The organism is Streptomyces sp. NBC_00820 (assembly GCF_036347055.1).
Classification (GTDB): Bacteria; Actinomycetota; Actinomycetes; order Streptomycetales; family Streptomycetaceae; genus Streptomyces.
On the sequence record NZ_CP108882.1, the window covers coordinates 5,940,001 to 6,170,686 of the forward strand.

General features: G+C 71.2%; 181 protein-coding genes, 1 tRNA gene, 2 rRNA genes, 2 pseudogenes and 1 riboswitch (2 of these 187 running past the window's edge). Of the genes and pseudogenes, 121 read left to right on the forward strand and 65 right to left on the reverse strand.

Annotated features, from left to right (window positions below; genetic code table 11):
• The 4 genes from OIB37_RS26870 to OIB37_RS26885 all read left to right on the forward strand — a co-directional run.
• Positions 1-2,821, forward strand: a 23S ribosomal RNA gene (locus tag OIB37_RS26870); it begins 299 nt to the left of the window's first position.
• An 87-nt stretch (positions 2,822-2,908) separates the two neighbouring features.
• Positions 2,909-3,025: ribosomal RNA gene (gene rrf / locus OIB37_RS26875) — 5S ribosomal RNA — on the forward strand.
• Between the two features lie 114 nt (positions 3,026-3,139).
• On the forward strand, positions 3,140-3,802 hold the full coding sequence (locus OIB37_RS26880) for a DegT/DnrJ/EryC1/StrS family aminotransferase (RefSeq protein WP_330461979.1): 663 nt from the start codon (positions 3,140-3,142) through the stop codon (positions 3,800-3,802).
• Between the two features lie 84 nt (positions 3,803-3,886).
• Positions 3,887-3,959 (forward strand) — tRNA-Thr (locus OIB37_RS26885).
• 116 nt (positions 3,960-4,075) lie between these two features.
• Here OIB37_RS26885 and OIB37_RS26890 read toward each other — a convergent pair.
• Positions 4,076-6,832: a SpoIIE family protein phosphatase gene (locus tag OIB37_RS26890; protein WP_330460177.1), complete on the reverse strand. Its 2,757-nt coding sequence runs from the start codon at positions 6,830-6,832 to the stop codon at positions 4,076-4,078.
• Positions 6,833-7,292: 460 nt separating this feature from the next.
• Here OIB37_RS26890 and OIB37_RS26895 point away from each other — a divergent pair, with 460 nt between their 5' ends.
• The 8 genes from OIB37_RS26895 (at position 7,293) to OIB37_RS26930 (ending at position 21,116) form a co-directional block, all read left to right on the forward strand.
• Positions 7,293-12,752, forward strand: a complete 5,460-nt coding sequence (locus OIB37_RS26895) for a HAMP domain-containing protein (RefSeq protein ID WP_330460178.1) — start codon at positions 7,293-7,295, stop codon at positions 12,750-12,752.
• A 309-nt stretch (positions 12,753-13,061) separates the two neighbouring features.
• Complete coding sequence (locus OIB37_RS26900) at positions 13,062-13,742, forward strand: response regulator (protein ID WP_330460179.1); 681 nt, start codon at positions 13,062-13,064, stop codon at positions 13,740-13,742.
• A gap of 124 nt (positions 13,743-13,866) precedes the next feature.
• On the forward strand, positions 13,867-16,623 hold the full coding sequence (locus OIB37_RS26905) for a DNA translocase FtsK (protein WP_330460180.1): 2,757 nt from the start codon (positions 13,867-13,869) through the stop codon (positions 16,621-16,623).
• A gap of 285 nt (positions 16,624-16,908) precedes the next feature.
• Entirely contained in the window at positions 16,909-17,751 is an 843-nt protein-coding gene (locus OIB37_RS26910) for a helix-turn-helix domain-containing protein (protein ID WP_330460181.1), read from the forward strand.
• A gap of 93 nt (positions 17,752-17,844) precedes the next feature.
• A complete protein-coding gene (gene rimO, locus OIB37_RS26915; RefSeq protein ID WP_330460182.1) occupies positions 17,845-19,326 on the forward strand; it encodes a 30S ribosomal protein S12 methylthiotransferase RimO in 1,482 nt (493 codons plus the stop codon).
• Positions 19,323-20,090, forward strand: coding sequence for a CDP-diacylglycerol--glycerol-3-phosphate 3-phosphatidyltransferase (gene pgsA / locus OIB37_RS26920; protein ID WP_330460183.1), 768 nt, complete (start codon positions 19,323-19,325; stop codon positions 20,088-20,090). Before rimO ends, pgsA begins: the two co-directional genes overlap by 4 nt.
• Positions 20,087-20,632, forward strand: a complete 546-nt coding sequence (locus OIB37_RS26925; protein ID WP_330460184.1) for a CinA family protein — start codon at positions 20,087-20,089, stop codon at positions 20,630-20,632. Before pgsA ends, OIB37_RS26925 begins: the two co-directional genes overlap by 4 nt.
• Before the next feature lie 109 nt (positions 20,633-20,741).
• Positions 20,742-21,116, forward strand: a complete 375-nt coding sequence (locus OIB37_RS26930; RefSeq protein ID WP_276112160.1) for a helix-turn-helix domain-containing protein — start codon at positions 20,742-20,744, stop codon at positions 21,114-21,116.
• Between the two features lie 911 nt (positions 21,117-22,027).
• On the opposite strand, the gene OIB37_RS26940 is transcribed toward OIB37_RS26930, so the two are convergent.
• Both OIB37_RS26940 and OIB37_RS26945 read right to left on the reverse strand, forming a co-directional pair.
• The gene (locus OIB37_RS26940) at positions 22,028-22,873 is read right to left on the reverse strand and encodes a DNA-formamidopyrimidine glycosylase family protein (RefSeq protein ID WP_330460186.1); all 846 of its coding nucleotides are present in this window, start codon (positions 22,871-22,873) and stop codon (positions 22,028-22,030) included.
• Positions 22,874-23,020: 147 nt separating this feature from the next.
• Positions 23,021-28,087 (reverse strand): ATP-dependent helicase, encoded by a 5,067-nt coding sequence (locus OIB37_RS26945; RefSeq protein ID WP_330460187.1) that lies wholly within the window; start codon positions 28,085-28,087, stop codon positions 23,021-23,023.
• Between the two features lie 109 nt (positions 28,088-28,196).
• Here OIB37_RS26945 and OIB37_RS26950 point away from each other — a divergent pair, with 109 nt between their 5' ends.
• Genes OIB37_RS26950 through OIB37_RS26960 form a run of 3 tightly spaced genes read left to right on the forward strand, consistent with a single transcriptional unit; the run spans position 28,197 to position 30,162 of the window.
• On the forward strand, positions 28,197-29,063 hold the full coding sequence (locus OIB37_RS26950; protein ID WP_443058207.1) for an AraC family transcriptional regulator: 867 nt from the start codon (positions 28,197-28,199) through the stop codon (positions 29,061-29,063).
• Positions 29,060-29,857 (forward strand): AzlC family ABC transporter permease, encoded by a 798-nt coding sequence (locus OIB37_RS26955; RefSeq protein WP_443058208.1) that lies wholly within the window; start codon positions 29,060-29,062, stop codon positions 29,855-29,857. The genes OIB37_RS26950 and OIB37_RS26955 overlap by 4 nt, the downstream gene beginning before the upstream one ends.
• The gene (locus OIB37_RS26960; RefSeq protein WP_330460188.1) at positions 29,854-30,162 is read left to right on the forward strand and encodes an AzlD domain-containing protein; all 309 of its coding nucleotides are present in this window, start codon (positions 29,854-29,856) and stop codon (positions 30,160-30,162) included. The genes OIB37_RS26955 and OIB37_RS26960 overlap by 4 nt, the downstream gene beginning before the upstream one ends.
• 182 nt (positions 30,163-30,344) lie before the next feature.
• On the opposite strand, the gene OIB37_RS26965 is transcribed toward OIB37_RS26960, so the two are convergent.
• Positions 30,345-31,289 carry a hypothetical protein gene (locus OIB37_RS26965; protein ID WP_330460189.1) on the reverse strand — a complete coding sequence of 315 codons (945 nt, stop codon included), beginning with the start codon at positions 31,287-31,289 and terminating at the stop codon, positions 30,345-30,347.
• A 217-nt stretch (positions 31,290-31,506) separates the two neighbouring features.
• On the opposite strand from OIB37_RS26965, the gene OIB37_RS26970 reads away from it, so the two are divergent.
• The 4 genes from OIB37_RS26970 to OIB37_RS26985 all read left to right on the forward strand — a co-directional run bounded on the left by OIB37_RS26970 (position 31,507) and on the right by OIB37_RS26985 (position 35,096).
• Positions 31,507-32,697, forward strand: coding sequence for a sensor histidine kinase (locus OIB37_RS26970; RefSeq protein ID WP_330460190.1), 1,191 nt, complete (start codon positions 31,507-31,509; stop codon positions 32,695-32,697).
• Positions 32,694-33,353, forward strand: a complete 660-nt coding sequence (locus tag OIB37_RS26975; protein WP_330460191.1) for a response regulator transcription factor — start codon at positions 32,694-32,696, stop codon at positions 33,351-33,353. Before OIB37_RS26970 ends, OIB37_RS26975 begins: the two co-directional genes overlap by 4 nt.
• 114 nt (positions 33,354-33,467) lie before the next feature.
• Positions 33,468-34,103: a GOLPH3/VPS74 family protein gene (locus tag OIB37_RS26980; protein WP_330460192.1), complete on the forward strand. Its 636-nt coding sequence runs from the start codon at positions 33,468-33,470 to the stop codon at positions 34,101-34,103.
• Between the two features lie 327 nt (positions 34,104-34,430).
• The gene (locus OIB37_RS26985) at positions 34,431-35,096 is read left to right on the forward strand and encodes a hypothetical protein (RefSeq protein WP_330460193.1); all 666 of its coding nucleotides are present in this window, start codon (positions 34,431-34,433) and stop codon (positions 35,094-35,096) included.
• A gap of 75 nt (positions 35,097-35,171) precedes the next feature.
• Here the strand turns inward: OIB37_RS26985 and OIB37_RS26990 are convergent, their stop codons facing one another.
• The gene (locus tag OIB37_RS26990; protein ID WP_330460194.1) at positions 35,172-35,435 is read right to left on the reverse strand and encodes a hypothetical protein; all 264 of its coding nucleotides are present in this window, start codon (positions 35,433-35,435) and stop codon (positions 35,172-35,174) included.
• Positions 35,436-35,735: 300 nt separating this feature from the next.
• Complete coding sequence (locus tag OIB37_RS26995; protein WP_330462101.1) at positions 35,736-36,428, reverse strand: hypothetical protein; 693 nt, start codon at positions 36,426-36,428, stop codon at positions 35,736-35,738.
• Between the two features lie 368 nt (positions 36,429-36,796).
• Here OIB37_RS26995 and OIB37_RS27005 point away from each other — a divergent pair, with 368 nt between their 5' ends.
• Positions 36,797-36,991, forward strand: coding sequence for a DUF3046 domain-containing protein (locus OIB37_RS27005; RefSeq protein WP_330460195.1), 195 nt, complete (start codon positions 36,797-36,799; stop codon positions 36,989-36,991).
• A 171-nt stretch (positions 36,992-37,162) separates the two neighbouring features.
• Entirely contained in the window at positions 37,163-38,296 is a 1,134-nt protein-coding gene (locus OIB37_RS27010) for an AI-2E family transporter (RefSeq protein WP_443058288.1), read from the forward strand.
• 37 nt (positions 38,297-38,333) lie between these two features.
• Here OIB37_RS27010 and OIB37_RS27015 read toward each other — a convergent pair whose 3' ends face one another.
• The 4 genes from OIB37_RS27015 to OIB37_RS27030 form a co-directional block, all read right to left on the reverse strand.
• A complete protein-coding gene (locus OIB37_RS27015; protein ID WP_330460197.1) occupies positions 38,334-39,077 on the reverse strand; it encodes a hypothetical protein in 744 nt (247 codons plus the stop codon).
• Between the two features lie 195 nt (positions 39,078-39,272).
• Entirely contained in the window at positions 39,273-40,448 is a 1,176-nt protein-coding gene (locus OIB37_RS27020; RefSeq protein ID WP_330460198.1) for an oxygenase MpaB family protein, read from the reverse strand.
• A gap of 115 nt (positions 40,449-40,563) precedes the next feature.
• Positions 40,564-41,619 carry a polyprenyl synthetase family protein gene (locus OIB37_RS27025; protein WP_330460199.1) on the reverse strand — a complete coding sequence of 352 codons (1,056 nt, stop codon included), beginning with the start codon at positions 41,617-41,619 and terminating at the stop codon, positions 40,564-40,566.
• Positions 41,609-41,887, reverse strand: coding sequence for a polyprenyl synthetase (locus OIB37_RS27030; RefSeq protein WP_330460200.1), 279 nt, complete (start codon positions 41,885-41,887; stop codon positions 41,609-41,611). Before OIB37_RS27030 ends, OIB37_RS27025 begins: the two co-directional genes overlap by 11 nt.
• A 437-nt stretch (positions 41,888-42,324) precedes the next feature.
• On the opposite strand from OIB37_RS27030, the gene recA reads away from it, so the two are divergent.
• From recA to OIB37_RS27045, 3 genes are all read left to right on the forward strand, one after another.
• The gene (recA, locus tag OIB37_RS27035) at positions 42,325-43,446 is read left to right on the forward strand and encodes a recombinase RecA (protein WP_330460201.1); all 1,122 of its coding nucleotides are present in this window, start codon (positions 42,325-42,327) and stop codon (positions 43,444-43,446) included.
• A 3-nt stretch (positions 43,447-43,449) separates the two neighbouring features.
• A complete protein-coding gene (recX, locus tag OIB37_RS27040; protein WP_330460202.1) occupies positions 43,450-44,298 on the forward strand; it encodes a recombination regulator RecX in 849 nt (282 codons plus the stop codon).
• 436 nt (positions 44,299-44,734) lie between these two features.
• The gene (locus OIB37_RS27045) at positions 44,735-47,263 is read left to right on the forward strand and encodes an ABC transporter permease (protein ID WP_330460203.1); all 2,529 of its coding nucleotides are present in this window, start codon (positions 44,735-44,737) and stop codon (positions 47,261-47,263) included.
• Between the two features lie 174 nt (positions 47,264-47,437).
• Here OIB37_RS27045 and OIB37_RS27050 read toward each other — a convergent pair whose 3' ends face one another.
• The 8 genes from OIB37_RS27050 to OIB37_RS27085 form a co-directional block, all read right to left on the reverse strand.
• Entirely contained in the window at positions 47,438-47,860 is a 423-nt protein-coding gene (locus tag OIB37_RS27050; protein ID WP_330460204.1) for a rhodanese-like domain-containing protein, read from the reverse strand.
• Positions 47,857-48,441: a cysteine dioxygenase gene (locus OIB37_RS27055; protein ID WP_443058209.1), complete on the reverse strand. Its 585-nt coding sequence runs from the start codon at positions 48,439-48,441 to the stop codon at positions 47,857-47,859. The genes OIB37_RS27050 and OIB37_RS27055 overlap by 4 nt, the downstream gene beginning before the upstream one ends.
• 64 nt (positions 48,442-48,505) lie before the next feature.
• Positions 48,506-48,655, reverse strand: coding sequence for a putative leader peptide (locus tag OIB37_RS27060; protein WP_330460205.1), 150 nt, complete (start codon positions 48,653-48,655; stop codon positions 48,506-48,508).
• A gap of 13 nt (positions 48,656-48,668) precedes the next feature.
• Positions 48,669-50,270 (reverse strand): FAD-dependent monooxygenase, encoded by a 1,602-nt coding sequence (locus OIB37_RS27065; protein ID WP_330461982.1) that lies wholly within the window; start codon positions 50,268-50,270, stop codon positions 48,669-48,671.
• Between the two features lie 234 nt (positions 50,271-50,504).
• Positions 50,505-51,440, reverse strand: coding sequence for an amino acid ABC transporter permease (locus OIB37_RS27070; RefSeq protein ID WP_330460206.1), 936 nt, complete (start codon positions 51,438-51,440; stop codon positions 50,505-50,507).
• Positions 51,437-52,102: an amino acid ABC transporter permease gene (locus tag OIB37_RS27075; protein ID WP_330460207.1), complete on the reverse strand. Its 666-nt coding sequence runs from the start codon at positions 52,100-52,102 to the stop codon at positions 51,437-51,439. Before OIB37_RS27075 ends, OIB37_RS27070 begins: the two co-directional genes overlap by 4 nt.
• 75 nt (positions 52,103-52,177) lie before the next feature.
• Positions 52,178-53,011, reverse strand: a complete 834-nt coding sequence (locus OIB37_RS27080) for a glutamate ABC transporter substrate-binding protein (protein ID WP_330460208.1) — start codon at positions 53,009-53,011, stop codon at positions 52,178-52,180.
• Between the two features lie 169 nt (positions 53,012-53,180).
• Positions 53,181-53,957: an amino acid ABC transporter ATP-binding protein gene (locus tag OIB37_RS27085; protein WP_330460209.1), complete on the reverse strand. Its 777-nt coding sequence runs from the start codon at positions 53,955-53,957 to the stop codon at positions 53,181-53,183.
• A gap of 296 nt (positions 53,958-54,253) precedes the next feature.
• On the opposite strand from OIB37_RS27085, the gene OIB37_RS27090 reads away from it, so the two are divergent.
• Positions 54,254-54,940, forward strand: coding sequence for a response regulator transcription factor (locus OIB37_RS27090; RefSeq protein WP_330460210.1), 687 nt, complete (start codon positions 54,254-54,256; stop codon positions 54,938-54,940).
• 9 nt (positions 54,941-54,949) lie between these two features.
• On the forward strand, positions 54,950-56,353 hold the full coding sequence (locus tag OIB37_RS27095; RefSeq protein ID WP_330460211.1) for a sensor histidine kinase: 1,404 nt from the start codon (positions 54,950-54,952) through the stop codon (positions 56,351-56,353).
• Between the two features lie 209 nt (positions 56,354-56,562).
• Here OIB37_RS27095 and OIB37_RS27100 read toward each other — a convergent pair whose 3' ends face one another.
• Positions 56,563-57,561, reverse strand: coding sequence for a TAXI family TRAP transporter solute-binding subunit (locus OIB37_RS27100; protein WP_330460212.1), 999 nt, complete (start codon positions 57,559-57,561; stop codon positions 56,563-56,565).
• Between the two features lie 107 nt (positions 57,562-57,668).
• Here OIB37_RS27100 and OIB37_RS27105 point away from each other — a divergent pair, with 107 nt between their 5' ends.
• Complete coding sequence (locus tag OIB37_RS27105; protein WP_330460213.1) at positions 57,669-58,073, forward strand: MazG nucleotide pyrophosphohydrolase domain-containing protein; 405 nt, start codon at positions 57,669-57,671, stop codon at positions 58,071-58,073.
• A gap of 3 nt (positions 58,074-58,076) precedes the next feature.
• Here the strand turns inward: OIB37_RS27105 and OIB37_RS27110 are convergent, their stop codons facing one another.
• The 4 genes from OIB37_RS27110 to OIB37_RS27125 form a co-directional block, all read right to left on the reverse strand.
• Positions 58,077-59,624, reverse strand: a complete 1,548-nt coding sequence (locus OIB37_RS27110) for a hypothetical protein (protein ID WP_330460214.1) — start codon at positions 59,622-59,624, stop codon at positions 58,077-58,079.
• A 289-nt stretch (positions 59,625-59,913) separates the two neighbouring features.
• Positions 59,914-60,372, reverse strand: a complete 459-nt coding sequence (locus tag OIB37_RS27115) for a MarR family winged helix-turn-helix transcriptional regulator (RefSeq protein WP_330460215.1) — start codon at positions 60,370-60,372, stop codon at positions 59,914-59,916.
• A 24-nt stretch (positions 60,373-60,396) separates the two neighbouring features.
• Positions 60,397-60,756, reverse strand: a complete 360-nt coding sequence (locus OIB37_RS27120) for a DUF6204 family protein (protein WP_330460216.1) — start codon at positions 60,754-60,756, stop codon at positions 60,397-60,399.
• A gap of 227 nt (positions 60,757-60,983) precedes the next feature.
• Positions 60,984-61,283, reverse strand: coding sequence for a putative quinol monooxygenase (locus OIB37_RS27125; RefSeq protein ID WP_330460217.1), 300 nt, complete (start codon positions 61,281-61,283; stop codon positions 60,984-60,986).
• A gap of 212 nt (positions 61,284-61,495) precedes the next feature.
• Between OIB37_RS27125 and OIB37_RS27130 the strand changes: the two genes are divergently transcribed.
• Positions 61,496-62,455 (forward strand): GlxA family transcriptional regulator, encoded by a 960-nt coding sequence (locus tag OIB37_RS27130; protein WP_330460218.1) that lies wholly within the window; start codon positions 61,496-61,498, stop codon positions 62,453-62,455.
• A 51-nt stretch (positions 62,456-62,506) separates the two neighbouring features.
• On the opposite strand, the gene OIB37_RS27135 is transcribed toward OIB37_RS27130, so the two are convergent.
• Complete coding sequence (locus OIB37_RS27135) at positions 62,507-63,346, reverse strand: SDR family oxidoreductase (RefSeq protein WP_330460219.1); 840 nt, start codon at positions 63,344-63,346, stop codon at positions 62,507-62,509.
• Positions 63,347-63,472: 126 nt separating this feature from the next.
• On the opposite strand from OIB37_RS27135, the gene OIB37_RS27140 reads away from it, so the two are divergent.
• From OIB37_RS27140 to OIB37_RS27150, 3 genes are all read left to right on the forward strand, one after another.
• Positions 63,473-63,904 (forward strand): MarR family winged helix-turn-helix transcriptional regulator, encoded by a 432-nt coding sequence (locus tag OIB37_RS27140; protein WP_330460220.1) that lies wholly within the window; start codon positions 63,473-63,475, stop codon positions 63,902-63,904.
• Between the two features lie 167 nt (positions 63,905-64,071).
• The gene (gene miaB / locus OIB37_RS27145) at positions 64,072-65,589 is read left to right on the forward strand and encodes a tRNA (N6-isopentenyl adenosine(37)-C2)-methylthiotransferase MiaB (RefSeq protein WP_330460221.1); all 1,518 of its coding nucleotides are present in this window, start codon (positions 64,072-64,074) and stop codon (positions 65,587-65,589) included.
• Between the two features lie 113 nt (positions 65,590-65,702).
• Positions 65,703-66,434: a class III extradiol dioxygenase subunit B-like domain-containing protein gene (locus OIB37_RS27150; protein WP_330460222.1), complete on the forward strand. Its 732-nt coding sequence runs from the start codon at positions 65,703-65,705 to the stop codon at positions 66,432-66,434.
• Positions 66,435-66,718: 284 nt separating this feature from the next.
• Here the strand turns inward: OIB37_RS27150 and OIB37_RS36345 are convergent.
• Positions 66,719-66,922: pseudogene (locus OIB37_RS36345) on the reverse strand (antitoxin); the annotation flags it as partial.
• Positions 66,923-67,442: 520 nt separating this feature from the next.
• Between OIB37_RS36345 and miaA the strand changes: the two are divergent.
• Together miaA and OIB37_RS27165 are read left to right on the forward strand one after the other, a co-directional pair.
• The gene (miaA, locus tag OIB37_RS27160; RefSeq protein ID WP_330460224.1) at positions 67,443-68,381 is read left to right on the forward strand and encodes a tRNA (adenosine(37)-N6)-dimethylallyltransferase MiaA; all 939 of its coding nucleotides are present in this window, start codon (positions 67,443-67,445) and stop codon (positions 68,379-68,381) included.
• A 107-nt stretch (positions 68,382-68,488) separates the two neighbouring features.
• Entirely contained in the window at positions 68,489-69,067 is a 579-nt protein-coding gene (locus OIB37_RS27165) for a hypothetical protein (protein WP_330461983.1), read from the forward strand.
• Here OIB37_RS27165 and OIB37_RS27170 read toward each other — a convergent pair.
• Positions 69,064-70,017: an IS481 family transposase gene (locus OIB37_RS27170; protein ID WP_330457540.1), complete on the reverse strand. Its 954-nt coding sequence runs from the start codon at positions 70,015-70,017 to the stop codon at positions 69,064-69,066. The genes OIB37_RS27165 and OIB37_RS27170 overlap by 4 nt on opposite strands.
• A gap of 322 nt (positions 70,018-70,339) precedes the next feature.
• On the opposite strand from OIB37_RS27170, the gene dapF reads away from it, so the two are divergent.
• The 4 genes from dapF (at position 70,340) to hflX (ending at position 77,416) form a co-directional block, all read left to right on the forward strand.
• Positions 70,340-71,215 carry a diaminopimelate epimerase gene (dapF, locus tag OIB37_RS27175; protein WP_330460225.1) on the forward strand — a complete coding sequence of 292 codons (876 nt, stop codon included), beginning with the start codon at positions 70,340-70,342 and terminating at the stop codon, positions 71,213-71,215.
• Positions 71,216-71,510: 295 nt separating this feature from the next.
• Positions 71,511-73,928, forward strand: a complete 2,418-nt coding sequence (locus tag OIB37_RS27180) for a RelA/SpoT family protein (RefSeq protein WP_330460226.1) — start codon at positions 71,511-71,513, stop codon at positions 73,926-73,928.
• Between the two features lie 111 nt (positions 73,929-74,039).
• Entirely contained in the window at positions 74,040-75,584 is a 1,545-nt protein-coding gene (locus OIB37_RS27185; RefSeq protein ID WP_330460227.1) for a M1 family metallopeptidase, read from the forward strand.
• A 341-nt stretch (positions 75,585-75,925) separates the two neighbouring features.
• Entirely contained in the window at positions 75,926-77,416 is a 1,491-nt protein-coding gene (hflX, locus tag OIB37_RS27190; protein WP_330460228.1) for a GTPase HflX, read from the forward strand.
• Positions 77,417-77,489: 73 nt separating this feature from the next.
• On the opposite strand, the gene OIB37_RS27195 is transcribed toward hflX, so the two are convergent.
• Positions 77,490-78,722, reverse strand: a complete 1,233-nt coding sequence (locus OIB37_RS27195) for a trypsin-like serine peptidase (protein WP_330460229.1) — start codon at positions 78,720-78,722, stop codon at positions 77,490-77,492.
• 406 nt (positions 78,723-79,128) lie between these two features.
• Between OIB37_RS27195 and OIB37_RS27200 the strand changes: the two genes are divergently transcribed.
• From OIB37_RS27200 to OIB37_RS27215, 4 genes are all read left to right on the forward strand, one after another.
• Positions 79,129-80,616, forward strand: a complete 1,488-nt coding sequence (locus OIB37_RS27200) for a diaminobutyrate--2-oxoglutarate transaminase family protein (RefSeq protein ID WP_443058210.1) — start codon at positions 79,129-79,131, stop codon at positions 80,614-80,616.
• 396 nt (positions 80,617-81,012) lie between these two features.
• Positions 81,013-82,959 (forward strand): IucA/IucC family protein, encoded by a 1,947-nt coding sequence (locus tag OIB37_RS27205; RefSeq protein ID WP_330460230.1) that lies wholly within the window; start codon positions 81,013-81,015, stop codon positions 82,957-82,959.
• A gap of 67 nt (positions 82,960-83,026) precedes the next feature.
• Positions 83,027-83,734: a GNAT family N-acetyltransferase gene (locus OIB37_RS27210; protein ID WP_330460231.1), complete on the forward strand. Its 708-nt coding sequence runs from the start codon at positions 83,027-83,029 to the stop codon at positions 83,732-83,734.
• A gap of 347 nt (positions 83,735-84,081) precedes the next feature.
• Positions 84,082-86,061 (forward strand): ATP-dependent DNA helicase, encoded by a 1,980-nt coding sequence (locus OIB37_RS27215; protein WP_330460232.1) that lies wholly within the window; start codon positions 84,082-84,084, stop codon positions 86,059-86,061.
• A 161-nt stretch (positions 86,062-86,222) separates the two neighbouring features.
• Here the strand turns inward: OIB37_RS27215 and lexA are convergent, their stop codons facing one another.
• Positions 86,223-87,002, reverse strand: a complete 780-nt coding sequence (gene lexA / locus OIB37_RS27220) for a transcriptional repressor LexA (protein WP_330460233.1) — start codon at positions 87,000-87,002, stop codon at positions 86,223-86,225.
• A 650-nt stretch (positions 87,003-87,652) separates the two neighbouring features.
• Here lexA and nrdR point away from each other — a divergent pair.
• Complete coding sequence (gene nrdR / locus OIB37_RS27225) at positions 87,653-88,204, forward strand: transcriptional regulator NrdR (RefSeq protein ID WP_330460234.1); 552 nt, start codon at positions 87,653-87,655, stop codon at positions 88,202-88,204.
• Between the two features lie 165 nt (positions 88,205-88,369).
• Positions 88,370-91,264 (forward strand): vitamin B12-dependent ribonucleotide reductase, encoded by a 2,895-nt coding sequence (locus tag OIB37_RS27230; RefSeq protein WP_330460235.1) that lies wholly within the window; start codon positions 88,370-88,372, stop codon positions 91,262-91,264.
• Between the two features lie 106 nt (positions 91,265-91,370).
• On the opposite strand, the gene OIB37_RS27235 is transcribed toward OIB37_RS27230, so the two are convergent.
• Positions 91,371-91,904 carry a TerD family protein gene (locus tag OIB37_RS27235; RefSeq protein ID WP_330460236.1) on the reverse strand — a complete coding sequence of 178 codons (534 nt, stop codon included), beginning with the start codon at positions 91,902-91,904 and terminating at the stop codon, positions 91,371-91,373.
• 146 nt (positions 91,905-92,050) lie between these two features.
• Between OIB37_RS27235 and OIB37_RS27240 the strand changes: the two genes are divergently transcribed.
• The 4 genes from OIB37_RS27240 (at position 92,051) to OIB37_RS27255 (ending at position 94,991) form a co-directional block, all read left to right on the forward strand.
• Positions 92,051-92,656: a YdbC family protein gene (locus OIB37_RS27240; protein ID WP_330460237.1), complete on the forward strand. Its 606-nt coding sequence runs from the start codon at positions 92,051-92,053 to the stop codon at positions 92,654-92,656.
• Between the two features lie 79 nt (positions 92,657-92,735).
• The gene (locus OIB37_RS27245; RefSeq protein ID WP_330460238.1) at positions 92,736-93,395 is read left to right on the forward strand and encodes a histidine phosphatase family protein; all 660 of its coding nucleotides are present in this window, start codon (positions 92,736-92,738) and stop codon (positions 93,393-93,395) included.
• 11 nt (positions 93,396-93,406) lie between these two features.
• Entirely contained in the window at positions 93,407-94,312 is a 906-nt protein-coding gene (locus tag OIB37_RS27250) for an ADP-ribosylglycohydrolase family protein (protein ID WP_330460239.1), read from the forward strand.
• A gap of 94 nt (positions 94,313-94,406) precedes the next feature.
• Positions 94,407-94,991, forward strand: coding sequence for a DUF402 domain-containing protein (locus OIB37_RS27255; protein WP_330460240.1), 585 nt, complete (start codon positions 94,407-94,409; stop codon positions 94,989-94,991).
• Positions 94,992-95,087: 96 nt separating this feature from the next.
• Here the strand turns inward: OIB37_RS27255 and OIB37_RS27260 are convergent, their stop codons facing one another.
• From OIB37_RS27260 to OIB37_RS27270, 3 genes are all read right to left on the reverse strand, one after another.
• A complete protein-coding gene (locus OIB37_RS27260) occupies positions 95,088-96,584 on the reverse strand; it encodes a hypothetical protein (RefSeq protein WP_330460241.1) in 1,497 nt (498 codons plus the stop codon).
• Positions 96,585-96,721: 137 nt separating this feature from the next.
• Positions 96,722-100,507 carry an ACP S-malonyltransferase gene (locus tag OIB37_RS27265; RefSeq protein ID WP_330460242.1) on the reverse strand — a complete coding sequence of 1,262 codons (3,786 nt, stop codon included), beginning with the start codon at positions 100,505-100,507 and terminating at the stop codon, positions 96,722-96,724.
• 357 nt (positions 100,508-100,864) lie between these two features.
• On the reverse strand, positions 100,865-102,085 hold the full coding sequence (locus tag OIB37_RS27270; RefSeq protein ID WP_330460243.1) for an MFS transporter: 1,221 nt from the start codon (positions 102,083-102,085) through the stop codon (positions 100,865-100,867).
• A gap of 204 nt (positions 102,086-102,289) precedes the next feature.
• Between OIB37_RS27270 and OIB37_RS27275 the strand changes: the two genes are divergently transcribed.
• Positions 102,290-102,667, forward strand: coding sequence for an ArsR/SmtB family transcription factor (locus OIB37_RS27275; protein WP_330460244.1), 378 nt, complete (start codon positions 102,290-102,292; stop codon positions 102,665-102,667).
• 153 nt (positions 102,668-102,820) lie between these two features.
• Here OIB37_RS27275 and OIB37_RS27280 read toward each other — a convergent pair whose 3' ends face one another.
• Complete coding sequence (locus OIB37_RS27280; protein WP_330460245.1) at positions 102,821-103,486, reverse strand: ScbR family autoregulator-binding transcription factor; 666 nt, start codon at positions 103,484-103,486, stop codon at positions 102,821-102,823.
• 93 nt (positions 103,487-103,579) lie between these two features.
• Positions 103,580-104,260 carry a response regulator transcription factor gene (locus OIB37_RS27285; RefSeq protein WP_330460246.1) on the reverse strand — a complete coding sequence of 227 codons (681 nt, stop codon included), beginning with the start codon at positions 104,258-104,260 and terminating at the stop codon, positions 103,580-103,582.
• A 480-nt stretch (positions 104,261-104,740) separates the two neighbouring features.
• Between OIB37_RS27285 and OIB37_RS27290 the strand changes: the two genes are divergently transcribed.
• From OIB37_RS27290 to OIB37_RS27305, 4 genes are all read left to right on the forward strand, one after another.
• A complete protein-coding gene (locus OIB37_RS27290) occupies positions 104,741-105,739 on the forward strand; it encodes a ScbA/BarX family gamma-butyrolactone biosynthesis protein (protein WP_330460247.1) in 999 nt (332 codons plus the stop codon).
• Positions 105,724-106,653 carry an NAD-dependent epimerase/dehydratase family protein gene (locus tag OIB37_RS27295; RefSeq protein WP_330460248.1) on the forward strand — a complete coding sequence of 310 codons (930 nt, stop codon included), beginning with the start codon at positions 105,724-105,726 and terminating at the stop codon, positions 106,651-106,653. The genes OIB37_RS27290 and OIB37_RS27295 overlap by 16 nt, the downstream gene beginning before the upstream one ends.
• A 185-nt stretch (positions 106,654-106,838) precedes the next feature.
• Positions 106,839-107,540 (forward strand): ribonuclease HII, encoded by a 702-nt coding sequence (locus OIB37_RS27300; protein ID WP_330460249.1) that lies wholly within the window; start codon positions 106,839-106,841, stop codon positions 107,538-107,540.
• 70 nt (positions 107,541-107,610) lie between these two features.
• Positions 107,611-108,243: a hypothetical protein gene (locus OIB37_RS27305; RefSeq protein WP_330460250.1), complete on the forward strand. Its 633-nt coding sequence runs from the start codon at positions 107,611-107,613 to the stop codon at positions 108,241-108,243.
• Positions 108,244-108,501: 258 nt separating this feature from the next.
• On the opposite strand, the gene OIB37_RS27310 is transcribed toward OIB37_RS27305, so the two are convergent.
• Positions 108,502-109,122 (reverse strand): hypothetical protein, encoded by a 621-nt coding sequence (locus OIB37_RS27310; RefSeq protein WP_330460251.1) that lies wholly within the window; start codon positions 109,120-109,122, stop codon positions 108,502-108,504.
• A 588-nt stretch (positions 109,123-109,710) separates the two neighbouring features.
• Between OIB37_RS27310 and OIB37_RS27315 the strand changes: the two genes are divergently transcribed.
• The 8 genes from OIB37_RS27315 to OIB37_RS27350 all read left to right on the forward strand — a co-directional run bounded on the left by OIB37_RS27315 (position 109,711) and on the right by OIB37_RS27350 (position 124,198).
• Positions 109,711-111,870 carry a RecQ family ATP-dependent DNA helicase gene (locus tag OIB37_RS27315; protein ID WP_330460252.1) on the forward strand — a complete coding sequence of 720 codons (2,160 nt, stop codon included), beginning with the start codon at positions 109,711-109,713 and terminating at the stop codon, positions 111,868-111,870.
• A 236-nt stretch (positions 111,871-112,106) separates the two neighbouring features.
• Positions 112,107-113,837 carry a DUF4192 domain-containing protein gene (locus tag OIB37_RS27320; protein WP_330460253.1) on the forward strand — a complete coding sequence of 577 codons (1,731 nt, stop codon included), beginning with the start codon at positions 112,107-112,109 and terminating at the stop codon, positions 113,835-113,837.
• A 660-nt stretch (positions 113,838-114,497) separates the two neighbouring features.
• Positions 114,498-116,462 (forward strand): glycogen debranching N-terminal domain-containing protein, encoded by a 1,965-nt coding sequence (locus OIB37_RS27325; protein WP_330460254.1) that lies wholly within the window; start codon positions 114,498-114,500, stop codon positions 116,460-116,462.
• A 330-nt stretch (positions 116,463-116,792) separates the two neighbouring features.
• Positions 116,793-117,551, forward strand: coding sequence for an NUDIX hydrolase (locus OIB37_RS27330; protein ID WP_330460255.1), 759 nt, complete (start codon positions 116,793-116,795; stop codon positions 117,549-117,551).
• Positions 117,552-117,760: 209 nt separating this feature from the next.
• Positions 117,761-120,232 carry an ABC transporter ATP-binding protein gene (locus tag OIB37_RS27335; RefSeq protein WP_443058211.1) on the forward strand — a complete coding sequence of 824 codons (2,472 nt, stop codon included), beginning with the start codon at positions 117,761-117,763 and terminating at the stop codon, positions 120,230-120,232.
• A 162-nt stretch (positions 120,233-120,394) separates the two neighbouring features.
• Positions 120,395-121,282: a FadR/GntR family transcriptional regulator gene (locus tag OIB37_RS27340; RefSeq protein WP_330460257.1), complete on the forward strand. Its 888-nt coding sequence runs from the start codon at positions 120,395-120,397 to the stop codon at positions 121,280-121,282.
• A 434-nt stretch (positions 121,283-121,716) separates the two neighbouring features.
• On the forward strand, positions 121,717-123,240 hold the full coding sequence (locus OIB37_RS27345) for an RNA polymerase sigma factor (RefSeq protein WP_330460258.1): 1,524 nt from the start codon (positions 121,717-121,719) through the stop codon (positions 123,238-123,240).
• Positions 123,241-123,361: 121 nt separating this feature from the next.
• Positions 123,362-124,198 carry a serine protease gene (locus OIB37_RS27350; protein WP_330460259.1) on the forward strand — a complete coding sequence of 279 codons (837 nt, stop codon included), beginning with the start codon at positions 123,362-123,364 and terminating at the stop codon, positions 124,196-124,198.
• Between the two features lie 120 nt (positions 124,199-124,318).
• On the opposite strand, the gene OIB37_RS27355 is transcribed toward OIB37_RS27350, so the two are convergent.
• Positions 124,319-124,549, reverse strand: coding sequence for a DUF7455 domain-containing protein (locus OIB37_RS27355; RefSeq protein ID WP_330460260.1), 231 nt, complete (start codon positions 124,547-124,549; stop codon positions 124,319-124,321).
• Between the two features lie 441 nt (positions 124,550-124,990).
• Here OIB37_RS27355 and OIB37_RS27360 point away from each other — a divergent pair, with 441 nt between their 5' ends.
• The 6 genes from OIB37_RS27360 to OIB37_RS27385 all read left to right on the forward strand — a co-directional run bounded on the left by OIB37_RS27360 (position 124,991) and on the right by OIB37_RS27385 (position 132,010).
• Entirely contained in the window at positions 124,991-127,114 is a 2,124-nt protein-coding gene (locus OIB37_RS27360; protein WP_330460261.1) for a DNA gyrase/topoisomerase IV subunit B, read from the forward strand.
• 336 nt (positions 127,115-127,450) lie between these two features.
• Positions 127,451-127,972, forward strand: a complete 522-nt coding sequence (locus OIB37_RS27365; protein ID WP_330460262.1) for a DUF1453 domain-containing protein — start codon at positions 127,451-127,453, stop codon at positions 127,970-127,972.
• On the forward strand, positions 127,969-129,120 hold the full coding sequence (locus OIB37_RS27370; RefSeq protein ID WP_330460263.1) for a sensor histidine kinase: 1,152 nt from the start codon (positions 127,969-127,971) through the stop codon (positions 129,118-129,120). Before OIB37_RS27365 ends, OIB37_RS27370 begins: the two co-directional genes overlap by 4 nt.
• Positions 129,117-129,803 carry a response regulator transcription factor gene (locus OIB37_RS27375; RefSeq protein ID WP_330460264.1) on the forward strand — a complete coding sequence of 229 codons (687 nt, stop codon included), beginning with the start codon at positions 129,117-129,119 and terminating at the stop codon, positions 129,801-129,803. The genes OIB37_RS27370 and OIB37_RS27375 overlap by 4 nt, the downstream gene beginning before the upstream one ends.
• 69 nt (positions 129,804-129,872) lie before the next feature.
• Entirely contained in the window at positions 129,873-130,421 is a 549-nt protein-coding gene (locus OIB37_RS27380) for a DUF485 domain-containing protein (protein WP_330460265.1), read from the forward strand.
• A complete protein-coding gene (locus tag OIB37_RS27385) occupies positions 130,418-132,010 on the forward strand; it encodes a solute symporter family protein (RefSeq protein ID WP_330460266.1) in 1,593 nt (530 codons plus the stop codon). The genes OIB37_RS27380 and OIB37_RS27385 overlap by 4 nt, the downstream gene beginning before the upstream one ends.
• A 46-nt stretch (positions 132,011-132,056) precedes the next feature.
• On the opposite strand, the gene OIB37_RS27390 is transcribed toward OIB37_RS27385, so the two are convergent.
• Positions 132,057-132,749 (reverse strand): response regulator, encoded by a 693-nt coding sequence (locus OIB37_RS27390; protein ID WP_330460267.1) that lies wholly within the window; start codon positions 132,747-132,749, stop codon positions 132,057-132,059.
• Between the two features lie 157 nt (positions 132,750-132,906).
• On the opposite strand from OIB37_RS27390, the gene OIB37_RS27395 reads away from it, so the two are divergent.
• The 3 genes from OIB37_RS27395 (at position 132,907) to OIB37_RS27405 (ending at position 135,709) form a co-directional block, all read left to right on the forward strand.
• Complete coding sequence (locus tag OIB37_RS27395; RefSeq protein WP_330460268.1) at positions 132,907-133,722, forward strand: ABC transporter ATP-binding protein; 816 nt, start codon at positions 132,907-132,909, stop codon at positions 133,720-133,722.
• Positions 133,712-134,575 (forward strand): ABC transporter permease, encoded by an 864-nt coding sequence (locus OIB37_RS27400; RefSeq protein WP_330460269.1) that lies wholly within the window; start codon positions 133,712-133,714, stop codon positions 134,573-134,575. The genes OIB37_RS27395 and OIB37_RS27400 overlap by 11 nt, the downstream gene beginning before the upstream one ends.
• 72 nt (positions 134,576-134,647) lie before the next feature.
• Positions 134,648-135,709 carry an ABC transporter substrate-binding protein gene (locus OIB37_RS27405; protein ID WP_330460270.1) on the forward strand — a complete coding sequence of 354 codons (1,062 nt, stop codon included), beginning with the start codon at positions 134,648-134,650 and terminating at the stop codon, positions 135,707-135,709.
• Positions 135,710-135,727: 18 nt separating this feature from the next.
• Here the strand turns inward: OIB37_RS27405 and OIB37_RS27410 are convergent, their stop codons facing one another.
• The 4 genes from OIB37_RS27410 to OIB37_RS27425 form a co-directional block, all read right to left on the reverse strand.
• The gene (locus OIB37_RS27410) at positions 135,728-136,408 is read right to left on the reverse strand and encodes a DUF7342 family protein (RefSeq protein WP_330460271.1); all 681 of its coding nucleotides are present in this window, start codon (positions 136,406-136,408) and stop codon (positions 135,728-135,730) included.
• Complete coding sequence (locus OIB37_RS27415; RefSeq protein ID WP_330460272.1) at positions 136,405-138,111, reverse strand: sensor histidine kinase; 1,707 nt, start codon at positions 138,109-138,111, stop codon at positions 136,405-136,407. Before OIB37_RS27415 ends, OIB37_RS27410 begins: the two co-directional genes overlap by 4 nt.
• A 110-nt stretch (positions 138,112-138,221) precedes the next feature.
• A complete protein-coding gene (locus OIB37_RS27420; protein WP_330460273.1) occupies positions 138,222-139,163 on the reverse strand; it encodes a sucrase ferredoxin in 942 nt (313 codons plus the stop codon).
• Between the two features lie 89 nt (positions 139,164-139,252).
• A complete protein-coding gene (locus tag OIB37_RS27425; RefSeq protein WP_330460274.1) occupies positions 139,253-140,509 on the reverse strand; it encodes a citrate synthase in 1,257 nt (418 codons plus the stop codon).
• Between the two features lie 113 nt (positions 140,510-140,622).
• Between OIB37_RS27425 and OIB37_RS27430 the strand changes: the two genes are divergently transcribed.
• A complete protein-coding gene (locus tag OIB37_RS27430) occupies positions 140,623-141,783 on the forward strand; it encodes a citrate synthase/methylcitrate synthase (protein ID WP_330460275.1) in 1,161 nt (386 codons plus the stop codon).
• A gap of 285 nt (positions 141,784-142,068) precedes the next feature.
• A complete protein-coding gene (locus OIB37_RS27435) occupies positions 142,069-143,148 on the forward strand; it encodes a CobW family GTP-binding protein (RefSeq protein WP_330460276.1) in 1,080 nt (359 codons plus the stop codon).
• On the opposite strand, the gene OIB37_RS27440 is transcribed toward OIB37_RS27435, so the two are convergent.
• On the reverse strand, positions 143,145-145,607 hold the full coding sequence (locus OIB37_RS27440) for a DNA gyrase/topoisomerase IV subunit A (RefSeq protein ID WP_330460277.1): 2,463 nt from the start codon (positions 145,605-145,607) through the stop codon (positions 143,145-143,147). The genes OIB37_RS27435 and OIB37_RS27440 overlap by 4 nt on opposite strands.
• Before the next feature lie 313 nt (positions 145,608-145,920).
• Here OIB37_RS27440 and OIB37_RS27445 point away from each other — a divergent pair, with 313 nt between their 5' ends.
• The 4 genes from OIB37_RS27445 to OIB37_RS27460 all read left to right on the forward strand — a co-directional run bounded on the left by OIB37_RS27445 (position 145,921) and on the right by OIB37_RS27460 (position 150,964).
• The gene (locus tag OIB37_RS27445) at positions 145,921-147,315 is read left to right on the forward strand and encodes a M16 family metallopeptidase (protein WP_330460278.1); all 1,395 of its coding nucleotides are present in this window, start codon (positions 145,921-145,923) and stop codon (positions 147,313-147,315) included.
• A gap of 17 nt (positions 147,316-147,332) precedes the next feature.
• Positions 147,333-148,715 carry a M16 family metallopeptidase gene (locus tag OIB37_RS27450; RefSeq protein WP_330461985.1) on the forward strand — a complete coding sequence of 461 codons (1,383 nt, stop codon included), beginning with the start codon at positions 147,333-147,335 and terminating at the stop codon, positions 148,713-148,715.
• 407 nt (positions 148,716-149,122) lie between these two features.
• Positions 149,123-149,286, forward strand: a riboswitch (cyclic di-AMP (ydaO/yuaA leader).
• Between the two features lie 13 nt (positions 149,287-149,299).
• Entirely contained in the window at positions 149,300-150,031 is a 732-nt protein-coding gene (locus OIB37_RS27455; RefSeq protein ID WP_330460279.1) for a M23 family metallopeptidase, read from the forward strand.
• A gap of 237 nt (positions 150,032-150,268) precedes the next feature.
• Positions 150,269-150,964, forward strand: a complete 696-nt coding sequence (locus OIB37_RS27460; RefSeq protein WP_330460280.1) for a GntR family transcriptional regulator — start codon at positions 150,269-150,271, stop codon at positions 150,962-150,964.
• 217 nt (positions 150,965-151,181) lie between these two features.
• On the opposite strand, the gene OIB37_RS27465 is transcribed toward OIB37_RS27460, so the two are convergent.
• Complete coding sequence (locus OIB37_RS27465; RefSeq protein ID WP_330460281.1) at positions 151,182-151,466, reverse strand: HPr family phosphocarrier protein; 285 nt, start codon at positions 151,464-151,466, stop codon at positions 151,182-151,184.
• 188 nt (positions 151,467-151,654) lie between these two features.
• On the opposite strand from OIB37_RS27465, the gene OIB37_RS27470 reads away from it, so the two are divergent.
• The 4 genes from OIB37_RS27470 (at position 151,655) to OIB37_RS27485 (ending at position 157,495) form a co-directional block, all read left to right on the forward strand.
• Positions 151,655-154,675 (forward strand): bifunctional acetate--CoA ligase family protein/GNAT family N-acetyltransferase, encoded by a 3,021-nt coding sequence (locus OIB37_RS27470; RefSeq protein WP_330460282.1) that lies wholly within the window; start codon positions 151,655-151,657, stop codon positions 154,673-154,675.
• 334 nt (positions 154,676-155,009) lie between these two features.
• Complete coding sequence (locus OIB37_RS27475; protein ID WP_330460283.1) at positions 155,010-155,606, forward strand: DUF5998 family protein; 597 nt, start codon at positions 155,010-155,012, stop codon at positions 155,604-155,606.
• Entirely contained in the window at positions 155,606-156,802 is a 1,197-nt protein-coding gene (locus OIB37_RS27480; RefSeq protein ID WP_330460284.1) for an alkaline phosphatase family protein, read from the forward strand. The genes OIB37_RS27475 and OIB37_RS27480 overlap by 1 nt, the downstream gene beginning before the upstream one ends.
• A 42-nt stretch (positions 156,803-156,844) precedes the next feature.
• Positions 156,845-157,495, forward strand: coding sequence for a thymidine kinase (locus OIB37_RS27485; protein ID WP_330460285.1), 651 nt, complete (start codon positions 156,845-156,847; stop codon positions 157,493-157,495).
• 125 nt (positions 157,496-157,620) lie between these two features.
• On the opposite strand, the gene OIB37_RS27490 is transcribed toward OIB37_RS27485, so the two are convergent.
• Positions 157,621-158,412, reverse strand: coding sequence for a VOC family protein (locus OIB37_RS27490; protein WP_330460286.1), 792 nt, complete (start codon positions 158,410-158,412; stop codon positions 157,621-157,623).
• A gap of 309 nt (positions 158,413-158,721) precedes the next feature.
• Here OIB37_RS27490 and OIB37_RS27495 point away from each other — a divergent pair, with 309 nt between their 5' ends.
• The gene (locus OIB37_RS27495; RefSeq protein ID WP_330460287.1) at positions 158,722-159,573 is read left to right on the forward strand and encodes a sulfurtransferase; all 852 of its coding nucleotides are present in this window, start codon (positions 158,722-158,724) and stop codon (positions 159,571-159,573) included.
• Between the two features lie 145 nt (positions 159,574-159,718).
• Here the strand turns inward: OIB37_RS27495 and sepH are convergent, their stop codons facing one another.
• A complete protein-coding gene (gene sepH / locus OIB37_RS27500) occupies positions 159,719-160,759 on the reverse strand; it encodes a septation protein SepH (RefSeq protein WP_330460288.1) in 1,041 nt (346 codons plus the stop codon).
• Positions 160,760-161,239: 480 nt separating this feature from the next.
• Between sepH and OIB37_RS27505 the strand changes: the two genes are divergently transcribed.
• Complete coding sequence (locus tag OIB37_RS27505; RefSeq protein ID WP_330460289.1) at positions 161,240-162,004, forward strand: hypothetical protein; 765 nt, start codon at positions 161,240-161,242, stop codon at positions 162,002-162,004.
• Here the strand turns inward: OIB37_RS27505 and OIB37_RS27510 are convergent.
• Complete coding sequence (locus tag OIB37_RS27510) at positions 161,928-163,247, reverse strand: D-arabinono-1,4-lactone oxidase (RefSeq protein ID WP_330460290.1); 1,320 nt, start codon at positions 163,245-163,247, stop codon at positions 161,928-161,930. The genes OIB37_RS27505 and OIB37_RS27510 overlap by 77 nt on opposite strands.
• The gene (locus OIB37_RS27515) at positions 163,207-164,445 is read right to left on the reverse strand and encodes an MFS transporter (RefSeq protein ID WP_330460291.1); all 1,239 of its coding nucleotides are present in this window, start codon (positions 164,443-164,445) and stop codon (positions 163,207-163,209) included. Before OIB37_RS27515 ends, OIB37_RS27510 begins: the two co-directional genes overlap by 41 nt.
• 171 nt (positions 164,446-164,616) lie before the next feature.
• On the opposite strand from OIB37_RS27515, the gene OIB37_RS27520 reads away from it, so the two are divergent.
• Together OIB37_RS27520 and OIB37_RS27525 are read left to right on the forward strand one after the other, a co-directional pair.
• A complete protein-coding gene (locus OIB37_RS27520) occupies positions 164,617-165,753 on the forward strand; it encodes a ferrochelatase (protein ID WP_330460292.1) in 1,137 nt (378 codons plus the stop codon).
• Between the two features lie 218 nt (positions 165,754-165,971).
• Entirely contained in the window at positions 165,972-166,805 is an 834-nt protein-coding gene (locus OIB37_RS27525) for an inositol monophosphatase family protein (protein WP_330460293.1), read from the forward strand.
• A 103-nt stretch (positions 166,806-166,908) separates the two neighbouring features.
• On the opposite strand, the gene OIB37_RS27530 is transcribed toward OIB37_RS27525, so the two are convergent.
• Complete coding sequence (locus OIB37_RS27530; RefSeq protein ID WP_330460294.1) at positions 166,909-167,082, reverse strand: hypothetical protein; 174 nt, start codon at positions 167,080-167,082, stop codon at positions 166,909-166,911.
• Between the two features lie 417 nt (positions 167,083-167,499).
• On the opposite strand from OIB37_RS27530, the gene OIB37_RS27535 reads away from it, so the two are divergent.
• From OIB37_RS27535 to OIB37_RS27550, 4 genes are all read left to right on the forward strand, one after another.
• Positions 167,500-168,153, forward strand: a complete 654-nt coding sequence (locus OIB37_RS27535; RefSeq protein ID WP_330460295.1) for a response regulator transcription factor — start codon at positions 167,500-167,502, stop codon at positions 168,151-168,153.
• Positions 168,154-168,159: 6 nt separating this feature from the next.
• On the forward strand, positions 168,160-169,404 hold the full coding sequence (locus OIB37_RS27540) for a sensor histidine kinase (protein WP_330460296.1): 1,245 nt from the start codon (positions 168,160-168,162) through the stop codon (positions 169,402-169,404).
• Positions 169,405-169,797: 393 nt separating this feature from the next.
• Positions 169,798-170,094 (forward strand): DUF4193 domain-containing protein, encoded by a 297-nt coding sequence (locus tag OIB37_RS27545; protein ID WP_003997302.1) that lies wholly within the window; start codon positions 169,798-169,800, stop codon positions 170,092-170,094.
• Between the two features lie 13 nt (positions 170,095-170,107).
• Positions 170,108-171,016, forward strand: coding sequence for a hypothetical protein (locus OIB37_RS27550; RefSeq protein ID WP_330460297.1), 909 nt, complete (start codon positions 170,108-170,110; stop codon positions 171,014-171,016).
• Positions 171,017-171,346: 330 nt separating this feature from the next.
• Here OIB37_RS27550 and OIB37_RS27555 read toward each other — a convergent pair whose 3' ends face one another.
• Positions 171,347-171,811 (reverse strand): DUF3093 domain-containing protein, encoded by a 465-nt coding sequence (locus tag OIB37_RS27555; protein WP_330460298.1) that lies wholly within the window; start codon positions 171,809-171,811, stop codon positions 171,347-171,349.
• A gap of 113 nt (positions 171,812-171,924) precedes the next feature.
• On the opposite strand from OIB37_RS27555, the gene OIB37_RS27560 reads away from it, so the two are divergent.
• The 9 genes from OIB37_RS27560 (at position 171,925) to OIB37_RS27600 (ending at position 180,955) form a co-directional block, all read left to right on the forward strand.
• Positions 171,925-172,509 carry a PaaI family thioesterase gene (locus OIB37_RS27560; protein WP_330460299.1) on the forward strand — a complete coding sequence of 195 codons (585 nt, stop codon included), beginning with the start codon at positions 171,925-171,927 and terminating at the stop codon, positions 172,507-172,509.
• Complete coding sequence (dut, locus tag OIB37_RS27565; protein WP_443058212.1) at positions 172,506-173,084, forward strand: dUTP diphosphatase; 579 nt, start codon at positions 172,506-172,508, stop codon at positions 173,082-173,084. Before OIB37_RS27560 ends, dut begins: the two co-directional genes overlap by 4 nt.
• A 1-nt stretch (position 173,085) precedes the next feature.
• A complete protein-coding gene (locus OIB37_RS27570) occupies positions 173,086-173,859 on the forward strand; it encodes a DUF3710 domain-containing protein (RefSeq protein WP_330460300.1) in 774 nt (257 codons plus the stop codon).
• Between the two features lie 289 nt (positions 173,860-174,148).
• On the forward strand, positions 174,149-175,318 hold the full coding sequence (locus tag OIB37_RS27575) for an alginate lyase family protein (RefSeq protein ID WP_330461987.1): 1,170 nt from the start codon (positions 174,149-174,151) through the stop codon (positions 175,316-175,318).
• A gap of 113 nt (positions 175,319-175,431) precedes the next feature.
• Positions 175,432-176,127 carry an ABC transporter ATP-binding protein gene (locus tag OIB37_RS27580; protein ID WP_330460301.1) on the forward strand — a complete coding sequence of 232 codons (696 nt, stop codon included), beginning with the start codon at positions 175,432-175,434 and terminating at the stop codon, positions 176,125-176,127.
• Between the two features lie 144 nt (positions 176,128-176,271).
• Positions 176,272-178,827, forward strand: a complete 2,556-nt coding sequence (locus OIB37_RS27585; RefSeq protein WP_330460302.1) for a sensor histidine kinase — start codon at positions 176,272-176,274, stop codon at positions 178,825-178,827.
• A complete protein-coding gene (locus OIB37_RS27590) occupies positions 178,824-179,510 on the forward strand; it encodes a response regulator (protein ID WP_330460303.1) in 687 nt (228 codons plus the stop codon). Before OIB37_RS27585 ends, OIB37_RS27590 begins: the two co-directional genes overlap by 4 nt.
• Positions 179,511-179,758: 248 nt before the next feature.
• A complete protein-coding gene (locus tag OIB37_RS27595; protein ID WP_330460304.1) occupies positions 179,759-180,157 on the forward strand; it encodes an OB-fold nucleic acid binding domain-containing protein in 399 nt (132 codons plus the stop codon).
• Between the two features lie 3 nt (positions 180,158-180,160).
• On the forward strand, positions 180,161-180,955 hold the full coding sequence (locus OIB37_RS27600; protein ID WP_330460305.1) for a DUF3159 domain-containing protein: 795 nt from the start codon (positions 180,161-180,163) through the stop codon (positions 180,953-180,955).
• 69 nt (positions 180,956-181,024) lie between these two features.
• Here the strand turns inward: OIB37_RS27600 and OIB37_RS27605 are convergent, their stop codons facing one another.
• Together OIB37_RS27605 and OIB37_RS27610 are read right to left on the reverse strand one after the other, a co-directional pair.
• Entirely contained in the window at positions 181,025-181,696 is a 672-nt protein-coding gene (locus OIB37_RS27605) for a potassium channel family protein (RefSeq protein WP_330460306.1), read from the reverse strand.
• A complete protein-coding gene (locus tag OIB37_RS27610) occupies positions 181,696-182,367 on the reverse strand; it encodes a potassium channel family protein (RefSeq protein ID WP_330460307.1) in 672 nt (223 codons plus the stop codon). Before OIB37_RS27610 ends, OIB37_RS27605 begins: the two co-directional genes overlap by 1 nt.
• A 628-nt stretch (positions 182,368-182,995) precedes the next feature.
• On the opposite strand from OIB37_RS27610, the gene OIB37_RS27615 reads away from it, so the two are divergent.
• The 4 genes from OIB37_RS27615 to OIB37_RS27635 all read left to right on the forward strand — a co-directional run bounded on the left by OIB37_RS27615 (position 182,996) and on the right by OIB37_RS27635 (position 188,366).
• Positions 182,996-185,044 carry an APC family permease gene (locus OIB37_RS27615; protein WP_330460308.1) on the forward strand — a complete coding sequence of 683 codons (2,049 nt, stop codon included), beginning with the start codon at positions 182,996-182,998 and terminating at the stop codon, positions 185,042-185,044.
• 189 nt (positions 185,045-185,233) lie between these two features.
• The gene (locus tag OIB37_RS27620) at positions 185,234-186,562 is read left to right on the forward strand and encodes a class I SAM-dependent RNA methyltransferase (RefSeq protein WP_330460309.1); all 1,329 of its coding nucleotides are present in this window, start codon (positions 185,234-185,236) and stop codon (positions 186,560-186,562) included.
• A gap of 617 nt (positions 186,563-187,179) precedes the next feature.
• Complete coding sequence (locus OIB37_RS27630; protein WP_330460310.1) at positions 187,180-187,947, forward strand: hypothetical protein; 768 nt, start codon at positions 187,180-187,182, stop codon at positions 187,945-187,947.
• Positions 187,948-188,240: 293 nt separating this feature from the next.
• Entirely contained in the window at positions 188,241-188,366 is a 126-nt protein-coding gene (locus tag OIB37_RS27635; protein WP_330460311.1) for a hypothetical protein, read from the forward strand.
• Positions 188,367-188,596: 230 nt separating this feature from the next.
• Here the strand turns inward: OIB37_RS27635 and OIB37_RS27640 are convergent, their stop codons facing one another.
• Both OIB37_RS27640 and OIB37_RS27645 read right to left on the reverse strand, forming a co-directional pair.
• The gene (locus OIB37_RS27640; protein WP_330460312.1) at positions 188,597-189,205 is read right to left on the reverse strand and encodes a hypothetical protein; all 609 of its coding nucleotides are present in this window, start codon (positions 189,203-189,205) and stop codon (positions 188,597-188,599) included.
• A gap of 458 nt (positions 189,206-189,663) precedes the next feature.
• Positions 189,664-190,044, reverse strand: a complete 381-nt coding sequence (locus OIB37_RS27645) for a zinc ribbon domain-containing protein (protein ID WP_330460313.1) — start codon at positions 190,042-190,044, stop codon at positions 189,664-189,666.
• Positions 190,045-190,046: 2 nt separating this feature from the next.
• Between OIB37_RS27645 and OIB37_RS27650 the strand changes: the two genes are divergently transcribed.
• Both OIB37_RS27650 and OIB37_RS27655 read left to right on the forward strand, forming a co-directional pair.
• A complete protein-coding gene (locus OIB37_RS27650; RefSeq protein ID WP_330460314.1) occupies positions 190,047-190,802 on the forward strand; it encodes a hypothetical protein in 756 nt (251 codons plus the stop codon).
• Positions 190,803-191,433: 631 nt separating this feature from the next.
• Positions 191,434-192,111, forward strand: a complete 678-nt coding sequence (locus OIB37_RS27655) for a hypothetical protein (protein WP_330460315.1) — start codon at positions 191,434-191,436, stop codon at positions 192,109-192,111.
• 205 nt (positions 192,112-192,316) lie between these two features.
• On the opposite strand, the gene OIB37_RS27660 is transcribed toward OIB37_RS27655, so the two are convergent.
• Positions 192,317-194,650: a hypothetical protein gene (locus OIB37_RS27660; RefSeq protein WP_330460316.1), complete on the reverse strand. Its 2,334-nt coding sequence runs from the start codon at positions 194,648-194,650 to the stop codon at positions 192,317-192,319.
• A gap of 177 nt (positions 194,651-194,827) precedes the next feature.
• On the opposite strand from OIB37_RS27660, the gene OIB37_RS27665 reads away from it, so the two are divergent.
• The 3 genes from OIB37_RS27665 (at position 194,828) to OIB37_RS27675 (ending at position 198,381) form a co-directional block, all read left to right on the forward strand.
• Positions 194,828-195,517, forward strand: coding sequence for a DUF6333 family protein (locus OIB37_RS27665; protein ID WP_330460317.1), 690 nt, complete (start codon positions 194,828-194,830; stop codon positions 195,515-195,517).
• Positions 195,518-196,474: 957 nt separating this feature from the next.
• The gene (locus OIB37_RS27670; RefSeq protein WP_330460318.1) at positions 196,475-196,987 is read left to right on the forward strand and encodes a hypothetical protein; all 513 of its coding nucleotides are present in this window, start codon (positions 196,475-196,477) and stop codon (positions 196,985-196,987) included.
• A gap of 335 nt (positions 196,988-197,322) precedes the next feature.
• Entirely contained in the window at positions 197,323-198,381 is a 1,059-nt protein-coding gene (locus OIB37_RS27675) for a vWA domain-containing protein (protein ID WP_330460319.1), read from the forward strand.
• Between the two features lie 185 nt (positions 198,382-198,566).
• On the opposite strand, the gene rph is transcribed toward OIB37_RS27675, so the two are convergent.
• Positions 198,567-201,218: a rifamycin-inactivating phosphotransferase gene (gene rph, locus OIB37_RS27680; protein ID WP_330460320.1), complete on the reverse strand. Its 2,652-nt coding sequence runs from the start codon at positions 201,216-201,218 to the stop codon at positions 198,567-198,569.
• Positions 201,219-201,832: 614 nt separating this feature from the next.
• Here rph and OIB37_RS27685 point away from each other — a divergent pair.
• The 3 genes and pseudogenes from OIB37_RS27685 (at position 201,833) to OIB37_RS27695 (ending at position 203,767) form a co-directional block, all read left to right on the forward strand.
• Positions 201,833-202,249: a DUF3592 domain-containing protein gene (locus OIB37_RS27685; RefSeq protein ID WP_330460321.1), complete on the forward strand. Its 417-nt coding sequence runs from the start codon at positions 201,833-201,835 to the stop codon at positions 202,247-202,249.
• A 180-nt stretch (positions 202,250-202,429) separates the two neighbouring features.
• Positions 202,430-202,884, forward strand: a pseudogene (locus OIB37_RS27690) (hypothetical protein).
• A 493-nt stretch (positions 202,885-203,377) separates the two neighbouring features.
• Complete coding sequence (locus OIB37_RS27695) at positions 203,378-203,767, forward strand: hypothetical protein (protein WP_330460322.1); 390 nt, start codon at positions 203,378-203,380, stop codon at positions 203,765-203,767.
• A gap of 109 nt (positions 203,768-203,876) precedes the next feature.
• On the opposite strand, the gene OIB37_RS27700 is transcribed toward OIB37_RS27695, so the two are convergent.
• From OIB37_RS27700 to OIB37_RS27710, 3 genes are all read right to left on the reverse strand, one after another.
• A complete protein-coding gene (locus OIB37_RS27700; RefSeq protein ID WP_330460323.1) occupies positions 203,877-204,752 on the reverse strand; it encodes a hypothetical protein in 876 nt (291 codons plus the stop codon).
• Positions 204,753-205,088: 336 nt separating this feature from the next.
• On the reverse strand, positions 205,089-205,985 hold the full coding sequence (locus OIB37_RS27705; RefSeq protein WP_330460324.1) for a glycoside hydrolase family 19 protein: 897 nt from the start codon (positions 205,983-205,985) through the stop codon (positions 205,089-205,091).
• Positions 205,986-206,517: 532 nt separating this feature from the next.
• Positions 206,518-207,810 (reverse strand): FAD-dependent oxidoreductase, encoded by a 1,293-nt coding sequence (locus tag OIB37_RS27710; protein WP_330460325.1) that lies wholly within the window; start codon positions 207,808-207,810, stop codon positions 206,518-206,520.
• A gap of 284 nt (positions 207,811-208,094) precedes the next feature.
• Here OIB37_RS27710 and OIB37_RS27715 point away from each other — a divergent pair, with 284 nt between their 5' ends.
• From OIB37_RS27715 to OIB37_RS27730, 4 genes are all read left to right on the forward strand, one after another.
• Positions 208,095-208,538, forward strand: coding sequence for a hypothetical protein (locus OIB37_RS27715; RefSeq protein WP_330460326.1), 444 nt, complete (start codon positions 208,095-208,097; stop codon positions 208,536-208,538).
• Positions 208,539-208,769: 231 nt separating this feature from the next.
• Positions 208,770-209,759, forward strand: a complete 990-nt coding sequence (locus OIB37_RS27720) for a hypothetical protein (RefSeq protein WP_330460327.1) — start codon at positions 208,770-208,772, stop codon at positions 209,757-209,759.
• Positions 209,760-209,982: 223 nt separating this feature from the next.
• Complete coding sequence (locus OIB37_RS27725) at positions 209,983-211,200, forward strand: permease (protein ID WP_330460328.1); 1,218 nt, start codon at positions 209,983-209,985, stop codon at positions 211,198-211,200.
• Between the two features lie 119 nt (positions 211,201-211,319).
• Complete coding sequence (locus tag OIB37_RS27730) at positions 211,320-211,679, forward strand: ArsR/SmtB family transcription factor (protein WP_330460329.1); 360 nt, start codon at positions 211,320-211,322, stop codon at positions 211,677-211,679.
• Positions 211,680-211,910: 231 nt separating this feature from the next.
• Here OIB37_RS27730 and OIB37_RS27735 read toward each other — a convergent pair whose 3' ends face one another.
• Together OIB37_RS27735 and OIB37_RS27740 are read right to left on the reverse strand one after the other, a co-directional pair.
• The gene (locus OIB37_RS27735) at positions 211,911-212,888 is read right to left on the reverse strand and encodes an alpha/beta hydrolase (protein WP_330461988.1); all 978 of its coding nucleotides are present in this window, start codon (positions 212,886-212,888) and stop codon (positions 211,911-211,913) included.
• A 499-nt stretch (positions 212,889-213,387) separates the two neighbouring features.
• Positions 213,388-214,095: an SDR family NAD(P)-dependent oxidoreductase gene (locus tag OIB37_RS27740; protein ID WP_330460330.1), complete on the reverse strand. Its 708-nt coding sequence runs from the start codon at positions 214,093-214,095 to the stop codon at positions 213,388-213,390.
• A gap of 102 nt (positions 214,096-214,197) precedes the next feature.
• On the opposite strand from OIB37_RS27740, the gene OIB37_RS27745 reads away from it, so the two are divergent.
• Positions 214,198-215,043 carry a helix-turn-helix transcriptional regulator gene (locus OIB37_RS27745; RefSeq protein WP_330460331.1) on the forward strand — a complete coding sequence of 282 codons (846 nt, stop codon included), beginning with the start codon at positions 214,198-214,200 and terminating at the stop codon, positions 215,041-215,043.
• 191 nt (positions 215,044-215,234) lie between these two features.
• Here OIB37_RS27745 and OIB37_RS27750 read toward each other — a convergent pair whose 3' ends face one another.
• The 4 genes from OIB37_RS27750 to OIB37_RS27765 all read right to left on the reverse strand — a co-directional run bounded on the left by OIB37_RS27750 (position 215,235) and on the right by OIB37_RS27765 (position 220,771).
• Positions 215,235-215,615: an ester cyclase gene (locus OIB37_RS27750; protein ID WP_330460332.1), complete on the reverse strand. Its 381-nt coding sequence runs from the start codon at positions 215,613-215,615 to the stop codon at positions 215,235-215,237.
• Positions 215,616-215,770: 155 nt separating this feature from the next.
• Complete coding sequence (gene meaB / locus OIB37_RS27755) at positions 215,771-216,775, reverse strand: methylmalonyl Co-A mutase-associated GTPase MeaB (RefSeq protein ID WP_330460333.1); 1,005 nt, start codon at positions 216,773-216,775, stop codon at positions 215,771-215,773.
• Positions 216,776-216,782: 7 nt separating this feature from the next.
• The gene (scpA, locus tag OIB37_RS27760) at positions 216,783-218,957 is read right to left on the reverse strand and encodes a methylmalonyl-CoA mutase (protein WP_330460334.1); all 2,175 of its coding nucleotides are present in this window, start codon (positions 218,955-218,957) and stop codon (positions 216,783-216,785) included.
• Entirely contained in the window at positions 218,957-220,771 is a 1,815-nt protein-coding gene (locus OIB37_RS27765; RefSeq protein ID WP_330460335.1) for a methylmalonyl-CoA mutase family protein, read from the reverse strand. Before OIB37_RS27765 ends, scpA begins: the two co-directional genes overlap by 1 nt.
• A gap of 256 nt (positions 220,772-221,027) precedes the next feature.
• Between OIB37_RS27765 and OIB37_RS27770 the strand changes: the two genes are divergently transcribed.
• The gene (locus OIB37_RS27770; protein WP_330460336.1) at positions 221,028-221,903 is read left to right on the forward strand and encodes an NAD(P)H-binding protein; all 876 of its coding nucleotides are present in this window, start codon (positions 221,028-221,030) and stop codon (positions 221,901-221,903) included.
• A 107-nt stretch (positions 221,904-222,010) separates the two neighbouring features.
• On the opposite strand, the gene OIB37_RS27775 is transcribed toward OIB37_RS27770, so the two are convergent.
• Positions 222,011-223,759 carry a hypothetical protein gene (locus OIB37_RS27775; protein WP_443058213.1) on the reverse strand — a complete coding sequence of 583 codons (1,749 nt, stop codon included), beginning with the start codon at positions 223,757-223,759 and terminating at the stop codon, positions 222,011-222,013.
• Positions 223,760-224,008: 249 nt separating this feature from the next.
• Here OIB37_RS27775 and OIB37_RS27780 point away from each other — a divergent pair, with 249 nt between their 5' ends.
• From OIB37_RS27780 to OIB37_RS27810, 7 genes are all read left to right on the forward strand, one after another.
• Positions 224,009-224,389 carry a cell division protein SepF gene (locus OIB37_RS27780; protein WP_330460337.1) on the forward strand — a complete coding sequence of 127 codons (381 nt, stop codon included), beginning with the start codon at positions 224,009-224,011 and terminating at the stop codon, positions 224,387-224,389.
• Between the two features lie 240 nt (positions 224,390-224,629).
• A complete protein-coding gene (locus OIB37_RS27785) occupies positions 224,630-225,979 on the forward strand; it encodes an AAA family ATPase (protein WP_330460338.1) in 1,350 nt (449 codons plus the stop codon).
• Positions 225,976-226,326, forward strand: coding sequence for a nucleotide pyrophosphohydrolase (locus tag OIB37_RS27790; protein WP_330460339.1), 351 nt, complete (start codon positions 225,976-225,978; stop codon positions 226,324-226,326). Before OIB37_RS27785 ends, OIB37_RS27790 begins: the two co-directional genes overlap by 4 nt.
• A 293-nt stretch (positions 226,327-226,619) precedes the next feature.
• Positions 226,620-227,093, forward strand: a complete 474-nt coding sequence (locus tag OIB37_RS27795; protein ID WP_330460340.1) for a DUF6099 family protein — start codon at positions 226,620-226,622, stop codon at positions 227,091-227,093.
• A 255-nt stretch (positions 227,094-227,348) separates the two neighbouring features.
• Positions 227,349-228,272: an LLM class F420-dependent oxidoreductase gene (locus tag OIB37_RS27800; protein WP_330460341.1), complete on the forward strand. Its 924-nt coding sequence runs from the start codon at positions 227,349-227,351 to the stop codon at positions 228,270-228,272.
• 149 nt (positions 228,273-228,421) lie between these two features.
• On the forward strand, positions 228,422-230,041 hold the full coding sequence (locus OIB37_RS27805) for a 3' terminal RNA ribose 2'-O-methyltransferase Hen1 (RefSeq protein ID WP_330460342.1): 1,620 nt from the start codon (positions 228,422-228,424) through the stop codon (positions 230,039-230,041).
• A protein-coding gene (locus OIB37_RS27810; protein ID WP_330460343.1) for a polynucleotide kinase-phosphatase crosses the window boundary here: on the forward strand, positions 230,038-230,686 show its 5' portion. The gene runs 1,955 nt beyond the window's last position; only the first 649 of its 2,604 coding nucleotides appear in the window; the start codon lies at positions 230,038-230,040; its stop codon lies off the right edge, out of view. Before OIB37_RS27805 ends, OIB37_RS27810 begins: the two co-directional genes overlap by 4 nt.

Consider the following 230,686-nt stretch of genomic DNA (forward strand, 5'->3'; position numbering starts at 1 on the left):
GGGTTGCGCATGCGGGGTTGTGGGATCTCTCTTCTACGGTCTGCCGGCCGTAGGACGAGTCAGAAACCGTTGATGTAGACGAAGGACATGCGAAAGGTCCGGCGTAGAGGGTAAGACCCCCGTAGTCGAAACATCAGCGGCTCGTTTGAGAGACACCCAAGTAGCACGGGGCCCGAGAAATCCCGTGTGAATCTGGCGGGACCACCCGCTAAGCCTAAATATTCCCTGGTGACCGATAGCGGATAGTACCGTGAGGGAATGGTGAAAAGTACCGCGGGAGCGGAGTGAAATAGTACCTGAAACCGTGTGCCTACAAGCCGTGGGAGCGTCGGATGCAGCTTGCTGCATCTCGTGACTGCGTGCCTTTTGAAGAATGAGCCTGCGAGTTTGCGGTGTGTTGCGAGGTTAACCCGTGTGGGGAAGCCGTAGCGAAAGCGAGTCCGAATAGGGCGATTCAGTAGCACGCTCAAGACCCGAAGCGGAGTGATCTAGCCATGGGCAGGTTGAAGCGGAGGTAAGACTTCGTGGAGGACCGAACCCACCAGGGTTGAAAACCTGGGGGATGACCTGTGGTTAGGGGTGAAAGGCCAATCAAACTCCGTGATAGCTGGTTCTCCCCGAAATGCATTTAGGTGCAGCGTCGTGTGTTTCTTGCCGGAGGTAGAGCACTGGATAGGCGATGGGCCCTACCGGGTTACTGACCTTAGCCAAACTCCGAATGCCGGTAAGTGAGAGCACGGCAGTGAGACTGTGGGGGATAAGCTCCATGGTCGAGAGGGAAACAGCCCAGAGCATCGACTAAGGCCCCTAAGCGTACGCTAAGTGGGAAAGGATGTGGAGTCGCAGAGACAACCAGGAGGTTGGCTTAGAAGCAGCCACCCTTGAAAGAGTGCGTAATAGCTCACTGGTCTAGTGATTCCGCGCCGACAATGTAGCGGGGCTCAAGCGTACCGCCGAAGTCGTGTCATTGCAGCGTATAGCCCCAACGGGTGCTGTGATGGGTAGGGGAGCGTCGTGTGCCGGGTGAAGCAGCCGCGGAAGCGAGTTGTGGACGGTTCACGAGTGAGAATGCAGGCATGAGTAGCGATACAAACGTGAGAAACGTTTGCGCCGATTGACTAAGGGTTCCTGGGTCAAGCTGATCTGCCCAGGGTAAGTCGGGACCTAAGGCGAGGCCGACAGGCGTAGTCGATGGATAACCGGTTGATATTCCGGTACCCGCTGTGAAGCGTCAAACATCGAACCAGACGATGCTAAGGCCGTGAAGCCGTTCCGGACCCTTCGGGGAAAGGAAAGTGGTGGAGCCGCTGAACCAGATCTGCAGTAGGTGAGTGATGGGGTGACGCAGGAAGGTAGTCCATCCCGGGCGATGGTAGTCCCGGGGTAAGGGTGTAGGACGTGCGATAGGTAAATCCGTCGCACACATAGTCTGAGACCTGATGCCGAGCCGATTGTGGCGAAGTGGATGATCCTATGCTGTCGAGAAAAGCCTCTAGCGAGTTTCATGGCGGCCCGTACCCTAAACCGACTCAGGTAGTCAGGTAGAGAATACCGAGGCGTTCGGGTGAACTATGGTTAAGGAACTCGGCAAAATGCCCCCGTAACTTCGGGAGAAGGGGGGCCATCACCGGTGATTGGATTTACTCCATGAGCTGGGGGTGGCCGCAGAGACCAGCGAGAAGCGACTGTTTACTAAAAACACAGGTCCGTGCGAAGCCGTAAGGCGATGTATACGGACTGACGCCTGCCCGGTGCTGGAACGTTAAGGGGACCGGTTAGTGCGCTTTCGGGCGTGCGAAGCTGAGAACTTAAGCGCCAGTAAACGGCGGTGGTAACTATAACCATCCTAAGGTAGCGAAATTCCTTGTCGGGTAAGTTCCGACCTGCACGAATGGCGTAACGACTTCTCGACTGTCTCAACCATAGGCCCGGTGAAATTGCACTACGAGTAAAGATGCTCGTTTCGCGCAGCAGGACGGAAAGACCCCGGGACCTTTACTACAGTTTGATATTGGTGTTCGGTTCGGCTTGTGTAGGATAGCTGGGAGACTTTGAAGCATGCACGCCAGTGTGTGTGGAGTCGTCGTTGAAATACCAGTCTGGTCGTGCTGGATGTCTAACCTAGGTCCGTGATCCGGATCAGGGACAGTGTCTGATGGGTAGTTTAACTGGGGCGGTTGCCTCCTAAAGAGTAACGGAGGCGCCCAAAGGTTCCCTCAGCCTGGTTGGTAATCAGGTGTTGAGTGTAAGTGCACAAGGGAGCTTGACTGTGAGACCGACGGGTCGAGCAGGGACGAAAGTCGGGACTAGTGATCCGGCGGTGGCTTGTGGAAGCGCCGTCGCTCAACGGATAAAAGGTACCCCGGGGATAACAGGCTGATCTTCCCCAAGAGTCCATATCGACGGGATGGTTTGGCACCTCGATGTCGGCTCGTCGCATCCTGGGGCTGGAGTCGGTCCCAAGGGTTGGGCTGTTCGCCCATTAAAGCGGTACGCGAGCTGGGTTTAGAACGTCGTGAGACAGTTCGGTCCCTATCCGCTGTGCGCGTAGGAATATTGAGAAGGGCTGTCCCTAGTACGAGAGGACCGGGACGGACGAACCTCTGGTGTGCCAGTTGTCCTGCCAAGGGCATGGCTGGTTGGCTACGTTCGGGAGGGATAACCGCTGAAAGCATCTAAGCGGGAAGCCTGCTTCGAGATGAGTATTCCCACCTCCTTGAGAGGGTAAGGCTCCCAGTAGACGACTGGGTTGATAGGCCAGATCTGGAAGCCCGGTAACGGGTGGAGGTGACTGGTACTAATAGGCCGAGGGCTTGTCCTCAGTTGCTCGCGTTCACTGTGTTGGTTCTGAAACCACGAACAGCCCCGCTGTAAAAGGCGGTGCGGCAGTTCAACAGTTTCATAGTGTTTCGGTGGTCATAGCATGAGGGAAACGCCCGGTTACATTCCGAACCCGGAAGCTAAGCCTCATAGCGCCGATGGTACTGCAGGGGGGACCCTGTGGGAGAGTAGGACGCCGCCGAACAAATTTTGAAAGGGTTGGATCCTGAACTTCGGTTCAGGGTCCAACCCTTTTTTGTCATGCGTAACTTCATGTTCACGTTGCGCGCTCAACATCCGTCACATGGGTACTGCTGCAATGCTCAGGGCCGCCGGCGCCGGAGTCGGTGACGAGGTCGTCGTACCGTCCTTCGGGAGCGTCGAAGTCGCCGAGGCCGTGACCCTGGCGGGTGCGCGTCCGGTGTTCGCCGACATAGACCCGCTCACCTACTGCCTGGACCCGGCCTCGGTGGAAGCGGTCGTAACTGCGCGCACCGCGGCCGTCGTTGCCGTGCACCGCTTCGGACGGCGGGCCGCCATCGGGCGGTTGCACGGGATCGGACAGCGGCACGGACTGCTCGTCCTGGAGCAGGGCGAGTCCGAGGCACCGTACGACGAGACGGCACAGCGCAGGGAGCGGGCGGCGTATCTCGACGCCAGGCTGAGGGGCGTGGGCACGCCCGACGGCGGTGACGGGCACACCTACCAGCAGTACGTGGTGCGGGTGCCGGGCAACGGCCGGCCGGACCGCGACGCGTTCGCCCGGGCCCTGCGGGCCAGGGGAGTCGACTGCCGGGTGCCCGTGAAGACACCCGTGCACCGGCTGCCGGAGTTCCGGCGCCGTGTGGTGCTTCCGGAGACCGAGCGGGCCGCGGACGAGACGCTGGCGCTTCCCGTGGACGCCGCGTTGACGAAGCGGGAGATGCAGCGGATCGTCTCCGCCTGCAACGCCCTTGGCGGACTGCTTCAGCCTGCCTTCTGAACGGGCGCGCACGGATTTGGGAAGTCGGGCCGGTTCGGGGTACGATCTTCTTGTTGCAGCGAGGGAAACCTCAAAAACAACAAGGCCCCTATAGCTCAGTCGGTAGAGCGTCTCCATGGTAAGGAGAAGGTCAACGGTTCGATTCCGTTTGGGGGCTCAGAAGAAAAGGCCTCGCCCTCAGGGCGGGGCCTTTTCGTGTTTCCGTTTCCGGATGGCTTTCGGGCCCGTCCTGTCCCGCCCCGGCACACGGACGGGGCGGGAGGGGCCGGGGCCTCAGTCCTGCTGAAGGCCGGGGACCCGCATCGCCAGGATCGCCATGTCGTCCGACGGGGCGTCGGAGGCGAAACGCTCCACCGCGCGCATGATGCGGGCCGCGACCGCGCCCGCCGTGAGGCCTGTGCACGTGGTGAGGACGTCGGCGAGACCGTCGTCGCCCAACATGCGCGTGCCCTCGCGGCGTTCGGTGACGCCGTCCGTGACGCACAGCAGGACGTCACCGGGGTCGAGGGTGACCGTCTCCTCGTACAGGGCCAGGTCCTCGATCACGCCGAGCAGCGGCTGCGGCTCCGCGAACGCCGTCACCGTGCCGTCCTGGCGCAGGCGCAGGGGGAGCGGGTGGCCGGCGCAGACCACCTTCAGCTCGGCGCTGCCGTCCTCCTGGGGGCGCAACTCGCCGTACAGCAGGGTCAGGAAGCGGCTGCGGTCGCCCTCGTCGAGGATCGCGGAGTTCAGCCGCTCCAGGACGGCCGGGCCCGAGAGCCCCTCGCGGGCCAGCAGGCGCAGCGCGTGCCGCGCCAGACCCGTGACCGCCGCCGCGTTGGGGCCCGTACCGCAGACGTCGCCGATGGCGAAGCCGTAGGCGCCGTTGCCGATGGGGAAGAGGTCGTAGAAGTCACCGCCGACCTCGTTGCCCTCGCCGGCCGCGCGGTAGATGACCTCGACCTCGACGCCGTCGATCTGGGGCAGGCCCGGGGGCAGGAGACTGCGCTGGAGGGCCTGGCTGATGGCCGTGCGCTCCGAGTACAGGCGGGCGTTGTCCAGGGCCAGAGCGGCCCGGCGGGACAGGTCCTCGGCCAGTTCCAGGATCTCCTGGCGGAAGTGCTCCTCGGTCGGCTTGCCGAGGACCAGCATGCCGATGACGCGGTTGCGGGCGACGAGCGGCAGGACGACCGTCTCGCCGCCGACCGCGGAGGCGGTGGCCAGGGTCGGGCCGATGGCCGCGGTGACCTGATGGGTGGGGCCGCCGGCCAGGCCCAGGCTGCGCATCGAACTGCGCAGCGCCGCCTGGTGGGCGACCTCCCCGGGGATCGTCCAGACGCGGGCACCGGGCGTCGGTACCGGGTCGGGCGGGGCGATCTTCGACAGCAACGACTTGATGCCGTCGATGAGTTCCTCGTCCTCGTGCAGGACGTACGACAGGTAGGGGTCCGAGGCCTGGTCGGCGATCGTGTAGACCGCGCACCAGGTGGCGAGGGTCGGGACCGTCATCTGGGCCATCAGCGCGAGCGTCTGGTCGCGGTCCAGGGTGCCGGCCAGCAGGTCGGAGGCCTCGACCAGGAAGCTCAGGGAACCCCGGCGCAGCCGCTCCAGCTCGCCCAGGCGGGCCGACTCGACGGCCAGCGCGATCCGGTCGGCGGCGAACTGCAGGCGCAGGGCCTCCTCGTTGGAGTATCTGCCGGGCGCCTCGGCCGCGACGCCCAGGGAGCCGGTGAGGCGGCCCTCGACCTTGAGCGGGACCGTGACGACCGAACGCATGCCGGTGCCGGACAGCAGCGGTACGGCGCCGGGCACGGCGTCGAGGTCGTCGTGGACGGCCGGCATGCGCGCGGAGCCGTAGCGGCCGGGGCCCGCTTCCACGGGGACGCGGGCGAAGCGCTGGCGGGCGGAGGGCAGGCCGGTGGAGGCGCGGACCTCCAGCTCCGTCTCGTCGTCGGTGGCCAGCAGCAGGAACGCGGAGTCGGCGTCGAGCATGTCGCGGGCGCGCTCCACGGTGCGCTGCAGCAGGCCGTCGAGGTCGTCCGGGGCGGGGGAGCCGATGAACACCTCGAAGGGATCGGCGCTCTGGCCGTCGACGCCGGTGCTCTGGTCGGTCGAGGGGACGCGCAACGGGGTCTGCAGGACCGCGCGTTCGTGGTCGCGCACCAGCAGGCAGACCGTGGAGGGTTCGCCGCCGGTGTCGCGCACCCTGAGGTGCGAGGCGTACACCGCTGCGACGCGGCCGTCGGCGCCGCGGATGCCGTAACTGCCCTCCCAGCGCGAGAGCTGCAGGGCCTCGGCGATACCGGTGGCGGTGCCCGGGGTGTGCGGCCACGCCGCGAGATCCGTGAGGGGCTTGCCCACGACCTCGTGCGCCACGTACCCGAAGAGTTCCTCGGCGTCCTCGTTCCAGGAGCCGATGGCGCCCTTGCGGTCGATCTGGAGGACCGCGACACGGACCCGGCCGTCGGCCAGCGGCAGCAGGTCGGCGGGCAGCGAGGGGCCGGCGGCACGGGTGCCGACGGGGCGCTGGGGCAGGTCGAGATGGAACCAGACGTTCTTGTGTGTGGGGGTGTAGTCCACGCCCCAGCGGGTGGCCAGTGCCGCGCACAGCTGGAGGCCGCGGCCGCCCTCGCGGTCGGGGCTGCTCATGACGGCGTGGGCGCTCTGGAGGGGGACCTCGCGCTCGGGGTAGCGGTCGGAGACCTCGATGCGCACGCCGTCCTCGGTGCGCAGGCAGAGCACCTCCGCGTGGGTGCCCGCGTGGACGACGGCGTTGGTGACCAGTTCACTGGTGAGCACCACGGCGTCGTCGACGATGTCGGCGAACCCCCAGCCCTGGAGGGTGTCGCGGACGAAGGAGCGGGCGGTCGCGACGGATCGCCCCACGGGCTCGAAGCTGGCGGCCGCGCGCGCGGTGATCACAGAACTCCTCGGCCTGTCGTCTGTGTGCAGGGCTGCTCGGCCGTCCGGCTCGTGCCGCTGTTGCGGCATCAGTTCGTCCGTCGGCCGTGGCTCCGGGGAAGTTCCCCCAGGGATCAGTCCGGTGGTCATGGTCTGCGGCCGCCCCTCCGATGCCCGCTCGTTCTCGTGCCACCGCCCAGGCCGGTCGGGACCGGTGCGGCTGGACAGCCGCATGCAAGGTTACTTACCTTCGCCGTCCGAGCGGATGCCGGTCGCCGGTGTTTACCCCCACGGTGTGCGGACGGTGTGCGAAGCTGCCGAACTGTTATGGCCTGGTTCGGCGGGGGTGAAACACTGGGCAGGCTTCGGACGAAGGTCGGGCCGGGTTGCGTGTGTGCCGTGTACGGCGGGCAGCAGCGCCTGGTGCGGCCGGACCGACGTCTGTCCGGCGGCGGGCCGGATTCCGTCCGGCGGCAATACCGAGCGGGAACGAAGCGGCAATACCGAGCGGGAATGAAAACGCGGAAGCGTCCGGAGCGCCGGGAACCGGCACCCCGGGCCGACGCGGGCGAGCACAGCAATAGCGGTCTACCCCTTCGGGAGGGACACAGTGGAGTCTGGCGGAGCGACGCGGGGCACGAAGACGCGCGCGAAGGGCGGACCGTCCCTGGGCAGGAACGGCGGCACCACCGCCGTGGACACGGCTGCCCTGCACCGGTTGCTGGCAGGCCTGACGGCGATGCGTGACGGGAACTTCCGTAAGCGGCTCACGGTGTCCGGCGACGGCGTCATGTCGGAGATCGCGGCGGTCTTCAACGAGGTGGCCGACCGGAACCTGCATCTGACAGGTGAACTCTCGCGGGTGCGGCGCATGGTCGGACGTGAGGGAAAACTCACGGAGCGGCTGGAGACGGGTGCCTGTGAGGGTTCCTGGGCGGCCGCCATCGACAACTCCAACGCGCTGGTCGACGATCTCGTATGGCCCGTCTCGGAGGTCAGCCGTGTGCTGACGGGGGTCGCGGAGGGCGATCTCTCGCCGCGCATGGATCTGCGTACGCAGGCGCCGGACGGGACCGGGCATCCGCTGCGGGGCGAGTTCCTGAAGGTCGGCCGGACCGTCAACAACCTCGTCGACCAGTTGTCCACGTTCACCGACGAGGTCACGCGCGTGGCCATCGAGGTGGGCACCGAGGGCAAGCTCGGCGGCCAGGCCCGGGTGCGGGGCATGTCGGGTTCGTGGAAGGACCTGACGGAGTCCGTCAACACCATGGCGAACCGGCTGACCGCCCAGGTGCGCGACATCGCCCTGGTGACGACGGCGGTCGCCGGCGGCGATCTGTCGCGCAAGGTCACCGTGCAGGTGGCCGGCGAGATGCTGGAGCTGAAGAACACCGTCAACACGATGGTGGAGCAGCTGTCCTCGTTCTCCTCCGAGGTGACCCGGGTCGCCCGTGAGGTGGGCACCGAGGGCATCCTGGGCGGCCAGGCGCAGGTGCCCGGGGTGGCCGGCGTGTGGAAGGAGCTGACCGACTCCGTCAACACGATGGCGGGCAACCTGACCGCGCAGGTGCGGGGGATCTCCCAGGTGACGACCGCCGTCGCCAACGGTGACCTCTCGCAGAAGGTGACGGTTCCGGCGCGCGGCGAGGTCGCGCAGCTCGCCGAGACGATCAACCAGATGACCGAGACGCTGCGGATCTTCGCCGACGAGGTCACGCGCGTGGCCAACGAGGTCGGCGGCGAGGGGCGGCTCGGCGGGCAGGCCAACGTGCCGGGCGCGGCCGGTACGTGGAAGGACCTGACGGACTCCGTCAACACGGTGTTCCGGAACCTGACGACCCAGGTGCGGGACATCGCCGCGGTGACGACCGCCGTGGCCAGTGGTGACCTCTCGCAGAAGGTCACCGTGGACGTGGCCGGCGAGATGCTGGAACTGAAGAACACCGTCAACGGCATGGTCGACCAGCTGTCGGCGTTCGGTGCCGAGGTGACCCGGGTCGCGCGGGAGATCGGTGTCGAGGGTGAGCTGGGCGGCCAGGCGCAGGTGTCGGGCGCGGCCGGTACGTGGAAGGACCTGACGGACTCCGTCAACACCGCGTTCCGCAACCTGACGGGGCAGGTGCGCAACATCGCCCAGGTGACCACGGCGGTCGCCAACGGCGACCTCTCGCAGAAGGTCACCGTCGACGTCTCCGGCGAGATGCTCCAGCTGAAGAACACCGTGAACACGATGGTGGACCAGCTGTCGAGCTTCGCCGACCAGGTGACCCGGATGGCGCGGGACGTGGGCACGGAGGGCCGGCTGGGCGGTCAGGCGCGCGTGGACGGCGTGTCGGGCACCTGGAAGGAACTGACCGACTCCGTCAACCTGATGGCCAACAACCTGACCATGCAGGTGCGCAACATCTCCCAGGTGACGACGGCCGTGGCGCGCGGTGACCTGTCGCAGAAGATCGACGTCGACGCGCGCGGGGAGATCCTGGAGCTGAAGAACACCATCAACACGATGGTGGACCAGCTCTCGGCCTTCGCCGACCAGGTGACCCGGGTCGCCCGGGACGTGGGTACCGAGGGCCGGCTCGGCGGCCAGGCGCAGGTGCCGGGCGTCGCCGGTGTGTGGCGGGACCTCACGGACTCCGTGAACGGCATGGCGTCCAACCTCACCGGCCAGGTGCGCAACATCGCGCAGGTCGCCACCGCGGTGGCCCGTGGTGACCTGTCCCAGAAGATCACCGTGGACGCGCGCGGCGAGATCCTGGAGCTGAAGAACACGCTGAACACGATGGTCGGCCAGCTGTCGTCGTTCGCCGAGGAGGTCACGCGTGTGGCCCGTGAGGTGGGCACCGAGGGCATGCTCGGCGGCCAGGCGGAGGTGCAGGGTGTCTCGGGCACCTGGAAGGACCTCACGCAGTCCGTGAACTTCATGGCGAACAACCTGACGATCCAGGTGCGCAGCATCGCCGAGGTCACGACGGCGGTCGCCAAGGGCGACCTGTCGAAGAAGATCACCGTCGACGCCAAGGGCGAGATCCTCGAACTCGTCACGACCGTCAACACGATGGTGGACCAGCTGTCGAGCTTTGCCGAGCAGGTGACCCGGGTGGCCCGTGAGGTGGGCACCGAGGGCATCCTGGGCGGTCAGGCGCACGTGCCGGGCGTCACGGGCATCTGGAAGGACCTGAGCAACAACGTCAACCTGATGGCCAACAACCTGACCATGCAGGTGCGCAACATCTCCCAGGTGGCGGCGGCGGTCGCCAACGGTGACCTGACTCGGCAGGTCACCATCGAGGCGAGCGGCGAGGTGGCGCAGCTCGCGGACACCATCAACACCATGGTGAAGACGCTGAGTTCGTTCGCCGACCAGGTCACCAAGGTGGCCCGCGAGGTGGGCACGGACGGCATCCTCGGCGGGCAGGCGCACGTACCGGGTGTGGCCGGCACGTGGAAGGACCTCACCGAGTCCGTGAACCAGATGGCGTCCAACCTGACCGGTCAGGTGCGCAACATCGCCATGGTCACCACGGCGATCGCCAAGGGTGACCTGACCAAGAAGATCGACATCGACGCCCGGGGCGAGATCCTGGAGCTGAAGACGACGATCAACACGATGGTCGACCAGCTGTCCAGCTTCGCCGAGGAGGTCACCCGGGTGGCCCGCGAGGTGGGTACCGAGGGGCAGCTCGGCGGTCAGGCGCGCGTGCGTGACGTCGACGGCACCTGGCGGGACCTCACCGAGTCGGTGAACGAGATGGCCGGAAACCTGACCCGGCAGGTGCGCGCCATCGCGCGCGTGGCGACCGCGGTGACCCGCGGCGACCTGAACCTGAAGATCGACGTGGACGCGTCCGGCGAGATCCAGGAACTCCAGGACTACATCAACAAGATGATCGCCAACCTGCGCGACACCACGATCGCCAACAAGGAGCAGGACTGGCTCAAGGGCAACCTCGCCCGCATCTCCGCGCTGATGCAGGGCCGCCGGGACCTGGAGGACGTGGCCTCGCTGATCATGAGCGAGCTGACCCCGGTGGTGTCCGCGCAGCACGGCGCGTTCTTCGTGACGATGCCGCTCATGGACGGCCAGGACCTCGGCGGGGACGACGAGGACCGCTACGAGCTGCGCATGCTCGGCTCGTACGGCTACTCGATGGGCTCCATGCCGACGTCGTTCCGGCCCGGTGAGGGGCTGATCGGGACGGCCGCGCAGGAGAAGCGCACGATCATGGTCTCGGACGCGCCCAGCGGCTATCTGAAGATCTCCTCCGGGCTCGGCGAGGCGCCGCCCGCGCAGGTGGTCGTCTTGCCGGTGCTCTTCGAGGGCAAGGTGCTCGGCGTGATCGAGCTGGCGTCCTTCACGCGGTTCACGCAGATCCAGCGTGACTTCCTGAGCCAGATCGCCGAGATGATCGCCACCAGCGTCAACACCATCTCGGTCAACACCAAGACCGAGCTGCTGCTGAAGCAGTCGCAGGAGCTGACCGAGCAACTGCGCGAGCGGTCGGCCGAGTTGGAGATCCGGCAGAAGGCGCTGCAGGCCTCCAACGCCGAACTGGAGGAGAAGGCCGAGCTGCTGGCCCGGCAGAACCGGGACATCGAGGTGAAGAACACCGAGATCGAGGAGGCCCGGCAGGTCCTGGAGGAGCGTGCCGAGCAGCTCGCCGTCTCGATGCGCTACAAGAGCGAGTTCCTCGCCAACATGTCGCACGAGCTGCGCACCCCGCTCAACTCCCTGCTGATCCTCGCCAAGCTGCTCGCGGACAACGCCGAGGGCAACCTCTCCCCGAAGCAGGTCGAGTTCGCCGAGACCATCCACGGCGCCGGCTCCGACCTGCTCCAGCTGATCAACGACATCCTCGACCTGTCGAAGGTCGAGGCGGGCAAGATGGACGTCTCCCCGACGCGTATCGCGCTCGTCCAGCTCGTGGACTACGTGGAGGCCACCTTCCGCCCGCTGACCGCGGAGAAGGGCCTGGACCTGTCCGTACGGGTCTCTCCGGAGCTGCCGGCGACCCTGCACACCGACGAGCAGCGGCTGCTGCAGGTGCTGCGCAACCTGCTGTCCAACGCGGTGAAGTTCACCGACTCCGGTTCGGTGGAGCTGGTGATCAGGCCCGCGGGTCCGGGCGTGCCGCAGAAGATCCGGGAACAGCTGCTGGAGGCCGGTTCGCTGACAGATGCGGACGCCGAGCTGATCGCGTTCTCGGTGACCGACACCGGCATCGGGATCGCGGCCAGCAAGATGCGGGTGATCTTCGAGGCGTTCAAGCAGGCGGACGGCACGACCAGCCGCAAGTACGGGGGCACCGGCCTCGGGCTGTCGATCTCGCGGGAGATCGCGCAGCTGCTCGGCGGTGAGATCCACGCGCAGAGCGAGACGGGCCGCGGTTCGACGTTCACGCTGTACCTGCCGCTGCACCCGAGCGAGCTGCCGCCGCAGGGCTACCAGCAGTCCGTGGCCCCGCTGGAGGCCGGCGAGCTGGTCGCCTCCGAGGCCCACCGGTCCCTGGAGCTGTCCGCCGCGGAGGTCGAGACGCCGGCCGAGGTGAAGTCGTACCGGGAGACGCAGAGCGGGCCCGCCGCGCTGTTCCGGCGGCGCCGCCGCAGCCTGCCGTCGAGCGAGCCGCGCTACGAGCAGTGGCCGACCGTGGAGCAGCAGCAGAGCGCCGTGCAGTCGGCCCGCGCGGTGCGGTTCGGCGGTGAGAAGGTGCTGATCGTGGACGACGACATCCGCAACGTGTTCGCGCTCACCAGCGTCCTGGAGCAGCACGGACTTTCGGTGCTGTACGCCGAGAACGGGCGCGAGGGCATCGAGGTGCTGGAGCAGCACGACGACGTGGCGGTCGTGCTGATGGACATCATGATGCCGGAGATGGACGGGTACGCGACGACCACGGCGATCCGCAGGATGCCGCAGTTCGCAGGGCTGCCGATCATCGCCCTGACCGCCAAGGCGATGAAGGGCGACCGGGAGAAGGCGATCGAGTCGGGTGCCTCCGACTACGTCACCAAGCCGGTCGACCCCGACCATCTGCTGGCGGTCATGCGGGAGTGGATGCGGGCGGAGTGAGGGAACGGGAGAGGGGCCGGGAAAGGGCGCGAGAGAGGGAACAGCCCTGCCGTTCGTGAACGTTGCGGGAACGTCGGGTGTGTATGCGGAGCTGTCCGTGCGCGGACGTCGGGAACGTGATGGAATCCAGGATTCCGGGAACCTTCGGGGCTCGCCCCGCGTTTCCGCTCCGTGCACAGTGACATCGCGGTGACAGGGTGTGGCGACGGGCGGGGTGCGGCTACGATGACCGGCACAAGGGCGGGCGGCGAAAGAGAGTCGTCCCCTGGGGCGGCGCCCGGTGTACCGCCGGGGCGAGGAGGGCGGGCCATGGTGCAGAAGGCCAAGATCCTCCTGGTCGATGACCGGCCGGAGAATCTGCTGGCGCTGGAGGCCATCCTCTCTGCGCTCGATCAGACGCTGGTGCGGGCATCGTCCGGGGAGGAAGCGCTCAAGGCACTGCTCACGGACGATTTCGCGGTCATTCTGCTGGACGTCCAGATGCCGGGCATGGACGGGTTCGAGACCGCCGCGCACATCAAGCGGCGGGAGCGGACGCGGGACATCCCGATCATCTTTCTCACCGCGATCAACCACGGTCCCCATCACACCTTCCGGGGATACGCGGCGGGCGCGGTCGACTACATCTCCAAGCCGTTCGACCCGTGGGTGCTGCGCGCCAAGGTCTCGGTGTTCGTCGAGCTGTACATGAAGAACTGTCAGCTGCGGGAGCAGGCGGCGCTGCTGCGGCTCCAGTTGGAGGGTGGCGGCAAGGGCGCGGTCGGCGGCAAGGAGTCGGCCGGACTGCTCGCCGAGCTGTCCGCGCGGCTCGCGGCCGTGGAGGAGCAGGCCGAGGCGCTCTCCAAGCAGCTGGACGACGAGTCCGCGGACGCGGCGGCCGTGGCCACCGCGGCCCATCTGGAGCGCAAGCTCACCGGGTTGCGCCGCGCGCTGGACGCCCTGGAGCCGGGCGCCGGTCCCGCGGGCGCGACGCTGCCGCCGCAGAACTGACGCACCGGGGGCGAGCGGTCGCCCGTGAGGGTGCGTCAGTTCCATGCCGTGGCAAGGGCGACACGGACGGGTGAAGCACTGGGCACACGTGTCCGCTGCCGTCTCCCCCGGTAACCTCACACCCATGGCCTCACGTCCCACCGCAGCCAAGAAGCAGCCCGCCAAGAAGGCGGCCGCTCCCGCGAAGGCTCCGGCGCGTAAGGCCGTGGCGAAGAACGCACCGGCGAAGAAGGCACCGGCCAAGAAGGCGCCCGCCAGGAAGGCTCCGGCGAAGAAAGCCGCTCCGCCGAGGCCGGCCCCGAGCCCCACCGGGGGCGTGTACCGGCTCGTGCGCGCCCTCTGGCTGGGCGTCGCGCACGCGGTCGGTGCCGTCTTCCGGGGCATAGGGCAGGGCGCGAAGAACCTCGACCCGGCCCACCGCAAGGACGGCGTCGCGCTGCTGCTCTTCGGTATCGCGCTGATCGTCGCCGCCGGCACCTGGGCCGACCTGCGCGGTCCCGTCGGCGATCTGGTGGAGATCCTGGTCACCGGCGCCTTCGGCCGGCTCGACCTGCTGGTGCCGATACTGATCGCCGTGATCGCCGTACGGTTCGTCCGGCACCCGGAGAAGCCGGATGCCAACGGGCGGATCGTGATCGGTCTGTCCGCGCTCGTCATCGGGGTGCTCGGCCAGGTCCACATCGCCTGCGGCTCACCCGCCCGCAGCGACGGCATGCAGGCCATAAGGGACGCAGGCGGCCTCATCGGCTGGGCTGCCGCGACCCCGCTGACGTACACGATGACCGAGGTGCTCGCCGTACCGCTGCTGGCGCTGCTGACGGTCTTCGGTCTGCTCGTGGTGACCGCCACCCCGGTCAACGCCATCCCGCAGCGCCTGCGCGCGCTCGGCACGCGCCTGGGCGTGCTGCACGACTACGCGCCCGACGGCCTCACCGACGACGAGGAGTACGAGGAGCAGTGGCGCGAGGCCACGCCCGGGCGCCCGCGCGGGCGCCGCGGCGCCCCGGACGCGTACGACCCGCAGGGCGCCGAGGAAGAGGCCCTCACCCGGCGTCGGGTCCGCCCCAGGCGCTCCGCCGTGCCGCAGCCGGATCCGCACCGGCCGATGGACGCGGTGGACGTCGCCGCCGCCGCGGCCGCCGCGCTGGACGGTGCCGTCCTGCACGGCATGCCGCCGTCCCCGCTCGTCGCCGACCTCACCCAGGGCGTGAGCGCGGGCGACCGCGAGGACACCACGGTGGTACCCGCCCCGACGCCGGTTCCGGCCTCCGCCCCGACACCGCCCGCCGGCGCCCGTCCCCGGCAGGAGAAGCTCAGGACCGGGAGCGTTCCCGACCTCACCAAGGCGCCCCCGGAGGCCCCCCGCGAGCTGCCCCCGCGCGCGGAGCAGCTCCAGCTCGCCGGGGACGTCACCTACGCGCTGCCGTCCTTGAACCTCCTCACGCGCGGGGGCCCGGGGAAGGTGCGCAGCGAGGCGAACGACGCGATCGTCAGCTCCCTGCGCAACGTCTTCTCCGAGTTCAAGGTGGACGCCGACGTCACGGGCTTCACCCGCGGCCCGACCGTCACCCGCTACGAGGTCCAGCTCGGTCCGGCCGTGAAGGTCGAGCGGATCACCGCGCTCACCAAGAACATCGCCTACGCCGTCGCCAGCCCGGACGTGCGGATCATCAGCCCGATCCCGGGCAAGTCGGCGGTCGGCATCGAGATCCCGAACACCGACCGGGAGATGGTCAACCTCGGTGACGTGCTGCGTCTGGCGGAGTCCGCCGAGGACGACGACCCGATGCTGGTCGCCTTCGGCAAGGACGTCGAGGGCGGGTACGTGATGCACTCGCTGGCGAAGATGCCCCACATGCTGGTCGCCGGCGCCACCGGCTCCGGCAAGTCCTCCTGCATCAACTGCCTGATCACGTCGGTGATGATGCGGGCGACCCCGGAGGATGTGCGGATGATCCTGGTCGACCCCAAGCGGGTCGAGCTGACGGCCTACGAGGGCATCCCGCACCTGATCACGCCGATCATCACCAACCCCAAACGGGCCGCCGAGGCCCTCCAGTGGGTCGTACGCGAGATGGACCTGCGCTACGACGACCTGGCCGCCTTCGGCTTCCGGCACATCGACGACTTCAACCAGGCCATCCGCGACGGCAAGGTGAAGCTCCCCGAGGGCAGCGAGCGCGAGCTCAAGCCGTATCCGTATCTGCTGGTGATCGTCGACGAGCTGGCCGACCTGATGATGGTCGCGCCCCGGGACGTCGAGGACGCGATCGTGCGGATCACGCAGCTCGCGCGCGCGGCCGGCATCCATCTGGTGCTGGCCACCCAGCGGCCGTCGGTGGACGTCGTCACCGGCCTGATCAAGGCGAACGTGCCTTCGCGGCTCGCCTTCGCGACCTCCTCGCTCGCCGACTCCCGGGTGATCCTGGACCAGCCGGGCGCGGAGAAGCTCATCGGCAAGGGTGACGGACTGTTCCTGCCGATGGGGGCGAACAAGCCGACCCGTATGCAGGGCGCGTTCGTGACCGAGGCCGAGGTGGCGGCCGTGGTCCAGCACTGCAAGGACCAGATGGCGCCGGTCTTCCGGGAAGACGTCACCGTGGGCAGCAAGCAGAAGAAGGAGATCGACGAGGACATCGGCGACGACCTCGACCTGCTGTGCCAGGCGGCGGAGCTGGTGGTCTCCACCCAGTTCGGCTCCACGTCCATGCTCCAGCGCAAGCTGCGCGTGGGCTTCGCCAAGGCCGGCCGGCTCATGGACCTCATGGAGTCCCGGGGCATCGTCGGACCCAGCGAGGGTTCCAAAGCACGTGATGTTCTTGTGAAGCCTGACGAGGTGGACGGCGTGCTCGCGGTCATTCGCGGGGAGTCTGAAGGGTAGGACGGCGGCGCGCAGCCCGGCGTGTCGCGGATACGCCGGGTGGTGGCACCGCCGTGATCGACCTGTTAGAAGTCGGCGAGCAACCGTTTCCCTTTGCCATACGTCAAGTTGAGCGAGACGACAGGTGCGCGACCCGTTCCGGGGCGCGTGCCCGTACCACGCCGTCGGGCTGAACCGGCCATTCCGATGGCGTATCGATCACACCGCCCGGTTGCCCCACCCTTTCGTACCCCGCCTAGACTGAACTTCCAGCACAGGTGGCTCACACGCTCGAAAGGCGCCCCCGTGTCCATCGGCAACTCCCCTGAAGACGAGCGTCCGTTGCACGACGTGTCCGAGGAAGCCCGTCCCTCCGTGGGACGCACCCTGCAGCAGGCGCGCATCGCGGCAGGGCTGACCGTCGACGACGTCAGCAGTGCCACTCGTGTCCGCATCGCCATCGTGCACGCCATCGAGGCGGACGACTTCGACCCCTGCGGCGGCGACGTGTACGCCCGCGGCCACCTTCGCACCCTGGCCAAGGCCGTGCATCTCGACCCCGAACCGCTGCTCGCGCAGTTCGACGACGACCACGGCGGCCGCCCCGCGCCCACCCCGGCAGCACCTCTGTTCGAGGCGGAGCGGATCCGCCCCGAGCGGCGTGGGCCCAACTGGACCGCGGCCATGGTCGCCGCGATCGTCGCCGTGATCGGCTTCGTCGGGTTCACCGCGGTCAAGGGCGCCGGCAGCGGCAACGACGACAAGTCGCAGGTCGCCGAGGGTGCCACGCCCACCGCGAGCAAGTCCGCCTCGCCCGCGCCCCAAAAGGACAAGCCCGCCACGCCGAAGTCCGACCCCTCCGACAGCGCCATCGCGGCCGCCCCGCAGGACAAGGTCACCGTCCAGGTCAGCGCCCCCGACGGGCGCAGCTGGATCTCCGCCAAGGACCACAACGGGCGCATGCTCTTCGACGGCCTGCTGAAGAAGGGCGAGTCCAAGACCTTCCAGGACAGCTCCAAGATCAACCTGATCCTCGGCGACGCCGGCGCGATCCAGCTCTACGTCAACGGCAAGAAGATCGAGGACGACTTCCGGCCGGGCGCCGTGGAGCGCCTCACCTACACCAAGGGCGACCCCGAGGTCGGCTAGCGGACCCTTGGGGGAGCTGATGTGAAGGGGTTGGCCAAGATCGGCCAACCCCTTCGACATGGGGTACCGACGAGACAAAGTAGTCTTGAGCCCATGCCTGAACGCCGTACCGTCGCACTCGTCACCCTTGGCTGCGCCCGTAACGAGGTGGACTCGGAGGAGCTCGCAGGCCGTTTGGAGGCGGACGGCTGGCAGCTCGTCGAGGACGCCGCGGACGCGGACGTCGCCGTCGTCAACACCTGCGGATTCGTCGAAGCCGCCAAGAAGGACTCCGTCGACGCCCTGCTCGAGGCGAACGACCTCAAGGACCACGGCAGAACCCAGGCCGTGGTGGCCGTGGGCTGCATGGCCGAGCGGTACGGCAAGGAACTGGCCGAGGCCCTGCCCGAGGCCGACGGCGTGCTCGGCTTCGACGACTACGCCGACATCTCCGACCGCCTCCAGACCATCCTGTCCGGCGGCGTCCACGCCTCCCACACCCCGCGCGACCGCCGCAAGCTGCTGCCGATCAGCCCGGCCGAGCGCCAGGAGTCCGCCGCGGCCGTCGCGCTGCCCGGACACGGCCCGACCGACCTCCCCGAGGGCGTCGCGCCCGCCTCCGGCCCGCGCGCCCCGCTGCGCCGCCGCCTGGACGGCGCCCCGGTGGCCTCGGTCAAGCTCGCCTCGGGCTGCGACCGGCGCTGCTCCTTCTGCGCCATCCCGTCCTTCCGCGGTTCCTTCATCTCCCGCCGCCCGAGCGACGTGCTCAACGAGACCCGCTGGCTGGCCGAGCAGGGCGTGAAGGAGATCATGCTGGTCTCCGAGAACAACACGTCCTACGGCAAGGACCTGGGTGACATCCGCCTGCTGGAGTCCCTGCTGCCCGAGCTGGCCGACATCGACGGCCTCGAGCGGATCCGCGTCAGCTACCTCCAGCCGGCCGAGATGCGCCCGGGCCTGATCGACGTGCTGACCTCCACCCCGAAGGTCGCCCCCTACTTCGATCTGTCCTTCCAGCACTCCGCGCCGGACGTGCTGCGCTCCATGCGCCGCTTCGGCGACACCGACCGCTTCCTGGAGCTGCTCGACACGATCCGCTCCAAGGCCCCCGAGGCCGGCGTCCGCTCCAACTTCATCGTCGGCTTCCCCGGCGAGAGCGAGTCCGACCTGGCCGAGCTGGAGCGCTTCCTGACCGGCGCCCGCCTGGACGCCATCGGCGTCTTCGGCTACTCCGACGAGGAGGGCACGGAGGCGGCGACGTACGAGCACAAGCTCGCGCAGGACGTCGTCGACGAGCGCCTGGCCCACATCTCCCGGCTCGCCGAGGAGCTGGTCTCGCAGCGCGCCGAGGAGCGTGTCGGCCAGACCGTGCAGGTCCTCGTGGAGTCCGTGGACTCCGCCGACGAGGAGGAGGGCGTGTACGGCCGTGCCGCGCACCAGGCGCCGGAGACGGACGGACAGGTGCTGCTCACGAGCGGCGAGGGTCTGAGCGTCGGACGTATGGTCGAGGCGAAGGTGGTCGGCACGGAGGGCGTCGACCTGGTGGCCGAGCCGCTGGCGGGTACGCCCGCGAGCAGCGAGGAGGCGGGCAGATGACCGGAGTCCCGGCATCCGCCGCGGGCGGCTCCTCCGGCGCGCAGGGCGCGTCCGGTAAGGCCGCGACCGACGGCGTTGTACCCGAGGTCTCCGGCTCCGCCCCCGCTCCTGGCTCCGACCCGGCAAGCCAGGTGAAGCCCGCGCGCGGGGGGAAGCTGACGGCCGCGGCCGTCAACCAGGCCAGCGTCTGGAACGTCGCCAACCTGCTGACCATGCTCCGGCTGGTCCTCGTGCCCGCCTTCGTGGCGCTGATGCTCGCGAACGGCGGCTACGACCCGGCCTGGCGCTCGCTCGCCTGGGCGGCCTTCGCCATCGCGATGATCACCGACCTGTTCGACGGGCACCTGGCGCGCGCCTACAACCTGGTCACCGACTTCGGGAAGATCGCCGACCCCATCGCCGACAAGGCGATCATGGGGGCGGCGCTCATCTGTCTGTCCAGCCTCGGCGATCTGCCGTGGTGGGTGACGGCCGTGATCCTCGGCCGGGAACTCGGCATCACGCTGATGCGTTTTCTGGTCATTCGCTACGGCGTGATCCCCGCCAGCCGCGGCGGCAAGATGAAGACGCTCACCCAGGGCATCGCCGTCGGGATGTACGTCCTGGCGCTGACCGGCTGGCTGGCCACCCTGCGCTTCTGGGTGATGGCTCTCGCGGTCGTCCTCACCGTCGCCACCGGCCTCGACTACGTGCGACAGGCCGTCGTGCTGCGGCGGCAGGGAATCGCGGAGCGGGCGGCGGCGTTGGAGGAGAAGCAGGCGTGAATCCCACGGCCGCCGAACTGGTCCGGCTACTGACGGTGAACGGCGAGACCCTCGCCGTCGCCGAGTCGCTGACCGGTGGCCTGGTCGCCGCGGAGATCACGGCGGTGCCCGGAGCGTCCAAGGTGTTCCGCGGCTCCGTCACCGCCTACGCCACCGAGCTGAAGCACCGGCTGCTGGGGGTCGACGCCCTGCTGCTGGCCGAGCGCGGCGCGGTGGATGCGCAGGTCGCGGTGCAGATGGCCGCCGGTGTGCGCAAGGCCCTCGGTGCCGACTGGGGCATCGCGACCACCGGTGTCGCCGGGCCCGATCCGCAGGACGGCCAACCCGTCGGGACGGTGTTCGTGGCCGTCGACGGTCCGCTCACGGACGGCTCCGTTTCCGCCGGTGGCGGAAAAGTGGAGGCCCTGCGGTTGAACGGCGACCGTGCGGAAATCCGTATGGAGAGTGTACGGAGCGTACTCGCCCTGCTCCTGAAGGTGCTTACGGGCGAACAGACCGGGAATGAGCGGACACAGGATACGGAACGGAACGGGGGGTTTTGATGTTTACAGCCCTGAGTGAACACGACATCGCTCCCCGCACGGCCGCAGCGCGAGGCGGTACGGTGGGGCGAGAAGGATGCGGCTACGCGGTCCGAGGAGGGAGCCACCGATGATTCTGCTCCGTCGCCTGCTGGGTGACGTGCTGCGTCGGCAGCGCCAACGCCAGGGCCGTACTCTGCGCGAAGTCTCCTCGTCCGCCCGAGTCTCACTCGGCTATCTCTCCGAGGTGGAGCGGGGGCAGAAGGAGGCTTCCTCCGAACTGCTCTCCGCCATCTGCGACGCGCTGGACGTACGGATGTCGGAACTCATGCGTGAGGTGAGCGACGAACTCGCGCTCGCCGAGCTGGCCCAGTCCGCAGCCGCCACCGATCCCGTGCCCACGCCGGTCCGTCCGATGCTGGGTTCCGTGTCGGTGACCGGTGTGCCACCGGAACGGGTGACCATCAAGGCGCCTGCCGAGGCGGTGGACGTGGTCGCCGCGTGACGCACGCGCACGCGGCCTAGCGGCACGACAGATGTGAAGCCCCGGCCGGGCTTCTCCGGGAACACCCGGGGGCCTGGCCGGGGCTTTCGTGTGTCCGGTGGGTGCGTGGCGTGCCTGTTTCGGCGTGGGTGCGGTGCGTGTGCGGTGCGTGTGCGGGGCGCGTGCGGGTCGCGTCCGGCGGTGTGGTCGGCGTGCGTCCCGTCTGCCTCCCGTTTGCGTGTGGCGTGTGTCGCGGGACGCGTGCGGGGCAGGGTTTCCTTTGCTCCGTTTGCCGGTACGGGGCGGGGCGGTCATCGTGGGAGGGACGTGCCTGCCGACGAATCAGCCGCAGGAGAACGGATGCGTGTCATCAGGAGTCCGTTGTCCGGCGGCGATCCGAAGCCGGCCGTGTCCGCGTTGCATCAGTGAGCCCTTGGTGCGCCTTTCTCGCGGGTCAGACGGCGGTCTAACGTCCGGCTGGAGGTGGGCGGCCATGATGGTGGCGCGGTTGGTGCGATGGGGGGCCGTTCTGGGATGCGGAGCGGCCTGGTGGTGGGCCGTGCTGCGCATCACCCTGGGGGAAGGCGCGGGCGCGCTCGAAGGGGCCGTCGCGGTCGGGGGGTGGGGGCTGAGCGTGCTTCCGGTGCACTGTGTGCCCAAGGGGCGGGCGGCAGGGGCCGTGGAAGCCGGACGGTGGGTGGACGCCTGGCGGGTGGGCAGCGTTGCCGCGGTCGCTGGGGTCGAGGCCGCTGGGGTCGCCGGGGTGGCTGATGTCACTGGGGAATCGGCACTCACTCGATCGGGCGAAGAATCTGGTCCCGTATAGGCGGGCGTGTCGCGCTGGTGCGCGTGCCGCCGTTGCCGCCATTGCTGCCGTGGTGCGGACGCCGGACGCCGGAGGTGACGGGGCAGGCGGGCCGGGGGCGGCGGGGTCAGCGGGGTGAGCGCGGATAGCGTTCCCGCCACCGCTGCGGTGTCCCGGGTGCCGGGGCCGGGCCGGTCTGGCAGGCGGGGCACCAGTAGGTGGGGCGGTCCTGGGAGCCGTCACCCTGGTCGGCCACCCGCACGGGAGTGCGGCAGCGCAGGCAGGGGCGGGGTGCGCGGCCGTACACGAACAGGTCCTGCCGGGGCAGGTCCGTGGTCCGGCGGACCGGGCGGTCGCGGTTGATCTCCAGAAGCCTCTTGGCCGTCGCGGACAGCTGGGCGGCGCGTTCCGCGGGCAGGGCGCCGACGGGCAGCCAGGGAGTCACCCCGAGCAGGAAGCACAGCTCGCTCTTGTAGACGTTGCCGATACCGGCGAGATTGCGCTGGTCGAGCAGGGCCTCGCCGAGGGGGCGGAGCGGGTCCGCGAGGAGGTTGGTGAGAGCACGCTCGGGGTCCCAGTCCGGGCCGAGCAGATCCGGGCCGAGGTGGCCGACGACGCGCTCCTCCTCCTCGGTGCGCAGCAACTCCAGCACCTGGAGGCGGTAACCGACGGCCATACGATCGGCTGTGCCGAGGATCACGCGGATCTGGTGTCCGGCTCCGCCCCGCCACCGCTCGCCCGGGCCGTACACCTTCCACGCGCCCTCCATGCGCAGGTGTGTGTGGAGGGTCAGGCCGCCCTCGAAGCGGGTGAGCAGGTGCTTGCCGCGCGGGGCGGTGTTCAGGACCGTACGGCCGGTGAGGTCGGCGGTCGCGTATTTCGGCACCCGGAAGTCGCTGCGGGTCAGTACCTTGCCAGCGAGGGCGACGTGGAGCCGCTTCGCGGCCTGCCAGACCGTGTCACCTTCGGGCATGGGTCCAGGGTGCCACGGCGTGATCGGGCCCGGCGGGGCCGCGCGTCGTGAGTGCCGGGACGCGTCATGGGTGCCGTGACGCGTCGTGGACGTCGGGCCGCCGGCGGGCTCGGGGCCGCAGACGGACTCAGAACCGCGCAGGCGGCGTCAGGACCGCAGGCGCAGGCCGCGCGGGGTCGCGATGAAGCCCGCTCCTTCCAGGAGGGCGCCTGTCGGGGAGGTCAGGGCCGGGGAGCCGTTGATCCGCTCGACCGTCACCGTGCCGATCGAACCCGCGCGGGCCGCCGCGGCCAGGGCCTCCGCCGCCATGCGCAGGCGCGGGTCGTCGGCGGCGGCGGTGTCCGGGGCCGACGGCCAGGCCAGCAGTGTCTTGCCGCCCCGCTCCATGTACAGCGTCAGCTCACCCTCCACCAGGACGACCAGCGAGCCCGCCTTGCGGCCCGGCTTGTGCCCGGCCCCGGTCGGTGGCTCGGGCCAGGGGAGTGCGGCGCCGTAGGCGTTGGCCGGGTCGGCCGCGGCCAGGACCACCGCGCGCGGGTCGGGAGCCGAGGGGCCGGTACGACGGCTGCCGAAGCCCCGGCCCGCCGTCGCGCCGTAGGGGGAGGCGGCGCCGGCGCCTCGGGGGCCGCCGTAACCCGGAGAGGCGAACGGGTCGGCGGAGACCTGGTCGCGGGGCGAGACGTGGTCGCCCGGGGCGGCGCGGTGGCTCTTCGGGAGCCGGGCGGGGGAACCGGACGCGCCCGTCTGGTCCGTGGATGGCCACGTGAAGTCGCCGGACGCGCCAGTCTGGTCCGCCGGTGGCCAGGTGAAGTCGCCGTCCAGGCCCGGGTGGGCGAAGCCGCCGTCGGGCTGGTCGAAGGTGCCGGGGGTGGTGTGGGCGCTGCCGGGGAAGGGCGGGGTGCCGGTGCTGCTGGGCGGCATGAAGCTGTTCGCCAGGCCGGGGCCTGGCAGGCCCTCGGCGCGGTCGCGGGCGTTGGACACCGCGCGCAGGCGGTCGACCGCGCCGTCCATCGCGAACTGGGCGGCGCCCAGCCCCTCGACGACGTAGCCGCGCCGGGCCTGGCCGCTCTCCTCGAAGGCGGACAGCACCCGGTACACCGCCGAGAAACCACCCTCGACGCCCTCCGCGCCGACCGCTCCCCGGGTCACCACGCCGTGCCGGTCCAGCAGGGCACGGGCCCGCGCGTGGGCGCGCACGGTGGCGTCCGGTTCGGCTACGGGGAGCAGGGACCAGCGGCCGGCGACGGTCGGCGGTCCCGAACGCGAGGCGGCCCTGGCCGCGGACGTCAGGGAGCCGTAACGCCCGCGCGGGACGCTGCGCTTGGCGCGGTGGGCCGTTGAGCCGGCTGTACGGCCGGAGCCCAGCAGGGAGCGCATCGGGGCGAGGGTGTCGTTGGTGAGCCGGCCGGACCAGGCCAGGTCCCACAGGGTGTCGGCCAGTTGGTGGTCGGTGGCGGCCGGATGCGTGGTGGCGCGGACCTGGTCGGCGATCTGCCGGAAGAACAGGCCGTAGCCCCCGGACAGGGCGTCCAGGACGGACTGGTGGAGCGGGGAGAGCTCCAGCGGGTGAGGCTCCGGCAGCAGCAGCGGGGCGTTGTCCGCCAGATACAGGGAGACCCAGCCGTCCTTGCCGGGCAGGGAGCCCGCACCGGCCCACACCACCTCGCCCGCGGCGGTGAGTTCGTCGAGCATCGACGGCGTGTAGTCCGCCACGCGGGACGGCAGGATCAGCTTCTCCAGCGCGGAGGCGGGCACCGACGCGCCCTGCAACTGCTCGATGGCGCGGACCAGCCCGTCCAGGCCGCGCAGGCCGTGCCCCTTGCCGATGTGCTGCCACTGCGGCAGGAACTGGGCGAGCGCGGCAGGCGGCACCGGCTCCAGCTCGTGCCGCAGCGCGGCCAGCGACCGGCGCCGCAGACGGCGCAGTACGGCCGCGTCGCACCACTCCTGGCCGATGCCCGCGGGATGGAACTCCCCCTGCACGACTCGGCCGTTCGCGGCGAGCCGTTGCAGCGCGCCATCGGTGACCGCCGCTCCGAGGCCGAACCGTGCCGCGGCGGCGGCCGAGGTGAACGGGCCGTGGGTACGGGCGTAGCGCGCCAGGAGGTCCCCGAGCGGGTCCTTGACCGGCTCGGTGAAGGCCTCGGGCACGCCGACCGGCAGCGCCGTGCCGAGCGCGTCGCGCAGCCGGCCCGCGTCCTCGATGGCCGCCCAGTGCTCCACGCCCGCGACGCGGACCCTGATGGCCCGTCGGGCGGCGGCCAGCTCCGGCGCCCACTGCGGCTCGGCGCCGCGCTCGGCCAGCTCGGCGTCGGTCAGCGGGCCGAGCAGCCGCAGTCTGTCGGCGACGCCCTCGACGTCCTTGACGCGGCGGTCCTCGGTGAGCCACTGGAGTTCGCGCTCCAGCTCGGTCAGCACCTCCGCGTCGAGCAGTTCACGCAGCTCCGCCTGGCCCAGCAGCTCGGCCAGCAGCCGGGAGTCGAGAGAGAGGGCGGCCGCACGGCGTTCGGCGAGCGGGGAGTCTCCCTCGTACAGGAACTGGGCGACGTACCCGAAGAGGAGGGAGCGCGCGAAGGGCGACGGCTCCGGGGTGGTGACCTCGACCAGGCGGACCTTGCGGGACTCGAGGTCGCCCATCAGCTCCACGAGCCCGGGGACGTCGAAGACGTCCTGGAGACACTCACGGACCGCTTCCAGGACGATCGGGAACGACCCGAACTCGCTCGCCACCTGGAGCAGTTGGGCGGAGCGCTGGCGCTGCTGCCACAGCGGGGTGCGCTTGCCGGGGTTGCGACGCGGCAGCAGCAGCGCGCGGGCGGCGCACTCACGGAACCGGGAGGCGAACAGGGCCGAGCCGCCGACCTGGTCGGTGACGATCTGGTCGACCTCACCCTTGTCGAAGGCGACGTCCGCCGCGCCGACCGGTGGCTGCTCGCTGTCGAACGCCGTGCCGAGGAGGGCGCCGTTCTCGCCGGGTTCCTGGTCCAGCAGGTCCAGGCCCATCAGGTCGGCGTCGGGCAGGCGCAGCACGATGCCGTCGTCGGCGTGCATGACCTGCGCGTCCATGCCGTACCGCTCGGAGAGACGGGCACCGAGCGCCAGCGCCCAGGGAGCGTGCACCTGGGCGCCGAAGGGGGAGTGGATGACGACCCGCCAGTCGCCCAGCTCGTCACGGAAGCGTTCGACCACGATCGTGCGGTCGTCCGGGATGTGGCCGCAGGCCTCACGCTGTTCGTCCAGGTAGGACAGCACGTTGTCCGCCGCCCACGCGTCCAGGCCCGCGGCGAGCAGGCGCAGCCGGGCGTCCTCCTCGGACAGCGAGCCGACCTCGCGCAGGAAGGCGCCCACCGCGCGGCCCAGTTCGAGCGGGCGGCCCAGCTGGTCGCCCTTCCAGAACGGCAGCCGGCCCGGTACTCCGGGCGCGGGGGAGACCAGGACCCGGTCCCGCGTGATGTCCTCGATGCGCCAGGAGCTGGTGCCCAGCGTGAAGACGTCGCCCACCCGGGACTCGTACACCATCTCCTCGTCCAGCTCGCCGACCCGGCCGCCCCCCTTCTTGGGGTCGGAGCCGGCGAGGAAGACCCCGAAGAGGCCCCGGTCGGGGATGGTGCCGCCGGAGGTGACGGCGAGGCGCTGGGCCCCCGGACGGCCGGTGATCGTGCCGGCCACGCGGTCCCACACCACGCGCGGGCGCAGTTCGGCGAAGGCGTCCGACGGGTAGCGGCCGGCGAGCATGTCGAGGGTGGCCGTGAAGGCCGACTCGGGGAGCGACGCGAAGGGGGCCGCGCGGCGGACCGTGGCGAGCAGGTCGTCGTACTGCCAGGTGTCCAGTGCCGTCATGGCGACGAGCTGCTGGGCGAGCACGTCCAGCGGGTTCGACGGCACCCTCAGGGACTCGATCTCACCCGAGCGCATCCGCTCGGTGACCACCGCCGACTGCACCAGGTCGCCCCGGTACTTGGGGAAGACCACACCGGTGGAGACCGCGCCCACCTGGTGCCCCGCGCGGCCCACGCGCTGGAGCCCGGAGGCGACCGAGGGCGGGGACTCGACCTGGACCACGAGGTCGACGGCGCCCATGTCGATGCCCAGTTCGAGGCTGGAAGTGGCGACCACCGCGGGCAGGCGGCCGGCCTTCAGGTCCTCCTCCACCAGGGCGCGCTGCTCCTTGGAGACCGAGCCGTGGTGCGCGCGGGCGATCACCATGGGAGCGCCCTGCGCCGCGCCCGAGCCGCCCATCAGCTGCGCCGGGGAGTGGTGCTCGTCCAGCGGCTCACCGGTCGCGCGCTCGTAGGCGATCTCGTTGAGCCGGTTGCACAGCCGCTCCGCCAGACGCCGCGAGTTGACGAAGACGATCGTCGACCGGTGGGACTGGACCAGGTCGGTGATCCGCTCCTCCACATGCGGCCAGATGGAGGCCTTCTCCGCGCCGTCGCCGCCGTCGGCCGCCGGAGCACCGCCCAGCTCGCCCATGTCCTCGACGGGGACGACCACCGACAGGTCGAACTCCTTGCCGGACTGCGGCTGGACGATCTCCACCTTGCGGTGCGGCGAGAGATAGCGGGCGACCTCGTCCACCGGGCGGACGGTCGCCGACAGGCCGATCCGGCGGGCCGGCTTCGGCAGCAGTTCGTCCAGCCGCTCCAGGGACAGCGCGAGGTGCGCGCCGCGCTTGGTGCCCGCGACCGCGTGCACCTCGTCCAGGATCACCGTGTCGATGCCCGCGAGAGCGTCACGCGCGGCCGACGTTAGCATCAGGAACAGCGACTCGGGGGTGGTGATCAGGATGTCCGGCGGCCGCGTGGCCAGCGCGCGCCGCTCGGCGGCGGGGGTGTCCCCGGAGCGGATGCCGACCTTGACCTCGGGCTCGGGCAGGCCCAGGCGCACGGACTCCTGGCGGATGCCGGTCAGCGGGCTGCGCAGGTTGCGCTCGACGTCGACCGCGAGCGCCTTCAGAGGGGACACGTACAGCACCCGGCAGCGCTTCTTCGGGTCGGCCGGGGGAGGGGTCGAGGTCAGCTGGTCCAGAGCGGCGAGGAAGGCGGCCAGCGTCTTGCCCGAGCCGGTCGGGGCGACCACCAGCACGTCCGAGCCCTCGCCGATGGCCTGCCACGCGCCCGCCTGGGCCGCGGTGGGCGCGGAAAACGCCCCCGTGAACCAGCCGCGGGTCGCGGGGGAGAAGCCTTCGAGGGCTCGGTGTGCGGGACTGACCATGCGTCCATCCTGCACCCAGCCACTGACAATCGCCCTGACCAGGGCAAACGGGGCGGATTCGACTCCGGGCTGCACGGTGGGGCGGGCCGGCGTGGCGGAGAATGGGCGCATGGCGGGTTCAGGGGAGCGGGCGCGGCACTGGCGGTACACGGAGCTGCCCGGCGTCGACCTGCTGCGCGCCCGGTACATCCACAAGACCTTCGTCCGGCACACCCACGAGCACTTCGTGATCGCGGCCATCGCCGACGGGGTCGAGGTCTTCCAGCACCACGGTTCCGACGTGTCCGCGGGCGCGGGAGCGCTCGCGCTGGTCAACCCGGACACCACGCACACCGGCCGGGCCGGCGTTCCCGAGGGCTGGCGCTACGGCGCGGTCTACCCGTCACCCGAGGTGGTGGCCCGGATCGCGGCCGAGACCAGCACGATCCGGGGCACGCCCGGCTTCGTCAGTCCGGTCCTCGACGATCCGTACACCGTCCGCCTGGTCCACCAGGTGCTCCGCGCCGCCGAGGAGGGCAACGCGCTCGCCGCCGACACCCTGCTGCGCGTGGCCGTGACCAGGCTGCTGCGGCTGAACGGGGGCCCGCTGCCGCAGCGCAGCCCACGGACGGCCGGAGCCGCGCTCGCCGCACGCGCGCGTGCCGTCCTCGCGGACCGGATGACCGCACCGCCGACCCTGGAGCGCCTCGCCACCGATCTGGGAACCAGCCCCTTCGCCCTGCTGCGGGCGTTCCGCGACGCCTACGGCATGCCACCGCACACCTGGCTGACCGACGCCCGGGTGCGCCGCGCCCGGTCCTTGCTGGACCTGGGGACCGCCCCCGCCGAGGCGGCCGTCGCCGTCGGCTTCACCGACCAGCCCCACCTCAACCGGCACTTCACCCGGATCGTCGGCGTGCCCCCGGGCGCCTATCAGCGCGAGCGCAAGAACGTACAAGACCCGGACAGGCCTTCGGGCCTACCGTCCGGGACGTGACACAGCAACACACAGCACTCGCGGACCGGGACCGGCCGGCCGACCACACGGCCAAGCCCGACCGCGCCGTCGTACGCGACGCCCTGGGAGTCGGCGTCGCCGTAGGACTGTCCGGATTCGCCTTCGGCGTCACCTCGGCCGGCAGCGGGCTCGGGCTGCTCCAGACCTGCGCCCTCAGCCTCCTCGTCTTCACGGGCGCCTCCCAGTTCGCCCTGGTGGGCGCACTCGCCGCCGGAGGCAACCCGTTCGCGGCCGCCGCGGGCGCCCTCTTTCTGGGCGTGCGCAACGCCTTCTACGGACTGCGGCTGTCGCAGCTGCTGGCCCTCCCACGCGCGGTGCGGCCGCTGGCGGCCCAGTGGGTGATCGACGAGACGACGGCGGTGACCCTGGCCCAGCCGAACCGCCGTGCCGCGCGGATCGGCTTCACCGTCACCGGCCTCACCCTGTACGTCCTGTGGAACCTGACCACGCTGCTCGGCGCGCTCGGCGCCAAGGCCATCGGGGACACCGGCGCGTGGGGCCTGGACGCGGCCGGACCCGCCGTCTTCCTGGCCCTGCTCGCCCCCATGCTGCGGACGGCCACCGAGCGCGCGGTCGCCGGGCTCGCGGTCCTCCTGGGCCTCGGGCTGCTGCCGGTCCTGCCGGCCGGCGTACCGGTCCTGGTGGCGGCGCTCGCGGCGCCCGCCGCCCTGTTCGTGAAGGGCCGCCGCATCAGCGCTCGCGGTGACGGTGACGGCGACGGCGCCGCGACGGTCCTGCCCATCGTGTCGCGCGCATCGGAGGAAGACCGTTGAACACCTGGATCGCGATAGGCGTCACCGTTCTCGGCTGCTACGCCGTCAAGCTCGCCGGGCTGCTCGTGCCCGCCGGCGCCATGGAGCGGCCGCTCGTGAAGCGGCTCGCCGCCCTGCTCCCGGTCGCCCTCCTCGCCGCGCTCACCGCCCAGCAGACGTTCGCCGACGGGCACGCGCTCGTGCTGGACGCCCGGGCCGCGGGGCTGGGCGCCGCCGGCGTCGCGCTGATGTTGCGCGCACCGTTCCTGCTGGTCGTCGCGGCGGCGGTGGTGGTGACGGCGGGAGTACGCGCCCTCGGCGGGTGAGGCGGATCGGTGCGGCGGCCGTGGGGCGAGGTGGATCACTGCGGCGGCCGCCGGGAGAGGCGCCCCGGGCGCGGTGGCCGGTGTCGCGGCCGGCTCTATGAGGTGGTGGTGCGGTGAAGGGGCTCGAGCCGCGCGGTGAGGTGAAGCGGCGTGAGGTGGCGCGGTGAGGTGACGAAGCCGGATCAGCCCACGAAGCGGCCGTACGCCCTGAGGGTGCGCAGCGCCTCGATCGTCACCATGGGACGCGTTTCCAGAGTGGGAACCGGGGCCCACTGGCGCCGGCGGACCGGCCAGCCGCCGTCCTCCCGCTGCTCGGCGGCGAGGAAGTCGAGGGAGCGTGCCATCTCCTCGTCCGTGAACCACGCGCGCGCGAGCGAATCCGGGGTCCTCGCGAAGTCGTGCGGAAAGTGATGCTCGCCCGGTGCGTACCCGGGGGCGACCGGATACGCGTCGAGCCGGTCCGGGTCCAGGACGGCGAGCCGCCGCTCGCGCACCAGGCGGCCGAGACGGTCGGCGGCGGCCTGCGCGCGCGGGCGATCGGGGGCCGAGTCCAGGAAGGCCACGGCGGCCTCCACCTCGTACGGATGGGACGTCTCCAGCGTCGTCACCGCCTGCCAGCAGAAGTCGGTGGCCCGGAACAGCCACGCGTGCCACACCTCGTTGCGGTGCAGCAGCCCCACCACCGGCCCGGTGGCGAGCAGCTCGGCGGGCGGGTCGTCCACGACCGGCACGAACGGTGCCACCGGATACCCGCGCCGACTGGGACGGATCGCCGGCAGCGCGCCGTCCGGGGTGGAGGCGGCCGTCAGATAGCGGCACACACGCTCCACCCGCTGCCCGCCGCAGCGTCCGACGGCGTCCAGTACGCGCAGCGCGTGGGCGATGTGCAGGGGCTGGCTCACCGGACCGCGCAGGTCGGGTGCGAGCGCGTGGCCGTACCCGCCGTCCTCGTTGCGGTAGGCGTCCAGCGCCGTTTCCACCGGATCCGCGGCGCCGTGCAGGAAGTGGTACGCGAAGAGCCGCTGCTCCAGCACGCGCGCGGTGAGCCAGACGAACTGTTCGGCGCGGACGAGCGGGGAGTGCGCCTGGGGCGTTCGGGGGAGTGGGGAAGCTCCTGTTTCAGCCATGCGTCAGACCGTAGGGCGGAAAGCGGTCTCGGTAAGCGGTCCCGGACGGGGCCCACCCTCCGGGGCGGGATACCGGGGTCATGCGGTTGACGGTTTTCCGGCAGCGGAGGACCCGTTGACCTGCGGATATTCCGGTACAAAATTACGTAATAGGGTCGGCGCCACCACGTCACGGGGTCACTGCCGCCCGTGCGTTCATCCTGGATAGGGTCAGAACGTGGCCCGCAGCAGCAGACAGCCGGACGACTCGTTCGCCGAGGAAGCGCGGGGCGAGCTGTCGTCCCGGGCGGCCCGTGCGCTGTGGTGGGGGACGGCCGGCCTGGTGCTCTCGGTCCTCGGCCCCTTGGTGCTCGTCGCCGGCACGGAGCACGGCCGACGACTGCCCGTGGCCGTGGCCCTGGTCCTGTCGCAGGCCTGCACCCTGAAGTGGCAGGCGCGCGCCCCGGTCGCCGTACTGGCCGCGAACGCGGCGACGGGGCTCGCCGTCTGGGCGCTGCTGCCCGCAGTGACATTGACGGGGGCGCTCCTCGCCGCGCAGTTCACCTTGTGCGTGCTGTCGGCCACCAGGCCGCGGCGGGTCTCGGTGTGGGCGCTCGTGGCGATGTGCCTGCCGACGCCGTTGGCGTTCGGGGCGGGCGGCGTGGCGGGGCTGACGGTCTATCTGCTGACGGTGGTCCTGGCGTGGACCGCGGGGCAGTGGCGCAGGGCGCAGCAGGCGCGGACGAGGGCGGAGACGCGCCGGGCCGTGGTGGAGGAGCGCGCGCGGATCGCGCGGGAGGTGCACGACGTCGTGGCGCACACCCTGTCGGTGATGGTCGTTCAGGCGAGCGCCGCTGATGATGTTTTCACCGAGCGGCCCGAACAGGCCCGTCAGGCGGTACGGGCCATCGAGACGGGTGCACGGTCGGCGCTCGGCGAACTACGCCTGCTGCTGCGGGCGTTCGGGCCCGAGACGCTAGAGGGCGGCCCCGGGGCGGTGGAAGGCGGGGCCGGGGAACGGCGCGAGCCGGGGCCCTCGCTCGCCCGCCTGGACGAGCTGGCCGATACCGTGCGCGCGACCGGGATGACCGTGCACGTGCATCGCGAGGGAGCCACCGACGGGCTGCCGGCCGCGGTGGACCTGGCGGCGTACCGGATTGTCCAGGAGGCCCTCACCAATACGCTGCGCCACGCCGCCGGTGCCACCGAGTCGAGGGTGAGCGTGACGGCCGACGAAGAGTGCGTGAAGGTCATGGTGGTCGACAACGGGCGTACGTCGCTCGGTCGTTCAGCCGCGGAGGGAGCGGGGCGCGGTCTGGTGGGGATGAAGGAGCGCGCACGCCTTGTGGGTGGCAGCCTGCGTGCCGGTCCGCTGCCCCAAGGCGGGTTCGAGGTGGCGGCGCGGCTGCCGGTGGAGGGCGGATCATGACGCTGCGTGTGGTGGTGGCCGACGACCAGGCACTGGTCCGTACCGGATTCCGCATGATCATCGACGCCCGGGACGACCTGGAGGTGGTCGGTGAGGCGTCCGACGGTCAGGAGGCGGTGCGGTTGACGCGGGAACTGGCGCCCGACGTGGTGCTGATGGACGTACGCATGCCTGTCGTGGACGGCATCGAGGCGACCCGGCAGATCGCGGAGTGCGGCAGTCGGGCCCGAGTGCTCGTGCTGACCACCTGGGACGTGGACACGCACGTGGTCGCTGCCCTGCGGGCCGGGGCCAGTGGCTTCCTGCTGAAGGACATCCGCCCCACCGAACTCGTCGACGCCATCCGCCTCACCGCGCGCGGTGACGCGCTGTTGGCGCCGAGCGTGCTGAGCCGCGTCCTCGACCGGTACCTGCGCACCACACCCGACCCGGAGCCGCCGCCCTCCCTGCGGGACCTCTCCCGCCGCGAGCGGGAGGTGCTCACCCTGATCGGGCAGGCGCTGTCGAACGCGGAGATCGCTCAGCGGCTGCGCCTGTCGGAATCCACCGTCAAGAACCACGTCACCGCGGTGCTGCGCAAACTGGGCCTGCGCGATCGCGTCCAGGCCGTCGTCGCTGCCTACGACCACGGCCTCGTGCGGCCGCGCCGCCCCTGACTCCGCCGCCTCCTCCTCAAGGATGAGGCCGGGCCGTGGTCCTCCTGTGTTCCCAGTGCCGGTCCACTCCTGTGGCCGATCCGTGGCCGGGGTACCCACCCATAGCGTCGAGGTATGACCGACGACCTGGCCAGCCTCATGTATCTGCTCGCCCACGACGAAGCGGCCGAAGGCCCCTACGACCGTTCCCGGACGGAGTTGCTGGTCCGTGCCGCCGCCCTGGTCGACCTCGCGTTGCGCGGCCGGCTGAGGGAGGTCAGCGGCACGGTCTCCGTGTCCGGCACGGAACCGACCGACGACCCCGTCCTGGACGGCGTTCTGGGCGACGCGGCCGGCCACGGCTGGAAGTCTCTCGTGCGCCGCCACCGCAAGCGGACCCTGACGGAGGTGGAGGACCGGCTCACCGCGGCGGGACTCCTCACCGTGAAGGCGCCCCGCACCCTCTTCGGCACCCGGCGGCTGACCGTGACGGACCGCGCCGTGCCCGCCGCACTCCGCGCCCGCGTGTCCGCGGCGCTGCACGGGGACGGACCCGTGCGGGAGATCCCCGCCGCCGACGCCGCACTGCTGGCGCTGGCCGCGGCGGGCGGCATCCGCTCGATCGTGTCACGGCAGGACCAGAAGACCTTCCGGGCACGTATCGACGCCTGCACGGGGCGCCTTGCCGCCCTCGCGCCCGGCCTGGAGTCAGCTGTACGCGCTCTGCCGACGACCGTGATCGCGGCACAGGGCGGCATGGGCGGCAGCTGACCGGCCGGGGAGAAGACGAGCACGCACCGCCTCCTGACCACCACCCCGGGCTGCGCCCTGACCGCCGTCCTCGCGACGACCTGGTCCGCAGCGCCACCGACGGAGCCCGCCCGGCCCGCCGCCACGGCGGCACGCTGAGCCCGCCCGGCCCACCGGTGCACCCTCACGGCACGGACCCGCGGGTTCGGCTCAGCTCGACGTCACCGCCGCGGTGGAGCGAGGCCGACGAGCCGAGCCCAGCGGCGAGGAGCGCCGCGAACGGCAGGACGCATGCCTTCCGCGACGAACCACGAGGAACTCCACCACACGGACCCTGGAAGGACACCCGTGAACGAGATCATCGCCAGGCGCCTGACGGGCCTCACCGGCATCGCCACCGCAGCCGCCCTCATCGTCGAAGTACCCCTGTACTTCATCTACTCCGGGCCGCCGCCGGACTCGAACGTCCTGGCCAGGCTGCTGATCGGAATCGTCGCGCTGGCGTTCCTGATCGTGTTCGTGACGGCCTTCCGTGAACTGGTCAAGGTGGCGAACCCCGCCTACGAATGGGCCGGCACGATGGCCTTCGCCACCGGACTGGTCTACGCGACGATCACCCTGGTCTCCAGCGGGCTGGAAGCCGGCGCGGTCATCGCCGCCGACCAGCCGATCGACCCGACCATCAGCGTCAGCGGCACCTACATCCTCTACGGGTCGATCGGCCGCCTCATGCTCGCCCTCTTCCTCACCGCGGTGGGCTACGGCATCTCCCGTACGAACCTGCTGCCGCGCTGGACCGGCCGCTCCGCCTTCGCCCTGGCAGGGCTCAACCTGGTCTTCATGCCGTCCCTGTTCTTCGGCAACACTCCCGCACACTTCTACTCGGCGAACGGCTGGGGCACCACCGCCCTGATGGGCGCGATCCTCAGCTACTGGATGCTCGCCCTGGGCATTTCCACCTACCGCAGCGCCACACGACGTCTGCCTGCCGACTCACCGGCCCTGCAACACTGACGCCTGCCCGTGACTGCCCAGGCGCTTCACCTGCTGGTGCCGGCCAGGAAGTCCGGGCCGGAAGCGCCCTTCAGTTCAGACGGAGGCCCAGGCCTCTTCGGGGATGCGGTCCAGGGCGTCGCACAGGTAGTTCAGTTTCTCGTCGACGGCCTGCGGGGACATGGTGCCCGTGTACCAGGTGAAGATCTCGCCATCGCGGATCTGGAGCGGAGACTTCTTGGTGTGCGGATTCTCGAGCAGGTAGGGCACCACCGCGCCGCTCAGGCCGTCCCGGACGAAATCCTCGTCCGTGGTGAGGACCCGGAAGTCCTCGTCGAAGAGGGGAATGCCGAGTTCCATGCGCCTGATACGTCCATCCCCGCTCCGGTGCGAGTCTGACAAGTCCCGCATAATCCGCCCGAATTCGGGGCCAATTCCCGGCGCCCGCGCGCGGACATGGCGAAGACGAGGGTGAACATGCCCGCGATGAATGCGAACAGCAGCACCACAATCAGGATTTCAGCCCAATGCGCCATGCTCCCAGGATATAGGGGCTTCTCCGAGCGTCTGCCGGCGAGCCGTCGGAGCGTTCACGCTTGGGCGGACACGCCGGCAGAGGTGATGTGTTCCACCTCGCTGGACATGCGTCGGACGGCCTGATCATTCCTCGTATCCGGGCCAATTCGCCTTGCTGATCGCAGGAACCTTGCCCGGAAGTCTGGTGCCGTTCGTGCAGCCCGCCTGCTTGGCGACGTCGCGGGCCAGTTGGAGCATGATGTCCACCCCGACCTTGCGGGCCTCGGTCGCGGACAGGCCGCTTTTCCTCATCGGCCGCGCCAGGACGTTGATCTCGATGTACTTGTCCCGCTTCATGTACTCGGGCGCATCGGCGGGGAGATCGGCGGTGCATTCGAAGAACACCACCTGTGATGCCCTGAGGTAGTAGGCGAGGACGCCCATGTCCATTCGGGTGCGGGGTTCGTCTCCGCGCGCGTCGGCGGTGGGGAGCTTCTCGGTCGGGAGGGCCTCGTGATTCCAGTTGACGCCGGCATTGAGAACGGTGTCCAGTGCGCCGTCGCTCAGTGCCGCGTACTCGCAGTTGCTCGGATAGTGATTCTTCACCGTCACGAAGTCTCTGTGCTGGTGCAGCAGTTTGCTGCCGGGCCCGAGGAGCTTCTGCAGGGTGGCCTGCTTCGGCGTTCCGTTCCAGCAGGGTTCGGCCGGGGCGGTAAGTGTGTCCCCATCGTCCTTTCCTGAACGGGATTGCCACATGAAGGCGCCCGCTCCAAGGACCGCCAGTATCACCACAAGGCCGAGAATCTTCGCTCTGCTGGATATTCTTCCGACGCTCATGCCATCCCTGTCACTTCGGAGGGTTGCGCTTGCAGTAATCCTCAGCCTCGCAGTAAAGCTCCTCGCCGTGGTCGAAACCCGCGACTGAGGCGGGGGGCTCGAACTGGGTGCCTTCGCCACACCTGTGCCGGCGTCCAGCTCGAAGCCGGCGAGTCGGTCGTCTCCCTCGCCCGGCGGCTCGGGCACGCCGACCCTGGCTTTACTCTGCGTACATACACGCACTTCATGCCTGACGCGGGCACGCGAGGTCGCGCCGCCATGGATGCTTGGTTCAGTGGGGAGGTGAACTCCCTGGACCCCCCTGACGGTCGTGCGGGGGCGTGAAGGGTGGAAAACATGCAGGTCATGGCGGGTATGGAGCAGAAATCATGCGGTTGACGGTCTTCTGGCAGCGGATGACGGAACATTTCGGGCGTGGCTATGCCGAATCCTTCGCGCGCGATCACGTCATGTCCGAACTGGGTGGACGCACGGTGAACGAGGCGCTGGACGCCGGCTGGGAGGCCAAGGAGGTCTGGCGCGTGGTCTGCTCGGTCATGGACGTGCCGGCCGAGAGGCACTGATCGGCCCCGAAGACCGTGGGCGTGCACCGAGCACTGCGCGCGGTGGGCGAGACTTGGCCCGTGGCACGCACTGAAGACATCGAGCCGGCCGACCGGCACGCAGCTTCCCCGTCCGGTCCCACGCCGTCCGTCCGGCCTCCCGCCGACGACGGCGCCGCCCGGCGCGACCGTATGCCGCGCTGGCTGCCGCGCGCCATGGTGCTCGCGCTCGCGCTCGTCGCCACGTTCCAGCTGGGCAGCTGGGCCTTCCACCAGCTGACGGGCCTGTTGATCAACGTGTTGATCGCGTTCTTCCTGGCCCTCGCCATAGAGCCCGCGGTGAGCTGGATGGCGTCCCGCGGGATGCGCAGGGGACTCGCCACCTTCCTGGTCTTCCTCGGCCTGACGGTCCTCGCCGCGGGATTCGTCACGTTGCTCGGATCCATGCTGGCCGGCCAGATCATCAAGATGATCGAGGGATTCCCGGAATACCTTGACTCGCTCATCAACTGGATCAATCACACGTTCCACATGAGCCTCAAGCGGGTGGATGTCCAGGAGGGCCTGCTCCACTCCGACTGGCTGCGCAAGTACGCGCAGAACAGCGCGGCCGGCGTCCTCGACGTGTCCGCCCAGGTGCTCGGCGGCCTCTTCCAGCTCCTCACCGTCATGCTGTTCTCGTTCTACTTCGCCGCCGACGGCCCCCGGCTGCGCCGCGCCCTGTGCTCCGTCCTGCCGCCCGCCCGTCAGGCAGAGGCGCTGCGCGCCTGGGAGATCGCCGTCGACAAGACCGGCGGCTACCTCTACTCGCGCGGTCTCATGGCGCTCATCTCCGGGACGGCGCACTACATCCTGCTGCAGGCGCTCGGTGTGCCGTACGCGCCCGTGCTCGGTGTCTGGGTCGGCCTCGTGTCGCAGTTCATCCCGACCCTCGGCACCTATCTCGCGGGTGCGCTGCCGATGCTGATCGCGTTCACCGTCGATCCCTGGTACGCGGTCTGGGTGCTGGTGTTCGTCGTGATCTATCAGCAGTTCGAGAACTACATGCTGCAGCCCAAGCTGACGTCCAAGACCGTCGACATCCATCCGGCCGTCGCCTTCGGCTCGGTGATCGCCGGTACCGCGCTGCTGGGCGCGGTCGGCGCGCTGATCTCCATCCCGGCGGCCGCCACGCTCCAGGCCTTCCTCGGGGCGTACGTGAAGCGGTACGCCGTAACGGACGATCCCCGCGTGCTCGGGCACCGCACCCGTCGTCCGGGCGGTTCGGGGGTGCTCACGCGCGTACGGCGGCTGCGCGAACGGCGGGCCGCCGCGGAGGAGGCCTGAGCCCCGGTCCCGCGTACCTGGCTCCCGCGCCGGCCCCTCAGTACGTCAGGGCCGCCCACACCGCGGCCCCGGCGACGGCCACCCCGTAGCAGCCGGCCGCCGTCGCGACGATCCGCCACCGCGTCCGTTCGTTCCATGAGGTGCGGGCCGACAGCCAGGCCAGCAGGGGGAGCACCAGCACGGCGTGCAGGCTCACCCCGTGCAGGGGCTTGAACGGCGCCGTCGAGTGGTAAGCGGCCTCCTGGTGGCCGGTGCGGGTGAGGACGACCCCGCGCGCGATCATCGCCGCGCCCGAGGCCAGCGCCACGAGCAGGAACGCGAACCCGGAGCGCACCGCGAGCGCCATGCCGGCGGGACCGGCCGGCCGGTGCCTGAAGGACGCGACCGCGAAGACGGTGAGCAGCACCACCAGAACACCACCGCCCACCGCGAGCGTCATCGACACCGCGGTGTCGAAGGGCGTCTCCATGTTCAGGTGGGAGGGCACCCGACGCCACGCCTGGAGGGTGATCCCGCCGACCTCGACCACACAGTCCGCGGCGAAGACGACGAGCAGTACGGCGCGTGTCCGCGCGCCGACACGCAGGTACGACGTGACCCAGGTGAGCGTGAGCAGCGTCACCCCGAAGGACAGCCCGAACGTGACGGGCTTGCGCCAGGAGATTGGTCCGTCCCAGGGACCGCCGTCGAACGCGAACACCACCAGGTGGACGAGACCGGAGAGGACCAGGATCAGGCCGGTCGCGTGACAGAGCCGTTCGGCGGCGCGCGGATTCTTCATGCGGCCAGGCTCCCGGCAGCGCCACGGCCCCGTCGTCGTCCGGCCGAAGACAACGGGCGTACGACGACGGGCGTACGGCGACGGGAGTAGCGGTGCCCGGCGCCGGGTCGGAAACAGGTACCGGGCAGGAAGAGACCGCAAGCAGACCCCGAGCCGCAAGCCGGCGTCGAGCCGGATCCGAGGCGCCCAGCCGGGTCAGGCGGACGGCCAGGACGGGACCGTGGCGGTGGGCGGCGTCCAGCGCTGGGTGCGGGGCACCGCGCCGTCGACGCCGTAGTCCTTCTTGAGCTGTTCGGGGATGGCGTAGTGCATGACCCGTCCGCGCGTGAGGGACGACAGTTCGAGGACGGCCGTCAGGTGGCCGAGGCGGTCCAGGGCCCAGGCGCCGAGGGGGGAGCGGTCCTCGATGGTCTCCAGGACCCCGAGGAGGTGGGGGGCGGCCTTGACGACGCCGTCCCATCGGGTGCGGGGCACCTGGAGCCAGTCCGCGCAGGTGTCGCCGACGAGATAGCGGATGAGAGCGGAGACGATCGGGTCGAAGAGGGTCCCGGGCACGACCTCCTCGTACAGGTCGATGAGCTGGCGCGTCAGGTGCGCGCCCTCCTCGGAAGGGCCCATGTGCCGGATCATGTACAGGTCCAGGAACTCGCGGGCCTCGTCCAGGTCCATCGGGACGGCGTCCTGGTCGACGCCCAGCATGGCGCCGACCACGCGCCAGGCGTAGTAGTAGGCCTCCGCGCCCTCCGCGGACATGTGGATGCCGAGCCGGTGCAGGCTGTCGAGCGCGAGCAGCGAGAAGAACATCTGGCCGCCGATCATGTCCTCCTGGCAGATCGGCGTCCCGAGGCTCGCGGTGTCCCAGCGGTTCTCGCGCTTGAGGTGATGGCGGATCGAGGCGTGCAGAAGGCGGACCTTCTGGGCGGCGGGGACGAACCTGCCGCCGGCTTCGAAGGCGTCGGGCTGCATCAGGTAGACCGTGAACTGGCCGGTCTCCGCCATCCGTTTGGACGGGTACTTCAGCGAGTGGGTGGCCGACAGCAGCCTCGCCACGGTCGGCACGACGTAACAGGCGGGCATGGAGGCGAAGGAGAGGGCGGTGGAGATGTGCACGTTGTTGTCGATGAAGAACAGCCGTGCCTTCTCCATCTCACCCCAGTCCACCCAGGCCGGCGGGGCGCTCGTGGCCTCGAGGTACTCGCGGGCGACGTCCGGCAGCCCGTCCGGCAGCGGGGCGCCTGCGGTGGAGACGTAGCGCATCAGGGTGTTGAACTTGCCGACCTCCCCACGCTCGAAGAGAGCGGCGACGGTGGCGTCGGCGAGTTCGTCGCCGGCCTGACGCAGGGCGTCCATCGAGGTCTCGGTACGGGTCATGGCAGGGCTCCTCATGGCAGGGCTCCGTGTCCGGCCACGGGAGGTCCCCGGCCGTCGGAAGGGGGGTGGCCGGGGCGGCACGCGCGCGTGCCGCCCCCGTGCCGCTCTCGTGCGGTCAGGACGGACGGATCGTCGCCGCATGCGCCAGCGCGGTCAGGGCGTCGGCGGCGGGCGCGGGCACGTCCAGCTCGTGGAGGGCGTCGAGCGCCTCCTCGACCCGCGCGGTGATCATGCTTTCGACGCGGTCGGGTGACCCCAGCCCGCGCATCACCCGGCGTACGGCGTCCAGGCCGTCCCGGTCCAGGTCGCTCCGGCCCAGCAGCGCGCGCAGCCGCTCCCGCTCGTCCTCGCCCGAGACGCGCCAGGTCTCCGCCAGCAGGGCGGTCGGCCGGTGGCCGCGTACGTCGTCCACGTCGGCCTTGCCGGTGCGGTCCGGGTCCCCGAACAGGCCGAGCAGGTCGTCCCGCAGCTGGAACGCCTCGCCCAGCGGCAGCCCGTAGGCGGAATAGCCCTCACGCAGCCGCCCGCTGGCTCCGGCCAGGGTGCCGCCGATCAGCAGGGGCTGCTCGACGGTGTACTTGGCCGTCTTGTACCGGATGACCTTCAGCGACGCCGAGGTGTCCGGGGCGGTTCCGGTGAGCAGGATCTCCAGGCACTCGCCCGCGATCAGCTCCCGGGCCAGCGCCGACCACAGCGGGCGGGCCCGCGCGAGGTACGCGGCGGGGAGCCCGCTGGTGGCGAACAGCTGACCGGCCAGCGCCATCAGCAGGTCGCCGACCAGCATGGCCAGCGATCTCGCCGCGGCGACGACCCTCGGGTGCTCGGGCACGGTCGCGCGCAGGGCCCGATGGGCGGTGGGGCGGCCGTGCCGCAGGGGGCTGTCGTCGATGAGGTCGTCATGGACGACGGCGGCGGCGTGCACCAGCTCCATCGAGGCGGCCGCCCGCACCAGCGCGTCACTGTCCGGCTGGCCGACCGCGCGCCAGCCCCAGTAGCAGAAGGCCGCCCGCAGGCGCTTGCCGTCCGCGACCGCCGCCTCCAGCTCGTCGGCCACCGGTCCCAGGACCGGGTCGACCGCCGCGAACCGCTCGGCCTCCTGGGCGACGAAGTGGCACAGCACCTGGTCGACACGGGCCTTGAACGCGGCCGGCTCCCACCGCTCAGGCGCCATCGGCCGGCCGCCGGGTCAGGGCGTGGCGGGCGAGGACCTCCAGGTGGGCCGGCGGCACCGCCGCGTACCGGTCCACTGCCAGCCGGCCGCGCGCCACCAGATCGTGCTCGGCCTGTGCCGCCAGCTCCGTCGTGTCCGAGCGGCGCAGCAGTCCGCGGACCGCCGCCAGGGCCGACCCCAGTGTGCTCACGGCCAGATCGGCCATCCCCGCCACCAAGAGCACCGCCTGCTCGTCGATGCCCCCGCGGTGTCCCGTTTCTTGCGTCATGCCCTCTCCCCACCGGCGCGTCCGGGCGGCAGCGGTCACCTGCCGCACCCTTCGAGCATCGCGGCCCGGCGGGCGCGGGGACGGAGGAACTCACTATCGGGTGAACGGGTGATCCGCTCACTCGGTCGTGTGGGGTTCTTGGGGTCCGTGTGGCGCTCTGCGGGGCGATGTGGTGCGCGCCGCCGGGACGGTGTGGCCGCACACCGCCGGGACGGTGTGGCGCGCTGTGGAGTCCCGCGTGGCACGCTTGACACGAAAATCGAACATACATTCTTATGGAGGCTCAGGCGAGGCTCTCGACGGGGATTTCAGCACGGTTTAGGTTGGTATGTCCCCTTGTTATCCACAGGCCGGGCCGACGTCGGGGCGCATTGTCAGCGGCAGGCGTTAGCGTCTTTGACGTGAAGCGATCGACTCAAGCAAACCGGGTGGAACCCATGGCAGGAACCGACCGCGAGAAGGCGCTGGACGCCGCACTCGCACAGATTGAACGGCAATTCGGCAAGGGCGCGGTGATGCGCCTGGGTGAGCGGCCGAACGAGCCCATCGAGGTCATCCCCACCGGGTCGACCGCGCTCGACGTCGCCCTCGGTGTCGGCGGCCTGCCGCGCGGCCGAGTGGTGGAGGTGTACGGCCCGGAGTCCTCCGGTAAGACGACCCTGACCCTGCACGCGGTGGCGAACGCGCAGAAGGCCGGCGGCCAGGTTGCCTTCGTGGACGCCGAGCACGCCCTCGACCCCGAGTACGCCAAGAAGCTCGGCGTCGACATCGACAACCTGATCCTCTCCCAGCCGGACAACGGCGAGCAGGCGCTGGAGATCGTGGACATGCTGGTCCGCTCCGGTGCGCTCGACCTGATCGTCATCGACTCCGTCGCCGCGCTCGTCCCGCGCGCGGAGATCGAGGGCGAGATGGGCGACAGTCACGTCGGTCTCCAGGCCCGCCTGATGAGCCAGGCGCTGCGGAAGATCACCAGCGCGCTCAACCAGTCCAAGACCACCGCGATCTTCATCAACCAGCTCCGCGAGAAGATCGGCGTGATGTTCGGCTCCCCGGAGACCACGACCGGTGGCCGGGCGCTGAAGTTCTATGCCTCGGTGCGACTCGACATCCGCCGCATCGAGACCCTGAAGGACGGCACGGACGCGGTCGGCAACCGCACCCGCGTCAAGGTCGTCAAGAACAAGGTCGCGCCGCCCTTCAAGCAGGCCGAGTTCGACATCCTCTACGGCCAGGGCATCAGCCGCGAGGGCGGCCTGATCGACATGGGCGTGGAGAACGGCTTCGTGCGCAAGGCCGGCGCCTGGTACACGTACGAGGGCGACCAGCTCGGCCAGGGCAAGGAGAACGCGCGCAACTTCCTCAAGGACAACCCCGACCTGGCCAACGAGATCGAGAAGAAGATCAAGGAGAAGCTGGGCGTGGGTGTGCGGCCGGAGGAGCCCGCCGCCGAGCCGGGCGCGGACGCGGCGACCACCGCGGCCGCCGACGACGCCAAGACGGCGCCCGCCCCCGCGGCCAAGGCCACCAAGCCCAAGGCCTCCGCAGCCAAGAGCTGACCTGTGACGCGACGAACCGACTGGGCCGAGTACGAGTACGCCACCTCCGATGTCTCACGGGGGAGAGGCACCGGGGGCGACCCGCGCTCCGCCACGGCCGGTGAAGACGAGTACGGGGACGCGCGGCACGACGGATACGAGGACGGACGGCGGTACGCCGACCCCGGGGACAGCGGCACACACCCGGACGACGAGCCCCACGGGGGCGGCTCGTCGGGCCGAGGTTCCCGGAGCGCCGACGGGCCGCGGGACGGCCGGGGGCGTGGCCGCCGCCGGCGCGGCTTCGGCGATCCGTCCGGTGAGGACGAAGGCGCCCCTTCCTCGTCGAGGGCCGAGCGGGGGGAGTCTTCGGGGGACCCGGCTGAGCGGGCGCGGGCCATCTGCCTGCGCCTGCTCACCGGGACCCCGCGCACCCGCAAGCAACTCGCGGACGCCCTGCGCAAGCGGGAGATCCCCGAGGAGGTAGCCGAGGAGGTGCTCTCGCGGTTCGAGGAGGTCGGACTGATCGACGACGGCGCCTTCGCGGACGCCTGGGTGGAGTCCCGGCATCACGGCCGGGGGCTCGCGCGTCGTGCGCTCGCCCGGGAGCTGCGCACCAAGGGCGTCGACTCGGCGCTGATCGACGAGGCCGTCGGCCGGCTCGACTCCGAGCAGGAGGAGGAGACCGCCCGGGACCTGGTCGCCCGCAAGCTTCGGGCCACCCGTGGCCTCGACCGCGACAAGCGGCTCCGGCGTCTCGCCGGCATGCTCGCCCGCAAGGGCTATCCCGAGGGCCTGGCCCTCCGCGTCGTCCGCCAGGCCCTGGAAGAAGAGGGCGAGGACACGGAGTTCCTCGAGGGCGACGGGTTCTGACGGTTCGGCGGCCGTGGAACGCCGACAGCTCGGCGGCGTGGAGTGCCGGCATTCCGGTACTTCGCCGCGAGCTACCTTCCCGCAGGCGTCCGCCGGTTGGCGGGCCGCGGGACCGCGTCGCGTCCTGACCTGTGTCCGCCGTGTCCGTCGTGTACGCCGTGTGCACCCGTAGCGGGCTCGGGTGTCCCGCGTGCGTCGATGCGAGCGCGGTAGTCCAGCGGGGTCCCGCCTCCCGGTGGGGTTAACCCCCGCCGAAGACGCCGGACCGCCTCAATGCCCCCGGACATGCGCACGGGCGAAGGTGTTCGAGCGCCCTGGACCGCAGACCGCAGACCGCAGACCGCAGATCACGGATCACGGACCTCGACCCAGGCTCACGTCGAGAGCGGCGGGCGTACGGACAGCCGAGACTCACAACAGAAGAGAGCCAGCCCCGATGATGCTGCGCTACGCCCTCCGGACCGTCCGAGCCCGTAAAGCGGGTTTCCTCGGCGCCTTCCTCGCGCTCATGTGCGCGGCCGCTCTGATCACCGCCTGCGGCACCCTCCTCGACACCGGTCTGCGCGGCACGATCCGTACCGAGCGCTACGCCGCCGCACCCGTCGTGGTCTCCGCCGACCAGTACGTCCACCGCGTCACCGTCAAGCACAAGCACGGCAAGACCAAGGTCAAGCGCAAGGCGAAGCCCCTCGCCGAACACGCCTGGCTGTCGGCCGGCTTGGAGGCCACGCTGGCCCGCACCCCGGGTGTCGCCCGCGTCGTCCCCGAACTGACCTTTCTCGCACAGCCGCTGACCCCGGCGGGCACCGGTGGCCGCACCGCCTACGGGCATGCGTGGGAATCCGCCGCACTGACGCCGTACCACCTGGTCACCGGCAGCCCACCCGAGGCCGCCGGTGACCTCGTCGTCGACCGCGACCTCGCCACGCGCGCCCACCTCCGGCCCGGCGACCGTCTCACCGTGCAGTCGACGCAGTCCCCTCGCGCCTACCGTGTCACCGGTATCGCCGCCCCTGAGACTCCGGTCCGCCACCAGACGTCCCTGTTCTTCTCCACCGAGGAGGCCCGGCGACTGGCCGGGCACCCGGACCAGGTCACCGCGTTCGGTGTCCTGCCGGCCCGGGGCGCCGCTCCCGGCATGGTCCGGCAGGCGGTGGCACAGGCGCTGCGCGGCACGACCGCCCAGGTCAGCACCGGCGATGCCCGCGGGGCCGTCGAGTTCCTGGACGCGGCCGCCGCCCGTACCCGGCTGGTCAGCATGGGCGCCGCGATGGGCGGTACGTCGCTGCTGGTGGCGGTGCTCGTGGTCGTCGGCACCTTCGCGCTCACCGTCCAGCAGCGCCATCGCGAACTCGCCCTGCTCCGGGCCATCGCCGCCACCTCCGGGCAGATCCGCAAACTGCTCGGCCGGGAGGCGCTCATCGTCGGGGCGGCCGCCGGGAGCGCCGGCGCACTGCTCGGGCTGCCGTTGGGCGGCTGGCTGTACTCGAGGTTCGTCGCCCTGGGCGCCGTACCCGACACGCTCCAGCTCACCATCAGCGTCTTCCCCGCGTCGGCCGCCCTCGCCGTCACCCTCCTCGGTGCCTGGGCGGCGGCGCGGGCAGCCTCCCGCAGAGTTGCGCGGATCCGGCCGGCGGAGGCGCTGGCCGAGGCCGGAAGCGAGCGCACCCGGCCCGCCTGGGGGCGCGTCGGCGCCGGTCTGCTGCTGCTCACCGGGGGAGTCGTGCTCGTCGCGGTCCTCACCCTCCTGCGCACCGAGGCCGCTTCGACCCCCGTCACCTTCCTCACCGTGATCGTCCTGTCCACCTCCGTCGCCCTGCTCGGCCCGCTACTGGTCAAGGCGGCCGCGCTGCTGCTCGCCGGCCCGCTGCGGCTCACCGGCCACGGCGGGCGCCTCGCCACGGCCAACCTGCGGGGGAACGCCGCCCGGATGGCCTCCGTCGTCACCCCCCTCACACTGCTCGTCGGCATGACCTGCACCGTCCTGTTCGTCCAGTCGACCCTCGGGGACGCCGCGCGGAACCAGGCCCGGGAAGGTGTCACCGCCGACTGGGTCGTCGCGGCCCAGGGGCCCGGCGTCCCGGGCGAGGCCGCGCGGCGGCTGCGCGCGCGGCACGACACCGTCACCGAGGTGGTCCGTACGACCGTCCGTGTCGGCCTCGACAAATACCCCGCCCAGGGCGTCACGCCGGCCGGGCTGACCCGCACCTGGGACCCGAAGGTCACCGCCGGCTCCCTCGGCGGCCTCGCCCCCGGTACCGTCGCCGTCAGCCGACTGGTCGCGGACCAGCGTCACTTGGAACCCGGCAGCACCCTGAAGCTCACACTTGGCGACGGCACACCCGCCACGCTCACCGTCGCCGCCGTCTACGCCAGGGGTCTGGGCTTCGGCGACCTCACCTTCGCCCACGACCTCGTCGCCCGCCACGTCGACAACCCGCTCGCCTCCTCGCTCCTCGTCGGCACGACCCGTACACAGAAACAACTCGCGACTACCCTGCGTGAGTTCCCGGCGCTGCGAATTCTCTCCCCGGACGCCGCCGATTCGCTCCAGGCCGACCGGCAGCAGACGAACGCCGAGGTCAACTACCTGGCCATGGGGCTCGTCCTGGCCTTCACCGCCATCGCCGTCGTCAACACGCTGGCCATGTCGGTCGCGGAGCGTGTCCGGGAGTTCGCCCTGCTCCGCCTGGCCGGTGCCACCCGCCGCCAGGTGCTGCGCATGCTGCGCACCGAGGCACTGTCCGTACTGCTCCTCGCCACGGGACTCGGCAGCGGCATCTCCCTCGCCGTGCTCACCGCGTTCAGCGTGGGCATGACCGGCCACGCGTCACCCGTGGTCACGCCCCTGCTCTACGTCACCGTGGTCGCGGTCGCCGCGCTGCTCACGCTGGCGGCCACCGCTGTGCCGGGACGTTCGGCGCTCCGGGTACGGGCCGTGACGGTGGCGACGGCGAGGGAGTAGCACGACCGGGCGCGCATCAGGCCGGCTTGGCAGCCCTGGGCCGACCTGGATGCCTCGGGACGACCCGGTTTCTCGGGCCGACCCGGGTGTCTCGGGCCGGCTCGGGAGGCCCCAGGCCGGCCCAGGCTGGCCCGCCGTGCTGCCCGGCGAGCGCGTCGCCCGCTCCCCGACCGGTCAGCCCCGAGCCGCCGCCGGCGCCTCCACCGGCAGGCCCGCCGCCCGCCACGCCTGGAAGCCGTCCACCAGGTCCGTCGCACGGTGCAGGCCCAGTTGGTGGAGGGAGGCGGCCGCCAGACTGGAGGCGTAGCCCTCGTTGCAGATGACGACGACGCGCAGGTCGTGGCCGGTGGCCTCGGGGAGGCGGTGGCTGCCCTGGGGGTCGAGACGCCACTCCAGCTCGTTGCGCTCGATCACGAGGGCGCCGGGGATCAGACCGTCCCGTTCGCGCAGGGCCGCGTACCGGATGTCGACGAGCACGGCCCGGCCGGTCCGCGCCGCCTCGTGCGCCTCTTTCGCCTCGATGCGCCGGTAGCCGGTGCGCACCCGCTCCAGCAACTCGTCGATGCCGACCGCCCGTGGCTCCGTGCCGCCGCTCACTGCCAGTCCTCCGGGCGCTCGACCTGCTCCAGGCGGAGCACCTGGCCGGTGCGACTGTAGCGACGGATCCTCGGCAGCGGCGGGTAGTAGGCGTGGACGGAGACGGCGTGTCGGTCGGGGGACTCGTTGAGCACCTCGTGCACGTGGTGCCGGCCGAAGGCGCGGCCCTGGCCCGCGGCCAGCCGGCGGGTGCGGTCCACGCCGTCGGAGAGTTCGAGGGTCTTCCAGCCGTCGGTGGGCAGCCGGGCGGCCAGCGCGTGCTCCTTGAGCTCGCCGGACGCCGTCACGAAGGCACCGGCCGAGTCGGCGTGGTCGTGCCAGCCGGTGCCGCTGCCGGGCGGCCAGCCGATCAGCCAGGCCTCGCTGCCGCCGGGGCCCGCCAGCCGCACCCAGGTGCGGCCCTCGGGATCGAGCGGGAGGGAGGCGATCAGCTCGGCGTCGGTGGCTGTACGCCGTACGAAGTCGAGGAGGTCGGCCTGCGAGGGCGCCGGAGCGGCGGCGGACGCGGCGGCCGACGCGGGGGCGGACACGGCAGAGGGGGCGGCAGCGGGGGACACGGAAGGGAAGACAGACACGTGCACCGTCCTGAAGAGGGTTCGCCGAACGGGCGCACGACGGCGCCCGGAGAAAGAGGGGGATGCGAATTCAGCAGGACGGGCGACACACGCAGCCCGCGTAGCGGACGAGGTCCATGTGGACCCTCCGCCACAGGCGCGCACAGGTGTCGGTCACGATCCGGAGTACAGCACGCTGCCGTACTCCGGTCAATCCACCGTCACCATGTGGACGGAGCACGCCGGGCGCACGGTCAGCGCACTCCGGAACCGGCCTCCGCCGCCTCCTTCACGGCACCGCCCAGCGCGGCCTCGGCCGCCGCGTAGAGATCGGCCGGGCGGACCCCGCTCAGCGCGGTGACCAGGTGGCCGTCGGGGCGCACCAGCAGCACGCTGTGCGCCGGCGCGCCCGGGTAGCTCTCGGCGACCAGCAGCTCGGCCGGGTGCGGGAGCGCCGTCACCGCGGCCGCGAGCCGGGGCATGACCCCGGCGGACATCCAGTGCCTGCGGTCCCACACGCCCGTGCCCGGTGCGATCAGCACGACGAGCAGCGCGCCGCGGCCGAGCCGCTCGCGCAGCCGTACGAAGGAACCGTCCTCCGCGGTGACCCGTACATCGGTCACCGGTGCGCCGGGCGGGGTGTCGACCGGGATCTCGGCCTCCAGGTGCCGGGGCGCGAGTGGCGAACCGGCGTACGCCCCCGGCGCGCCCAGCGGCCCGCGCCCCAAGTGGCCGTCCGTGAGGAGCAGGTCGTGGTTCCGGGCGGTGCCGGGCACGTAGTGGCGCAGCCCGCCTCCGCCGCGCAGCACGGGCAGCGCCTGGTCGGCGGCGCGCAGCCGGGCGGCGACCACCGCGCGCCGCTCGGTCTGATAGCTGTCCAGCAGCGCCTCGTGCGGGCCGTGATGCCAGGCAGGGGCGAGCTTCCAGGCCAGGTTGTCGGCGTCCCTGAGCCCCTCGTCGAGCTCCTGGGTGCCGAGGGCGCCGAGCAGGTGGGCCGCGTCCCCGGCGAGGAAGACCCGGTCGGCGCGCCACCGCCGGGCCAGCCGGTGGTGCACGGTGTGGACACCGGTGTCGAGGAGGTCGTACGTCGGCGTGGAGCCGTCGGTCCAGCCCGCGAGGGTCTCGCGGATCCGGGCCACCACAAGCTCCGGCGTGACCAGGTCCTTGCCCGGCGGCAGCAGCCAGTCCAGGCGCCACACGCTGTCGGGGAGGGGGCGGGCGGTCACCTCTCCGGCCGAGGGCCCGGACGACCGCCACGGCGGCATCCGATGGAGCAACGCCTGACCCTCCCCGGGAAGTTCCGCGCGCAGGGTGGCGACCGCGCGCCGTTCCACCGCCGTACGGCCCGGGAAGCGGATGTCCTGCAGTTTGCGCACGGTCGAGCGGGGGCCGTCGCAGCCGACCAGGTAGCTGCCGCGCCACCACGTGCCCTGGGATCCGCGCGTGTGCGCGCTGACGCCGGAACGCTCCTGCTCGATCGCGTCGAGCCGGCTGTCGGCGGCCATCTCGACCAGCGGCTCGTGCGCGACGGCCGCGCGCAGGGCGCCCGTCAGGACGTGCTGGGCGATGTGCAGCGGGGCGGGTCCGCCCTCCGCGAAGGTGAGCTCGCTCATCACCTGGTTGCGCCGCAGCGACCGCCAGCCGGTCCAACGCAGGCCGTGGTCATCGAGGGCGATCCCGGTCAGCCGTTCCAGCAGGGCGGCCGTGTCCTCGCGCAGTACGACGGTGCGCGCAGGGCGTGGCTCGTCCTTGCCGGGGCCTTCGTCGAGGACGACGGACGGCACCTCCTGGCGGGCCAGCGCCAGTGCGAGCGTGAGCCCGACGGGCCCCGCTCCGACGATGATCACCGGGTCCACGGCGCGGTGCCTCCTGTCCGCGGTGGTGCCCATGTGGACACGGATGAACAGGAAGGTGAAGCGGGGTGCACGATCACAGAACGTATGCAACCCATTGGCAGAGTTTGCGTCAAGTGACCGGGGCCCGTGGCGATCACGCTGTCAAGGATCGTGGAGCGCGCCCGCGACCGCAACACCGGAGGCAGTGACGATCACGTCACTGCCTCCGGGCGGGTCATGCCTTTTGAACGATCGTCACTTCCTGGCGCCGCCGAAGTCGCCGATGCCGGAGACGTCGTCGGACGGGTCGGCTCCGGTCGCCGCCGTGCCCGCGAGCTCCACCACGTCCTGGGCTCCGAGCACCGCGCCGGTCGACTTCCTGCGCCGCCTCAGCCGTCCCTCCAGCCAGCTCGCGAAGGAGGTGAGGGAGAAGTTGATGGCCACGAAGATCACGGCCACGACGGTGAACGAGGCGATGGTGTTGGCGCCGTAGTAGGCGCTCATCGTGCCGGCCGAGGCGAGCAGTTCGGGGAAGGTGAGGACCGCTCCGCCGAGTGCGGTGTCCTTCACGATCACGACGAGCTGGCTCACGATCGCCGGGAGCATCGCGGTGACCGCCTGCGGCAGCAGGATGAGCCGCATGACCTGTCCCTTGCGCAGACCGATCGCCATCGCCGCCTCGGACTGGCCCTTCGGCAGGGACAGGATGCCCGAGCGCACGATCTCCGCGAGCACCGACGCGTTGTACAGCACCAGGCCGGTGACCACCGCGTACAGCGGGCGATCGTCCGAACTGACGTCCGTGTACTGCGCGTACAGGGCGTTCCCGAAGATCATCAGGACCAGCACCGGGATGGCGCGGAAGAACTCGACGAGGGCCGCCGCCGGCACGCGTATCCACGCGTGGTCCGAGAGGCGGGCTATGCCGAGCGTGGCGCCCAGCGGCAGCGCGATGACCATGGCCAGCGCCGCGGCCTTCAGGGTGTTCTGAAGGCCGGGCCAGATGTACGCCGAGTAGGCCTCGGAGCCGAAGTACGGCTTCCACAGCACCCAGGCCAGCTGGCCCTTCTCGTCGAGGGACGTGTACACCCACCACAGGACGGCCGCGAGGGCGACCAGGAAGACCGCCGTGTACAGGACGTTGCGCCGCTTGGCGCCGGGTCCCGGGGCGTCGTACAGGACCGAACTCATCGCTTCACCGCCACCTTCTTGCCCAGCCAGCCGAGGATCAGACCGGTCGGCAGCGTCAGGCAGCAGAACCCGAAGGCGATGATCGCGGAGATCAGCAGCAGCTGCGCCTCCTTCTCCACCATCTCCTTCATCAGGAGCGCCGCTTCCGCCACGCCGATCGCCGCCGCCACCGTCGTGTTCTTCGTCAACGCGATCAGTACGTTGGCCAGCGGCCCGACGGCCGCGCGGAAGGCCTGTGGCAGCACGATCAGGCCCAGCACCTGGGTGAAGCTCAGACCGATGGCCCGTGCCGCCTCCGCCTGGCCGACCGGCACCGTGTTGATGCCGGCGCGGATCGCCTCGCAGACGAAGGACGACGTGTAGAGGATCAGACCGAGCACGGCCAGCCGGAAGTTGGCCGTGTCGACCACCTCCGACCCCAGGCTGATGCCCAGCGTGTCCTTCAGGCCGAGCGACGCGAACAGGATGATCACCGTGAGCGGGATGTTCCGCACGATGTTCACGTAGGTGGTGGCGAAGCCGCGCATCAGCGGCACCGGACCCACCCGCATGCCGGCCAGCAAGGTGCCCCAGATCAGGGAGCCCACGGCCGACAGCAGCGTGAGCTGCACGGTCGTCCAGAAGGCGCCCAGCACGTCGTACTTGTCAAGAAAGTCGAACACGATCTCCCGCGCTTTCGCGTGTAGGGATGCCCGGGTGCGCCGCTCTCACGGGCGGCGCACCCGCCGGGCGTTGCCTCAGCTCTTGATGTCACCGATCGCCGGAGCGGGCTCGTTCTTGTAGCCGGCGGGACCGAAGTTCTTGTCCACGGCCTTCTGCCACGACTTGTCGGCGACCATGTCCCCGAGGGCCTTGTCGATCTTGCCCTTGAGGTCGCTGCCCTTCTTGACGCCGATGCCGTAGTTCTCGTTCGTCATCTTCAGGCCGCCGAGCTTGAACTTGCCCTTGAACTGCGCCTGGGCGGCGTAACCCGCGAGGATCGAGTCGTCCGTGGTCAGCGCGTCGATCGCCTTGCTCTGCAGACCGGTCAGGCAGGCCGAGTACGTCGGGTACACCTGGAGCTGCGCCTTGGGGGCGAGCTTGTCCTTGACGTTCTGCGCCGACGTCGAGCCGGTCACCGAGCACAGCTTCTTCTTGTTCAGGTCCGACGGCGCCTTGACGGAGCTGTCGTCCGCGCGGACCAGCACGTCCTGGTGGGCCAGCAGGTAGGGGCCGGCGAAGTCGACCTTCTGCTGACGCTCCGGGGTGATCGAGTACGTGGCGGCGATGAAGTCGACGTCACCGCGCTGCAGCATGGTCTCGCGGTCGGCGCTCTTCGACTCCTTCCACTCGATCTGGTCCGGCTTGTAGCCGAGCTTGCCGGCGATGTAGGTGGCCACGTCCACGTCGAAGCCCGCGTAGCCCTGCGGGGTCTTCTGGCCGAGGCCGGGCTGGTCGAACTTGATGCCGATGGTGATCTTCTTGCCGCCGCCGGAGGCGCCGTCGTCCTTCTTGCCGCCACCGCACGCGGTGGCGGACACGGCGAGGGCGAGTACGACGGCCGAGGTGGCGGTGACCTTGCGGAGCTTCATCGAGAACATCCTTCGAGTGGTGAGGAAAGCGGTCCGTGAGGGGCGGGTGGCCGCCCCGGGACGTCCGGGGCGGCCCAGGCGGTCCGGAGCGCCCTGGCGGGCGCCTGGCACGTCCGGTGGGCGTCCGGGGGGCGTCCCGAGGTGGCCGGGGCGCGTGGGCTCGGGGCCGTCAGTGGTGCAGGATCTTGGACAGGAAGTCCTTGGCCCGGTCGCTGCGCGGATTGCTGAAGAACTGCTCGGGTGCCGCCTGTTCGACGATGCGGCCGTCCGCCATGAAGACCACACGGTTCGCGGCCGAGCGCGCGAAACCCATCTCATGGGTGACGACGATCATCGTCATGCCCTCGCGGGCCAGCTGCTGCATGACCTCGAGGACCTCGTTGATCATCTCGGGGTCGAGCGCCGAGGTCGGCTCGTCGAAGAGCATCACCTTCGGGTCCATCGCCAGCGCCCGGGCGATGGCGACGCGCTGCTGCTGGCCACCGGACAACTGGGCGGGGTACTTGTCCGCCTGCGTGCCCACACCGACCCGGTCGAGCAGGGCCCGCGCCTTCTCCTCGGCCTGCTTCCGGTCCGCCCTGCGGACCTTGATCTGGCCCAGCATCACGTTCTCGAGCACGGTCTTGTGCGCGAAGAGGTTGAAGGACTGGAACACCATCCCGACGTCCGCCCGCAGCCGGGCCAGCGCCTTGCCCTCCTGGGGCAGCGACTTGCCGTCGATCGTGATGGCGCCCGAATCGATCGTCTCCAGGCGGTTGATGGTGCGGCACAGGGTCGACTTTCCGGACCCGGAGGGCCCGATGACCACGACGACCTCACCGCGGGTGATCGTCAGGTCGATGTCCTGGAGCACGTGCAACGCGCCGAAGTGCTTGTTGACGCTCTTCAGGACGACCAGTTCGTCGGACGCGGCCAGGTCTTCCTTGGCCACCGATACTTCGGTCATCGCTCTCGGGCTCCGTCCTCCTCGGTTTCGGTGGACAGTAGTGAGCCCCGGTGACCAGCGTCATCACATCTGAGGTGAATCTGAGCATCACGATCCGATAGCAAACGGACACGTGTCGTAGCACTTGCCGCCCATACGCGTATCGGCCGGATAACGGAACTCCCGGGCAACCCGAACCCTCTTGACGCCGTCCCGGTCCATCGGCATCACTGCCATGGTGCACGCGCGCGGATGCGGCGGTGTACAAGCCGGACGAGAACCGGGACCGTACGACCACCGAACAGAAGGGGGCGGGAATGAGACTGCTGCTCGTCGAGGACGACAACCACGTCGCCGCCGCTCTCTCTGCGATCCTCGCGCGCCACGGATTCCACGTCACCCACGCGCGCAGCGGTGAGGAGGCCCTCCAGGCGCTCGTCCCCGAGGGCGACGGATTCGGTGTGGTCCTGCTCGACCTCGGGCTGCCCGACCAGGACGGGTACGAGGTCTGCGGCAAGATCCGCAAGCGCACCAGCACCCCGGTGATCATGGTCACCGCACGCTCCGACGTCCGCTCCCGCATCCACGGGCTCAACATGGGCGCCGACGACTACGTGGTGAAGCCGTACGACACCGGGGAGCTGCTCGCCCGGATCCACGCCGTCAGCCGGCGTACCGTCCACGAGGATCCCGCGACCGGCGGCGAGAGCGCCCTGCTGCTCGGCCCGGTCCGCATCGAACTGCCCACCAGGAAGGTCATGGTGGACGGTTCGAACGTCCAGCTGACCCGCAAGGAGTTCGATCTGCTCGCGCTGCTCGCCCAGCGCCCCGGAGTGGTCTTCCGGCGCGAGCAGATCATCAGCGAGGTGTGGCAGACGAGCTGGGAGGGCACCGGGCGCACCCTGGAGGTGCACGTCGCCTCCCTGCGCGCCAAGCTGCGGCTGCCCGCGCTGATCGAGACCGTACGCGGCGTCGGCTACCGGCTCGTCGCCCCGGCCGGTTAGCGGGCACGGGTGCGCACACGGCTCCTGCCGCTGCTCATCGTCCTGATGGCGGCCGTACTCCTCGCACTCGGCGTCCCGCTCGCCATCAGTGTGGCCGGCGCCCAGCAGCAGAAGGTCGTCGTCGACCGGATCGACGACACCGCCCGCTTCGCCGCCCTCGCGCAGTTCGTCACCGACGCGCCGAACGGTTCCCGCGCCGCCGCCCCGGACGAGCGCCGGGAGACACTGCGCCGCGAACTGGACAGCTACTACGACGTGTACGGCATTCGCGCGGGCGTCTTCTACCGCAACGGCTCCGCGATGGCCAACGCGCCTGACGACTGGTTCGTACCGCGGACGGGGGAGGTCCGGGCGGCGTTCGGCGAGGCGCTGCTCAGCCGTCGCAGTCACGACCCGCGCCAGGTGTGGCCGTGGCAGCGCGGCGGCGTCGTCGTCGCCTCCCCGGTCATCCGGGACGGGGACGTCGTGGCGGTCGTGGTCACCGACTCGCCCACCGGGCAGATGCGTTCGCGGACCCTGCGCGGCTGGCTGTTCATCGGGGCCGGCGAGATCGCCGCGATGCTGCTCGCCGTCGGTGCCGCGCTGCGCCTGACCGGCTGGGTGCTCAAGCCCGTGGGGATCCTGGACGCCACCACGCACGACATCGCCACCGGGCGCCTCAAGTCGCGCGTCGCGGTGGCCGGCGGGCCGCCGGAACTCAGACGCCTGGCCCGGTCGTTCAACGAGATGGCGGACAACGTCGAGGACGTGCTGGAGCAGCAGCGCGCCTTCGTCGCGGACGCCTCGCACCAGTTGCGCAACCCGCTCTCGGCGCTGCTGCTGCGCATCGAACTCCTCGCCCTCGAACTCCCGGAGGACAACGAGGAGATCGGCTCGGTCCGCACCGAGGGCAAACGCCTCGCCCAGGTCCTGGACGACCTGCTCGGCCTGGCGCTGGCGGAGCACGCCGAGGCCGACCTCCGGCTGACCGACATCGGCGCGCTGGCCGGGGAACGGGTGGCCGCCTGGGCGCCGTCCGCCCGGGCCCGGGGCGTCCGGCTGACCGGTGACTGTCCGCCCACCACCGCCTGGGCCGACCCGATCGCCCTGTCCAGCGCGCTGGACGCGGTGATCGACAACGCCGTGAAGTTCACCCCCGAGGACGGCGTGGTGGAGGTCACCGTCGCCTCCACCGGTGACACCTCGAGGGTCCTGGTCACCGACACCGGTCCCGGCCTGACCGACGACGAACTCGCGCGCGTGGGCGACCGTTTCTGGCGCAGCGGCCGCCACCAGAACGTCAAGGGCTCGGGCCTCGGTCTGTCCATCACCCGCGCCCTGCTCGCGGCCGGCGGCGGCAGCCTCTCCTACGCGCACCACGAGCCGCGCGGGCTGCGGGTGACGGTGACGGTGCCACGGCACCGCCATCCGTAGCCCGCCCTGCCGGGCCGCCGCGCTTGCCGGGCCGCTTTGCGGCTCCTTGGGTGGCCGCCTCGCCGGCCCGTCGCCTGGCCGCCGTCGCCGGATCGTTGCCTCGTCGAGCCGTCGAGCCGTCGAGCCGTCGAGCCGTCGAGCCGTCGAGCCGTCGAGCCGTCGAGCCCGCCGGTCCGTCAGCCCGCCGGTCCGCCGGCAGGCCGGTACCGCTACGGCTTCACCGACCGGTAGTAGCGCCGGGCGCCCGCGTGCAGGGCCAGCGGGTCCGTGTAGATCGCGGTGCGCAGGTCGACCAGTTGCGCGGAGTGGACGTGCGCGCCGATACCGTCACGGCTCTTGATCACCGTACGGGTTATCCACTCGGTGAGCCGCGGGTCCATGTCCGCGCGGGTCATCAGCAGGTTGGACACCGCGATCGTCGGCACCGTGGAACCCCGCTGCACCGACGGGTACGCCGACTCGGGCATGTTGGTGGCCCGGTAGTAGCGCGCGGCGTCCCCGGTGGCGTGCAACCGGGCGACCAGGCCCTCGTCGATCGGTACGAACCTGAAGGCGGACTTCGCGGCCAGCTCGCCCAGGCCCTTCGTGGGCAGGCCGCCGGACCAGAAGAAGGCGTCGATCCTGCCCTGCCGCAGTCGGTCGGGCCCGGTGTCTATCCCCTCCGCCACGGGCGTGATGTCCTTGTCCGGATCGATGCCGGCGGCCCTGAGCACCCGGTTCGCTATCAGCCGTACCCCGGAGTTCGGCAGCCCGGTGGCCACCCGCTTGTGCCGCAGGTCCGCGACACTGTCGACCTTCGAGCCGCGCGGCACGATGAGCTGCACGTAGTCGTCGTAGAGCCGCGCGACCCCGCGCAGCCGGCCGGCGCCACCGGGGTGCCGCAGCTCGTAAGTCTCCACCGCGTCGGCCGCCGCGATCGTGAAGTCCGCCTCGCCGGACGCCACCCGGTGGACGTTCTCCTGGGAACCGGCGCTGTTCAGCAGCTTCACCGTGAGACCTGGCATGTCCTTGGCCAGTTCGGTGCGCAGCCGCTCGCCGTACTCCTGGTAGACCCCTCGGGGCGTGCCCGTGCTGAAGACGATCGTGCCGCTCGGCGGCTTCTCGCCCAGCGGCAGCAGCCACCACAGCAGCAGCCCGAGGACCACGGCGCCGACGGCCGCGATCGACAGCGCGCCGCGCCTGCCGAGGGAGGGGAACACCTTGGACATGCGGGCGATCCTGCCAGCCGCACGCGGGGCTGACCAGGGCCGGGGCCGCCGCGGGGGCCTGTGGAAAACTCACAGGCGCTGTCGGAGGTGCCCGTTAGAGTCGACGCATGAGCACTTCGCCCGCCGACCTCGTCCGAGAGTTCCACCACGCCTTCGGCCTCGACACCCGCCGCACGCCGGCCGCGGTGTCCCCCGAACTGGCGTCGCACAGAGGCGAATTGCTCGCCGAGGAGGCCGCCGAGGTCGCCGAGGTGTCGGTCGAGGGCCCGCTGGACCGGCTCGCGCACGAACTCGCGGACGTGGTGTACGTGGCGTACGGCACGGCGCTGGTCCACGGCATCGATCTCGACCAGGTGATCGCCGAGATCCACCGAGCCAACATGAGCAAGCGCGGCCCCGACGGCCAGATCGCCCGCCGGGCCGACGGCAAGGTGCTCAAGGGCGAGCACTACCGGGCGCCGGACGTGGCGGCGGTCCTGCGCCGCCAGGGGTGGATACCCGGCGACGCCTGAGGCCTACGGCAGCGAGCCGTCCGCCAGCTTCCATTCGCGGTGAAGGGAGCCCAGCGGCACGCTTCGCCGGAGCACCGGCGTGCCGAAGACCGACAACTGGACCCGCAGTGTGCCGGACAGGTCGACACCGCCGTACACCTGCCAGCCGCCCCGCGCCTTCGTGCCGTGGGCCCCGGAGGAGGAGGCGGCCCCGGAGGCGGCACTCGTGCCCGAACCGGTCCCGGTCCCGGTGCCGGTGGTGACGGTGGCGGAGGCCTCGCCGCGCAGGTACGGCGCGAGGTCGGTGGTCACGCCGACGGTGCCGTAGAGGCCGACCGAGGCCTCGGCGCCGAGGGTCGTCCGCAGCCGGCCGACGGTGGTCAGGGAGGCCCGCACGGGCGTGCTCGTCATGTCGGTGGAGCTGACCGGCGCCCACCCCTTGGCCGGGCCGAAGGTGCCGCCCGCCTTGAAGCCGCCCTTGACGGTCTGTGCCACGTCGACGGTGACGTGTCCGTCGCCGCTGACCTGGACGTAACAGGTCAGGTCGAGGTTGACGACGACGGGTACCGGGCCGACCTGGAGCACCGGATCGGCGTGCAGCTTGGCGAACGGGATCCGCACGGGGGTGCCGCCCGCCGCCGCGGCCCGGCCCCGCACCGACCAGCCGGAGCTCCAGCGCCCGGACACGCCGAGGTACGCCGAGCCCGGGGCCGCTTCGGTGCCCGTGCCGCCGTAGGTGAAGTCGACCCGCGGGGCGACCTGCACGAACCCGGACACCGAGGCGCTGGCCGAGGCCGGGGCGCCCGGTGCCGTCGGAACCTTGGCGCCGACGTCGAGGCGGAGGCTGCCGAGCGGCACGGTCGCGCCCTTGGGCCCGATGTGTACGTCACCCGGCTTGGACCAGGAGACCTTGACGCCGGGGAGCAGCTTGTCGACGGCGAAGGCGTCCGGGGCGACGGGCACCGTGCCCTTGGCCGTCTCGTCGCCCAGCACGGAGTTGAGTGCCGCCGGTTCCGTCTGCACCTCCGTGCCCCGGTCCGTGTGACCGATCACCTTGGTGACCCGGGCCAGCAGCCCGTGCGGTGCGCCGGGTGCCGGCGCGCTGGCGATGACGTCGCCCACGGCGGCTTCGTGCCGCGCGGCCGGGGGAGTTGACGGGGAAGTGGGTGAGGAAGCGGGTGGGGTAGGGGGTGAGGAGGCGGGCGGTGCGGGGGTGGAGGTGGGCCGGGAGGCCGGCTTTCCCGCCGGGACGCCGGAGACGCCGGAGACGCCGGAGATGACGGCGCGCCGGGTCCGGGAGTCGTACGAGCTGACGGTCAGCGTGGTCCGTTGCGCCGCCCGTCGGCCGGAACCCCGGGGGCCGGCGGTGACGGCGGCGGTGGAGTTCGCGGCGGGGGCCGCCGCGACGGTGAGCGAGTGGTCCCGGCCGCCGTCCGGGGCGCCGGTGACCCGGATTTCGTGGCCGTGTCCGGTCGACGGCCGCTCGGCGTGCGGTGTGGTCGAGGAACAGCCGACGGAGAGGAGGAGGGTGGTCACGGCGAAGGCGGGCAGCAGGGCGCGCCCGTGCCTCATGCGTCTGCGCAAGGTCGGTCCCGGGTGAGGTGGGGGGTGCTGAAGGCACACCACAGGTCGGCTACCGATGAGTAGTACCGGCCAGTAACAAGGTGGTGGGGCATGAGAATGCCATGACCTCGCGCACGAGGCCCCCGCAATCCGGCCACATCTCAAGATGACCTGAAACGAGGGGAGTCGAGGCTGCCGGGCGGTCGGCCCCGGGAGGTACCGGCGGGGCCGACCTGTGTGCACCGGCGGTCCACTGGCGTGCACCGGCGTGCGTTCCGCCGGCGTTCACGCGTGGACGTCAGGGGGTCGGGCCGCCGTACCCCGGGAGGCCGGTGCCGCCGAGCCGGGTGAGCAGGCCGGACAACTGTCCGACGTCCTGGGCGTTCCACCCCGGCGCGGCGAAGAGTTCGGCCGCGGTCTCCTCCGCCGTCCCCCGCATCTCCGCCAGCAGCCGCCGGCCCGTGCCGGTCAGTGACGCGTAGGCCACGCGCGCGTCGCGGGCGTCCGGCTCACGGCTCACCAGCCCGATCCGCTCCAGGGGGGCCAGAGCCCGGGTCACTCCGGAGGCGGTCAGCCCCAGCGCCTCGGCCAGATCGACCCGGCGCATCCGGCTGCCGGGCGCCTGCCCGAGCCGCAGCAGCAGGGTGAAGTCGGCCAGGCTCACCCCGTGCAGGCCGCCCAGGCGGGCGTCGAACCGTCGCACGAGCGTGGCCTGAGCCCGGATCAGCCGCAGCGACGCGTCCAGGGCGTCAGTCATTGCCATCTCCTTGAGTAGTCAAGTTCATGAGCCGACGACACGGGCGTTGCGCCGCTGCCGCTTTCCCAGGGGTGCCTGCGAGAGGTCCTCGGCGCTGGAGCGGAGGTTCTTGAAGCCGTAGCCGCGCTCGGTCAGCCACGCCTTCGCGGACTCCTCGGCCCGCTCGGTCGCCTCCAGGATGTCCTCCTCTTCCTCCCCGGTGTCCGAGAAGCGGAAGACGAAGGCGGGCCGGGCGGCGATGTCGTAACTGAGGTGCCCCTCGGGCCTGTAGGCGGCGCGCAGTACGTCGTGCTCGGCGGCGTCGGCCAGCAGCTCGGCGCGCTGGGCGTCGTCGAGGCCGGCGAAGACGCCGCGCACGGTGATGCGGAAGGTTCGCGTACTCATCCGGCGACCTTAGGCATACCGCGCGACGGGTCTCCACCGGGTTTTCCGCGGACCGAGGCGCCGGTACGCCCCTGCCCTCGGACTCGCCTCCCTTCGGAAAGGCCCCGGGCGTCCGGCAGCGCGGTTCGCGCGCCGTCGCCCGGGGCCGTAGGACCGTAGAAGATCGCGGAGCCGCAGGGCCGTAGAACCGCGTGGCCGTACGACCGCCTGGCCGTAAGGCGGCCGGGTCAGGGAAGCTTGACCGCCAAGAGGTCCACGGGCCGGATGTCCGGCGCCTCGCTCAGCATGGTCTCGGCGGCGCCCATCAGGGCGGCGGCGATCGCGCCCCGGAGGTGCCCCTGGCGCCCCGCTTCGTCGTCGAAGGTGTCGAAGACGCCGAAGGTGTTGGGGCCCTGCCGGAAGGTGAACCAGGTGACCGTGTGCTCCTCCTGCTGTGCGAGACGCAGCGCGTCCCGCAGCAGGGCCTCGACCTTGTCGGCGTGTTCGGGCTTGGCCTCGATGCGTGCGAGCAGACCGAGCTTCGTCATGGTGATCTCCCGAGGGGTGGTTCTCGTGGTCGTGAAGGGACGTGACGTGACGCGACGTGCACGGTCGCCCATCGTCGTGAACTGTCATGAATCGTCATGAAAGCTTCGGTGCCGGTACCAGGCACCCGATCTCGTCCGGACATCCACGAATCTAGGCGTGCGCGCCCACCTCGCCCAGTGTCGGAAACGACGCATCCGATATCGTTTCCGCCATGCGTGTAGCCGTACTCGCCTATGACGGCGTCTTCGACTCAGGGCTGGCCGCCCTCCTCGACGTGCTCGCCGGGGCGAACGCCATGCGGGACGAGCTCCCGGAACCGCCGCCCGCCTGGGACGTCTCGACGATCGGTTTCCGGCGCCGGGTCCGTACGGGTGCGGGGCATCTGGTGGAGACGCTGCCCGCCGGGGCGGCCAAGGGCGCGGATCTGCTGCTGGTGCCCGCCCTGGCCGAGCGGCGCCCCGACGCGCTGATCTCCCATGTCTCGGGACCGGACTCCCTGCCCGTACGACGCCTGGTGGCCGCGACGCGTGAAGCCGGCGTCCCCGTGGCCTCCGCCTGCACGGGCACGTTCCTGCTGGCCGAGTCGGGGGTCCTCGACGGGCGCCACGCCACGACGAGTTGGTGGCTCGCGCCCTACTTCCGCAAGCGCTACCCGGCGGTGACGGTCGACGAGACCCGGATGGTCACCACCTCCGACGGGGTGACCACGGCCGGAGCGGCGTTCGGGCACGTCGACCTCGCCCTCGCGATCGTGCGGATGGGCAGTCCCGCCGTGGCCGATCTCGTCGCCCGCTATCTGGTGGTCGACGAGCGCCCGTCCCAGGCGGCGTACACCATCCCCGAGGCCCTGGCGCAGAGCGACCCCACTCTCGCGGCCTTCGAGCGCTGGGCCCGCGTCCACCTCGACGAGCCCCTGTCCATCGCCGAAGGGGCGCGTGCCATCGGGGTCAGCGAACGCACCCTCCAGCGTGCCGTGCGCCGCACGCTCGGCAAGTCGCCCCTCGGCTTCGTCCGGGACCTCCGGGTCGAGCGCGCCGCGCATCTGCTGCGCACCACCGACCTGCCGCTGGACGTCATCGCCCGCAAGGTCGGCTACGAACACGCCAACACGCTCCGCATCCTGCTCCGTGAGCGAACCGGAGAAACGGCGGGCGCGTTGCGGGGGCGGTGATCCCCTGGGGCGCGCCCCTCCACGCCGCGGCGATCAGGGGGCGTCCCGCCGTCAGTCGAGGTAAGCCCCGGTCAGCGCGATGACGGCCGAGCCGTCGTTGTCGGCGAGTTTGGTGCCGGTGAAGGCGCGCGCCCAGTCGGAGGTCTGGAGCCGGAACGCGGGCCGCTCGGCCGTGAGGGCCTCCAGCACGGTGGCGGCGGCCTGCTCCGGGGTCTGCGCGCCGCCGGCGAACTGGCCCAGGATGTGGGTGATGTAGTTCTTCAGGGGCTTCTGGTAGTCGCCCGCGGCGGCGATCGCGTCCGCCGGGTCGACGCCGATGTTGTTGACGAACTCCGTGGCCACCGCGCCGGGTTCGACGACGGACACGGTCACGCCGAGATCGGCGGCCACCGGCGCGAGGCTCTCCATGAAGCCCTCGACCGCGAACTTGGCGGCGCAGTAGGCCTCGTTGAACGGCTGCCCGACGACCCCGCCGACCGAGCTGACGGTGATCAGCCTGCCGCCGGACGCGCGCAGGTGCGGCATGGCGGTCTTGGTGGCCTGCACCACGCCGAAGAAGTTGACCTCCATCACGCGCCGCACGTCGTCGACGGACTCGTTCTCGATGGTGCCGACGTGGCCGGCGCCGGCGTTGTTGATCAGCGCGTCGAGCCGCCCGTGGTCGGCGACGACGCCCTCGATCGCGGCCGTCACCGAGTCCGGGTCGGTGACGTCGAGCTGCCGGATGTCGAGCGTGACCCCGGCCCGGTCCGCGGCCTCGCGCAGGGCGCCGGCCCGGTTCGGGTCGCGGAGGGTGGCGATCGTGGTCCACCCGGCGCGGGCGGCGGCGACGGCGGTCTCCAGGCCGATGCCGGAGGAGGTGCCGGTGATCAGGACGACGGGGGAGGGCATGGCTGCCTGCCTATCTGCTGGGATGCCCGGTGCGGTGAGCCCCGGTGCTGGTTGTAAATAGTTATGGAGCACCACCATTGTTGTCAACCATGGTGGTGCGTGCGGCGCCTGCACTAGAATCCGGCCATGGACACCCCGGACCAGCTCACCGCCGAGGTGATCGCTCTCTTCGCGAAGATCACCGACCTCTACAAGCGGGAGTACGAGACCGCCTCCGCCCGCCACGGACTCACACCGCAGCAGGTCAAGGTGCTGTTCGCGCTGGACGAGGCGCTGCCCATGCGGAGGCTGGCCGAGCGGGTGTTCGCCGATCCCTCCAACCTGACCGGCATGGTCGACCGGCTGCAGAGCCGTGGCCTGGTCGAACGCGTACCCGACCCCACCGACCGCCGGATCAAGCGCATCGCCGCCACCGAGGCCGGTCGCACGGTCGTGAAGGACCTTCGCGCCGCCCTGCGCTTCGCGGCGGATCCCCTGGTGGCCCTCGACGAGGACCAGCGGCGCGGCCTGCGGGACCTGCTTCAGATGATGGTCGACTCCCAGCGCCCCGGCGACTGACTCCTGAACACGGTGAACGTGAGGGAGTGAAGCGCCGGAACGCCGGTCTTCCGGCCGCCCCGGCACCGTAGCGACCGTCCGTGGTCTTCCGCGGACCTCGCCCGCACTGGATCTTGCGGTCCGCCCGCGGGGCGAAGGCTGCCCGATGTACCGCCTACCCTTATGGCATGAGCAGCATCGACCGGAGCCAGCCCGTGGACGTCCAGCGAACCTATGAGGTGCGCACCTACGGGTGCCAGATGAACGTCCACGACTCCGAGCGATTGTCCGGACTGCTCGAGGACGCCGGCTACGTGCGGGCTCCCGAGGGTTCCGACGGGGACGCCGACGTCGTCGTCTTCAACACCTGCGCCGTGCGCGAGAACGCCGACAACCGGCTGTACGGCAACCTCGGCCGCCTCGCGCCCAGGAAGGTGAGCCGTCCCGGGATGCAGATCGCGGTCGGCGGCTGCCTCGCGCAGAAGGACCGCGACACCATCGTGAAGAAGGCGCCGTGGGTGGACGTCGTCTTCGGTACGCACAACATCGGCAAGCTGCCCGTCCTGCTGGAGCGCGCCCGCGTCCAGGAGGAGGCCCAGGTCGAGATCGCCGAGTCCCTGGAGGCCTTCCCCTCCACGCTGCCCACCCGGCGCGAGAGCGCCTACGCGGCCTGGGTGTCGATCTCCGTCGGCTGCAACAACACGTGCACCTTCTGCATCGTCCCGGCGCTGCGCGGCAAGGAGAAGGACCGCAGGACCGGCGACATCCTGGCCGAGATCGAGGCCCTGGTCGGCGAGGGCGTCTCCGAGATCACGCTGCTCGGCCAGAACGTCAACGCCTACGGCTCCGACATCGGCGACCGTGAGGCCTTCAGCAAGCTGCTGCGGGCCTGCGGGAAGATCGAGGGCCTGGAGCGCGTCCGCTTCACCTCCCCGCACCCCCGCGACTTCACCGACGACGTCATCGCCGCCATGGCCGAGACGCCGAACGTGATGCCGCAGCTGCACATGCCGATGCAGTCCGGCTCGGACACCGTCCTGAAGGCGATGCGCCGCTCCTACCGGCAGGACCGCTACCTCGGGATCATCGAGAAGGTCCGCGCCGCCATCCCGCACGCCGCGATCACGACGGACATCATCGTCGGCTTCCCCGGTGAGACGGAGGAGGACTTCGAGCAGACGATGCACGCAGTGCGCGAGGCGCGGTTCACCCAGGCGTTCACCTTCCAGTACTCCAAGCGGCCCGGTACTCCGGCCGCGACCATGGAGAACCAGGTCCCCAAGGAGGTCGTCCAGGCGCGCTACGAGCGTCTCGTCGCCCTTCAGGAGGAGATCTCCTGGGAGGAGAACAAGAAGCAGGTCGGCCGCACCCTGGAGCTGATGGTCGCCGAGGGCGAGGGCCGCAAGGACGGCGCCACCCACCGCCTCTCCGGCCGTGCCCCCGACAACCGCCTGGTCCACTTCACCAAGCCGGAGCAGGAGGTGCGCCCCGGCGACGTGGTCACGGTCGAGATCACCTACGCCGCCCCGCACCACCTCCTTGCCGAGGGCAAGGTCCTCGACGTGCGACGCACGCGCGCGGGTGACGCCTGGGAGAAGCGCAACGCCGCGGAGGCGGCCAAGCCGGCCGGTGTCATGCTCGGCCTGCCGACCATCGGCGCACCGGCTCCGCAGCCCGCTGCCACGAGCGGCTGCGGCTGCGACTGAGCCGGCGAACCTCCGGTCACACCCGTCGGCGGGGCGGCTCGTTCAGCCGTTCGCCGGCGGGTCCGGGCGGCGTGGGTAACGCTCGGCCGTCGTGCGGGGCTAATCTGCCGATCATGCTTGTCGCCGCAGCCGTCTGCCCCTGCCCGCCGCTCCTCGTGCCCGAGGTCGCCGCGGGTGCCGCACCCGAGCTGGACGTCGCACGCGCGGCGTGCACCGACGCGCTCGGCGTGCTCGCCGCCTCCCGGCCGGATCTGCTCGTGGTCGTCGGGCCGACCGCGGGGGCCCAGGCCGGCGAATACCCCCAGGGTGCCCCGGGGTCCTTCCGCGGCTTCGGTGTCGATGCCGCCGTACGGCTCGGCGTGGCCGCCGAAACCGAAGCCGACACCGGTGTCGTGGGCGATGGTGAGCTGCCGGCCTCGCTGGCCGTAGGCGCATGGCTGCTGGAACGCACCGGCTGGGCCGACGCCCCCATCGAGGGACTCGGCGTCGAGGAGACGCTCGCGCCCGAGCGGTGCGCCGAGACAGGCAGGGAGATCGCAGCCCGAGCCCGGCGGGTGGCCCTCCTCGTGATGGGCGACGCCAGCGCGTGCCGCACCCTCAAGGCGCCCGGCTACCTCGACGAGCGGGCGGCCCCCTTCGACGCGGCGATCGCCCGCGCGCTGGGCTCCGCCGACGTGACGGCGCTCGCGGCGCTGGACACCGAGCAGGCCCACCAGCTGAAGGCCTCCGGCCGCGCCCCCTGGCAGGTACTCGCGGGCGCCGCCGTGGGCGCGGACCTGACAGGTGCGCTGTTGTACGACGACGCCCCCTACGGCGTGGGGTACATGGTCGCGACCTGGTCGTAGGCGTCGAAGGACGGTCGTAGGCGTCCCAGGACAGCGCCGAACGGCCGGGAGCGCATTCGCTCCGCGGCCGTTCGGTCGTCTGCGGTCCGGTCCGCGCGCCGGTGTGCGGGCGGTCGTGCCGCTCAGGAAGCCGGCGGGTTCTCCGGGGGGATGACGTCCGGGTGGCTGGCGTCCCGCTGGTACTCGCTGCCGCCGCCCTTCGGGTGGGTGGAACGGGTGGTCATGTCTCCGCTCTGCACCTGCTCGGCGGCCGCCTCACTCGGATGGGTGTGGTGGGTGGTGTGGCCGGGGTGCATGGAGTCCTTGTGGGCGAGGCGGTCCATCGCGTCCTTCGCCTTGTCCGTGCCCGAGTGGATCTTCTCGCTGTACTTGCCCTTGGTCCGCTCGTCGACGGCATGAGCGGCCTTGTCGATGCCGTGCTGCACCTTGTCGCCATGCTGGCGCGCGAGGTCCGACATCTTGTCCTTCATGTTGTCCAAGAGACCCATGGTCCACCTTCCCTCGCGGGACAGTCGGGACAGTTATGTGTGATGGGTGGGCTTGTGCGCGGGTGTCGTCGCCGTTCTCGCCGACGTCCGTCTGCCGACGGATTTCTGAGCTCTGCGCGGATCGCTGCCGGTGGATTTCCGCCCGGACCGCGTGGGCCGTTCCGACGGGTTTCCGATCCGGTCGTCACGCCCGTGTGTCCGTCCGTGGCGGATGCCCTGGCATCCGTGCCCTGAGCCGCCCAGCCGCCTCCTCGGCTTCGCCGGCTGCCTCCTCCTGTGTCGTCCTCGACCTGCCTCGACCTGCCGAGGAGTCGTACAAAAGCGCCCATTCCCACCTCTTACGTTACTCGTGCGGGCGGGATCCCGCGTCACGCGGTGCGTCCGGTCGCGTTACGCGGGTCACCACCCCGGCCGTCCGGCAGGTTCCGGCGGGGTACCTCGCCATGGACGGCTACCCCGAAAACGGCGTCTTCACGAGACGCGTTCCAGACGCGGTCCCGAGGTTTGCGAAACTGGTGTGGTGAGCAGTGCACCCCTCGCCCCCCGCGTCCTCGCCGTCGTCGGACCCACCGCGGCCGGAAAATCCGATCTCGGCGTCTTCCTGGCCCAGCAGCTCGGCGGCGAGGTCATCAACGCCGACTCCATGCAGCTCTACCGGGGCATGGACATCGGCACCGCCAAGCTGACGTCCGAAGAGCGCGGCGGCGTCCCGCACCACCTGATGGACATCTGGGACGTGACGGTCGCCGCCTCCGTCGCCGAGTACCAGAAGCTGGCCCGCGCCCGGATCGACGCCCTGCTGGCGCAGGGCCGCTGGCCGGTCCTGGTCGGCGGCTCGGGTCTGTACGTCCGCGGAGCCGTCGACAACCTGGAGTTCCCCGGCACCGACCCCGAGGTCAGGGCCCGCCTGGAGGAGGAGCTGGCGCTGCGCGGCCCGGGTGCCCTGCACGCGCGCCTGGCCGCCGCCGACCCCGACGCCGGCCGCGCCATCCTGCCCAGCAACGGCCGCCGTATCGTCCGGGCCCTGGAGGTCATCGAGATCACCGGCCGCCCCTTCACGGCGAACCTCCCCGGCCACGACTCCGTCTACGACACCGTCCAGATCGGTGTCGACGTGGCGCGCCCCGAACTCGACGAGCGCATCGCGCGCCGTGTCGACCGGATGTGGGAGGCGGGGCTCGTGGACGAGGTGCGTGCCCTGGAGGCGCAAGGGCTGCGCGAGGGCCGTACGGCGTCACGCGCGCTGGGCTACCAGCAGGTCCTCGACGCGCTCGCGGGCCAGTGCACCGAGGAGGAGGCGCGCGCCGAGACCGTGCGCGCCACCAAGCGCTTCGCGCGCCGCCAGGATTCGTGGTTCAGGCGCGACCCCCGGGTGCACTGGTTGAGTGGTGCGGTGGCGGACCGCGCGGAACTTCCGGGGCTGGCCCTGGCGTTGGTCGAACGACCGGTTACAGCCTGATCACGTCATGGCATCGGGATGCGCCGCCGGTCAACGCGGCGTCTGACGCCGTGCCATCATCAAGCTCGATCGACCAGTGGAAGTCCTAGTTGGGAGGGCGCGTGGCGATGGAGGCCGGCCCTCGCGACACCGCACAGGGTGCCGAGCACGTCACCACCGACGGTGACGAGCCGGGCCAGGGTGCGGACCTTCTGGCCCAGGACGCCCTCACCGAGGCACGTCTCGATGAGGACCGCGTCGCCGAGGAGCGTCTCGTCGAGGAGCGCCTCGCCGACGACGGGCCCGACGAGATCACGGGCGGGGTCACCGCCGACGGGCCCGCGCCCGAGGAGATGTACGCGAGCGGACCGGAGGTCGAGGTCGAGCTGCGTCCGCAGCGGAGGCTGCGCATCTGGCAGCTCGCGCCCATCGTGGGCCTCGCCGCGGTCGGCTCGCTGATGTTCGCCTTCCCGCTCGCCTTCGACTTCGGCGACAGCGGTGCCGTCATCGCCATGCTGGGCCTGCTGATCTGCTCCTGCGCCGCCGGCTGGGGCATGATGGCCGCCCGTCGCGTGGGCTACACCTTCCCGGGCCTGCCCGCGCGCGGCTCGGGACGCCGGCCCGACTGGCGGGTCGTGATCGCCTACGTCCTGCTGGTGGCCGTCGTGGCCGTCCTCGCCGTGTGGCGGGTTGCCCGCCTGCGCTAGCTGTATTGCCCTGTGAGGTTGGGGACGCGGCTGGCGGGTGGTTTGCCTGCGAGCGCGGTGTGTCCGCGGTGGTGATTGTAGGAGTGCAGCCAGCGGGGGAACGCGTCGCGTCGTTCCTGTTCTGAGTGGTAGGGCTTTGCGTAGGCCCATTCGTCGAGCAGGGTGCGGTTGAGTCGTTCGACCTTGCCGTTGGTCTGTGGCCGGTAGGGCCGGGTTCGCTTGTGGGTGATCCCGGCCGCCGTCAGGGTTTCGCGCCAGAGGTAGGACTTGTAGCAGGCTCCGTTGTCGGTCAGGACCCGTTCGACGGTGATCCCGACGCCGGTGAAGTAGGCGTGTGCGCGTGTCCAGAAGGCGGTGGCGGTCTCTTTCTTCTCGTCCGTGTGGATCTCGCTGTAGGCGAGGCGGGAGTGGTCGTCGACGGCGGTGTGGATGTAGCTGTAGCCGGCTCCGGAGCGGGTTTTGCGGCCTGCCTGGCGGCCCAGGGCCTTGTGGCCGCCGCCGTCGGGGATGTTGCCGAGCTTCTTGATGTCCACGTGCACGAGTTCGCCGGGCCGGTCGCGTTCGTAGCGGCGTATGACCCGGCCGGTGGCTCGGTCGAGGTGGCTGAGCCGGGCCAGGCCGAAGCGGACCAGGATGCGGTGCACGGTGGAGGGCACCAGGCCCAGCAGGTGCGCGATGCGGGCAGGTCCCCACCGCCGTGTGAGGCGGACCTTGATGATCCGGCGTTCGGCCCGCGTCGGCGTGCGTCGAGGGCTGTGGTGGGGGCGGCTGGAACGGTCGCTCATCCCCGCCTCGCCGAGTTGGCGGTATCGCCCGGCCCACCGCTGGGCTGTGGTCGGCGAGACCTGGAACCGCTCCGCCGCCCGGCGCAGAGGCCATCCGTCATCAACCACGCAGCGGGCCAGCCGCAGACGTCCGGTCTCGGTCAGAGGTGCATTACGGTGGGGCATGAGGGCCTTTCGGGCTGGTGTAGACGTCGCAATCCACACCGAACCCGGAAGGCCCTCACTCGTTCAAGATCCCCAGACGGTGACCACTGTCACCGCACCCAACCTCCGTGGACAGAACAGCTAGCGCCTGCCCGGCGGATCATGCCGCAGACGCGGGGCTAGGGCCTGGCACGCCCTCCCCGACCTCTGCGAGCAGGAGGTACCCCCAGCGACGTTGTCGGCGGTCGCCGACGCGTCCCTACGCTTCCCCGCGCTCGACGTCGCTAGCGCGGGGGACCCCCACCGTCGACGCCCTGCTGCGCCCACCCTTTACGATCGAGGAATGAGCACGCGCACGCGGATCGCCTTCCTCAAGGGTCACGGCACCGAGAACGACTTCGTGATCGTCCCTGACTCCGAGAACGCCATCGAGCTGACCCCGGCCGCGGTCGCCGTCCTGTGCGACCGCCGGGCCGGCATCGGCGGCGACGGCGTCCTGCACGTCGTGCGGTCCGCCGCGCACCCCGAGGCCCGGGAGATGGCCGCCGAGGCGGAGTGGTTCATGGACTACCGCAACGGCGACGGCTCGATCGCGGAGATGTGCGGCAACGGCGTGCGTGTGTTCGCGGGCTACCTCCAGCACGCCGGACATGTGGGCGAAGGAGACCTCGCCATCGCCACGCGCGCGGGCGTGAAGACCGTCCACATCGCGAAGAACGGCGACATCACCGTCGGCATGGGCGCCGCCCGCCTTCCCGAGGACGAGGTCACCGTGAGCGTCGGAGAGCGCAGCTGGCCCGCGCGGAACGTGAACATGGGCAACCCGCACGCCGTCGCCTTCGTCGACGACCTGGCACACGCCGGCAACCTGTACTCCGCGCCGCCCGTCAGCCCGGCCACCGCCTACCCCGACGGGGTGAACGTCGAGTTCGTCGTCGACCGCGGCCCCCGGCACGTCGCCATGCGCGTGCACGAGCGCGGTTCCGGCGAGACCCGCTCCTGCGGTACGGGCGCGTGCGCGGTCGCCGTGGCCACCGCCCGGCGTGACGGCGCCGACCCGGCCGTCACCGGGACTCCGGCGACGTACACCGTGGACGTGCCCGGCGGACGCCTCGTCATCACCGAACGGCCCGACGGGGAGATCGAGATGACGGGGCCCGCCGTGATCGTCGCCGAGGGCGAGATCGACGCCGCTTGGCTGGAAAACGCGCTCCGCTGACCTGACGGAACAGCGGTCACGGCGAACCCGGGGCGCCCGGACCTGCGGCGCGGGGCATACTCCCGGCGCCCGGGTCCGTTCGAAACCGCGGCCGAGGGCAGGGCACGTGGCGCAAACCCTAAACCTCCTCCGTGTCGCTCGAATGGGTGATCCGTTTCACGCTCGGCGAGAGGCGGTCGGTCGCACGTGGTGGGCTCGGTAGCATCAAGCACCGGCACGGACGGGGGAACGTCGCCATCCCTGAGCCGCGTATGCCCTGGAGCTCCGTCCGCCGGTCCACGAGCCGGAGGTGCCCATGAGTGCGGAGGCCACGAACCCTGCGACCCCTGGCCCGGTGGCGCCCACAGCGCCGGTGGCCCCAACCGTGCCGGCCGTGCCGGCTGGGCCCGCGGCGGCCGTCGTGCCCGCGGCGGCCCGCTGGAAGTCCCGGCCGCGCATCGATCTGCGCCGGATCGGCCGGGCCGCGCTGCTCGGACCCGCCGCCCGCGGCAGGCTGCCCGACGCCATCGGTCACGTCGTGGAGGCGCACCGCGCCCACCACCCCGACGCGGACCTGGAACCCCTGCGCCGCGCCTACGTCCTCGCGGAGTCCTCGCACCGCGGCCAGATGCGCAAGAGCGGCGAGCCGTACATCACGCACCCGCTGGCCGTGACCCTCATCCTCGCCGAACTCGGCGCCGAGACGACCACGTTGACGGCCTCGCTGCTCCACGACACCGTCGAGGACACGGATGTGACGCTAGCTCAGGTGCGGGAACAATTCGGTGAGGAGGTGCGTTACCTGGTCGACGGCGTCACGAAGCTGGAGAAGGTCGACTACGGCGCCGCGGCCGAGCCCGAGACCTTCCGCAAGATGCTCGTCGCCACCGGCAACGACGTGCGCGTGATGTCGATCAAACTCGCCGACCGCCTGCACAACATGCGCACTCTCGGCGTGATGCGCCCCGAGAAACAGGCGCGGATCGCCAAGGTCACCCGTGACGTCCTCATCCCGCTCGCCGAACGGCTCGGCGTCCAGGCACTCAAGACCGAGCTGGAAGACCTCGTCTTCGCCATCCTCCACCCGGAGGAGTACGAACACACCAGGGAACTCATCGCGGAGAACACCGCCCGCCCCGACGACGCCCTCGCGGCGATCGCCGAACAGGTCCGCGGCGTACTGCGTGAGGCCGACATCCCCGCCGAAGTCCTCATCCGCCCCCGCCACTTCGTCTCGGTCCACCGTGTCGCCCGTAAACGCGGACAACTGCGCGACGCCGACTTCGGACGCCTGCTGGTCCTCGTGCACGAGGACGCCGACTGCTACGGCGTCCTCGGCGAGCTGCACACCTGTATGACGCCGGTCGTCTCCGAGTTCAAGGACTTCATCGCCGTACCCAAGTTCAACCTGTACCAGTCGCTGCACACCGCCGTCGCCCGCGCGGACGGCCAGGTCGCCGAAGTCCTCATCCGCACCCACCAGATGCACAAGGCCGCCGAGGCCGGAGTGATCGCGCTCGGCAACCCCTACGCACCCCCCGCGGAGGACCCGTCCCAGGCCGCCGACGGAGAGCGCGCCGACCCCACCCGCCCCGGCTGGCTCTCCCGCCTCCTCGACTGGCAGCGGGCGGCCCCCGACCCCGACACCTTCTGGTCCACCCTGCGCGAGGACCTCGCCCAGGACCGCGAGATCACCGTCTTCCGGCCCGACGGTGGCACCCTCGGCCTGCCCGAGGGCGCCACCTGCGTGGACGCCGCCTACGCGCAGTACGGCGAGGACGCCCACGCCTGCATCGGCGCCCGCGTCAACGGCCGCCTCGCCACGCTCAGCACCGTCCTGCGGGACGGCGACAGCGTCCAGCTCCTCATGGGCCAGGACCCCGCCTCCGAACCCTCCCGCGAGTGGCTGGAGCACGCCCACACCCCCGCCGCACGCATCGCCATCCAGCGGTGGCTGGCGACCCATCCCGGCGACGCCGCCCCGGACACGCATCCCTCGACCGGCGACGGCGCCACCGGCGCCCAGGGCCCGGGGAGCGCTGGCCGCCCGGGGGACACACCCCGCGAGGCGACGGGCACACCTTCCGGGACAGCGCACGCACCGTCCGCGAGAGCGCAGGCGCCGGCCACCTCGTCGGACGGGGCGGGCGCCGCGCCGGCGGGCGCGCCCGCCGCATCGGCGGACTCGACCGGCGCCCCGGAGGGCACGTCCTCCGCCCGCACCACCAGGCGAGGTCCCGCCAGGGGCCGCTCCGGCACGGCCGTCCCCCTCGCGCGCCCTCGCGGCGCCGACGTGCTCGTGGACCGGCCCGGGGCCGTCGTACGGCTCGCCGGATGCTGTACGCCCGTACCGCTCGACGAGATCACCGGGTTCGCCGTGCGCGGGGGAGTGGTGACCGTGCACCGCGCCGGATGCGCCGCGGTGGCCCACATGACGACCAGGGGACGCGCCGAGATCGGTGTGCGCTGGGGGGACACCACCGAGTGCCGGGTCACGCTGATCGCCGAATCGTTCGGCCGCCCCCATCTGCTCGCCGACCTCACCGAGGCGATGGCCCAGGAAGGCGCCGAGATCGTCTCCGCCACCGTGGAACCGCCCAGCCAGCAGCGGGTACGGCACACCTACACGGTGCGGCTGCCCGACGCGGCGCACCTCCCGGCCCTCATGCGCGCCATGCGCGACGTGCCCGGGGTGTACGACGTGAGCCGCGCCCAGGCGCCGATGGCGTCCTGAGGGCGCCCCGGCCGCCGGCTTCCTGAAGAAGGCTCTCCCGGACCAACCCGTTCGGGTGGGCCCGGCGCGCGCCGCCGCCGCAGCGCCCGGGCGCGCTGGTAGCGGTGGTGCATGCTGCTCACCCCCCGCTCGCGCCAGTCACTCGACCCCGGCCCACGCCGTGCCCCGCGGTTGCTCCGCCGCCGTGGGGCGGCCCTGCTCGCCTCCGCCGCGGCCGTCTGCCTCATCGCCGCCGGAGCCCCCGCCGAACCCCTGGGTGTCGGCGACCGGCTCTTCCCGTACCTGGGGAACCCGGGGTACGACGTGGCGTCGTACGACCTCTCCTTCACCTACCCCGGCACCAACGACAAGCCGCTGCGGGCCGTCACCACGATCGACGCCTGGACGACCGCCACGCTGGACCGCATCAACCTCGACTTCGCCCACGGCACGGTGGAGTCCGTCGAGGTCGACGGCCGGCCGGCCTCCTTCACCAGCGCGGGGCAGGACCTGGTCGTCACCCCCTCCCGCGCCCTCGCGCGGGGCAGCTGGACCCGGATCACCGTGCGGCACACCAGCGACCCCGTCGCCGCCGAGGGCCAGGACGGCGGCTGGGTGCGCACCTCCGACGGCCTCGCCATGGCGAACCAGGCCGACGCCGCTCACCTGGTCTTCCCGTGCAACGACCATCCGTCCGACAAGGCGATGTTCACCATCCGGGTCACCGCCCCGAACGACTACACCGCCGTCGCCAACGGCCTGCCCACCGGAGTGGAGCGCGTCGGCCCCAGCACCACCTGGACCTACCGCTCCCAGCACCCCATGGCCACCGAGCTCGCGCAGGTCTCCATCGGCCGCTCCGCCGTACTGCACCGCCAGGGCCCCCACGGGCTGCCGGTCCGCGACGTCGTGCCCAGCGCCGACAGCAAGGCGCTCGAACCCTGGCTCGCCAGGACGCCCGACCAGATCGCCTGGATGGAGAGCAAGATCGGGCCGTACCCCTTCGAGACGTACGGCGTGCTCATGGCCCAGGCCTCCACGGGCTTCGAGCTGGAGACGCAGACCCTGTCGCTGTTCGAGAAGGACCTGTTCACCGAGCCCGCCTATCCCAAGTGGTACCTCGAGTCGATCATGGTTCACGAGCTGTCCCACCAGTGGTTCGGCGACAGCGTCAGCCCCCGCACCTGGTCCGACGTCTGGCTGAACGAGGGGCACGCCACCTGGTACGAGGCCCTCTACTCGGAGGAGAAGGCGCACAAGCCCCTGGAGGACCGGATGAAGGCCGCCTACGGCGCCTCCGACCGCTGGCGGGCCTCCGGCGGGCCGCCCGCCCGGCCCAAGCCCCCCGCGCCCGGCCAGAAGATCAGCATCTTCCGTCCCAACATCTACGACGGAGCGGCGCTCGTGCTCTACGCCCTGCGCCAGGAGATCGGCCGGCCGGCCTTCGAGCGCCTGGAGAAGGTGTGGGTCCAGGAACACCGGGACTCCACCGTCACCACCGCCGACTTCGTCCGCCTCGCCTCGGCCATCGGCGGCCGCGACCTCAGTGGCTTCTTCCAGGACTGGCTCTACGGCGAGAAGACCCCGCCCATGCCGGGCCACCCCGACTGGAAGCCCACCGCGTCGACCGATACGGCCAAGGAGCCGCGGTCCGGTAAGCCGGCGCCGGTGAAATGACGCCGGGGGCGCCTGGGACTCCGGGGACTCCGGGAACTCCGGGAACTCCGGGAACTCCGGGGATGCCGAGGACACGGGGATGACGGCCAGGGCGCCGATGGATGCCAACGGACGCCGATGGACGCCGACGGGCGCCGAGAACGGCGAAATCACCGGAGTGGCGGGGCCGGCGGCGGGGAAATAACGCGGTGACGAGACGCGCCGTGCCGTGGGACCATTTTCAGGTCGGCGCGGCACGGGTCACGGGAATCTCCCCGGGTACTCGAGCGTTGTCCGAACAAGACCGCCGGTTGCGCCACAACCGGATCGGCACTCCCATCGACCATCGGCGTAAGGATCCAATGACCTCCTCTTCTTCCCCTTCCCAGGACACCAAGCGCCTCGCGCACGCCTATCCCGAAGGTCTTCGGGCCGATGCCCTGATGGAAGAGGACGTCGCCTGGAGCCACGAGATCGACGGCGAGCGGGACGGTGACCAGCTCGACCGGTCCGAGCGCGCGGCCCTGCGCCGCGTGGGGGGCCTCTCCACCGAGCTGGAGGACGTCACCGAGGTCGAGTACCGCCAGCTCCGCCTGGAGCGGGTCGTGCTCGTCGGCGTGTGGACGACCGGCACCGCCCAGGACGCCGACAACTCCCTCGCCGAGCTGGCCGCCCTCGCCGAGACCGCGGGCGCGCTCGTGCTCGACGGCGTGATCCAGCGCCGCGACAAGCCCGACGCGGCCACCTACATCGGCTCGGGCAAGGCCCTCGAGCTGCGCGACGTCGTCCTCGAATCGGGCGCCGACACCGTCATCTGCGACGGTGAGCTGAGCCCGGGCCAGCTGATCCAGCTGGAGGACGTCGTCAAGGTCAAGGTCATCGACCGTACGGCCCTGATCCTCGACATCTTCGCCCAGCACGCCAAGTCCCGTGAGGGCAAGGCGCAGGTCGCGCTGGCGCAGATGCAGTACATGCTGCCCAGGCTCCGCGGCTGGGGCCAGTCGCTGTCCCGGCAGATGGGTGGCGGTCGCGGTGGCCTCGCCACGCGTGGCCCCGGTGAGACCAAGATCGAAACGGACCGGCGCCGGATCCGCGAGAAGATGGCGAAGATGCGCCGGGAGATCGCGGACATGAAGACCGGCCGTGAGGTCAAGCGTCAGGAACGCCGGCGCAACAAGGTGCCGTCCGTCGCCATCGCGGGCTACACCAACGCCGGCAAGTCCTCCCTGCTCAACCGCCTCACGGGCGCCGGCGTCCTGGTCGAGAACTCGCTGTTCGCGACCCTGGACCCGACCGTCCGGCGCGCGGAGACCCCGAGCGGCCGCCTGTACACCCTGGCCGACACCGTCGGCTTCGTCCGGCACCTGCCGCACCACCTGGTCGAGGCGTTCCGCTCCACCATGGAGGAGGTCGGCGACTCCGACCTGATCCTGCACGTGGTGGACGGTTCGCACCCGAACCCGGAGGAGCAGCTGGCCGCCGTGCGCGAGGTGATCCGGGACGTCGGCGCCACCGACGTACCCGAGATCGTCGTGATCAACAAGGCGGACGCGGCCGACCCGCTGGTCCTCCAGCGGCTGCTGCGGGTCGAGAAGCGTTCCCTCGCGGTCTCGGCGCGTACCGGCCTGGGCATCGAGGAACTGCTCGCGCTCGTGGACGACGAGCTGCCCCGCCCCTCGGTCGAGGTCGACGCGCTCGTCCCGTACACGCACGGCAAGCTCGTCGCCCGCGCCCACACCGAGGGCGAGGTCCTCTCCGAGGAGCACACCGCGGACGGCACCCGGATCAAGGTCCGGGTGAACGAGGAACTGGCGGCGGACCTGGCGCCGTACGCGTCCGCGTCCGCGGCCTGACACCGCACCGCAGCACAGGAAGGCCCGCCACCCGTTCCCGGGTGGCGGGCCTTCCCGCTTGCCGCGCGCGGGTCTACCGGCCGGTGAACTTCCGGCTGACCGAGTCGTACACGCCCTTGGCCACCTCACCCAGCCGGGGACCGGCGAGCCATCCCGCGGAGACCGGGCCGATCGAGGTGTTGGACACCAGGGTGGGCTTGCCGTCCGAGCCCGTCTCCACCCAGCCACCGCCGGAGGAGCCACCGGTCATCGTGCAGCCGATGCGGTACATCGTCGGGTCCGACGCGTTGATCGACAGCCGGCCCGGCTTGTCCTGGCACTGGTACAGCAGCCGGCCGTCGAACGGCGCCGCCGCCGGGTAACCGCTGGCCGTGATGTTCCGCACCTGCGGCACGGCCGGGGCGTCGAAGCTCACCGGCAGCGCGCCGCCGACCGTCTCCTCCAGCGACTTGCCGGTGGTGCCCTGCTCCGGCGTCACATGGATCACGGCGAAGTCGTACGAGGCGCCGTCACCGCCGGTCGCGCCGCCCTTGTCGATCCACTGCTGCGAGGTCTTGGCCCCGTCGGCCCACCAGACGCCGAGCGGAGCGACCTGCTCCCGCGGGGCGCCCTTCATCTGCGCGGGCGACATGCCCTGGTTGTTGTACGACGGCACGAAGGCGAGGTTGCGGTACCAGCCGCCCTTCTTGCCGGCGTGCACACAGTGGCCCGCCGTCCAGATGAGGTTGGACTTGCCCGGGTGCGCCGGGTCCTCGACGACCGTCGCCGAGCAGACCATCGTGCCCTCGGGGGCGTCGAAGAACACCTTGCCGGAGGTGGCCGCGTTGTTGTGGTACGGCGCCGTGACCGGCTGCGCCTTCACCGGCGCCGGGGCCGGGTCCGTCACTCCCTGGTCACCGGAGAGGTCGTTGTCGTCGACGCCCCTGTCGGGATCGTCGGCGCCCCGCATGCGGTCCGGGTTCCACAGGCCCTTGATGATCGGGTTGATGAAGTCGTTGGCCTCGCGCAGCCACTGCTCCCGGTCCCAGTTCTTCCAGGCGCCGTTCTTCCACTTGTCGACGTCGACGCCGTGCTCTTCGAGCTTCTGCCGGATGTTGTCCGGGATCCTGATCTTTCCGTCGCCGGAGCCGATCGCGGTCGCGGTGGCGGTCGGCCGGTCGTCGGCCTTGTCGTCGCTGTCGCCGCCGCACGCCGTGGCGGTCAGCGTGAGCGTCGACACGAGGGCGACCGTCGCCAGCACGGGGGAGGTTCTGCGCGGCACGCCCCTCCCTCGGCGAACGGTGAACGACGGCCGTATGGATCGCATGGTCTTGACTCCCCCTGCTGTGAAGGAACTCGGCACTTCGGCCCGGCACCGGCACCTCACTCACGGGGAGTTGACGCCGGCTTCGTGGCTCTCTGGGAACGGGACCACACACTATGCGCTCGCCGTGGGGGACTTCTGACGGAACGGCAACGGTTTCGCTACGGGCTGCGTGATCCGGCCATTCATCAGGGGTTTCAGGTACGGACACACCCGTCCCACCCGGCACTGCCGAGAGGCCGGCCCGCTTCGGGGACGCTCCCGGCGCGGCGAGGATCCGCGGCAAGGATCTTGGTGGCAGACCGTAACCCGTAGGCCGGTCCGCGGTTGTTAGCGATGGGGGTCCCGCTGCCTTGGCCCGGCCCCCGCGGATCAACTCGCCTCTGAACAGCGGGGAGGACAGCGAGCCGTGGCCGTGACCGAGTCGATGGCTGAAAGCGCGTACGGGGGAACCCGTACCGTGCACGAGGGGATTCTGAAGCGCCAGTCCGCGCGCGAATCCGCGGCGCGCACCTATGCGCGGGCGTTGCCCATCGTGCCCGTGCGGGCACGTGGCCTGACCATCGAGGGCGCCGACGGACGCCGCTACCTGGACTGCCTGTCCGGCGCCGGGACCCTCGCCCTCGGCCACAACCACCCCGTCGTGCTGGAGGCCATCCGCAAGGTCCTCGACTCCGGCGCCCCGCTCTCCGTGCTCGACCTGGCGACCCCCGTCAAGGACGCCTTCATCACCGAGCTGTTCCGCACCCTGCCGCCCGGGCTCGCCGACCGTGCCCGCGTCCAGTTCTGCGGACCGGCCGGCACCGACGCGGTCGAGGCCGCGTTCAAGCTCGTCCGGGCCGCGACCGGCCGTACCGGCATCCTCGCCTTCACCGGCGCCTACCACGGCATGACCGCCGACGCCCTTGCCGCCTCCGGCGGGGCCGGCGAGGTCCGGGTCGCCCGGCTGCCGTACCCGCAGGACTACCGCTGCCCGTTCGGCGTCGGCGGCGCGCCCGGCGCCGAACTCGCCGCCCGCTTCACCGAGTCGCTCCTCGACGACCCCAAGTCGGGCGTGCCGCTGGCCGCCGGGATGATTCTCGAACCCGTCCAGGGCGAGGGCGGAGTGATCCCGGCGCCCGACGACTGGCTGCGCCGCATGCGGCAGTTCACCGCCGACCGGTCGATCCCGCTCATCGCCGACGAGATCCAGACCGGAGTCGGCCGTACCGGCGCCTTCTGGGCCGTCCAGCACAGCGCGGTCACCCCCGACGTGATGGTCCTGTCCAAGGCCATCGGCGGAAGCCTCCCGCTGGCCGTGGTCGTCTACCACGAGGACCTCGACGTCTGGCGGCCCGGCGCCCACGCGGGCACCTTCCGTGGCAACCAACTCGCCATGGCCGCGGGCACCGCCACCCTCGCCTACGTCCGCGAACACGGCCTCGCCGACCGGGCGAAAACCCTCGGTGCCCGCATGCTGTCCCAACTGGAAGCCCTCAAGGGCGAGTTCCCGTGTGTGGGCGACGTGCGGGGGCGCGGGCTGATGATCGGGGTCGAACTGGTGGACCCCGAGGGTGCGGAGGCCGGGCGGTCCGGTCCGGCCGGGCCGGGGCACGAAGCCTCCTGTGCCACGGGTCGCGCCCTGCCGCCGGCGCCGGACTCGCCGGCCGCCCCTCTCCCCGCGTCTCCCGACCTCGCCGCCGCCGTCCAGCGGGAGTGCCTCCACCGCGGCCTCATCGTGGAACTCGGCGGCCGCCACAACAGCGTCGTACGACTCCTGCCGCCGCTGACCATCAGCGACGAGCAGGCTGCAGCCGTCCTGGACCGCCTGAGTGACGCGGTGGCAGCGGCGGCCCGTGGCCACCAGGACAACGGCCACCGCCGACGACACGACGACCCTTCCGAACGCGCCGGATAACGCCCGTACAGCGGCCCACCACCCTCCGCAGCAGCCTCCGCAGCGGCCGGAGCACCATCGGCCGTGGCCGGCCGGCGCGCCGACCCCTCCGAACGCGCCGTCGCACCCCGCTTCCTTCGCACCCCTCAGTTCCACCGCACCTCCTCAGCTCCACGGCACGTCCGCCCGGATACCTGGATGCCCAGACGTCCAGTCAGCAGGCGTCCAGGCGGACCCCCGCCCGCCTCGTACTCCGACCCTCTCCCTACTCGCCCCGTACTCCGAATCCCCTCCCTACGACGACAGACAGCCATCCGGAACCCGCCCGCGAACTCGTCCTTCTCCGCCGACACGGCGCCCCCGGTCGAGCCGACGACGCGCGAACCCGCGACACCCCCAGCCCCCCGAGGAGCCGTCTTGAACGCCACCCCCGCACCCGACGGCCGATCCGGCAGCCCCGAGGAGGCGGGCGACTCCGGAGCCCCGGTCGATCCGCTGCCGCGAGTCGACTCGGTGCCCCCGCAGAAGCGGCGCGAGCCCGCCGCCGTACGGCGGGGAGAGCCCGGCGCCGACCCCCTGGAGGATCCCGACCCGCACAGCGCGGCCCAGGCCGCCGCGGTGGAGAACCTGCTGCGCTGCTGGGTCCGCGAGACGGACCTCCCAGCCCCCGCCACCAACACCCTCCACATCCCCCTTCCCTCCGGCGGCACGGCCCTGGCCGTCCCCGTCCGCCACTGGTCACCGACAGGCTGGCACCGCTTCGGACCGCCGCGCTTCGCCGACGACTCCGAGGAGAGCGCCCCCATCGACGCGGTCACCCTGGCCGCGCTGCTCGCCAGGGAGAGGCCCGGTGATGCGGGCGCCGGCGCCACGTCCCCGACGTCCGCCTCCGGAGACGGCGTCGACCTCGTCGTCAGGGTCGCCGACTCGCTGCGCCGTACCGCGACCTTCCTCCGCGACCGGCGGGCACATCCCGCCGACGGTCCCGACCTCTTCCTCGGCGCCGAGCAGGCCCTGCTCCTCGGTCACCCCCTGCACCCGACCCCGAAGAGCCGGGAAGGGCTCACCGAGGCCGAAGTCCGGCTCTACTCACCGGAGTTGCGCGGATCCTTCCCCCTGCACTGGATGGCCGTCGCCCCCGCCCTGCTCGTGACCGACTCGGCCTGGACCGAGCGCGGACGCCCCGTCCCCGCCGAGCACCTCACCCGTCGGCTCAGCGACACCACCCTGCCGCTGCCCGACGGCTACGCCGCGCTGCCCCTGCACCCCTGGCAGGCGCGCGAACTGCGGCACCGCCCGGTGGTCGCCGGCCTGCTCGACTCCGGACTGCTCCGCGACCTCGGCCCGCTCGGCGCTCCCTGGCACCCCACCTCCTCCGTGCGCACCGTCCACCGTTCCGGCGTCCCCGCGATGCTCAAGCTGTCGCTCGGCTTGCGCATCACCAACTCCCGCCGGGAGAACCTGCGCAAGGAACTCCACCGCGGAGTCGAGGTGCACCGCCTGCTGCGCACCGGCCTGTCCAAGCAGTGGCAGGCCGCACACCCCGGCTTCGACATCGTCCGCGACCCGGCGTGGCTCGCCGTCGACGCCCCGGACGGGCCGCCCGTACCCGGACTCGACGTCGTACTCAGGCACAACCCGTTCGTGCCGTCCGACGACGTCGGCTGCGTCGCGGGACTCGTCTCGCCCCGCCCGCTCGCCGTACCCGGTGCCGACTCCGTGCCGCCGCAGGGGTCTTGGGCCCACGGGTCCCGGCTCGCCCAGCTCGTCGCACGGCTGGCCGTACACACGGGGCGGCCCGTCGAAGCCGTCGCGGCGGAGTGGTTCCTGCGCTACCTGGAACAGGTCGTCCGTCCCGTGCTGTGGCTCGACAGCGAGGCCGGCATCGCACTGGAGGCCCATCAGCAGAACACGCTGATCCTGCTCGACGGCGACGGCTGGCCCGCGGGCGGCCGCTACCGCGACAACCAGGGCTACTACTTCCGCGCGTCCCGGCGGGCCGATCTCGACGCCCGGCTGCCCGGGATCGGCGAACACAGCGACACTTTCGTCTCCGACGAGGTCGCCGACGAACGCTTCGCGTACTACCTCGCCATCAACAACGTGTTCGGCCTGATCGGTGCGTTCGGCTCCCAGCGCCTCGCCGACGAACGGCTTCTCCTCGCGGCGTTCCGCCGCTTCCTCACCGACGTCGCCACGGGACCCGCCGCCCTGCGCACCACCCTGCCCGGCCGCCTGCTCGACTCGCCCGTCCTGCGCTGCAAGGCCAACCTGCTGACCCGCCTGCACGGCCTGGACGAACTCGTCGGCCCGGTCGACACCCAGTCCGTCTACGTCACCATCACCAACCCCCTCCATTCCTGAGCGTCTTTCGCGAACGCCGTTCCCCAGCCCCCTTTCCCGAACGCCATTCCTGAGCGAGGAGCGCACCGTGCCTCCCACCGACGCGAGCGCCGGACGCGGCCCCACATCCCTCGGGGACGGCGAGGACACCCTGGAACTGCGCGTGCCCGGCGACTTCGCCGCACTCCTCACCGACGGGACGGGACCCGGGCCCGCCCCTGCCGACGACCTCCTCGACCACGTCGCCGCCTGGGGACCGGCCGAGACCCCCGTGGGCCTGTTCCAGTTGCTCCCGGTGCACGTCGAGCGGGACCTGTCGCTCATCCACCGGTGGATGAGCGACCCCGCCGTCGCCGCCTTCTGGGAGCTGGCCGGGCCCCCGGGTGCGACGGCGAAGCACCTGCGCGCCCAACTCGACGGCGGCGGCCGCAGCGTGCCGTGCCTCGGTCTGCTGGACGGCACTCCCATGAGCTACTGGGAGCTCTACCGGGCCGATCTCGACCCGCTGGCCCGCTACTACCCGGCCCGCCTCCACGACACCGGGATCCACCTCCTCGTCGGCGGCGCCGCCGACCGGGGGCGCGGGCTCGGATCCGTTCTGATCAGGGCCGTGGCCGACCTGGTCCTGGACCGGAGACCCGCCTGCGCACGCGTCGTGGCGGAGCCCGATCTTCGTAACACCCCCTCCGTCGCAGCCTTCCTCAGCGCGGGCTTCCGGTTCGTCGCGGAGACCGACCTGCCCGACAAGCGAGCCGCCCTCCTGATCCGCGACCGGACCCTGCGCGATGTTCTGTAGCGTTCCGTGTCCGAGTGCTCACATGTTGTACGCATGGCGAGCCGGTCAGGTTCCCGGTCGCGGGCCAACTTTTTCTTTCTTTCCGTCGCCGCCCCTTCCCCTCCGTCCTCCCTCCTCCCCCCTTCTCCACCCCACCTCGCCCCTCCGCCCTCGCTCCGTCCCGTCCTGTCCCGCCAAGGAGCCCCGGCAGTGATCCGCCCCCTTCGCCCCATCCGCCCTTACCACCCAATCCGCCCCCACCACCCCTCCCGCCCACTCCGCCCACTCCGCCCTCTCCGCCCTCTCCGCCCCCTCGTCCCCGCCGTGACCGCCCGTTTGTCAGTGCCGGGCCGTAGGGTGGTCGGGCTATGACGAAGCCCTCACTCCCCGAACTCCTGCATGCCGCCGTCGCAGCCGTCGGCGGTACGGAGCGCCCCGGCCAGGTGACGATGGCCGAAGCGGTCGCCGAAGCGATCGACGACGGATCCCACCTGCTGGTCCAGGCCGGCACCGGCACCGGAAAGTCGCTCGGTTATCTCGTACCCGCGCTCGCCCACGGGGAGCGCGTGGTCGTCGCCACCGCCACGCTCGCGCTCCAGCGCCAGCTCGTGGAGCGTGACCTGCCGCGCACGGTCGACGCCCTGCATCCGCTGCTGCGGCGCCGTCCGGAGTTCGCCATGCTCAAGGGCAGGTCGAACTATCTGTGCCTGCACCGGCTGCACGAAGGCATGCCGCAGGACGAGGAGGAAGGCCTCTTCGACCAGTTCGAGGCGGCGGCACCCACCAGCAAGCTGGGACAGGACCTGCTGCGCCTGCGCGACTGGTCCGACGAGACCGAGAACGGCGATCGCGACGACCTCACCCCGGGCGTCTCCGACCGGGCATGGGCGCAGGTGTCGGTGTCCTCGCGGGAGTGCCTGGGTGCGTCGAAGTGCGCCTACGGCGCCGAGTGCTTCGCGGAGATGGCCCGTGAGCGGGCCAAGCTCGCCGAGATCGTCGTCACGAACCATGCGCTGCTGGCCATCGACGCCATCGAGGGTGCCCCGGTGCTGCCGCAGCACGAGGTGCTCATCGTGGACGAGGCGCACGAACTCGTCTCCCGGGTCACCGGCGTCGCCACCGGCGAACTCACTCCCGGCCAGGTCAACCGTGCCGTGCGCCGGGCGGCGAAGCTCGTCGACGAGAAGGCCGCCGACCAGCTCCAGACCGCCGCCGAGGGCTTCGAGCGGCTGATGGAGCTGGCCCTGCCGGGCCGCCTGGAGGAGATCCCGGAGGATCTCGGTTACGCGCTGATGGCGCTGCGTGACGCGGCCCGCACGGTCGTCTCCGCGCTCGGCACCACCCGCGACAAGTCCGTCCAGGACGAGGACGCGGTCCGCAAGCAGGCGCTGGCCTCGGTGGAGACGGTGCACGACGTGGCGGAGCGGGTGCTGAACGGCTCGGAGTGGGACGTCGTCTGGTACGAGCGCCACGACCGCTTCGGCGCCTCCCTGCGCGTCGCCCCCATGTCGGTCTCCGGGCTGCTCAGGGAGAAGCTCTTCGCCGACCGCAGCGTGGTCCTCGCCTCGGCCACGCTCAAGCTGGGCGGCGACTTCAACGGCGTCGGCGCCTCGCTGGGCCTCGGCCCCGAGGGCGTGGAGGGCGACGACCTGCCGCAGTGGACGGGCATCGACGTCGGCTCGCCGTTCGACTACCCCAAGCAGGGCATCCTGTACGTCGCCAAGCACCTCGCGCGCCCCGCACGGGACGGCGACCGCACCGACATGCTCGACGAACTGACCGAGCTGATCCAGGCCGCCGGCGGCCGCACGCTCGGACTGTTCTCCTCCATGCGGGCCGCCCAGCTCGCCGCGGAGGAGCTGCGCTCCCGGATCCCCGAGTTCCCGATCCTGCTCCAGGGCGAGGAGACGCTCGGCGAGCTGATCAAGAACTTCGCGGCCGACCCCCGGACCTGCCTCTTCGGCACGCTGTCGCTGTGGCAGGGCGTCGACGTCCCGGGCCCCAGCTGCCAGCTGGTGGTCATGGACAAGATCCCGTTCCCGCGCCCCGACGACCCGCTGATGAGCGCCCGCCAGAAGGCGGTGGAGGACGCCGGCGGCAACGGCTTCATGGCGGTCGCCGCCACCCATGCCGCGCTGCTCATGGCGCAGGGCGCCGGCCGTCTCGTACGGGCGTCCGGAGACCGTGGCGTGGTCGCCGTGCTGGACCAGCGGCTGGCCACCGCGCGCTACGGCGGGTACCTGAAGACGTCACTGCCCGACTTCTGGTACACCACGGACCGTAACCAGGTGCGCAGGTCGCTCGCCGCGATCGACGCCGTGGCGAAGCAGACGGAGCAGGCGGAGTAGCCGGAGTCGGGGAGACCCGCAGCTGGTCCGTCGGTCCGTCGGTCCGGGTGCGGGTCGGGCGGTGGTCGCGGGCCGGGAGCCACACGCACAGGACCCCGGAACCGGCGCAGGGGTTCCGGGGTCCGGTCAGGGGGAGCCGGTCGGCTCGCCCGCCGCGGTCGTCAGACGCGGCGCAGCACGGCGACGACCTTGCCCAGGATGGTCGCGTCGTCGCCGGGGATGGGCTCGTAGGCCGAGTTGTGCGGGAGGAGCCAGACATGGCCGTCCTCGCGCTTGAAGCGCTTGACCGTGGCCTCGCCGTCGAGCATGGCGGCCACGATGTCGCCGTTCTCGGCGACCGGCTGGCGGCGGACGGTGACCCAGTCACCGTCACAGATCGCGGCCTCGATCATGGAGTCGCCGACGACCTTGAGTACGAACAGCTCGCCGTCACCCACGAGCTGCCGGGGGAGGGGGAAGACGTCCTCGACCGACTCCTCGGCGAGGATCGGGCCACCGGCCGCGATACGGCCGACGAGCGGGACGTACGACGCGGCGGGCTTGCCGGCCGTGTCCGTGGGCTGGACGGTCACGGCCTGGTCCGAGCCGCGCACCTCGTACGCGCGAGGGCGGTGCGGGTCGCGGCGCAGGAAGCCCTTGCGCTCCAGCGCCATCAGCTGGTGCGCGACCGAGGAGGTGCTGGAGAGGCCGACGGCCTGGCCGATCTCCCGCATCGACGGCGGGTAGCCGCGTCGCTGCACGGAGTCCCTGATGACCTCGATCACCCGGCGCTGGCGGTCGGTCAGCCCCGAGCTGTCCGCCCGGATGCCTGGAGGTCGGCCCGGCAGGGAGCGCTTGTGCCCCTCGGGATTCGTGGCTTCATTCATCGCATGTACCGGCTCGACTCGGCCCTGGACGCGGTCCTGGGCGGTGATGGTGGCACTGTCTGCGGTGGTGGTCACGTCAGCCCCTCTCGATGGTCTCCCTGCTGGACAACGGTAGTTGCTTTCGAAAGGTTGCGCCAAACACACGTTCGAGTGAAAAAGTGCGATTCGCCTGACGTGATCATGCGTCCGGGTGTATGGCTTATGTGACCTCTGGTGGGCAAAAGCGCCCATTGTTGTACTCTTCACCGCTGGGGTGGACGGCCTCATGGGCCACGCCCAGTCTGCCATCCGGGAGCCCGCCCGCCGGGAGCCGGACCCCGTCCGTGTCGGAGCGCCATGCGTCCTCCGCGTGGCGACCACGGTATCCCCGTGGGGTCGGCGGGGGCGTGCACGAGCGTCCGCGTGTCCGGCCGTGGCGCCCCGCAGGTGCCGGGGTCTGCTGCTTCGTGGCCGTCCGCGGCCGTCCGTGGCGGTCGGCGACTCGCCCGGCGTCCTGCTCCATACCGTGCTCCACGGCGTTTTCCCCGCCGACACGCGAGCCCGCCTCGCCGTTTGAGTCAATCCCTACATCTAGTGGTTGTATGGCTACAGCGGCCCACAAGTTGTGTTTCGGGCGAGCCCCTGGGTCTTCGGGGCCTCCGCGATCGCCTATGCTTAGGGCTGCTTCGAGGGGCCCGTGAGGCCCGGCGAGGCCATCGAGTCTGCTGTGAGGAGGGTTGGAGACCATGCACTGCCCCTTCTGCAGGCACCCCGACAGCCGCGTGGTCGACAGCCGTACGACCGACGACGGCACGTCGATCCGCAGGCGCCGCCAGTGTCCCGACTGCTCCCGTCGTTTCACGACCGTGGAGACGTGCTCGCTCATGGTGGTCAAGCGGTCCGGAGTCACCGAGCCCTTCAGTCGTACGAAGGTCATCAACGGCGTGCGCAAGGCATGCCAGGGACGGCCCGTCACCGAGGACGCGCTCGCCCAGCTCGGCCAGCGGGTCGAGGAGGCGGTGCGCGCCACCGGCAGTGCCGAGCTGACGACCCACGACGTGGGTCTGGCCATACTCGGTCCGCTGCAGGAGCTCGACCTCGTCGCGTACCTGCGATTCGCCTCCGTCTACCGGGCGTTCGACTCGCTCGAGGACTTCGAGGCCGCCATCTCGGAGCTGAGGGAAACGGCAAGAGGCCCCGTCGCCGACGACGAAGACGCGCACACGGGGAGCCAGAAAGACGAACGCGGGCCCGGGCGGACCACTCAGGTCCCGGTGCCCGCGCACGCCGCCGACTGACCGGGGGCCGGAGAACGGGCGAAAGCCCGGGTTCCGGCCGGCGGACGGCGAATCCAAGACCTGTCGCGGGCGGCGTTCCAGGGCGCGCGCGACACAAGACAGAACACCGTGCCACGGGAACAAACGGGGCACTTCTGGGCGTTTTTGCCCGTACAGGGAGGCGGCATGACAGAGACGGCGAGCGGTCCGGCACGAGGTTCCCGCGCCAAGGGCACCAAGGCCACCAAGGGACTGCGCATCGAGCGCATCCACACGACCCCCGGCGTGCACCCGTACGACGAGGTCGAATGGGCGCGTCGTGACGTCGTCATGACCAACTGGCGCGACGGCTCGGTCAACTTCGAGCAGCGTGGCGTCGAGTTCCCCGACTTCTGGTCGGTGAACGCGGTCAACATCGTCACCAGCAAGTACTTCCGCGGTGCTGTCGGCACGCCGCAGCGCGAGGTCAGCCTCAGGCAGCTGATCGACCGCATCGTGAAGACGTACCGCAAGGCCGGCGAGGACTTCAAGTACTTCTCCTCTCCCGCGGACGCCGAGATCTTCGAGCACGAGCTGGCATACGCCCTCCTGCACCAGATCTTCAGCTTCAACAGCCCCGTCTGGTTCAACGTCGGCACCCCGCAGCCCCAGCAGGTCTCCGCCTGCTTCATCCTGGCCGTCGACGACTCCATGGAGTCGATCCTCGACTGGTACAAGGAAGAGGGCATGATCTTCAAGGGCGGCTCCGGTGCCGGCCTGAACCTCTCCCGGATCCGTTCCTCCAAGGAACTGCTGTCCTCCGGCGGCAACGCCTCCGGACCGGTCTCCTTCATGCGCGGCGCCGACGCCTCCGCCGGCACCATCAAGTCCGGTGGTGCCACCCGCCGCGCCGCCAAGATGGTCGTTCTCGACGTCGACCACCCCGACATCGAGGACTTCATCCAGACCAAGGTCAGCGAGGAGGAGAAGATCCGCGTCCTGCGTGACGCGGGCTTCGACATGGACCTGGGCGGCGACGACATCACGTCCGTCCAGTACCAGAACGCCAACAACTCGGTCCGCGTGAACGACGAGTTCATGACGGCGGTCGAGAGCAGCGGCAAGTTCGGCCTGCGTGCCCGCATGACCGGTGAGGTCATCGAGGAGGTCGACGCCAAGGCGCTCTTCCGCAAGATCGCCGAGGCCGCCTGGGCCTGCGCCGACCCGGGTATCCAGTACGACGACACCATCAACAACTGGCACACCTGCCCCGAGTCCGGCCGGATCACCGCGTCGAACCCGTGCAGCGAGTACATGCACCTGGACAACACGTCCTGCAACCTGGCCTCGCTGAACCTGATGAAGTTCCTCAAGGACGACGGCAAGGGCAACCAGTCGTTCGAGACCGAGCGCTTCCAGAAGGTCGTCGAGCTGGTCATCACCGCGATGGACATCTCGATCTGCTTCGCCGACTTCCCGACCGAGAAGATCGGCGAGAACACGCGAGCCTTCCGTCAGCTGGGCATCGGCTACGCCAACCTCGGCGCCCTGCTGATGGCCACCGGCCACGCGTACGACTCCGACGGCGGCCGCACCCTGGCCGGCGCCATCACCTCCCTGATGACGGGTACGGCCTACCGCCGCTCCGCCGAGCTGGCCGCGGTCGTCGGCACCTACGACGGCTACGCCCGCAACGCCGACGCCCACAAGCGCGTCATGAAGCAGCACTCCGACGCCAACGGCACGGCCGCCCGCACGGACGACCTCGACAGCCCGGTCTGGGCCGCCGCCACGGAGGCCTGGCAGGACGTCGTCCGCCTCGGCGAGCAGAACGGTTTCCGTAACTCCCAGGCGTCCGTCCTCGCCCCGACCGGCACCATCGGTCTGGCGATGTCCTGCGACACCACCGGTGTCGAGCCCGACCTCGCGCTGGTGAAGTTCAAGAAGCTCGTCGGCGGCGGCTCGATGCAGATCGTCAACGGCACCGTCCCGCAGGCCCTGCGCCGCCTGGGTTACCAGGAGGAGCAGATCGAGGCGATCGTCGCCCACATCGCCGAGCACGGCAATGTGATCGACGCCCCCGGCCTCAAGACCGAGCACTACGAGGTGTTCGACTGCGCCATGGGCGAGCGCGCCATCTCCCCGATGGGCCACGTCCGCATGATGGCCGCGATCCAGCCCTGGATCTCCGGTGCCATCTCCAAGACGGTCAACATGCCGGAGACGGCGACCGTCGAGGAGGTCGAGGAGATCTACTACGAGGCCTGGAAGCTCGGCGTCAAGGCGCTCGCGATCTACCGCGACAACTGCAAGGTCGGCCAGCCGCTCTCCGCCAAGAAGAAGGAGGCGGAGAAGGTCGAGGTCACCGCGAAGTCCGAGGCGACGATCCGCGAGGCCGTCGAGAAGGTCGTCGAGTACCGCCCGGTCCGCAAGCGCCTGCCCAAGGGCCGCCCGGGTATCACCACGTCCTTCACGGTCGGCGGTGCCGAGGGCTACATGACCGCCAACTCCTACCCGGACGACGGTCTCGGTGAGGTCTTCCTGAAGATGTCCAAGCAGGGTTCGACTCTCGCGGGCATGATGGACGCCTTCTCCATCGCCGTCTCCGTCGGCCTCCAGTACGGCGTGCCGCTGGAGACGTACGTCTCGAAGTTCACCAACATGCGCTTCGAGCCGGCCGGCATGACGGACGACCCGGACGTGCGGATGGCGCAGTCGATCGTCGACTACATCTTCCGCCGCCTGGCGCTGGACTTCCTGCCCTTCGAGACGCGCTCCGCGCTCGGCATCCACTCCGCCGAGGAGCGTCAGCGTCACCTGGAGACCGGCTCCTACGAGCCGGCCGACGACGAGGTCGACGTCGAGGGCCTGGCCCAGTCGGCCCCGCGCCAGACCGAGCTGAAGGCCGTCGCCGCGCCGAAGGCCGAGCCCGAGGTGGCCAACGCCCTCCCGAAGCAGGCGCACACCAGCGCCGAGCTGGTGGAGATGCAGCTGGGCATCCAGGCGGACGCCCCGCTGTGCTTCTCCTGCGGCACGAAGATGCAGCGCGCCGGCTCCTGCTACATCTGCGAGGGCTGCGGCTCGACCAGCGGCTGCAGCTGAGCATGGCCGTGAGCGCGCCGGATGCGGCATCCGGCGCGCTCGCTGAGCACTGACGACGAGAGGGGCGCCGGCCGATGGCCGACGCCCCTCTCGTCGTGCCCAGGGTTCAGGGCCGGGGGTCCCTGCCCATGATCCGGGTGAAGGTCACCGGATCCTCGTCGAAGCCATGGACGCCGGGACGGAGGGTCCACTCGCCCGCTTCGTCCCGTACGAACTCGGCGATGGTGGCGGCCGTGGCCCCGAGGACGGAGCCGAAGTCGTCCTCGGCGAGGACGGTGTGGCCCTCGCGGACGCGCATCGCGGGGTTCAGCACGTTCACGAACGTCTGGTGTCCGGACCGCTGCTGGAGGACGACGCCCACCACCACGCGCGTGTACCGGGCGGCGAGCCGATCGAGTTCGAGCGTCATGACCTCGTCCCAGCCGAACCCCCTGCCGTCCGTGCTGTCCCGGTTCAAGAAGATCGTGCCGTCCGGCGAGCGGCTGTCGAAGTGCACCAGATAGGCCGGAGCCCCGTAGGCGTCGTCCGACACGAACGGCGCCGCGATGATGTCGAGATCGGTCGGTGGCCGGTCCGCCGGAGCCGGGTCCCACTTGAGCGCGACCTCGACCTTGCGGATTCCCTTGCTGAAGCCGGTCAACCCGCTTCCCTCCTCTGAAGTTCTCTCGCCCCAACTCCCTTGAAGTCGGCACTCCTTGTCCATCGTGCCACGCGCACGGGGATGTCGCCCGAGGCATATCCGCCGAGCGTGACCGGCGCCACGCCCGTGGGCCGTACGATGGCGCGGTGCTGGTCAAGTGGATTCGCTGCACCGTGGTGGACCGCCGCGGCTTCGAGCGCGGGCAGCGGAAATGGGCGGGGCTTCTGGGGGAGCCGGGGTTTCGGGGACAGGGCGGAGGGTGGAGCCGGCAGCGGCCCGGAGTGGCGCACATCTTCGCGTTCTGGGAGAGCCGTGCCTTCTACGACTCCTTCATGGCCCGTTCCCACGACCGGCTGGCCGCCACCCAGGCCGGCACGTTCAAGGACACCCAGGTCAAGCTCTTCGAGTACCGCTTCGACGTGAAGACCGGCTTCGAGCCACGGTTCACCGACAGCGACCTGATCCGGGTGGCCCTCTGCAGGGTGCACGAGGAGCGCGTCGACCACTTCACCCTCATGCAGGAAAAGGTCTGGAACCCCGCGATGGCGGGCTCGCCCGGCATGATCCGGGGCATGTTCGCCGAGGCGCCCGAGCAGGAGTTCCTCGTCCTGTCCATGTGGCGGGCGGCGGCCGAACACGGAAAGTACCGGACCGAACGCGTGGAGCGCCTGGCGCTCAGAGCGCAGACGGAGGCCGACATCGCCGCCCTCTCGGGTGACATCGTGGAACTGGAGCCCGCCTGGACGGTCTGAGGAGGCGATTCGTGTGACCTACGCCGTATGGGGCCCATACGAGTGCTCGATCGTCCCCCGTTCGATCTAGGGTTTCGGCATGGCACGACCACGGCGCATCGTTCTTGTCCGGCACGGCGAGTCGACCGGCAACGTCGATGACTCCGTGTACGAGCGGGAGCCCGACCACGCTCTCGCACTCACCGAACGCGGCCGGCGGCAGGCCGAGGAGACCGGCAAGGGGCTCCGCGAGCTCTTCGGCCGGGAACGCGTGAGCGTGTACGTCTCCCCTTACCGCCGCACGCACGAGACCCTCGGCGCCTTCCACCTCGACCCCGACCTCATACGGGTACGGGAGGAACCCCGGCTGCGCGAGCAGGACTGGGGGAACTGGCAGGAACGCGACGACGTACGCCTGCAGAAGTCCTACCGGGACGCGTACGGCCACTTCTTCTTCCGGTTCCCGCAGGGGGAGTCCGGCGCCGACGTGTACGACCGGGTCGGCGGCTTCCTGGAGAGCCTGTTCCGCAGCTTCGAGGACCCCGACCATCCACCGAACGTGCTCCTGGTGACGCACGGACTCGCGATGCGCCTGTTCTGCATGCGCTGGTTCCACTGGACGGTGGGGGAGTTCGAGTCGCTGTCGAACCCGGGGAACGCCGAGGTGCGGATGCTCGTGCTCGGGGAGGACGGAAAATACACGCTCGACCGGCCTTTCGAGCGGTGGCGGGACCCGGTGCCCTTCTGGATCAACGGATAGAGTGCGGCGCGATGACCGCTGACTTCTCCCCCTCCGGCCGTCTGGGCCGTGCCCTGGCCAGTCTGCGCGGGCTGGCCGTGGGCGACGCGCTCGGCTCCCAGTTCTTCGTCCCGGCGAACCGCCCCCTGCTCCAGCGGCGCGAACTGCCCGCGGGTCCCTGGCAGTGGACCGACGACACCGAGATGGCCTGCTCCGTGGTGGCGGTCCTGACCGCTCACCAGCGGGTCGACCAGGACGCGCTGGCCCGCTCCTTCGCCGAGCGGCACGACTTCGACCGGGGGTACGGTCCCGCGGTCAACCGGCTGCTCCGCCTCGTCCGGGAGGGTGAGGACTGGCGTGATCTGGCCGCCGGCCTCTTCAAGGGGCAGGGGTCCTGGGGCAACGGCGCGGCGATGCGCATCGCGCCGCTGGGCGCCTGGTACGCGGACGATCCCGAGCAGGCCACTCACCAGGCGGAGATCTCCGCCTACCCCACGCACCAGCACCGGGAAGCCGTGGCGGGGGCCATGGCCGTGGCCGCGGCGGCGGCGCTGGCCGCCGCTCCGGACGGCCCGCCCGGCCCCGAGGTGCTCCTCGACGGCGTCATCGCCCTGGTGCCGAAGAGCGCCGTCGGCGCGGGTCTGAGACGCGCCCGCGACATGCTCGACTACGAGGACGCGGCCACGGTCGCGGCCGTCCTCGGCTGCGGCCGCCGTACGTCCGCTCACGACACCGTTCCGTTCGCCCTGTGGTCCGCCGCACGGGCGCTCGCCGACTTCGAGCGGGCGTTCTGGACGACCGCCCAGGTGGGCGGCGACGTGGACACCACCTGCGCGATCGTCGGCGGTGTCCTCGCGTCCCGTGACATGGGGGCGCCGCCGGCCGAGTGGGTGGAGCGGACCGAGGCGCTGCCGGTCTGGGTGGCCCCCGAGGCCTGAGCCGTCCAGCCGTTCCGTACCTGGGCGTCATCTCCCCTTCGGGCGAACGCCGTTGGCCGTCCGGGCCCCGTACGGACACCGGTAGGGTGAAACGATGCACGGAACCTTCGGCGTGGGCGAGACGATCACCCATCGGGAGATCCTCGACGGAGCGGTGTGGCTCTCCTACCCCATGACAGTCGTGTCGGACGGCACCGTTTTGGCGGCCTATCTGGCCAGGGGGACGCCGCTCACCTTCGGCACCGGCGACTTCCGATGGGGACCGCACCCCTGGTCGGCCATGGAGCCGTACTGGCTGTCGGACGGCGTGCTCCAACTGCAGCGGCCCGGCGACGGATACGCCGTGTGGATGCGCCGCGAGGGCGGCGAGTTCAGCGGCTGGTACGTCAACTTCCAGGAACCGATGCGGCGGACGGTCGACGGATTCGACACCCTCGACCAGGAGCTCGACCTGTGGATCCCGGCGGACGGGAAACCGTACTCCTGGAAGGACGTGGAGGAGTTCGAGGAACGGGAACGCTCCGGAGGCTTCCTGCCCGGCGAGGCCGCAGGCGTCAGGCGGGCGGCGGCCGAGGTCGAAGCGCTCATCGCGCGGAACGCCTGCTGGTGGCAGGAGTGGCGCGACTGGTGCCCACCGGCAAGCTGGGACCGTGACGTCCCGGCGATCCTGCACGGCTGAGGGCGCGCGCACGCGAGTACGCCCTCAGCCGGATCCGGCGTGCCCTCACCGGGCCGCCCGAATCGGCGGACGGGAGATCCCCCGACGGGCCCGGGGCTACTGCCGTGGCGCGCCGCTCTTTTCAAGGCCGCGGAACCGGAAGTCCTTGTACAGCGCGGGCTCTTCCCGTTGCGGCCCCCGCATGCGCAAGGCGTAGCTGATCAGGGCGTGGTTCAGCATGTACAGCCGGTGCTCCTCGCGACCGCCGTCGGAGAGCCGGTCGACGACCCAGGCGAACGGGGTGGCGCCGGCGTAGGCGGCCCTGGGCTCGAACAGAAGGTGCGCGTGGCCCACTTCCCCGAGGACGTTCAGCGTGTAGGCGAACGGATAGGGGCGGTTGACCCGGTCGTCGTCGGTGCGGTCCAGGTCGGGGAAGCTGTCCACCAGCCGGTCGAGCGTCTTGTCGCCGATCAGGTCCAGTCGGCCGGTGAGCATGGCGGTCTGCACGATGTAGGCGTAGGAGATTCCGTTGAGGAAGTAGTTCGCTCCGGGGTCGATGTGCGCCCACTGGCCCACGATGTCCTCGACGAGGGCGTCGAGGTCGGGGACCTGTGCGTGCAGCCGGCCGAGGTTGTGCAGGGCGACGATGTAGTACAGGCCCATGTGGGTGCGCTCGACCGGGGTGATGCGCTCCATCAGCTCCCTGGCCTCGGCCAGGCGGTCGCGGCCGTGGTTCAGGTACCTCTCCGGCCGGCCGCTCATGGCGATGGCGTTGAGCATGGTCAGGAGCGGGTAGATCTTCGGGAAGCTTTCCGACATCGGCTGGGGGAACGCGGGAGGCAGGTCCAGTTCGTCCGCGCGGTCGAGGTAGGAGAGCACCTCCTCGAAGAAGTCGCGGCCCTCGTCGACGATGAACCGCTCGTATCCGAGCAGCGAGACGACCGAGAGCAGCACGGCACCGCCGCGCCCGCGGAAGAAGGGTGCCGGGATCTTCTCCAGCAGGCCCAGTGCCTCCCTGACGTAGTTGCGCGGGCCATCCACCAGCCTTTCCTTCAGGCCGAGTTGCCCGATGGCGAGGAAGACCGCGGAGTAGGCGGAGAGTTTCTCGTAGTGGCCGTGGCGTCCGGCGTTCTCGTCCTTGATCCGGTCCGGCTCGATCGTGTCGGCGGCGGCCAGGATCTCGGCGGGGAAGTCCGTCCCCGCGCCCACCAGCAGTGTCCGGTCGAGGCCCAGCTTGGCGAAGGAGTCCATCAGGATGCAGCCGGCCATGACCCGGAAGTACGCGTTCTCCTCGGCCCGGACCGCGTCCAGGACGGGGGAGAGGGCTTCGGCGATGCCGGAGCGGCTCGGACGGCGGGCGGGATCCTCCAGGTCGAGGAGGAAGTCGGCCAGCAACCGGGAGAACCGGGTGTAGGCGTGGCGGTCGGCGCCCTTGGCCGCGAGCAGGCCGAACGCGTGCCGGATCCGCGCGGCGGCTTCGGGGTCGTAGGCGATGGGGTACTGGCCCAGGCCTGTGCCGCGCACCATGCGGCTCCAGGGAGTGGCGATCACGCGCGTCTCGTTCGACAGGTGGTGCAGGCCGACTACCGGAGCCGTGAAGGGAGTGGATGTCATGCGGGGGCTCCTTCTGGGGGAGTGGGGTCTCGTGGCCGGTCGCCGGGCAGGGACGGATGCGCCCCGTCCCTGCCCGGCGACCGGTAAGTGCGCCGGTCCCGCCGGGTCCGGCCTCAGCCGTTCAGACGGTGCAGACCTCAGCCGTTCAGGTGGGGCAGCGGGGGTACCGCGAGGCCCAGGAATTCGGTCCTGGTGCCTTCCAGCATCTGCAGGGCCCAGTTCAGCCACTTGATGCCCTCGCAGTAGATGGCGATCGGGCGGCGCTGGGTCTGGTGGGTGTCCAGGAGCGTGCCGTCCAGTTCCTTCTGGAAGTGGAACGGCGGCATTGCGGTGAAGTGCTGTCCCATCATGAACACGAAGCGGACCAGCCAGTACGGGTCGTCCTTCGCGTGGCCGGCGTCGGCGTCGTCCAGTGCGAGGGCGGCCGTCATGACGGAGGCGAAGTGGTCCTCCATGCCGTCGGGGGCCTCGGTGTCGACCGTGCCCCCGGTGGCGACCACGTCGCGCACCCGGTACGCCTTCTGGTACGGGTTGCCGTCCAGGAAGGCGATGTCGATGCGGGGGGTCCGGTCCGCGCCGACCTCGACGTTCATCGTGAACTGCTCGAAGTGGATCTCGTCGTAGTGGCCGATGGAGTTGTGCCAGGGCTTGTTGTCGTACATCGCGTCGTCGCGCGTGTCGGCGCCCACGCTCTTGAAGCCGATGGCCCGCGGGTCGAGGAACTTGATCCCGAGCGACTCGGGAGTGATGGCGCTCAGCGCGGCGTCGATGTCCTCCCTGGCGGCTCCGGACTCGATCAGCTGCTGAGCGTGCACCAGCGGCCGGGTGTTGGCGATCTTGATGTTCTCGGTGTTCGTGTCGCCCATGACGAGTGAGTGGAAGGCCGGTTCGAGGATCCGGGCGAACTCGGGGGTCTCCCGGAACCGCTTCAGCAGCGTCGGCGCGTTGAGGTAGGAGACGCCGTTGACGACGATCCGCTCGGTGTCGAGGAGACGCTCGTCGAAGGTCCGCGGTGCCGTGCGGCGGCACAGTGCCAGGCGGTCCTCGATCTTTCTGAAGTAGGAGATGTCCAGGGTCTCGCCCGGTGCCGGGACCCGGCCCACACGGTGCACCTGCTCGCTCAGCACACGGATGATCTGCTCGTAGAGGCGGGCGACCACGGCCGGCGGCGGCGTCTGCCGCTCGACGAACCGGCTGACCTCTTCCCCGGCGACGTAGCTCATCTCGTAGATGACCTCCCGGTCGGCCGCGCGGTCGCCGCGTCGCAGATGGGACGCGATGGGTACGTCCCGTTCCAGGACGGTGTAGACCTCCGGGAAGCAGTCGCGGACCGATGCGGGCAGGGACTGCAGGAACTCGGCCTGTTTCCTGGCCTTCGCGAACGGCGCCAGCATGACGCCGTGCCCGTCCGGGTCCCACTGCGCGGTCGTCAGCGCCTCGCTGAGGATCTTCCTCACGGTGACGCGGTCCTCGCCGTCCTTCCGGACGAAGATCGTCATGGACTCGCTGCCGCCCTTGCCGAAGTTCACGACCGATTCGTCGATGCCGATGTATGAGCAGACGGTGCTGGAGAGGACCTTGCGGGCGCGGGCGTTCTCCAGGACGAGGGCGTTCTCACCGGTCAGTGCGAGGAGGCTCGCGTACTCGAGTTCGTCCAGGGCCGGGTTGAGACGCTTCTTCCACGCCTCGGCCGGTTCGTCGATGCGTACGACACACGTGTCGTACGGCCCGGCGTCGACGCCGGTGACGTCCAGGTCCGCGTCGAGAGCGACGAACTGGCAGTTGCCGTTGAGCCGGACCGGCCGTACCCCGGTGCCGAAGGCGCCGCCCCCGAGTACGGCGCGCGTGGTCTCCTCCAGCTCCTTCCTCGACTGGACGGGCACTCCCTCGGGCGACAGCAGGGGGATTCCGGCACCGGTGAGGCCGCTCAGGATCCGTTCCACCGTGTCCTTGCGCGGGCGGGCCACTGCCAGTTCCACCGCGTCGGCCGGGGAGAGCGCGCCGGAGACGGCCAGTGCGGTCAGCCACCCCTGCGTGTCGGCGCCTTCGAGGTAGTGGTCGCTCTGCGCGAACAGCGCGGGCCGGTACCGGGAGAGGGTGTGGAACAGCAGGTGCTGGTAGACGACGCGCAGACCCGCCGGGGACAGGGCGTCCTTGTCCCGCATGCCCTCCAGGGCCTGACGGTAGATCTGCAGAGCGGTCGGCTGGGTGGACAGCAGGAGCTGGATCCTGCTGGTCAGGTGCGGGTGGTCGATGCCCGCCAGTGAGCCGAAGTGGAAGACGACCACCTCGGGGCGACTCGTGTCCGCCGTCCGTGTCTCGCTCTCGCCGACGTGGCCGATCACACGGAGTTCGACGTAGGCGCTGCCCAGCCGCTCGGGTTCCGCGCCGCTGGTCCTCTTCTTCAGCCGTGCCCTGGTGACCAGTTCGCCCCGGTCGGCGGCGATGTGCTCCCGGTAGTTGCGCGTGTGCTGGAAGATCTCGAGGAACTGGTAGAACGCCGGCGAACCCTCGCGACGGGGGCGCAGCATCTCCGCGGTGATGACGCGTCCGAGGGCGCGGGAGAAGTAGTCGTCGCAGAAGGGGCTTCGGGCGGCGAGGCGGAACAGGTCCCGCAGCACGTCGTGGTGTTCGTGCCGCAGGCGTCCCCCCGCGGTGTACAGCGTCTCCAGCTGAGCCATCAGGGTGCCCATCACGTGGACGGCCTGGAGGAAGGCGTCGGTGTCCGCGTCGCTGCCCGTGTAACCCGTGACGGGAGCGGCGACGGCGTTGTCCCGCAGCAGCTGGACGGACTTGGCTCCCGGTCCCAGCTCCAGGATCATGTCCGGGTCGAGGCTGTTCAGCGTCTCGCACGTGTCCTGTGAGGCCATGACCCGGTCCGTCATGGCCAGGATCGCCCGGCGGACGCCGGAGGCCGTGGTCAGCAGCGACATGTCGTGGTTGGACACCACCGGAACGCGGGGCTCCGCGAACCGGATCCCCGCGGTGTCCATGAACCGTTCGAGGGCGTCGCGGGCGGGCCGCATCCGCGCGGAGTGAGCCAGGAACACGGTGGGATCCTTCAGTTCCCACGTGGTCACCTGCGGGAAGGTGGCGGCGAACCGGTCGAACTCCGCCTTGATCCCGGAGCGGACGTAGAGATTGGCCTGCGTCGGCGCGTACGTCTTGTGCAGTTCGACGTCGGTGACCGGGTACGACGTGTGGATCGCGTCCAGGATGTCGGTCAGGGCCTGCGGGCTCTGTGCCTTCACGGCGACGACGTGGGAGGGATCGGACACCAGGGGGGTTCGCAGGACGGACTCGTCCAGGTAGGAGGCGATCTCCCGGGCGAATGCCTCGCCGGTGCTCCGGGCGCCGGCGGCGAGGAGCATCAGAGGTGTGAACGTCCGGGCGATTCTGACGCCGTCGAAGACGGAGAGGGATCCGCCGGCGACCGCTGCCGTCAGAACGCCGAAGCTCTCACCGGTGTAGGCGACGAAACTGACGGGGGCTTGGTTCTTCGCGACCTGGTCGCGCAGGTAGGCGTCCAGGGCCAGGCTGTGCACCAGCAGTGCCGCCCCGATGAAGCCCTGCCGCTCCAGTGCCCCCTCGGGAAGGTTCTCGGGGGAGAGCAGCAGGAGGTCGGGCCGGGTGGGGAAGCCGAGGGCGCGGGCGGCCTCCTTGTAGACGGCGGTGACCTCGGGGACACCGGAGTCGAAGAGGGACCGTCCGAGATCCCGGTAGAAGGCCCGGCTTCCCAGACCTGGGAAGAAACCGGCCACGCGTATGCGGTCCTTGGTGCTGAGGATCTCCTCCACAAGTGGCGGCCGTCCGGCGGCAGTCGGGGGCGCGGTCGGGACCTGGCTCGGGGGCAGGGCGGTGGCGGCCGCGGTGGGGCCGGTGGAGGTCGGGTGGGGGCCGGCGTGCGAAAGCGAGCGAGACACAGAAATCCCCTTTGCGGGCTTCTGGGCGGAAACGGGAAGGCACCTTCGTTCCGTCGAGGTGCGTCACGCGCGCGTCTTCGGGCGCGGAGGAAAAATCGTTCTCGAAAGAAATGATCTCCGGCTGTTCGGTCCGTTTCAAGAGACGCTCCTACAAGCTTTCTCAGGCCTTTGCGGGCCCTGTAAGGGAGTTTTTGAGAAAGGTGAAGGAACGTCGGGGCAGTGTCAAAAGTGCAGGTCAGAGAAGGTGTCAATGTGTGAGCGAGGCGCTGCGCCTTTCGGTTGACGGTCCGATTGCGGAAAGGCAGAAAAATAGGGCAGGGGAACCGAGTCGGTTCCCCTGCCCTATTTTTCGCTGGATTACTGAACGGCGGCTTCGACCGGTTCCGTCAGCGGGGTGGAAGAGCCCGCGGCATCCGCGGTGGCGGCCTTGGGCGCCCGCGCCCCGCCGCCGAGCGAGCCCGCCGCCACGACGACGAGTCCGGCGACGGCGAGTCCGGATCCGACCCACAGGGGGGAGGTGAATCCGTACCCGGCGGCGAGCGTGAGGCCGCCGATCCAGGCACCGATCGCGTTGCCGACGTTGAAGGCCGCGATGTTGGCGCCGGAGGCCATGGTGGGCGCGTCCGAGGCGTACTTCATGGTCCGTACCTGCAGGCCGGGCGCGCTCGCGAGGCCCACGGCGCCCATCAGCAGCAGGGAGACGATCGTGGCGGTCTTGTTCTCCGCCGTGAGGGCGAAGACGGCCATGACGACGGCGAGTACGGCCATGATGCCGGTCAGCGCGAAGTTGAGGGACTTGTCGGCGGCCTTGCCGCCGGCGAAGTTCCCGATGAAGGTGCCGGCGCCGAACAGGACCAGCAGCCAGGGGACCGTGCTGGTGGAGAACCCGCTCACGTCGGTGAGCGTGAAGGCGATGTAGGTGTAGCCGCCGACGACGGCTCCGAAGGCGAGGACGCTGAGCGCGATGGAGACCCAGACCTGACCGCGGCGGAAGACGGCGAGTTCGGCGCGCAGGTTCGTCCGGTCTGCGGCCGTCGTCTGCGGCACGAGGGCCTGGATGCCGACGAGGGTGATGACGCCGATGACCGTGATGGCCCAGAACGTGGAGCGCCAGCCGAACTGCTGACCGACGAAGGTGCCGAGCGGGACGCCCAGGACGTTGGCGGCGGTCAGGCCGCCGAACATGAGCGCGATGGCGCTGCCCTTTTTGCTCGCGGCCACCATGTCGGAGGCGACGACCGCGCCGACGCTGAAGAAGGCTCCGTGGCACAGGGCCGCGACGATCCGGCCGACCATCAGCAGTTCGTAGCTGGGGGCGATCGCGGAGATCAGGTTGCCCGCGATGAACAGCACCATCAGGCTGACGAGGACCTTCTTGCGGTCGAAGCGGGCGATCGCCGCGGTCAGTGCGAGGGCTCCTATGGCGACGCTGAGCGCGTAGCCGGAGACCAGGTAGCCGGCGACCGACTCGGAGACGTTGAAGTCGCCTGCCACCTCGGGCAGCAGTCCTACGATCCCGAACTCTGTGAGGCCGATGCCGAAGCCCCCGAGTGCCAGGGCGATGAGCCCGATAGGCATGTGAAAACCCTCCGTTGCAGCGGCACGCGGTGCGGGACCGTGCCTTGCGGAATCTGATGCATCGAAGTATCGCAGAATGTCGATGCGTCTTGTCAAGGGAGCTCCGTCGAGGCCGCGCCATAAGGGCCGGCAGCTTACGGGCGCGTAACGTATCGCCTATCATCGATATATCTCGGCCGGCTCCGCGTCCGTTCCGGAAGGCTCATGACGACACACGAAACGCCCACGGCGGGCGACCTCGCACCCCTGCTCGAACCTCTCAAGGCGCTCGCCAATCCCGTGCGGCTCCAAGTGCTCCAGTGGCTGCGTGAGCCGGAGAAGCACTTCCCGGTCAACCCGGCCGTCACCGACCCGCGCGCAGTCGGCGTCTGCGTCACCCATATCCAGGCCAAGACCGGACTCGCGCAGTCCACCGTCTCCACCTACATGGCCGTGCTCGAACGCGCGCACCTCGTCCGCTCCACCCGGGTCGGCAAGTGGACCCACTACCGGCGCGACGAAGAACGCATCGCGTGGCTCGTGAAGGAGCTGGAGCGCGGGATCGGGAACGTCTTCCAGGGCGATCCCCTCTCCCTGGGCTGAGCCTCTTGCCCGGGGGATGGGCAGACAACTTCCCCCGGGGTGAGCCGCTTCGGCCCGAGGGGCTTCTTCCCTCGCGCCGATCCCCTCTCCTGGTGATCCCACGGGCCTGGACCCCTTCGGTCCAGGCCCGTCGGCCTGCGCCCCAGGGGTGTTTCAGTCCTGCGCCGCACCCTTCCCTTCCGCCGAGATCGCCGAGCCCGCCGGGTTCTCGGTCTCGGGCAGGGCGGTCGTGCGCAGACGCGGGAGCATGCCCGGGGCGGCGAGTCCGGGCAGGATCAGCCGCCACAGCGCTGAGACCCGCGCGGGCAGGTCCCGCCGGTTGCTGTACGCCTGTGACATCACCTGCAGGCCGGTGAAGGCACCCACGACGGTGGCGGCCACCTCCCGCAGATCCATCCCCGGCAGCAGCTCGCCCTGCTTCTCGGCCTGCTTCAGGGAGTCCTCGACCACGGCGATCGACTGGTTGTAGGGCGCCTGGGCGGACGGGGAGAACGACGACTGCTCGACAGCCAGCCGCACACTGGCGCGCAGGACCGTGTCCCGCTGCAGCCGGTGCGCGAATTCCAGCGTGAGGTCGATGACGGCCTGCAACTTCACCGGACGGTCGGGCGCCACCAGCGCCTCGCCCTGGGCTTCCACCAGCGCGACGGCGATGGCCTCCTTCGAAGGGAAGTGGTGATACAAGGCGCCTCGGGTGAGACCGGCTCTGGCGAGGATCTCGTTCGTGCTGGCCGCGTCGTAGCCACGCTCGCCGAACACGTCTGCGGCGGCCTCCAGGATCGAGCGTCTCGACCTGATGCCCCGCTCCTGTTGGGCCATCCCAACCCTCGCATTTCATCTCTCGGAAACAAACAGACAAGTCTGCATTGTATTCGTCCGGGCAGGGCGGCCGCAGCCCGGGAGCGTCCTCGGTCAGGGGCGCCCCAGGCGGAAGCCGACCCCGCGCACGGTGATGATCCAGTTCGGTGATCCGAGCTTGCCGCGGAGCGTGCTGACGTGCGTGTCGATCGTGCGACCGCGGCTCGACCAGTCGTCACCCCACACCTCACTCATCAACTGGCGGCGGGAGAGTGTGGTGCCCGGCCGGGCGGCGAGCAGGTGCAGCAGGTCGAACTCCTTGGGAGTCAGCTCCACCCGCCTGCCTTCCACCAGGACCTCCCGGATCCGGGCGTCCACGCGCAGCGGTCCATGGGTGACGACCTGGTCCGCCGGCGGCCGGGGGCGGACCCGCCGCATCACCGCCTCTATGCGGGCCAGGAGCTCCGGCAGGCCGTACGGCTTGACGACGTAGTCGTCCGAACCGGCCTGCAACCCGAGAACGCGGTCGAGTTCCGCGCCGCGTGCCGTCACGGTGATGATCGGCACGTCACCGACCGCCCGGATGCGACGGCACACCTCCAGGCCGTCCAGATCGGGCAGATCGAGGTCGAGCAGGACCAGGTCGGCGTCGTGGTGAACTCGCAGCGCCTGGGCCCCGGTCGCCGCGTTCACGGCCGCGTAGCCGTGCCGGCGCAGATCCTGCATCAGGACGTCCGCGGCCCCGGCGTCCTCGACCACCAGGACGCGCAACGCCTCCCCCTCGTCGGTCGGCATGTCCGTTCCCGTCGGCGCGGTCCGGGGTGAGAGTCTCCCCGGACGGACGCCGGCCAGACGCCGGCCGTACTGCCCCGCGCTTGGGCTGACCGAATCCGCGACCTGCAGGTTCATCCACCCTCCCCGTAAGCATGCCCACAACGAACCGTCGAGCACTGCCGGGAACGTATCAGGCAGATCTGTCTGGTTGTCAATCAACTCCCGACAGGTGGAGCGCATGCGGAGCGGGGCCCGCCTGGCAGGACGCCGCAGGTAAACGGGAGGAAAACGGATATGACGCCCGCATGTACGTTGTGGCGGCTCGAGGGGTCGGGACGTAACCTCCTTGAAATCAAACAACCTGGCCTGATTTTAATCAGGCTTTACTCGAAAAACATACCGGTGTGCCAGTAGGTTGTTGCTGTATGCATTCGGTTGGTGGCAGGGGGGCATGTGGTCCGGGTCATCCCTGCTCGCGCACAGGCAGGAGACGCAACGCAGATGCTGAGTTCGGTCAAAGCGCCCGGAACCGGCGGCGCCTCGGTCGGGGGCCGGCGGCTCACTTCCACCGTCCCTCGTGAGTACGTCCACCGCGCCTCGGTCGCCGAGGTGTTCCTGACGGGCTGGGAGGCCGACGCGGCAGCCTCGCTGGACTCCTTCGTGGTTCACGCCCAGTGGCCCCGCAGCCACGCGCTCTTCGCTCCGGCGGCCGGCCACCAGGACCCGCTGCTGCTGATCGAGTCGATCCGGCAGACCGGAAGCCTGCTGGCGCACGCCGAGTACGGAGTGCCGTTCGGCCACCAGTTCCTGATGTGGGACATCTCCTTCGACGCCACCGCCGCCGCCCTCGCGGTCGACCCTGCCCCGACCGACGTCGAACTGCACACGGTCTGCCACGACATCGTCCGCCGAGGCACGAGCCTGGCGGGCATGCGCTACACCGTCTCCGTCCGGCGCGACGGACAGCCCGTGGCGACCGGCAGCGCGCGATTCAGCTGCGCGAACCCCACCGTCCACCGGCGGCTGCGCGGCGAGCGCCCCACCACGACGGGGCGCACTCTGCCGGTACCGGTCGACTCGGCCGAGGTGGGTCACGCGAGCCCGCGGCACGTCCTGCTCGCCGTCCCGGCGACGGTGGGAGAGGCGCGATGGGAACTCCGCGTCGACACCAGCCACCCGGTCTACTTCGACCACCCGGTCGACCACGTACCCGGAATGCTGCTGATCGAGGCCGCACGGCAGGCGGCCCGCGCCGTGACCCGGCGGCCAGGTGCCGTCCTCCTGGGTCTCGAAGCCGAGTTCACCCGCTACGCCGAGCTCGACGTTCCGTGCTGGATCCAGGCCCGGGTCGAACGCGCCGACTCCGCCGGGGACCTCCGCGTCCACGTGCGGGGCATCCAGCGGGACGAGCAGGTCTTCGCCGCGGAGATGGTGCTTTCGACGTCCGAGCGCCCGAGCATGTCGCACCGGCCGGAGAACCTCGCGTGCGCACCGTTCTGATCACCGGCGCGGCGGGCTTCGTCGGCAGCCACGTCGTGCGCGAGGCCGCGCGCGGGGGCGCGGAGCTCACTCTGATGTCGCACCGCCGGCCCCTGCCCACCGCGGGGTCCGGCCGCCGGACCGTGGCGGCCGACCTCTCCGACCCGCGCTCGCTGCGCGGCGTGTGCGACGGCGTGGACGTCCTGCTGCACTGCGCCTCGCACATCGGCGGGACGCCCGAGGCCAATGAGTCCGTCAACGCCCAAGGGACGCGGAACCTGCTCGACGAGGCCCGTCGCGCCGGGGTGTCCCGCGTCGTCTACGTGAGTACGGCGTCCGTTTACGGTCGCGGCACCTTTCGGGGAGCCGGCCCCGGGCAACTCGTCCGGAACCCGGGATCACCCACCTCGTCGGCCCGCGCGGCGGCCGAGGACGCCGTCCACGAAGCCGGCGGCGTCGTCCTGCGCCCCCATCTCGTCCACGGCGCGGGGGACACCTGGGTGGTGCCGGGTCTGGTCCGGCTGCTTCGCGCGCTGTCCGGCGCCGTCGAGGGCTGGACCGCCCGGATGTCCGTCATCTCCGTCCGGGACCTGGCCCGCCTCGTGGCCGGTGCCGGCCTCGTGCCCTCGGGCGACCTCACCGCGGCCACCTACCACGCGGTCCACCCGGTGCCCGTCACCGCGGCCACGCTGCTCCGCGCGGTGGCCGCGTGTGCCTCGCTCCCCTGGCCGGAACGCGATCTGTCCGTGGCCCGGGCCCAGGCGCTGCTCGCCGCGGACAGGCAGGCGTCGCACGCGCTCGACATGGTCAGGAGCGACCACTGGTTCGACGGCCTTCCCCTGTGGCGCGATCTGCGCCTCACGCCCGCCCCGGACTTCGCCGCCGACTTCTCCGAGTCGGCGCGGTGGTACCGCCGCACGTTGCCGGCCGCCTGACGGACGCTCGGCCGTCGCCTCTCGGCCGACTTTTTTCAGCGCCGCTTTCCTTCGCTCCTTCGCCTCTCGCCGCCGCCCTTCGCCCCCCGCCCCTGCTTTCCCCCTGACGCCCGGCCCTCGGGGTCGGTCCCCGGCAGGGGCCGGGGTGTCGCGGGCGGAACCCGGCGGCGTACTCTGGGTGCGCCATGCCGTATGAACCACCCACTCACACCGTCGAGCGCTCCCTGCGCGCCACGACCGGAGCGAAGGTCATTGCCGGTGTCGACGAGGTGGGACGGGGAGCCTGGGCCGGACCCGTCACCGTCTGCGCCGCGGTCACCGGACTTCGCCGCCCGCCGCAGGGCCTGACCGACTCCAAGCTGCTGACGGTCAAACGCCGTACGGAACTGGCGGAGATACTCCAGTCGTGGGTGACGGCCTACGCGCTGGGGCATGCCTCCCCGGAGGAGATCGACGACCTGGGGATGACCGCCGCGCTGCGGCTTGCCGCGGTCCGCGCCCTGGACGCGCTCCCGGTCCGTCCCGACGCCGTCATCCTCGACGGGAAGCACGACTATCTCGGTGCCCCGTGGACGGTGCGCACGGTGATCAAGGGTGACCAGTCGTGCGTCGCCGTCGCCGCGGCCTCGGTGATCGCCAAGGTCCAGCGCGACAAAATGATGGCCGAACTGGGCATCGACCATGCAGACTTCCGCTTTGCGGACAACGCCGGGTATCCGTCACCCGTGCACAAGGCCGCACTGGAGGAGCGGGGGCCCACCCCGTACCACCGCCTGTCGTGGGCGTATCTTGATGCGCTGCCCCAGTGGCGGCACCTCAAGAAGGTCCGCAGCTTGGCGGACGGAGGCGTTCCGGTGATCGAGGGCCAGCTCGGCTTCGATTTCTGACGTTTCCACTCGCACTGATGTGCCACCCCCGGTCATCCGTGCCGCACCAACGTTTGATAGATATCAGCTCATGCCTCTCATTCCCGAGGAGCCTCAGATTCACGAGAGTGCCCAGGGTCCCCGCGTCGCTCCGGCCGCCGGCCGTACCACGCCGACCCCCCGTCCCGTACCCGGTCCCCGCCCCGCGGCTCCGGCCCGTCCCGGTCGTCCCGGCCCCCTGCGGCCGGCCCCGCCGGCGCAGCGCACGTCGCGTGAGGCGGCTCCGGCCATGCCCGGCCCGTCGGGCCCGGCCGCACCCGCCGCCACCGCGGCGACCCCGCAGGTCCAGTTGCTCCCGGCCTCGGCCGAGGGTGCGCTCGACGCCGCCGAGGAGGCGGTGGACCTGCTGCTGGACTCGGGCCGCGCCCCTGGTGAGGTCCTGGTGATCACCACCGGTACCCAGCACCCGTGGGCCGAGCACGAGCTGTCCTTCGGTGACACCGCCTACTGGGCGCAGCACGACACCGGCGACGACGTCTTCTACGCCGACGCCGCCGTGGTCTCCCGCGCCGCGTCCCGTCCCGTGGTCGTCGTGGCCGTCAACGGTGGCCCCGCCTCCGCTGCCGCCACCGTCCTTCCGCTGGCCCGCGCCCGGGCCGGGGCACTGCTGATCGTCTGCGGCGACCCGCAGCAGATCAACTCGCTGCTGGACACCGGCGTCTGACGCACGCCCCGTACCTGACGGTCGCGGGGTGCCGGGCTGTCCCGTGGGCGAATCCGGGTCACGGCGCCGTAGTGGTGCTGTGACCCGGGGCGTGCGCCTCGTGTGACGCCGGACCGTACGCCCAGGACTTCGGCCCTGGGCGTCGTGCGTTTCGCCGCTTCATGCGCCGCGTCGTGCGCCGCGCCGACGGTCCCGGTGGTCCCGGCAGTCCCGGTGGTCCCGGTGGTCACGGCAGTCCCGGCGGTCGCGGGTCTCTCCTCAGCGCGCCGCCACGCGGCGCAGGACCTCGGAGACCGGTCCGCCGGTGCGGGGGGCCAGTGGCGGGACCTCCGAGAGGGCGACGGGCTCCGGCGTCGAATGAGCGTGGGGACGGCGCCCGCCGCGGCCCTCGCCGAGCACCTGCCAGCCCTCCTGGGTCAGCGTGATGTACGCACCGCAGCGCAGTCCGTGCAGGGTGCAGGCATCGCGCAGCCCCCACATCCACGCGCCGTCCTCCTCGGTCCAGCGCGCGTCGCCCTCCCGGCAGTAGAGCAGCACGGCGGTGCGTACCGGCGTGCGGCGGCGCAGGTCGTGCGGGATGACCCGGCGGAGCTGGTCGAGCAGCGCGTTGCGGAACATCCAGCCGTCGGCCGGGGCGGAACGACGTGTGAACGAGGCGCTGGCACACAGTCGTTCGTCCGGATCGAGCACGGCCACGATCGCCGTGGACGGTTTGGGGTGATGGCGGGCGTGCAGACCGCTGACGACCTCGCGCGGGTTGTTCAACAGGGGGATTGCTGCGGCGGCCCACTCGGCGGGCTCGAGCAGACGACTGGCGGAAGCGGCGGATGTGGACGTCGACAACGAGGCCGCCGACGACGAGGCGAATCCGAAGGTCACGTTCCTCCCTTCGGCTACGCGCCCACACTGCGGGCGAGGTCGGATTCGGGGGAGCGCGCACCGCAGGGAAGCCCAACCGGATCACGGGCGAGCCGTGCGGGGAGCGGAATCCAATTCTTCCTCTCGAACTGGAATGCGGCAACGAGCAATTGGGGCCACCGAGCGTTATCTGGTGGTGTGTGATGTATATCCCTACCCACAGGGATGGCTGTCGACGCCCGGGGTGTTCGATTCGGGTGCCGGGGCCTGCTCCGTCCGTGTGCGACGTGATGGTGGACGCCGTGCTGACGGGGAGTGGGTGACCTCGTCGGCGGTGGCGGCGGCGATGGCCGTGGCTGAGGTGCCTGTGGTGACGATCGCTGTGCCGTGGTGACGGCTGAGGTGCCCGCGGTGACGATCGCGGTGACCGTGGTGACGGATGAGCTACCTGCGGTGACGATCGCTGTGCCGTGGTGACGGCTGAGGTGCCCGCGGTGACGATCGCGGTGACCGCGGTGACGATGAGGCGCCTGCGGCGACTTTCGTACGAGCTCTTCGTCACGCCGTGTGGATTGGCCGATCGTCCTCACCATCGGGTTGCATGGGGGGATGGACCATCTGGAACTCCGTACCGAAGCCGACATCGTCCTCGCTGAGCTCGTCGGTGACCCAGGGGGCTCGGCGCGGCTGCGGGAGGACCAGTGGCAGGCCGTGGCGGCGCTGGTGCAGGACCGCCGGCGTGCGCTGGTGGTGCAGCGCACCGGCTGGGGCAAGTCGGCGGTGTACTTCGTCGCCACCGCGCTGCTGCGCCGGCGTGGCTCCGGCCCGACGGTGATCGTCTCGCCGCTGCTGGCGCTGATGCGCAACCAGGTCGAGGCGGCCGAGCGGGCCGGCATTCGGGCGCGCACCATCAACTCGGCCAATCCGGAGGAGTGGGACACCATCTACGAGGAGGTGGAGCGCGGCGAGACCGATGTCCTGCTGGTGAGTCCGGAACGCCTCAACTCCGTCGATTTCCGCGACCAGGTACTGCCCAGGCTCGCGGCCACGACCGGTCTCCTGGTCGTCGACGAGGCGCACTGCATCTCCGACTGGGGCCACGACTTCCGCCCCGACTACCGACGGCTGCGCGCCATGCTCGCCGACCTCGCACCCGGTGTCCCGGTGCTGGCCACCACGGCGACCGCCAACGCGCGGGTCACCGCGGACGTGGCCGAGCAGCTGGGCACCGGCGCCGGTGAGGCCCTGGTGCTGCGCGGCTCGCTGGAGCGGGAAAGCCTGCGCCTCGGTGTGGTCCAGCTGCCGGACGCCGCGCACCGCCTGGCCTGGCTGGCCGAGCACCTGGACGAGTTGCGGGGTTCCGGGATCATCTACGCGCTCACCGTCGCCGCGGCCGAGGAGGCCACCGCGTACCTGCGGCAGCGGGGCTTCAACGTGGCCTCCTACACGGGGCGCACGGAGAACGCCGACCGCCTGCAGGCCGAGTCCGACCTGCAGGCGAACCGGGTCAAGGCGCTGGTGGCGACCTCGGCGCTCGGGATGGGCTTCGACAAGCCGGACCTGGGATTCGTGGTCCACCTCGGGTCGCCGTCCTCGCCGATCGCCTACTACCAGCAGGTCGGCCGTGCGGGCCGCGGCGTGGAGCACGCCGATGTGCTGATGCTGCCCGGCCGGGAGGACGAGGCGATCTGGCGCTACTTCGCCGATACGGCCTTCCCGCCCGAGGCGCAGGTCCGCCAGACCCTCTCGGCCCTGGCCGACGCGGGACGGCCGCTGTCCGTGCCCGCCCTGGAAGCGGCGGTGGACCTCCGGCGCACCCGCCTGGAGACGATGCTGAAGGTCCTCGACGTGGACGGCGCCGTGCGCCGCGTGAAGGGCGGCTGGGCGAGCACCGGGCAGCAGTGGGTGTACGACACCGAGCGGTACGCGTGGGTGGCACGGCAGCGGGCGGCCGAGCAGCAGGCCATGCGCGACTACGTGAGCACGTCCGGGTGCCGGATGGAGTTCCTGCGCCGGCAGCTCGACGACGAGGGCGCGGTCCCGTGCGGGCGCTGCGACAACTGCGCGGGCGCCTGGGTCGGTTCAGCCGTCTCGGCCGAGGCGCTGGCGGGAGCGACGAAGGAGCTGGACCGCCCGGGGGTGGAGGTCGAGCCGCGCCGGATGTGGCCGACGGGGATGCCCGCCCTGGGTATCGAGCTGAAGGGGCGCATCCCGGCGAAGGAGCAGTGTTCCACCGGGCGCGCCCTGGGCCGGCTCTCGGACATCGGCTGGGGCAACCGGCTGCGCCCGCTGCTGGCCGAGAACGCGCCCGACGGTCCGGTCCCCGACGATGTCCTGCGGGCAGCGGTGGCGGTCCTCGCCGACTGGGCCCGCTCTCCCGGCGGCTGGGCCTCGCAGTCCCCGGACGCCGCGGCCCGGCCGGTGGGAGTCGTCGCCGTGCCGTCCCTGTCTCGTCCGCAACTGGTCGGCTCCCTCGCCCAGGGAATCGCGTCCGTCGGCCGCCTCCCGTTCCTGGGCACCCTGACCCACGCGGACCCGAGCGGCGCGCACACGGCACACCGCAGCAACTCCGCCCAGCGTCTGCGCACCCTGTCCGGCGCGTTCACCGTCTCCGCGGAGCTGGCCGGCGCCCTGGCCGACTCTCCCGGCCCGGTCCTGCTCGTGGACGACCGCACCGACTCCGGCTGGACCCTCGCGGTGGCTGCCCGCCTGCTCCGCCAGGCAGGCTGCCAGGAGGTTCTCCCGCTGGTTCTCGCCGCGGCGGGCTGAGCTTTCCCTGTCGGTCTCCTCGGCGCTTACCCGCTCCCCGCTCTTCCTCGGGGAGCGGGGTGTACCTGAGGGCGAGCGGGGCTGTCGGCTGCCTGCGGTGCTGCGGTGCTGCGGTGTTGCCGGCTGCCGGCTACCGGCGTTGCTTCGGCCTCGGCCGCAGCCGATCTTGTCGTGTCCCTGTTGCGAGTTATCCACAGGCTCAAGCGGAATCTCAAGATCCGCGAGATCGTCTGGGCATGACGAATCACGGCGAAACCACCGGACCCTTCGAAAACGGTGACATCACGGGAGGAATCCCGCTCGACGGGCGGTCCGCGCACGACGCCCAGGTCACGCTGCGCACCCCGGCCGAGCTGGCCGACGCGCTGCCCTACCTGCTCGGCTACCGGCCCGAGGACAGCATCGTCCTGGTCGCCCTCCACGACCGCGGCGGCCGGGGCAGGTTCGGCGGGCGAGCCCGCCTGGGCATCCCGGCGGGCGAGGACGACTGGGCCGCCGCCGCGCGGCAACTGGCCAGGGGCCTGGTGACCGGCAGTGAGCGCCGCGGTGCCCGGCCCGAGCAGATGGTCGCCTACGTCTGCCAGGAGCCGCGACCAGGTGAATCCGGCCAGGACGTCAAACGGCGGCTCGGGCCGCTCGCCCAGCTGCTGCGCACCGAGTGCGGCAGCCTCGACGTACCGGTGATCGAGACCCTCTGTATTTCGGACCGCCGCTTCTGGTCGTACTCCTGCCCGGTCGTGGGATGTTGCCCCGAGGAAGGCACGCCGATGGGTCTGCCCGGCACCTCGGTGCTGGCCGCGGCCGCCACCTACGCCGGAATCCAAGTGCGCGGCACCCTGAGGGAGTTGCGGGCCAGGATGCTGCCCTGGGAGACCTCCGCCGCCCTCGCGCAGGAGGTCGCCCTGGACACCGCGGGCATGGCCCTGGTGCCCCGCATCCTGGACGACGCCAGGCGTGCGGACGTCGCGTCGGAGACCCTCGGCCTCGCCGAGCGCGTCATTCGCCGGTTCGCGGCGGCACCCCCGGTCTCCGGTACGCACGTGGCGGACGCCAGGGACGACGCACTGCTCGCCCACGACGAGGCGGCGACGCTGATCCTCGGGCTCCAGGACCGTACGACCCGCGATCGGGCGGCCGGCTGGATGGAGGGCGACGAGGCCGGACCGGCCCTGCGGCTCTGGCGCGCGCTCGCCCGCCGCTGCGTCGGACCGTACGGCGAGCACGCCGCGGCCCCGCTGACTCTGGCCGGCTGGGTCGCCTGGTCGGCCGGCGACGAGCTGGAGGCCCGTGAGGCCCTGGCGATGGCGCTGGGCGCGGACCCCGACTACCTCTTCGCCCGCCTCCTGCACCAGGCATGCAACGAGGGGCTCGACCCCGAGGCGGTCCGCCGATGCCTGCGCGCGGACCGGACCGGACGCACGCTGGGCGGGGACATGGAGGAACAGGGCATGGAGGAACAGGACACGGAGGAACAGGGCGAGGAGGATCGAGACACGGAGGAACGGGACAGGGACCCGGAACAGACCGGCCCGGCATCGGGGCCGGACCGGTCGTCGGACATCCGCGCGGCAGCCGCGGGAGCCCCGGGACACGGGACCGCCGCGGCAGCCACGGGGCAAGCGGAGTGCCGGGGCGGCGAGCCGGCCGGCGGCGCTGACGACGGCGAGCCGGCGAGGGACACCGGCGACGAGCCGGAGGACGGCGCTGGAGCCGCGTCGGGCTCGCGCACCGCTCCCCGCCGACGCCGCCGCGCACGGCCCTCGGACACCTGCGACAGCGGCGCTCGCCCAGCGCGAGCCGAAGGTCGACGTCGGCGGCCGGCCCACTCCCGCCCGCAACCGCCCGCCACCGGACCCGCATACCCGGGCAGCGCCAGGCCCGGCGGCACGCGCACGCGTGCGGACGACGGCACAGGCGGTGCCACCAAGGCGGAGACCGGCCGGCACGCGGCTGAGAGCGACGGCTGAGCACGAAACCGGAACCGGAGACGATGCAGCCGCCAGCCGCCAGCCGCCAGCCGCCAGCCGCCAGCCGCCAGCCGCCAGCCGCCAGCCGCCAGCCGCCAGCCGCCAGCCGCCAGCCGCCAGCCGGTACACCGCCCGCATCCGCATCCGTCGGTACAGCCCCAGGGCCGTCTCTGCAGGGAGGCCCGGGGGCGGGGACGCATCCCGCGCGCCGAGGCCGAGTGTCGCGCATCACACCGCTATTCGGTCGGCTTCTCCGCCTCGGCGCGTGACCCGGACGAGCCTCCTCGCGTTCACCTGAGTGGCGGAACGCCTGAACACCGGGGCGTCGCCGCTGCACGACCCTTGTCCCTCCGGGCGCTCACCCCGCGCCCGGCACGTCCGAGGCGCACCGTGCGCAGAAGAAGGCACGCCATGCATCAGCAGCCGACTCCGCCCTCCCGCGCCGAGGACAGGCGCCCGCCCCGGGTCCGGCACGAGCCGTCCCCGCCGATGGCGAGCGCCACCACCGCACAGGCGGGCACGGCCGTTTCACCGGTGCCGCCGCCACCACGCACCGCGCCGACGGCACCCTCCGCCCACGACCGGCCCCAGCCCGCCTCCTCCGCCTCATCACCGGGCCGACCCCACCGGCCGTCCGGTGCCGTCCCGCGCCCAACGCCGGTGAGTCCCCGCTCCGCCCCCGGCCTGCCGTCCACGCACCACGCCCTGATCTGCGTGGCCCTGCCGGGCCTCGCCATCTCGGACGAACAGGGGCAGCTGAACGGCCGGGGACTGGAGGGGTTCTACCGGGGCGGCCGGCGCCTGCTCTCACGGTGTCAGGTCCGTGTCGCCGGGCGCGAACCCCTGGCGGTGCAGGGCAGGATGACCGCGGCCGACCAGGCCCGGTTCGTGGGCACGCTGCGCGCCTCGCCCACGACGGGACCGGATCCGGACATCGTCGTGGAGCGGACCCGGTACGCCGACGGAACCGAACACATCACGCTGCGCAACACCGGTCTGCGCCCCCTGCGCCTGCCCGTCGAGGTCGCCCTGGGCACCGACCTCGCGGACCTCGGAGCCATCGCCTCCGGCGCGGCGGGCCCCGAACTCCCCGCGAGTGTCCACGATTCGGGGCTGCGCTGGACCGCGAACGGCGGCGGAGCCTGCGTGACCGCGGACCCGCCGCCCGCCGACGCGCTGGCCTCCGCCGGACTGCTGCGCTGGGAACTCGACCTCCCTCCGGGGGGAACGGTGAGTGTGGAGCTGCGAGTACGTCCGGTCGGAGCGGGACCGCTGCGCTCAGCGGGCCACGCGGCGACCAGCCCCCTCGGACTTGCCCGGGCGGCCGGCGACGACCCACGGGTGTCCGCATGGCTCCGGGTCGCGGTCGACGACCTCCAGGCCCTGCTGCTGCGCGACCCCGCTCACCCGGCCGACACCTTCCTCGCGGCGGGCGCTCCCTGGCGCTGCGGCATGGCCCCGGCCGACGCGCTCGCCGCGGCCCGCATGGCGCTGCCCCTGGGCACCCGACTCGCCGCGGGCACACTGCGCACCCTGGCCCGCACACAGCTACGGAGCCCCGACGCGCGGGCCGGCCTGATCCCCGGCCCGCTGCGCGACGCCGGCGCGCTCCTTCCGCCCGCCTGCACCGGCACGGAGGCCACACTGCTCTTCCCGGTACTGCTCGCCGAGGCCCGCCGCTGGGGCCTTCCCGAACAGGAGACGCGCGAACTGCTGCCCACCGCGGAACGCTGCCTGGCCTGGCTGCGCACCACCGTCGGCGACGGCACCTACCTCCCCGACCCGCAGCCCGCGGGCCCGGTCCGCTGCGAGACACAGGCCCACGGGTACCGCGCCGCCCTCCTCGGCGCCGATCTCCTCGACGCGTACGGACGGCCTGGCGCCGCGGAGTTGCGGCAATGGGCAGAAGTCCTGCGGTCGGCGTTCCAGCGTGAGTTCTGGGTCGAGGACCGTGGCGGCGGACGTCCGGCGATGGCCCTCGCGCCCGACGGCCGGCCGCTGCCCCACCTCGGCTCGTCCGCCGTCCACCTCCTCGACACAGGACTCCTCGGCGGCGGCCGGCTCGCCCAGGGCCTCCTCGACAAGGTGCGGACCGACCAGCTCGCCCGACTGCTCGGCGGCCCCGCGATGGACACGGGGTGGGGACTGCGCGGGCTCGGCGCCAAGGAGGCCGGACACAACCCGTTCGGCCACCGGACCGGAGCCCTGCGAGTCCACGAGACCGCGCTCGCCGTCGCGGGGCTGGCCGCGGCCGGATACGAGAAGGAGGCCGGCGGCCTGCTGAGAGGACTGCTGGAAGCGGCGGAGCACTTCGGGTACCGACTGCCCGACATGTTCGCGGGGGAGCAGCGCTCCGGCGGGAGTGCTCCCCTCCCGCACCCAGCCGCCTGCCGTCCCGCGGCCACCGCCGCCGCCTCCGCGGTCCTGGTCCTCGGCGCGGTCGCGGGCATCCGCCCCGATGTCCCCACCGGCACGGTCACCCTGCGCCCGTTGCGAAGCGCTCCCCTCGGCGAGCTCGGCCTGACCGGGCTGCGCGTCGCGGGCGCCCCCTTCGCCGTACGGGTCACCCGAATGGGACTCGCCATGGTCGAGGAGGCGGCGGACGCCCTGCAACTGGGAGTGTGACCCCGCACGCCGCCGAGTGCGACCCGTACAAAGCCGAGTGCGACCCCGTACGAAGCCGAGTGCGACCGCGCACGGCGTTGCGGTTCGACCTCGCACGACGGCGGGTTCGACCGCGTACGAAGAGTGCGTGCGACCTCGTGCGGGAGGTGCGTGCGACCTTGCACGAAAGCGTGTGTGACCTCGCACGACAGCGCGCGCGACCCCGCACGACGCGACCGGCACGACGAACAGGAGCCCGCCCTGCGCCCCATACCGGAACGAAGCGGATCCGCCGTCGATGCGACCGGCGAAGGACGTGTTTATCGTCAGGCAGACGACTATGATCGCCGCATGCCCTACGACCCGTCAGCCTTCCCGCCCTTCGCCGTCACCGTGGACCTGGTCGTGCTGACCGTGCGCCGCCATGCCCTGTGCGCGCTGGCGGTACGCAGGGGCGAGGCGCCGTTCCAGGGGCGCTGGGCGCTGCCCGGCGGCTTCGTGCGGGCCGACGAGAACCTCTCCCAGGCGGCGGCGCGCGAGCTGTCCGAGGAGACCGGGCTGTGCACCCAGGATCCCGGGGCCCCGGCCCAGGACAAGGGCGCCCACCTCGAGCAGCTCGCCACCTACGGGGACCCCGAGAGGGACCCGCGCATGCGCGTGGTCAGCGTGGCGCACCTCGCGCTCGCCCCCGACCTGCCCGCGCCCCGGGCGGGCGGCGACGCGAGCAACGCGCGCTGGGCGCCGGTCGAGGAACTGCTCCAGCAGGGCGGATACGGCCGCGACGGCGAACCGGTGGCGCCGCTGGCCTTCGATCACGCCCGGATCCTCGCCGACGGGGTGGAGCGAGCCCGTTCCAAGATCGAGTACTCGTCGCTGGCCACGGCGTTCTGCCCGCCGGAGTTCACCGTCGGAGAGCTGCGCCGGGTCTACGAGGCGGTCTGGGGCGTCGCTCTGGATCCGCGCAACTTCCACCGCAAGGTCACCGGAACGCCGGGGTTCCTCGTGCCCACCGGTGGCACGACCACCCGTCAGGGCGGCAGGCCGGCACAGCTCTTCCAGGCCGGCGGCGCCACCCTGCTCAACCCGCCGATGCTCCGCCCCGAGGTCTGACCCCGAAGCAGACCCCGAGGTCGAGCCCCGAGGTCTGACGGGGCCCGACGCGGGCGATGTGCAGGTCGGCGCGACGGCGGACCGGCGCGCCGACCGCGCCCGGCCCGGTCCCTCGAACGGCCCACCCCGGTTGCGCCACTTCGCACACCACCCAGTAGCAAATCGGGCGATGAGCGAAAAAACGGACACCGCGCGCTATCTTGCTGAAGGTGATCGAGGCCTTCGGACTGACCAGCAATCCCCGCAAGGCGCACCCGCCCGCCGTCGACGACGTCTCGTTCGAAGCGCGCGCCGGCCACGTCACCACGCTCCTCGGAGCGGCGGGCGCCGGCAAGACGACGGTGCTGCGGCTGGTGCTCGAACTCCAGCAGGGACGCGGCATCACCTACTTCAGGGGACGCCCCCTGCGCCGGATCGCCCATCCCTCACGGGAAGTCGGAGTGCTGCTCGGTGACGTGCCCGGTCACCCCGCCCGCTCGGTCCGGGGCCACCTGCGCATGCTCTGCGCGGCGGCCGGAGTCCCCGCCCGGCGTGCCGACGAGGTGCTCGAAGTGGTCGGACTCGTCAGCCTCCGCGAGGAACGGCTCGGCACGCTGTCGCGCGGCATGGACCGCAGGCTCGGTCTCGCCTGCGCCCTGCTGTCCGACCCGCACACCCTCGTCCTGGACGAACCCGCCGAGGGGCTCTCCGCTCGTGAGGCACGCTGGGTGCACGGCATGCTGCGGGCGCACGCCTCCCAGGGCGGAACGGTGCTCGTCACGACCTCCGATCCCAAAGAGGCCTCGCGCACGGCAGACCGAGTCGTCACCCTCGACGGCGGGCGACTCGTCGCCGACCAGGAGGCCAGGGAGTTCGCCCGGACCCGGCTGCGCCCGCGCGTGGCCGTCCGTAGCCCCCACGCCGCCCGCCTCGCGGCCCTCCTCACCAAAGAGGCCCGGACCGGCCACCGTTCCGTCGAGGTCGTGCGCGAAGGCGGCAATCGCCTCTCCGTGTACGGCAGTACGACCGCCGACATCGGCGAGACGGCCTTCCGGAACGGCATCCTCGTCCACCAGCTCGCCGATGAGGTGGGGGACATGGGGCCTGATGCCGGGGCCGACCAGGACGGCGGGGTGACACCGGCCGTGCGGGAGCAGGTCCTCCACGAGACCTCGCCGGAGGGATCGGCGCCGACCGCCTCTGTCACCGCCTCCGACTCCGCCTCTGTGCGTGGGGCGCGGACCGCAGCGCGCACGCGCCCGGTGTCCACCCCCTCGGCATGGGAGCGCGGACGGGTCTCACCCGGCTTCCCGCTGGTGGAACAGAAACAGGGCGCGTCCGATCCCGGGTCCGTGGACCAGGAGGCCTCCGGCGGAGAGCGGACATCGGTCGCGGAGCCCCGGCGGCACCACACCGTGCCGGAACGTCACGCCAACGCCACCACCAATGCCAACGCCAACGGCATCCCGGCCGACGGCGCGACGACGGCCACCTCCGAAGCCGGGAGAGCGGCGCCCGGCGTGGCGGGCCCCGGGCTCGAAGAGACGGCCGCCGACGAGACCGCGGCTGCCGTGGACGCCGTGGACGCGCCGGACGTGTCGGACACGACCGGGGCCCTTCCCGCCATCGCGCAGGCGGGCGCCGGGCGCCCACGTTCAACCGGTGCCGCACCGGAGGCGGCCCTCCAGGCGACTTCGACGGCTTCGGCCGCCTCGGCAGCTTCGACGACTTCGGCCACCCCGGACACGCAAGCCGGCCCCGCGGACCCCACCCCGGCTCCCGCCCCCACCACTGCCCCCGGCACGCCCCTTCCCGGCGCGAGGAATCCCGGCGCCCACCAGGGCGACGCCGGCCGCCCCTTCGTACGCCCCGCCGAAGAGTGCGGCCCTGACGCTCTGTCCTCCCTCCCCCCGCCCATCTCCGTCCGCCCCGCCCCCACCCCCCTGCGCCCTCTGCGCTACGAGCTGCGGCGTGCCACCGGGATCAGCACCGGTTTCCTCACCTGCGGAGCCGTGCTGATCGTGTCCGCGCTCACCGCCGTACTCCTGGCCCGGATCGGTCACACCCCGCAGGCTCGGCTGTTCGCCGCGTGGCCACGTGGGCTGCCGCTGCCGCCCGTGGCGCTCGCTGCGGGGCTGCTCGGCGCGCTGGCCTTCGGGGACGAGTTCCGCCACCCCGCGCTGGCGGCGGACCGCGGCACGGTGCCCCGCCGGCTGGGGCTGCTCACCGCGAAACTCCTCGTCTCCGGAGCGACCGCCCTGATGCTGGCCTTCCTCGCCCTGGGCTGCGACGTCGAAGCGCTCTATCTCGTCTACGGCCGGGAGCTGACGGAAGTTCCCGCGGACTGGCTTTCGCTCAGCGCGAGTTGGTTCGGACTGGTGGTCGGCTGTGCCTGGGCCGGAGTGCTGGCGGCCGGTGTCTTCCGGTCCACCACTGCGGGCCTCGCCGCCGTTCTGGCGGTACCGGTCGTCGTCGTACCCCTCGTGCACAGGGCGCTCGGGGGGCGGGCCGTGCCGGTCGCCGCCGGACTCGCGGTGCGGATGCGGGAGGTGCTCCTGCTGCAGTGGCCCTTCGGGGGTGAGCGCTACCTGCTCGCGACCGCCCGGGTCGTGGCCCAACCCGTGGGCGGGGCAATGGCGTTGTCGCTGGGCACCCTGCTCTGCGCGTACGTGTTCATGAGGCTGCGTACCAGGGTGCGATGACGGCTCTTCGTATGGTTCGGGACCCGCTGTGCTCACAAGTCCCCGGGGAAAGCCCATTTCTTTCCGATAAGGCGTCAATTGCGACGGGGTGAGCGATCACCCTTTCGTGTGCTTTTCACCAAAGCCCTCAAGGGAGTTGGAGACAACGCCGACAAAGGTTCCGTGAGTACCCTTGCGCACACCATGATGACCGCCGCCCGCTCCTCCGACTCCGGCCTGGTCGGCCCGGGCGAACTCGACCGTTACCCCTACGCCGATTCCCCGGCGCCCGACCGCGTCACCCCGCCCGCCTGGGACGGAGCGGACCACGAGCTGGGCCGCGTGGGCCGGCGCGGCACGGGCAACCGTGGACGCGGCCTGCACGGCCAGCTCGTTCAGCAGCTGGGACAGATGATCGTCTCCGGCGACCTGGGCGCGGACCGCCCGCTGGTCCCCGAGGAGATCGGCCAGCGTTTCGAGGTCTCCCGCACCGTCGTCCGCGAATCCCTTCGCGTCCTGGAGGCCAAGGGGCTCGTCAGCGCCCGCCCCAACGTCGGCACGCGCGTGCGTCCCGTCAGCGACTGGAACCTCCTGGACCCGGACATCATCGAGTGGCGGGCCTTCGGGCCGCAGCGTGACGATCAGCGCCGCGAGCTGAGCGAGCTGCGCTGGACGATCGAGCCGCTGGCCGCCCGCCTCGCCGCCGGGCACGGCCGTGAGGAGGTGCAGCAGCGCCTCTCAGACATGGTCGAGATCATGAGCCACGCCTTCGCGCAGGGTGACGCGCTGACCTTCTCGCGTGCCGACGCCGAGTTCCACGGGCTGCTCATCCAGATCGCGGGCAACCGCATGCTGGATCACCTCTCCGGGATCGTCTCCGCCGCCCTTCAGGTCTCCGGCGGTCCGGTCACGGGGTGTGACCGGCCGACCGAGGCCTCCCTCGCGCAGCACGCGCGGATCGTGGACGCCATCGGCACCGGTGACGGCACGGCGGCCGAGTCGGCCATGCGCCAGCTGCTCACCGTCCACCCCGAGGTGGAGCGCGTGGTTCCAGCCCCGCGCGAGCACTGACCCGTACCGAAGACAGTGCGGACGCCGGTGTGTGTCGTGCTCGTGGACCCATGGGCGATGCCGGGTCCGGGACCCGGACGCCGCCGGACCCCGCCGGATTCCCCGCAGTCCGGTCGGGCCCGGCGGTGAGCCGGGCCGCCCGGGCCGGCGGAGCGGTCCCGGCCGCGACGACAGATCCCTCTCTGTTCATATATGACCGCTTTCGGCCACTTACGGGGTGTGACTCGGGCCACGCAGATTGGGCGTAACGCTCTTGGAGACAGCGCGATGACCTAAGAGGTGACAGCCGAGGAAGGAATACGGACGCCGTGCCAGGCGCTGTGTATCTTCCCGGCCCCCGCCCGCGCCGTCGACCCATCCCCAGGTCGGTGGTCGGCCTCCGTCCGTCGTGGACGGGGCCGGAAGCCGTTTTCCAACGTTCCGAGAGGTTGTTCGTGTCGGCCAGCACATCCCGTACGCTCCCGCCGGAGATCGCCGAGTCCGTCTCTGTCATGGCGCTCATTGAGCGGGGAAAGGCTGAGGGGCAGATCGCCGGCGACGACGTGCGTCGGGCCTTCGAAGCTGACCAGATCCCGGCCACTCAGTGGAAGAACGTACTGCGCAGCCTCAACCAGATTCTTGAGGAAGAGGGTGTGACGCTGATGGTCAGTGCAGCTGAGCCCAAGCGCACCCGAAAGAGCGTCGCAGCGAAGAGTCCGGCGAAGCGCACCGCCACCAAGACGGTCGCGGCGAAGACGGTGACCACCCGGAAGGCCACCGCCACCACGGCGGCCCCCTCCTCGTCCGCCGACGACTCCGCCGAGGCCCCCGCCAAGAAGGCCGCGGCCAAGAAGACGGTCGCGAAGAAGGCGACCGCGAAGAAGACCGTCGCCAAGAAGACGGCCGCCAAGAAGACCGGTGGCAAGAAGGACGACGCCGAGCTGCTCGAGGACGAGGTCCTCGAGGAGACCAAGGCCACCGACGAGCCCGAGGGCACCGAGAGTGCCGGCTTCGTGCTCTCGGACGAGGACGAGGACGACGCGCCCGCCCAGCAGGTCGCTGCGGCCGGCGCCACCGCCGACCCGGTCAAGGACTACCTCAAGCAGATCGGCAAGGTCCCCCTGCTCAACGCCGAGCAGGAGGTCGAGCTCGCCAAGCGCATCGAGGCCGGTCTGTTCGCCGAGGACAAGCTGGCGAACGCCGACAAGCTCGCCCCGAAGCTCAAGCGCGAGCTGGAGATCATCGCCGAGGACGGTCGCCGCGCCAAGAACCACCTCCTGGAGGCCAACCTCCGTCTGGTGGTCTCCCTGGCCAAGCGCTACACCGGCCGCGGCATGCTCTTCCTGGACCTCATCCAGGAGGGCAACCTCGGTCTGATCCGCGCGGTCGAGAAGTTCGACTACACCAAGGGCTACAAGTTCTCCACGTACGCCACCTGGTGGATCCGTCAGGCCATCACCCGCGCCATGGCCGACCAGGCCCGCACCATCCGTATCCCGGTGCACATGGTCGAGGTCATCAACAAGCTCGCGCGCGTGCAGCGCCAGATGCTCCAGGACCTGGGCCGTGAGCCCACCCCGGAGGAGCTGGCCAAGGAACTCGACATGACCCCGGAGAAGGTCATCGAGGTCCAGAAGTACGGCCGCGAGCCCATCTCGCTGCACACCCCCCTGGGTGAGGACGGCGACAGTGAGTTCGGTGACCTCATCGAGGACTCCGAGGCCGTCGTCCCCGCCGACGCCGTCAGCTTCACGCTCCTGCAGGAGCAGCTGCACTCCGTCCTGGACACCCTGTCCGAGCGCGAGGCCGGCGTCGTCTCCATGCGCTTCGGTCTCACCGACGGTCAGCCGAAGACCCTCGACGAGATCGGCAAGGTCTACGGCGTGACGCGTGAGCGCATCCGTCAGATCGAGTCCAAGACCATGTCGAAGCTGCGCCACCCGTCGCGTTCCCAGGTGCTGCGCGACTACCTCGACTAGATCTCGCCGCACGACGGCGAAGGCCCGGTTCCCCACGCGGGAGCCGGGCCTTCGTGCTGCGCGCGGGCCCGCGGTGGATGACTCTGGGTGTTCCGACGCCACCTCTGAGTGAGGAGACCGTATGCGCCGTTCCGTTACCCGGGCCCTGATCCGGCCGCTTGCCCTCGCGGCCGCCGCCACCGCCATACCCCTGTTCGGGGCGGCCCCGTCCAGCGCGGACAGTGTGGTGGTCGACGGGTTCCCGATCGACGTCTCCCAGGCTCCGTGGACGGTGGCACTGTCCAGCCGTGACCGGTTCGGGGGTACGCGGGCGGGGCAGTTCTGCGGCGGTGTGGCGATCGCGCCGACCACCGTACTCACCGCGGCCCACTGTCTGGCCGAGGACGTCCTCGGGTCGTCACCGGCCCGCGTACCCGACCTCAAGGTCATCGCGGGGCGCACCGACCTGATGTCGAGCGACGGCGAGGAGATCGCCGTGCGCGACGCCCGGGTCAATCCGGGCTACGACGCCGCCGCCAACTCCGGCGACTTCGCCGTGCTCACGCTCGACCGGCCGCTGCCGCAGAGTTCCGTCGTGGCCATGGCGGCCGCCGGTGACCCGGCGTACACAGCGGGCACGGAGGCCCTGGTGTCCGGGTGGGGCGACACCAGCGGTGGCGGTGCCTACCCGCGCCGGCTCCACGCCGCACGGGTGCACGTGCTGGCCGACGACCTCTGCTCCCGTGCCTATCCGGGGGGCCTGGGTGGCGCCTACCGCGCCGATTCCATGCTCTGCGCCGGAGAGGCCGTGGGCGGGCCGGACGCCTGCCAGGGGGACAGTGGTGGCCCTCTGGTGGCCGGGGGACGGCTGATCGGGCTCGTGTCCTGGGGCAGCGGGTGCGGACGGCCGGGCAATCCCGGGGTCTACACGCGCGTGTCCGACGTCGTGCGCCTGATGGGGGCGGCCGAAGGGTCGTAAAGGGCCCCAGGCGCCTCTGAGGGCGTCTCTGGGGTACGAGCGCGGGCGGCCGCTCCTGGTGGAGGAGCGGCCGCCCGTTCGCCGGCCTGTGCCGGGACTGGCTCGTCGGGTGTGCGAGATTCAGCGCTCTTCGGTGGAGGCCGTGCCCGGGATGGACGTCAGGCGCTCCGTCTCGTCCTGTATCTCAGCGGCGATCTTCTTGAGTTCTGGCTCGAACTTGCGACCGTGGTGGGCGCAGAAGAGCAGCTCTCCGCCGCTGAGCAGGACCACGCGCAGGTATGCCTGGGCGCCGCAGCGGTCGCAGCGATCGGCGGCCGTCAGCGGGCTCGCGGGGGTCAGAACAGTAGTCACGTCGCCTCTTCTCTAGCTCGACGAGCTGTCGTACCAGGGTCAACATCCAACCAGCCCGAAAACGTTCCCGCTCGTGGCTTTTCCTCGAAAAAATCTTTTCGGGGTGGCTGTCTGCTGCCGGTTGGCGGCGAATGTGCCGTAGTGCGTGTCTTATGTGCTTACGGGTTCGCGCTGTCTTCAGTCTCGGTCCTCCCGGCCGGGTTGCCGGTTGTTCATGAGGACGTGCCCGGAGCCTAAATGGTTCATGCCTCGAAGGGAACGTGATGTGTGCTTCACTCCATCGAGGGATCGAACACCCATACGAGCTTGGACTAGTCTGAGTTTTCCGACGAGGGTGGCGTTACACCGGCTCTACCAGGCCTCGGTACCCTCTGAGCGGCGACCGAAGCCGGCCCCTTACCCCAAAGGGGCTCATCTGAAATTCAGCGAGGAGCGAACCGCGTGACCGCCGATACGTCCGTGCCGTCCACAGCGCTGCTGGCAGGAGCAGACCGGGACGGCTCCAACTACACCGCGCGGCACCTGCTCGTCCTCGAGGGCCTCGAGGCCGTGCGCAAGCGCCCGGGCATGTACATCGGCTCGACCGACAGCCGTGGCCTGATGCACTGCCTGTGGGAGATCATCGACAACTCCGTGGACGAGGCCCTCGGTGGGTACTGCGACCACATTGAGGTGATCCTCCACGACGACGGCTCCGTCGAGGTACGGGACAACGGCCGCGGCATCCCCGTGGACGTGGAGCCCAAGACCGGCCTGTCCGGCGTCGAGGTCGTCATGACCAAGCTGCACGCCGGCGGCAAGTTCGGCGGCGGCTCCTACGCCGCCTCCGGCGGCCTGCACGGCGTCGGCGCCTCGGTGGTGAACGCGCTCTCCGCCCGCCTCGACGTCGAGGTGGACCGCAGCGGTCAGACCCACGGCATCAGCTTCCGGCGCGGCGTGCCCGGCGCGTTCTCGGGGGACGGCCCGGAGGCCAAGTTCGAGGCGGCGAACGGCCTGCGCAAGGCCAAGAGGATTCCCAAGACCCGCACCGGCACACGCGTGCGGTACTGGGCCGACCGGCAGATCTTCCTCAAGGACGCCAAGCTCTCCCTGGAGAACCTGCACCAGCGGGCCCGCCAGACCGCGTTCCTGGTGCCCGGTCTGACCATCGTCGTCCGCGACGAGCTCGGCCTCGGCGAGGGCGGCAGCAAGGGCGAGGAATCCTTCCGCTTCGACGGCGGCATCAGCGAGTTCTGCGAGTACCTCGCGGCGGACAAGCCGGTGTGCGACATCCTCCGCTTCTCCGGGCAGGGCAGCTTCAAGGAGACCGTCCCGGTTCTCGACGAGCACGGCCAGATGACGCCCACCGAGGTCACCCGCGAGCTCGGTGTGGACGTCGCGCTGCGGTGGGGCACGGGCTACGACGCCAACCTGAAGTCCTTCGTCAACATCATCGCCACGCCCAAGGGCGGCACCCACGTCGCCGGCTTCGAGCAGGCGATCACCAAGACGATGAACGACGCGCTGCGCGCCAAGAAGCTGCTGCGCGTGGCCGAGAACGACATCACCAAGGACGATGCCCTGGAGGGCCTGACCGCGGTCGTCACCGTGCGCCTGGCCGAGCCGCAGTTCGAGGGGCAGACCAAGGAGGTGCTCGGCACCTCGGCGGCCCGCCGCATCGTCGCCAACGTGGTGTCCAATGAACTCAAGGCGTTCCTCACCACGACCAAGCGGGACGGCGCCGCCCAGGCGCGCGTCGTCATGGAGAAGGTGGTCGCCGCCGCTCGTACGCGCGTCGCGGCCCGCCAGCACAAGGACGCGCAGCGGCGGAAGACCGCCCTGGAGTCCTCCTCCCTGCCGGCGAAGCTCGCCGACTGCCGCAGCGACGACGTCGACCGCAGCGAGCTGTTCATCGTCGAGGGCGACTCCGCGCTCGGTACGGCGAAGCTGGCCCGGAACTCCGAGTTCCAGGCGCTGCTGCCGATCCGCGGCAAGATCCTCAACGTGCAGCGGTCCTCCGTGACCGACATGCTCAAGAACGCCGAGTGCGGCGCGATCATCCAGGTCATAGGAGCGGGATCGGGTCGTACCTTCGACATCGATGCGGCCCGCTACGGCAAGATCATCATGATGACCGACGCCGACGTGGACGGCTCCCACATCCGCTGCCTGCTGCTGACGCTGTTCCAGCGCTACATGCGGCCCATGGTCGAGGCCGGCCGGGTCTTCGCCGCGGTGCCGCCGCTGCACCGCATCGAGCTGATCCAGCCGAAGAAGGGCCAGGACAAGTACGTCTACACGTACTCGGACCGTGAGCTGCGCGACACGATCATGGAGTTCCAGCGCAAGGGCATCCGCTACAAGGACTCCATCCAGCGTTACAAGGGTCTGGGCGAGATGGACGCCGACCAGCTGGCCGAGACCACGATGGACCCCCGCCACCGCACCCTGCGCCGGATCAACCTCTCCGACCTCGATGCGGCGGAAGGGACCTTCGACCTGCTGATGGGCAACGACGTGGCCCCGCGCAAGGAGTTCATCTCCAGCTCGGCCGCGACGCTCGACCGCTCGCGCATCGACGCGTAGCCGACTGTCCGGGCCTCGGCCGGCCGCGGTGCCTGCGCACCGCGGCCGGCCGAGGCCCCTGGCGTTCACGGCCCCTGTGTCGCATACCCGGGCAGCGACGTGAGGGGGCTCCGGCCGGAGGCGGCGGGATGAAAGCGCTCCGGCCGAGGGCGTCGGCCGAGGACTCCGGCCGAGTGTGTCGGCCGAGGCTCTCCACCCGTGGGTGGAGGCAGGACACCCGCGGGTTCCACCCGTGATCCACCCCGGCTCCGATCTCCCGGTCGGCGGATTTCCGTAGTTTCGAAGGCGTCGGCGGCGATCGCTTCCGACACCACCTTCTCGCTCACGGAGGCTGCGATGTCCGGGCTGGTCAACGCGTTGGTGATCGTGGCTGTCGTCGCCCTGGTGATCGTGCGGCAGTTCCGCGCCCGGGCCGTCGGCGCCGACCGGCGCTGGTGGCTGCTACCGGCGATCCTCGCGGTCGTGGCGCTGCGTGAGCCCGGCATCCTCGACCCCCACCACCGCACCGCGTCCGCCGGGCTCCTCGCCGTGGAGGTGCTCATCGGACTGGCCACGGGAGCCGGCTGGGCATGGACCAGCCGGGTGTGGCGGGCCCCTGACGGTGTCGTGTGGACCAAGAGCACCAAGGCGAGTGCCGCCGTCTGGGGCGTGGGCATAGCCCTGCGGGTCGGGGTCTTCGTGCTCGGCCGGGGGCTGGGAGTGCACCAGGACAGTTCCGCTCTGATGCTCGGCCTCGCCGCCACCCTGCTGGTCCGCGCGGGGATCATGGTCTGGCGGGCACAGTCCCTGGGCTCCGCGGGCGAAACCGCCGCGGCGTACGGTGACGGCGTGCGGGCGGCGTGGAAGGAGCGCGTGTGACGGAGAACGTCTGGACACGCTGGCCGTCGCGCGAGGCGCTCGGCCGCGCGGGAGCCACCCGGCCCCGTCGTCTGCTCACCTGGACCGTCCGGCTGCTGGCACTCGGCATGCTCCTGTGGAGCGCCTTCAGCCGAAACGACATCGGCGTCTGGGGCACGATCGCCGGAGCGGCCGCCGTCCTCCTGGCCGGTCTCGCCTCCTGGGGCTTCTTCCACACCACGTACGCGCACCGGCTGATCCCCTCCCTGGCGCTCATGGGCGCACTCCTGGGCATCGCCGTCGCCGCCCACGCCACCGGGTTCTCGGGCCCCGCCCTGGTCATCTGGTGCGGCTGCGGGGTCGCCTCGCTGGAGCGGCTGCCCCTCGGGGCCGCCCTGCCCGTGGCATCGGTGGCACTGACCTCGTACTCCGCGTTCAACAACGACGTATGGCTCACCACGGCCGCCGCCGTGGCGGGGATGGCCCTGGCCGGATACGTGATGCGCCTGGACGCCGAGGCGCGGGGCAACGCGCAGCGGCTCCTCGTCCAGGAGCGGGCCGCGCGGGCCGCCGAGGCGGAGTCGGCCGCACTGGCCGAGCGGGCGAGGATCGCCCGGGAGATCCACGACGTGCTGGCCCACAGCCTCTCGGCCCAGCTGGTGCACCTGGAGGCGGCCCGGCTGCTGATCGAGAGCGGCGCCGACCGGCAGCAGGTTCTGGAGCGGGTGGTGGCCGCCCGGGGGATGGCCCGCGACGGCCTCTCCGAGACCCGGCAGGCGCTGTCGGCGCTGCGCGGCGACATGAGTCCGCTGGAGGACTTCCTGGCGGAGGTGGTCAGCGGAACCGACGGCGCGGAGGTCACCGTGACGGGTGAGCGCAGACCGCTTCCGGCCGAGGCCTCCCAGGCCGTGCGCCGGGTGGCGCAGGAGGCGGTGACCAACGTCCGCAAGCACGCGCCCGGCGCCGAGGTGCGGGTGCGGCTCGACTACAGCGAGCACGAAGTGACGCTGAACGTCCGCGATTCGGGGGGAAGGCCGGGCGAACTGGCCGCATCCGGCGGCGGGTACGGTCTGCTGGGTATGCGGGAGCGCGCCGAACTGCTGGGAGGCTCGCTGGACGCGGGTCCGACCGAGGAAGGGTTCACGGTGACGCTGAAGGTGCCCGGATGACGGGGGCGGAGGGGGAGAAGAAGCCCGCGCGCGTGCTGGTCGCCGACGACCAGACCGTGGTGCGCGAGGGCATCGTGATGCTGCTCGGACTGCTGCCCGGAGTGGAGGTCGTCGGCTCCGCGGGAGACGGCGAGGAGGCGGTCCGGCTGGTCGGTGAACTCGCCCCGGACGTGGTGCTGATGGATCTGCGGATGCCGCGCTGCGACGGGGTGGAGGCCACGCGCCGTATCAGGGCGCGCTATCCGGGTACCCAGGTCGTGGTGCTGACCACGTTCGCGGACGACGAGTCGCTGTTCCCCGCGCTGCGGGCGGGGGCGCGGGGCTACCTCACCAAGGACGCGGGCGGTGACGAGATCGTGCGGGCCGTGGAGAGCGTCCTGTCCGGGAACGCGGGACTGTCTCCGAGCATCCAACGCCGTTTGCTGGAGCGACTGTCGGAGCCCGAGGCCAGAGAGGCGGCGCCGGTGGAAGCGCCCGACGGGCTGACCGCGCGCGAGGCCGAGGTGCTGGTGCTGATCGCCGAAGGGCTCAGCAACCAGGAGATCGCCCGGAAGCTGCACGTCTCCACCGCCACGGTGAAGACACACATCAACAACCTCTTCGCCAAGACGGGGCTCAAGGACCGTGCGCAGGCGGTGCGTTACGCCTACGCGAAGGGGCTGGTGCGGCCACCGGTGAATTGAGTCACCTAATGGGGTGAAGAGCGAGGGGAAGAAGAGTCAGGGATCTTCCCGATCTGTCCATGCTTGGGCATGCAGTCAAGCAACGATCGTTCCCGTGGAACCGGGGACGGTCCCGAGAGCACGGCCGAGAACGAGGAACACCACGGTGTGGCGTCCCGAGACGTGCGATACGAAGACCCTTGGTACGACGCGCTGGCCTCCGGCTGGGGCGAGTCGGACGGCACCGGGACGCCGGCTCCCGCTGTGCCGCCCGCACGCAAGGAGAAGGAGCCGGCGGACGTTCGCGCCCGCGATGTGTACGTCGAAGTGCAACGCAGTGAGGCGTTCCGGGAGGTGCGCGGCCGATACCGGCGGTTCGTGGTTCCGGGAGTCGCCGCCTTCTTCCTCTGGTACGTGGGATACGTGGTCGCCGCGACGGCCGCGCCCGGCCTCATGGCCGAGCCCGTGATGGGGGCGGTGAATCTGGGAATGCTCGCCGGGCTCGGGCAGTTCCTCAGCACCTTCCTGCTCACCTGGGCCTACGCCCGGCACGCGCGGCTGCGCCGGGACCGGGCCGCACTGGACCTGCGCTGGGACACCCAGGAAATGACCCGTGGCGCACAGGGAGGCGCTTCGTGACCAGCCATCATCAGACACTGGCTCTGGTGCTGTTCATCGGATTCGTGGCCGTCACCCTGGGGATCACCACCTGGGTGAGCCGTCGACGGCAGGGGTCGGCGGAGGAGTTCTACGCCGGCGGGCGGCTCTTCTCCCCGATGGAGAACGGCTTCGCCATCGCGGGCGACTACATGTCCGCCGCCTCCTTCCTCGGAGTGGCCGGACTCATGGCGCTGTTCGGCTACGACGGGCTGCTCTACTCGGTGGGCTTCCTCGTGGCCTGGCTGGTCGTGCTGTTCCTGGTGGCGGAACTGGTGCGCAACTGCGGCCGGTTCACCCTGGCCGACGTGGTGGCCGCGCGGATGAGCGAGCGCCCGGTGCGCATCGCCACGGGCACGTCCTCCGTCACCGTGTCCGTCATGTACCTGGTGGCCCAGATGGTGGGTGCCGGAAGCCTGGTGGCGCTGCTGCTGGGGCGGTCGAGCGGGGCGGCGCAGGCCTGGACGGTCATCGGGGTCGGCGCGCTCATGGTCATCTATGTGTCGCTGGGAGGGATGCGGGCCACGACCTGGATCCAGATCGTGAAGGCGGTCCTGCTCCTGGGCGGGACCATCGTGCTGACCGTGCTCGTCATGGTGCGGTTCCACGGCGACTTCGACCAGCTGCTCGTCACCGCCGCGGAGCGCAGCGGACACGGGAACGCGTTCCTGGCCCCGGGACTGAAGTACGGCGGCAACTGGACCGAACGCCTGGACTTCATCAGCCTCGGGCTGGCGCTGGTGATGGGGACGGCGGGCCTGCCCCACATCCTGTCCCGCTTCTACACCGTGCCGACCGCGCGGGCCGCGCGCCGCTCCGTGGTGTGGTCGATCGGGCTGATCGGCGGCTTCTACCTGATGACCATCGTCCTCGGGTTCGGGGCGGCCGCGGTGGTGGGGCCCGAGGCGCTGCGCGCGTCGAACGCGGCCGGGAACACGGCCGTACCGCTGCTCGCGCTCGACCTGGGCGGGGGTGCCTCGTCCACCGGCGGGACGGTCCTGTTCGCGGTCGTCGCCGCCGTCGCCTTCGCCACGATCCTCGCGGTGGTCGCCGGCATCACGCTCGCCTCCTCGGCGTCCGTGGCGCACGACCTGTACGCGTCGCTGAGGCGGTCGGCCACCACCCCGCGCAGCGAGGTGGCGGTGGCGCGCGTCGCGGCGGTCGGGATCGGCATCGTCGCGATCGCGCTCGGTCTGCTGGCCCGTGACCTCAACGTCGCCTTCCTGGTCGGTCTCGCCTTCGCCGTGGCCGCGTCGGCGAACCTCCCGGTGCTGCTGTACTCGCTGTTCTGGCGCGGCTTCACCACGCGTGGCGCGGTGTGGTCCGTCTACGGCGGCCTGCTGCCCGCGGTGGCGCTGGTGCTGCTCTCCCCGGTGGTGTCCGGGAGCCCCGGATCACTCTTCCCCGGCGTCGACTTCCAGTACTTCCCCCTGCAGAACCCCGGCATCGTCTCCATTCCGCTCGGCTTCCTCGCCGGTTGGCTGGGTACGGTCACCTCCGACGAGGTGGCGGACGAGAGCAAGTTCGCGGAGACCGAGGTGCGTTCGCTGACCGGAGCCGGAGCCGTGTGACCGGCGGCGCCGCCGCGGCCGTCACCCGTCCACGGCCGTGGCGGCGCTACGGCGCCACCCAGGCGTAGCGGTGCTCCGGGCGGCCGGTGTCGCCGTACTTGAGGGACAGCCGCAGGCGGCCTGCCTGTTCCAGATGACGGAGATAGCGCTGGGCCGTGGAGCGGCTCAGGCCCGTCCTGGCGGCGACCTCGTGGGCGGAGAGCGGGTGGTCCGCGCCGTGCAGGACGTCGCAGATGAGGTCCGTCGTGGGCTCCGAGTGCCCGCTGGGCAGGCCCGGGGCGGTCGGCGCGGGTGCCGTGCGCAGGGCGCCGAAGATGCGGTCGACCTGCTCTTGACCGGTCAGCCCTCGGTCGCCCACCCGGTCGACGGTGCGGCGCAGGGCGGCGTACGAATCCAGGCGGCTGCGCAGGGCGGCGAAGGTGAAGGGCTTGACCAGGTAGTGCAGGGCGCCCAGGCGCATCGCCTTCTGGACCGTCGTCACATCACCGGCCGCCGTGATCATGATGACGTCGGCGCCGTGGCCCTGTTCCCGCATGCGGTGGACGATTTCGAGACCGGTCCGGTCCGGCAGGTAGTGATCCAGCAGCACCAGGTCGACGGGGCCGCGTTCGACGGCGGCCAGGGCCTGGGCGGCGCTGTGGGCGCGGGCGGCCACCCGGAAGCCGGGAACCTTGCCCACGTACTTGGCGTTTATCTCGGCGACGCGGAAGTCGTCGTCAACGACCAGGACGTCAATCATCAGGCCTCTCCTTCAAGGCCGGCGGGCGTGAAGCCCGCTTTCCGGCTCCGCAGTTGTAGCGCGAGCAAAATGAGCACAACAGGCTCTTGCGAGCAAAAGAACGGCTAGTGCTCACAAGACTGCTGCTGTGGCCGGGGCCACACCTACCGTCCGGGCCATGAGCGCAGACACCAGCCCCGCCATCGAGCTACGGGGCGCGAGCAAGATCTTCAAGACCCCGTCGGGGGGTCTGCACACGGCGGTGCGGGGGCTGGACCTCACCGTCCGACGTGGCGAGTTCGTGGCCGTCGTCGGCCCGACCGGCTGCGGCAAGTCCACCACGCTGACCCTGGTCAGCGGCCTCGAGGAGCCCACCGAGGGCGAGGTGCTGGTGGCCGGGGAGCCGGTTCAGGGCGTCGGCGACAAGGTCGGTTTCGTCTTCCAGCAGGACGCCACCTTCCCCTGGCGGACCGTGCTGTCCAACGTCATGGCGGGCCCCCGGTTCCGGGGCGTGCCCAAGGCGGAGGCCAAGCGGAGGGCCCGCGAATGGCTGGCCCGCGTCGGCCTCGCCGCCTTCGAGGATCGCTATCCGCACCAGCTCTCCGGCGGCCAGCGCAAGCGTGTCGCCCTCGCCGCCACCTTCGTCAACGACCCCGACATCCTGCTCATGGACGAGCCGTTCTCGGCGCTCGACGTGCAGACCCGTGCGCTGATGTCGGACGAGCTGCTGGAGCTGTGGGAGGGCACGGGCGCCTCCGTCGTCTTCGTCACCCACGACCTGGAGGAGTCCATCGCGCTGGCCGACAGGGTCGTCGTGATGACCGCCGGTCCCGCGACCGTCAAGCAGGTCTTCGACATCGACCTGCCCCGGCCGCGCAAGGTCGAGGAGGTGCGCCTGGAGCCGCGGTTCATCGAGATCTACCGCGAGATCTGGGAGTCCCTCGGCGAAGAGGTCCGCATCACCCGCGAGAGGGGTGCCGCCCGTGTCGCCTGACGTCCTCAGCACGCCGGTCGTCGACACGGCCAAGACCCCGGACCGCGCGGAGTCGCGGGCCCAGGCCGCCCGCAGGCGCAAGGTGATCGTCGTCGCCGCGCGGGTGCTGCTCCTGGTGGCCGTGCTCGGGCTGTGGGAGGCGTTCTCCCGGGCGGGGGTCATCGACCCGTTCAACTTCTCGATGCCCTCGAAGATCTGGGACCAGATCTACACCTGGGTGATGCACGGCACCGCGCTCGGCTCCCTCGGCGAGCAGATCTGGTTCACGCTGTACGAGGCACTCGTCGGCTGGATCATCGGTGTGATCGCGGGTGTCCTCTTCGGTATCGCACTGGGGCGGATCAGCTTCCTCGCCGATGTCCTCGGTCCGTACATCAAGGTGCTCAACTCCATCCCCAGGATCGTCCTCGCGCCGATTTTCGTGATCTGGTTCGGACTGGGCCCGGCGTCCAAGGTCGCGTCGGCCGTGGTGCTCGTCTTCTTCCCGGTGTTCTTCAACGCCTTCCAGGGTGCCCGCGAGGTCGACCGCAACCTGGTGGCGAACGCCCGCGTCCTGGGCGCCCGGGACCGGCAGGTGACCCTTCAGGTCGTCATCCCCTCGGCCACCTCGTGGATCTTCACGAGCCTCCACGTCAGCTTCGGCTTCGCCCTCATCGGCGCCATCGTCGGCGAGTACATCGGCGCCACCAAGGGCATCGGCCTGCTCGTCGCCCAGTCCCAGGGCACGTTCAACGCGGCCGGCGTGTACGCCGCCATGGTCCTCCTCGCCGTCGTCGCCCTCGTCGCCGAGGGACTGCTGACCTTCGCCGAACGCCGCATCTTCCGCTGGAAGCCGGCCGGCTCGGACAGCTGACCGGGCTTCCCGGACGCCCCGCAGACCCCGTTCCCAACCCCGCACCGCCCTCTCACAAGGACGTGAACCGTCATGCGCAAGACCGCCAGGTACGCCTCGATGGCCGCCGCCGGCCTGCTCGCCCTCACCTCGCTCACCGCCTGCGCCAACGACGCGGCGAGCACCGCGGCCTCCGGCTCCGGCGGCAAGGGCGACGGCAAGGGGACCAAGGTCAAGATCATGGTGGGTGGCCTGGACAAGGTCATCTACCTGCCGGCGATGCTCACCCAGCGGCTCGGCTACTTCGACGCCGAGGGCCTCGACGTGGAACTGCTCAGCGAGCCCGCCGGCGTCCAGGCCGAGACCGCGCTCGTCTCCGGCCAGGTGCAGGGAGCGGTCGGCTTCTACGACCACACCCTCGACCTCCAGGTGAAGGGCAAGTCCGTGGAGTCCGTCGTGCAGTTCTCGCACGCGCCGGGCGAGGTCGAGATCGTCTCGTCCGAGGCGGCGGGCGACGTCACCTCGGCCAAGGACTTCAGGGGCAGGAAGCTCGGCGTCACCGGCCTCGGCTCCTCGACGGACTTCCTCACCAAGTACCTCGCGGTCAAGAACGGCGTCCAGGTCGACCAGTTCACGCCGGTCGCCGTGGGAGCCGGCCCGACGTTCATCGCGGCGCTCCAGAAGGGCGCCATCGACGCGGGCATGACGACCGACCCGACCGTCGCCACGATCCTGTCGAAGAAGGCCGGCAAGGTGCTCGTCGACATGCGCACCCCGGAGGGCTCGCAGCAGGCGCTGGGCGGGCCGTACCCGTCGTCCAGTCTGTACATGCAGACGGACTGGGTGAACGGACACAAGGAGACCGTCCAGAAGCTGGTCAACGCGTTCGTCAAGACGCTCACGTGGATGTCCACCCACAGCGCTTCCGAGATCGCGGCCCAGATGCCCGCCGACTACTCCCAGGGCGACAAGACGCTCTACGCCGACGCGATCAAGAGCACGCTGCCGATGTTCACCAAGGACGGCGTGATGCCCGCGAACGGCCCCGAGACCGTGGAGCGGGTCCTCAAGGCGTTCAACCCCGCCGTCAAGAACGCCAAGGTGGACCTCGCGAAGACGTACACCACCGAGTTCGCCGAGAAGGCCGCGAAGTGAGCGCTCGCTGACACCCGCTCAGGCGCGGGTCGCCCACACGTAACGGTGTTCGGGGCGGCCCGCGTCGCCGTATTTGAGGGTCAGCCGGGCCCGTCCGGTGCGATCCAGGAGCTTGAGATAGCGCTGGGCGGTCTGGCGGCTCACCCCGGTCCGTTCCGCGATCTCCTGGGCGGACAGCGGCTCGTCGGCGCTCATGAGGGCCTGGCGGACCAGTTCGGCGGTCGTGGGGGAGTGCCCCTTGGGCAGCTCGGGCTCGGACGGCGCGGACAGGGCGCCGAAGATGCGGTCCACCTCGGCCTGTTCGGCCTCGCCACCCCCGTCCAGCGTGCGGCGCAGCACGGCGTACGCCTCCAGCTTGGACCGCAGCCCCGCGAAGGCGAACGGCTTCACCAGGTACTGCAGGGCACCGTGCCGCATGGCCGCCTGGACGGTCGACACGTCCCGCGCCGCCGTCACCATGATCACGTCGGTCTGGTGGCCCCGTCGCCGCATCTCCCGGACGACCGAGAGCCCGGTGTCGTCGGGCAGGTAGTGGTCCAGCAGGACCAGGTCGAGCCGCGGCAGCGTCGCCAGCCGGTGCAGCGCCTCGGCCGCGTTGTGCGCCTCGCCGGCCACACGGAAGCCGGGCACCTTCTCGACATAGGCGGCGTTGACCCGGGCGACCCGGGCGTCGTCGTCCACGACCAGGACCTCGATCAACGCGCCTCCTCCTCGGCTCCGGCCGGCGCGGGCACGGGCTCCGCCCCGGCGAGTGCCTGCGCCGGCGTCGCCTCCGTCAGCGCCTCTTCCAGCGGCTCCGTCAGCGCCTCGGGCAGGACGACGGCGAACTCCGCGCCCCCGCCGTTCGCCGTGCCCACCGTCGCGCTCCCGCCCTGCCGTTCGGCGAGCCGTCGTACCAGCGAGAGCCCTATGCCGCGCTTGCCGTGCGCCGGCGGCTTCTTCGTGGACCACCCGTCCGTGAAGACCAACTCCCGCTGGTTCTCCGGGATTCCGGGACCGGTGTCGCGCACCCGCAGGACGGCCGTACGCCCCTCGGTGCGCAACTCGACCTCCACGCGCGCGTGGAGTGTGCCCGCGACCGCGTCGAGGGCGTTGTCCACGAGGTTGCCCACGACCGTGACCAGACCCCGGGGGTCGATCAGCCGGTCCGGGAGCCAGGTGCGTTCCGACACCCACAGCGCCACCCCGCGCTCGGCCGCGACGGTCGCCTTGCCCACCAGCAGCGCCGCGAGCAGCGGGTCATGGATCTTCTCGGTGACCTGCTCGGCGGTGACCCGGTGGTCGCCGACCACCTCGCCGACGAACTCCACCGCGTCGTCGTACATCTCCAGTTCGAGCAGCCCGAGCAGGGTGTGCATGCGGTTCGCGTGCTCGTGGTCCTGGGCGCGCAGCGCGTCGATCAGGCCGCGCGTGGAGTCGAGTTCGCGGCCCAGCTGTTCCAGCTCCGTGCGGTCGCGCAGGGTGGCCACGGCGCCGCCGTCGTCGGTCGGCATGCGGTTGGCGACCAGCACACGCTGGCCGCGCACGGTGAGCAGGTCGGTGCCGGTCACCCGTCCGGCCAGGACGTCCGTCGTGCGACCGCCGCCGAGCGCCTCGTCCGGGGACCGTCCGACGGCCTCGTCGCCGATGCCCAGCAGCCGCCGCGCCTCGTCGTTGAGCAGGCGTACCCGGCCGTCCCGGTCCAGGGCGACCACGCCCTCCCGGATGCCGTGCAGCATCGCCTCGCGCTCCGCGAGCAGCGCCGAGATGTCGGAGAAGGCGAGGTCCCGGGTCTGCCGCTGCACCCGGCGCGAGATCAGCCAGGCGGCCAGCGCACCCACCGCGAGGGCACCGCCGGCGTAGGCGAAGAGCCCCGGGATGGCGCTGATCAGCCGTGCCCGCACGCTGTCGTACGCGATGCCGACGGAGACCGCCCCGACGATCCGGTGACCGGCGTCGTACAGCGGTACCTTGCCGCGCGCGGAGCGGCCCAGGGTGCCCTTGTCGATCCCCATGACCTGGTTGCCGGCCAGGGCCTGGGTGGGGTCCGTGGAGACGCGGTGGCCGATCTCGGCGGCGGTGGGATGCGACCAGCGCACCCCTCGCGTGTCCATCACCACGATGTACTCGGCGTGGGTGGCGTGCCGGATCCGCTCGGCCTCCCGCTGCACCGGGCCGTCCGGGGCCGGCGCGGTGCGCTGGACGCCCTCGGCGATCTGCGGGTCCTGCGCCGTGGTCTGGGCGATGGCCAGCGCGCGGCGCATCGCCTCCTGGTCCAGCTGCTTGCTCAGGGGGGCGAGGAACAGCCCGGTCGCGAGCACCGCGACCCCCGCGGCGATCGTCACCTGCATCAGCAGCACCTGCGAGAACACCCGCCGTGGCAGACCGAGGCGCAGACGGCGTGCGGGCGAGGTGGGGCTCATGGCCACGACGTTACGCGGCGGGACCGACAGGCCCCTCAGCGGGTGTGGCGCGGGTCTCCCGGCAGGATCCCGAAAGCGGCATCCCGAAAGCGGCGCCGCGAGGGGCGTGTTCAGCTCGCGAGCGTTGTCGTCCGCAGTTCGCGGATCTCCACGACGTCCATCCGGCCCGGCGTACCGAGCACCGCCGCGCCGCAGCTCTCCGGGCGCGGCGGGAGTCCGGCGGCCTGCGCCACGGTGACGCGCCAGCCCCGGCCGTCCGCGTGAGCGACGGTGACCTCCCAGCGGGGGGCCGAGCCCACGGTCCGTACGACGCTCAGCACGCCCGCCGCGTACTCGTCCGTCATCGAGCGCACGGCCAGCTCGGCGGCCTGGCCGGGCCGTTCCCACGCCGTGCTCCCGCGGCACCCCTCCACCAGTACGCGTCCGTCCCGCGCGTGGTGCAGGGCCTCCTTGACGGTGTGCGCCTCGGCGCGGCCGTACGCGTAGCCGTAGGGCAGGACGAGCACCGTGGGCGCGAAGCGATGGCCACCCAGATGGGTGACCTCCCAGACGCCCTCCACGCCGGACGCGGCCAGCTCGGCGGCGAGGGGGCGGCCGAGCAGCGCGCAGCAGCGGTCGCGCTTGCCGTTGGTGCACACGAGCGCGAGCGGGTCGCCGTCGTGCGGCCGTCCGCCGAGCGCCGTGCCGAAGGAGCGGTGGTCGCCCGCGCCGAGCGCCGCGAAGTCCAGGTCGAGCAGCCGGTGCGGGTCACGGGTGGTGGCGCTCTGCAGCCAGATCCTCCCGGGGACCGTGTGGGCCGCGTAGACGTGGCGCAGCGGCGGCGTGCCGGGGTCGGCGTGGCGGCCGGGGCGCCGGATCAGGGCGATGCGTACGCCCGTTCCGTCGGCGGCGGCCTCCAGGGCGCGGCCCAGTACGGGGTCGAGATGGCTCGAGGTGAGCGCCTTGGCGCCCCAAGGGCCGGGTTGCTCCAGCAGCAGCCACGTCGTCGCCGTGGCCGCCGTACCGGAAACGGGCTCGTCGAAGCCCCGGGAGACGGTCGTGCACCTACTCACAGAGGTGAGCCTAACCTGACTTCGGCCGGGGCGACTTCCGGGCCCGATCGTGTCCCGGTCACCCCTTGGGCGCTTTCGTCCCGCTTGCCCTACTCGGGCATGGGCTGCGGGGGGCGCGGTCCGGCGTAGTGGCCGCTCGGGCGCATGCGCAGCGGGCGCTCGCCGTACTCCTCCAGGGCGTGGGCGATCCACCCCGCGGTGCGGGCGACCGCGAAGATCGTCTCGCCGGCCGTGGCGGGCATGCCCGAGGAGGCGGTGAACACGGCCAGGGCCAGGTCCACGTTGGCGTGCAACGGGGCGTGGCGGGCCGTCGTGGCGACGATGTCGCGGGCGGCGAGCAGGGCGGGCTCGGCCCGTGGGACCTGCTCCAGGAGGTCGAAGAGCACCCGCGCGCGCGGGTCCTCGCCGGTGTAGAGCCGGTGGCCGAGTCCGGGGATGCGGCGGCCCGCGCGGAGTTCGTCGGCGATCACGGGGACGGCGGTGCCCTGGTCGAGCACGTCGAGCAGCATGCGGTGGACCAGTCCGCTGGCGGCGCCGTGCAGCGGGCCCTCCAGGACGCCGAGTCCGGCCGAGACCGCCGCGTAGGCGTGTGCGCGGGCCGAGGCGGCGACCCGGACGGCGAGGGTGGAGGCGGCCAGGTCGTGGTCGGCGAGCAGGGCGAGGGCAGTGTTCAGGACCCGCAGTGAGGCCTCGTCGGGCGCGTGGCCGGTCAGCCGGCCCCACAGGCGGTGGGCCAGGGGGGCGCCGTCCTCGTGGTCGTGCCCCACCGCCGGCAGCGCGGCGACCAGCGTGGGAATCAGGATGCGCCCTGTGCCGAGTACGGCCTCCTCGGACAGGTCGAAGCGCAGGGGGTCCTCGGCCGCCGCGGCGATCGCGGCGACGCGCAGCCGGTCGATGGGGGAGGCGTGCTCGGACAGGGCGTTCACGGCGCGGCGCGCGACCTCGACGGTGGCCTCGGGCGCGGTGAAGGTGGCACCGGGGGCCGGCCGGCCCGTCCACAGCCACTCCGCGACCTCCTCGTAGGAGTGCCGTGTGGCCAGCTCCGTGGCGTCGACGCCACGGAAGTAGTAGTGGTCCTGTTCGATCAGCGTGAGGTGGGTCCGCACGGACATGTCGTTGGCCGAGCCCGAAGTGCCCACGGCCTCCCGCCTGTTGCGGCGGGCCAGGGCCTCCACCTCCTTCGTGTCGAAGGTGCTGGCACGGCCGCCGGGCTCGCGTCTGCTGCTGAGCAGGCCGCGGCTCACGTAGGCGTAGACCGTCTCGGGCTTCACGCCGAGCAGTTCGGCGGTCTCCTTGGTGGACAGCCTTCGCCCGGGGCGGTCCTGGGCGGGTTCGTGATCGCGCATGGAGGTCACCGTAGCCGCCTCTGCACACGTTGATGTCGTCATATTGATCGAATCAATATTGACACGCCGTAAGTCAAGTATGGATAGTCGGATCAAGTCCAGGGAGGAACAACATGTCCATCAACAGGGCCGCACCTCTTGTCGACGTACCGCGCGGTCTCGCGGGCGTCGTGGTCACCGACACCGAGATCGGGGACGTCCGGGGGCGCGAGGGCTTCTACCACTACCGGCAGTACTCGGCCGTCGAACTCGCGCGCACGCGCGGCTTCGAGGACGTCTGGCACCTGCTCGTCCACGGCACGCTCCCGGACGCCGAGCGCCGAGCCGCCTTCGTCGCCGAGACCGCGGCACTGCGCGTGCTGCCCGAGGAGGTCCGCGCCGCCCTGCCCGCCGTCGCCGCGGCCGGCCGCACCTCCGGCCCGCTGGCCGGGCTGCGCACGGCACTGTCGCTGCTCGGCGCCACCCGGGGATTCCGGCCGGTGTACGACATCGGCGCGGACCGGCGCCGCTCCGACACCGTCGCCGCCTGCGCCGCCGTACCCACGCTGCTCACCGCGCTGTACCGGCTCGGGCAGGGCCTCGACCCGGTGGAGCCGCGCGCGGACCTGTCGTACGCGGCCAACTACCTGTACATGCTCACGGGCGAGGAGCCCGATCCCCGTCAGGCCCGCGCGGTCGAGCAGTACCTGATATCAACCATTGATCACGGATTCAACGCGTCAACCTTCACCGCGCGGGTGATCGCGTCCACCGGCGCCGATGTCGCGGCCTGCCTGGTGGGGGCCGTGGGCGCGCTCTCCGGGCCGCTGCACGGCGGAGCGCCGAGCCGCGCCCTGGACACGCTGGACGCGATCGGCACGTCGGACCGGATCGACTCCTGGATCCGGGAGCGGGTGCTCGCGGGTGACCGGATCATGGGCTTCGGGCACGCCGTCTACCGCACCGAGGACCCTCGTTCACGCATGCTCCGCGACATCGCCCGCGACTTCGGCGGCCCGCGCGTCGACTTCGCCGTAGAGGTCGAGCGGCACGTCGAGAGGATCCTCGCCGAGCTCAAGCCCGGCCGCGAACTGCACACCAACGTCGAGTTCTACGCCGGCGTCGTCATGGAACTCTGCGGCCTGCCCCGGGAGATGTTCACCCCCACCTTCGCCGCGGCCCGCGTGGTGGGCTGGAGCGCCAACATCCTGGAGCAGGCGGCGGATTCGAAGATCATCCGCCCGGCGGCGCGCTATGTCGGCCCGGAGGCGCCGGTCGCGGTGCCGCTGGTGTAGCGCGTCCCCGCTCCGGGCGAAGTGCCGATGCCGGGACCGCCCGCCGCCGTCCCGGTGGGCGGCGACAACCCGCCCTCCGGCTGCGATTCGGGCGAGAGGCGTAGTCGGCCTGCCGGAATACACCGTTCTCCGATGATCTGCGGTGCTTGTGGGCATGGACTGCGCCGCGTTTGTCCCGGCTCGTATTCTGGTCACCGAGTTCAGCCTCGTCCGAGTACCGCGGTACCGCGTCCGCCCGTGCCGCCGTGCGTGGCTGTGTGAATCCCGCACGAAAGGTGCCGCCCGTTGGGGAACAGCCGGAGCAGCCGGAGCAGCCGTAGTCCGCAGCAGATCCCGGTCGTCGTGCTCGCCGGGTTCCTGGGCTCGGGGAAGACCACGCTGCTCAACCACCTGCTGCACCGCAGCGGAGGCAGCCGGATCGGGGCGGTCGTCAACGACTTCGGGTCGATCGAGATCGACGCGATGGCCGTCGCGGGCGCCCTCGGCGACTCGACCGTCTCGCTCGGCAACGGCTGCCTGTGCTGTGCCGTCGACGCGAGTGAACTCGACCAGTACCTGGAGCGGCTCGCCGCGCCCGCCGCGGGCATCGACGTGATCGTCATCGAGGCCAGCGGGCTGGCGGAGCCGCAGGAACTCGTGCGGATGGTGCTCGCCAGCGAGCATCCCGGCCTCGTCTACGGCGGCCTCGTCGAGGTCGTCGACGCGGCCGAGTTCGACGACACCCGGGCCCGGCACCCCGAGATCGACCGACACCTCGCGCTCGCCGACCTCGTCGTGGTCAACAAGCTCGACCGGGCACCGGACGCCGACCGCGTCCTCGGCCTGGTCCGCTCGCTCACCGACCGCGCCGCCGTCGTCCCGGCCACCTACGGGCGCGTCGACCCCGAGTTCCTCTTCGACTGCCGGCCCAGCGAGGAGCGCGTCGGCCAGCTGTCGTTCGACGACCTGCACGAGCACGGCGACGACGACAGCACCGGCCACCTGCACGCCGGCTACGACAGCCTGTCCTTCACCTCCGACGTGCCCATGGACCCCCGGAGCCTGATGCGGTTCCTGGACAGCCGTCCGCAGGGGCTGTACCGGATCAAGGGATACGTCGGCTTCGGGCCGTACGACACCGGCAACCGGTACGCCGTACACGCCGTGGGCCGGTTCCTGCGCTTCCACCCGGAGCCGTGGCCGGCGACCGAACCACGCCTGACCCAGCTCGTCCTGATCGGCGCCGGCATCGATACCGAAGCGCTCGGCAAGGAACTGGAGGCGTGCAAGAGTGACGCCCCACACGCCGACGAGCACGGCATGTGGGGCGTCCTGCGGTACGTACAGGGCCCGGATGAGACAGACCCCATGGAACCGTCCGCCTAGGAGACCGGCCCCGCGATCACCGCGACGGTCCCGGGCAGCGAGGTTCCCGAGCCGTCCCGGCGCGGGTCCAGGTCCGGCAGTTCCACCGGGGTGCCGTTCTTCTGGGCCGCCCGGGCCGGGACGGGGCCCGCCCAGGCCAGCGCCAGGCAGTCCTCGCCCTTCAGGAACCGCTGGCAGCGCACGCCACCGGTGGCCCGGCCCTTGCGCGGGTACTGGTCGAGCGGGGTCAGCTTGGCCGTCGTCTGCACCGAGTCGTCCAGCGTGCCGCGCGAGCCCGCCACCGTGAAGACCACCGCGTCGGCGGCCGGGTCGACCGCGGTGAACGAGATGACCTTGGCGCCCTCGGTGAGCTTGACACCGGCCATGCCTCCCGCCGGACGGCCCTGCGGGCGGACCTGCGAGGCCTGGTAGCGCAGCAGCTGCGCGTCGTCCGTGATGAAGACGAGGTCCTCCTCGCCGGTGCGCAGTTCCACCGCGCCGACGATCCGGTCACCCTCCTTGAGGGTGATGACCTCCAACTCCTCCTTGTTGGACGGATAGTCGGGCACGACCCGCTTCACCACACCCTGCTCGGTGCCGAGCGCCAGACCCGGCGACGACTCGTCCAGCGTCATCAGGCAGACCACCGTCTCGTCGTCCTCCAGGGACACGAACTCGGCCACCTGCGCGCCTCCGGACAGGTTCGGCGCGGCCGCCGTGTCCGGCAGCTGCGGCAGGTCGACGACGTTGATCCGCAGCAGCCGGCCCCCCGAGCTCACCGCACCGATCTCCCCGCGCGCGGTCGCCGGCACCGCCGAGACGATCACGTCGTGCTTGACGCGGCCGCCGCCGTCGGCGTCCTCCGAGACCGGCTCGTTGCCCTTGGTGCGGGCCAGCAGGCCGGTCGAGGACAGCAGCACGCGGCACGGGTCGTCGGCGACCTGGAGCGGCACCGCGCTCACCGGGGCGCCCGCGGACTCCAGCAGCACCGTACGCCGGTCGGTGCCGAACTTCTTCGCCACGGCGGCCAGTTCGGCCGAGACCAGCTTGCGCAGCTCCACGTCCGAATCCAGGATCTGGGTCAGCTCCTCGATCTCCGCGGTGAGCCGCTCCTTCTCCGCCTCCAGCTCGATGCGGTCGAACTTGGTGAGCCGGCGCAGCGGCGTGTCGAGGATGTACTGCGTCTGGATCTCGCTCAGCGAGAAACGCTCCATCAGACGCTGCTTGGCCTGCGCGGAGTTCTCGCTGGACCGGATCAGCCGGATGACCTCGTCGATGTCGACCAGGGCGGTGAGCAGGCCCTCGACCAGGTGCAGCCGGTCCCGCTTCTTGCCGCGGCGGAACTCGCTGCGGCGCCGGACGACCTCGAAACGGTGGTCGAGGTAGACCTCCAGCAGCTCCTTGAGGCCCAGGGTGAGCGGCTGGCCGTCGACCAGGGCGACGTTGTTGATGCCGAAGGACTCCTCCATCGGCGTCAGCTTGTACAGCTGCTCCAGGACCGCCTCGGGCACGAAGCCGTTCTTGATCTCGATGACCAGACGCAGGCCGTGCTCGCGGTCGGTGAGGTCCTTGACGTCGGCGATGCCCTGGATCTTCTTCGCGTTGACCAGGTCCTTGATCTTCGCGATGACCTTCTCGGGGCCGACCGTGAAGGGCAGTTCGGTCACGACCAGGCCCTTGCGGCGGGCGGTCACCGTCTCGATCTCGACGCTCGCGCGCATCTTGAAGGTGCCGCGGCCCGTCGCGTACGCGTCCCGGACGCCGTCCAGGCCGACGATCCGGCCGCCGGTGGGCAGATCCGGTCCCGGGACGAGCCGCATCAGCGCGTCCAGGTCCGCGTTCGGGTGCCTGATCAGGTGGCGGGCGGCCGCGATGACCTCGCGCAGGTTGTGCGGCGGCATGTTCGTCGCCATACCGACCGCGATGCCCGAGGAGCCGTTGACCAGCAGGTTCGGGAAGGCGGCGGGCAGGGCCACCGGCTCCCGCTCCTGGCCGTCGTAGTTGGGGACGAAGTCGACCGTGTCCTCGTCGATCGACTCGGTCATCAGGCTCGTCGCCTCGGTCATGCGGCACTCGGTGTACCGCATGGCGGCCGGCGGGTCGTCGTTGCCCAGCGAGCCGAAGTTTCCGTGGCCGTCCACCAGCGGGACGCGCATCGAGAACGGCTGCGCCATGCGCACGAGGGCGTCGTAGATCGACGCGTCGCCGTGCGGGTGCAGCTTGCCCATGACCTCGCCGACGACACGGGCGCACTTCACGTACGCCCGCTCCGGGCGCAGGCCCATCTCGTTCATCTGGAAGACGATGCGGCGATGCACCGGCTTGAGGCCGTCACGGGCGTCCGGCAGGGCGCGCGAGTAGATGACCGAGTACGCGTACTCGAGGTAGGAGCCACGCATCTCGTCCACGACGTCGATGTCGAGGATCTTCTCCTCGTACGACTCGTCGGGCGGCGGGGTCTTCGTGCTGCGGCGGGCCATCGCTGCCGGCTCCTCCTGTTTTCTGCTCGCGTTCGACGGATCTGACGTGGACCATTGTGGACCGCGGCACTGACAACCCCTGCCGCGACCCGGTCCCTGCGGCCCGCCCCGGGGTGTGGAGGCAGCCCGGTCCGGTTCCGCGACGCCATGCCGGCGCCGCACCCGCGGGCACGCCTGACGCAGGCTACGCGATCCGCTGTGGGCGTACGTGCCGCGGGAACTTCGCCGGGGCCCCGCACGCTTTGCATACAGTGGCAGGAACGGCAGGAAAACCGCGGTTTCGACGACCGCCTCCGCTCGCGAAGGGACGTACATGCCCATGGGTCACACGACCACAGCCGAGGCAGGCTCCGGAGGCCTGACAGCGACCGAGCACCGGCTGGCCAACGGTCTGCGCGTGGTGCTCTCCGAGGACCACCTGACCCCGGTGGCGGCGGTCTGCCTCTGGTACGACGTCGGTTCCCGGCACGAAGTCAAGGGCCGCACCGGCTTGGCTCACCTTTTCGAGCACCTGATGTTCCAGGGCTCGGGCCAGGTGAAGGGCAACGGCCACTTCGAGCTGGTGCAGGGCGCCGGCGGCTCGCTCAACGGCACCACCAGCTTCGAGCGCACCAACTACTTCGAGACGATGCCCACTCACCAGCTGGAGCTCGCCCTCTGGCTGGAGGCCGACCGCATGGGCTCCCTGCTGGCCGCCCTGGACGACGAGTCCATGGAGAACCAGCGCGACGTCGTCAAGAACGAGCGCCGGCAGCGCTACGACAACGTGCCCTACGGCACCGCCTTCGAGAAGCTGACCGCCCTGTCCTACCCCGCGGGCCACCCCTACCACCACACGCCGATCGGCTCGATGGCGGACCTGGACGCGGCCACCCTGGAGGACGCGCGCCAGTTCTTCCGCACCTACTACGCGCCCAACAACGCCGTACTCTCCGTGGTCGGCGACATCGACCCCGAGCAGACGCTCGCCTGGATCGAGAAGTACTTCGGCTCCATCCCCGGCCACGACGGCAAGCCCGCTCCCCGTGACGGCTCCCTGCCGGACATCCACGGCGAGCAGCTGCGCGAGGTCCTCGTCGAGGAGGTCCCGGCGCGCGCCCTGATGGCCGCCTACCGGCTCCCGCACGACGGCACGCGCGCGTGCGACGCGGCCGACGTGGCCCTCACCGTCCTCGGCGGCGGCGAGTCCTCCCGGCTGTACAACCGCCTGGTGCGGCGCGACCGTACGGCCGTCGCGGCCGGCTTCGGCCTGCTGCGCCTGGCCGGCGCGCCCTCGCTCGGCTGGCTGGACGTGAAGACCTCCGGTGACGTCGAGGTACCCGTCATCGAGGCCGCCATCGACGAGGAGCTGGCCCGCTTCGCCGAGGAGGGCCCCACGCCCGAGGAGATGGAGCGCGCCCAGGCCCAGTTGGAGCGCGAGTGGCTGGACCGGCTCGGCACCGTCGCCGGCCGCGCCGACGAACTGTGCCGGTACGCCGTCCTGTTCGGCGACCCGCAGCTCGCCCTCACCGCCGTGCAGCGTGTCCTGGAGGTGACCCCCGAGGAGGTGCGGGAGGTCGCCAAGGCCCGCCTGCGCCCCGACAACCGCGCGGTCCTCGTCTACGAGCCGAAGTCCCCGGGAGCGGTCGAGGACGCCGACGTGCCCGAGGACCCGGAGGCGGAGGCCACCGTGGAAGCCGCCGACGACAACGAGGAGACGGGCAAGTGACCGAGCAGCTCGCCACGATGGAGTTCCACCCCCAGCCGCAGCCCGGCGACGCCAAGCCGTGGGCCTTCCCCGCTCCCGAGCGAGGCACGCTGGACAACGGCCTGACCGTCCTGCGCTGCCACCGTCCCGGCCAGCAGGTCGTCGCCGTCGAGGTACTGCTGGACGCGCCCCTGGACGCCGAGCCGGCCGGCCTGGACGGCGTCGGCACGATCATGGCGCGGGCCTTCTCCGAGGGCACCGACAAGCACTCCGCCGAGGAGTTCGCCGCCGAGCTGGAGCGGGCCGGCGCCACGCTCGACGCGCACGCCGACCACCCCGGCGTCCGGCTCAGCCTGGAGGTTCCCGCCTCCCGCCTGGCCAAGGGCCTCGGCCTGCTCGCCGACGCCCTGCGCGCGCCCGCCTTCGCCGAGAGCGAGGTCGAGCGGCTGGTCCGCAACCGCCTGGACGAGATCCCGCACGAGCTGGCCAACCCCTCCCGCCGGGCCGCCAAGGAACTCTCCAAGGAGCTGTTCCCGGCGACCTCGCGCATGTCCCGCCCGCGCCAGGGCACCGAGGACACCGTCGAGAAGATCGACGCGGAGGCCGTACGCGCCTTCTACGACCGTCATGTCCGCCCCTCGACGGCCACCGCGGTCGTGGTCGGCGACCTGGCCGGCAGCGATCTGGACGCCCTGCTCGCCGACACCCTGGGCGCCTGGACCGGCACCCCGGGCACGCCCCGGCCGGTGCCGCCGGTGTCCGCCGACGACACCGGCCGCGTCGTCATCGTCGACCGCCCCGGCGCCGTTCAGACGCAGCTGCTCATCGGCCGCGTCGGCGCCGACCGGCACGACCGGGTGTGGCCCGCGCAGGTGCTCGGCACCTACTGCCTGGGCGGCACCCTCACCTCCCGCCTGGACCGCGTCCTGCGCGAGGAGAAGGGCTACACCTACGGCGTGCGCTCCTTCGGGCAGGTCCTGCGCTCCGCGCCCCCCGCGCCCGGCGGTGCCACGGGCATCGCGATGCTCGCCATCAGCGGCTCGGTCGACACGCCCAACACCGGTCCCGCGCTCGAGGATCTGTGGAAGGTGCTGCGCACGCTCGCCGCGGAGGGCCTGACCGACGCCGAGCGGGACGTCGCCGTGCAGAACCTCGTCGGGGTCGCGCCGCTGAAGTACGAGACCGCGGCGGCCGTCGCGAGCACGCTCGCGGACCAGGTCGAGCAGCACCTGCCCGACGACTTCCAGGCCGAGCTGTACCGGCGGCTCGCCACCACCGGCACGGTCGAGGCGACCGCGGCGGTCGTCAACGCCTTCCCGGAGGACCGTCTGGTGACCGTTCTCGTGGGTGACGCGGCCGAGATCAAGGCGCCGGTCGAGGCGCTCGGTATCGGCGAAGTCACCGTCGTGGCCGCCGAGTAGAGGCCGGACAGCGACCGAAAGCGGGCCGGACAGCGACCGAGGACGGTCCGCGGAGCGACCGGAAAGCAGGTCGCAGAGCGACCCGAAACCGGCCGTAGGGCGGCCGTGGAGCACCCGAAGAACGGCCGTGCGCGTGTGGGGCCCTGATGACCGACGGGTCATCAGGGCCCCACGCCGTTCCCGGACACGCCGTTCCCGGACACGCCGTTCCCGGACACGCCGTTCCCGGACACGCCGTTCCCGGACACGCCGGACTCTTGCTTCCCAGATGTCCGGATTGGTACGGAGGTTGCCTGTCTGCCCTGTGGGATGCGCTACAAAAGCCCGGATCCGTTTGAGGATCCCGAGCCGCCCCCTTTAGCGTCGTCCGGGCTGTTCGTCAGGCAGTGCGCCGCGCCCGCGGCACCGGACAGCCATCGCCGAGTCCCCGCATGGCGCGAGCCAGGGGAGCCGGGGACCCAACCACAGTCCCTGGGGTGAATCGGACGCCCGCGCGACCGCGAGGGTGCCCGTAGGAGACCTTCCTGCTCCGAACCCGTCAGCTAACCCGGTAGGCGAGAAGGAAGGAAAGGACCAGCCACTTCATGGCGTTCATGTGCGCCGCCGGGAAGCACCGCAAGCCCGGCCGGGTCAAGCGCACCACCGCTCAGGCGGCCGGCATCGCGGCCCTCACCACCACCGGTGTCGTCGGCACCCTCGCAGCCTCCCCGGCCCTCGCCGCGGAGAACTCCGTCGAGCGGACTGGTCTCACCCCCGTCATCACCGTCAACGACTCCCTCGCCGAGGAGATCGACGCGCAGGCGGACGCCCAGAAGGCGGCCGCGGAGAAGAAGGCGGCCGCGGAGAAGGCGAAGAAGGAACGCGAGGCCGAGGTCCGCGCCGCCCGCGCTGCCGAGCGCGAGCGTCTGAACGCCTTCGTCGTCCCGATCGCCGGCTCGTACGTCTCCACGGGCTACAAGACCGGCGGCTCCCTGTGGTCCTCCGGTTCCCACACCGGCATCGACTTCCATGCCGCGAGCGGTACGTCCGTCCACGCGGTCGGCGCCGGCACGGTGGTCTCCACCGGCTGGGGCGGCGCCTACGGCAACCAGATCGTGATCCGGATGGCCGACGGCATGTACACCCAGTACGGCCACCTGTCGTCCATCGGCGTGACGCCGGGCCAGCGGGTCACCCCGGGCGAGCGGATCGGTCTGTCCGGCGCGACCGGCAACGTCACCGGCCCGCACCTGCACTTCGAGGCCCGTACGACCCCGGAGTACGGCTCGGACGTCGACCCCGTCGCCTACCTCCGCAAGCACGGCCTGAACGTCTGACGACTGCGCACGGCATCCCGTACCCGCGCATCCGTACCGCGCATCCCCCTCGCGTATCCCGAAGCCCCGGCCCACATGGCCGGGGCTTTCGCCGTTTTCCGTACGGCTCCCGTGACCGGTGTCCAAAAAATATCCCTGGATTCCGGTCCGCCGTCGGAAATTCCGGCTCATTGTCATAGAGTCACGGAACACGCGTCCATCGTCGACGTTTCCCGGGGATTGAGACGGAGGTCGGGCATGCGAATTCCCGCACATTCGGTGTGCACGGCGATCCGGGACGACATCGTGGCCGGTGTCCACGCGCGCGGCAGCCGGCTGACCGAGGAGGTCCTGGCTCGCCGGTACGGCGTCTCGCGCGTCCCCGTCCGCGAGGCCCTGCGCACGCTGGAGGCGGAGGGCTTCGTGGTGACCCGGCGGCACGCGGGCGCCTGCGTGGCCGAGCCGACCGAGCAGGAGGCCGCAGACCTGCTGGAGATGCGCCTGCTGCTGGAGCCGCTCGGCGCAGCCCGGGCCGCCCAGCGGCGTACCGAGGCACACCTGAAGGTGCTGCGCGGCCTGGTCAGGCTGGGTCAGGAGCGGGCGCGGCGGGGCGGCAGCGAGGATCTGCGCGCGCTCGGCGGCTGGTTCCATGTGACGCTCGCCCAGGCCTGCGGCAGCCACTCGCTGACCTCGGTGCTCACCCAGCTGCGGCACAAGATCGCCTGGATGTACGTGGTGGAGGCGCCGCTCAGCCCCGTGGAGTCCTGGGCGGAGCACGGCGCCATCGTGGACGCGGTGGCGCGCGGCGACAGCGAGCGCGCGCGGGCGCTCACGGCGCTGCATACCGAGCGCGCGACACTCGCGCACCGGCTCCGGGCCACCGCGGGCGGCGACCGCGCGGAGCGTGTGAGGAACGCGCAACATCCCGTAAACATGCCGAGCCTGCGGAATTAACACCGGGGCCGTATACAAAGTGGAGACGCCCGGAGGAGATTATTTCCGCTGCCCTTTTCCTGTACTCCGCGAATTCCATCGGGGAGAGTGGGGGGAACGCGGAAGCCGCGCCACCCTCTCCGGATGACGCGGCTTCCTGAAGCGGCCCGGAATCAGATCCGCCCGGAATCAGACCCGCTCGGAATCAGACCCCGCCCGCAATCGGACCGTCTCGGAATCAGACCGTCTCGGGCAGTTCTTCGAGGCCCTCGGCGACCAGCTTGGCCAGCCGGTCCAGGGCGACGTCCGCGCCCTCGGCGTCGGAGGTGAGGACGATCTCCTCGCCACCCTGGGCACCCAGGCCCAGGACGGCCAGCATGGAGGCCGCGTTGACCGGCGTACCGCCGCCGGTCTTGGCGATCGTGACCGGAACGCCTGCGGCCGTGGTGGCTCGGACGAAGATGGAAGCGGGGCGGGCGTGAAGGCCCTCGGCCCAGCCGACGTTGACGCGGCGCTCAGCCATGTGATGCTGCCCTTCAGTCTCTCAGGGTTGTCTAGACCAGATTTCCATATCGTGCAGCGCGCCGGCGGCGGTCACTCGTCCCGCCCCGGCGTGTCGTCGGACCGCGGCCTCGGCCCGACTGTGTCCCCCCATGGTCCCTCACGAACCGCTCCACGCCGTTGTCGTACGCGAGCCGTAATCTGGGGCCCATGCAGACCTCGGCGGACCGGCGGGACCGGCACGAGTACCCCGCCCACTGGGAGGCGGACGTGGTGCTGCGCGACGGCGGTACCGCGCGCGTGCGCCCGATCACCATCGACGACGCCGACCGTCTGGTCAGCTTCTACGAGCAGGTCTCGGACGAGTCGAAGTACTACCGCTTCTTCGCGCCGTACCCCCGGCTCTCCGCCAAGGACGTCCACCGCTTCACCCACCACGACTTCGTGGACCGGGTGGGGCTCGCGGCCACCATCGGCGACGAGTTCGTCGCCACCGTACGCTACGACCGTATCGGCGCGGGCGGACTGCCCGCCTCCGCTCCGGCCGACGAGGCCGAAGTCGCCTTCCTGGTACAGGACTCCCACCAGGGCCGCGGTGTCGCCTCCGCCCTCCTTGAGCACATCGCCGCCGTCGCGCGCGAGCGGGGCATCCGCCGCTTCGCCGCCGAGGTGCTCCCCGCCAACACCAAGATGATCAAGGTGTTCACGGACGCCGGCTACACCCAGAAGCGCAGCTTCGAGGACGGCGTCGTACGCCTGGAGCTGGACCTCGAACCCACCGACCGCTCCCTCGCCGTACAGCGGGCGCGGGAGCAGCGCGCCGAAGCCCGCTCCGTGCGACGGCTGCTGGCACCCGGCTCCGTCGCCGTCATCGGCGCCGGCCGCGCTGCCGGCGGGGTGGGCCGCAGCGTCCTGGTCAACATCAGGGACGCCGGCTACCAGGGGCCGCTGTACGCGGTGAACCAGTCCTTCCCCGACGACCTCACGGAGATCGACGGCGTGCCCGCGTACCGCTCGGTGCGGGACATCGAGGGGCCCGTGGACCTCGCGGTCGTCGCCGTACCGGCCGAGGACGTGCCCGGCGTGGTCGCCGAGTGCGGCGCACACGGGGTGCAGGGCCTCGTCGTGCTCTCCGCCGGATACGCCGAGAGCGGACCCGAGGGACGCGAGCGCCAGCGGGCCCTCGTCCGGCACGCGCGCGCCTACGGCATGCGGATCATCGGCCCGAACGCCTTCGGCGTCATCAACACCGCCCCGGACGTTCGTCTGAACGCCTCGCTGGCGCCGGAGCCGCCCCGCGCGGGCCGGATCGGGCTGTTCGCCCAGTCCGGTGCCATAGCCATCGCGCTGCTCGCCCGGTTGCACCGGCGTGGGGGAGGGGTCACCGGGGTCACGGGCGTGTCCACGTTCGTCTCCGCCGGCAACCGGGCCGACGTCTCCGGCAACGACGTCCTGCAGTACTGGTACGACGACCCGGACACCGACGTCGTGCTCATGTACCTGGAATCCCTCGGCAGCCCCCGCAAGTTCACCCGCCTCGCCCGGCGGACCGCGGCCGCGAAGCCGCTCGTCGTGGTGCAGGGCACCGGGTCCGCGCCGCAGGGACACACGGTGCAGGCCACACGGCTGCCGCACGCGACCGTCTCCGCGCTGCTCCGGCAGGCCGGGGTGATCCGCGTGGACACCATCACCGAACTGGTCGACGCCGGCCTGCTGCTCGCCCGCCAGCCCCTGCCGGCCGGGCCGCGGGTCGCGATCCTCGGGAACTCCGAGTCGCTGGGCATGCTGACGTACGACCGCTGCCTCGCGGAGGGCCTGCGGCCCACCCGCCCGCTGGACCTGACGACGGCGGCGACGGCGGACGACTTCCACCGGGCGCTGTCGCGGGCGCTGGCCGACGAGACGTGCGACGCGGTGATCGTCACCGCGATCCCGGCGATCGGGGAGGGGTCACAGGAGGACGCGGAGCTGGCGGAGGCGCTGAGGTCGGCGGCCGCCACGGCCCCGGGCAAACCGGTGCTGGTCGTGCACATCGAGCTCGGCGGCCTCGCCGAGGCGCTCTCGGCGGCGGCGAGCACGGCTCCACAGGCCGTCGAGAAGGCGGCCGGCGCGAGCGCGGGCGCGGGGGCCAGAGACGGGACTGGGACCGGCGCCCCGGAGTTCCCCCCTGCCCGACGACCGCCCACCACGGCACCGCGCCCGCCGAAAGCCGCCTTCGCCTCCTCCACCCCCTCCTCGCGTACGAGCTCCAGCACCACCGACACCACCGGCACCACTGGCATCACAGGAGCCACAGGAACCCCTGGCCCAACCGGCACCTCCGACGCCGTCGAGACCTCCGGAACCTCCGGAACCTCCCCCTCCGCCCAGCGCCTCATCCCCGCCTACCCCGCCGCCGAGCGCGCTGCCCGCGCCCTTGCCGAGGCAGTGAAGTACGCGCAGTGGCGGCGCGAGGCCGCCGATCCGGGCAAGGTGCCCGAGTACGACGACATCGACGAGAAGCGGGCCGCCGAGCTGATCGGCGCCCTGCTGGCGCGCGGGCAGGGCCTCACGATCGGCCCGGACCAGACCTGCGAGCTGCTGGCCGCCTACGGCGTCCACGTCCGCCAGGCGCTCCCCGCGCCCACCCCGGACGCAGCGGCCGAGGCCGCCCGCACCCTCGGCTACCCGGTGGCCCTCAAGGCCACCGCCCCCCACCTCAGACACCGCGCCGACCTGGGCGGCGTCCGGCTGGACCTCGCGAACGAGGAGCAACTGCGACGGTCCTACGCCGAGTTGACCGACCTGTTCGGGAAGCCGGAGGAGCTGCGGCCGGTCGTGCAGGGCATGGCGCCCCGGGGTGTCGACACCGTCGTACGCGCCGTGATCGATCCGGCGGCCGGGGCCGTGCTCTCCTTCGGCCTCGCCGGAGCCGCCTCACAGCTCCTCGGCGACATGGCGCACCGGCTGGTCCCCGTCACCGACCGGGAGGCGACCTCGATGGTCCGCTCCATCCGGACGGCACCGCTGCTGTTCGGATGGCGGGGCTCCACGCCCGTGGACACGCCCGCCCTGGAGGAACTGCTGCTGCGGGTGTCCCGGCTGGTCGACGACAACCCCGAGGTCGTCGCCGTCACCCTGGAGCCGGTGGTCGTCGCCCAGCACGGCGTGAGCGTCCTCAGCGCGACCGTACGGCTCGCCCCGCCACCCGCCCGCGACGACCTGGGCCCGCGCATACTGCCGGCGTACTGAGGCCCGCGCGCCGGCACACCAGGGGGCTAGGGGGTGAGCCGGTCCCCGGGGCCTCGAACGGATCCGCCCAAGGTCTCGAAGGGATCCACCCGGGGTATCCAGGGGAGCAGAGGAGGGTGCCGGCACCGCCGGCCGGGAAGTGGTCTTCGTCGCACCCGTCCTCGTTCCCGGGCCGTCCGCCGTCCAGGACCGGCTCTTCCGCTCGCCCGCCCCGGAGGAGACCCCACGCCCGCCGGGGGCGGGACCGGGTGCCCGGCGCGGGCGTCCGGCCAGGGTGTGGAGGCCGCCACGGGTGAGCGTGACTGGCCCTGACCCCCCTTGCCCACGGATTAGGATGGACGCCATGGCCAAGACCAGTACGACGACCCAGGGGCTGCGCGCGGCGATCGAGCGCAGCGGCTACTACCCGGCCCTCGTGGCCGAGGCGGTGGAGGCCGCTGTGGGCGGCGAGCCCATCCGGTCGTACCTGGTCCACCAGGAGACCACGTTCGACCAGAACGAGGTCCGCCGTCATGTGACCGTCCTGGTCCTCACGGGCAACCGCTTCATCGTCAGCCACACCGACGAGCAGGCCGCCGACAGCACCTCCCCGACGCCGTACGCCACGACGTCCACGGAGTCCGTGAAGCTCGGCCGGATCTCCTCGGTCGTGGTCAGCCGCGTGGTCGCGAACCCGGAGCAGTACACGCCGGGCACGCTGCCCCGCGAGGTCGTGCTGACCATCGGCTGGGGTGCGGTCAGCCGCCTCGACCTGGAGCCCGCCGCCTGCGGTGACCCCAACTGCGAGGCCGACCACGGCTACACGGGCAGCTCCACGGCGGACGACCTCAGCCTGCGCGTCAGCGAGGCGGGGGACGGCCCGGAGACGGTGCGCCAGGCGCTCGCCTTCGCGCAGGCCATCTCCGAGGCGACCGCGGACATCACGCGCTGATGTCCCTGCCTTCGCCCTGGGACCACCCGGAACCGCTCGCCCTGGACAGCGCACCACTGCCCGAGTACGGCAGCGGCTCGCTCGCCGACCTGCTGCCGACGCTCGCCGCGGGCATGGGCGTCCCCGGCATGACCGCCACGATCGAAGAGCTGACCGGGACCGACCGGGCCTGTGTCTTCCTGATCGACGGGCTCGGCTGGGAGCAGCTCAGGGCGCACCCGGACGAGGCACCCTTCCTGAACTCGCTGCTCGGCAGTTCGCGGGGCGGCACCGGCCGGCCGCTCACCGCCGGCTACCCGGCGACCACCGCGACCTCGCTCGCCTCGGTCGGTACCGGCCTGCCCCCGGGCGCCCACGGCCTGCCCGGCTACACGGTCCGCAACCCGGCCACCGGCGCGCTGATGAACCAGCTCCGCTGGCAGCCGTGGACCGACCCGTACACCTGGCAGCCGTACCCCACGGTCTTCGAGCTGGCCGAGCGGGCCGGCGTCCACGCGGCGCAGGTCTCCTCGCCCACCTTCGCCAACACCCCGCTGACCAAGGTCGCGCTCAGCGGCGGCACCTTCATCGGCCGGCTGACCGGCGAGGACCGCATGGACCTCGCGGCCGAACAGCTGGCCGCCGGTGACCGCTCGCTCGTGTACACCTACTACGCGGAACTGGACGGCGCGGGCCACCGCTACGGCGTCGCCTCCGACACCTGGCGCGGCCAGCTCATGACCGTCGACCGGCTCGCCCAGCGCCTGGCCGAGCAGCTGCCGCCGCGCAGCGCGCTCTACGTCACCGCCGACCACGGCATGGTCGACATCCCCTTCGACGATCAGCACCGCATCGACTTCGACGAGGACTGGGAACTGCGCGCCGGAGTCGCCCTGCTGGGCGGAGAGGGCCGGGCGCGGCACGTGTACGCGGTGCCGGGCGCCGAGAACGACGTACTGACCGTCTGGCGCGAGGTGCTCGGCGAGCAGTTCTGGGTGGCCTCGCGGGACGAGGCGATCGACGCGGGCTGGTTCGGACCGCCCGGCGCGTGCGACGAGCGCGTGTACGAGCGCATCGGGGACGTGGTCGCGGCCGCGCACGACGACGTCCTGATCATCGCGTCCGAGCGGGAACCCAAGGAGTCGAAGATGGTCGGCAACCACGGTTCGATGACCCCCGCCGAGCAACTGGTCCCCCTGCTCGAAGTACGTTCCTGAACCGCCCCCTGTGACTACTCGCCGAAAGGTGTTCAACCCCTCATGCCCGAGCTGGTGTTCTTCTCCGGAACGATGGACTGCGGGAAGTCGACGCTGGCTCTGCAGATCGAGCACAACCGGTCCGCGCGCGGCCTGGTCGGCATGATCTTCACCCGGGACGACCGCGCGGGCGAGGGCAAGCTGTCCTCCCGGCTCGGTCTGGTCACCGACGCGGTGGAGGTCGAGGACGGCCAGGACCTGTACGCCTACCTCGTCGACCACCTCTCGAAGGGCGGTCGCGCGGACTACGTGATCGCGGACGAGGCGCAGTTCCTCGCGCCCGACCAGATCGACCAGCTCGCGCGCGTGGTCGACGACCTCGGCGTGGACGTCTTCGCCTTCGGCATCACCACCGACTTCCGTTCCAAGCTCTTCCCGGGCTCCCAGCGGCTGGTGGAACTGTCCGACCGCATAGAGGTGCTCCAGGTCGAGGCCCTGTGCTGGTGCGGCGCCCGCGCCACGCACAACGCCCGCACAGTGGGCGGGGAAATGGTTGTCGAGGGCGCCCAGGTCGTCATCGGAGACGTCAACCGCCTGGGGGGCGAGATTGGCTACGAGGTCCTGTGCCGCCGTCACCACCGGCGCCGGATGACCGCCGCGTCGTCCCGCGCGGCGACCCTGTCCCCGGACGTGCTGCCGGTGACATCGGTCTGACCCGTGCTGCCGGTGACAGCGGTCGTCGGATCCGGGACGAGGAGGAAGGGGGTCGGTGAAAGCCGACCGCCCGATCGGGTGACCGGGACGGTCCGGTTTTCCGCCCCGGGACACCGGGCGGCCGCTCAGCGCGGCCCCTGGACCACCGAGAAGAGCGCTCCCTCCCGGTCCGCCACCGTGGCGACGCGGCCGTGCGCGGTTTCCTGGGACGCCCGCACCACCTGCCCGCCCAGCTGGACTACCCGCCGCAGCGTGTCGTCGGCGTCGGCGACCTCGAAGTGCGTCAGCCAGTGCGACCCCCGGTCCCGGGGCAGCGTGTGTCCCATGCCGCGCAGACCGGCCACCGGGCGCCCCTCGACGTACAGGTTCACGTAGTCGAAGTCGGCGGACACCTCAGGTTCCTCCGCGTACCCGAACACGGTCTCGTAGAACTTGGCGACGCCCACGGTCTCGTAGGTGTGCAGCTCGTTCCAGACGGGGGCGCCGGGGACACCGGTGATCGTGGTGCCGGGGTGCGCGGCGCCCTGCCAGATGCCGAAGACGGCCCCGGAGGGGTCGGAGGCGATGGCCATCCGGCCGTCCTCCGCCGCGTCCAGGGGCCCGACGGCCACCGTGCCTCCGCACAGCCGCACCTGGTCCGCCGCCCGGTCGACGTCGTCGGAGGTGAGGTAGGGCGTCCAGGCGACCGGCAGCCGGAGTTCCGGCGGCAGCTGGCCGATGCCCGCCACCTCGTGCCCGTCCAGCAGGGCCCGTACGTAGGGGCCGAGTTGCCGCGGGTCCGGTCCGAACTCCCAGCCGAACAGCTCTTCGTAGAACTCCCTGGTGTCCGCGAGTCCGTGCACCATCAGGGTCACCCAGCAGGGTGTGCCGGGCGCGCGTCGCGCGTACGGGCCGGCCGACTCCCGTGCCTCGGTCATCGATCACTCTCTCCCCGGCCCCTCACGGTGGCCGTGTCGCATCCGCTCCCCGCAAGGGCTGTGCCGCTGGCGCGCACGCCCGTGCCGGTACCCACATCCTTCGCCGTGACGCGTGCCGTGCCGCCCGGTGCCACCTGGGGAGGATGTCCGCTCCGACGTCTCTCGCCGCTTGCGGACGGTGGCCGGCGGGGCGTCCGTCAGTTGTACAGCGTGTGCCCGATCCGGTACACCCGGTGATCGAACGTGTCCGGCCGAGCAGAGTAGCCGTACCTGGACGCCGCGGCCACCCCTGGCGTATGGATGGATGTCATGACAGCCATCATCACCGCATCCGAACTCGCCCGGGACCTGGCCGGACAGACCCCGCCGGTCCTGCTGGACATCCGCTGGCAGTTGAGCGCGTCGAAGGCGGCGGGCGCCCCGGCCTTCGACGGCCGGGCCGAGTACGCGGCCGGACACGTCCCCGGCGCGGTCTACGTCGACCTGGACGGCGAACTCGCCTCCGCTCCCGGCGCGCGCGGCCGGCATCCGCTGCCCGGCACCGACGCGTTCGGCGCGGCCATGCGCCGCGCGGGCGTGTCGGCCGCCCGGCCGGTCGTCGTGTACGACGGCGGCCAGGGCTGGGCGGCCGCGCGCGCGTGGTGGCTGCTGCGCTGGACGGGTCACCCGGACGTGCGGGTCCTCGACGGCGGGTTGCCGGCGTGGGAGGGGCCGCTGTCGACGGACGTGCCCGCTCCGGCCGAGGGCGACTTCGAACCGGCGCCCGGCGCCGTCGGCTTGCTCGACGCGGACGCGGCGGCGGCTCTGGCCCGCTCGGGTGTGCTGCTCGACGCGCGCGCGGGTGAGCGGTACCGCGGCGAGGTCGAGCCGATCGACCCGGTCGGCGGGCACATCCCGGGCGCGGTGTCGGCGCCGACGGCGGAGAACGTCGGCCCCGACGGCCGGTTCCTGCCCGCGGCGGACCTCAGGGACCGCTTCAAGGCCCTGGGAGTGTCCGGGGACGCACCGGTGGGCGTGTACTGCGGCTCGGGCGTCTCGGCCGCGCACGAGGTGCTGGCCCTCGCGGTGGCGGGTGTTCCGGCGGCCCTCTACGTGGGTTCGTGGTCGGAGTGGTCCGCCGACCCGTCCCGCCCGGTGGCGGTCGGCGCGGACCCGCAGTAGACGGCGGAAGGTGGGGGCACGTGCGCCCCCACCTCCCGCGACCGTGAACTCGTGCGAGTCGACGGCCGTGAACTCGTACGGCCGTGAACTCGTGCGACCGTCGGCTCGTACGAACGCCTGCGATTCAAACGGCCGTACGGCCTGTTTACTCCTGCTTCTTGCGCCGGGTACCGAAGACGATCTCGTCCCAGCTCGGCACCGCGGCCCTGCGGCCGGGGCGGACGCCGTCGGCCTCGGCCTGCCGGTCGGTGGCGCCGATGAGCCGGTCGCGGTGGCTGGTCACGGAGCGGGGCATGAGGACGTCCGCGTAGGCCGAGCCGGCCGAGGCGGCGGGCGCCGGAGGCTCCTCCGTCGCGGGCTCCTCGGGGGTCTCCTCCGAGGTCTCCGGCGGCCGTTCCGGCACCACCAGGTCGCCCCGGAAGCTCGGCACCGCCTCAAGGAGGCTGGTCAGCGAGTCGCGTTCGCCGGTGCTCTCGTCGGCGGGCTCGGACGCCTGCGCGGGCAGGCTCGGCCGGTCCCGGTCGCTCCGGTCGAGGGCGCGGTCCATCGAACGCTCGCGCGGCAGCCGGGCGATGCGCGGCACGAACGGGAAACTCGGCTCGGGTACGGCGAGGTCGTCGGACTCACCGATCAGCGAGCGCGCCTCGTCGTCGACGGCCTGGACGAGCCGCCGGGGCGGGTCGTACGTCCAGCCCGCCGAGTGCGGTTCGCCCGCGACCCGGTAGACGAGGAGGACCTCCCAGGTGCCGTCGTCGCGGCGCCAGGAGTCCCACTGCACGGTGTCCTTCTCGACGCCGCGCAGCAGCAGCCGCTCCTGTACGGCCTCGCCGAGCAACGGGCCGGAGTTCTCGCCGGGGCGGCGGACCGGGGTCTTGCGGGCCCGCTCGGCCATGAAGGCGCGCTCGGCCAGCACCGGTCCCTCGAAGCGCCGTACCCGGTCGACGGGAATGCCGGCGAGCTGGGCGACCTCTTCCGCGGTGGCACCGGCACGTATGCGGGCCTGGATGTCACGGGGGCGGAGATGGCTCTCCACCTCGATCTCGATCTGGCCGAGGCGGGGACGGTCACCGCGCACGGCGGCGCGCAGCCGTTCATCGATCGGAAGGGTGTACTCCGTCGCGTCGGCAGCCTTGAGCACCAGCCGTGTGCCGTCATTGGAGACGGCCACGACACGCAGTTCGGGCATGGGAACCTCCCGGGTGGTGCCTGCCGACGTCACGTGCGTCGCTGCTTCCGCTAGTCGAGTGTGGCCTGCCCGGGTGCAGCCTGCCACAACCTTGCCGAGTTGCCCGGCGTGTCGGGCACGGGCCCGGGATCGCCGTTATGGCACGGTTACCAATTCGCAACGCTAAGTGACGAACCTCATCACCCTGTGCAACTAGCCCCCTCCCGGCGGTCCCGCAAGGCCGCGGACACCCTGGTGGGAGACCGGGCCCAGGGCTCGCAACAGTACTCCATTCGGACCACTCGCGTGGATTGGCGCGCCGCCCAACTTCTGGCAAGGGGTGCGACTTGGCCGTATGAGGCCGGGTCGCGGTGGGGGTGAACGTGGCGAAGTTCACGCTATGTCCAGAAACGGAACTAATGGTTTCGTTCGTACGTCCCTTCTCCTGCGGTAGATCGCTCAATGTCGATCAAGTACGGGAAAGGCAGGCAGGTTCCGGGTATGCGTGAAACGCCCGAAGCGGGTCGGAAGCGGTTCGAGCTGAGCGTCCCCCAGGTCGCGGGCAGCGCGCTCGCGGCGGTGGTGGCGGCCAAACTGGCCTCGTACTTCGGGGTGTACGGCACGATCCTCGGCGCCGGAGTCGTCAGCGTGATCGCCACCTGCGGCGGCTCCTTCTTCCAGCAGCTCTTCCGGCGCACCGGTGAGCAGTTGCGCGAGGCCAAGGGCGCACCGCGGCCGAAGGGGCGGGCGTCGCAGGAGCAGGAAGGGACTGCCGCGGGCGAGTTCGGCGACGCGACCGTCTACCGCGCGCGCGTGAAGAGCTGGAAGCGCCCGGTCGTCGCGGCCGCCCTCGTCTTCGGGGTCACCATGGCCGGCATCACGACGTACGAGCTGGTGTCCGGCAACAGCTTCAGCGGCGGCAGGGGTACGACGGTCAGCGACGCCGTCGACGGCGGCCGCGGCGCCCACTCCCCGAAGACCGGTGTCGGCGGACCCTCCTCGTCGCCCTCGTCCCCCTCGGACGCTCCCGGCACCGGCGCCCCCTCGACCGGTCGCGGCGGTACGCCCGAGCCGGCCACTCCCGCGCCGAGCGGCTCCCCGGACGGGAAGTCGAGCCACGGACCGGCCACCCCGTCCACCCCGGCCCAGGTCACCCCGCCCCCCACGCCCGGCGGGACCACGGCCACGCCTACGACCCCAGAACCCTCCGCAAGTAGTCGTTCTGGAACAGCCGTTCCGGGTCAAGACGGTCCCGCAACGCCGTGAACTCGCCGAAGCGCGGGTACGCCCCCGCGAAGTACTTCGCGTCACGGGTGTGCACCTTGCCCCAGTGCGGCCGGCCCTCGTGCGCGGTGAAGACGCGCTCGGCGGCGGTGAAATAGGCCTGGTACGGAGTGCCCCGGAACATGTGGACGGCGATGTAGGCGCTGTCCCGGCCGGAGGCGGTGGACAGGGTGATGTCGTCGGCCGGGGCGGTGCGTACCTCGACCGGGAAGCTCACCCGCAGACCGGAGCGCTCCACCATGGCCTTCAGTTCGCGCAGCGTCTCGCCCAGGGCCGCGCGCGGGACGGCGTACTCCATCTCCACGAAGCGCACCCGGCGCGGTGAGGTGAAGACCTTGTAGGGGATGTCGGTGTACGTCCGCGCGGACAGTGCCCTGCTGGAGATCCGGGCGATGGCCGGGACGGTGGCGGGTGCGGCGCGGCCGGCCCACTGGGCCGCCTGGAAGACGCCGTTGGAGAGGAACTCGTCCTCGAACCAGCCGGCCAGCCGCCCCACCGGCTGCTCCGGACCCGCGCTGCGGTTGTTGCGCTTGGTGTTGGTGCTGCCGGTGTGCGGGAACCAGTAGAACTCGAAGTGCTCGTTCTCGGCCCACAGTTGGTCGAACTCGGCCAGTACCCGGTCGAGGGGCATCGGCTCCTCGCGGGCGGTGAGCAGGAACAGCGGTTCGACGGCGAAGGTGATCGCGGTGACCACGCCGAGCGCGCCGAGGCCCGTGCGCGCGGCCGCGAAGACGTCGGGGTTCTTCCCCGCGGAACACGTCAGCACCGAGCCGTCCGCGGTGACCAGTTCGAGCGCCGTGATCTGTGCGGAGATCGAGCCCGACTCGCGGCCCGTGCCGTGGGTGCCGGTGCTGGTGGCCCCGGAGACGGTCTGCTCCATGATGTCGCCCATGTTGGTGAGCGACAGGCCCTCGCGCGCCAGGGCCGCGTTGAGTCTCTTGAGCGGGGTGCCCGCCTCGACCGTGACGGTCATGGCGGTGCGGTCGATGTCACGGATCCCGGTCAACAGTTGAGGGCGGATCAACACGCCGTCGGTGGCCGCTATGGACGTGAAGGAGTGGCCGGTGCCGACCGCCTTCACCTTCAGTCCGTCCTCGGCGGCCCGGCGCACCGCGGCGGCCAGTTCCTCCACCGAGGCCGGAGTGACCTGCCGGGCGGGGCGGGCGCTGACGTTCCCGCCCCAGTTACGCCAGGTGCCGTTCTTGCCGCTCACTGTGCTGCTCAACGGTGCCTCCCCGCCCCGCCGCCGGCCTGCGCAGCCGGCGGTACCCGAGGAAACCGACCGCGACCGCGACGGCCCCGGACACGGCCGGAACCCCGTACCCGGCCCGCGCGCCGGCCGAGTCGATCACCCAGCCGGCCGCCGAGGAGCCGAGCGCGACCCCGACCGCGAGGCCGGTGCTCACCCAGGTCATCCCCTCGGTGAGGTTCGCGCGAGGTACGTGCTCTTCGATGAGGGACATCGTCGTGATCATCGTCGGCGCGATGAACAGCCCCGCAACGAACAGCGCCACGGCCAGAAGCGGCAGGTTCCCGACCAGTAGGAGGGGGATCATACTCACGGCCATCCCGCTCACGCCCAGCAGCCAACGGCGTTCCGGGGCCCCGGTGAACCGCAGCAACCCGAAGACCACGCCGGCCGCGCAGGAACCGGCGGCGTACAGCGCGAGCACCACACTCGCGGCGGCCTTGTGACCGCGCTCGTCGGCGAAGGCCACGGTGACCACGTCGATCGCCCCGAAGATCGCGCCCGTGGCCACGAAGGTGGCCACCAGCACCTGGAGCCCGGGCGAGCGCAGCGCGCTTCCGCTCCCGTGCTGCTCGCGCGGGTGCGGCTCGGGCTCGGTGGCGCGCTGGGAGGTCAGCCACAGGACGCCGACGGCCAGGAAGCAGGCCGCGAGCAGGGGACCCGCCTCCGGGAACCAGGCCGTGGACAGGCCGATGGAGATGATCGGCCCGAAGATGAAGCACGTCTCGTCGACGACGGACTCGAACGAGTAGGCGGTGTGCAGCTTCGGGGTGCCCCGGTACAGGGCCGCCCAGCGGGCACGGACCATCGCGCCGAGGCTCGGCACCGTGCCGATGCCGGCGGCGCAGACGAACAGCACCCAGTCCGGCCAACGCAGCGAGGCGGCGACCAGCAGCCCGGCGGCCGACGCGAGCGCCGCCAGGGTCGCCGGACGCAGCACCCGGCGCTGCCCGTGCCGGTCCACCAGCCGGGATATCTGCGGCCCGATCGCCGCGGCGGACAGCGCGATGGTGGCCGACAGCGCGCCCGCGAGGCCGTAGCGCCCGGTGAGCTGCGAGACCATCGTGACCACGCCGATGCCCATCATCGACAGCGGCATCCGGCCGAGGAACCCCGCGGCGGAGAAACGCTTCGTGCCGGGTTCGTCGAACAGGGCGCGGTAGGGGCTGGGCACGTGATCTCCGAAGCGACTCGGTAAGGCGCGAATGCGGCTGATACAGCTTACGAGTTAGGTAACCCTAATCGCATCAGGGATCATGGCCGGAAAATCGCATGAAAAGGCATGGAATGCGACTCTTCACCCCGCCGCCTCTCGGCTGTCGGTACCGAGTGGCAGGATCGAGACATGCCAGACGCGCTCGATGCCATCCCCTACGACGCCCTGCTCCTGCTCTCCTTCGGCGGACCCGAGGGCCCCGACGACGTGGTCCCGTTCCTGGAGAACGTCACGCGCGGGCGCGGCATCCCCAAGGAACGCCTCAAGGAAGTCGGGCAGCACTACTTCCTGTTCGGCGGGGTCAGCCCCATCAACGACCAGAACCGCGCCCTGCTGGACGCCCTCCGCAAGGACTTCGCCGACAGCGGCCTGGATCTGCCGGTCTACTGGGGCAACCGCAACTGGGCGCCGTACCTGACGGACACCCTGCGCGAGATGGCCGCCGACGGCCGCCGCCGCGTCCTGGTGCTCACCACCAGCGCCTACGCCTCCTACTCGGGCTGCCGCCAGTACCGCGAGAACCTCGCCGACGCGCTGGCCGTGCTCGAATCCGAGGGCCTGGAGCCGCCGGAGACCGACAAGCTGCGGCACTACTTCAACCACCCGGGCTTCGTCGAGCCCATGGTCGACGGAGTGCTGCGCTCGCTCGCCGATCTCCCCGAGGACGTCCGCGACGGCGCCCGCATCGCCTTCACCACCCACTCCATCCCGACCTCCGCGGCCGACACCTCCGGCCCCGTCGAGGCCCACGGCGAGGGCGGCGCCTACGTCGCGCAGCACCTGGAGGTGGCCCGGCTGATCGCCGACGCCGTCCGCGAGCGCACCGGCGTCGACCACCCCTGGCAGCTCGTCTACCAGTCCCGCTCCGGCGCCCCGCACATCCCGTGGCTGGAGCCCGACATCTGCGACCACCTGGAGGACCTGCACGGCGCCGGCGTCCCGGCCGTCGTCATGGCGCCCATCGGCTTCGTCTCCGACCACATGGAGGTCCTCTACGACCTCGACACGGAGGCCATGGCCAAGGCCGGGGAGCTGGGGCTGCCGGTGCGCCGCTCGGCCACCGTGGGTGCCGACCCCCGGTTCGCCGCGGCGATCCGCGAGCTGATCCTGGAGCGGGCCGCCGCGGAGCGCGGGCAGCGGGTCACGCCGTGCGCCCTGGGCGCGCTCGGCGCGAGCCACGACCTCTGCCCGGTCGGCTGCTGCCCGGCCCGCGCCCCGCACCCGGCCGCCGCGGGCGCGGACAGTCCGTGGGGGACCTCGTCCTGACCGTGTCGGCGACACGGGAACCGGTACGGCCGTCCGCCGCGCCGCTGCCGCTGCCGCAGCTGCCGCCGTCGCGCGCCGCCGCAACGAAGCGCCGCTCCGGCCGCCCCCGTGTCCCGCGGCCGCATCCACCGGACCTTGCCCAGGCCGGCGCCGGCGCCCCGTCGCCCTGCGCCGACCCGCTCTCCACAAGACACCCCCCCCTACGCGTGAGGAGACCCGTGACCGAGGCCCTGCACACGGAACTGCTCGAACTGGCCCAGGAGGCCGCCCGCAGCGCCGGCGAGCTGCTGCGGGACGGCCGGCCGGCCGACCTGGCGGTGGCCAGGACCAAGTCGAGCCCGATCGACGTCGTCACCGAGATGGACATCGCGGCCGAGAAGCTGATCACCGATCTGATCTCCGGCCGGCGCCCCGACGACGGCTTCCTCGGCGAGGAGGGCGCCGCCACCGAGGGCACCAGCGGCATCCGCTGGGTGATCGACCCGCTCGACGGCACCGTCAACTACCTGTACGGCCTGCCGACCTGGGCCGTGTCCATCGCGGCCGAGCAGGACGGGGAGACGGTCGCCGGGGTCGTCGCGGCGCCGATGCGCGGCGAGACGTACCACGCGGTACGCGGCCGGGGCGCCTGGGCCACCGGCGCGTGGGACGGGGAGCGCGCGCTGTCCTGCCGCCCCGCGCCCCCGCTGGACCAGACGCTCGTCTCCACGGGCTTCAACTACGTCGCCGAGGTCCGCGCCCACCAGGCCGAGGTGGCCGGCCGGCTCATCCCGTTGCTGCGCGACATCCGGCGCAGCGGATCGGCGGCCGTCGACCTCTGCGACGTGGCCTGCGGCCGGCTGGACGGGTACTACGAGCGGGGACTGAACGCGTGGGACTTCGCCGCGGGTGACCTCATCGCCCGGGAGGCGGGCGCCCTGACCGGTGGACGGCCCGGAGAGCGGCTCTCGCGGGAGCTGACCGTCGCGGGTACACCGGGGGTCTTCGAGCCCCTCCAGCGGCTGCTGGAGGACTTCGGGGCATGGCACGACGGAACGTTCCCGGCGGGTTGACGCGCAACCGCCTCGCGCGGGTGTAGAACAGCACTCGCGGAGAACACGACGGGACCCCCGGCGCTGGATTCGCCGAGGGTCCCGCCGCTGCGCTTCGCGCTGATCAGACGCGTGACGCGCCGACCTCCACACCGTGTTCGGCGGCGAGGCGTTTCAGGTCGTCGAGCTCGGCCTGCTCCACCTCGACGAGGAAGTCGTCGCCCTCGTCACGAGCCCGCGACAGGTCGGACTCGGTCGCCCTTATGCGCTGCAGAAGTCCTGCGGTGAATGCGTCCATGCTGCGCCCCCTCGTCCAGGGTCGTGGGTCGGTGGCACGGGGGTGTGCCGGTTTGGAGAAGAGGCGATCACGGCTCTCGCGGGTGCCCAGCGCTGCCCTGCCGGGCGGCCACGGTGCCGGACACCCACGCCCGCTCTGCGGAAAGCGGACCGCGGAGTACCGCATGGTGCTGCGGCACATGCAGAGCGTGATCGCGGGGTGTAAAGCCGTCCTCCCCCCGCTCCCCTCCGGGGAAACCTCGGCGGAGGAGAAAATCTCGTCATTCCGCCCCGCCACAGTCGTCCCTGCGGCCCGGGCTCCCGCCTTACAGCCGACTTATGGCCGAAAAGGGCAGGATGGACGCCACACTCCCACGGACACTCCCTTCCGCAGGCGCCGCGGCGCGCTACGCGGGTGGACAGAGGAAGGACAAGCGACGTGCGCGTACTCGTCGTCGAGGACGAGCAACTGCTCGCCGATGCGGTGGCCACCGGACTGCGCCGGGAGGCCATGGCCGTCGACGTCGTGTACGACGGTGCGGCCGCCCTGGAGCGCATCGGCGTCAACGACTACGACGTGGTCGTCCTCGACCGTGACCTCCCGCGCGTGCACGGCGACGACGTCTGCCGCAGGATCGTGGAGCTGGGCATGCCCACGCGCGTGCTCATGCTCACCGCGTCGGGCGACGTCAGCGACCGCGTCGAGGGACTGGAGATCGGTGCCGACGACTACCTCCCGAAGCCGTTCGCCTTCAGCGAGCTGATCGCACGCGTGCGCGCCCTCGGACGCCGTACGAGCGTGCCGCTGCCGCCCGTGCTGGAGCGTGCCGGGATCAAGCTCGACCCCAACCGGCGCGAGGTCTTCCGCGACGGCAAGGAGATCCAGCTCGCGCCCAAGGAGTTCGCGGTCCTGGAGGTGCTGATGCGCAGCGAGGGCGCGGTCGTCTCGGCCGAACAGCTGCTGGAGAAGGCCTGGGACGAGAACACCGACCCGTTCACCAACGTGGTGCGGGTGACCGTCATGACCCTGCGCCGCAAGCTGGGCGAGCCACCCGTCATCGTCACGGTGCCCGGCTCCGGCTACCGGATCTGATCCGCCATGGCCGCGACGCCCGCCACGCCCCAGGCGCCCCCGAAACCCACCTGGGACCCCCGACGCCCGCAGCCGCCCTTCCCGTGGCTGCGCCCGACCATCCGGATACGGCTCACGCTGCTGTACGGCGGCATGTTCCTGATCGCCGGCATCCTGCTGCTGTCGATCATCTATCTGCTGGCCGCACAGGCGATCAACACGGGCAACCAGCCGCTGTTCAAGATCGTCGGCTTCCAGAGCCTGAACGTCGCCAGCGCCAACTGCCACGCGATCACCAACGGCCTGTCGCTGCAGGCCTTCAACGCCGCGGTCAGCGAGTGCATGGACCACCAGCGCCAGGCGGCCCTGGACAACCTGCTCAGCCGCTCGCTGCTGGCCCTGCTGGGCCTCGCGGTGATCGCCTTCGCGTTCGGTTACGCGATGGCGGGCCGGGTGCTGTCCCCGCTCGGCCGGATCACCCGCACCGCCCGCCAGGTGGCCGGATCCGACCTGTCCCGCCGGATCGAGCTGGACGGCCCGGACGACGAGCTGAAGGAGCTGGCGGACACCTTCGACGACATGCTGGAGCGCCTGCAAAGGGCCTTCACCGCCCAGCAGCGCTTCGTCGGCAACGCCTCCCACGAGCTGCGCACCCCGCTGGCGATCAACCGCACGCTCCTGGAGGTGCACCTGTCGGACCCGGACGCGCCGGTGGAGCTGCAGCAGCTCGGCAAGACCCTCCTGGCCACCAACGAGCGCAGCGAACAGCTGGTCGAGGGGTTGCTGCTGCTCGCCCGCAGCGACAACCAGATCATCGAGCGCGGGCCCGTCGATCTGGCCGAGGTGGCCTCCCAGGCCGTCGACCAGGTGCACGCCGAGGCGGAGGCCAAGGGCGTGGAGATCCGCGGCGAGCGCAAGCCCGCCGTGGTGCAGGGCAACGGCGTGCTGCTGGAGCGGATCGCGCTGAACCTGGTCCAGAACGCGGTGCGCTACAACGTGGCCGAAGGAGGATGGGTGGAGGTCGCCACCGACGTCGAGCACGGGCAGGCAGTGCTGACCGTGTCGAACACCGGGCCGGTGGTGCCGGCGTACGAGATCGACAACCTCTTCGAGCCCTTCAGGCGGCTCCGTACGGAGCGAACGGGCAGCGACAAGGGGGTCGGCCTCGGTCTGTCCATCGTGCGTTCCGTGGCCCGCGCACACGGCGGCCACATCGCGGCACGGCCCCGGGAGGGCGGAGGACTGGTGATGCGTGTCACCCTTCCGTTGTGACCGTAATTCGGCACTCGCGGAACATGTTCGCTTTGCGCGGAATTTTCAGACCGCCGAGCGGGGTTGTTCCTGTGTGATCGATCACATGGACGGATTTCCGGCCATCTACTCTCCGTGATCATGACACCAGGTGGAAAGCCGGTAAAATCCGGGTTTTCGGGACTCTTGATCACGGGAAGTACACGGTGAGGCGCCTTTGAGGTGCGGCATTCGAACCGTGTACGGTCCTCACCGCCATCCAACCCGATCACTCTTGAGAGATCGGATTGGGTGTCGATTGAGTAACAGACCTTGATGTGAGGCAAAATCTCCGCCTCAGGTCGGGCACAAGTCCGGCCTCTCACGCGTTACGTGCGCTGGAGACACCGCAGACACCCAGAGGGGGAGAGCGATATGGCAACCGATTACGACACTCCACGCAAGACCGACGATGACGTCGACTCGGACAGCCTCGAAGAGCTGAAGGCCCGTAGGAACGACAAGTCCACCTCATCGGTGGACGTCGACGAGTTCGAGGCCGCAGAGGGCCTGGAACTTCCTGGAGCCGACCTCTCGAACGAGGAACTGGCCGTCCGAGTGCTGCCGAAGCAGCAGGACGAGTTCACCTGCATGAGCTGCTTCCTGGTTCACCACCGCAGCCAGCTGGCCCGAGAGAAGAACGGCCAGCCGATCTGCCGCGACTGCGACTGAGGAGGGGTCGGCCGTGACTGGCTCGACCCCCCCGCGGAAGCGCCGCTTCCCCTTCGGGGGAGCGGACCAAGGGCCGCCGTCCGACGGCCCGCATGGTGCGCGTGACGACGAGCGGGGCTCTCCCGGAACGGGAGCCTCGCTCGAACCGGCGGCCGGCCGGCCCGACCAGCCGACGCCGGCACGCGAGCCCGCCACCAGGCGGGCCGCGGTGAGGCACGAGGCCGTGGTGATCCGGGACAAGGCCCGGCAACTGGCCCGGGAAGGTGCCCGCAGGGCCGGCAGTCGCGCCCGCGCGGGGCTCGGCCACCTCGCGGACCGGATCATCGAGATCGCCCCGCGTGTCCCCGTACGTGACCTCGCTACCCTGCGCAGGCAGTTCCCGGGTCTCGGACCCGAGCAGCTCGCCGACAAACTGGTGGCGGGCGCGGCGGCAGGGACCTCGACGGTCGGAGCCGGGATCGGGGCGGCCGCGATGCTGCCCGTGCCGCCCGCCATGCCGACCGAGCTGGCCGCGGAGATCACCGGGGTCGCCGCGATCGAGCTGAAGCTCATCGCCGAACTTCACGAGGTGTACGGCGTACGGCCGCCGGGGAACCTCGCCGCCCGCAGTGCCGCGTATCTGTCCTCCTGGTCGGGGGAGCGCGGAATCGACGTGATGAAGCCGTCGACGATCGACATGGCCCTCGGGGGCCGGATGAAACGCGAACTTCGTCAGCAGATCATGAAGCGGCTGGTCCGGGATCTGCCCAACCTCATCCCGTTCATGGTCGGCGCCGCCGTCGGAGCGGTCATGAACCGCCGCGACACCAAGAGACTCGCCGCCCTGGTCCGCAAGGACCTGCGGAAGATCCAGGTTCCCTGGGACGAGCTGCCGGAGCAGCCCCCGCTGGAGGAGCCGGAGGATCCACTGAAGCTGGGCTGACCTCCCGGCGAACCACAGGACTGACGAACTCCAGCTCCCACCAGGGAACGCAGGGCCGGTGAAGGGCCCCACAGGACTCATGAGGGGCCGCTGGGCCGGCATGGGCCCGCGGGGACCGGCGAGGGCCCGCAGGGCCTGAGCGGACACGCAGGACCGGCGCGCGACCCCACAGGGCGGGGACGGACCCACAGGACGGGAGCGGATCTGCGGGACGGGAGCGGCCTCACGACGGGAGCGGTCCCACGGGACGGGGACCCACAGCGCAGGAACGGACCCACGGGACCGGCGAAGGTCCCCGGTCTACCGGCGGGCCGGGAGGCTCCGAGGCTCCTACGCCTTCTGCTCCCGGGCCTCCGCGATCGCCGCGGCCAGCCGCTCCGGCTCGCGGGTCGACAGGTACAGGTACGGCGTCGGGTCCTCCGGGTCGGTCACCTCGACCCGGAGCGCGGTCGGGATGTACGCGCGCAGCAGCAGGAAGGCGCGGGTGTCGGCCTTGTAGGTGCGCCAGGCACGGGCCTCCTCCGCGTCCATCACCTCGGACGAGCCCAGCGCCGTGACCGGGATCTTCGCCTCGCCCGCGATCAGCGAGCCGCCCACCACGCGGATGCGCTGGGAGCCGTACGAGCTGGCCACCACCGCGGCCGCCGCCGTACCGCCGACCAGGCCGCCGAGCAGCGGCAGCGTGCCGAACGGGAGCAGGACGAGGGCGAACGCGACGCCCACGAGGAAGCTGATGGCCCACCACGAGCGGGGGGCGGTGAGGCGTTCTTCGTAAGGGGTGGCGGAGAGCTGCATGAAGCCAAGCTTGGCACGGAGGCCGCATGTCCCCGGAGTCGGGGCGGGCCGGTGCGTGGCCCTGCCCGGCAGGGCGGTGGCGGGTGACGGACGGACGGGTAAGGTCTGCGCCTGTGAGTGGTAGTTCCGCGGCTCTTCAGCCCCCCGCCGACGCGGTGAAACCCGTACGGCATCCCGACGCGCCCGCGCCCGGCGAACTTCTCGGCGCCCACTACGAACACTGTTTCGGATGTGGTCCCGGCCAGCCGCACGGACTGCATCTGGAGGCGCGCGCCGGCGAGGGTGTCTCGCTGACCGCCGAGTTCACCGTCCAGGCCGCCCACCAGGGCGCCCCCGGTCTCGCGCACGGTGGCGTGCTGGCCACCGCCCTGGACGAGACCCTCGGCTCGCTGAACTGGCTGCTGCGGACCATCGCCGTCACCGGCCGGCTGGAGACCGACTACGTGCGGCCGGTCCCCGTCGGTACCACGCTGTATCTGGAGGCCGAGGTCACCGCCGTCGCCGGGCGGAAGATCTACTCGACCGCCACCGGGCGCATCGGCGGCCCCGAGGGACCCGTTGCCGTCCGTGCCGACGCCCTCTTCGTCGAGGTCAAGGTCGACCACTTCGTCGACCACGGCCGCGAGGAGGAGATCAAGGCCGCCATGAGCGACCCGGACCAGATCCGGCGAACCCGCGCTTTCGAGGTGAACCCGTGACCACCGACCACCCCATCGGCCCCGCCCTCCGCGATCCCCTGAACGTGCGGATCCGCCGCGTGGATCCGGAGGTACCGCTTCCGGCGTACGAGCACCCCGGGGACGCCGGCGCCGATCTGCGTACCACCGAGGCGTGCGAGCTGGCGCCCGGCGAGCGGGCCGTACTGCCGACGGGCGTGGCGATCGCCCTCCCCGAGGGGTACGCGGCCTTCGTGCATCCGCGCTCCGGCCTTGCCGCACGCTGCGGTGTTGCCCTGGTGAATGCCCCAGGGACGGTTGATGCCGGGTACCGTGGGGAGATCAAGGTGATCGTGGTGAATCTCGACCCGCGCGAGTCCGTGCGGTTCGAGCGCTTCGACCGGATTGCCCAACTGGTCGTCCAGCAGGTCGAGAGGGTCCGCTTCCAGGAGGTCGCGGAACTTCCCGGCTCTGCCCGGGCCGAGGGGGGCTTCGGGTCCACCGGTGGCCATGCCGCGGTGGGCGATGTGAGCGGCACAAGCGGTCAGGCCGCCTCAGGCGGTCGGACGGGTGGGAATCGATACGCTTCGGTCGTATCCGACCGGGAAGGACAGTGACGTGTTCGGACGTCGCAACAAGAAGGGTGCCGCCGAGGGCGCGGCCGGCGAGGCCGAGCAGGTCGTCGACAGCGTCGACACCGAGGCGGACGTGGAAGAGGTCGAGCGCGAGCGCGTCCGGCTGGAGCCCGGACCCCGGCCCGAGGGGCCGTGGGACAGCACCGAGGTGAACGAGCCGGCCGAGGGCCGCGTGGACCTGGGTGGCCTGTTCGTACCGGGTGTCGACGGCATGGAACTGCGGGTCGAGGTCGCCGGTGACGCGATCGTCGCCGCGACCGTCGTACTGCGCGACAGCGCCATTCAGCTGCAGGCCTTCGCCGCACCCAAGCGCGAGGGCATCTGGGGTGAGGTCCGCGACGAGATCGGCGGCGGGATCACCCAGCAGGGCGGCATCGTCGACGAGGTCGAGGGCCCGCTGGGCTGGGAGCTGCGCGCCCAGGTGCCGGTGCAGCTGCCCGACGGCACCGGCGGCTTCCAGGTCGTCCGGTTCGTCGGCGTGGACGGCCCGCGCTGGTTCCTGCGCGGCGTGATCTCCGGCCAGGGTGCCGTGCAGCCGCAGGCGGCCGGCCTGCTGGAGCAGATCTTCCGGGACACGGTCGTGGTCCGCGGCGAGGGCCCGATGGCGCCCCGCGACCCGATCGTCCTCAAGCTGCCGAACGACGCCCAGATGGTCCCCGAGGGTGTCCAACAGCAGCAGCAGGAAGAGGAGGGCTCCCGCTTCTCCGGCGGCATGGGTCAGCTCCAGCGCGGACCGGAGATCACCGAGGTCCGCTAGGACCGGAGATCGCCGAGCTCTCGCTGGGCGCCACACCGAGCAGTGTGAAGGGCCGTACCCCCGTGGCGGGGTACGGCCCTTCCGCATGTCCCCGTGGCGGCGGTGGTGGGGTACGGCCCTTCCGTATGCCCAACGGGCGGGGCGCGCTCCTTCCGCATGCTCCCGTGGCCGTGGCCGGTCCTTCCACATGCGTGACCCCTTGACGGGTGAATGGTCTGTACCTACCGTCTCCGGCCAACGCCTATGTTCACAAAGGCGCTCCAAGTTCACATACATGAACGGAGTCGCGATGCGCCGTACCCCACTGCTCGCAGTCGTGGCCGCCCTGCTCCTGGGCGCCTTCACCGCCCCCGCCGCCCACTCGGCCCCCGCCGCCTTCGTCCACCCCGGAGTCACCGTCTCCCGGGGCCAGCTGGACTTCGCCCGCGACAAGGTCCTGGCCGGCGCCCAGCCCTGGAAGGGCGCGTACGACCAGATGATGGCGAGCCCGTACGCCGACCTGAACCGCACGCCCAAGCCCCGTGCCACCGTCGAGTGCGGCTCGTACTCCAACCCGAACTACGGCTGCACCGACGAGCGCGAGGACGCCATCGCGGCCTACACGGACGCCCTCGCCTGGTACGTCACCGGGGACGCGCGCTACGCCCAGAAGTCCATCCAGATCATGGACGCCTGGTCGGGGACCATCACCAGCCACACCAACAGCAACGCGCCCCTCCAGACCGGCTGGGCCGGCTCCTCCTGGCCGAAGGCCGCCGAGATCATCAAGTACACGTACACCGGGAGCTGGGCCAACTCCGGCCGCTTCGCGACCATGCTCCGCAACGTCTACCTCCCCGTCGTCATCAAGGGCTCCAACTCCAACGGCAACTGGGAACTGTCGATGACGGAGGCCGCCGTCGGCATCTCCGTCTTCCTGGAGGACAAGGCGTCGTACGACTCCGCCATGGCCAGGTTCCGCACCCGCACGGCCGCCTACGTCTACCTCGACACCGACGGCGACCTGCCGAAGACCGTGCCCAGCCAGAACCTGAACACCCGCGACAAGGTCGTCTCCTACTGGCAGGGCCAGTCCACCTTCGTCACCGGGCTCACCCAGGAGACCTGCCGCGACCTCACCCACACCGGGTACGGCATCTCCGCGATCTCCCACATCGCCGAGACCAGCCGGATCCAGGGCCAGGACCTGTACGGCACCGACGTCGGCAAGCGGCTGCGGCAGGCGCTCGGCTTCCAGTCCAAGTACCAGCTCGGCACGGCCGTCCCCAGCTGGCTGTGCGGCGGCTCCCTCAACCTCGGACTCGGCCCGGTCACCGAGGTCGGCTACAACGCCCTCCACAACCGCCTCGGCATCGCCATGACCAACACCCAGAACCTGACCCAGAACAACCGCCCGGCGGGCAGCAACAACCTCTTCGTCGCCTGGGAGACCCTCACCCACGGCGACAACCCGAACTGAACCGTCTCCCTGCGGCGGAACCGTTGAACGGCCGGGCGCCCGCGGCCATACTGGCGCCCGGCCCGCGGGTCACGCGGGCGGCACGGGGGACACGGGGGACAGGGGGAGGCGGCATGAGCAGCCAGGTGGTCACCGAGACCATGGTGCGCGTCGAGGACGTCCACAAGTCGTACGGCCGGGGAGCCGCCGCCGTCCACGCCCTGCGCGGGGTCTCCTTCGAGGTCCCGCGCGGTGAGCTCGTCGCCCTCAAGGGGCGCTCCGGCTCGGGCAAGACCACCCTGCTGAACATCGTCGGCGGACTCGACACCCCCGACCGGGGGCGCGTCGAGGTCGAGGGACACGACCTCGCGGAACTGGGCGAGGACGGGCTGCTGCGGCTGCGCCGGGACCGGATCGGGTTCGTCTTCCAGTCCTTCGGGCTCATCCCGATCCTCACCGCCGCGGAGAACGTCGGCGTACCCCTGCGGCTGCGCCGGGCCGACCCGCGCGAGCGCGAGGAGCGCGTCGAACTGCTGCTGTCCCTCGTCGGGCTCGCCGACCACGCGGCCCAGCGGCCCGGCGAGCTGTCCGGCGGCCAGCGGCAAAGGGTCGCCATCGCCCGCGCCCTCGCCAACCGGCCGGCCCTGCTCGTCGCCGACGAACCGACCGGCCAGCTGGACGCCGAGACCGGGCACGCCGTCATGGAACTGCTGCGCGCCGTCGTGCGCAGCGAGCGGGCCACGGCCCTGGTCGCCACCCACGACGCGGCCCTGCTCGACCTCGCCGACCGGGTGCTGGAACTGCGCGACGGCGAGATCGTCGAGCACTGAGCGACGCAACCCTGACGGGCGCGGCCGCGCCCGTCAGGGTTGCGTCAAAGACCTCCCCGGACCGGCCCCTGGTCCGCTTTGTCCGCATCGTTGGCCGTAAGGTCGGCGCTGCGTACGCGGGAGTCACAGGAAGACAATGGGGCCATGGCACGGGGCAAGCTTCGGATCTACCTCGGCGCGGCACCGGGTGTGGGCAAGACGTACGCGATGCTGGCCGAGGCGCACCGCCGCGTCGAGCGGGGCACCGACTGCGTGGTGGGCTTCGTGGAGCACCACGACCGGCCGCGCACCGAGGTGATGCTGCACGGCCTGGAGCAGGTGCCCCGCCGGAAACTGGAGTACCGCGACGCCACCTTCGGCGAGATGGACATCGACGCGGTGCTGGCGCGCCACCCCCAGATCGTCCTGGTGGACGAGCTGGCCCACACCAACATCCCCGGCTCCCGCAACGCCAAGCGCTGGCAGGACGTCGAGGAACTCCTCGCGGCCGGCGTCGACGTGGTCTCGACCGTCAACATCCAGCACCTCGAGTCGCTGGGGGACGTGGTGGAGTCGATCACCGGGGTGCGGCAGCGCGAGACGGTACCGGACGAGGTCGTACGGCGTGCGGACCAGATCGAGCTGGTCGACATGTCCCCGCAGGCCCTGCGCCGCCGCATGGCGCACGGCAACATCTACCAGCCGGACAAGGTCGACGCCGCCCTGTCCAACTACTTCCGGCCCGGCAACCTCACCGCCCTGCGCGAACTGGCGCTGCTGTGGGTGGCCGACCGGGTCGACGAGTACCTGAACGCGTACCGCAGCGAGCACAAGGTCTCCCGGATCTGGGGCTCGCGGGAGCGGATCGTCGTCGGCCTGACCGGCGGCCCCGAGGGGCGCACCCTCATCCGCCGGGCCGCCCGGCTCGCCGAGAAGGGCGCCGGCGGCGAGGTGCTCGCCGTGTACATAGCCCGCAGCGACGGCCTGACCGCGGCCTCCCCGAAGGAGCTGGCCGTACAGCGCACGCTGGTGGAGGACCTGGGCGGCACCTTCCACCACGTCGTCGGCGACGACATACCGGCCGCCCTGCTCGACTTCGCCCGCGGGGTGAACGCCACCCAGATCGTGCTGGGCTCCTCGCGCCGCAAGGCCTGGCAGTACGTCTTCGGGCCCGGCGTCGGCGCCACGGTCGCCCGCGAGTCCGGCTCCGACCTCGACGTCCACATCGTCACGCACGAAGAGGTCGCCAAGGGCCGCGGACTGCCCGTGGCGCGGGGCGCGCGGCTCGGCCGCGCCCGCATCGTCTGGGGCTGGCTGGTCGGCCTGGCCGGCCCGGCCGTCCTCGCGGTGCTGCTGAACTCCGTCGACCTCGGCCTCGCCAACGACATGCTGCTGTTCCTGGCCGTCACGGTCGCCGCGGCCCTGCTCGGCGGCCTGCTGCCCGCCCTCGCCTCGGCGGCCCTCGGCTCGCTGCTGCTGAACTACTTCTACACGCCGCCCCTGCACCGGCTGACCATCGCCGACCCGAAGAACATCGTCGCCATCGCGATCTTCTTCGGGGTCGCCGTGTCCGTGGCCTCCGTAGTCGACCTCGCCGCCCGCCGCACCCACCAGGCGGCCCGGCTGCGCGCCGAGTCGGAGATCCTCTCCTTCCTCGCCGGCAACGTCCTGCGGGGCGAGACGAGCCTGGAGGAGCTGCTGGAGCGGGTCCGGGAGACCTTCGCCATGGAGTCGGCCGCCCTGCTCGAACGGGCGAGCGACGTCGCCCCCTGGACCTGCGCCGGCCGCGCCGGATTCGGGCCGCCCCTGCAACGGCCCGAGGACGCCGACGTCGACGTACCCGTCGGCGACCACATGGCGCTCGCGCTGACCGGCCGGGTACTGCCCGCCGAGGACCGCAGGGTGCTGGCCGCGTTCGCCGCGCAGGCCGCCGTCGTCCTGGACCGCCGGCGCCTGCTGGAGGAGGCCGACCAGGCCCGCACGCTCGCCGAGGGCAACCGCATCCGCACCGCCCTCCTGGCCGCCGTCAGCCACGACCTGCGCACCCCGCTCGCCGGCATCAAGGCGGCCGTCACCTCGCTGCGCTCCGACGACGTGGCCTGGTCCGAGGAGGACCGGGCGGAGCTGCTGGAGGGCATCGAGGAGGGCGCCGACCGGCTCGACCACCTCGTGGGCAACCTGCTGGACATGTCCCGGCTGCAGACCGGCACCGTCACCCCCCTGATCCGAGAGATCGACGTGGACGAGGTGGTCCCGATGGCGCTGGTCGGCGTCCCCGAGGACAGTGTCGACCTGGACGTCCCCGAGACGCTGCCCATGGTCGCCGTGGACCCCGGGCTGCTGGAGCGCTCGGTGGCCAACCTGGTGGAGAACGCCGTCAAGTACAGTCCGCCCGGCCGGCGCGTCCTGGTCTCCGCGAGCGTCCTGGTGGACCGGGTCGAGGTGCGTGTCGTCGACCGCGGGCCCGGGGTGCCGGACGAGGCCAAGGACCGCATCTTCGAACCCTTCCAGCGCTACGGCGACGCCCCGCGCGGCGCCGGGGTCGGGCTCGGCCTCGCCGTCGCCCGCGGCTTCGCCGAGGCCATGGGCGGCACCCTGAACGCCGAGGACACGCCCGGCGGCGGGCTCACGATGGTGCTGAGCCTCCGCGCGGCGGGACCGCGTCCCGAGCTCCTCCCCGCGGGGGAGGACACCGCAGAACCAGAAAGGCAGGCCCTATGACCCGGGTGCTCGTGGTCGACGACGAGCCGCAGATCGTGCGCGCCCTCGTGATCAACCTCAAGGCGCGCAAGTACGAGGTCGACGCGGCCCCCGACGGCAGGACCGCCCTCGAACTCGCCGCCTCCCGTCACCCCGACGTGGTCGTCCTCGACCTGGGACTGCCGGACATGGACGGCGTCGAGGTGATCAGGGGCCTGCGCGGCTGGACCCGCGTCCCGATCCTGGTGCTGTCCGCCCGGCACTCCTCCGACGAGAAGGTCGAGGCGCTGGACGCGGGCGCCGACGACTACGTCACCAAGCCCTTCGGTATGGACGAACTGCTGGCCCGCCTGCGGGCCGCAGTGCGCCGGGCCGAGCCCGTCGGGGCGGGCGAGGACGATGTGACCAGCGTGGCGACCGAGGGCTTCACCGTCGACCTCACCGCGAAGAAGGTCAACCGGGCCGGCAAGGACGTCCGGCTCACCCCGACCGAGTGGCACCTGCTGGAGGTGCTGGTCCGCAACACCGGACGCCTGGTCAGCCAGAGACAGCTGCTGCAGGAGGTGTGGGGGCCGTCGTACGGCACGGAGACCAACTACCTGCGCGTGTACATGGCCCAGCTGCGGCGCAAGCTGGAGAGCGACCCGTCGCACCCGAGACACTTCATCACCGAGCCGGGGATGGGGTACCGGTTCGAGAAGTGAGCGACGGGTGCGGAGCCTTTCCGGCGCCGGGAAGGTAAGCGAAGGGCGGGGTGGGGCGGGGTGGGACGGCCGGCGCCGGAAGGCTCGATACGGGGTACCGCGAAGCGCGGTACGGGGTGCCGACAAGCGCGCAGCGGGTGGCCGTCCGACGTGACGTGCGGGGGAGGAACCGTGAGAAACCGCTGGACAGGGCGGGTGTGTACCGCTGCGGGTACGGCCCCGTCGGTGCCTCCCGGTACGCTTCAGATATGAGCGCTGTTCCTCGTTCCGAAAAGCCGGCCGGCCGGTTCCGGCGCATGCTCGACCGGCTGTCCACCTCGCAGGAGGACCTGGAGTCCGAGGAGCTGCGGGAGGACGCCGAGACCGCGGGCTGTACCCGTATCGGTGACTGCCATGACCGGCAGATCGTCACCGTAACTGGTACCTTGCGCACGGTCACCCTGCGCCCGCGTGCCGGAGTTCCGGCCCTGGAGGCCGAGCTGTTCGACGGCTCCGCCGCGCTGGACGTGGTGTGGCTGGGCAGGCGTTCCATCGTGGGCATAGAACCGGGACGCAAGCTGATCGCATCGGGCCGGATCTCGATGAGCCGCGGCCGCCGGGTGCTGTTCAACCCGAAATACGAACTGCGACCCCTTGGACGGGAGTAGCCGGTGACGTCCCTCGACAAGCCGACCGAAGACACCGGACAGACCGAGCCGGAGGAGACCCGCGACGCGCGTGCGGTGACCGAGGCCGCGCTGTTCGAGGCGTTCGGCGGGGTCCGCGGCATGGTCGAGACGGTGCTGCCCGGTCTCCTCTTCGTCACGATCTTCACCATCAACAAGGACCTGCACATCGCGGCGATCGCCGCCCTGGCGGTGTCCCTGCTGCTGGTCGTGGTCCGACTGGTGCGCAAGGACACCATGAAGCACGCCTTCAGCGGCGTCTTCGGGGTGGCCTTCGGCGTCGTGTTCGCCATGTTCACGGGCAACGCCAAGGACTTCTACCTGCCCGGCATGCTCTACACGCTGGGCCTGGCGCTCGCCTACATCGTCACGACCCTCGCGGGCGTGCCCCTGATCGGACTCATCCTCGGTCCGGTCTTCAAGGAGAACCTCTCCTGGCGCACCCGTAACCCCGGCCGCAAGAAGGCCTACGCCAAGGCCAGTTGGGCCTGGGGCCTGATCCTGCTCGCCAAGTGCGCCATCCTCTTCCCGCTGTACTGGTGGGCCGACACGGCCCAGCTCGGCTGGGTACTGGTCATCCTGAAGATCCCCCCGTTCCTCCTCGCCGTCTGGCTGACCTGGGTCTTCCTGGCGAAGGCACCCGCGCCGATCGACGTGTTCGCGGAGATGGAGGCCGCCGAGAAGGCGGAGAAGGCCGAGAAGGCCGAGAGGGAGCGCAAGGCCGCGGCGGCCGCCGAGAGCGGCGAGCCGACGGCCGGCCGGCACCGCCGGGGAGCGTAGACAGCGGTACGACGAGAAGGGCGCCCTTGGCAGCAAGGGCGCCCTTCTCGTCGTACCGGCCGCGCGGGCTCAGACTTCTTCGCGCCGCACCGACAGCAGGTCCTCCAGCTGCTCCTCACGGGCCTGGGCGGCCACGAACAGCAGCTCGTCGCCCGCCTCCAGGGAGTCCTCCTTGGAGGGGGTCAGGACCCGGGTGCCGCGGATGATGGTGACCAGGGAGGTGTCCTCCGGCCACTCCACGTCGCCGACCTGGGTGCCGGCCAGGGCCGACTCCTCCGGGAGGGTCAGCTCGACGAGGTTGGCGTCGCCGTGGCTGAAGCGCAGCAGCCGGACCAGGTCGCCGACGCTCACCGCCTCCTCGACCAGGGCGGACATCAGACGCGGGGTGGAGACGGCGACGTCCACGCCCCAGGCCTCGTTGAACAGCCACTCGTTCTTGGGGTTGTTGACGCGGGCGACGACGCGCGGGACGCCGTACTCCGTCTTGGCGAGCAGCGAGACGACCAGGTTGACCTTGTCGTCGCCGGTCGCGGCGATGGCGACGTTGCAGCGCTGGAGCGCCGCCTCGTCCAGGGAGGTGATCTCGCAGGCGTCGGCCAGCAGCCACTCCGCCTGGGGCACCCGCTCCACCGAGATGGCGGTGGGGGCCTTGTCGATCAGCAGGACCTCGTGGCCGTTCTCCAGCAGTTCGGCCGCGATCGAGCGGCCGACGGCGCCGGCTCCGGCAATGGCGACCCTCATCAGTGACCGCTCTCCTCTTCGGGGCCCCCGGCGAACGCCGCCTCGACCTTCTCGACGTCGTCCGCGCGCATCATCACATGCACCAGGTCGCCCTCCTGCAGCACCGTCTGCGAGGTGGGCAGCACGGCCTCGCCCAGGCGGGTCAGGAACGCCACGCGGACGCCCGTCTCCTCCTGCAGCTTGCTGATCTTGTGGCCGACCCACTTCGCGGAGGCGTGCACCTCCGCGAGCTGGACCCCACCGGTGGGATCGCGCCACAGCGGCTCGGAGCCCGAGGGCAGCAGACGGCGCAGCATCTGGTCGGCCGTCCAGCGGACCGTGGCCACCGTGGGGATGCCCAGACGCTGGTAGACCTCGGCGCGGCGGGGGTCGTAGATGCGGGCGGCCACGTTCTCCACGCCGAACATCTCGCGGGCCACGCGCGCGGAGATGATGTTGGAGTTGTCACCGCTGGAGACGGCGGCGAAGGCGCCGGCCTCCTCGATGCCCGCCTCGCGCAGGGTGTCCTGGTCGAAACCGACCCCGGTGACCCGGCGGCCGCCGAATCCCGGGCCCAGCCGACGGAAGGCGGTGGGGTCCTGGTCGATCACGGCGACCGTGTGACCCTGTTGCTCCAGGGTCTGGGCAAGAGCGGATCCCACTCTTCCGCAGCCCATGATGACGATGTGCACGACCGTCCTTCCGGTGTCCAAAAGTTACTGCTCAGCCTCAGGGTCTCAGACCGACGCCCAAAGCTACACACGGCGGCCCCGGGGTGAGCACCCCCGGGGCGTAGGTTTGCCGCGACGACGGGCGGGGGGACCGGCTCAGTGGCGCTCGGCGGGGTCTGTCGCGGGTCCTGGGCGGGGTCCGGCGCCGGCGCTTGGTGGGGTCCGGCGCCGGTCCTCAGCGGGGTCGCTGCCGGAGACGGGGGTCCGTCACCGGCGGTGACCCGTGACCGCCGCCCTCACCGGGGTCCGTCGCCGGCGCTCACCCGTGAGTGCCTTCGTCGAGTGATACTTCGCACGCCGTGCGCCGAGTGATGCTGCGCACGCTGCACAGGGTCAGGATTCCGAGGCCGACGAGGGCGACCGTGGCCCCGATCAGCTCTGCGGTCGCCGGCATGGGACCTCCGAAGTGCGAAGACAGGCGGGGTTTGCCATCTAGGCACGGAGGGCGCGCGGACCACGGAATCCGCAGTTCCGAGCGCCCCCGATTTCACTCGTGAGGCAGATCGGGGCCCTGAACACCCCCACTCGGCGAAGTCGAGAGTGGGGGAGGGTGGGCGGCTGCCTGTTCGAACCCTTACGATCCTCTGTCGTGTCCAAACTGACCGACGTGCCCAAACGGATCCTGATCGGGCGCGCACTGCGCAGTGACCGGCTGGGCGAAACGCTCCTGCCCAAGCGCATCGCACTCCCCGTCTTCGCCTCCGACCCGCTGTCCTCTGTCGCCTACGCGCCGGGGGAGGTCCTGCTGGTCCTGTCCATCGCGGGCGTGTCGGCCTACCACTTCAGCCCCTGGATCGCCGTCGCGGTCGTCGTGCTGATGTTCACGGTGGTCGCCTCCTACCGGCAGAACGTCCACGCCTACCCGAGCGGCGGCGGCGACTACGAGGTGGCCACCACCAACCTCGGCCCCAAGGCCGGCCTGACCGTCGCCAGCGCCCTGCTCGTCGACTACGTCCTGACCGTCGCCGTCTCCATCGCCTCCGGCATCGAGAACCTCGGCTCCGCGATCCCGTTCGTGGTCGAGCACAAGGTGCTCTGCGCGGTCGCCGTGATCGTCCTGCTGACCCTGATGAACCTGCGCGGCGTGAAGGAGTCCGGCTCGCTGTTCGCGATCCCGACCTACGTCTTCGTCGCCGGCGTCTTCATCATGATCGTGTGGGGCGCGTTCCGCGGCCTGGTCCTCGGCGACACCATGCGCGCGCCGACCGCCGACTTCCACATCAGGGCCGAACACCAGGGCCTCGCCGGCTTCGCGCTGGTCTTCCTGCTGCTGCGCTCCTTCTCCTCCGGCTGTGCCGCGCTCACCGGCGTGGAGGCCATCTCCAACGGCGTCCCGGCCTTCCGCAAGCCCAAGTCCAAGAACGCGGCGACCACGCTCGCGGCGATGGGCCTGCTGGCCGTGACCATGTTCTGCGGCATCATCGCGCTCGCCATGACGACGAAGGTCCGCATGGCCGAGAACCCGGCCACCGACCTGCTCCGCCACGGCGTCCCGATCGGCTCCGGCTATGTCCAGAACCCGGTGATCTCCCAGGTCGCCGAGGCGGTCTTCGGCAAGGGCAGCTTCCTGTTCGTCGTCCTCGCGGCGGCGACGGCGCTGGTCCTGTTCCTCGCGGCGAACACGGCGTACAACGGCTTCCCGCTGCTCGGCTCGATCCTCGCGCAGGACCGTTACCTGCCCCGCCAGCTGCACACCCGCGGCGACCGCCTGGCCTTCTCCAACGGCATCGTGCTCCTCTCGGGCACCGCGATGCTGCTGGTGGTCATCTACGGCGCCGATTCCACCCGCCTGATCCAGCTGTACATCGTCGGCGTGTTCGTGTCCTTCACGCTCAGCCAGACCGGCATGGTCAAACACTGGAACCGCCACCTGTCCACGGAGCGGGACCCGGCCAAGCGCCGCCACATGGTCCGCTCCCGCGCGATCAACGCCTTCGGCGCCTTCTTCACCGGCCTGGTGCTGGTCGTCGTCCTGGTCACCAAGTTCACGCACGGTGCATGGGTGGCCCTGCTGGGCATGTGCATCTTCTACGCGACGATGACCGCGATCCGGAAGCACTACGACCGCGTCGCCGAGGAGATCGCTGCCCCCGAGGGCCCCTCCGACGACAGCGTCCGCCCCTCCCGGGTCCACTCGGTCGTGCTCATCTCCAAGATCCACCGCCCGACGCTCCGCGCCCTGGCCTACGCCAAGCTGATGCGCTCGGACACCCTGGAGGCGCTCACCGTCAACGTCGACCCGGCCGAGACCAAGGTGCTGCGCGAGGAGTGGGAGCGGCGCGGCATCGACGTACCGCTGAAGGTCCTGGACTCGCCGTACCGCGAGATCACGCGGCCGATCATCGAGTACGTCAAGGGCCTGCGCAAGGAGTCCCCGCGTGACGCCGTCTCGGTGATCATCCCCGAGTACGTGGTCGGCCACTGGTACGAGCACCTGCTGCACAACCAGAGCGCCCTGCGCCTGAAGGGCCGCCTGCTGTTCACCCCCGGCGTCATGGTCACCTCCGTCCCCTACCAGCTCGCCTCCTCCGAAGCGGCCCGCAACCGGGCCCGCAGGCGGCAGGAGTGGAGCGCGCCGGGCGCCGTCCGGCGCGGTCCGGCGGCGGTACGGCCGAAGGCGTCCGCCGTCAAGGACTGAACCGGGCGGGAGAGGCCGTAGACTGGTGGGCTGTTGTCAGCACACCGGCTACGGCCTCCCGCGTTTTCCGCGGCCGTCCGTCCGCGGGCGGTCCGTCCGCAGCCCGTTCGTTCCACCGTCCCGCTCGCTTCTCCCGCTTCACTCCGCTCCCCGATTCACCCCCACTTCCCGATCTGGAGTCACCCCACCATGCAGGCAGAACCGACGAAGTCTCTGGTGGGCCAGGAGTACGAGGTCGAGATCGGCCCCGTCGCCCACGGCGGCCACTGCATCGCCCGCACCTCCGAGGGCCAGGTCCTGTTCGTCCGGCACGCGCTGCCCGGCGAGCGGGTCGTGGCGCGCGTGACCGACGGCGAGGAGGGCGCGCGCTTCCTGCGCGCGGACGCGGTGGAGATCCTGGAGGCGTCCAAGGACCGAGTCGAGGCCCCGTGCCCCTTCGCGGGCCCCGGCCGCTGCGGAGGCTGCGACTGGCAGCACGCCAAGCCGGGCGCCCAGCGCCGCCTGAAGGGCGAGGTGATCGCCGAGCAGCTGCAGCGCCTCGCGGGCCTCACCCCCGAGGAGGCGGGCTGGGACGGCACCGTCATGCCGGTCGAGGGCGACAAGCTGCCCGCCGGCCAGGTCCCCCAGTGGCGCACCCGCGTCCAGTACGCGGTGGACGCCGACGGCAACGCCGGCCTGCGCCGCCACCGCTCTCACGAGGTCGAGCCGATCGACCACTGCATGATCGCGGCACCCGGTGTCAGCGAACTCGGCATCGAGGACCGGGACTGGTCCGGCATGGCCTCCGTCGAGGCGATCGCCGCGACGGGATCCCAGGACCGCATGGTCATCCTGGAGCCGCGCCCCGGTGCCCGACTGCCGCTCGTCGAGCTCGACAAGCCGGTTTCCGTCATGCGCGTGGACGAGAACGACGGTGGCATCCACCGCGTCCACGGCCGCGCGTTCGTCCGCGAGCGTGCCGACGACCGCACCTACCGGGTCGGCAGCGGCGGCTTCTGGCAGGTCCACCCGAAGGCCGCGGACACCCTGGTCAAGGCCGTCATGCAGGGCCTGCTGCCCCGCAAGGGCGAAATGGCCCTCGACCTCTACTGCGGCGTGGGCCTCTTCGCCGGCGCCCTCGCCGACCGCCTCGGCGAGCAGGGTGCGGTCCTCGGCATCGAGTCCGGCAAGCGTGCGGTGGAGGACGCCCGCCACAACCTGGCGAACTTCCCCCGGGTCCGCATCGAACAGGGCAAGGTCGAATCGGTCCTCCCGCGCACCGGCATCACCGAGGTCGACCTCATCGTGCTCGACCCGCCCCGCGCGGGCGCCGGCAAGAAGACCGTCGAACACCTCTCCTCCCTGGGCGCCCGCCGCATCGCCTACGTCGCCTGCGACCCCGCTGCGCTGGCCCGCGACCTCGGCTACTTCCGCGCGAACGGCTACCGGGTGCGGACGCTGCGGGCGTTCGATCTGTTCCCGATGACGCATCACGTGGAGTGCGTGGCGATTCTGGAGCCGGTGAAGAAGGACGTCTGACCTGCGGTTTTAATGGGTGCGCATGATGTGCGTCATGTGCGTTACGGGCGACATCTTGACGCTGAAATGACGCTCTCAGGGGTATCTTGACACTCATCTGACGCTCGTTCTGATAGGGCGTCAGGTGAGTTCCGGGACGGGTCGGACCAGCGGCCCTGAACACTCCCGGTCGCTCCCAACGCGTACGGGGATGGTCCGCTTGGCCGCGTCGTCCCGTTCCAGGACCATCCGTCGCCCCCGCACCCGCGGGGGTGGTCCTCGACTGCCGTTCGCTGTGCGCCGCGCCCTGCTGGACCGGCACACCTGCGTCGGCGGCGAGGAAGTTACCGGCTGGGACCCGCACGAGTTCCAGCACTCCGGCCTGGCCCACCTCGGCGAGCAGGATGTCTCTCTGCTGCTGCTCATGGCGAAGTCGCGGCACAAGTCGGTCAGCGCCGCCCGGAAGTACTTCAAGCCCGGCGCGGCCGCGCTCGCCGAGGTCACCAGCCTGCTCGCCCCAGCGACCGCTGAACCGCGACACGGGCCACGCCGCAGGCTGTACAGCCCATGGCGTGGTCCGTGTCGGACCGGTCAACGCGGGCTGTCGGAAGGCCGGTTGAGATCCCTGGGCTCTGCCCATGTCGAAGCAGCAGCGGGGCAAGAAGCACCGGACACCGCAGAAACGGGTCTCCCGTCCCTCCGTACCGCGTCCACACAGGGCAACTCCGGAACTGCCGGGGAGCATCGATCACACGGCACGGATGCTGGAGCACGCCAAGCCGGACCAGATCGTGGAACTGGTGCTGCCCTTCCTGTGGGCGGCCCTCTCCGACGGCCGCGCGCCGGCGAACATCTGCGTCGATGCGTGCCTGACGCTGCGCAACGCCTACGGCCGGCTGGGAGTGCGGGCCGAACTCCTGCCGGTCACCGTGGCCATCCGGAAGAAGAACGGCACCGGAACCCTCTACGGCTCGCTCACACCGACCTGGACGGGAACCTCGTGGAACGGGCACTGCGCCCTGGTGCTCCCCGGCTCCGAGCGGTTCGTGGACCCGACGATCGAGCAGTTCGACGAGGTCCGGACGATCGGCATGGGCCCGATGGTCGGCAAGGTGGCCATGTCGACGCGCGAGGACGGCTCGCTGATGGAGCCGGGAGCGCAGGTGATGCTGCAGCGCGGAGACCTGGTGCTGACGTACACCGTCGCCGGCCCCGAGGCCCTGGCCTCCATCGTGGAACACCCGGACGAGGCGCAGGACGTGCGGTTCCGCCTGTTGGATCAGAGCGGACAGGAACAGTGGCTGCGTGGCTGCGACTGGACGAGATCTCGCTGCCGCCGAACACTCCGGCCGCCTGGCCGCGCTGAGGATCGGAGCAGCGCGAAGCCCCAGGAACTCATGCCATGACGCCCCCGCGCCCGCGGGGGCACCCACCAGACCACCCCCGCACATGCAGAAAGCAGTCCTTCCGAAGCCAGAGCGCCGGGTGGTCCGGGACCCTCCCCGCGCGCGGGGAGGGTCCCGGGAGGCCGTACCACTCGCACCACCTGCGCCGTTGCTCCCCGCGCCTGGGATGAGCGGCTGGGCTGGGCGTTCGGGCTGACAGCAGATGATCCGGCTGCGAGGAGTGCGGCACGCGCCGGCCGTCGTCCTCGACCTGACCGCGTGCGCGGTGGTGGACCGACAGCGCACCCCGCGCTATGGCGACCTGGCGCAACCTCGCGGTCGCCGCCCTGCGACTGAACGGCGCGAAGAACATCGCCTCCGGCCGTCGCCGCAATGCGCGTGACGCCCGCCGACCCCTCACGCTCCTCGGTCTTGCCTGAGCAAGGAGTGGACGTCACTCGACCACGCCGAAGCCCTGAGGGCTGTCGCAGAATAGCTTCAGGCTTTGATCTCGGTCAGGCGGCCTGTCTCACGAGGTCATCGAGCGGAACGGCGCTTCGGCGGTCGTGAGTTGTTTTCCGACGGCTCCATGGGCCGCTCAGGGGTCGACCGAGTGCGGCGCATGCGTTCTCGGCGTTCTCTCAGGCCGAGAACGAGAGGTGACGCCGCCTCAGATGGTCGGGGTGTTGTCAACAACCGGCCTGTGAATCTCAACGACCGGCTTCCACCCCGCGGTGAACTCGATGAAGTCCGCACGGGTGGGGTAGGTGTCGATCGCGCGACGGTCGCGCTTGGGGCTGTCGCCCCCCTTGCGCCCCCGGGGAATCTGCTCCTCGAAGATGTCGACCTTCACGTCGGGAACCTCCTTGAGGCCCTGGCGCCAGATCTGCACGACGTCGGCGCCGAACGCCTGCCGGGCCGCAGCGTAAAGGGCCGTGAGGGCCCCCTTGTCCCCGTTAGGGACGAAAAGTGCCAGGTCCAGCACGACGCCGGCGGACTGGAGGACCTCGATGGTCACCGAGCCGTTCTCGTCGGCCAAGTAGATTCCGGCTTCATTCTCGTCGTCGGGAAGGCAGGAGACCTCTTCCTGGAATATGGTTCTCGCCGTGATCGAGCCACCATCGAAATCCTCGCCGGACTTGGTCAGGAAAGCAGGGACATAGCAGCCGGGAATCTTGAGTTCTGCCGTGTCGGCGGAAACGAAGAGCCGGTCCTTCATGTCGAGCTTCGTCACCTCTTCCAATGAGAGGCGGCGAGCGGCGATCTTCTCCGTGTTCACGATTTCCCTTTCAGGTTGCTCTGTTCCTCCGAACAAGAACGCTACCACGAAAACCTGAGGTCAACTGCCCAGTAATCGTTGGGTAAATGGCCTCCGATGGCCTGCCCGGGAGGATATCGAAGCGAGTCCCGCTCGGTCGGGAACGCGCATCCGCCAGGCAGTGTCCCTCGTCATGGTGTTGGGGATCAAATGGCGGTTGCATTTCGGTGCGTTGGGTGGCGCGGAGGAACTAAAAGAGAGTTTACGGTAGATATCACCCATAGCGCCTTCAGGGGGGCGAGGTAAGGCGTTTCATTCGTCGTGCATATCGAAGAGCGCAGCGGAAACAGGCCGGATGGGGGATGGGCCCAGGCGCATGGTGTCGATCCGGATGTACGAGTGCTGCTCCCCGCGCCCGCGGGGATGGCTCTGCGGTCGCTCCCCACGCGTACGGGTCGGACACTTCCTGGGCTGGGGCTCTAGGAGCGCTTTGATAGCTCGTGTCCGTTGTCGTCGAGGGTGAAGAGCGTCAGCGGATCGCTCCGCCGAGGTGGCACGGGCCGTGGTGGGTCGGTGTCTTCCCGTTTCTTCGCCTCTTGCCGTCCGGCCCGTGGGCCAGGTGGTCTTATAGAGGCTCGGCGGGCGTTTTGTGTCTCCTCTTTACCAGGGGCGACGGGTTGATCGGTGGGGACCGCGTGCTGGGCGATGTTGCGTGCGGCGTTGAGGTCCCGGTCGATCGTGAGGGTGCAGTTGGTGCAGTGGAACGTCCTGTCCGCGAGCGTGAGGCGTGGGTTCGTGCAGGGCGGGATTCCAACCGGGGACGGCCACCTGGCCCCGGCGGAGCAGATCAGATGAGGCACGGATGGCCATGAAACTGTCCTTCGACGGCGACTGGGGCGCGACGGTCACGGACGATCCGCTGCACATCATCCCCCGCTTCACGGGCGACTCCGTGGATGTCGTGCGGTACGCGGACGTGGTGGAGCGTGAGCGGTTCCTCGCGGACACCTTCGGCAGCCAGGACCGGTTGTGGGACACGCCCGACGTCCTGCGGTTCGACCCGGACAGCCGGAAGCTGGTCGGGGCCGAGTTCCAGATGCCGTACGTCTCCGCGTACGCCGAGACGTCCGTCCGTGTTCCGGCCCTGCCCGCGGTGCGCCGGGGCGGGCTCTGCGCGGACGAGGTCCGGGACTTCCGGCGGGAGACTTGCACGGTGCTGTGCCGCGTTTCCGGGGACACCGTGCTGACCTGCCTGCGCGACCTCGACGTCCTCGACGAGCCGGTGGACGCCTGTATCGGCATCGCCCCCGACGTGGCGCTCCTGGTCCAGCACGGCACCGTCACCGGCTGGAGCCTCACCGACCCCGCGCGCTACCTGACCACCGCCTACGCTGCTCCTGACCCCGCTCCGCCGTCCCAGGCCACCCGCGCGCTGCTCAGTTCCTGCCTGGATCTGATCACGGTTCCGCTGTTCGAAGAGGTGCAGGACGGCGAGCCGGCCGCCCTGGCCCGGCTTCGGGAGGTCCACCAGGCCCTGGTCGCCCAGCGCGAGGACCGGCACCGCGCCGACGTGACGCTCCGGGCGTCCGCCAGGTCGCTCAATTTCAGGCGGGTCTAGCGACAGCGGTGCAGGCCGTGTGCGTGCGTTCCTTGGGCTGCTGACGCTCGCATGACGCTCGTTCCGAAGCTCCGTCACATCAGCAGGTCGTGTCCGACGCGGCTGTGCGGCTCTGCCGACGCGGCCGCGTCGGACCTGACCGGTCCGCCGGCGCGGTCCAAGGATCTTCTCCTCTGGCGTGAGTGAGGGCAGCCGGGTCTGGCTGGTCGTCCGTGAGGTGTTCGGCTCTCTGAGCGCGCTGGTCGGCTCTCTGTACGCTGCCCGAGCCGGGGCATGAACAGCTTGCCCAGCCGGGGCAACGTAAGGGCGGCGTGGGGGACAGGCTGAAGCAGTCCCGATCATCGAGCGTGCCGAGGCGACACGCTGTTGGAAGTCGCCCACCCCGGCGGCTACCGCCTCACGATCACCACCGCCCCGGACAGCAACCGCGTCACCGGCCTGTACGTCGTCACCGAGGACGGACCCGGAGCGACGAGCATCTCCAGAGCGAGGTACGGCAGCTCACGGCGCGTGGGCCCAACACCGCTACCATCGGCAACCGCCTCAAAGCGGAGCTGAGTCGTATAGGTTCCGAGATCCTGCACGAGCTTCGGAACGGCGCTCCTGATTCGACGGTAGTTCGGACAGCACCATGACTCAGCACACGGCCGCTCCCATCGAGGTGTTCCGCATCGTGCCGCGCTTCCACGACTCCTTCAAGGGCGTTCTCCTGGAAGACGACCAGATCCTGCGATGGGAGCTGGACGAGCAGGCCGCGCCCCTCCCTGCCGGGATCCCGGGGTCGCTGGACGTGGACCTCGGGGGAACACCGGCTGACTACCCCACCGCGGATCCCGCGTGTCCCGTCCTGAGCGCCGCCCTGCTGCAAGCCGTCAGGGACCGCTTTTCCGGCACCGGCCATTTCATTCCGGTGACCATCCCCGGGCTCGCCACCGGCACCTGCACGGCATACGTGCCCACCACCGTCTCCGACTGCCTGGACCGGATCGACTCCTCTGCTCCCGAGGCGACCGGAAAGGTCAGGAGGGCCGTATTCCATCCCGACCGGGTACCCCTGCAGGTCCCCGCGTTCCGTCTCCTGGAGAACAAGACCTACGTGTACTGGAACGCCTGGGCCGCGCGCCTGATCGAGTCCTCGGCCGCGCCTGGGAGCGTAGAGCTGCGCTTGGCATGGTCGAGCGACCCGACGGCAACTCCTCACCGGGATCCCATGGGGTTCTGGTGCCGACTTCGTCAGACAGGGGGCCTGTGCCGGATTTGCGTCTGTGCGGAATGCACGGCGTGGGCGGCGTTACGGGCGATGTCCTGACGCTGAAATGACGCTCCCGGAAGGCCGGCCCGGCTTTGCTCGGCGAGAAGACGCCGGAAGTGGGGCCTGGGCGGGCGAGGCGGCGTTCCGGCGCATGGGGACCTTGCCCACAGCGCCCCATCCATGACCCCGGCCCCGCACCCGGGTCGTGGGTGCGGGGCCGGAGCCTGCGGGGCCGGAGCCTAGGGACGTACCGTCGTACGGGTCACCTCCGCGCGGATTCGCGGCGGCGCTTGAGCCACATCAGGGTCGCGCCGGATCCGAGGAGGAGCACGGCGAGGCCGGCCACGATGCTCACCTGTGTGCCGGTGTCCGCCAGACCGCCACCGTCGTTGCCGCCTCCGGTGGGCGGGACCGGGTTGCCGCTCGTCCCGGCCGAGGCCGTCGGCAGCGGCGACGACGTCTGCGAAGGCACGCCGGTCGGCTTCCCGGTCGGCGTCTGCGTCGGCTTGTGCGACGGCGTCGGCGTCGGGGACGGCTTCGGTGGGTTGCCGCCGCCGGTACCGGTGTCCGTCGCGTTCGTGTTGCCGCCGAGGAGGTCCAGGCCGTCGTCCTTGGCGTCGTCGGTCAGGGTCTTCACGCTGGTCCGCGTCTGCCGGGGCAGGTAGCGGTGCTGTGTGGTGAAGGTGACCTTGGGGATGTTCCGCTTCGGTGCCTTGGAGAAGTCGACACCGCCGACGATGTACACCATGACACCCTGCGCGGTGTCCACGTCGTACGTGAACTCGCCGTTGAGGAAGATCTTCCGGTACCGCTGGAACAGTTCGTCCTTGTCCCAGTTCTGGTTGGGAGCGCGCAGCGGCCACGACTTCACGTCGTCGCTGTTGACGACCTTGTGGTAGTCGGTGGGCGACTTCGCGTCCTGGAGACGGATCCACTCCGCCGCCACACGGGCGGTGTAGACGCGACGCAGATCCGCGTACTGCGGGGCCGTGTTGACGGTCTTCTCCACCGCGGGGACGATCATCCGGTCGATGACCGCCTGGGCCTGCTGCCGTTCGGCGTCGCTGGGGTGACAGATCGCTTCGCCGCCGGGCTGCGTGGAGAAGTCCTGCGGGGTGGACTTCAGCCTCAGCGGGGCGTCCAGGATGTAGATCCCGCCGTCCTGCTCGCGGACCTGCGCGGGCTTGGGCTCGATCCAGTTCCGGATCCCGCCGAAGCACGGCCGGCCGTCCTCCCGCGGCAGCGCCGCCCAGAACCGCTTGCCGAGATCGGTCTTGGGGTCCATCGTCTTGAAGAAGTCGTGCTTCATCTGGAGGTCGGCCTCGAGGAGCACGCGACCCGCGTCGGTGGACGCGAACTTGTCGTCCATGACCCGGTCCGGCTGGTCCGGGTTGAGGTTCACCCAGAACTTGTCGGGGGTCAGCGCCAGCCAGGTGAAGAAGGCGTCCGAGATGAGCTGCGACTTCGCCTTGCCGCCCCAGCCGGAGTGCTCGGTGGGGTCATCCGTCGCGGAGAACCCGTAGTCCAGGCCCTTGCCCTTGACCGGCTTGCCCACGTACCGCAGTTCGAGGGTGGTGAAGTCGATCCCGCCCGGCCCCCTCGGTGACAGCCTGCTGGGGTCGGCGGCGTTCTTCTGGTTCAGGAAGTCCGCCATGCTCTTCGGGTTCGGCCGCGACTCGCGGATCAGGTCCGTGGCCCCGCCACGCGAGATGCCCGACTGTCCCGGGGGCTGCATCAGGGTCGACCTGCTCCTGGTGCCGCCGCTCGGGGCCTGCTCCACCCTGTCGGAGCGGTAGTTGTACTCGGTGACCCGGCCGGCGCCGGCGTTCTTGCGCAGCGTCTCCTTCAGGTCACGCGCCGACTTGTCCTGCGGCTCGGCGTAGACGTACTTCATCTTCGAATCGGACCACTTCGGGTCCTTCGACCACGCGACGTCCTTGGGTATCTGCTTGGGGTCGGGACTCCCGTTGGACTTGATCTCCAGGATCTGCTTGGTCCTGGTGTTGTAGGCGTCGAGCTGCCGCCGGTACGTCTTGCCGGTGTCCGGGTCGGTGAACTCCACCTCCTTCTGGCAGATCCACTCCGGCCCGGTCAGACCGTGGTCCTTGATCACCTTCTTCTCGAAGGCCTTGCCGCGGGGGTCGTTGCCCGCGTTCCGGATCAGCCGGACGTCACGCCAGGTGTCGAAGTCACCCCAGGCGTTCGGGTTCTTCTCCTTCGCCCGCAGCCAGGTCCACCAGATCCGGTCGACAGGCTTGCTCTTCGGTGGCTGCCGCGGCAGATCCTTCAGCCTCGCGACGTCCGCCTCGGACGGCGCCTGAAGCCCGTCCCACTTCTTGCCCGGGTTCTCGTAGTCGTACGTGTCCCACTGGGACTTGGCCCGCGAGGCGTCGAACTCCGGCAGTTTGCTGATGGCCTGTATGTCGTCGGCAAGGCTGTAGTAGTCCTTGCACGGCATCCCGGGGTCCAGCGGCTTCGGCGCCGCGTCCGCGTAGCTGTGCAGGCCGGGGAGCCCGGCGAGCAGGAGACCCGCTGCCGCGGCGACCGCAGCGGCCGAGGCCAGTCGCGCCCTGACGCGTAAACGTATGGTTTTCAATCTTCGTCCCCGTCTGTGGGGGCTGATGGGACAGACGGTGAGCGGTGTGAGCCCCCGTGACATGACACCGCCAACGGGAAACACCCTAGAGGGTCAACTCTTTCCCAAAGCAAGGGCTTTGACGGGGTGTCGCCCCGATCGCTGCCCGACAGTGCCCAAGCCCTAAGCTCGACCGTCATGCGCCCGCTGCCTCACAGCCTCACCCGGATCACCCGCATCCACCCCCCGGCCCCGCACCGCTACGACCAGCACTCCATCCGCAACGCCCCAGCTCACGACCCCGAGCGCGCCCGTCGCGTCGTCCGTGAACTGTCCACGGTCGCCGACGTGGTCGAGGAAGTCGCGCCCATCGCGCGCAGGGACATCGGCTCACCCAAGAACCTCGGCGACCTCGACATCGTCACCATCGGTTGCTGGGGCAACGCCATCCAGATCACCGACCCCGCCTTCGCGGAGAACGGCACCACCACCTACAACCTCGACAACGCCTTCGACGCCCAGGTCCAGGCCCACCCCGACGCGCGTATCGCCGCCGCGTGCGAGATGGACTTCTCCCAGACCTACGCCAAGTACCTGATTCACGTCCCCGGCGCCCCCCGCGTCTCCGCGGACGGCTGGGACGAGACGGACGTCACCGGCGACCTCGTCGAAGCCCTCCGGGCCTGCGGCATCGACCCGAGCGGTCCCGGCACCGAAAACCTCGACTACGACGACCCCGACACCTTCGTCTGGGGCGACTACCTCGATCTCGTCGCGTGCGGCCTCCACATCCCCTTCGCCACCGAGTCCTTGCAGGTGTCCGTCTTCAGGGTCACCCGCCCCGAGGAGACCCGGGACGACATGGAAGAGGCCTGGCAGCAGGACTGAACGCCCGGGCATCCGCCGGAGGCGGGCGAGCACCGATCGGCGCCGGCCGCACAGCGCCCGTCGGCTGCCACGGGTCATGCCGGGTCCCGCTTTCGGAGTGTCTGATGGGGGCTGCCAAGTGGTGTTCGGGACGGATGTCACGGCCAGTGACGGCGAGTTGCGGCGGGAGCCTGGGCTCGACGTCCTGCGGAAGGGGTCGGTCACGTCGGGGCGCGGTACGTCCTGGCCGTAGTAGCTGTGTCCGCGTGACCGGGTCGTCGGCGCCTTGACCTCGGACGTGCGGACGCAGGCGGTCTGCACGTCGAGGAAGAACCGTCCTTCCCCGCCGACCATGAGACCTGTACTGACGTGACCGGCGCTCGCCTCATGCTCAGACGCGGGTCCGGCAGACTGATCGCATGAACCGCGACACCCTGCGCTCCATACTGGCCCGCGACGGCAGCGTCTCCGCGCGTGCAGCCCTCACCGAGCTGGAGGCAGGCGCGACTTCGAATTCACCCTGAACAGAACAGCTTCCGCCAGCCTGCTCTGGGCCAACTGGTCCTCGCGCCAAGAAACCATGCGCGAGCTGGGCATCACCCCCTTCCGGCCCGGACTGGCCGAAGCCGTCGAAAGACTCCACGCCGCAGGAACGGCCCGGGTCCACATGGCGACCATCACCGGACCACAGAGGCGTTTCCTCCTCTTCCTCTCGGAAGACCTCACCCAGTGCGTCGCCTCTTGGTAGCACCACCCCTTTGTGTCAGGCGCTCCAATTTGTTCAGGCGCTCCAAGAGCCGAGTCCGGCATCCGCTGCCCGGTGTCTCACTGGGCGTGCTGTCCGTTGTCAGCATCCATGAAGAGCGGGTCTCCCGGCCCGACCGCGCATTGGACCGAACCCTGACTCCTGAAACCTGCGGGACGCTCGACGTCTTCCGTCTCACTCCGTCTTTCGGCAGCCATTACAGGGGCCTCCTCGTGGATGCGCTTCCTGTCATCCGCTGGGAGATGGACGGCAGTTCCCATCCGCCTCCTGGCGAGGTCGACGCCGATTGGCACGGCGATCCCCGGCGAAAGGTGTCGGACTACCCCAGCGGGCACGCCGTGGTCCCGGTGCTGAGCCGACGGCTGGCGGAGGAGACGCGTCGGCGCTTCGAGGCGTTCGGGAACTACATCCCCGTGCGCGTGCCCGAGGTAAGGGAAGGCGCCTACCTCGCGTACATCCCGAGTGTCGTCGCAGACTGCCTCGACAGGGACGCTTCGTCACCGCCGAGCGCGGTCGGGGAGATCGAGCACGCCGAGTTCGTCCCGGAGGGGCTGCCCCATGACGCCCCCTGCTTCCGGTTGACGGACAACAGGACGTACGTCTACTGGAACGGCTGGGCCGCGCGGCTCATCCAGTCCATCGCCGGACCGGAGAACGTCGAACTCCGACTGGTCTGGTCCAGTGATCCCGGCGCCACACCGCATCCGCGGCCGATGGGGTTCTAGCGAGGCGGTCGAGCTGTTCGGCTGCCGTCGCGACGTGGGGCGGAGGGCGTTTACCCCGGTCAACTCCGCCGGGAGATCCCACAGGTGTGCCGTCTGCTACGGGTCCGTCGCTTGCACACCAGCGGCCCGGCCGGCAGCCGTTGCCGAGGGGTGAACCCGGGTGGTGGCCGACGCGACGCGGACTGTCGGCATGGCTGCGTCGGCGTCGAGGCGGTCGCCGACTGTCTCCGGAGTGTCTCGCGCAGTCAGCGGGTGATGGTGCGTCAAGGTCGTTGTCAGTGGGTCCCCATAGGGTTCAAGTATCACTCGGGGAGCCTCGGAGAAGGAGCGGAAACGTGTCCGCCAACAAGATCCAGCACAAGGTCAATCACGTCGCGCTGGTAGTGGACTGTTCGGGTTCCATGCGTCAGCACCAGGGTCAGCTCGTACGCGTCGTGGACGAGTTCGTCGCGGGTCTGAAAGCCGAGTCGGACAGCCTCGGCCACGAGACCCGGATCAGTCTCTACTCCTTCGACCACAAGGTGGAGAACCTGGTCTGGGACATGGACGTGAAGCATCTGCCGTCCATGCGGGGGCTGTACAAGGTCAACAATGGCGCTACGGCCCTCATCGAGGCTTCTCTGAAGTCCCTGGACGACCTGGGCCACATCTGGGAGGAGTACGGCGAGCACAGCTTCCTCCAGATCGTGGTCACGGACGGCGAGGAGAACGCCTCCGGCGGCGACAGGCGGCACGACGGCGACATGGCCATCCTCGGCCCCTGGCTCGACAGGATCACGGCGAAGATGGGCGGCCTGCCGGGCCACTGGACGTCCGCGATCCTCGTTCCGAACTCCCTGGCGAAGCGCACCGCCCAGAACTACGGTTTCCCGGCCGGAAACATCGCCATCTGGGATGCGGATTCCCAGGAGGGTGTCGAGGAGGCGATCGGCACCGTGCGCGCTGCCGCCACCAGCTTCCTCCGGGGCCGCGAGCAGGGTGTGCGCGGCACGAAGAACCTGTTCGCCGTCGGCCAGGACATATCGGTTGACGAGGTGCGGGCGAACCTCGAACCGATTCCGGTCGACAAGTACCGGCTCCTCAAGGTCGACAAGGAGGTCGAGATACGGCCCTTCGTCGATTCGCATCCGGGCGTGAAGTACGAACGCGGCGCTTGCTACTACCAGTTGGGCGCCCGCGCTCAGGTTCAGCCGAACAAGGAAGTCATCGTCGTCGAGAAGGAGACCGATCGCGCCTACACGGGCGACGCGGCGCGCAGCCTTCTGTTCGGTACGGGTATCCAGGGGACCGTCTCCGTGAAGGCGGGAAACAACCCCAAGTTGGAGGTGTACGTGCAGAGTCGTTCGGTGAACAGGAAGCTCAAGCCGGACACGCGTCTGCTCATCATGCTCTGACAGGCCGCTTCGGCCTCAGATGCTGACGGGGACGGCCGTGACGCTCCGGGCGTCCGCCGGGCATGCTTGCGGCAGCCGAAAACCCGCCCGCCGGGTCTCCAGCCGTGCGTGAAAGGCCGGAGACCCGGTAACTGCTTGGCGCTGTTCTGCCGGAAGCTACGGACTGAGCCTCTCGGTGTGGCCGGTCAGGACAGGATCTCGACGTACCCGTCGGTTCCGTGCACGCGGATCCGCTGCCCGTCCCTGATCCGCCGGGTGGCCTGGTCCACGCCCACGACGGCCGGCAGGCCGTACTCCCGGGCGATCACCGCTCCATGGGTCATCGTGCCGCCCACCTCCGTCACCAGGCCCGCGACCGCGACGAACAGCGGCGACCAGCTGGGATCCGTGAAGGTCGTGACCAGGATGTCGCCCGCTTCGAGGTCGGCATCCGCCATGTCGAGGATGACGCGGGCCCTTCCCTCGATGGTCCCGGCGGACACCGGAAGGCCGACGAGGGCGCCCGCCGGCACGTCGTCGCGCCGGTACGCCCCGGTGACGGCCTCACCGTCCGAGGTGAGCACCCGGGGCGGTGTGAGGGCCTCGTACGACCGGAACGCGTCCTTGCGCTGCTGGATGAGCCGGCCGTCCACCTGGTTCGAGCGTACGACGTCGTGGAGTTCCTGGAACGTGAGGTAGAAGGCGTCCTCCTTCTCGGGAAGCACACCTGCCCGCACGAGGCGCTCGGCCTCCTCCAACAGGGCCCGCTTGTAGACGAAGTAGCGGCTGACGATGCCGTACTTCGGGTACTCCCGGTACCCGATGAAGGCCCTGACCTGGTCGATCATCCGCTTGGCCTCGTCGGCCCTCCGGTCCCCGTCCGGCAGGGCCCGCAGGCGTGACAGCACGTCCTGTTCCTTCTCCCGCGCCTTCTGCCGCCCTTGTTCGAAGCGCAGCCCGGCGGCGCCCGGCTCGAAGTTCCTGACGTTGTCGAGGATCACGGGCACGAGCGTGCTGGGGCGCTCGCGCCACCGTGGCCTCGTGATGTCGATCTCGCCGACGCAGCGCATGCCGTACCGCTCGAGGTAGGCCTCGATGGCGTCGCGCGCCTCAGTCCCGCCCGCGAGCTTCGCCAGCTCGTCCAGGAAGGTCTCGTCCGCGCCCTGCTCGACGCCCCGCAGGAACGCCACCACCTCCGGCCACGGGCGGATCACGTCCGCGACGCCGAGCAGCGCCAGTCCCATCTCCGACGTGATGTTGCCGGGGGCGGACAGCGTCAGCGTGTCAGCCGCGTTCTTCTCGCCCAGCCACTCCCACAGCTTGTCGTTGAGCCACCAGGAGGCCTCCATCCCCGCCATGATCGCCTGAATGTTCAGCGGGTCACCGAGGACTCGTTTGTGCTCCTCGAAGGCCTCCAGCAGGAAGTCGAACAGCGCCGATCCGGTCTTCGTCCGGATGCCGCGCTCCAGGGCGGCGACGGATGCCTGGCTGCGCTCGATCAGCTCGGTGACGATGGCCGGATCGGGTTCGACCGGGGCGGGCGCACCTCCGGCCGGAGGCCCACCGGTCGGAGGTGCGCCCGCCGGAGGTCCGCCGGCCGGAGACCCGACGGGGCCCGTGTCCGGGAGCGACGGGACGAAATCGTCGCGGCCGAGGACGGTCTCCAGAGCATCCCTGACCAGCGGATCGCCTCTCCCTATGAGGTCCAGGAGGCCGGACCGGCTCGCGGGCGAGGCCAGGCGCCGGGTGACGTCGACGAACAGCCTCCCGCCGGCCTCGGGCATCGGCACCATGGCCGTCAGCTGCCACATGGAGAGCCCCAGGGGCTTCATGGGATCGGTCATCATCTGCTGATGGCCGACGGAGACGTAGACGTGATTCTCCTGGTCGTCGGTCTCGGGGATGGGGAACAGCGTCGTGATCGGCCGGCTCTGGACGATCTGGAAGCCGTCGTCGGCCAGGCACCACTCGATGTCCTGCGGTCGGCCGAAGTGCGCTTCGATCCGGCGTCCGAGCTGTACGAGCCGTACGACCTGCGCGTCCGTCAACGACGGCCGCTCCTGCCGCCCCGAGTCGATCGCCACTTCCCGCGTACCGCCGGCCGGCAGGGCGTGAACGGCGCGCTGTTTGGCGGCGATCGCCTTCTCGACGACTTCGCCGTCTCGCACCTTGAAGACGTCCGGGTTCACCAGGCCGGAGACCAGGGCCTCACCGAGGCCGAAGCCGGCGTCCACGGTGGCGACCTTACGGTTGCCCGTGACGGGGTCGGCCGTGAACAGGATGCCGGCCGCCTGCGGGAAGACCATCCGCTGCACGACCACGGCCATGTGGACCGTACGGTGGTCGATGCCGTTGCGTTGGCGGTAGGTCACGGCCCGCTCGGTGAACAGCGACGCCCAGCACCGGCTGACGTGCTGGAGGATCGCCGTCGGCCCCACCACGTTCAGGTACGTGTCCTGCTGGCCGGCGAAGGACGCCGTCGGCAGGTCCTCCGCCGTCGCGCTGGACCGGACGGCGTAGGCGGCCTGCCCGCCGAGCCGGTCGAGCGCGCCGGTGATCGCCGCCGCGAGATCGCCGGGGATGGCGATCCCTTCGATGGTTCGACGAATCTCCGCACTGAACGTGCGGATCGCCTCCCGGTCGTCCGGGTCCGAGCGCGACAACTGATCGAGCCGATCGTCGATCGACGGGGCCTGCGCCATGATCCGCCGGAAGGCGTCCGTCGTCACGCAGAAGCCCTCCGGCACGCGGATGCCGTCGATCCGAGACAGCCCGCCCAGGTGCGCGCCCTTGCCGCCGACGACCGCGACCTGCGTCTCGTCGACCTCTCGAAGATCCAGCACGTACTGCTCGGTCATCGCGACACCTCCGAGGCGGCCGCGCTCCGTCGCACTGCGGTGGCGGATCGGATCACCGGCGCCTCCCACTCCGTCGAACCTCTTGTCGAACACGTCCTCATCCCTGCTTTCCTTCCCTCTGGCGAGCCGGCCGGCCGCTCCGCCCGGTCGGGCGGCGTGCACCCCCGCACCCCCGCACACCGCACCTCGGCGCCGAGCCGCCGCAACCGCACTGCCGGTCCCACCACTGGTTCGACGCCACAGCGTCCCGCCCGTACGGCGACAACGACACACGCGCGGCGTGCCCCCGTTTCCGCAGGTTGTGGCATCGGCCGACGATTGTGCGCCATCACCAGGGCCTTGCGGCAAGCCCCCCGGTGCGCTATATGTTGAGAGTGGCAAGGAGAGCGCTCTCCTTGCCTTTGCCGTTTCACGGGCAGCCCTGTTGCTCCTGCCCCTGCTCCTGCCCTGCCCCGGCCGTCGCGGCGTCGGTGGTGTCCCGGACGGTCGCCCTCGCTTCCTTGTGTCGTGTCCGTGGTGATCCTCGCTCCGCTTCGTGCAGGGCCCACTCGGCCGAACTACTGGCCGCAGGCGCGTGATCCAATGGGCGGAGGTGGCAAGGGAGGACAGGGGTCATGGACGGATGGCTTGCGGCGGGTGTACCGCTGCTGCTCGGGGCGGTGTTCATGACCGTCGGCGTCACCATCCGGCGGGGGACACGGAGGCTGCGGGAGCAGGGGGCGAACGCCCGCGGCACGGTTGTCGGGTTCCGGACCCGGCGCGACTTCGATTCCAACAGCACGATGTACCGTCCGGTGGTCCAGTGGGTGACCGGTGACGGCCGGACGGTGGAGGTGGTGTCCTCGACCGCCAGAAACACGGTCGGCGATCTCCACCGGGGCGCGGCGGTGACGGTCTTCTACGACCCGGACGACCCGGAGCGGATGCTCATCGACGGCTACGACGGCGGCGTGCTGGCCGGCGTCTTCTGCCTTCTGGGGGCTGTGGGGCTGGCGGCCGCACTCCTCGTCGTCTGGTGCCTCGCCACCTGACGGGTGCCCGCACAGACACGGGCGATCTGGCTGCGCGTGCCTGCGTGAAGGCCGGGTCCCGCGTCATGCCGGTCCGGCTTCTGGGGAACGTCGCTGCGAACCGGTGGCGAGCAGCCGTGCCGGAACCCGGACGCCGCCCACGGCATGTTGCCCATAGGCTCTCGGTGAAGGGCAGGTGCGGTGGAGATCACGGTGCACTGGGTCAAGACGTCTTGGACGAAGCAGTCCCGGGGTGGGGAGGCCGCTGCCCGCAGGAACGCGCTCCCGGTCGGCTTCATGTTGCCACGGGTGCCCCCTGGGTTCGCTCACTTTGTCCAGATGTCCGAGCGTGACGGGTTCGAGCCGCGCTCAGAGCAGGCTGCTCTCCGCGAGGTTGGCGTCAGCCTGCGGGACGAAGGGGGCCGCCTATGGGCACTCGCACGCGTGGAGCCGCTGTTCGGGTTGCCGCCCCGGCCGCGCAGGCCCCCGGCAGTCCGGCTGCTTCCCGGGCAGTGGGTCCGGTGGCAGTTGAACTACCGGTTCTCCAGCGCCAATGGCATACGTGGCTGGTCGTACTGGCTCGACACGTTCAACAAGCCAAGGGCCCGTACCGGCAGGATCCATGTCGTTCGGCCCCGCGCGATCCGCAGTCGTGACCCGTTGAACCGTGCGGTGGTCCCGCCTGCCGCCAGCATCGTCTCCGGGCGCCCGGACGTCGCGTTGGACATGGGCGGATGGCATGCGGGAAGCGGGCCCAACAGGCCTGTTCATGCCGTGAGTTCGCGATCGGTGTGCGATTCGGCCGCGGTGTGGGTTAGCGTCTCGTCGTCCGTCCGGTACGCAACCCTGAGCCGGCCCGCGTGATTTCGGCTGTCGCGCGCGTGAGCGTCGCCGAACAGCCTGCCCTGTGCGGCCTTTTGGAGGCGCTGCGCGACGCGGCCGCCGTCGATTCCTCCGGCGGAACCGGGACGGCCTGACCGCGGACCGGGCTTCGGGGGTCTGTCCTACGCCCTTGCGCACGCATCGAGTTGGCAGGGAACTTGACCCGTCCCGGTCCCGCCCTACTCGGATACCGGTGGCTGAAGTACTCGGGTGGAGGTGAGTACGCGCGCGCTGTGCGGTGACGGGCGGAGCGGAAATGCTTCTCGCATGAGAGAAGAGATACGGAAGGCCGCTTCCCAGTCGTTGTCGATCGTCGTGTCGGCCGGCTTCGCGCTGGCGGCGTGGGTCGCCTGGCTGGGCTGGGATCAGCACCGTGATGTGCACCCCGACGGCTCGACCACCGGCCCGTACCAGGCGTGGCAGGTGATCGGGCTGGTGCTGACACTGCTGGCGTCGGTGTACTGGGCGGTGTCCCGACGCCGGCCCGCCGGTGCTGTGCTCGGCACCTCGGCGGGCCTCACCGTCGCCGCCTATGCCGACTGGTCCGACGACGCCAGCGGGCTCTTCGTGATCGGCGTGCTGATGACCATGATGGGGAGTCTGGCCGCGACCGGCCTCGTCTCCCTCGTGATCACCTCGATGCGGCGAGAGGGGTGACGGGCCAGAGGCGCGGGCATGGCGCGGGGCTGACCGGTGGAGTCGGTCAGCCCCGGGCCCGGACCCTGGGTGCGGGAAGCGAGCGGCGGACGGCGTCGCCCGGAGTCGCTCAGTAGCGGTCGAGGACCAGCTGGGTCTTGAGGACGTCGCCGTGGTACAGCCAGCCGTGTGCGTCGGCCACGGCGATGGCGTCGGAGTGGAGCTGGGCGGCGTCGGCGTAGTCGTCGGTCTTGAACGACAGCTCGACGACGTACTCGGTGCCGGTTCCGCTGGAGTTCTTCACCGGCAGCACCTCGATGGCGGCGTCGTCCGACGACTCCCACGCACCCGACCAGACCTGCGAGGTCACCGGACCGTGGGCGCGGGAGGCCGACAGGGTGTCCGAACCCCAGTTGCCGGAGAGCCAGTCGTCGAGTTTGCCGGGGATCTCGTTGACCAGCCAGCCTCGGCCGGTGCCGGCGGCCGGCAGGGAGGTGCCGGAGTAGCCGCTCGCGCTGTGGCTCTTCTCGTTGCTGAAGCTCAGGGTCTGCTTGGCGTAGCCCCAGTCCACCTCGGCGTCGTAGTTGGTGTCGCTGCTGTCGAAGCCTTCCGCGTTCGCCTCGTCCAGGGCGCCGTCGATGTCGCCGTTCGACACCGGGAAGCGCTTCTTGTAGCTCTCCTCGAAGTCCGAGCCCGACTTGTGACGGAGCCGGACGTCCCAGCCCTCGGCGTCGAGGTCCAGCGCGTCGGTGTCGAAGTACTCGTAGGAGCGTGCCTTGGCGGAGCCCGTGATCCCGAAGGCCGCCTTCACAGCCGAGGTCGGGGCGTGCGAGGCGTCGAGTGCCGCGGTGGTGAGATTGATCTTCACCTCGTACGTCGGTGCGGCGTTGGCGTCGGCGAACGCCGGTGTCGCGGGGGCGAGGACGGCGAGCGAGACGGTGAGCGACGCGGCAAGGCCCAGCGCGGACGCGGTGAGCGAGCGACGGGTCGGGGAGGTAATGGCCATGTCAGGAAGGTCACCCCGGCCGGTGATCGGCACATGGTCAACAGGGGTGATCTGCATGAAGCGGAGACGTCGGGCAGGGCACGCGTCCTCCCCGGGGCCTGAGCGACCCCGTGGGAGCGAGCCGCCGGCCGTCGGGAGCCGCCATCCGGACACGCCGGGAGCCGGGAGCCGGGAGCCGGGAGCCGGGAGCCACGACCGCGACGGTAGGTGTCGCGGTCGTGGCGGGCACGGCGTGGTCACGGCAAGGGTGTGGCGGGGGTGCGGCATGGGGCCATGACGGTGTGTCGTCGGCCCGGCCGACGCCGACGAGGAGCGGTGCCGGGGGTGGAGGCGCCCTCAGCAGTAGAGGTTGCCGCCGGGGGAGACGCCGAGGATCTGGGAGAAGCGCTGGTAGGCGTCGACGCGGCTCTGCACCTGGGCCGGGTTGCGGCCGTCGCACTCCAGGGAGCCGTTGATGCTGCGGATCGTCTGGCCGAATCCGGCCTGGTTCACCATGGCGTTGTGCGGCGTCATGGAGCCGGGACCGGACTGGGTGTTCCAGTACCACAGGCCGGTCTTCCAGGCGACCGCCGCGTCGTTCTGCACCAGCCAGGGGTTGTTGAGCAGGTCGATGCCGAGCGCGTCGCCGGCGGCCTTGTAGTTGAAGTTCCAGCTGAGCTGGATCGGCCCGCGCCCGTAGTAGGCGGCCTGGCCCGCGGGACAGCCGTAGGACTGGCTCCAGTCGCAGTAGGTGGGGTAGTTGGCCGTGTTCTGCTCGACCACGTACACCAGACCGCCGGTCTCGTGGTTGACGTTGGCGAGGAAGGCCGCCGCCTCCTGCTTCTTCACCGCGTCGCTGCCGGTGTGGGCGAAGCCCGGGTAGGCGCTGAGGGCCGCGACGAACCCGCTGTACGTGTAGAACGAGTTCCGGTTCGGGAACATCTGGTTGAACTGCGCCTCGCTCACGACGAAGTCGCCGGCCGGCGTGCCGGTGCCGCTGTCGCAGGCGTAAGGGTCCCAGTACCAGGTGCTGATGATGGGGTCGTAACCCGGGTTGTCGTGTTCGGCGATGTACGTCTTGCCGTCGGTGTAGCGGACGACGTCGCCGGTGGCGTACGACCTTCCGGCCACCCAGGCCGGGTAGCTGGAGCAGGAGGCGGCCGACGAGGCCGAAGCGGCCGGGGCCGGCAGTAGCAGCGGGGCCGTCGCGAGGGCGAGGGCGGTCAGCGCGGCGGAGATGTGTCGTCTCGACACAGGATCAACTCCTCTGTGGGCCACGGCCTTACCGGGGCGGAGCGGAAGGGGACCAGCTTCCTGCGCGCGCCAGTGAACACCGGACATGGCGTGGGGGTGGCCGTGGTGGGGGGTGAGGGCCACACTCAACTGCATTGGTATGTACCAGTCAAGCGGAGGGGGCGTTCGGGGGTGGAGATCGGTCAACCTGCCTGTTGCGCAAGGGAGTTGTCCCCGCCTCTGCCGCTCCGGCCGCGACGATGCCGACGGCAGAGTCTGCGTGTGGGCGTTTCGGCCCGTGAGCTTGGCGGCTTCTGGGCGCAGGGTTTCGCTGGAGGGGGCGGCCGGCGATCACCTGGTCGGGGGGCGGGTGGCCGGTGTGAGGGCGCGGGTGGCGTCCTGGATGGCCGAAAGTGCTTGATGTGGAACGCACTTGGGCGCACCGTCGGCTTCGGCGGCGAGGGGATTCGCGAGCTCCGGATGTCGTCGTACGACTTCAGTCGGGGCTGCCTGCCTCCGTCAGTCGGGGCCGCCTCCGTCGGCCGGGGCTGCCTCAGGCGGGGGCGGCGGAGTGGGTGGCGGAGCGGGATGCGTGGCGGGCGATGCGGGTGGCGGCGTACTCCGTACCGGCGACGAAGCGCATCATCGGGCCGAACATCGGTGCGGCGAGGGAGCCGGTGAAATACAGGCCCGGTGTCGAGGACTCGAACGCCGCCGAGAGGTGCGGTGCTTGCGAACCCGGCACGCGCACGACGGAGTTGCGCAGGCTGGGGGACAGGAAGGTCAGCGCGTCCAGGTCGAGTCGGTAGCCCGTCGCCGCCAGGACGTGATCGGTGGTCAGGGTTTCGGGGCCCTGGTGCCCGGAGACGGACAGGTGTACCCCGGAGTCGTCGGCTTCGGCTGCCGTCACACGGCACGACGTGCGGATCGGGACGACGTCCTCGACGCGGTCGCGCAGCCACCAGCCGCCCGACGGGCCCAGCGCCTTGCGGAACAGCAGCATCCGGGCGGCGGCGGGCAGCCGGCGCACGCCGCCGGGGGTGGCGCAGACCGCCGCCAGGATCCAGCCGGTGCCGAGCGGCGAGGCGGGCTTGGACAGCCGTTCCGTCCAGGGGCGGGACAGCGCGGGCTTCTGCCCCCACAGCACGTGCGACTCGCGGACCAGGACCTGTACGTCGGCGCCTGCCTCATGCAACAGGGCCGCGCTCTCCAGGGCGGACTGGCCGCCCCCGATCACCGCGACCCGTCGGCTGGCGTACGGGGAGAGGTCGGTGTGGTGGCTGGTGTGGGACACCCGGGCGTCGGCGCCCGGCCCCTGCGGGGCCAGGTTCCGCAGCTCCACCGGGATGTGGGCGAGGCCGTTGAGGCCGGTGGCGACGACGACGGCCGCCGCCGTCAGCTGCTGTCCGTCGTCAAGGCGCACCGTGAAGTGCGGCCCCGACGGGGCGCGTTCGACTGCCGTGGCCCGGCCCGGTTCCACCTCGCCGACGTACCGCTTCTGGAACCACAGCCCGTACCGCACGAACACGTCGCACGGAATCGGTGTCAGCTCGGTCAACTCCGGCTCGCCGTGCGCCCGGCGGAAGTCCGCCAGTCGGCCGCCCGGCTCCGGCGCCGACAGGTCGGTGGCGTCCGGTGTCGACTTCAGGAACATGCCGGTGGCCATGGCGTGCCGCCAACTGCCCAGCACGTCACCGAAGATGCGGACCTTCACCCCGGCGGCCCGTAGGTGTGCGGCCACCGACAGGCCGTACGGGCCGGCGCCGATGACGACGACGGGAGGGGCTCCGCCCCCGGTGAACTCCTGCTCATGGTCACAGCGTCGCTCCGGAAGCGACTGCGTCATGCGTCCCCCACTGATCCCGACGTCGTCTCCCCAGGACAACGCGAATCCCCCGGGATGGCGCGCCGACAGAAGTCGTCACACACCGGTCCCCCTCCGACGCTCAGTGTGACGCGTCGTACGGCATCGGTTGGTGATTTCGCCGTACGTTGGTCAAAACATGGCCGAACTGTAGGGCGGCGATGGGCTCCACGTGGTTTCTGTCGACCTTGACTCGTCACTTATACCCGGCGGGGGTATTCTCCGGTGTGCGTGCGGGTAGGCAGCGGTGGAGGGAAGGGCGCATCATGGGTGGCGGACAGGCGGCCGAGCGGGGCGTTGCCCGGCTGCTCGCTCTGTGCGCGGTCCTGTGCGGACTCTTCCTCATGCACGGCGCTCCGGCCTCCGCCGCCGGGGGCTGTCACGGGGGCATGCCGGTGATGTCCGCGTCGTCAATCGGTGTTCATCACGGTGCGGCGACGGACGCGGTCCATGCCGGGGCGGCCACTCTGCTCCGGCCTGACTTCCAGGTCGGGGAAGTGGGCGGTACGCACGGCGAGTTGTGCGTGTCGACGCCGGCGCACGAGCGGTTCCCCGTCCCCGGACCGCGCCTGCTCGCGGTGGCCGAGGGCGCGGTGCCGGCTGCCTGGGCCGCCGCACCGCCGCGGGCGGCCATGGGACGGGCCGCGTGGCGGGGACCGCCGCCAGGCGGACGGGATCTCCTGCTCCAGGTGTGCGTCGCGCGGACGTGACAGGCGCGCCGCCGGTCCGGCCGTACGGCCCGATCGGCTCCGTGTCCTGCCGCAGAGCGGCTGGGACCGGCTCGGTGCCGTGCCGCAGAGCGGCTGGGACCGGATCTGTGTCCTGCCGTTCAGCGGCCTGGACCGGGTCTGTGTCCTGCCGTACGGCTGGGACCGGCCTCGTGTCCTGCCCTTCCCGCGCGCCACCGGTGTGGCGCGCCCACCCGGAAAGACCCCTGTCTGATGTTCACTTCCTCCCGGTGCGCAGTTTCCCGGTTCACCTTCTCCCGGTTCGCCTCCTCCGGGCTCGCCTCACGCCGTCCGGCCTCACGCCGCCGTGCCCTCGCCGTGGCCGGTGCCACCGCCGCCCTCGCGCTGGCGGTGAGCGCCTGTGGCTCCTCCGGCGGGTCCTCGTCCATGCCCGGCATGGACCACGCCACCGGGTCCTCCGCATCGTCCTCGTCCGGAACCTCGATGGGGGACATGCCGGGGATGGGCCACGGGGCGTCCGGCAACGGCGGCCTGTCCGACACGCGGGACGGGTACCGCCTCGTCTCCAAGGACCGCCGGCTCCCCGCCGGGACGCGGGCCGCGTACCGGTTCACCGTCATCGGTCCGGACGGAAAGCCGGTCACCGGCTTCGCGCTCGACCAGACCGAGCGAATGCACTTCTACGCCGTCCGCTCCGACCTCACCGGCTTCCAGCACCTGCACCCGGTCATGGCCGCCGACGGCACCTGGACGGCCGAGCCGGCCTCCCTGGCGCCAGGCTCCTGGCGTGTGTTCGCCTCCTTCACGCCCGATGCCGGCGCCGGAAAGGGGAAGGACCTCGTCCTCAGCCGTGGCCTCACCGTTCCCGGCCGCACCGCGAAGCCGGCGCCGCTGCCCGCGCCGGCCACCTCGGCCCGGGCCGACGGATACACCGTCACGGTCAAGGGAGAGCTGACGGCGGGTACGGCCCGCCCGCTGACCGTCTCGGTGTCCAGGGGAGGGAAGCCGGTCACCGACCTGCAGCCGTACCTCGGCACCTACGCCCACCTGACGGCCTTCCACGAGGGTGACCTCGCGTTCGCCCACCTCCACCCGGCCGCCGCCGAGGTCACCGGTGACCGCGGCGGCCCGGACCTGTCCTTCCACGCCGAACTGCCCACGTCCGGCGACTGGCGGCTCTTCCTCCAGTTCAGGACCGGCGGAAAGCTGCACACCACCGCGGTGACCCTGCGCGCCGGGTGACGTCCGGCGGGGCGCCACCACCGGGAGAGAGCGGGGCGCCCCCGCCGCGTCGTGCCCCCGTGCGGATACGTCCACGGGGTGCGCCTGCCCCATGCGGACACGTCCCTGGGGTGCGTGCCCCGTGCGGATACGTCCACCGGGCGCGTGCCCCATTCCGATACGTCCCCGGCGCGACGTGCGTGTCCGGGGCCGTGCGCCGCGTCGGGGAGGGAAGGCTGCACAGATGCACGCCGTACTGCACGCCCTGTCCATCGCCGGTGCCATGACCTGGGAGATCACCTGGGCTCTGATCCTGGGCTTCGCGCTGTCGGCCGTCGTCCAGGCCGTGGTCCGCAAGTCCACGGTCGTCTCCCTCCTCGGTGACGACCGTCCCCGCACACTCGCCGTCGCGGCCGGCCTCGGCGTCGCCTCCTCCTCGTGCTCCTACGCGGCGGTCGCGCTGGCGCGCTCGCTGTTCCGCAAGGGGGCGAACTTCACCGCCGCGATGGCCTTCGAGATCGCCTCGACGAACCTCGTCGTCGAACTGGGCGTGATCCTGGCACTGTTGATGGGCTGGCAGTTCACCGCCGCCGAATTCGTGGGCGGGCCCGTCATGATGGTGCTGCTGGCGGTCCTGTTCCGCCTCTTCCTGCGCGACAGTCTGCTGCGGCAGGCCCGTGCGCAGGCCGAGCGGGGGCTCGCCGGGTCGATGGAGGGTCACGCGGCGATGGACATGTCGGTCCACGCGGAAGGGTCCTTCCTCCGGCGGCTGTTGTCCCGGGACGGTTTCACCGCCACCGCGCACGTCTTCGTCATGGAGTGGGCGGCGATCCTGCGCGACCTCGTCCTCGGCCTGCTCATCGCCGGTGCCGTCGCCGCCTGGGTGCCCGACTCCTTCTGGCGTGCCTTCTTCTTCGACGGCCACCCGCTCGCGGCCAAGCTGTGGGGTCCCCTCATCGGCCCGCTGGTGGCCATCGCGTCGTTCGTGTGCTCCGTCGGCAATGTGCCGCTGGCCGTGGTGCTGTGGAAGGGGGGTATCAGCTTCGGCGGTGTCGTGTCCTTCATCTTCGCCGACCTGCTGATCCTGCCGATCCTCAACATCTACCGGAAGTACTACGGCCCCAGGATGGCGCTCTTCCTCCTCGGCACCTTCTACGTCGCGATGGTCGTCGCCGGGTACGTCGTCGAACTCGTCTTCGGCGCCCTCGGACTCGTCCCCGACCGTGGGAGTGCCCGGATTCCGATGGGCGGTGTCTCCTGGAACTACACCACCTGGCTCAACATCGCCTTCCTCCTGCTGGCCGTGGTGCTCCTCGTGCGCTTCTTCCGTACGGGCGGGCTGCCGATGCTCCGCATGATGGGTGGGGCGCCGGATGCGGGTCATGATCGCGGAAGCCATGGAAGCCATGGAAGCCATGGAAGCCATGAGGGGCGGGAGGGGCAGGAGGGGCAGGAGGGTTAGAGGGGGTCGGGGTGACCGGGGTGGCCGGGGTGACTGGCGCCGGTCGGATGAGGGGTGCCCGGCTCCGGTAGGCTGTTCGTGAGTGGACGAACAGTTGGAGCCGGGAGGGAGCACCCGCCATGGAGGCGCAGGCCCAGCAGCAGCCGGAGGGTACGAGCCACCGGACTCCGCCGGTTCACGCGAACCCCGCTGACGTGGCGCTGGAGACGGCCCTGCTCGCCCTTGCCGATCCTGTGCGCCAGATCCTGGTGAGGGAGCTGGCGGGTGGCGGGGACTGGGAGCGGGCGTGCGGCAGCTTCGACGTTCCTGTCACCAAGGCGACCCTCAGCCGGCACTTCGCGGTGCTGCGTGAGGCAGGGCTCCTGGAGCAGCGTGACGCCGGGCCGAAGCGGCTCAACCGGCTGCGCCGGGCCGAGTTCGACGCCCGCTTCCCCGGACTGCTCGACCTGGTGCTCCGCCAGGAGGGCACCGTCCAGTAGTGCTTCGGCGCGTCGGGAGCCATGAGCTCCCGCGCGAGTGGCCGGCGATCCTCCACCGGAGGGCACGCGACGTGGGCCTGTAGCCGCCCCGTCACGCCCGAGAGCCCCGGGCGGGTCCGGCCTTCCCCTCACGCCGGCCGGCCCGCCCGCCCGGATCCGCAGGCCGCCTCGGCCGCCGCGAGCCCTCAGCCGCCGTACCCGCGTCGCCCCAGCAGCCGTACCCGCGCCGCCTCAGCCGCCGTACAGGGCGCCCTTGATCACGGCGATGGCGATCTCGCGGGCCACGTTGGCGCCGTGGGTGAGGCGGAGGGCGTCGAGCATCAGGAAGTCGTGCACCATGCCCAGGACACGGACGGCGGTGACGGGTACGCCCGCCTCCCGCAGGCGGGCCGCGTAGGCCTCGCCCTCGTCGCGCAGCACGTCGGCCTCATCGGTGATCACCAGGGCGGGCGGCAGCCCCTTCAGCTCGTCGAGGGAGGCGCGCAGCGGGGCCGCGTACCGTTCCTTGCGCTGGTCCTCGTCGGTCGTGTACTGGTCCCAGAACCAGACCATGCCGTCCCGGGTGAGGTAGTAGCCGTCGGCGAACTGCACGTAGGACGGGGTGTCGAAGTCCGCGTCGGTGACGGGGTACAGCAGCACCTGCGCGGCGAGGCGGACATCGCCCCGGTCCTTGGCCATCTGGGCCAGCACCGCCGACATGTTGCCGCCTACGGAGTCGCCGCAGACGACCATCCGCGAGGCGTCGAGCCCGTGCTCGGCGCCGTTGGCCACGACCCAGCGGGCGACGGCGTAGTTCTGCTCGATCTGGGTGGGGTACCGGGCCTCGGGCGCGAGGTCGTAGACGGGGAAGACGGCGGCCGCGCCGGAGCCGACGGCCAGCTCGCGCACCAGACGGTCGTGCGTCTTCTCGTCGCCGAAGACCCAGCCGGCGCCGTGGATGTAGAAGATGACCGGCAGCGCTCCGGTGGCGCCCGCGGGTCTGATGATCCGGGTGCGTACGGTGCCCCACTCGCCCGCGTCGACGTCGATCCACTCCTCGTCGACGTCCGGCTTTGCCACGCCCTCCCCGGACTGCAGGCCGTCGAGGAGCTCACGGCCCTGGGCGGGCGGAATCTCGTAGATACGGGGGTGCGGGGCGGTGGCCTCGGTGAGTTCCCTGGCGGCGGGCTCCAGCGTCGGAGTGGGCGGCGGGGGCAGATGCGCGGGCAGATCGTTCACGGTGAACCTCCAGAAGTGACCGGTCGGTCGCGCCCTGTGCGGGGCGGGCCGGTCGCGCCCGGCCGTCGCCAGACGGCCTCCTCGGGCACGGCCCGGCACTCGGCCGACGCCGCCCGCGAGGGCGGTGACACCGCGGGCCGCCGGGCACCCCGCGGTACGGCGGGTACGACGGGCGCGCGGTGCTACGACTGATGCGACGGGTACGACGCGCGCGCCGGGTGGTGCTCGGCCTCGGCCGAACACACGGCACCGCCTCTCAGTCTCGCGCGACACCGGGCACACGGCATCACGGGGCCCGTCCCGACGGCCGTGACGGCGGGTGCCCAGGGAGGCCCGGCCCAGGCCCGGACCTGCGGTTCTTCCCGCGGGGCGGGCCGGGGTCCGGCGCCCGGGGAGAAGCCGTCCCGCACGGCCCCGCCCCGCGCCCGCACACCCCGTCACGAGCCGCCCCGCCCCACCTCCTCCCAGCCCCGCCCCACCCCGCCCCGTCTCACCAGGGCAGCACGCCCGCCGCGTTCTGGAAGGTGCCGGTGGGACCGTCGGCGTCGATGCGGGCGAGGCGGACGATGACCTCGGCGCCCTCCTCGACGGTCTGGGTGCCCTGGTTGTGGTTGAGGTCGGTGGCGGTGAAGCCGGGGTCCGCGGCGTTGATCCGGATGTCGCCGAACGCCTTCGCGTACTGCACGGTGAGCATGTTCACCGCCGCCTTGGAGGACGGGTAGGCGAGGCCGGGGTAGAAGTGCTCGGGGGCCGCCGGGTCGGCCAGGGCGGGGGCGTGGCCGAGTCCGCTGCTCACGTTGACCACGACCGGGTTGGCCGAACGGCGCAGCAGGGGCAGGAAGGCGTGCAGGACGCGGACCATGCCGAAGACGTTCGTCTCGAACACGGACCGTACGTCGTCGGCGGTCGTCGCCGCGGGGAGGACGAACCCGCCGTCGGCCTGGCGCGGCTCGACGCCGGCGTTGTTGACCAGGACGTCCAGGCCGCCCTCGGCCTCGATCGTCTCGACCGCGGCGGCGACGGAGACGTCGTCGGTGACGTTGAGCCGCACGAACCGCGCGCCCAGTCGTTCGGCGGCGCGCATGCCCCGCTCGGGGTCGCGGGCACCCACGTAGACGGTGTGTCCCGCGGCGAGGAGGCGGCGGGCGGTCTCGAATCCGAGACCCTTGTTGGCTCCGGTGATCAATGTCTTCGTCATGGTCCAAGCGTCCGCCGCACCCGGAACACCAGCCAGTAGGCGCTTTTTCCTGGGAATGGCAGTACCAGGAAAGGCCGCACGTCCCCGGGCACACTGGAAGCCATGGCGACTGCGGAACTCGGAGCGGCGATCCACCGCTGGCGCGACCGGCTCTCACCCGGCGACGCCGGCCTGCCCCCGGGCGGCCGCAGGCGCGCCGCCGGGCTGCGCCGCGAGGAGCTGGCACATCTGGCCGGGATCTCCGTCGACTACGTGACGCGGCTGGAGCAGGGCCGCGCCACCAACCCCTCGTCCCAGGTCGTGGAGGCGCTGACGCGAGCGCTGCGCCTCTCGGCGCCCGAACGGGACCACCTCTACCGGCTGGCCGGCCTCGCGCCCCCCAGCCCGAAGACGGTGCCCGTCTTCATCCCGCCCAGCGTGCAACGCCTCCTGGACCGGCTCGCCGGGACCCCGGTCGCGGTCTGCGACGCCACCTGGACGCTGCTTGTCGCCAATCCGCCGTACGCGGCCCTGATGGGCGACCCGTCCGGCCTGCGCGGCAACGAACTCAACGGCGTGTGGCGCCACTTCCTCAGCCCCTCGGACCGAGTCGCCTACACCCCCGAGGCGCTCGCCGCCTTCGAGGCCGCCCTCGTCGCCGACCTGCGCACGGCGGCCCAGCGCTATCCGGCCGACCGCCGTCTACGGGCCCTGCTCGCCGAACTCCGCGACCGCAGCGCCCGGTTCGCCGCCCTCTGGGACAGCGGCACGGTGGGCATCCACGACGCGGCCCGCAAGACCGTCACGCACCCCGTGGTGGGCCCCCTCACCCTCGACTGCGACGTCCTCTCCGTCGCCGGCAGCGACCTGCGCATCATGGTCTACACGGCCGAGCCCGGCACGGAGGACGCGGAGCGGCTCTCGCTGCTGATGGTGCTGGGGACACAGGACGTCACCTCGCCCCACTGAACCCCCACGCCCACGAGGGCGGCCCGCCCGTGCGGCGGCCCAGGCAGCCCCGGACGTCGGGGATCGGTCACCGGATCTGGTGTATCCCACCGTCGCGCTCCTCGCCTGGTCCGGGTCCGGCTTCCGGAACCGTTCCCGTCAACCGCTCGGGCACACCTTGGCCCAGCCGGCCGTTTCGGGGTGGGGTGTGATCAGGCCGGGGGTGTGTCGCTGCTCGGCGGGCGGTGGAGCGTGGACATGCCCCGGAGTTCGGCGATGCGGCCGTCGCGCACGTGGAAGATCTCCATCATCGAGGGCGGAGGCCGCTCCCCGGTGCCCGCCGGGATGCCGTGCAGGGTCGTGCGGACCGCGACCCTGTCCGCGTCCACCAGCATGTCCTCCACGACGACCTCGATGCCGGGGAACGTGGCGTGGAGGCCGCTCCAGGCCTTGACGACGCTGTCGACCCCGACGGTTCCCAGGGGGTGGCTCACGAAGTCCGTGGAGAAGATCGCCTCCGCCGCGGTGAGGTCACGGGCGTTGAACGCGTCGTACATGCGCCGAGCGATGGCTCGTACGTCGTCCTCTGGCATCCCACACTCCCCGAATCGACCATGAACGTTGATCAGTCTATGAGGGCAGTGGGGGTGGGGGTGACGCTCAACTCGACGCCAGGTAGCGGTAGTTGGGTGTGGTGGAGGGTCGGCCGGCCGCTCGCACTCGGTGCGGTGAGGCGGCCGGCGTCACCTCATTCCTCCGGAGCCGGGCGCGTTCCCGTCTCGAACGCCCGCAGGATCCGTTCCGCCGCCAGCGTGGCCGTCAACGAGCCGTCCCTGACCTGCTGTTCGAGGAGCGGGGCGGCCTCGCGTACGGCGGGGTCGGCGTGCAGGCGGCCGAGGAGTTCGTCGCGGACCATGGTCCAGGTCCAGCCGACCTGCTGCTCCCGCCGTTTGGCGGCGAGGCGGCCGGTGGCGTCGAGCAGGGTGCGGTGCTGTTCCAGCCGCTCCCACACCGTGTCCAGGCCCCTGGACTCCCGGGCGCTGCAGTGCAGCACCGGCGGCGTCCAGGAGGCGTCCTTGCCGTGCATCAGGCGCAGTGCGCCCGCCAGTTCACGGGCGGCGGTCCTCGCGTCCCGCTCGTGCGGACCGTCCGCCTTGTTCACGGCGATCACGTCGGCCAGCTCCAGGACACCCTTCTTGATGCCCTGCAGCTGGTCGCCGGTGCGGGCCAGTGTCAGCAGGAGGAAGGAGTCGACCATGTCGGCGACCGCGGTCTCCGACTGGCCGACGCCCACGGTCTCCACGAGGATCACGTCGTAGCCGGCCGCCTCCATGACCACCATGGACTCCCGGGTGGCCTTCGCGACCCCGCCCAGCGTGCCCGCGCTGGGGGAGGGACGGACGAAGGCGGCGGGGTCCACCGCCAGGCGTTCCATCCGGGTCTTGTCGCCCAGGATGGAGCCGCCCGTGCGCGTGGAGGAGGGGTCCACGGCGAGGACGGCCACCCGGTGGCCCAGCGAGGTCAGCAGGGTGCCGAACGCGTCGATGAACGTCGACTTGCCCACGCCCGGCACCCCGCTGACGCCGATCCGCCGCGCCCGGCCGCTGTGCGGGAGCAGCTCGGTGAGCAACTCCTGGGCCAGTGCCCGGTGCTGGGGCCGGGTGGACTCGACGAGCGTGATGGCGCGGGCCACGATCGCCCGCTTCCCGTCGAGCACACCCTTCACGTACGTGCCGAGATCGATGGGTGCCATCGTGCGGCTACAGGTCGTGGCCGAGGTCGGCCGACAGCCGCGTCACCAGGTCGTACGCCGCGTCCGGGATCACCGTCCCGGGCGGGAACACGGCCGTGGCGCCCATCTCCAGCAGCGTCGGCACGTCCTGCGGCGGGATCACCCCGCCGACCACGATCATGATGTCCGCCCGGCCCTCCTCGGCGAGCTGCTCGCGCAGCGCCGGTACGAGGGTGAGGTGGCCGGCCGCCAGCGAGGACACGCCGACCACGTGGACGTCCGCCTCGACCGCCTGGCGGGCCACCTCCTCCGGGGTCTGGAACAGCGGGCCGACGTCGACGTCGAAGCCGAGGTCGGCGAAGGCGGTGGCGATCACCTTCTGGCCGCGGTCGTGGCCGTCCTGGCCCATCTTGGCGACCAGGATGCGCGGCCGGCGCCCCTCGGCCTCCTCGAAGGCGTCCACCAGGGCACGGGTGCGGTCCACGTTCGGCGACTCGCCTGCTTCGTTGCGGTACACGCCGGAGATGGTACGGATCTGACTCGCGTGCCGGCCGTACACCTTCTCCAGGGCGTCGGAGATCTCGCCGACGGTGGCCTTGGCGCGGGCCGCGCGCACGGCCAGCTCCAGCAGGTTGCCGTCGCCGTCGGCCGCCCGCGTGAGCGCGTCCAGCGCCGACCGGCACGCCGTCTCGTCCCGCTCGGCACGCAGCCGCCGCAGCTTCTCGATCTGCTGCGTGCGCACGGAGGAGTTGTCGACCTTGAGGACCTCGATCTGCTCGTCGGAGTCCACCCGGTACTTGTTCACGCCGATGACCGGCTGGCGCCCGGAGTCGATGCGGGCCTGGGTGCGGGCCGCCGCCTCCTCCACGCGCAGCTTGGGGATGCCCGCGTCGATGGCCTGCGCCATGCCGCCCGCCTGCTCGACCTCCTGGATGTGCTGCCAGGCCTTGCGGGCGAGGTCGTACGTCAGCTTCTCGACGTACGCGCTGCCGCCCCACGGGTCGATGACCCGGGTCGTGCCCGACTCCTGCTGGATGAGCAGCTGGGTGTTGCGGGCGATGCGCGCCGAGAAGTCGGTGGGCAGCGCGAGGGCCTCGTCGAGCGCGTTGGTGTGCAGCGACTGGGTGTGGCCCTGGGTCGCCGCCATCGCCTCCACACACGTGCGGGTGACGTTGTTGAACACGTCCTGCGCGGTCAGCGACCAGCCCGAGGTCTGCGAATGGGTGCGCAGGGAGAGGGACTTGGCGTTCTTCGGTTCGAACTGGTCGACGAGCTTGGCCCACAGCAGTCGCGCCGCCCGCAGCTTGGCGATCTCCATGAAGAAGTTCATGCCAATCGCCCAGAAGAAGGACAGCCGGGGCGCGAACGCGTCGACGTCCAGGCCCGCTTCACGCCCTGCGCGGAGGTACTCCACACCGTCCGCGAGGGTGTACGCCAGCTCCAGGTCGGCCGTCGCCCCCGCCTCCTGGATGTGATACCCGGAGATGGAGATGGAGTTGTAGCGCGGCATCCGCTGCGAGGTGTACGCGAAGATGTCGGAGATGATCCGCATCGACGGCTTCGGCGGATAGATGTAGGTGTTGCGGACCATGAACTCCTTGAGGATGTCGTTCTGGATGGTCCCGGCCAGCTTCTCGGGCGGTACGCCCTGTTCCTCCGCCGCCACGATGTACAGCGCGAGCACCGGCAGCACGGCGCCGTTCATCGTCATCGACACGGACATCTTGTCCAGCGGGATGCCGTCGAACAGCTGCCGCATGTCGTAGATCGAGTCGATCGCCACGCCCGCCATGCCGACGTCACCGGTCACGCGCGGGTGGCCGCTGTCGTAACCCCGGTGCGTGGGCAGGTCGAAGGCGACCGACAGGCCCTTCTGGCCGGCCGCCAGGTTGCGCCGGTAGAACGCGTTGGACTCCTCGGCGGTGGAGAAGCCCGCGTACTGGCGGATCGTCCAGGGCTGGTTGACGTACATCGTCGGGTACGGGCCGCGCAGGTACGGCGCCATGCCCGGGAAGGTGCCGAGGAAGTCCAGGCCCTCCAGGTCACGGCCGGTGTACAGCGGCTTGACCCCGATGCCCTCCGGGGTCTCCCACAGCGGCTCCTCGCCGCCCGTGGCCCGCTCGACGGCCGCACGCCACTCCTCGGCCGTGCCGTCGGCGACGGGGTTCCCCAGCTCGATGCCGGAGAAGTCGGGGATTCCCATCAGGACACTCCCATGCGGTCGAGGGTCGCGGACAGCACGGCTACGGCGTCACAGCCCGCGAAGACGTACGAGTCGATGCCGGAGTGGTCCCCGCGGCCCGCGAGGGCCACGTGCCGGGCGCCGGACGCGCGCAGCGACTCGGCGGCCGGCTCGGCCTGTTCGGCGTACACGGCGTCGCTGGAGCACAGCACGGCCTCCGTGGCGCCGCTGTCCTCGAAGGTGCCGTCGGTGACCGGCTCGATGCCGCCCGCCTGGAAGAGGTTGGCGGCGAACGTCGCGCGGGCGGTGTACTCGGCGGCCGAGCCGAGCGTGGCGAGGAAGACGCGGGGGCGGGCGCCGGTCGCCGCGAGGTGGGCGTCGGAGCGGGCGCGCAGGGCCTCGTAGGCCTCGTCCCGGCGCACCCTGGGCAGGCCGCCGGACGGCGGCTCGGGCGCGGGTTCGCGCTCCACCGGCTTCTCGGCGAGGAGCGGGAACTCGCTGACGCCGGTGATGGGTTCGCGGCGCTTGGCGAGCCGCGCCGTGCGCGCCCGCCAGGTCGACGCGAGGTCCTCGCGGATCCGGCCCGAGCGCAGTACGGCCGCCATGCCACCGTCGCGCTCGATCGACCGGAAGAACTCCCAGGCGGCTTCGGCGAGTTCGTCCGTCAGCCGCTCCACGTACCAGGAACCGCCCGCCGGGTCGACGACCCGGGCCAGATGCGACTCCTCGACCAGGATCGTGGAGGTGTTGCGCGCGATACGCCTGCCGAACGCGTCCGGCAGGCCGAGCGCGTGGTCGAACGGCAGCACGGTCACGGAGTCGGCGCCGCCCACCCCGGCCGCGAGCGTCGCGACCGTCGTGCGCAGCATGTTCACCCACGGGTCGCGGCGGCTCATCATCACCGGCGACGTCACCGCGTGCTGCACCTGCGCGCCCGCGCCGGGCGCCCCGCACACCTCGGCGACCCGCGCCCACAGCCGGCGCGCCGCGCGCAGCTTGGCGATGGTCAGGAACTGGTCGGCGGTGGCCGCGTACCGGAACTCCAGCTGGGCGACGGCCTGCTCGGCCCCCAGCCCCGCCTCGGTCAGCTCCCGCAGGTAGGCCACACCGGTGGCCAGGGAGGCGCCCAGCTCCTGCGCGGCCGAGCCGCCCGCCTCGTGGTACGGCAGCGCGTCCACGGTCAGCGCGCGCAGTCCGGGGTAGTGCTCGGCGCAGCGCGTGGCCAGGGCGGCCACGGGCGTGAAGTCCAGGGGGGTGCCGGTGCGGGCCTCGTGTCCGAGCGGGTCGGCGCCCAGGCTGCCGCGTACGGCCTTGGGGTCGACGCCCTTCTCCTCGTACAGCCGCAGCAGCGCCTCGGCGGCGGCCTCGGTGTCGCGGCCCGCGTCCAGGGCGACCGGCGCCAGGTCGAGGAAGACGCCGTCCAGGGCGCGGCCCAGCTCGGAGACCGGGATGCCGCCCTCGCCCAGCACCAGCCACAGCGAGGTGACGCCGTTCTCCAGGTCGGCCAGCACCGCGCTGTCGGCGCCGTCACCGAGCGCCGCGTGCCGCTGCCGTACGTCCCAGCCGCCCGCGGTGTTCCCCTCGGGGCGGCCACCGCGCACGAAGGGCGCGAACCCCGGCAGTCCGGGCTCGGGCGCGCCGTCGCGCGCGGTGTACAGAGGCCGGGTGCGCAGCCCGTCCTCCAGCGTCGTGGACAGGGCGTCCTCAGCTGCCGCGCCAGAGACTTCCTTGCCCGACTTGCGCAGCACACCCTCCACCAGGCGTTGCCACTGCTCGTGCGTCGTGTCAGGGAACTCGGCGGCCAGGGAGAGCCCGTCGTCAGGCAGGACCGTCATGCTCGGATGCTAGGGCAGGGTGCTCAAGTGTCAGCAGAACGTGGCCTGTGACGTTTCCCTCGTTGCGGCTGTGAGCTGCGCCTCTCGGCGTCCGGGGGCTTCCGTTTTCCTCCGTTCGGCGCGAGTCGTCCCCCGGATCGCGGCCGCAGGACGCCGCCGGCGCGACCGGTCCCTGAGGACGATGCGCGGGCCGATCTTCCTTCCTAGGCTCTACAGGGCCAGGGAAGGAAGACCACTCCGAGCCCAGGAGACCGCTGTGATCGCAGTTACCGGCGCCACCGGCAATGTCGGCCGCGCCCTCGTCGAACGTCTCACCGCCGCCCACCATCCCGTGCGCGCCCTCACCCGTGACCCGGAGCGCGCGGGGCTGCCCGGGAGCGCCGAGGTGGTGAAGTTCCGGCCTGACGACGCGGCCGCCCTGTTCGAGGGGACGACCAGGCTGTTCCTCTACGTGCAGGCGGCCGGCCCGCACACCCCCGCCCTGCTCGCCGCCGCCCGCGAGGCTGGTGTGCGGCACGTCGTCCTGCTCTCCTCCGGCATCATCGAGGACGGCGCCGACGAGACCCACCCCATCCACGTCATGCACGCGACGGCCGAACGCCAGATCCGGGACAGCGGCCTCGCGTGGACCTTCCTGCGCCCCAACGCCTTCGCCGCGAACGCCCTCCAGTGGGCCCGTCAGCTCCGTACCGGCGACACGGTCCGCGGCGTCTACGCGAACATGGTCACGGCCCCCATCCACGAGGACGACATCGCCGCCGTCGCCGAACGGACCCTCCTCGACGACGGCCACGAAGGCGCCGTCCACCGCCTCACCGGGCCCGAAGCGATCACCACCAGCGAACAGATCGCCGCGATCGGCCGGGCGACCGGCCGCGACCTGACCTTCACCGAGGTCCCGCCGGACGAGGCGGGACCCGAACTGTTCCCCCAGGCCCCGCCGGAGTTCGTGCGAGCCCTCCTGAAGACCTTCGCGGACGCCGTCGACGTCCCACCGGAGATCACCACCACGGTGGAGAAGATCACCGGCACCCCCGCTCGCGCCTTCGCCCGCTGGGCCGAGGACCACGCCGCCGACTTCCGGAAGGTCCAGGACGCAGGCGGGCCCGGGGGCGGTGCCGGGAGCCGGTGACGGGGCGGTGTCGGCGTCGGTGTCGGTCACTCACGGTTCCGGGTCGGCGCCGGTCACTTCCGGTTCCGCGGCGGCATCGGCCTTGTCCGGTGACGGACCTGCGTCGGTCACTTCCGGTTCCCGGTCAGCTCCGTCCGGGTGACGTCGCGGGTGGAGAGCGTCTGCGGGCCGTCCGTGAAGGCGCGCAGGCGGATGGGGGACTTCACGGACGGCATGGTGAAAGTGCCCGCGGGGGCCCGGAGGGTGACGGTGGCGGTGGTGTGCGGCGGAACGGTCGCCGGGCCGCGGACGAGGGACCAGTACCGGCTCATGCCCTGGCCCCGGGTGAGCATGTAGTGCGGGGTGAGCGGGTCGGAGCCGGTGTTGGCCACCCGCAGGGTCAGCGTGGACACCGTGTCCGCCTCCGAGCCGCGCGCCGCGGCGATGTCCATCCGCAGGGGCGGCCGTCCTGTCACCGCGAGGGTCGCGCTCACCAGCGCGGGGAGCACCAGCAGGAACGCCGCGGCGACCAGCGCCTGACGGCGGCGGGGCCCGGTGAGCCGGCGGGGGCGGGGCTGCCACGCGCGGGCGAACTCCGGCAACGGCGCGGTGACCGCCGCCGCGAGCCAGAGCGGGGTCATCATCAGGTAGTAGCCGTCCTGGGAGCGGGTCGCCAGGTAGAAGGCGCACCAGGGCAGCACGGTCGCCGCCGGGCCCAGCCGGCGTACGAACAGTGTGAACAGCGCGAGCAGGGCCGCGGCGAGCAGCATGCTCGCGTGGCTGTACCAGTCCAGCCGGTCGCTGCCGTGGGTGAAGTACAGCGAGACGTCCACCAGGCCCTGGCCGTGCAGCACGGCACCCTGGGTCAGGGGCAGGGCGATCCCGTCGAGCCAGGGGCCCGGCTCCCGCACGACGAGGTACGCGTTGATCACCAGCCAGGCCGCGACGGCGACCCCCAGCACGCGCAGCACCACGAGGCAGGCGGCCCTGGCGCCCAGCTCGCCCCGGCGTACGGCGTAGAGGCCGACGAGCAGGAACGGCGTGACGAACCAGGGCAGTTGCTGCGCCGCGCACGCGGCACCCAGACACACTGCCCGCGCGATCCCCGGCGCGCCCAGTCGCCCGCCGGCGCCGATGCGCGGCCAGCACACCACCACCGGGATCAGCAGGGCCATGGCGATGATCGCCGGATAGCCCTGGCGGGCGTACGACGGAAGGAAACCGAACCCCAGACAGACCATGGTCGCGGCCGGACGCCACGGCACGGGCAGCATCCGCCACAGCACCACCGCACCGGCGAGGAGCATGACCGTCGCCGCGGCCGTCGCCGGGGCGCCGCCGTGGCCCAGCCACAGGAACGGCACGGTCAGCAGCGGGGCGAGCGGGGGATAGCCGTAGGTGAAATCGTAACCGCCGTCTATGGTCGGCGTCACGGCGACGCCCTTGCCGTGGAACAGCCAGGGCCACGGCTGGTCGTACACCTGGTGACCGGCCATCAGTTCCCGCGCGGCCTGGGCGGTGAGGGCCGCCTCGTCGCCGCCGGCGTGGTTCAGCGCCCAGTTGCACAGGGCGAGCGTGATCGCGGTGACCAGCACCACGACGTCCAGCCGGACCAGGGAACGCGTGCGGCGGACCGCCAGGGTGAGGACGCCGCACACCAGGATCGACGCGTAGCAGAGCGAGATGACCGCGGCGAGGGCGAGGCGGTGCGTGGCGGCCTGCGTCCACACCGCGCGCGTGCCGATGAACAGGCTCACGACGGCGAGCAGGGTCAGCACGCGGTGCCACTGCGCGGGAGATCCGGGCGATTCGGGGACTTTCGAGGGGGCGCGCGGGACGGTGGTCACGATCGACCACGTCCGCCGCCCGGATGTCATCCGCTGTGTTTCTGCCAAGTGCACGGCACCTGACGCTAGTGGTGAGCTGTGAGCGAGGTGGGGAGCGACGTGAAAAATCGGGTGTGAGGGCGGTAAGAAACGGTCTTATTCGTACATCTGACCCATGATGTGGGGGCGCGAGGGTGTGCGGGGCGATCGCGCAGTGTGTCGCTGTTGGGCCGAACGGGTGACTTGGCGTAAGAATTGGCTGGTGCAGGCAAGGAACGCGAGTCAGGTCGGGGGGAGCCGGTGAGCCGTTACGACGTCACCGATGAACAGTGGGAAGGGCTCGCCCAGGTCGTGCCGCTGCGGGGCCGGGACGCGTGGCCGTCCGCGGTGAACCACCGCGCGATGCCGGACGCCGACACGGAGACGCGGCGGCGGTTCGTCGTCCTGCGGGTCAACGTGTTCGCGGACGCCCGGGAAGTCGCCGAGACGCTGATGGCCGGGATTCCGGTGCTGCTGGACCTGTCCAGCGCGGAGGGCGAGGTCGCCAAGCGCGTCCTCGACTTCAGTACCGGCGTCGTCTTCGGCCTGGGCAGTGGGATGCACCGGGTGGACCGGAATGTTTTCCTGCTGACGCCACCCGGGACCGAGGTCAGCGGGCTGATGGAGGCGTCCGGAGGATGAACGGGGTCCGGCGCGCCCTTCGGCGCGCCGGACCGCGGGATGTGAACCGCGGGATGTGAACCGCGGGATGTGAACCGCGGGATGTGAACCGCGGGATGTGAACCGCGGGATGCGGACCGCGGGAGTTCCGGGGGGGGCTGTGCCCTCCGGCCGGTCAGCCCGCGCGTGGCCGTCCCCCGATCGTGGGAAGGTCTGAGGGCTGAACGGTTCGCCACCTCGGCGGAGTCCTACGGTCCGCATATGGCCGTGTCTTCCGCGCCCGCCGGGCCGCCCGTACCCGCCGTGCCCGCCGTAGCCGTCGTACCCGCCGTGCCCGACGTACCCGTCGTGCCGTACGGGTCCTCGACGGGCGCCCTCGCGGCGTCCGGATCCTCCGTGGGTTCCGATCCCGGGGTGTCGTGCTCCGCGCCCGTCGTGCCGGCGCAGTTCGCCCGGAGTACGGCTCCGGTCGGACCGGCTTCCGGGGGTGCTCCCGTCGACGTACGCGCCCGGATCACCGAGTTACGGCTGTCCGCGTTCGCCGGGCACCGGCGGGCCGCGTTCCCGCTGGGGGCCGTCACGCTGTTCGCGGGGCCGAGCGGGGCGGGGAAGTCGACCGCGTTCGGCGCGCTGGAGGCGCTGGCCCGGCTCGGGAGCGGGGCGCCGCTGGCGCAGGTGTTCGCGGACCCGCTCGCGTGGGTGCCGGAGCGGGCGCGGCCCGACGCGGAGGGCCGGCGGGGTTTCCGGATCGGCTGTACGGCCGACGGAGCCGAGGGGCCGGTCCTGCTCGACCTCGCCGTACAGGCCGAGCCCTGTCTGCGGATCGTGGGCGAGCGGCTGACCGCGGGCGGAGTCGTCCTGCTGCAGACCGCGCTGCGCGATCCCGCCCGCCGGGCCGTGCAGGCGGCCTGGCACACCGCGGGCTCCTCGCCGGTGACCCGCGCCCCGCTGCCCGACGACCGGCTCGGCACCGCCCTGCTGCCGCTGCGCGTGGCGGGCAAGACGGACGGGCAGCGGCAGGTGCTCGCCGCGGCCGAGCAGATGGTCGTCGCGCTGCGCTCCGTCTTCGTCTGCGATCCGCGTCCCGAGCACATGCGCCTCCCCGTCCCGACGGGCTCGGGACGCCTGCTGGCCGGCTGCGGCAACCTGGCCGACGTGCTGGCCCGTACCCGGTCGGAGTGCGGGCGCCGGCACGCCCGCCTGGTCGAGTTGCTCCGCGCGGGCTGCGTGGGCCCGGTGGCCGACCTGGTCGCCGACCGGATGCCCGACGGCACGGTGCGGGCGCTGCTCGACCGGGGCGACGGCCACCGGACCGAGCTGGTCCGGCTCGGCGACGGTGAGCTGCGCTACATCGCGCTGGCCCTGGTGCTGCTGACCGGGCCGGGCGTCCTGGACGTGGACGCGCCCGGCGAGGTGCCCGACGCGCTGCGCACCCTCACGGTCCTGGCCGACGGCCTCGACCGGTGCCTCGACCCGGGGCAGCGCCGCGAACTGCTGCGGGCGGCGGCCCTGATGGGCGAGCGTGGCCACATCCGCTGCGTGGGCGCGGTGAACGACGCCTCGTGGGCGGTGGGGACGCGGGGCGTCACGGTGGTACACCTGAGCGCGTGACGGAACACTCTGACCTGGCCGGACTCCAGCGCAGGCTGGCCGAGTTCGCGGCGGTGCGCGACTGGCAGCCCTACCACACGCCCAAGAACCTCGTGTCGGCCCTCAGCGTGGAGGCCTCCGAACTGCTGGAGATCTTCCAGTGGCTGACCCCCGAGCAGTCGGCCCGGGTGATGGACGACCCCGGCACCGCCCACCGTGTCACCGACGAGATCGCCGACGTCCTCGCCTACCTCCTCCAGCTCTGCGAGGTCCTCGGCGTCGACCCGATTGCCGCGCTGTCCGCCAAGATCGACCGCAATGAACACCGCTTTCCGGCACCGGGGTCGGAAGGCGAGGGCACCTCGTAAGTCGTGTTGAGTGGCCGGTGTTCGCCCGCAGGGTGGTGCCGCATGCCGAGTCGATGCCCTGGAATCCGAGGCGGTGGTCGAAGGCCGACCCGATCCGGCCGGCCGGTCAACGGCCGGACGCCGACACTCCGTTATCACGCTCCGCAGTCAACTCCTGCGGCGAAACCGAATTGTTGTCCATAATTTCCCGTCTTCCTCTGGCTTTTCGTCTCAAGCACCCTCACTCTGGGTAGTGAACGAGGGAGTTCACACGCGCGTGCGACGGCGCACGGCGGACCGGACGGGGGCAGCCGATGGATGCGATGCGGCTCATCGAGGCGAGCAGGCGGGCCCTGACCGGGGGTGCCGACGCGGCCGAGGCGATGGCGGAGGTGTGGCAGGCCCAGGCGCTGGCGCAGGCGATCGGCAGCCGGCTCGCGGTGTCCGGGCCGCCCGAGCTGCGGGGTGAGGCCCTGGGGCTGACCGAGCTGGCGGGCCGCGGCTGCGGCGTCCTGGACCCTCCGGACCTGGACCCCGGCGACCTGCGCGCCGCCCAGCTCACCGAACTGGCCGACGCCCGCCAGACCCTCCTCAGCCTCGGCGGACTGCTCGGCGAGGTGGGCATGGCCCTGGTCGGGATGGCCAGTGCCGCGGCCGACGAGGCGACGTACTGGCAGTGCATGGAGGCCATCGACGCGGCTGACGAGTCCCGCGACCGGGTCCTGGAAATGCTGCGCAAGCTGGCGGCACGGGAGGAGGCGGAGCTGCGCGAGCGCGAGATGGGGTGAGCGGGCGGGCGGGGACGCGTCGGAGGCCGGAGGCCGGGCTGGAGGCCGCAGGTCAGGGGGCGGGGCCCCGGTGGCCCGTGGAGGGCCGGCGGAGGCCCGGTGGTGGCGCCGAGGCGGTCCGGTGGGCGGCGCTCCGGCGTCCGGTGACTCGTACGGCGCTTCGCGTGTGCGGCGGCGAATTCCACCCGGCCGGGGACGGCAGTGCCGGGTGGTGCCGATGAGGCTCTCGGGGCGGGTGGCGTGCAGGATGGAGGTATGGACCTGCGCATCTTCACCGAGCCCCAGCAGGGGGCGACCTACGACACGTTGCTCACCGTGGCGAAGGCCACCGAAGACCTTGGATTCGACGGTTTTTTCCGTTCTGACCACTATTTGCGCATGGGGGACGTGAGCGGCCTGCCGGGCCCCACCGACGCCTGGATCACGCTGGCCGGCCTGGCCCGCGAGACCGAGCGCATCCGCCTGGGCACCCTCATGACCGCGGCCACCTTCCGGCTGCCCGCCGTGCTCGCCATCCAGGTGGCCCAGGTCGACCAGATGTCCGGCGGCCGCGTGGAACTGGGCCTCGGTGCGGGCTGGTTCGAGGAGGAGCACAAGGCGTACGGCATTCCGTTCCCGAAGGAGAAGTTCGCGCGCCTGGAGGAGCAGCTGGAGATCGTCACCGGCCTGTGGGCGACGGAGGCCGGCAAGAGCTTCGACTTCCACGGCACGTACTACGACCTCACCGACTCGCCCGCGCTGCCCAAGCCGGCCCAGCGCAAGGTCCCGGTGATCATCGGCGGCCACGGCGCGACCCGTACTCCGCGCCTCGCGGCCCGTTATGCGGATGAGTTCAACATCCCCTTCGCCTCGGTCGAGGACTCCGCGCGCCAGTTCGGCCGGGTACGCGCCGCCGCCGAGGAGGCGGGCCGCGCCGCGGACGACCTGACCTACTCCAACGCGCTCGTGGTGTGCGTTGGCCGCGACGACCAGGAGGTCGCCCGGCGCGCCGAGGTGATCGGCCGCGACGTCGACGAGCTGAAGGCCAACGGCCTGGCCGGCTCCCCGGCCGAGGTCGTCGACAAGATCGCCCGCTACGCCGCGATCGGTTCCGAGCGGCTCTACCTCCAGACCCTCGACCTGCACGACCTCGACCAGCTGGAGCTGATCTCGACCCAGGTCATGCCGCAGCTGCCGTAGGCGATCCCTCCGTGCCGGCCCCCGCGCTCCGCAGAGTGAAACCGTGCGGGGCCGTGCGGGGCCGTGCGGCGGGGCAGGGGAGTGGAACGCGGCGGTGCCGCCCGGAAAACCTGTGGTCGGACGGTCGTCGAGCCGCGAGACTCGGACATGTGTTCCTGACGATCTCCACGCGCGGCACAGCCGCCTCCCCAGCCACCGACCTCGGGTTCCTGCTGCACAAGCACCCCGACAACGCCCAGGCGTTCTCCACGTCCCACGGCACCGCGCACGTCTTCTATCCCGAGGCGGACGCGGATCGCTGCACGGTGGCGCTGCTGCTCGAGGTCGACGCGGTCGCGCTGGCTCGGCGGGGCAAGGGAAAGGGCCGTGGCGGAGCGCCCGACGCGGCGCTCGCGCAGTACGTCAACGACCGCCCCTACGCGGCCTCCTCGCTGCTCGCGGTCGCGCTGAGCGCGGTGTTCTCCAGCGCCATGCGAGGCCTGTGCAAGGCCCGCCCGGAGCGGGCCGCCGCTCCGCTGCCGCTGCGCGTCGAGGTGCCGGTGCTGCCCGCACGCGGCGGTGCGGAACTCGTACGAGGCCTCTTCGAGCCACTCGGCTGGGAGGTGACCACCGAACCCGTCGCCCTCGACACCGAGTTCCCGGAGTGGGGCGACTCGCGGTACGTCCGCCTCGTCCTGGAGGCCGAAGGACTCACCCTCGCCGAGGCGCTGCGGCACCTGTACGTCCTGCTGCCGGTCCTGGACGACGCCAAGCACTACTGGGTCTCCTCCGACGAGGTCGACAAGCTGCTGCGCGCCGGCGAGGGCTGGCTGCCGGACCACCCGGAGCAGAAGCTGATCACCAGCCGTTACCTGTCCCGCCGCTGGTCGCTGACCCGGCAGGCGATGGAGCGGCTGGAGCTGGCCCGCCTGGCCGAGGCCGACGACAGCGAGGTCGAGGACTTCGACAACGCGGTCGAAGAGGACGCGGAGGCTGCGGCGGAGGCGGCGGAAACGGCGGCGGAAACCGCCGCGGAAGCGCGGACGGAAGCCGGGGCCGAGGAGACCGGCGCCGGCACCGACGGCAACGCCGGTGCCGGTGCCGACCCCAGCACCGGCACCAGAACGGACACCGACACCGTTCCCGATGAGCGCAAGGGTGCCCCTCTCGCCGTGCTGCGCCGGGAGGCGATCCTCGGCGCCCTGCGCGAGACCGGGGCCACCCGGGTGCTCGACCTCGGGTGCGGGCAGGGCCAGTTGGTGCAGGAGCTGCTGAAGGACGTGCGGTTCACCGAGGTCGTCGGGGTCGACGTGTCGCTGCGGGCCCTCGCGATCGCCTCGCGCCGGCTCAGGCTGGACCGCATGGGGGAGCGGCAGGCGTCCCGGGTCAAGCTGTTCCAGGGCTCGCTGGCCTACACCGACAAGCGGCTGGCGGGCTATGACGCGGCCGTGCTCAGCGAGGTGATCGAACATCTCGACCTGCCCCGGCTGCCCGCCCTGGAGTACGCCGTGTTCGGCTCGGCGCACCCCCGATCGGTCCTCGTGACGACCCCCAACGTCGAGTACAACGTCCGCTGGGAGACCCTGCCCGCAGGGCACGTCCGGCACGGCGACCACCGCTTCGAGTGGACCCGCGAGGAGTTCCGCGCCTGGGCGGCGTCCGTCGCCGAACGGTACGGGTACGAAGTCGAGTTCAGGCCGGTCGGACCGGACGACCCCGAGGTGGGGCCGCCCACGCAGATGGCCGTGTTCCACAGAAACGCGAACGAGAAGGAGGCGAAGGCGGCATGAGCGGGACGAACCCCGGCACCAGCACGAACCCCAGCACCAGCACGAACCCCGGCACCAGCGGGACGAACCCCGGCGGCGGTCGGCTCCTGCCCGTCACCGACCTCTCCCTCGTCGTCCTCGTCGGCGCCTCCGGCTCCGGCAAGTCGACCTTCGCCCGCAGGCACTTCAAGCCCACCGAGGTGATCTCCTCGGACTTCTGCCGCGGTCTCGTCAGCGACGACGAGAACGACCAGAGCGCGACACGGGACGCCTTCGACGTCCTGCACTACATCGCGGGCAAGCGGCTGGCCGCCGGCCGCCGTACCGTCGTCGACGCCACCAGCGTGCAGCAGGACAGCAGGCGCCAGCTCGTCGACCTGGCCAGGACGTACGACGTGCTGCCCATCGCCATCGTGCTCGACGTACCCGAGGAGGTGTGCGCCGAGCGCAACGCGGCCCGCACCGACCGCGCCGACATGCCCCGCCGGGTCATCCAGCGCCACATCCGCGAACTCCGGCGCTCCCTGCGTCAGCTGGAGCGCGAGGGCTTCCGCAAGGTGCACGTGCGGCGCGGAGTCGAGGAGGTGGAGAACGCCACCGTCGTCACCGAGAAGCGGTTCAACGACCTGACCCACCTCACCGGCCCCTTCGACATCATCGGCGACA

Bases quoted from the DNA above. Each gene is read 5' to 3' on its own strand.
- OIB37_RS26880 (WP_330461979.1), top strand. From the start codon at position 3,140: ATGCTCAGGGCCGCCGGCGCCGGAGTCGGTGACGAGGTCGTCGTACCG.
- OIB37_RS26890 (WP_330460177.1), bottom strand. From the start codon at position 6,832: ATGACCACCGGACTGATCCCTGGGGGAACTTCCCCGGAGCCACGGCCG.
- OIB37_RS26900 (WP_330460179.1), top strand. From the start codon at position 13,062: ATGGTGCAGAAGGCCAAGATCCTCCTGGTCGATGACCGGCCGGAGAAT.
- OIB37_RS26905 (WP_330460180.1), top strand. From the start codon at position 13,867: ATGGCCTCACGTCCCACCGCAGCCAAGAAGCAGCCCGCCAAGAAGGCG.
- rimO (WP_330460182.1), top strand. From the start codon at position 17,845: ATGCCTGAACGCCGTACCGTCGCACTCGTCACCCTTGGCTGCGCCCGT.
- pgsA (WP_330460183.1), top strand. From the start codon at position 19,323: ATGACCGGAGTCCCGGCATCCGCCGCGGGCGGCTCCTCCGGCGCGCAG.
- OIB37_RS26930 (WP_276112160.1), top strand. From the start codon at position 20,742: ATGATTCTGCTCCGTCGCCTGCTGGGTGACGTGCTGCGTCGGCAGCGC.
- OIB37_RS26940 (WP_330460186.1), bottom strand. From the start codon at position 22,873: ATGCCCGAAGGTGACACGGTCTGGCAGGCCGCGAAGCGGCTCCACGTC.
- OIB37_RS26945 (WP_330460187.1), bottom strand. From the start codon at position 28,087: ATGGTCAGTCCCGCACACCGAGCCCTCGAAGGCTTCTCCCCCGCGACC.
- OIB37_RS26950 (WP_443058207.1), top strand. From the start codon at position 28,197: ATGGCGGGTTCAGGGGAGCGGGCGCGGCACTGGCGGTACACGGAGCTG.
- OIB37_RS26965 (WP_330460189.1), bottom strand. From the start codon at position 31,289: ATGGCTGAAACAGGAGCTTCCCCACTCCCCCGAACGCCCCAGGCGCAC.
- OIB37_RS26975 (WP_330460191.1), top strand. From the start codon at position 32,694: ATGACGCTGCGTGTGGTGGTGGCCGACGACCAGGCACTGGTCCGTACC.
- OIB37_RS26980 (WP_330460192.1), top strand. From the start codon at position 33,468: ATGACCGACGACCTGGCCAGCCTCATGTATCTGCTCGCCCACGACGAA.
- OIB37_RS26990 (WP_330460194.1), bottom strand. From the start codon at position 35,435: ATGGAACTCGGCATTCCCCTCTTCGACGAGGACTTCCGGGTCCTCACC.
- OIB37_RS26995 (WP_330462101.1), bottom strand. From the start codon at position 36,428: ATGAGCGTCGGAAGAATATCCAGCAGAGCGAAGATTCTCGGCCTTGTG.
- OIB37_RS27005 (WP_330460195.1), top strand. From the start codon at position 36,797: ATGCGGTTGACGGTCTTCTGGCAGCGGATGACGGAACATTTCGGGCGT.
- OIB37_RS27010 (WP_443058288.1), top strand. From the start codon at position 37,163: ATGCCGCGCTGGCTGCCGCGCGCCATGGTGCTCGCGCTCGCGCTCGTC.
- OIB37_RS27015 (WP_330460197.1), bottom strand. From the start codon at position 39,077: ATGAAGAATCCGCGCGCCGCCGAACGGCTCTGTCACGCGACCGGCCTG.
- OIB37_RS27020 (WP_330460198.1), bottom strand. From the start codon at position 40,448: ATGACCCGTACCGAGACCTCGATGGACGCCCTGCGTCAGGCCGGCGAC.
- OIB37_RS27025 (WP_330460199.1), bottom strand. From the start codon at position 41,619: ATGGCGCCTGAGCGGTGGGAGCCGGCCGCGTTCAAGGCCCGTGTCGAC.
- OIB37_RS27030 (WP_330460200.1), bottom strand. From the start codon at position 41,887: ATGACGCAAGAAACGGGACACCGCGGGGGCATCGACGAGCAGGCGGTG.
- recA (WP_330460201.1), top strand. From the start codon at position 42,325: ATGGCAGGAACCGACCGCGAGAAGGCGCTGGACGCCGCACTCGCACAG.
- OIB37_RS27045 (WP_330460203.1), top strand. From the start codon at position 44,735: ATGATGCTGCGCTACGCCCTCCGGACCGTCCGAGCCCGTAAAGCGGGT.
- OIB37_RS27070 (WP_330460206.1), bottom strand. From the start codon at position 51,440: ATGAGTTCGGTCCTGTACGACGCCCCGGGACCCGGCGCCAAGCGGCGC.
- OIB37_RS27080 (WP_330460208.1), bottom strand. From the start codon at position 53,011: ATGAAGCTCCGCAAGGTCACCGCCACCTCGGCCGTCGTACTCGCCCTC.
- OIB37_RS27085 (WP_330460209.1), bottom strand. From the start codon at position 53,957: ATGACCGAAGTATCGGTGGCCAAGGAAGACCTGGCCGCGTCCGACGAA.
- OIB37_RS27090 (WP_330460210.1), top strand. From the start codon at position 54,254: ATGAGACTGCTGCTCGTCGAGGACGACAACCACGTCGCCGCCGCTCTC.
- OIB37_RS27100 (WP_330460212.1), bottom strand. From the start codon at position 57,561: ATGTCCAAGGTGTTCCCCTCCCTCGGCAGGCGCGGCGCGCTGTCGATC.
- OIB37_RS27105 (WP_330460213.1), top strand. From the start codon at position 57,669: ATGAGCACTTCGCCCGCCGACCTCGTCCGAGAGTTCCACCACGCCTTC.
- OIB37_RS27110 (WP_330460214.1), bottom strand. From the start codon at position 59,624: ATGAGGCACGGGCGCGCCCTGCTGCCCGCCTTCGCCGTGACCACCCTC.
- OIB37_RS27115 (WP_330460215.1), bottom strand. From the start codon at position 60,372: ATGACTGACGCCCTGGACGCGTCGCTGCGGCTGATCCGGGCTCAGGCC.
- OIB37_RS27120 (WP_330460216.1), bottom strand. From the start codon at position 60,756: ATGAGTACGCGAACCTTCCGCATCACCGTGCGCGGCGTCTTCGCCGGC.
- OIB37_RS27125 (WP_330460217.1), bottom strand. From the start codon at position 61,283: ATGACGAAGCTCGGTCTGCTCGCACGCATCGAGGCCAAGCCCGAACAC.
- OIB37_RS27130 (WP_330460218.1), top strand. From the start codon at position 61,496: ATGCGTGTAGCCGTACTCGCCTATGACGGCGTCTTCGACTCAGGGCTG.
- OIB37_RS27135 (WP_330460219.1), bottom strand. From the start codon at position 63,346: ATGCCCTCCCCCGTCGTCCTGATCACCGGCACCTCCTCCGGCATCGGC.
- OIB37_RS27140 (WP_330460220.1), top strand. From the start codon at position 63,473: ATGGACACCCCGGACCAGCTCACCGCCGAGGTGATCGCTCTCTTCGCG.
- miaB (WP_330460221.1), top strand. From the start codon at position 64,072: ATGAGCAGCATCGACCGGAGCCAGCCCGTGGACGTCCAGCGAACCTAT.
- OIB37_RS27150 (WP_330460222.1), top strand. From the start codon at position 65,703: ATGCTTGTCGCCGCAGCCGTCTGCCCCTGCCCGCCGCTCCTCGTGCCC.
- OIB37_RS27165 (WP_330461983.1), top strand. From the start codon at position 68,489: ATGGAGGCCGGCCCTCGCGACACCGCACAGGGTGCCGAGCACGTCACC.
- OIB37_RS27170 (WP_330457540.1), bottom strand. From the start codon at position 70,017: ATGCCCCACCGTAATGCACCTCTGACCGAGACCGGACGTCTGCGGCTG.
- dapF (WP_330460225.1), top strand. From the start codon at position 70,340: ATGAGCACGCGCACGCGGATCGCCTTCCTCAAGGGTCACGGCACCGAG.
- OIB37_RS27180 (WP_330460226.1), top strand. From the start codon at position 71,511: ATGAGTGCGGAGGCCACGAACCCTGCGACCCCTGGCCCGGTGGCGCCC.
- OIB37_RS27185 (WP_330460227.1), top strand. From the start codon at position 74,040: ATGCTGCTCACCCCCCGCTCGCGCCAGTCACTCGACCCCGGCCCACGC.
- hflX (WP_330460228.1), top strand. From the start codon at position 75,926: ATGACCTCCTCTTCTTCCCCTTCCCAGGACACCAAGCGCCTCGCGCAC.
- OIB37_RS27195 (WP_330460229.1), bottom strand. From the start codon at position 78,722: ATGCGATCCATACGGCCGTCGTTCACCGTTCGCCGAGGGAGGGGCGTG.
- OIB37_RS27215 (WP_330460232.1), top strand. From the start codon at position 84,082: ATGACGAAGCCCTCACTCCCCGAACTCCTGCATGCCGCCGTCGCAGCC.
- nrdR (WP_330460234.1), top strand. From the start codon at position 87,653: ATGCACTGCCCCTTCTGCAGGCACCCCGACAGCCGCGTGGTCGACAGC.
- OIB37_RS27230 (WP_330460235.1), top strand. From the start codon at position 88,370: ATGACAGAGACGGCGAGCGGTCCGGCACGAGGTTCCCGCGCCAAGGGC.
- OIB37_RS27245 (WP_330460238.1), top strand. From the start codon at position 92,736: ATGGCACGACCACGGCGCATCGTTCTTGTCCGGCACGGCGAGTCGACC.
- OIB37_RS27250 (WP_330460239.1), top strand. From the start codon at position 93,407: ATGACCGCTGACTTCTCCCCCTCCGGCCGTCTGGGCCGTGCCCTGGCC.
- OIB37_RS27255 (WP_330460240.1), top strand. From the start codon at position 94,407: ATGCACGGAACCTTCGGCGTGGGCGAGACGATCACCCATCGGGAGATC.
- OIB37_RS27260 (WP_330460241.1), bottom strand. From the start codon at position 96,584: ATGACATCCACTCCCTTCACGGCTCCGGTAGTCGGCCTGCACCACCTG.
- OIB37_RS27270 (WP_330460243.1), bottom strand. From the start codon at position 102,085: ATGCCTATCGGGCTCATCGCCCTGGCACTCGGGGGCTTCGGCATCGGC.
- OIB37_RS27275 (WP_330460244.1), top strand. From the start codon at position 102,290: ATGACGACACACGAAACGCCCACGGCGGGCGACCTCGCACCCCTGCTC.
- OIB37_RS27280 (WP_330460245.1), bottom strand. From the start codon at position 103,486: ATGGCCCAACAGGAGCGGGGCATCAGGTCGAGACGCTCGATCCTGGAG.
- OIB37_RS27285 (WP_330460246.1), bottom strand. From the start codon at position 104,260: ATGCCGACCGACGAGGGGGAGGCGTTGCGCGTCCTGGTGGTCGAGGAC.
- OIB37_RS27290 (WP_330460247.1), top strand. From the start codon at position 104,741: ATGCTGAGTTCGGTCAAAGCGCCCGGAACCGGCGGCGCCTCGGTCGGG.
- OIB37_RS27300 (WP_330460249.1), top strand. From the start codon at position 106,839: ATGCCGTATGAACCACCCACTCACACCGTCGAGCGCTCCCTGCGCGCC.
- OIB37_RS27305 (WP_330460250.1), top strand. From the start codon at position 107,611: ATGCCTCTCATTCCCGAGGAGCCTCAGATTCACGAGAGTGCCCAGGGT.
- OIB37_RS27315 (WP_330460252.1), top strand. From the start codon at position 109,711: ATGGACCATCTGGAACTCCGTACCGAAGCCGACATCGTCCTCGCTGAG.
- OIB37_RS27320 (WP_330460253.1), top strand. From the start codon at position 112,107: ATGACGAATCACGGCGAAACCACCGGACCCTTCGAAAACGGTGACATC.
- OIB37_RS27330 (WP_330460255.1), top strand. From the start codon at position 116,793: ATGCCCTACGACCCGTCAGCCTTCCCGCCCTTCGCCGTCACCGTGGAC.
- OIB37_RS27350 (WP_330460259.1), top strand. From the start codon at position 123,362: ATGCGCCGTTCCGTTACCCGGGCCCTGATCCGGCCGCTTGCCCTCGCG.
- OIB37_RS27365 (WP_330460262.1), top strand. From the start codon at position 127,451: ATGTCCGGGCTGGTCAACGCGTTGGTGATCGTGGCTGTCGTCGCCCTG.
- OIB37_RS27375 (WP_330460264.1), top strand. From the start codon at position 129,117: ATGACGGGGGCGGAGGGGGAGAAGAAGCCCGCGCGCGTGCTGGTCGCC.
- OIB37_RS27380 (WP_330460265.1), top strand. From the start codon at position 129,873: ATGCAGTCAAGCAACGATCGTTCCCGTGGAACCGGGGACGGTCCCGAG.
- OIB37_RS27390 (WP_330460267.1), bottom strand. From the start codon at position 132,749: ATGATTGACGTCCTGGTCGTTGACGACGACTTCCGCGTCGCCGAGATA.
- OIB37_RS27395 (WP_330460268.1), top strand. From the start codon at position 132,907: ATGAGCGCAGACACCAGCCCCGCCATCGAGCTACGGGGCGCGAGCAAG.
- OIB37_RS27405 (WP_330460270.1), top strand. From the start codon at position 134,648: ATGCGCAAGACCGCCAGGTACGCCTCGATGGCCGCCGCCGGCCTGCTC.
- OIB37_RS27415 (WP_330460272.1), bottom strand. From the start codon at position 138,111: ATGAGCCCCACCTCGCCCGCACGCCGTCTGCGCCTCGGTCTGCCACGG.
- OIB37_RS27425 (WP_330460274.1), bottom strand. From the start codon at position 140,509: ATGCGCGATCACGAACCCGCCCAGGACCGCCCCGGGCGAAGGCTGTCC.
- OIB37_RS27430 (WP_330460275.1), top strand. From the start codon at position 140,623: ATGTCCATCAACAGGGCCGCACCTCTTGTCGACGTACCGCGCGGTCTC.
- OIB37_RS27440 (WP_330460277.1), bottom strand. From the start codon at position 145,607: ATGGCCCGCCGCAGCACGAAGACCCCGCCGCCCGACGAGTCGTACGAG.
- OIB37_RS27445 (WP_330460278.1), top strand. From the start codon at position 145,921: ATGCCCATGGGTCACACGACCACAGCCGAGGCAGGCTCCGGAGGCCTG.
- OIB37_RS27450 (WP_330461985.1), top strand. From the start codon at position 147,333: ATGGAGTTCCACCCCCAGCCGCAGCCCGGCGACGCCAAGCCGTGGGCC.
- OIB37_RS27455 (WP_330460279.1), top strand. From the start codon at position 149,300: ATGGCGTTCATGTGCGCCGCCGGGAAGCACCGCAAGCCCGGCCGGGTC.
- OIB37_RS27460 (WP_330460280.1), top strand. From the start codon at position 150,269: ATGCGAATTCCCGCACATTCGGTGTGCACGGCGATCCGGGACGACATC.
- OIB37_RS27465 (WP_330460281.1), bottom strand. From the start codon at position 151,466: ATGGCTGAGCGCCGCGTCAACGTCGGCTGGGCCGAGGGCCTTCACGCC.
- OIB37_RS27470 (WP_330460282.1), top strand. From the start codon at position 151,655: ATGCAGACCTCGGCGGACCGGCGGGACCGGCACGAGTACCCCGCCCAC.
- OIB37_RS27475 (WP_330460283.1), top strand. From the start codon at position 155,010: ATGGACGCCATGGCCAAGACCAGTACGACGACCCAGGGGCTGCGCGCG.
- OIB37_RS27480 (WP_330460284.1), top strand. From the start codon at position 155,606: ATGTCCCTGCCTTCGCCCTGGGACCACCCGGAACCGCTCGCCCTGGAC.
- OIB37_RS27485 (WP_330460285.1), top strand. From the start codon at position 156,845: ATGCCCGAGCTGGTGTTCTTCTCCGGAACGATGGACTGCGGGAAGTCG.
- OIB37_RS27490 (WP_330460286.1), bottom strand. From the start codon at position 158,412: ATGACCGAGGCACGGGAGTCGGCCGGCCCGTACGCGCGACGCGCGCCC.
- OIB37_RS27495 (WP_330460287.1), top strand. From the start codon at position 158,722: ATGACAGCCATCATCACCGCATCCGAACTCGCCCGGGACCTGGCCGGA.
- sepH (WP_330460288.1), bottom strand. From the start codon at position 160,759: ATGCCCGAACTGCGTGTCGTGGCCGTCTCCAATGACGGCACACGGCTG.
- OIB37_RS27505 (WP_330460289.1), top strand. From the start codon at position 161,240: ATGCGTGAAACGCCCGAAGCGGGTCGGAAGCGGTTCGAGCTGAGCGTC.
- OIB37_RS27520 (WP_330460292.1), top strand. From the start codon at position 164,617: ATGCCAGACGCGCTCGATGCCATCCCCTACGACGCCCTGCTCCTGCTC.
- OIB37_RS27530 (WP_330460294.1), bottom strand. From the start codon at position 167,082: ATGGACGCATTCACCGCAGGACTTCTGCAGCGCATAAGGGCGACCGAG.
- OIB37_RS27540 (WP_330460296.1), top strand. From the start codon at position 168,160: ATGGCCGCGACGCCCGCCACGCCCCAGGCGCCCCCGAAACCCACCTGG.
- OIB37_RS27545 (WP_003997302.1), top strand. From the start codon at position 169,798: ATGGCAACCGATTACGACACTCCACGCAAGACCGACGATGACGTCGAC.
- OIB37_RS27555 (WP_330460298.1), bottom strand. From the start codon at position 171,811: ATGCAGCTCTCCGCCACCCCTTACGAAGAACGCCTCACCGCCCCCCGC.
- OIB37_RS27575 (WP_330461987.1), top strand. From the start codon at position 174,149: ATGCGCCGTACCCCACTGCTCGCAGTCGTGGCCGCCCTGCTCCTGGGC.
- OIB37_RS27580 (WP_330460301.1), top strand. From the start codon at position 175,432: ATGAGCAGCCAGGTGGTCACCGAGACCATGGTGCGCGTCGAGGACGTC.
- OIB37_RS27585 (WP_330460302.1), top strand. From the start codon at position 176,272: ATGGCACGGGGCAAGCTTCGGATCTACCTCGGCGCGGCACCGGGTGTG.
- OIB37_RS27590 (WP_330460303.1), top strand. From the start codon at position 178,824: ATGACCCGGGTGCTCGTGGTCGACGACGAGCCGCAGATCGTGCGCGCC.
- OIB37_RS27595 (WP_330460304.1), top strand. From the start codon at position 179,759: ATGAGCGCTGTTCCTCGTTCCGAAAAGCCGGCCGGCCGGTTCCGGCGC.
- OIB37_RS27605 (WP_330460306.1), bottom strand. From the start codon at position 181,696: ATGAGGGTCGCCATTGCCGGAGCCGGCGCCGTCGGCCGCTCGATCGCG.
- OIB37_RS27620 (WP_330460309.1), top strand. From the start codon at position 185,234: ATGCAGGCAGAACCGACGAAGTCTCTGGTGGGCCAGGAGTACGAGGTC.
- OIB37_RS27630 (WP_330460310.1), top strand. From the start codon at position 187,180: ATGTCGAAGCAGCAGCGGGGCAAGAAGCACCGGACACCGCAGAAACGG.
- OIB37_RS27635 (WP_330460311.1), top strand. From the start codon at position 188,241: ATGGCGACCTGGCGCAACCTCGCGGTCGCCGCCCTGCGACTGAACGGC.
- OIB37_RS27650 (WP_330460314.1), top strand. From the start codon at position 190,047: ATGGCCATGAAACTGTCCTTCGACGGCGACTGGGGCGCGACGGTCACG.
- OIB37_RS27655 (WP_330460315.1), top strand. From the start codon at position 191,434: ATGACTCAGCACACGGCCGCTCCCATCGAGGTGTTCCGCATCGTGCCG.
- OIB37_RS27665 (WP_330460317.1), top strand. From the start codon at position 194,828: ATGCGCCCGCTGCCTCACAGCCTCACCCGGATCACCCGCATCCACCCC.
- rph (WP_330460320.1), bottom strand. From the start codon at position 201,218: ATGACCGAGCAGTACGTGCTGGATCTTCGAGAGGTCGACGAGACGCAG.
- OIB37_RS27685 (WP_330460321.1), top strand. From the start codon at position 201,833: ATGGACGGATGGCTTGCGGCGGGTGTACCGCTGCTGCTCGGGGCGGTG.
- OIB37_RS27695 (WP_330460322.1), top strand. From the start codon at position 203,378: ATGAGAGAAGAGATACGGAAGGCCGCTTCCCAGTCGTTGTCGATCGTC.
- OIB37_RS27700 (WP_330460323.1), bottom strand. From the start codon at position 204,752: ATGGCCATTACCTCCCCGACCCGTCGCTCGCTCACCGCGTCCGCGCTG.
- OIB37_RS27710 (WP_330460325.1), bottom strand. From the start codon at position 207,810: ATGACGCAGTCGCTTCCGGAGCGACGCTGTGACCATGAGCAGGAGTTC.
- OIB37_RS27715 (WP_330460326.1), top strand. From the start codon at position 208,095: ATGGGTGGCGGACAGGCGGCCGAGCGGGGCGTTGCCCGGCTGCTCGCT.
- OIB37_RS27720 (WP_330460327.1), top strand. From the start codon at position 208,770: ATGTTCACTTCCTCCCGGTGCGCAGTTTCCCGGTTCACCTTCTCCCGG.
- OIB37_RS27725 (WP_330460328.1), top strand. From the start codon at position 209,983: ATGCACGCCGTACTGCACGCCCTGTCCATCGCCGGTGCCATGACCTGG.
- OIB37_RS27730 (WP_330460329.1), top strand. From the start codon at position 211,320: ATGGAGGCGCAGGCCCAGCAGCAGCCGGAGGGTACGAGCCACCGGACT.
- OIB37_RS27740 (WP_330460330.1), bottom strand. From the start codon at position 214,095: ATGACGAAGACATTGATCACCGGAGCCAACAAGGGTCTCGGATTCGAG.
- OIB37_RS27745 (WP_330460331.1), top strand. From the start codon at position 214,198: ATGGCGACTGCGGAACTCGGAGCGGCGATCCACCGCTGGCGCGACCGG.
- OIB37_RS27750 (WP_330460332.1), bottom strand. From the start codon at position 215,615: ATGCCAGAGGACGACGTACGAGCCATCGCTCGGCGCATGTACGACGCG.
- meaB (WP_330460333.1), bottom strand. From the start codon at position 216,775: ATGGCACCCATCGATCTCGGCACGTACGTGAAGGGTGTGCTCGACGGG.
- scpA (WP_330460334.1), bottom strand. From the start codon at position 218,957: ATGGGAATCCCCGACTTCTCCGGCATCGAGCTGGGGAACCCCGTCGCC.
- OIB37_RS27765 (WP_330460335.1), bottom strand. From the start codon at position 220,771: ATGACGGTCCTGCCTGACGACGGGCTCTCCCTGGCCGCCGAGTTCCCT.
- OIB37_RS27775 (WP_443058213.1), bottom strand. From the start codon at position 223,759: ATGACATCCGGGCGGCGGACGTGGTCGATCGTGACCACCGTCCCGCGC.
- OIB37_RS27785 (WP_330460338.1), top strand. From the start codon at position 224,630: ATGGCCGTGTCTTCCGCGCCCGCCGGGCCGCCCGTACCCGCCGTGCCC.
- OIB37_RS27795 (WP_330460340.1), top strand. From the start codon at position 226,620: ATGGATGCGATGCGGCTCATCGAGGCGAGCAGGCGGGCCCTGACCGGG.
- OIB37_RS27800 (WP_330460341.1), top strand. From the start codon at position 227,349: ATGGACCTGCGCATCTTCACCGAGCCCCAGCAGGGGGCGACCTACGAC.